Origin of the sequence: uncultured Kluyvera sp., from assembly GCF_902485085.1 — a bacterium.
GTDB lineage: Bacteria > Pseudomonadota > Gammaproteobacteria > Enterobacterales > Enterobacteriaceae > Kluyvera > Kluyvera ascorbata.
The window spans coordinates 1-209,565 of the sequence record NZ_CABTJS010000140.1 but is presented as its reverse complement, the minus strand read 5'-3'; the positions used below and the strand labels follow the sequence as shown (position 1 = coordinate 209,565).

At 53.6% G+C, this 209,565-nt stretch carries 209 protein-coding genes and 3 pseudogenes; 115 read left to right on the top strand and 97 right to left on the bottom strand.

The genetic code is table 11. The annotated features are described in order from the left end of the window. Positions 1-78: 78 nt before the first annotated feature. Positions 79-2,070, bottom strand: a complete 1,992-nt coding sequence (locus RDN66_RS17610; protein WP_308538081.1) for an alkyl sulfatase dimerization domain-containing protein — start codon at positions 2,068-2,070, stop codon at positions 79-81. Between the two features lie 572 nt (positions 2,071-2,642). On the opposite strand from RDN66_RS17610, the gene RDN66_RS17605 reads away from it, so the two are divergent. Together RDN66_RS17605 and RDN66_RS17600 are read left to right on the top strand one after the other, a co-directional pair. Further along, positions 2,643-3,311, top strand: coding sequence for an epoxyqueuosine reductase QueH (locus tag RDN66_RS17605; RefSeq protein WP_072011465.1), 669 nt, complete (start codon positions 2,643-2,645; stop codon positions 3,309-3,311). 32 nt (positions 3,312-3,343) lie between these two features. Further along, positions 3,344-4,243, top strand: coding sequence for an alpha/beta hydrolase (locus tag RDN66_RS17600; protein ID WP_202217974.1), 900 nt, complete (start codon positions 3,344-3,346; stop codon positions 4,241-4,243). 49 nt (positions 4,244-4,292) lie between these two features. On the opposite strand, the gene RDN66_RS17595 is transcribed toward RDN66_RS17600, so the two are convergent. From RDN66_RS17595 to RDN66_RS17585, 3 genes are all read right to left on the bottom strand, one after another. Beyond that, positions 4,293-4,928, bottom strand: a complete 636-nt coding sequence (locus RDN66_RS17595) for a DUF421 domain-containing protein (RefSeq protein ID WP_308538080.1) — start codon at positions 4,926-4,928, stop codon at positions 4,293-4,295. 9 nt (positions 4,929-4,937) lie between these two features. Beyond that, on the bottom strand, positions 4,938-5,384 hold the full coding sequence (locus RDN66_RS17590; RefSeq protein ID WP_202217972.1) for a DUF3290 domain-containing protein: 447 nt from the start codon (positions 5,382-5,384) through the stop codon (positions 4,938-4,940). A gap of 183 nt (positions 5,385-5,567) precedes the next feature. Beyond that, positions 5,568-7,067, bottom strand: a complete 1,500-nt coding sequence (locus RDN66_RS17585) for an aldehyde dehydrogenase family protein (RefSeq protein WP_202217971.1) — start codon at positions 7,065-7,067, stop codon at positions 5,568-5,570. Between the two features lie 233 nt (positions 7,068-7,300). On the opposite strand from RDN66_RS17585, the gene feaR reads away from it, so the two are divergent. Continuing rightward, complete coding sequence (gene feaR, locus RDN66_RS17580; protein WP_123651979.1) at positions 7,301-8,209, top strand: transcriptional regulator FeaR; 909 nt, start codon at positions 7,301-7,303, stop codon at positions 8,207-8,209. 12 nt (positions 8,210-8,221) lie between these two features. On the opposite strand, the gene RDN66_RS17575 is transcribed toward feaR, so the two are convergent. Then, the gene (locus RDN66_RS17575) at positions 8,222-8,443 is read right to left on the bottom strand and encodes a YgdI/YgdR family lipoprotein (RefSeq protein ID WP_035897298.1); all 222 of its coding nucleotides are present in this window, start codon (positions 8,441-8,443) and stop codon (positions 8,222-8,224) included. Between the two features lie 144 nt (positions 8,444-8,587). Then, positions 8,588-9,652, bottom strand: coding sequence for a YncE family protein (locus RDN66_RS17570; protein ID WP_308538079.1), 1,065 nt, complete (start codon positions 9,650-9,652; stop codon positions 8,588-8,590). A 256-nt stretch (positions 9,653-9,908) separates the two neighbouring features. Here RDN66_RS17570 and pqqU point away from each other — a divergent pair, with 256 nt between their 5' ends. Then, positions 9,909-12,020: a TonB-dependent receptor PqqU gene (gene pqqU / locus RDN66_RS17565; protein WP_308538078.1), complete on the top strand. Its 2,112-nt coding sequence runs from the start codon at positions 9,909-9,911 to the stop codon at positions 12,018-12,020. 51 nt (positions 12,021-12,071) lie between these two features. On the opposite strand, the gene RDN66_RS17560 is transcribed toward pqqU, so the two are convergent. After that, positions 12,072-12,731, bottom strand: a complete 660-nt coding sequence (locus RDN66_RS17560; protein WP_308538077.1) for a GntR family transcriptional regulator — start codon at positions 12,729-12,731, stop codon at positions 12,072-12,074. Between the two features lie 171 nt (positions 12,732-12,902). Continuing rightward, positions 12,903-13,475, bottom strand: a complete 573-nt coding sequence (locus RDN66_RS17555) for an XRE family transcriptional regulator (protein WP_248538843.1) — start codon at positions 13,473-13,475, stop codon at positions 12,903-12,905. Positions 13,476-13,515: 40 nt separating this feature from the next. On the opposite strand from RDN66_RS17555, the gene RDN66_RS17550 reads away from it, so the two are divergent. Together RDN66_RS17550 and RDN66_RS17545 are read left to right on the top strand one after the other, a co-directional pair. Further along, the gene (locus tag RDN66_RS17550) at positions 13,516-14,034 is read left to right on the top strand and encodes a GNAT family N-acetyltransferase (RefSeq protein WP_202217966.1); all 519 of its coding nucleotides are present in this window, start codon (positions 13,516-13,518) and stop codon (positions 14,032-14,034) included. After that, complete coding sequence (locus RDN66_RS17545) at positions 14,031-14,480, top strand: DMT family transporter (protein WP_123651973.1); 450 nt, start codon at positions 14,031-14,033, stop codon at positions 14,478-14,480. The genes RDN66_RS17550 and RDN66_RS17545 overlap by 4 nt, the downstream gene beginning before the upstream one ends. 150 nt (positions 14,481-14,630) lie before the next feature. Here RDN66_RS17545 and RDN66_RS17540 read toward each other — a convergent pair whose 3' ends face one another. Both RDN66_RS17540 and RDN66_RS17535 read right to left on the bottom strand, forming a co-directional pair. Beyond that, a complete protein-coding gene (locus tag RDN66_RS17540; protein WP_035897830.1) occupies positions 14,631-14,864 on the bottom strand; it encodes a DUF2526 family protein in 234 nt (77 codons plus the stop codon). Positions 14,865-14,873: 9 nt separating this feature from the next. After that, a complete protein-coding gene (locus tag RDN66_RS17535) occupies positions 14,874-16,481 on the bottom strand; it encodes an ABC transporter substrate-binding protein (RefSeq protein WP_202217965.1) in 1,608 nt (535 codons plus the stop codon). Positions 16,482-16,738: 257 nt separating this feature from the next. On the opposite strand from RDN66_RS17535, the gene RDN66_RS17530 reads away from it, so the two are divergent. The 4 genes from RDN66_RS17530 (at position 16,739) to RDN66_RS17515 (ending at position 24,744) form a co-directional block, all read left to right on the top strand. Further along, positions 16,739-18,073 carry an SrfA family protein gene (locus RDN66_RS17530; RefSeq protein ID WP_202217964.1) on the top strand — a complete coding sequence of 445 codons (1,335 nt, stop codon included), beginning with the start codon at positions 16,739-16,741 and terminating at the stop codon, positions 18,071-18,073. Positions 18,074-18,076: 3 nt separating this feature from the next. Further along, positions 18,077-21,058, top strand: coding sequence for a virulence factor SrfB (locus RDN66_RS17525; protein ID WP_202217963.1), 2,982 nt, complete (start codon positions 18,077-18,079; stop codon positions 21,056-21,058). Further along, the gene (locus tag RDN66_RS17520; protein ID WP_202217962.1) at positions 21,055-23,178 is read left to right on the top strand and encodes a virulence factor SrfC family protein; all 2,124 of its coding nucleotides are present in this window, start codon (positions 21,055-21,057) and stop codon (positions 23,176-23,178) included. The genes RDN66_RS17525 and RDN66_RS17520 overlap by 4 nt, the downstream gene beginning before the upstream one ends. Before the next feature lie 132 nt (positions 23,179-23,310). Then, the gene (locus RDN66_RS17515; protein ID WP_202217961.1) at positions 23,311-24,744 is read left to right on the top strand and encodes an aldehyde dehydrogenase; all 1,434 of its coding nucleotides are present in this window, start codon (positions 23,311-23,313) and stop codon (positions 24,742-24,744) included. 86 nt (positions 24,745-24,830) lie between these two features. Here RDN66_RS17515 and RDN66_RS17510 read toward each other — a convergent pair whose 3' ends face one another. Continuing rightward, complete coding sequence (locus tag RDN66_RS17510; RefSeq protein ID WP_202217960.1) at positions 24,831-25,619, bottom strand: PhzF family phenazine biosynthesis protein; 789 nt, start codon at positions 25,617-25,619, stop codon at positions 24,831-24,833. A gap of 200 nt (positions 25,620-25,819) precedes the next feature. Between RDN66_RS17510 and RDN66_RS17505 the strand changes: the two genes are divergently transcribed. After that, positions 25,820-27,019, top strand: a complete 1,200-nt coding sequence (locus tag RDN66_RS17505) for a sugar transporter (protein WP_035895732.1) — start codon at positions 25,820-25,822, stop codon at positions 27,017-27,019. A 48-nt stretch (positions 27,020-27,067) separates the two neighbouring features. On the opposite strand, the gene RDN66_RS17500 is transcribed toward RDN66_RS17505, so the two are convergent. Next, on the bottom strand, positions 27,068-27,736 hold the full coding sequence (locus tag RDN66_RS17500) for a MarC family NAAT transporter (RefSeq protein ID WP_035895733.1): 669 nt from the start codon (positions 27,734-27,736) through the stop codon (positions 27,068-27,070). Positions 27,737-27,965: 229 nt separating this feature from the next. Here RDN66_RS17500 and marR point away from each other — a divergent pair, with 229 nt between their 5' ends. From marR to marB, 3 genes are read left to right on the top strand one after another with little or no spacing between them, the layout of a single operon-like run. Continuing rightward, entirely contained in the window at positions 27,966-28,400 is a 435-nt protein-coding gene (gene marR / locus RDN66_RS17495) for a multiple antibiotic resistance transcriptional regulator MarR (RefSeq protein WP_035895735.1), read from the top strand. 20 nt (positions 28,401-28,420) lie between these two features. Next, a complete protein-coding gene (gene marA / locus RDN66_RS17490) occupies positions 28,421-28,804 on the top strand; it encodes an MDR efflux pump AcrAB transcriptional activator MarA (protein ID WP_035895737.1) in 384 nt (127 codons plus the stop codon). A 30-nt stretch (positions 28,805-28,834) separates the two neighbouring features. After that, complete coding sequence (gene marB, locus RDN66_RS17485) at positions 28,835-29,047, top strand: multiple antibiotic resistance protein MarB (RefSeq protein ID WP_035895739.1); 213 nt, start codon at positions 28,835-28,837, stop codon at positions 29,045-29,047. A 38-nt stretch (positions 29,048-29,085) separates the two neighbouring features. Here the strand turns inward: marB and eamA are convergent, their stop codons facing one another. Next, positions 29,086-29,988 (bottom strand): O-acetylserine/cysteine exporter, encoded by a 903-nt coding sequence (gene eamA, locus RDN66_RS17480; protein ID WP_123651965.1) that lies wholly within the window; start codon positions 29,986-29,988, stop codon positions 29,086-29,088. A 195-nt stretch (positions 29,989-30,183) separates the two neighbouring features. Here eamA and ydeE point away from each other — a divergent pair, with 195 nt between their 5' ends. Further along, entirely contained in the window at positions 30,184-31,374 is a 1,191-nt protein-coding gene (ydeE, locus tag RDN66_RS17475) for an efflux MFS transporter YdeE (protein WP_035895742.1), read from the top strand. Between the two features lie 87 nt (positions 31,375-31,461). Here the strand turns inward: ydeE and RDN66_RS17470 are convergent, their stop codons facing one another. From RDN66_RS17470 to RDN66_RS17455, 4 genes are all read right to left on the bottom strand, one after another. Further along, entirely contained in the window at positions 31,462-32,565 is a 1,104-nt protein-coding gene (locus RDN66_RS17470; protein ID WP_123651963.1) for a cobalamin-independent methionine synthase II family protein, read from the bottom strand. 228 nt (positions 32,566-32,793) lie between these two features. Then, the gene (locus tag RDN66_RS17465; protein ID WP_035895746.1) at positions 32,794-33,279 is read right to left on the bottom strand and encodes an Hcp family type VI secretion system effector; all 486 of its coding nucleotides are present in this window, start codon (positions 33,277-33,279) and stop codon (positions 32,794-32,796) included. 500 nt (positions 33,280-33,779) lie between these two features. Further along, entirely contained in the window at positions 33,780-34,295 is a 516-nt protein-coding gene (locus RDN66_RS17460) for a DUF2778 domain-containing protein (RefSeq protein WP_202217958.1), read from the bottom strand. A 255-nt stretch (positions 34,296-34,550) separates the two neighbouring features. Next, on the bottom strand, positions 34,551-34,949 hold the full coding sequence (locus tag RDN66_RS17455) for a rhodanese-like domain-containing protein (protein WP_202217957.1): 399 nt from the start codon (positions 34,947-34,949) through the stop codon (positions 34,551-34,553). Positions 34,950-35,034: 85 nt separating this feature from the next. On the opposite strand from RDN66_RS17455, the gene ftrA reads away from it, so the two are divergent. Together ftrA and mgtS are read left to right on the top strand one after the other, a co-directional pair. Beyond that, positions 35,035-36,024, top strand: a complete 990-nt coding sequence (gene ftrA / locus RDN66_RS17450) for a transcriptional regulator FtrA (RefSeq protein ID WP_202218111.1) — start codon at positions 35,035-35,037, stop codon at positions 36,022-36,024. 83 nt (positions 36,025-36,107) lie between these two features. Continuing rightward, positions 36,108-36,203 (top strand): protein MgtS, encoded by a 96-nt coding sequence (gene mgtS, locus RDN66_RS17445; RefSeq protein WP_147281533.1) that lies wholly within the window; start codon positions 36,108-36,110, stop codon positions 36,201-36,203. A 138-nt stretch (positions 36,204-36,341) separates the two neighbouring features. Here the strand turns inward: mgtS and RDN66_RS17440 are convergent, their stop codons facing one another. Next, a complete protein-coding gene (locus RDN66_RS17440; RefSeq protein ID WP_185064505.1) occupies positions 36,342-36,512 on the bottom strand; it encodes a hypothetical protein in 171 nt (56 codons plus the stop codon). A 346-nt stretch (positions 36,513-36,858) separates the two neighbouring features. Then, positions 36,859-38,904: a peptidyl-dipeptidase Dcp gene (gene dcp, locus RDN66_RS17435; RefSeq protein ID WP_202217956.1), complete on the bottom strand. Its 2,046-nt coding sequence runs from the start codon at positions 38,902-38,904 to the stop codon at positions 36,859-36,861. Between the two features lie 518 nt (positions 38,905-39,422). Here dcp and ydfG point away from each other — a divergent pair. Together ydfG and RDN66_RS17425 are read left to right on the top strand one after the other, a co-directional pair. Beyond that, a complete protein-coding gene (gene ydfG / locus RDN66_RS17430) occupies positions 39,423-40,172 on the top strand; it encodes a bifunctional NADP-dependent 3-hydroxy acid dehydrogenase/3-hydroxypropionate dehydrogenase YdfG (RefSeq protein ID WP_035897125.1) in 750 nt (249 codons plus the stop codon). A 92-nt stretch (positions 40,173-40,264) separates the two neighbouring features. Next, positions 40,265-40,951 carry a GntR family transcriptional regulator gene (locus RDN66_RS17425; protein WP_035897123.1) on the top strand — a complete coding sequence of 229 codons (687 nt, stop codon included), beginning with the start codon at positions 40,265-40,267 and terminating at the stop codon, positions 40,949-40,951. Positions 40,952-40,985: 34 nt separating this feature from the next. Here RDN66_RS17425 and RDN66_RS17420 read toward each other — a convergent pair whose 3' ends face one another. From RDN66_RS17420 to RDN66_RS17380, 9 genes and pseudogenes are all read right to left on the bottom strand, one after another. After that, positions 40,986-41,414 carry a universal stress protein gene (locus RDN66_RS17420; RefSeq protein ID WP_035897121.1) on the bottom strand — a complete coding sequence of 143 codons (429 nt, stop codon included), beginning with the start codon at positions 41,412-41,414 and terminating at the stop codon, positions 40,986-40,988. A 226-nt stretch (positions 41,415-41,640) separates the two neighbouring features. Further along, the gene (gene yiaK / locus RDN66_RS17415; RefSeq protein WP_202217955.1) at positions 41,641-42,660 is read right to left on the bottom strand and encodes a 3-dehydro-L-gulonate 2-dehydrogenase; all 1,020 of its coding nucleotides are present in this window, start codon (positions 42,658-42,660) and stop codon (positions 41,641-41,643) included. Between the two features lie 215 nt (positions 42,661-42,875). Then, on the bottom strand, positions 42,876-44,333 hold the full coding sequence (locus RDN66_RS17410; protein WP_123651957.1) for a mannitol dehydrogenase family protein: 1,458 nt from the start codon (positions 44,331-44,333) through the stop codon (positions 42,876-42,878). Positions 44,334-44,503: 170 nt separating this feature from the next. Further along, positions 44,504-46,045, bottom strand: coding sequence for an MFS transporter (locus tag RDN66_RS17405; RefSeq protein ID WP_202217954.1), 1,542 nt, complete (start codon positions 46,043-46,045; stop codon positions 44,504-44,506). Between the two features lie 26 nt (positions 46,046-46,071). After that, positions 46,072-47,478: pseudogene (gene uxaC, locus RDN66_RS17400) on the bottom strand (glucuronate isomerase). Between the two features lie 85 nt (positions 47,479-47,563). Beyond that, a complete protein-coding gene (locus RDN66_RS17395) occupies positions 47,564-48,940 on the bottom strand; it encodes an MFS transporter (protein ID WP_202217952.1) in 1,377 nt (458 codons plus the stop codon). A gap of 50 nt (positions 48,941-48,990) precedes the next feature. Next, positions 48,991-50,010: a Zn-dependent oxidoreductase gene (locus RDN66_RS17390; RefSeq protein ID WP_308538076.1), complete on the bottom strand. Its 1,020-nt coding sequence runs from the start codon at positions 50,008-50,010 to the stop codon at positions 48,991-48,993. A gap of 13 nt (positions 50,011-50,023) precedes the next feature. Then, entirely contained in the window at positions 50,024-51,238 is a 1,215-nt protein-coding gene (gene rspA, locus RDN66_RS17385; protein ID WP_035894546.1) for a starvation-sensing protein RspA, read from the bottom strand. Positions 51,239-51,421: 183 nt separating this feature from the next. Further along, the gene (locus RDN66_RS17380; protein ID WP_202217950.1) at positions 51,422-51,748 is read right to left on the bottom strand and encodes a YnfA family protein; all 327 of its coding nucleotides are present in this window, start codon (positions 51,746-51,748) and stop codon (positions 51,422-51,424) included. Between the two features lie 149 nt (positions 51,749-51,897). On the opposite strand from RDN66_RS17380, the gene RDN66_RS17375 reads away from it, so the two are divergent. Then, positions 51,898-52,236, top strand: coding sequence for a DUF1283 family protein (locus RDN66_RS17375; RefSeq protein ID WP_035894544.1), 339 nt, complete (start codon positions 51,898-51,900; stop codon positions 52,234-52,236). A 49-nt stretch (positions 52,237-52,285) separates the two neighbouring features. On the opposite strand, the gene RDN66_RS17370 is transcribed toward RDN66_RS17375, so the two are convergent. Then, positions 52,286-52,996, bottom strand: coding sequence for a YnfC family lipoprotein (locus tag RDN66_RS17370; protein ID WP_123651952.1), 711 nt, complete (start codon positions 52,994-52,996; stop codon positions 52,286-52,288). 368 nt (positions 52,997-53,364) lie between these two features. Between RDN66_RS17370 and leuA the strand changes: the two genes are divergently transcribed. Then, complete coding sequence (leuA, locus tag RDN66_RS17365) at positions 53,365-55,035, top strand: 2-isopropylmalate synthase (protein WP_202217949.1); 1,671 nt, start codon at positions 53,365-53,367, stop codon at positions 55,033-55,035. Here the strand turns inward: leuA and RDN66_RS17360 are convergent. Next, complete coding sequence (locus tag RDN66_RS17360) at positions 55,020-55,787, bottom strand: helix-turn-helix domain-containing protein (protein ID WP_035894540.1); 768 nt, start codon at positions 55,785-55,787, stop codon at positions 55,020-55,022. The two genes, leuA and RDN66_RS17360, sit on opposite strands and share 16 nt — an antisense overlap. A gap of 381 nt (positions 55,788-56,168) precedes the next feature. On the opposite strand from RDN66_RS17360, the gene RDN66_RS17355 reads away from it, so the two are divergent. Further along, positions 56,169-56,885 carry a YebC/PmpR family DNA-binding transcriptional regulator gene (locus tag RDN66_RS17355; protein WP_035894539.1) on the top strand — a complete coding sequence of 239 codons (717 nt, stop codon included), beginning with the start codon at positions 56,169-56,171 and terminating at the stop codon, positions 56,883-56,885. A 154-nt stretch (positions 56,886-57,039) separates the two neighbouring features. Here RDN66_RS17355 and RDN66_RS17350 read toward each other — a convergent pair whose 3' ends face one another. The 3 genes from RDN66_RS17350 to RDN66_RS17340 are packed head-to-tail and all read right to left on the bottom strand — an operon-like array spanning position 57,040 to position 58,796. After that, a complete protein-coding gene (locus RDN66_RS17350) occupies positions 57,040-57,735 on the bottom strand; it encodes an alpha/beta fold hydrolase (RefSeq protein WP_202217948.1) in 696 nt (231 codons plus the stop codon). A 39-nt stretch (positions 57,736-57,774) separates the two neighbouring features. Next, entirely contained in the window at positions 57,775-58,083 is a 309-nt protein-coding gene (locus RDN66_RS17345) for an AzlD family protein (RefSeq protein ID WP_115074122.1), read from the bottom strand. Continuing rightward, the gene (locus RDN66_RS17340; RefSeq protein WP_308538075.1) at positions 58,080-58,796 is read right to left on the bottom strand and encodes an AzlC family ABC transporter permease; all 717 of its coding nucleotides are present in this window, start codon (positions 58,794-58,796) and stop codon (positions 58,080-58,082) included. Before RDN66_RS17340 ends, RDN66_RS17345 begins: the two co-directional genes overlap by 4 nt. A gap of 115 nt (positions 58,797-58,911) precedes the next feature. On the opposite strand from RDN66_RS17340, the gene RDN66_RS17335 reads away from it, so the two are divergent. The 5 genes from RDN66_RS17335 to RDN66_RS17315 all read left to right on the top strand — a co-directional run bounded on the left by RDN66_RS17335 (position 58,912) and on the right by RDN66_RS17315 (position 63,497). After that, entirely contained in the window at positions 58,912-59,784 is an 873-nt protein-coding gene (locus tag RDN66_RS17335; protein ID WP_308538074.1) for a LysR family transcriptional regulator, read from the top strand. Between the two features lie 400 nt (positions 59,785-60,184). Beyond that, entirely contained in the window at positions 60,185-60,679 is a 495-nt protein-coding gene (locus RDN66_RS17330) for a molybdopterin-dependent oxidoreductase (protein ID WP_202217946.1), read from the top strand. A 17-nt stretch (positions 60,680-60,696) separates the two neighbouring features. Further along, positions 60,697-62,643: a bifunctional diguanylate cyclase/phosphodiesterase gene (locus tag RDN66_RS17325; RefSeq protein WP_202217945.1), complete on the top strand. Its 1,947-nt coding sequence runs from the start codon at positions 60,697-60,699 to the stop codon at positions 62,641-62,643. Beyond that, on the top strand, positions 62,640-63,122 hold the full coding sequence (locus RDN66_RS17320; RefSeq protein ID WP_202217944.1) for a glutathione peroxidase: 483 nt from the start codon (positions 62,640-62,642) through the stop codon (positions 63,120-63,122). The genes RDN66_RS17325 and RDN66_RS17320 overlap by 4 nt, the downstream gene beginning before the upstream one ends. Before the next feature lie 120 nt (positions 63,123-63,242). Further along, positions 63,243-63,497: a DUF1161 domain-containing protein gene (locus tag RDN66_RS17315; protein WP_035894532.1), complete on the top strand. Its 255-nt coding sequence runs from the start codon at positions 63,243-63,245 to the stop codon at positions 63,495-63,497. Positions 63,498-63,530: 33 nt separating this feature from the next. Here RDN66_RS17315 and RDN66_RS17310 read toward each other — a convergent pair whose 3' ends face one another. Then, positions 63,531-63,932: a dTDP-glucose pyrophosphorylase gene (locus tag RDN66_RS17310; RefSeq protein ID WP_202217943.1), complete on the bottom strand. Its 402-nt coding sequence runs from the start codon at positions 63,930-63,932 to the stop codon at positions 63,531-63,533. 268 nt (positions 63,933-64,200) lie between these two features. Between RDN66_RS17310 and ynfE the strand changes: the two are divergent. The 5 genes and pseudogenes from ynfE (at position 64,201) to clcB (ending at position 70,095) form a co-directional block, all read left to right on the top strand. Next, positions 64,201-66,636 (top strand): annotated as a pseudogene (gene ynfE, locus RDN66_RS17305) (selenate/tellurate reductase subunit YnfE). A gap of 10 nt (positions 66,637-66,646) precedes the next feature. Beyond that, a complete protein-coding gene (locus RDN66_RS17300; RefSeq protein WP_185669061.1) occupies positions 66,647-67,264 on the top strand; it encodes a DMSO/selenate family reductase complex B subunit in 618 nt (205 codons plus the stop codon). A gap of 1 nt (position 67,265) precedes the next feature. After that, positions 67,266-68,123 carry a dimethyl sulfoxide reductase anchor subunit family protein gene (locus RDN66_RS17295; protein WP_308538073.1) on the top strand — a complete coding sequence of 286 codons (858 nt, stop codon included), beginning with the start codon at positions 67,266-67,268 and terminating at the stop codon, positions 68,121-68,123. Positions 68,124-68,170: 47 nt separating this feature from the next. After that, the gene (dmsD, locus tag RDN66_RS17290) at positions 68,171-68,785 is read left to right on the top strand and encodes a Tat proofreading chaperone DmsD (RefSeq protein WP_202217940.1); all 615 of its coding nucleotides are present in this window, start codon (positions 68,171-68,173) and stop codon (positions 68,783-68,785) included. A 14-nt stretch (positions 68,786-68,799) separates the two neighbouring features. Further along, positions 68,800-70,095: a voltage-gated ClC-type chloride channel ClcB gene (gene clcB / locus RDN66_RS17285; protein ID WP_308538072.1), complete on the top strand. Its 1,296-nt coding sequence runs from the start codon at positions 68,800-68,802 to the stop codon at positions 70,093-70,095. Here the strand turns inward: clcB and bioD are convergent. The 3 genes from bioD to RDN66_RS17270 form a co-directional block, all read right to left on the bottom strand. Next, positions 70,048-70,743 carry a dethiobiotin synthase gene (bioD, locus tag RDN66_RS17280; protein WP_035894523.1) on the bottom strand — a complete coding sequence of 232 codons (696 nt, stop codon included), beginning with the start codon at positions 70,741-70,743 and terminating at the stop codon, positions 70,048-70,050. The genes clcB and bioD overlap by 48 nt on opposite strands. Before the next feature lie 131 nt (positions 70,744-70,874). Then, positions 70,875-72,092 (bottom strand): sugar metabolism global transcriptional regulator Mlc, encoded by a 1,218-nt coding sequence (gene mlc, locus RDN66_RS17275; protein ID WP_035894522.1) that lies wholly within the window; start codon positions 72,090-72,092, stop codon positions 70,875-70,877. Between the two features lie 112 nt (positions 72,093-72,204). Continuing rightward, a complete protein-coding gene (locus RDN66_RS17270) occupies positions 72,205-73,122 on the bottom strand; it encodes a LysR family transcriptional regulator (RefSeq protein ID WP_123651939.1) in 918 nt (305 codons plus the stop codon). 114 nt (positions 73,123-73,236) lie between these two features. On the opposite strand from RDN66_RS17270, the gene RDN66_RS17265 reads away from it, so the two are divergent. From RDN66_RS17265 to RDN66_RS17250, 4 genes are all read left to right on the top strand, one after another. After that, a complete protein-coding gene (locus RDN66_RS17265; RefSeq protein WP_035894519.1) occupies positions 73,237-74,487 on the top strand; it encodes an MFS transporter in 1,251 nt (416 codons plus the stop codon). A gap of 187 nt (positions 74,488-74,674) precedes the next feature. Further along, on the top strand, positions 74,675-75,871 hold the full coding sequence (locus tag RDN66_RS17260; protein ID WP_123651938.1) for an MFS transporter: 1,197 nt from the start codon (positions 74,675-74,677) through the stop codon (positions 75,869-75,871). Positions 75,872-76,042: 171 nt separating this feature from the next. Then, entirely contained in the window at positions 76,043-76,468 is a 426-nt protein-coding gene (asr, locus tag RDN66_RS17255) for an acid resistance repetitive basic protein Asr (RefSeq protein WP_202217938.1), read from the top strand. A 334-nt stretch (positions 76,469-76,802) separates the two neighbouring features. Beyond that, a complete protein-coding gene (locus tag RDN66_RS17250; protein ID WP_035894516.1) occupies positions 76,803-77,627 on the top strand; it encodes a serine protease in 825 nt (274 codons plus the stop codon). Here RDN66_RS17250 and RDN66_RS17245 read toward each other — a convergent pair. The 3 genes from RDN66_RS17245 to mdtJ all read right to left on the bottom strand — a co-directional run bounded on the left by RDN66_RS17245 (position 77,624) and on the right by mdtJ (position 80,572). Next, positions 77,624-79,789: a bifunctional diguanylate cyclase/phosphodiesterase gene (locus tag RDN66_RS17245; RefSeq protein ID WP_308538071.1), complete on the bottom strand. Its 2,166-nt coding sequence runs from the start codon at positions 79,787-79,789 to the stop codon at positions 77,624-77,626. The two genes, RDN66_RS17250 and RDN66_RS17245, sit on opposite strands and share 4 nt — an antisense overlap. Before the next feature lie 92 nt (positions 79,790-79,881). Then, entirely contained in the window at positions 79,882-80,211 is a 330-nt protein-coding gene (gene mdtI, locus RDN66_RS17240) for a multidrug/spermidine efflux SMR transporter subunit MdtI (protein ID WP_035894513.1), read from the bottom strand. Next, the gene (gene mdtJ / locus RDN66_RS17235; RefSeq protein WP_035894512.1) at positions 80,204-80,572 is read right to left on the bottom strand and encodes a multidrug/spermidine efflux SMR transporter subunit MdtJ; all 369 of its coding nucleotides are present in this window, start codon (positions 80,570-80,572) and stop codon (positions 80,204-80,206) included. The genes mdtI and mdtJ overlap by 8 nt, the downstream gene beginning before the upstream one ends. Positions 80,573-80,976: 404 nt before the next feature. Between mdtJ and RDN66_RS17230 the strand changes: the two genes are divergently transcribed. Next, entirely contained in the window at positions 80,977-82,008 is a 1,032-nt protein-coding gene (locus RDN66_RS17230; RefSeq protein ID WP_035896632.1) for an AI-2E family transporter, read from the top strand. A 3-nt stretch (positions 82,009-82,011) separates the two neighbouring features. On the opposite strand, the gene RDN66_RS17225 is transcribed toward RDN66_RS17230, so the two are convergent. The 9 genes from RDN66_RS17225 to RDN66_RS17185 all read right to left on the bottom strand — a co-directional run bounded on the left by RDN66_RS17225 (position 82,012) and on the right by RDN66_RS17185 (position 90,186). Continuing rightward, a complete protein-coding gene (locus RDN66_RS17225; protein ID WP_072011442.1) occupies positions 82,012-82,185 on the bottom strand; it encodes a GhoT/OrtT family toxin in 174 nt (57 codons plus the stop codon). A 197-nt stretch (positions 82,186-82,382) separates the two neighbouring features. Then, on the bottom strand, positions 82,383-82,619 hold the full coding sequence (locus tag RDN66_RS17220; RefSeq protein WP_308538070.1) for a hypothetical protein: 237 nt from the start codon (positions 82,617-82,619) through the stop codon (positions 82,383-82,385). Between the two features lie 191 nt (positions 82,620-82,810). Next, positions 82,811-83,056 carry a hypothetical protein gene (locus RDN66_RS17215; RefSeq protein ID WP_051910813.1) on the bottom strand — a complete coding sequence of 82 codons (246 nt, stop codon included), beginning with the start codon at positions 83,054-83,056 and terminating at the stop codon, positions 82,811-82,813. An 80-nt stretch (positions 83,057-83,136) separates the two neighbouring features. Next, on the bottom strand, positions 83,137-84,561 hold the full coding sequence (patD, locus tag RDN66_RS17210; RefSeq protein WP_202217934.1) for an aminobutyraldehyde dehydrogenase: 1,425 nt from the start codon (positions 84,559-84,561) through the stop codon (positions 83,137-83,139). 14 nt (positions 84,562-84,575) lie between these two features. After that, the gene (locus tag RDN66_RS17205; RefSeq protein ID WP_035896627.1) at positions 84,576-85,391 is read right to left on the bottom strand and encodes an ABC transporter permease; all 816 of its coding nucleotides are present in this window, start codon (positions 85,389-85,391) and stop codon (positions 84,576-84,578) included. Continuing rightward, positions 85,381-86,310 carry an ABC transporter permease gene (locus tag RDN66_RS17200; RefSeq protein ID WP_374044028.1) on the bottom strand — a complete coding sequence of 310 codons (930 nt, stop codon included), beginning with the start codon at positions 86,308-86,310 and terminating at the stop codon, positions 85,381-85,383. Before RDN66_RS17200 ends, RDN66_RS17205 begins: the two co-directional genes overlap by 11 nt. Before the next feature lie 12 nt (positions 86,311-86,322). Beyond that, a complete protein-coding gene (locus RDN66_RS17195; RefSeq protein WP_202217933.1) occupies positions 86,323-87,336 on the bottom strand; it encodes an ABC transporter ATP-binding protein in 1,014 nt (337 codons plus the stop codon). 17 nt (positions 87,337-87,353) lie between these two features. Then, positions 87,354-88,499 carry a putative ABC transporter substrate-binding protein YdcS gene (gene ydcS / locus RDN66_RS17190; RefSeq protein ID WP_035896624.1) on the bottom strand — a complete coding sequence of 382 codons (1,146 nt, stop codon included), beginning with the start codon at positions 88,497-88,499 and terminating at the stop codon, positions 87,354-87,356. A gap of 274 nt (positions 88,500-88,773) precedes the next feature. Next, positions 88,774-90,186 (bottom strand): PLP-dependent aminotransferase family protein, encoded by a 1,413-nt coding sequence (locus tag RDN66_RS17185; RefSeq protein ID WP_035896623.1) that lies wholly within the window; start codon positions 90,184-90,186, stop codon positions 88,774-88,776. Positions 90,187-90,762: 576 nt separating this feature from the next. Between RDN66_RS17185 and RDN66_RS17180 the strand changes: the two genes are divergently transcribed. From RDN66_RS17180 to RDN66_RS17165, 4 genes are all read left to right on the top strand, one after another. Further along, positions 90,763-90,957 carry a hypothetical protein gene (locus RDN66_RS17180; RefSeq protein ID WP_035896622.1) on the top strand — a complete coding sequence of 65 codons (195 nt, stop codon included), beginning with the start codon at positions 90,763-90,765 and terminating at the stop codon, positions 90,955-90,957. Positions 90,958-91,102: 145 nt separating this feature from the next. Next, on the top strand, positions 91,103-92,503 hold the full coding sequence (locus RDN66_RS17175; protein ID WP_308538068.1) for a cytochrome ubiquinol oxidase subunit I: 1,401 nt from the start codon (positions 91,103-91,105) through the stop codon (positions 92,501-92,503). Further along, positions 92,500-93,510: a cytochrome d ubiquinol oxidase subunit II gene (cydB, locus tag RDN66_RS17170; RefSeq protein WP_308538067.1), complete on the top strand. Its 1,011-nt coding sequence runs from the start codon at positions 92,500-92,502 to the stop codon at positions 93,508-93,510. Before RDN66_RS17175 ends, cydB begins: the two co-directional genes overlap by 4 nt. Continuing rightward, entirely contained in the window at positions 93,510-93,629 is a 120-nt protein-coding gene (locus RDN66_RS17165; protein WP_308538066.1) for a DUF2474 domain-containing protein, read from the top strand. The genes cydB and RDN66_RS17165 overlap by 1 nt, the downstream gene beginning before the upstream one ends. Before the next feature lie 334 nt (positions 93,630-93,963). Here the strand turns inward: RDN66_RS17165 and RDN66_RS17160 are convergent, their stop codons facing one another. Then, positions 93,964-94,515, bottom strand: coding sequence for a hypothetical protein (locus RDN66_RS17160; protein ID WP_308538065.1), 552 nt, complete (start codon positions 94,513-94,515; stop codon positions 93,964-93,966). A gap of 212 nt (positions 94,516-94,727) precedes the next feature. Here RDN66_RS17160 and RDN66_RS17155 point away from each other — a divergent pair, with 212 nt between their 5' ends. From RDN66_RS17155 to RDN66_RS17095, 13 genes are all read left to right on the top strand, one after another. After that, on the top strand, positions 94,728-94,943 hold the full coding sequence (locus RDN66_RS17155) for a helix-turn-helix domain-containing protein (protein ID WP_308538064.1): 216 nt from the start codon (positions 94,728-94,730) through the stop codon (positions 94,941-94,943). Between the two features lie 11 nt (positions 94,944-94,954). Continuing rightward, complete coding sequence (locus RDN66_RS17150) at positions 94,955-96,949, top strand: transposase domain-containing protein (RefSeq protein ID WP_308538063.1); 1,995 nt, start codon at positions 94,955-94,957, stop codon at positions 96,947-96,949. 45 nt (positions 96,950-96,994) lie between these two features. Beyond that, positions 96,995-97,933, top strand: coding sequence for an AAA family ATPase (locus RDN66_RS17145; RefSeq protein WP_308538083.1), 939 nt, complete (start codon positions 96,995-96,997; stop codon positions 97,931-97,933). A gap of 2 nt (positions 97,934-97,935) precedes the next feature. Continuing rightward, on the top strand, positions 97,936-98,175 hold the full coding sequence (locus RDN66_RS17140; RefSeq protein ID WP_308538062.1) for a hypothetical protein: 240 nt from the start codon (positions 97,936-97,938) through the stop codon (positions 98,173-98,175). A 9-nt stretch (positions 98,176-98,184) separates the two neighbouring features. Further along, positions 98,185-98,427 (top strand): hypothetical protein, encoded by a 243-nt coding sequence (locus RDN66_RS17135; RefSeq protein WP_182928250.1) that lies wholly within the window; start codon positions 98,185-98,187, stop codon positions 98,425-98,427. Between the two features lie 9 nt (positions 98,428-98,436). Further along, complete coding sequence (locus tag RDN66_RS17130; protein WP_182928251.1) at positions 98,437-99,054, top strand: DUF3164 family protein; 618 nt, start codon at positions 98,437-98,439, stop codon at positions 99,052-99,054. Between the two features lie 83 nt (positions 99,055-99,137). Continuing rightward, entirely contained in the window at positions 99,138-99,404 is a 267-nt protein-coding gene (locus RDN66_RS17125) for a hypothetical protein (protein WP_308538061.1), read from the top strand. Continuing rightward, positions 99,397-99,879: a hypothetical protein gene (locus tag RDN66_RS17120; RefSeq protein ID WP_308538060.1), complete on the top strand. Its 483-nt coding sequence runs from the start codon at positions 99,397-99,399 to the stop codon at positions 99,877-99,879. Before RDN66_RS17125 ends, RDN66_RS17120 begins: the two co-directional genes overlap by 8 nt. Then, the gene (locus tag RDN66_RS17115; protein ID WP_185668091.1) at positions 99,876-100,319 is read left to right on the top strand and encodes a hypothetical protein; all 444 of its coding nucleotides are present in this window, start codon (positions 99,876-99,878) and stop codon (positions 100,317-100,319) included. The genes RDN66_RS17120 and RDN66_RS17115 overlap by 4 nt, the downstream gene beginning before the upstream one ends. After that, positions 100,319-100,558, top strand: a complete 240-nt coding sequence (locus RDN66_RS17110; protein WP_023293655.1) for a hypothetical protein — start codon at positions 100,319-100,321, stop codon at positions 100,556-100,558. The genes RDN66_RS17115 and RDN66_RS17110 overlap by 1 nt, the downstream gene beginning before the upstream one ends. Beyond that, complete coding sequence (locus tag RDN66_RS17105) at positions 100,555-101,007, top strand: hypothetical protein (protein WP_185668090.1); 453 nt, start codon at positions 100,555-100,557, stop codon at positions 101,005-101,007. The genes RDN66_RS17110 and RDN66_RS17105 overlap by 4 nt, the downstream gene beginning before the upstream one ends. After that, positions 100,997-101,506 carry a gp16 family protein gene (locus RDN66_RS17100; protein ID WP_182928256.1) on the top strand — a complete coding sequence of 170 codons (510 nt, stop codon included), beginning with the start codon at positions 100,997-100,999 and terminating at the stop codon, positions 101,504-101,506. The genes RDN66_RS17105 and RDN66_RS17100 overlap by 11 nt, the downstream gene beginning before the upstream one ends. Beyond that, a complete protein-coding gene (locus tag RDN66_RS17095; protein ID WP_032676848.1) occupies positions 101,503-101,817 on the top strand; it encodes a hypothetical protein in 315 nt (104 codons plus the stop codon). Before RDN66_RS17100 ends, RDN66_RS17095 begins: the two co-directional genes overlap by 4 nt. On the opposite strand, the gene RDN66_RS17090 is transcribed toward RDN66_RS17095, so the two are convergent. Next, complete coding sequence (locus tag RDN66_RS17090) at positions 101,800-102,222, bottom strand: DUF2513 domain-containing protein (RefSeq protein ID WP_023293652.1); 423 nt, start codon at positions 102,220-102,222, stop codon at positions 101,800-101,802. The two genes, RDN66_RS17095 and RDN66_RS17090, sit on opposite strands and share 18 nt — an antisense overlap. 131 nt (positions 102,223-102,353) lie before the next feature. Here RDN66_RS17090 and RDN66_RS17085 point away from each other — a divergent pair, with 131 nt between their 5' ends. The 29 genes and pseudogenes from RDN66_RS17085 to RDN66_RS16945 all read left to right on the top strand — a co-directional run bounded on the left by RDN66_RS17085 (position 102,354) and on the right by RDN66_RS16945 (position 125,679). Next, positions 102,354-102,713, top strand: a complete 360-nt coding sequence (locus RDN66_RS17085) for a hypothetical protein (RefSeq protein WP_308538059.1) — start codon at positions 102,354-102,356, stop codon at positions 102,711-102,713. 71 nt (positions 102,714-102,784) lie between these two features. Further along, positions 102,785-103,204, top strand: coding sequence for a Mor transcription activator family protein (locus RDN66_RS17080; protein WP_023293650.1), 420 nt, complete (start codon positions 102,785-102,787; stop codon positions 103,202-103,204). A 115-nt stretch (positions 103,205-103,319) separates the two neighbouring features. Beyond that, positions 103,320-103,823 carry a lysozyme gene (locus RDN66_RS17075; RefSeq protein ID WP_308538058.1) on the top strand — a complete coding sequence of 168 codons (504 nt, stop codon included), beginning with the start codon at positions 103,320-103,322 and terminating at the stop codon, positions 103,821-103,823. Further along, on the top strand, positions 103,810-104,196 hold the full coding sequence (locus tag RDN66_RS17070) for a DUF2570 domain-containing protein (protein WP_182928258.1): 387 nt from the start codon (positions 103,810-103,812) through the stop codon (positions 104,194-104,196). The genes RDN66_RS17075 and RDN66_RS17070 overlap by 14 nt, the downstream gene beginning before the upstream one ends. Before the next feature lie 358 nt (positions 104,197-104,554). Next, positions 104,555-104,851 carry a DUF2730 family protein gene (locus tag RDN66_RS17065; protein ID WP_023293646.1) on the top strand — a complete coding sequence of 99 codons (297 nt, stop codon included), beginning with the start codon at positions 104,555-104,557 and terminating at the stop codon, positions 104,849-104,851. Then, positions 104,851-105,138, top strand: a complete 288-nt coding sequence (locus tag RDN66_RS17060) for a hypothetical protein (RefSeq protein ID WP_023293645.1) — start codon at positions 104,851-104,853, stop codon at positions 105,136-105,138. The genes RDN66_RS17065 and RDN66_RS17060 overlap by 1 nt, the downstream gene beginning before the upstream one ends. Before the next feature lie 8 nt (positions 105,139-105,146). Further along, a complete protein-coding gene (locus tag RDN66_RS17055) occupies positions 105,147-105,728 on the top strand; it encodes a DUF3486 family protein (RefSeq protein ID WP_023293644.1) in 582 nt (193 codons plus the stop codon). Position 105,729: 1 nt separating this feature from the next. After that, positions 105,730-107,394: a hypothetical protein gene (locus RDN66_RS17050; protein ID WP_308538057.1), complete on the top strand. Its 1,665-nt coding sequence runs from the start codon at positions 105,730-105,732 to the stop codon at positions 107,392-107,394. Further along, positions 107,394-108,938 carry a DUF935 domain-containing protein gene (locus RDN66_RS17045; protein ID WP_308538056.1) on the top strand — a complete coding sequence of 515 codons (1,545 nt, stop codon included), beginning with the start codon at positions 107,394-107,396 and terminating at the stop codon, positions 108,936-108,938. The genes RDN66_RS17050 and RDN66_RS17045 overlap by 1 nt, the downstream gene beginning before the upstream one ends. Then, entirely contained in the window at positions 108,922-110,253 is a 1,332-nt protein-coding gene (locus tag RDN66_RS17040; protein WP_182928261.1) for a phage minor head protein, read from the top strand. Before RDN66_RS17045 ends, RDN66_RS17040 begins: the two co-directional genes overlap by 17 nt. Beyond that, the gene (locus RDN66_RS17035) at positions 110,250-110,708 is read left to right on the top strand and encodes a phage virion morphogenesis protein (protein WP_023293640.1); all 459 of its coding nucleotides are present in this window, start codon (positions 110,250-110,252) and stop codon (positions 110,706-110,708) included. The genes RDN66_RS17040 and RDN66_RS17035 overlap by 4 nt, the downstream gene beginning before the upstream one ends. 198 nt (positions 110,709-110,906) lie before the next feature. Further along, positions 110,907-112,022, top strand: a complete 1,116-nt coding sequence (locus RDN66_RS17030) for a phage protease (RefSeq protein ID WP_182928262.1) — start codon at positions 110,907-110,909, stop codon at positions 112,020-112,022. Next, positions 112,019-112,939 carry a Mu-like prophage major head subunit gpT family protein gene (locus tag RDN66_RS17025; protein WP_308538055.1) on the top strand — a complete coding sequence of 307 codons (921 nt, stop codon included), beginning with the start codon at positions 112,019-112,021 and terminating at the stop codon, positions 112,937-112,939. The genes RDN66_RS17030 and RDN66_RS17025 overlap by 4 nt, the downstream gene beginning before the upstream one ends. A gap of 88 nt (positions 112,940-113,027) precedes the next feature. Beyond that, entirely contained in the window at positions 113,028-113,498 is a 471-nt protein-coding gene (locus RDN66_RS17020; RefSeq protein WP_185668087.1) for an HI1506-related protein, read from the top strand. Then, positions 113,498-113,920, top strand: a complete 423-nt coding sequence (locus RDN66_RS17015) for a gp436 family protein (protein ID WP_023293636.1) — start codon at positions 113,498-113,500, stop codon at positions 113,918-113,920. Before RDN66_RS17020 ends, RDN66_RS17015 begins: the two co-directional genes overlap by 1 nt. Continuing rightward, entirely contained in the window at positions 113,920-114,453 is a 534-nt protein-coding gene (locus RDN66_RS17010) for a phage protein Gp37 (RefSeq protein WP_023293635.1), read from the top strand. Before RDN66_RS17015 ends, RDN66_RS17010 begins: the two co-directional genes overlap by 1 nt. Further along, positions 114,450-114,623 carry a DUF2635 domain-containing protein gene (locus RDN66_RS17005; RefSeq protein WP_115258398.1) on the top strand — a complete coding sequence of 58 codons (174 nt, stop codon included), beginning with the start codon at positions 114,450-114,452 and terminating at the stop codon, positions 114,621-114,623. Before RDN66_RS17010 ends, RDN66_RS17005 begins: the two co-directional genes overlap by 4 nt. Beyond that, a complete protein-coding gene (locus RDN66_RS17000) occupies positions 114,620-116,140 on the top strand; it encodes a phage tail sheath subtilisin-like domain-containing protein (RefSeq protein WP_308538054.1) in 1,521 nt (506 codons plus the stop codon). The genes RDN66_RS17005 and RDN66_RS17000 overlap by 4 nt, the downstream gene beginning before the upstream one ends. Before the next feature lie 9 nt (positions 116,141-116,149). Then, on the top strand, positions 116,150-116,506 hold the full coding sequence (locus RDN66_RS16995) for a phage tail tube protein (RefSeq protein ID WP_308538053.1): 357 nt from the start codon (positions 116,150-116,152) through the stop codon (positions 116,504-116,506). A 9-nt stretch (positions 116,507-116,515) separates the two neighbouring features. Then, positions 116,516-116,953, top strand: coding sequence for a phage tail assembly protein (locus tag RDN66_RS16990; RefSeq protein ID WP_185668084.1), 438 nt, complete (start codon positions 116,516-116,518; stop codon positions 116,951-116,953). 129 nt (positions 116,954-117,082) lie between these two features. Further along, positions 117,083-119,044 (top strand): tape measure protein, encoded by a 1,962-nt coding sequence (locus RDN66_RS16985; RefSeq protein ID WP_308538052.1) that lies wholly within the window; start codon positions 117,083-117,085, stop codon positions 119,042-119,044. Positions 119,045-119,055: 11 nt separating this feature from the next. Next, positions 119,056-120,489, top strand: coding sequence for a DNA circularization protein (locus RDN66_RS16980; protein ID WP_308538051.1), 1,434 nt, complete (start codon positions 119,056-119,058; stop codon positions 120,487-120,489). Then, entirely contained in the window at positions 120,479-121,612 is a 1,134-nt protein-coding gene (locus tag RDN66_RS16975; protein WP_374044027.1) for a phage baseplate assembly protein, read from the top strand. The genes RDN66_RS16980 and RDN66_RS16975 overlap by 11 nt, the downstream gene beginning before the upstream one ends. After that, entirely contained in the window at positions 121,609-122,193 is a 585-nt protein-coding gene (locus tag RDN66_RS16970) for a phage baseplate assembly protein V (protein WP_163181547.1), read from the top strand. The genes RDN66_RS16975 and RDN66_RS16970 overlap by 4 nt, the downstream gene beginning before the upstream one ends. After that, a complete protein-coding gene (locus RDN66_RS16965; RefSeq protein WP_023293626.1) occupies positions 122,190-122,627 on the top strand; it encodes a phage GP46 family protein in 438 nt (145 codons plus the stop codon). Before RDN66_RS16970 ends, RDN66_RS16965 begins: the two co-directional genes overlap by 4 nt. Before the next feature lies 1 nt (position 122,628). Continuing rightward, the gene (locus RDN66_RS16960; RefSeq protein WP_185668081.1) at positions 122,629-123,711 is read left to right on the top strand and encodes a baseplate J/gp47 family protein; all 1,083 of its coding nucleotides are present in this window, start codon (positions 122,629-122,631) and stop codon (positions 123,709-123,711) included. After that, positions 123,702-124,286 carry a YmfQ family protein gene (locus RDN66_RS16955; protein WP_308538050.1) on the top strand — a complete coding sequence of 195 codons (585 nt, stop codon included), beginning with the start codon at positions 123,702-123,704 and terminating at the stop codon, positions 124,284-124,286. Before RDN66_RS16960 ends, RDN66_RS16955 begins: the two co-directional genes overlap by 10 nt. A gap of 249 nt (positions 124,287-124,535) precedes the next feature. Further along, positions 124,536-125,045, top strand: a pseudogene (locus RDN66_RS16950) (phage tail protein); the annotation flags it as partial. A gap of 181 nt (positions 125,046-125,226) precedes the next feature. After that, a complete protein-coding gene (locus tag RDN66_RS16945; RefSeq protein WP_192468208.1) occupies positions 125,227-125,679 on the top strand; it encodes a tail fiber assembly protein in 453 nt (150 codons plus the stop codon). Here the strand turns inward: RDN66_RS16945 and RDN66_RS16940 are convergent. Together RDN66_RS16940 and RDN66_RS16935 are read right to left on the bottom strand one after the other, a co-directional pair. Continuing rightward, complete coding sequence (locus RDN66_RS16940) at positions 125,651-126,061, bottom strand: tail fiber assembly protein (protein WP_192468207.1); 411 nt, start codon at positions 126,059-126,061, stop codon at positions 125,651-125,653. The two genes, RDN66_RS16945 and RDN66_RS16940, sit on opposite strands and share 29 nt — an antisense overlap. A 1-nt stretch (position 126,062) precedes the next feature. Beyond that, positions 126,063-126,503 carry a hypothetical protein gene (locus RDN66_RS16935; RefSeq protein WP_308538049.1) on the bottom strand — a complete coding sequence of 147 codons (441 nt, stop codon included), beginning with the start codon at positions 126,501-126,503 and terminating at the stop codon, positions 126,063-126,065. Positions 126,504-126,609: 106 nt separating this feature from the next. On the opposite strand from RDN66_RS16935, the gene RDN66_RS16930 reads away from it, so the two are divergent. Both RDN66_RS16930 and RDN66_RS16925 read left to right on the top strand, forming a co-directional pair. Continuing rightward, complete coding sequence (locus RDN66_RS16930) at positions 126,610-127,173, top strand: recombinase family protein (protein WP_308538048.1); 564 nt, start codon at positions 126,610-126,612, stop codon at positions 127,171-127,173. A 336-nt stretch (positions 127,174-127,509) separates the two neighbouring features. Continuing rightward, positions 127,510-127,866 (top strand): acid shock protein, encoded by a 357-nt coding sequence (locus RDN66_RS16925; RefSeq protein ID WP_202217931.1) that lies wholly within the window; start codon positions 127,510-127,512, stop codon positions 127,864-127,866. 50 nt (positions 127,867-127,916) lie between these two features. On the opposite strand, the gene RDN66_RS16920 is transcribed toward RDN66_RS16925, so the two are convergent. Both RDN66_RS16920 and RDN66_RS16915 read right to left on the bottom strand, forming a co-directional pair. Then, positions 127,917-129,875, bottom strand: coding sequence for a U32 family peptidase (locus RDN66_RS16920; RefSeq protein WP_202218109.1), 1,959 nt, complete (start codon positions 129,873-129,875; stop codon positions 127,917-127,919). Between the two features lie 199 nt (positions 129,876-130,074). Then, the gene (locus RDN66_RS16915) at positions 130,075-130,650 is read right to left on the bottom strand and encodes a helix-turn-helix domain-containing protein (protein ID WP_202217930.1); all 576 of its coding nucleotides are present in this window, start codon (positions 130,648-130,650) and stop codon (positions 130,075-130,077) included. 135 nt (positions 130,651-130,785) lie between these two features. Between RDN66_RS16915 and RDN66_RS16910 the strand changes: the two genes are divergently transcribed. Further along, entirely contained in the window at positions 130,786-131,952 is a 1,167-nt protein-coding gene (locus RDN66_RS16910) for a benzoate/H(+) symporter BenE family transporter (protein ID WP_308538047.1), read from the top strand. On the opposite strand, the gene RDN66_RS16905 is transcribed toward RDN66_RS16910, so the two are convergent. Further along, positions 131,929-132,798 carry an AraC family transcriptional regulator gene (locus tag RDN66_RS16905; RefSeq protein WP_035897249.1) on the bottom strand — a complete coding sequence of 290 codons (870 nt, stop codon included), beginning with the start codon at positions 132,796-132,798 and terminating at the stop codon, positions 131,929-131,931. The genes RDN66_RS16910 and RDN66_RS16905 overlap by 24 nt on opposite strands. Positions 132,799-132,982: 184 nt before the next feature. Between RDN66_RS16905 and RDN66_RS16900 the strand changes: the two genes are divergently transcribed. The 6 genes from RDN66_RS16900 to RDN66_RS16875 all read left to right on the top strand — a co-directional run bounded on the left by RDN66_RS16900 (position 132,983) and on the right by RDN66_RS16875 (position 138,656). Further along, entirely contained in the window at positions 132,983-133,882 is a 900-nt protein-coding gene (locus tag RDN66_RS16900; protein ID WP_035897251.1) for a DMT family transporter, read from the top strand. Between the two features lie 276 nt (positions 133,883-134,158). Then, positions 134,159-135,100 (top strand): alpha/beta fold hydrolase, encoded by a 942-nt coding sequence (locus tag RDN66_RS16895; protein ID WP_123652171.1) that lies wholly within the window; start codon positions 134,159-134,161, stop codon positions 135,098-135,100. 36 nt (positions 135,101-135,136) lie between these two features. Continuing rightward, entirely contained in the window at positions 135,137-135,874 is a 738-nt protein-coding gene (locus tag RDN66_RS16890; protein WP_035897254.1) for a response regulator, read from the top strand. Continuing rightward, positions 135,871-137,205: an ATP-binding protein gene (locus RDN66_RS16885; protein ID WP_308538046.1), complete on the top strand. Its 1,335-nt coding sequence runs from the start codon at positions 135,871-135,873 to the stop codon at positions 137,203-137,205. Before RDN66_RS16890 ends, RDN66_RS16885 begins: the two co-directional genes overlap by 4 nt. A gap of 99 nt (positions 137,206-137,304) precedes the next feature. Beyond that, a complete protein-coding gene (locus RDN66_RS16880; RefSeq protein WP_202217927.1) occupies positions 137,305-137,484 on the top strand; it encodes a hypothetical protein in 180 nt (59 codons plus the stop codon). Next, positions 137,484-138,656, top strand: coding sequence for a cytochrome c biogenesis protein DipZ (locus tag RDN66_RS16875; protein ID WP_202217926.1), 1,173 nt, complete (start codon positions 137,484-137,486; stop codon positions 138,654-138,656). Before RDN66_RS16880 ends, RDN66_RS16875 begins: the two co-directional genes overlap by 1 nt. A gap of 62 nt (positions 138,657-138,718) precedes the next feature. Here RDN66_RS16875 and RDN66_RS16870 read toward each other — a convergent pair whose 3' ends face one another. From RDN66_RS16870 to RDN66_RS16850, 5 genes are all read right to left on the bottom strand, one after another. After that, positions 138,719-139,387 (bottom strand): DUF3313 domain-containing protein, encoded by a 669-nt coding sequence (locus tag RDN66_RS16870; protein ID WP_115074110.1) that lies wholly within the window; start codon positions 139,385-139,387, stop codon positions 138,719-138,721. Positions 139,388-139,533: 146 nt separating this feature from the next. Continuing rightward, complete coding sequence (tehB, locus tag RDN66_RS16865) at positions 139,534-140,130, bottom strand: tellurite resistance methyltransferase TehB (protein ID WP_035893225.1); 597 nt, start codon at positions 140,128-140,130, stop codon at positions 139,534-139,536. Beyond that, positions 140,127-141,131, bottom strand: coding sequence for a dicarboxylate transporter/tellurite-resistance protein TehA (tehA, locus tag RDN66_RS16860; RefSeq protein ID WP_202217925.1), 1,005 nt, complete (start codon positions 141,129-141,131; stop codon positions 140,127-140,129). The genes tehB and tehA overlap by 4 nt, the downstream gene beginning before the upstream one ends. A 114-nt stretch (positions 141,132-141,245) precedes the next feature. Beyond that, complete coding sequence (locus RDN66_RS16855) at positions 141,246-141,872, bottom strand: transcriptional regulator (protein ID WP_035893232.1); 627 nt, start codon at positions 141,870-141,872, stop codon at positions 141,246-141,248. A 57-nt stretch (positions 141,873-141,929) separates the two neighbouring features. Continuing rightward, positions 141,930-142,898, bottom strand: a complete 969-nt coding sequence (locus RDN66_RS16850; protein WP_035893221.1) for a threo-3-hydroxy-L-aspartate ammonia-lyase — start codon at positions 142,896-142,898, stop codon at positions 141,930-141,932. A 125-nt stretch (positions 142,899-143,023) separates the two neighbouring features. Here RDN66_RS16850 and ydcK point away from each other — a divergent pair, with 125 nt between their 5' ends. Continuing rightward, positions 143,024-144,004 carry a YdcK family protein gene (ydcK, locus tag RDN66_RS16845; RefSeq protein ID WP_035893219.1) on the top strand — a complete coding sequence of 327 codons (981 nt, stop codon included), beginning with the start codon at positions 143,024-143,026 and terminating at the stop codon, positions 144,002-144,004. Here ydcK and rimL read toward each other — a convergent pair. From rimL to RDN66_RS16825, 4 genes are all read right to left on the bottom strand, one after another. Next, complete coding sequence (rimL, locus tag RDN66_RS16840) at positions 143,999-144,550, bottom strand: 50S ribosomal protein L7/L12-serine acetyltransferase (protein WP_202217924.1); 552 nt, start codon at positions 144,548-144,550, stop codon at positions 143,999-144,001. The two genes, ydcK and rimL, sit on opposite strands and share 6 nt — an antisense overlap. A 119-nt stretch (positions 144,551-144,669) precedes the next feature. Further along, positions 144,670-146,325: a glucan biosynthesis protein D gene (locus RDN66_RS16835; RefSeq protein ID WP_035893216.1), complete on the bottom strand. Its 1,656-nt coding sequence runs from the start codon at positions 146,323-146,325 to the stop codon at positions 144,670-144,672. 113 nt (positions 146,326-146,438) lie between these two features. Beyond that, the gene (locus RDN66_RS16830; protein WP_308538045.1) at positions 146,439-147,944 is read right to left on the bottom strand and encodes a carboxylesterase/lipase family protein; all 1,506 of its coding nucleotides are present in this window, start codon (positions 147,942-147,944) and stop codon (positions 146,439-146,441) included. A 45-nt stretch (positions 147,945-147,989) separates the two neighbouring features. Next, positions 147,990-149,300, bottom strand: coding sequence for a VOC family protein (locus RDN66_RS16825; protein WP_308538044.1), 1,311 nt, complete (start codon positions 149,298-149,300; stop codon positions 147,990-147,992). A gap of 227 nt (positions 149,301-149,527) precedes the next feature. On the opposite strand from RDN66_RS16825, the gene pcaH reads away from it, so the two are divergent. The 4 genes from pcaH (at position 149,528) to RDN66_RS16805 (ending at position 154,683) form a co-directional block, all read left to right on the top strand. Continuing rightward, positions 149,528-150,268 (top strand): protocatechuate 3,4-dioxygenase subunit beta, encoded by a 741-nt coding sequence (gene pcaH / locus RDN66_RS16820; RefSeq protein ID WP_035893211.1) that lies wholly within the window; start codon positions 149,528-149,530, stop codon positions 150,266-150,268. Further along, positions 150,265-150,885, top strand: coding sequence for a protocatechuate 3,4-dioxygenase subunit alpha (gene pcaG, locus RDN66_RS16815; protein ID WP_035893209.1), 621 nt, complete (start codon positions 150,265-150,267; stop codon positions 150,883-150,885). The genes pcaH and pcaG overlap by 4 nt, the downstream gene beginning before the upstream one ends. A gap of 212 nt (positions 150,886-151,097) precedes the next feature. Further along, complete coding sequence (locus RDN66_RS16810; RefSeq protein WP_202217921.1) at positions 151,098-152,021, top strand: LysR substrate-binding domain-containing protein; 924 nt, start codon at positions 151,098-151,100, stop codon at positions 152,019-152,021. A gap of 286 nt (positions 152,022-152,307) precedes the next feature. Then, complete coding sequence (locus RDN66_RS16805) at positions 152,308-154,683, top strand: glucose/quinate/shikimate family membrane-bound PQQ-dependent dehydrogenase (RefSeq protein ID WP_202217920.1); 2,376 nt, start codon at positions 152,308-152,310, stop codon at positions 154,681-154,683. A 108-nt stretch (positions 154,684-154,791) separates the two neighbouring features. Here the strand turns inward: RDN66_RS16805 and RDN66_RS16800 are convergent, their stop codons facing one another. The 5 genes from RDN66_RS16800 to cybB all read right to left on the bottom strand — a co-directional run bounded on the left by RDN66_RS16800 (position 154,792) and on the right by cybB (position 159,514). Next, a complete protein-coding gene (locus tag RDN66_RS16800; protein WP_202217919.1) occupies positions 154,792-156,489 on the bottom strand; it encodes a methyl-accepting chemotaxis protein in 1,698 nt (565 codons plus the stop codon). A gap of 136 nt (positions 156,490-156,625) precedes the next feature. After that, positions 156,626-157,744, bottom strand: a complete 1,119-nt coding sequence (locus tag RDN66_RS16795) for an S-(hydroxymethyl)glutathione dehydrogenase/class III alcohol dehydrogenase (protein ID WP_035893203.1) — start codon at positions 157,742-157,744, stop codon at positions 156,626-156,628. Between the two features lie 22 nt (positions 157,745-157,766). Further along, positions 157,767-158,042: a metal/formaldehyde-sensitive transcriptional repressor gene (locus RDN66_RS16790; RefSeq protein ID WP_035893201.1), complete on the bottom strand. Its 276-nt coding sequence runs from the start codon at positions 158,040-158,042 to the stop codon at positions 157,767-157,769. A 235-nt stretch (positions 158,043-158,277) separates the two neighbouring features. Further along, entirely contained in the window at positions 158,278-158,916 is a 639-nt protein-coding gene (leuE, locus tag RDN66_RS16785; protein WP_202217918.1) for a leucine efflux protein LeuE, read from the bottom strand. Positions 158,917-158,986: 70 nt separating this feature from the next. After that, the gene (gene cybB, locus RDN66_RS16780; protein ID WP_123652148.1) at positions 158,987-159,514 is read right to left on the bottom strand and encodes a cytochrome b561; all 528 of its coding nucleotides are present in this window, start codon (positions 159,512-159,514) and stop codon (positions 158,987-158,989) included. A 226-nt stretch (positions 159,515-159,740) separates the two neighbouring features. Between cybB and gap the strand changes: the two genes are divergently transcribed. From gap to RDN66_RS16765, 3 genes are all read left to right on the top strand, one after another. Further along, complete coding sequence (gene gap / locus RDN66_RS16775) at positions 159,741-160,742, top strand: type I glyceraldehyde-3-phosphate dehydrogenase (RefSeq protein WP_308538043.1); 1,002 nt, start codon at positions 159,741-159,743, stop codon at positions 160,740-160,742. A 123-nt stretch (positions 160,743-160,865) separates the two neighbouring features. Beyond that, complete coding sequence (locus RDN66_RS16770) at positions 160,866-161,642, top strand: isocitrate lyase/phosphoenolpyruvate mutase family protein (RefSeq protein ID WP_308538042.1); 777 nt, start codon at positions 160,866-160,868, stop codon at positions 161,640-161,642. Beyond that, entirely contained in the window at positions 161,626-162,678 is a 1,053-nt protein-coding gene (locus RDN66_RS16765; RefSeq protein ID WP_123652145.1) for a bifunctional transcriptional activator/DNA repair enzyme AdaA, read from the top strand. The genes RDN66_RS16770 and RDN66_RS16765 overlap by 17 nt, the downstream gene beginning before the upstream one ends. Positions 162,679-162,817: 139 nt before the next feature. Here RDN66_RS16765 and aldA read toward each other — a convergent pair whose 3' ends face one another. Beyond that, positions 162,818-164,263, bottom strand: coding sequence for an aldehyde dehydrogenase (gene aldA, locus RDN66_RS16760; RefSeq protein ID WP_308538041.1), 1,446 nt, complete (start codon positions 164,261-164,263; stop codon positions 162,818-162,820). Between the two features lie 224 nt (positions 164,264-164,487). Here aldA and RDN66_RS16755 point away from each other — a divergent pair, with 224 nt between their 5' ends. Beyond that, positions 164,488-165,015, top strand: a complete 528-nt coding sequence (locus tag RDN66_RS16755; protein ID WP_308538040.1) for a hypothetical protein — start codon at positions 164,488-164,490, stop codon at positions 165,013-165,015. Positions 165,016-165,042: 27 nt separating this feature from the next. Here RDN66_RS16755 and RDN66_RS16750 read toward each other — a convergent pair whose 3' ends face one another. Then, the gene (locus RDN66_RS16750) at positions 165,043-165,837 is read right to left on the bottom strand and encodes a YdcF family protein (protein ID WP_202217915.1); all 795 of its coding nucleotides are present in this window, start codon (positions 165,835-165,837) and stop codon (positions 165,043-165,045) included. Between the two features lie 360 nt (positions 165,838-166,197). Between RDN66_RS16750 and RDN66_RS16745 the strand changes: the two genes are divergently transcribed. The 6 genes from RDN66_RS16745 (at position 166,198) to RDN66_RS16720 (ending at position 172,972) form a co-directional block, all read left to right on the top strand. Further along, positions 166,198-167,520, top strand: coding sequence for an MFS transporter (locus RDN66_RS16745; protein ID WP_123652142.1), 1,323 nt, complete (start codon positions 166,198-166,200; stop codon positions 167,518-167,520). Positions 167,521-167,724: 204 nt separating this feature from the next. Next, positions 167,725-168,156 carry a MarR family transcriptional regulator gene (locus RDN66_RS16740; RefSeq protein ID WP_308538082.1) on the top strand — a complete coding sequence of 144 codons (432 nt, stop codon included), beginning with the start codon at positions 167,725-167,727 and terminating at the stop codon, positions 168,154-168,156. Then, positions 168,156-169,808 carry an MFS transporter gene (locus RDN66_RS16735; protein WP_308538039.1) on the top strand — a complete coding sequence of 551 codons (1,653 nt, stop codon included), beginning with the start codon at positions 168,156-168,158 and terminating at the stop codon, positions 169,806-169,808. Before RDN66_RS16740 ends, RDN66_RS16735 begins: the two co-directional genes overlap by 1 nt. A gap of 24 nt (positions 169,809-169,832) precedes the next feature. Then, complete coding sequence (locus RDN66_RS16730) at positions 169,833-170,918, top strand: HlyD family secretion protein (RefSeq protein WP_035893177.1); 1,086 nt, start codon at positions 169,833-169,835, stop codon at positions 170,916-170,918. Continuing rightward, positions 170,915-172,291, top strand: coding sequence for an efflux transporter outer membrane subunit (locus RDN66_RS16725; protein WP_202217912.1), 1,377 nt, complete (start codon positions 170,915-170,917; stop codon positions 172,289-172,291). Before RDN66_RS16730 ends, RDN66_RS16725 begins: the two co-directional genes overlap by 4 nt. Positions 172,292-172,312: 21 nt before the next feature. After that, positions 172,313-172,972 carry an O-methyltransferase gene (locus RDN66_RS16720; RefSeq protein ID WP_308538038.1) on the top strand — a complete coding sequence of 220 codons (660 nt, stop codon included), beginning with the start codon at positions 172,313-172,315 and terminating at the stop codon, positions 172,970-172,972. Between the two features lie 64 nt (positions 172,973-173,036). On the opposite strand, the gene hrpA is transcribed toward RDN66_RS16720, so the two are convergent. Next, positions 173,037-176,939: an ATP-dependent RNA helicase HrpA gene (gene hrpA / locus RDN66_RS16715; RefSeq protein ID WP_308538037.1), complete on the bottom strand. Its 3,903-nt coding sequence runs from the start codon at positions 176,937-176,939 to the stop codon at positions 173,037-173,039. A gap of 199 nt (positions 176,940-177,138) precedes the next feature. On the opposite strand from hrpA, the gene azoR reads away from it, so the two are divergent. Continuing rightward, positions 177,139-177,741, top strand: a complete 603-nt coding sequence (gene azoR, locus RDN66_RS16710; protein ID WP_202217910.1) for an FMN-dependent NADH-azoreductase — start codon at positions 177,139-177,141, stop codon at positions 177,739-177,741. Positions 177,742-177,865: 124 nt separating this feature from the next. Here the strand turns inward: azoR and RDN66_RS16705 are convergent, their stop codons facing one another. The 9 genes from RDN66_RS16705 to RDN66_RS16665 all read right to left on the bottom strand — a co-directional run bounded on the left by RDN66_RS16705 (position 177,866) and on the right by RDN66_RS16665 (position 186,853). After that, the gene (locus tag RDN66_RS16705; protein ID WP_202217909.1) at positions 177,866-178,273 is read right to left on the bottom strand and encodes a GFA family protein; all 408 of its coding nucleotides are present in this window, start codon (positions 178,271-178,273) and stop codon (positions 177,866-177,868) included. 11 nt (positions 178,274-178,284) lie between these two features. Then, positions 178,285-179,151, bottom strand: a complete 867-nt coding sequence (locus tag RDN66_RS16700; protein ID WP_202217908.1) for an aldo/keto reductase family oxidoreductase — start codon at positions 179,149-179,151, stop codon at positions 178,285-178,287. A gap of 102 nt (positions 179,152-179,253) precedes the next feature. Further along, complete coding sequence (gene mhpT / locus RDN66_RS16695) at positions 179,254-180,474, bottom strand: 3-(3-hydroxy-phenyl)propionate transporter MhpT (RefSeq protein ID WP_308538036.1); 1,221 nt, start codon at positions 180,472-180,474, stop codon at positions 179,254-179,256. A gap of 114 nt (positions 180,475-180,588) precedes the next feature. Next, complete coding sequence (gene mhpE, locus RDN66_RS16690; protein ID WP_202217906.1) at positions 180,589-181,602, bottom strand: 4-hydroxy-2-oxovalerate aldolase; 1,014 nt, start codon at positions 181,600-181,602, stop codon at positions 180,589-180,591. Continuing rightward, complete coding sequence (gene mhpF, locus RDN66_RS16685) at positions 181,599-182,549, bottom strand: acetaldehyde dehydrogenase (protein WP_202217905.1); 951 nt, start codon at positions 182,547-182,549, stop codon at positions 181,599-181,601. The genes mhpE and mhpF overlap by 4 nt, the downstream gene beginning before the upstream one ends. Further along, positions 182,546-183,349 carry a 2-keto-4-pentenoate hydratase gene (gene mhpD / locus RDN66_RS16680; protein ID WP_202217904.1) on the bottom strand — a complete coding sequence of 268 codons (804 nt, stop codon included), beginning with the start codon at positions 183,347-183,349 and terminating at the stop codon, positions 182,546-182,548. The genes mhpF and mhpD overlap by 4 nt, the downstream gene beginning before the upstream one ends. A 9-nt stretch (positions 183,350-183,358) precedes the next feature. Further along, complete coding sequence (gene mhpC / locus RDN66_RS16675; protein ID WP_202217903.1) at positions 183,359-184,225, bottom strand: 2-hydroxy-6-oxonona-2,4-dienedioate hydrolase; 867 nt, start codon at positions 184,223-184,225, stop codon at positions 183,359-183,361. A gap of 17 nt (positions 184,226-184,242) precedes the next feature. Beyond that, a complete protein-coding gene (gene mhpB / locus RDN66_RS16670) occupies positions 184,243-185,187 on the bottom strand; it encodes a 2,3-dihydroxyphenylpropionate/2,3-dihydroxicinnamic acid 1,2-dioxygenase (RefSeq protein WP_308538035.1) in 945 nt (314 codons plus the stop codon). A 1-nt stretch (position 185,188) separates the two neighbouring features. Further along, the gene (locus tag RDN66_RS16665; protein ID WP_202217901.1) at positions 185,189-186,853 is read right to left on the bottom strand and encodes a bifunctional 3-(3-hydroxy-phenyl)propionate/3-hydroxycinnamic acid hydroxylase; all 1,665 of its coding nucleotides are present in this window, start codon (positions 186,851-186,853) and stop codon (positions 185,189-185,191) included. Positions 186,854-187,040: 187 nt separating this feature from the next. Between RDN66_RS16665 and RDN66_RS16660 the strand changes: the two genes are divergently transcribed. Continuing rightward, a complete protein-coding gene (locus RDN66_RS16660) occupies positions 187,041-187,853 on the top strand; it encodes a DNA-binding transcriptional regulator (protein WP_202218108.1) in 813 nt (270 codons plus the stop codon). Here RDN66_RS16660 and RDN66_RS16655 read toward each other — a convergent pair. Continuing rightward, complete coding sequence (locus RDN66_RS16655) at positions 187,850-188,758, bottom strand: alpha/beta hydrolase (protein WP_308538034.1); 909 nt, start codon at positions 188,756-188,758, stop codon at positions 187,850-187,852. The two genes, RDN66_RS16660 and RDN66_RS16655, sit on opposite strands and share 4 nt — an antisense overlap. 683 nt (positions 188,759-189,441) lie before the next feature. Here RDN66_RS16655 and RDN66_RS16650 point away from each other — a divergent pair. From RDN66_RS16650 to RDN66_RS16640, 3 genes are read left to right on the top strand one after another with little or no spacing between them, the layout of a single operon-like run. Then, the gene (locus tag RDN66_RS16650; protein WP_202217899.1) at positions 189,442-190,509 is read left to right on the top strand and encodes an ABC transporter substrate-binding protein; all 1,068 of its coding nucleotides are present in this window, start codon (positions 189,442-189,444) and stop codon (positions 190,507-190,509) included. Beyond that, on the top strand, positions 190,496-191,503 hold the full coding sequence (locus tag RDN66_RS16645; RefSeq protein WP_308538033.1) for an iron ABC transporter permease: 1,008 nt from the start codon (positions 190,496-190,498) through the stop codon (positions 191,501-191,503). The genes RDN66_RS16650 and RDN66_RS16645 overlap by 14 nt, the downstream gene beginning before the upstream one ends. Then, the gene (locus RDN66_RS16640; RefSeq protein WP_202217897.1) at positions 191,500-192,249 is read left to right on the top strand and encodes an ABC transporter ATP-binding protein; all 750 of its coding nucleotides are present in this window, start codon (positions 191,500-191,502) and stop codon (positions 192,247-192,249) included. Before RDN66_RS16645 ends, RDN66_RS16640 begins: the two co-directional genes overlap by 4 nt. Here the strand turns inward: RDN66_RS16640 and RDN66_RS16635 are convergent. From RDN66_RS16635 to RDN66_RS16620, 4 genes are all read right to left on the bottom strand, one after another. Further along, positions 192,233-192,973, bottom strand: a complete 741-nt coding sequence (locus RDN66_RS16635; RefSeq protein WP_308538032.1) for a substrate-binding domain-containing protein — start codon at positions 192,971-192,973, stop codon at positions 192,233-192,235. The two genes, RDN66_RS16640 and RDN66_RS16635, sit on opposite strands and share 17 nt — an antisense overlap. A gap of 70 nt (positions 192,974-193,043) precedes the next feature. After that, positions 193,044-193,880 (bottom strand): shikimate dehydrogenase, encoded by an 837-nt coding sequence (locus RDN66_RS16630; RefSeq protein ID WP_202217895.1) that lies wholly within the window; start codon positions 193,878-193,880, stop codon positions 193,044-193,046. Next, a complete protein-coding gene (locus RDN66_RS16625; protein ID WP_202217894.1) occupies positions 193,870-195,219 on the bottom strand; it encodes an MFS transporter in 1,350 nt (449 codons plus the stop codon). The genes RDN66_RS16630 and RDN66_RS16625 overlap by 11 nt, the downstream gene beginning before the upstream one ends. Positions 195,220-195,310: 91 nt before the next feature. Beyond that, the gene (locus tag RDN66_RS16620) at positions 195,311-197,161 is read right to left on the bottom strand and encodes a bifunctional sugar phosphate isomerase/epimerase/4-hydroxyphenylpyruvate dioxygenase family protein (RefSeq protein ID WP_202217893.1); all 1,851 of its coding nucleotides are present in this window, start codon (positions 197,159-197,161) and stop codon (positions 195,311-195,313) included. A gap of 132 nt (positions 197,162-197,293) precedes the next feature. On the opposite strand from RDN66_RS16620, the gene RDN66_RS16615 reads away from it, so the two are divergent. After that, a complete protein-coding gene (locus tag RDN66_RS16615; protein WP_202217892.1) occupies positions 197,294-197,932 on the top strand; it encodes a TetR family transcriptional regulator in 639 nt (212 codons plus the stop codon). 21 nt (positions 197,933-197,953) lie between these two features. Here the strand turns inward: RDN66_RS16615 and fumD are convergent, their stop codons facing one another. Further along, positions 197,954-198,166 (bottom strand): fumarate hydratase FumD, encoded by a 213-nt coding sequence (gene fumD, locus RDN66_RS16610; protein ID WP_035896833.1) that lies wholly within the window; start codon positions 198,164-198,166, stop codon positions 197,954-197,956. 466 nt (positions 198,167-198,632) lie between these two features. On the opposite strand from fumD, the gene pykF reads away from it, so the two are divergent. Beyond that, positions 198,633-200,045, top strand: a complete 1,413-nt coding sequence (gene pykF, locus RDN66_RS16605) for a pyruvate kinase PykF (RefSeq protein ID WP_308538031.1) — start codon at positions 198,633-198,635, stop codon at positions 200,043-200,045. A gap of 311 nt (positions 200,046-200,356) precedes the next feature. Beyond that, positions 200,357-200,593 carry a major outer membrane lipoprotein gene (locus tag RDN66_RS16600; RefSeq protein ID WP_002908860.1) on the top strand — a complete coding sequence of 79 codons (237 nt, stop codon included), beginning with the start codon at positions 200,357-200,359 and terminating at the stop codon, positions 200,591-200,593. 64 nt (positions 200,594-200,657) lie between these two features. On the opposite strand, the gene RDN66_RS16595 is transcribed toward RDN66_RS16600, so the two are convergent. The 9 genes from RDN66_RS16595 to RDN66_RS16555 form a co-directional block, all read right to left on the bottom strand. After that, entirely contained in the window at positions 200,658-201,674 is a 1,017-nt protein-coding gene (locus RDN66_RS16595) for a L,D-transpeptidase family protein (RefSeq protein ID WP_202217890.1), read from the bottom strand. A 109-nt stretch (positions 201,675-201,783) separates the two neighbouring features. Beyond that, positions 201,784-202,200 carry a cysteine desulfuration protein SufE gene (sufE, locus tag RDN66_RS16590; protein WP_035897133.1) on the bottom strand — a complete coding sequence of 139 codons (417 nt, stop codon included), beginning with the start codon at positions 202,198-202,200 and terminating at the stop codon, positions 201,784-201,786. A gap of 12 nt (positions 202,201-202,212) precedes the next feature. Beyond that, positions 202,213-203,433: a cysteine desulfurase SufS gene (sufS, locus tag RDN66_RS16585; RefSeq protein ID WP_202217889.1), complete on the bottom strand. Its 1,221-nt coding sequence runs from the start codon at positions 203,431-203,433 to the stop codon at positions 202,213-202,215. Further along, the gene (sufD, locus tag RDN66_RS16580; protein WP_202217888.1) at positions 203,430-204,704 is read right to left on the bottom strand and encodes a Fe-S cluster assembly protein SufD; all 1,275 of its coding nucleotides are present in this window, start codon (positions 204,702-204,704) and stop codon (positions 203,430-203,432) included. Before sufD ends, sufS begins: the two co-directional genes overlap by 4 nt. Further along, positions 204,679-205,425, bottom strand: coding sequence for a Fe-S cluster assembly ATPase SufC (sufC, locus tag RDN66_RS16575; RefSeq protein WP_202217887.1), 747 nt, complete (start codon positions 205,423-205,425; stop codon positions 204,679-204,681). The genes sufD and sufC overlap by 26 nt, the downstream gene beginning before the upstream one ends. Positions 205,426-205,442: 17 nt before the next feature. Next, a complete protein-coding gene (sufB, locus tag RDN66_RS16570) occupies positions 205,443-206,930 on the bottom strand; it encodes a Fe-S cluster assembly protein SufB (protein WP_308538030.1) in 1,488 nt (495 codons plus the stop codon). Between the two features lie 10 nt (positions 206,931-206,940). Beyond that, entirely contained in the window at positions 206,941-207,309 is a 369-nt protein-coding gene (gene sufA, locus RDN66_RS16565; protein ID WP_035897146.1) for a Fe-S cluster assembly scaffold SufA, read from the bottom strand. A 511-nt stretch (positions 207,310-207,820) separates the two neighbouring features. Beyond that, entirely contained in the window at positions 207,821-208,402 is a 582-nt protein-coding gene (locus RDN66_RS16560) for a helix-turn-helix transcriptional regulator (RefSeq protein WP_202217885.1), read from the bottom strand. Between the two features lie 97 nt (positions 208,403-208,499). Next, the gene (locus RDN66_RS16555) at positions 208,500-208,892 is read right to left on the bottom strand and encodes a hypothetical protein (RefSeq protein WP_202217884.1); all 393 of its coding nucleotides are present in this window, start codon (positions 208,890-208,892) and stop codon (positions 208,500-208,502) included. Positions 208,893-209,565: the final 673 nt, after the last annotated feature.

Here is a 209,565-nt window from a genome sequence, read left to right as displayed (position 1 = left end):
GCGGAGAATACTGATGATCTGTTCGTCGGAAAAACGCTTCTTCATGGGGATGTCCTCATGTGGCTTATGAAGACATTACTAACATCGGGGTGTACTAATCAACGGGGAGCAGGTCAAGAACTCAAATTTGTCCATATAACCCAGCATCTCTTCGAGCTTTGCCCCATTACCAGCCACCTTCACTTCCCCTTTATCTTCAGCCTGTTTGAGCGTCTCTTCTTTCAGGATAATTTTATTCAGGGTCGCGCGGTCCAGCGTAATCGTTGCATCGGCATCTTTCGCTTCAGCATCGGCAGTATGGTTCAGCACACCGTTTTCTAGCTCTAGCTTGTATTTACCGCCATCGTTACCCAGGTCGATGTTAAATACTGCTTTTGCATTACCGGCTTTCTCTCCGTTAATGTGTACCGCCAGATAGTCAAAGAACATTTCCGGCGTCATGGCCCGAACGGTATCAGGGCTTGCGGTGTTAGGGGTTGGCCCCTTCAGTACGCCATTACGCAGTTCCTGAGCGCCAGTCAGATAGAAGTTACGCCATGGGCCAGACTCTGCCTGGTAGCCCAGCTGTTCCAGCGCATCAGCTTCAAGATTACGCGCATCCTGATTTTTCGGATCGGCAAAGACAATCTTACTGACGACCTGAGCAACCCAGCGATAGTTCCCCTGATCGTAGTCTTCCTTGGCTTTTTTGATGATGGCATCGGCACCACCCATGTAATCAACGAATTTTTTCGCCGCTTCTTCTGGCGGCAGTTCATCAAGGGTTGCCGGGTTGCCATCAAACCAACCAAGGTACAGCACGTAGGTTGCCTTAACATCATGGCTGACGGAACCGTAGTAGCCCCGGTTTGCCCAGGTATGCGCGAGGCTGTCTGGCAACTTGAAGTCGGCGGCAATTTCATCGCGCGTCAGGCCCTGGTTAGCCATACGTAGCGTCTGATCGTTTATGTAGCGATAGAGGTCACGCTGGCTTTTCAGCAGGTTAACCACGTTCTCATTGCCCCATGTTGGCCAGTGGTGCTGGGCCATGATGATCTCAGCTTTATCTCCCCAGCGAACGATAGCCTCGTTGATATACTTAGACCACGGCAGTGGTTCGCGGATCTTCGCACCGCGCAATGAGTAAGTGTTATGCAGGGTATGAGTCACATCCTCTGCGGACTCTATGAGCTTTTTCTCTTCGATATACCACAGCATTTCGGATGGCGCTTCTGAGCCGGGCGCTAACATGAAGTCGTAGGTCAGGCCATCAATCACTTCTTTCTGACCATCTTTTTCAATAATATTTGTCGGTGCGATAAGCGTGACGGTACCTGCGGAGGTCGTTGTTCCAAGGCCGGCGCCAACCTGGCCTTTGGCATTAGGCTTCAACAAGTTACCGTACATATAGCTTGCACGACGGCTCATTACGTTGCCGGCCATGATGTTCTCTGCAACGGCGGCTTCCATAAAGCCCGATGGTGCGTAAATCTTCACTTTGCCGGATTTCACATCCGCTTCATCAATAACGCCGCGAACGCCACCGTAGTGGTCGACGTGACTGTGAGTATAAATGACGGCCACAACCGGTTTCTTACCACGGTTTTTATAATAGAGCTCCATCCCCACTTTGGCGGTTTCCGCAGAAACAAGAGGGTCAACAACCGTGATCCCCTCTTTACCTTCAATAATGGTCATGTTGGAAAGATCAAGGTTACGGATCTGGTAAACACCGTCAGTGACCTCAAACAGACCGCTGATATTAATAAGCTGGGATTGACGCCACAGGCTCGGGTTAACGGTAGCAGGGGCTTTCTCACCCTCTTTGATGAATGCATACTGCTGTGGGTCCCAGATGATATTACCTTGCTCACCTTTGATAACTTCAGTTGGCAGTGCAGCGATAAACCCCTTATGGGCATTCGTAAAATCGGTATTGTCAGAAAAAGGCAATTGGTTATAGAGCGCATCGTTAGCAGTTTTCGTTGCGTCGGTAGCATCTTTCGCAGGAACATCAGCATAAACAGGCAGGTTAACGGTTGTCATTAGTCCGGCCAGCGCTAGGCTTTTAACAATAAGCGTTAGTTTCATTACGACCCTCATTGACTTAGTGATAAACAAATGTTGCATCCCCGTCTATAACGCCTGCAAATCATCTGCAGGAATTAACTATTAAAGATTGGCCTCTTTTTTACATTTGGCAATGTTATGGAATTGAATTCATACATTGAATTGACGTTGGCTTTCTTTGTAATTCTTAAAAATTAAAATTATTAGGTATTTGATTGAATTTACAGCACTTTATTTTTTCACATTATCTTTATTATTTGACGAAATATAAATCATGAACTAGCGCTGATTTTTATTTCATTCTATTTAAACAAGCAAAAAAACTAAGTAAATCAGTGGAAGTAATGAATCGTGACCAGGGAATGGATAGTGGCGTGAATATTCTATTAAATCAAAAAGTCATCTTCTATGCTCTTGTGAGTTAGCTGACCTTACTGAACAGGTCTGCTTCTCGTTCATTGCAGATTTCGGCCCCAAAGGGGTGCCTGATTGGCGCCACGAGCGGACACGCGCCTGATGTTTATCATTTTTTTTACAATGCCCTTATAAATGCTACAATTTTCGCAAATTTTCTTATCATAAAAAAATGACCGATGACTATAGCTAAATTTGAGCGGCCAAAACTGCAACTCCCTAACGACGCGGACAAATTGTTATTGCACTCATGCTGCGCCCCCTGCTCCGGCGAGGTTATGGAAGCTATCCAGGCGTCGGGCATCGAGTACACGATTTTCTTTTACAATCCCAATATTCATCCGCAGAAAGAGTATCTCATTCGTAAGAATGAAAATATTCGCTTTGCTGAACAGCACGGCATACCGTTTATCGATGCGGATTACGACACTGACAACTGGTTTGAACGCGCCAAGGGCATGGAATGGGAACCTGAACGGGGCATTCGATGCACGATGTGTTTTGACATGCGTTTTGAGCGCACGGCGCTGTACGCCGCTGAAAATGGTTTCAGCGTGATTAGCAGCTCGCTGGGGATTTCACGCTGGAAGAATATGCAGCAAATCAATGATTGCGGGCAGCGAGCCGCCGCGCATTATCCGGGCATGGTGTACTGGGACTATAACTGGCGCAAACAGGGCGGTTCCTCGCGCATGATTGAAATCAGCAAGCGCGAGCAGTTCTATCAGCAGGAATACTGCGGCTGCGTTTACTCGCTGCGTGACAGCAACCTGCACCGCAAATCCCAGGGCCGCCCTCTTATCAAACTCGGTAAGCTTTACTATGGTAAAGAAGAAGAACAAGACTGATTTTTAGCGTACTTGCACATGGAAATTTTAACGTGATTGATTTCATCCATTTTAACGACCGCCATCAACAATCCAGTTCGCTATTACCGCATGCTAAAAATGTGGCTGACTATTGGGTCGCCGGGTTACATATTCGCCTCTATGAGCCGGAAAATGCCGTCGAGGATGTGCTTCTCGTTTATCACGGTGGTGGCGTCAACTCAGATGCGGGTTACGATATCCTTGCTCATCAGATAAGTCATCGAGGGTCTGTTTGTACGTGTCTTATTGATATTCGTGGACACGGACAGTCGTTGGGTGATAAAGGGCGCGTTGATAATCCACAGCAAATCTGGCTGGATGTCGACACGATTCTTGAACATCTGCACGTGAAATACCCCCGGGCCAGAGTTCATCTACTGGGTCATTCAAGCGGAGGGGGAATGCTGATCAATTATTTCACTCGCCACACCCCATCGCAAAAAAGTGACAGTCTGATTCTACTTGCGCCGGAGTTTGGGCCTTTCGCGCCAGCCAAAATTTTCAACAGTACATCGGTTCCATTCGCCTCAGTAAGCAAGTGGCCTTTTATACTCAATGCGCTCAGTGGCGGATTATTGTGTGGCAACCATTTTGCCGTTACGCTGAATTTCCCCAATGAGGTCATGTTATTACGGCCTGAATTTGTTCAGCGATACAGTGTCAATATGGCGAATGCTTTAACACCGAACCATCCCACAAGGCAACTTGCAGCACTACCGCTCCCTGTAACGGTTCTGATTGCCGAGAATGATGAGTTATTTGACGCAAAGCAGATGTCAGAGTTTGTAGCAGGATGCGGCAACCCGAATTTACTCCACAGGATTGTTGAGCACAGCAAACACTTAGACTGCATTTTTGATGCCAGTGAAGAAATACGTCAGCATCTTGAGAGACCTCACGACGAGGTCTGACTTCATGCCGGAAGTGGACATTAACCACAGCTTAATTTGCTTTTGGGTATTATTTTTCATATCCATATAAATTAATCTTTCCCGATAAATACTCACCTAAATATACTTCACTGATTTTACTAAAACCTTGTTTTGTCACTTCACTTTCTAACCAGTCGCTGTCCTTGTTAAGGATTTCGAGCAGGTCATGGTTGGCCAATCCATCCACTATAATTGGATAGCGTATATTTTCATCACCATTTTGTATAATGGTTAACTGCCCATTCTGTTCGAGTACGACACGTTTTAATTGTTCTATTTCATAAATGCCATTGGCTCGTAATTTGAACATCAAATCATTTGCAGAAACGCCATTGCGTAAACACTCCCTAACATCTACGCTGCCATTATGAACCAAAGTAATGGGTTTGCCATCAATAATTCTCTTAACTAGCCGATTGTTCTCTTTTAAAAACTTAAGAACAAAGACAAGAAAAGTCCATATAATTAACACCAGAACAAATTGTAGTACTGTTATCGATTCATTGTAAATTACACCACCGATGATTCCCCCCAGCACATAGTTCTGAACCTGATCCATTGCGGATGAGGGAGCCAGATTCCCCTTCCCCATGAGGTTGATTTGAACAATTAGACACAGTATTCCCAGGCCCAGTTTTATAATGATAGGTGTATAAATTATCATTTTCACTCCTCAGTGTTTTATGATTTCTATGTCTGGGTTTACTAACGAAACTTCTACTAAACCGTATGTTTTCTGATCCGGGCTTAAGTTAACACGATAATAAATTTCATTAATTTTAACGATAATACCATCTGAGAGTTGTACTGAACTCGAGAATATAGTATTTACGTTCACTTCTTTTTCTTTCGATAGCAACTTAACGAAATTAACCATTTGCGATGATTGAGAGTGGAAATTTTGGCTATCAGTATAATCAGCATACTGGACACCAGAAATGAATAGTAAAAACAAGAAGACGATGATCGTTAAGTCACGATATTTAGTTTGCAAGCGATGACGCATGTACAGGCTAAAAACAACAATCAGAATAAATAGCGCACCAAATATAATGATGTATTTTAAATAATCATTAATATTAGACTGCGCTTGAAGATAATCGATGCCATAAAATCTCATACATTTATAATCCCTGAATCCTCATACCCCCGTTTGAATTATAGTAACACATTGTTTCTCCATGCTCAGAAGTTCTTTAACAACTAATTATTATGGGTCGCTTAAACGAACGTCACTCGCAGAGCACCTCGTTTTGATAGGGCCGCCCTCTCCCATCAAGGAGAGGGCGCGGTTGAGTGCAAATTAGTAGCGCACGCACACCGATTTAGTTTCACACCAGTCGTTCAACCAGTCCGGGCCAAAGTCACGCCCCGTACCCGACTGCTTCATGCCGCCGAACGGCAGGTTGGCGTCAATCAGCGTGTGGCTGTTGACCCATACCGTGCCGGCCTGCAGGCGGTCGGTATAGTTCAACGCCTGAGTCAGATCACGGGTCCAGACGCTAGCGGTCAGGCCGAAGTCGCTGTCGTTGGCCAGGCGAAGCGCCTCTTCGCCGTCGGCGACACGTACCAGGTTCACCACCGGGCCAAACACCTCTTCACGAGTTAAGCGCAGGTTAGCGTCTGGGTTGATAACCAGCGTTGGCGGAATGTAGAAGCCCTGAGCGTCCGGGCCAACGTTGCCGGTAATCAGCTCGGCGTTTTGTTTACGCGCGTCATCAAGATACGCCGCCACTTTGGCGCAGTGCGCCTGAGACACCACCGGGTTAATCTGCGTGGTTTCCAGCATACCTGGACCCACCTGTAGCGATTTCACCGCCTGCTCAAAGCCGCTGACCAGCGTATCGAACAGCGGCGCTTCTATATAGATACGTGAACTGGCGGCGCACACCTGGCCCTGGTTAAGGAAGCTGCCGGTCATCAGCCCTTCGATAACCCATGCCGGGTCGGCGTCTTTCAGTACGATGGCCGGGTTTTTACCACCCAACTCCAGCGTCACGCGGGTGAGCCTGTCGGCGGCGACGCGGGCAATCTGTTTACCAGTCGCGGTAGAGCCAGTAAAGCTCACTTTTGCCACATGCGGATGCGAGGTTAACGCTGCGCCGCACTCGGCGCCGCTGCCGGTCACCACATTGAATACGCCTTCCGGCACGCCCGCTTCAATGGCCAGTTCCGCCACACGCAGCAGCGTCAGCGGCGTCGTTTCCGACGGTTTAATGACGATAGAACACCCAGCCGCCAGCGCTGGCATCACCTTCCACATGCCAATCATCAGCGGGAAGTTCCACGGCACAATACCGGCAACGACGCCGACCGGCTCTTTTTTGGTCCACGCCTGGTAGCGTGCGCCCTGCGGGAATGGAATGGAGACATCCAGCGTACGGCCGCTAATTTTAGTGGTCAGCCCGGCGGTATAACGCATCCAGTTCAGGGTGCAGCCGACTTCAAAGGCGCGGGATATATTGATGGATTTGCCCTGTTCCAGCGTCTCTAGTTGAGCAAGTTCTTCGCCGTTCTGCTCAACGAGGTCAGCAAAGCGCAGCAGAATACGTTCGCGTTCGGCAGGCGTACGCCCAGCCCAACTGCGAGAAACAAATGCGCGCCAGGCGGACATGACGGCGTGGTCAACGTCTGCTGCATTAGCATCCGCGGTGGTGGCAATCGCCTTGCCCGTTGCCGGGTCCCAGACGGTGAGACGTTTTTCGCTCTGCGCCGCCTGCTGCGCGCCATCAATAAACAGGCCATGCTGACGGTCTAAAAACTGCTGCACGCTTGGGAGCAGTGCTACCTGTGATGAGGACATATCGTCTCCTTATTCTTCGCGGTTAGTCATTTCAGTCTACGGCGGGTCTGGAGATCGCGCTTTTGTCTCTGTGACATTCGCTTGTGCGGCTGTGACAGACGCCGCAATTAAACAGATTGCTCTGGCAGAAATGTGCAACAGGTAATAGTTCTTTCATATATTCCCCTGCGAAGCCTTGTTAAAGGCAACATAAATGCAACAATACCAAAACATTTTCATTGCAGAGATGGCGTATGGCAGCGGTAAATGGCGGTGAGACATATCAGGCGTGGCTGGCCAAAATCAACCAGGTGTGCGGGCATTTCGCGGCACGTCCGTTAGATGGCGACTTTCATGGTGAGATAGATACCAGCTACGCGGGCAGCCTCAAGCTCAGCACCGTTACGACCCGCAACGTCAATCTGTTCCGCACCCGCCAGGAGATCCGCAGCGGCAACGATGCCTGGTTCTATACTGTGTTTCAGCTTGCCGGTCAGGCGGATATTGAGCAGGACGATCGTCAGGTGAAGCTGCAAACCGGCGATATGACGCTGATTGACGCGTCGCGCCCCTGCTCTATTCTCTGGCAGCAAACCTCCCGTCAGGTCTCACTGCTGCTACCGCGTCAACTGCTGGAAAACCAGCTGCGCGGCAGCGGAATTAGCGTCGCTACCCGTTTAGATAAATCTCTGCCGATGGTGCAGCTTAGCCAGCGCCTGCTGCATGAGAGCATGAGCAGCCCGCAGCTTTCGGCAAGCGAAAGTGAAGCGGCGCTGGATGCGATGGTGTGCCTGCTGCGCCCGATGCTGCATCAGCGGGAGGTCGCCCCTTCAAGGCGCGAAAAGCAGTTTCAGAAGATCATGACGCTGATTGACGATGCGATTCAGGAAGAGCATCTGCGCCCGGAGTGGCTCGCCGATGAAACCGGTATGTCGGTAAGAAGCCTGTACCGACTGTTTGCCGATAAAGGGTTGGTGGTGGCGCAGTATATCAAGAACCGTCGTCTTGACCTCTGCGCCCAAGCGCTACAACGTGCGCCAGACGACGAAAAGCTCGCCGGCATCGGCTATCGCTGGGGGTTCAGCGACCACAGCCATTTCTCTACCGCCTTCAAGCAGCGGTTCGGTATTTCGCCAGGCGAATACCGCAAGCGTGGTCGCTAAACAAAACTCAAATCAATTATCTTCAACCAGCTGCGACACGTCGTTGCTGTTGATTTCACGCGCATTGCCGTTCTGATCGGTGTAGCTGGTCATGCCGGTCTCTTTATCGAGCTGCGGTTTACCCTGCGTCACAATCGTCTGACCGCTTTTGGTGGTCATCACGTAGTTAGTCGTACAGCCTGCCAGCGCCAGCAGCATTGCGCCCGCGCACAGGAAATATAAAGGCTTTTTCATCATTTCTCCGTTCATTGTCCCCGCCAATGGCAAGGTTAAGTCGGCATATTGTATGCCGGATACGGTGAAATGGGGTATCGACGGGATGTAACAGAAGTTAACGTGATGATTTCCGGGAGGTCAATGGACCTCCCGGCGTACAAATTACAGCGCGATACGAATCACATCGTCAGGCGCGGTGGCCTCTTTCTGACGGGTAGATTCCTGCTTCACGCTGACGTACAGCGTTTTACCGTCGGCGGAGAGCGTCAGGCTGTTCGGGAAGGTTGGCGTTTTGATGGTTTTGGTGACTTTATAGTCTTTCGCATCAATCACCGTCACGGTGCCCGCTTTACGCTGCGTCACGTAAACTTCGTTACGAACCGGGTTAAACTGCACCGCCAGCCCTTCCTGGGTGTCTACCTTCGACAGCACTTTGCCATCTTTCAGGTTCACGACCAGCAGTTCCGGCTGTTTAGAGTCGGTGATAAAGGCACGCTGACCGGCTTTATCCAGGCTGATGTTGATATAGAAGTGCTCTTTGCCGTCATCCTGCAGCTTCTGACGGGTCAGAATTTTGTTGCTTGCGGTATCTATGGTGACCAGTTCACCGTCGCCGTTGGTGACGTACAAGCGCTGTTTATCCGAGTCGACCGCCAGGCCCGTGCCGAAGCTTCCGGTACCGGTAATGGTGGTTTTCAGCGTCAGTTTGTCACCGTCAACAACCCAGACGGAGCTACCATCTTTGCCAATGCCGGTGATGTATACGGTATTGGTTTTCTCATCCACCGCCAGTTCACGCGGCTGCAACGGTTTAACCGTTTCGCTACGCTCACTGCCATCCAGTACCAGGCGTCCCTTCACGTCGCCCGTTTTGGCGTCAATCGCGGTCACCGCACCGTTAATGGTGTTACCAAACCACAGGGTCTGAGTCTGATTATTCAGCGTCGCGCCAAACGGTTTGAGATCGTTATGAATAACCTGCGTCACTTCCAGCGTGACCGGGTCAAGGCGATAAACAATCCCGCCCTTATCGGTTTTACGGCTTTGTGATGTGGCCAGCCACAGCGCATTTTCCTGCTGGCTGTAGGCCATTTCATATGCCCCTTTGCCGACCGCTTTACGCAGCATTTCATCTGCGGCATGCGCGCTAAAGCTTCCCGCCAGCAGGAAAGCACTCAACAACAGAGAACGGCGCAGACGCGGCGCGGACAATTGACGTAATGACATGACGACTCCCTTTGATGAACTTAATGATTTCTGCTTCACATCGCTTCTGGCTTCGCAGCGTCATTGCACTACGTTTATAGATGCGAATAGTAATCATTAATTTATGTAAAGTGGAGCTTTTATTACCACTGGCAACCAATTAGTTTCTATTTCATCACCTGAAATTAACGATTTATGCTGCTAAAGTTTTCAATACATTTACAAAAGTATTAACCTATTGGGGTCTGTTCCATTTGGTACATTTTGCGAGTTTTTCATGAAAATCATAACCGTACGCTCTGTGGCGCTGCCTGCGCTGCTGTTGCCGCTTGTTTTTTCTCCTTTTTCCTGGGCCAATGATGAACAAACGTTAATCGTCACCGCCGCCCCACAGGCCGTTTCTGAGCTGGATACCCCTGCCGCCGTTAGCGTGGTAGACGGCGAAGACATGCGTCACGCCGCACCGCAGGTTAACCTTTCAGAATCGCTGGGCGCTGTGCCGGGTTTGCAGGTACAGAACCGTCAGAACTATGCTCAGGATCTTCAGCTTTCTATACGTGGTTTTGGTTCCCGTTCAACCTTCGGCGTGCGCGGTATTCGTCTGTACGTTGACGGTATTCCGGCCACCATGCCAGACGGTCAAGGACAAACCTCGAACATCGATATCGGCAGCATCGATCACGTTGATGTGCTACGCGGCCCCTTCTCTGCGCTGTACGGTAACGCCTCCGGCGGCGTGGTCAACGTCACCACCCAGACCGGTAAGCAGCCCACCACCATTGAGGCCAACAGCTACTACGGCAGCTATGGTACCTGGCACTACGGCATGAAAGCCAGCGGCGCAGTGGGCGACGGTACCCATGCGGGCGACGTTGACTATACGGTGTCGACGAATCGATTCACCACCCACGGTTATCGCGATCACAGCGCGGCGCGCAAGAACCTCGCCAACGCTAAACTCGGCGTACGGATTAACGACGTCAGCAAGCTGACGCTGCTGTTCAACACCGTCGATATTAAAGCTAACGATCCGGGCGGCCTGACGAAAAGTGAGATGGACGCTGACCGCCAGCAGTCCCCGCGCGGCGACCAGTACAATATGCGTAAAAGCGTGAAGCAAACCCAGGCGGGCCTGCGCTATGAGCGCCAGCTCAGCGAGCAGGACGACCTGAGCGTGATGATGTACGCCGGGGAGCGCCAGACCACGCAGTATCAGTCGATTCCCTATGCACCACAGCAGAAACCAAGCCACTCCGGCGGCGTGATTGACCTCGATCGTCACTATCAGGGCATCGATACCCGTTGGACGCACCGCGGCGAACTGTTAATTCCGGTGACCTTCACCACCGGGCTTAACTACGAAAACATGAACGAGAAGCGCCGGGGCTACGAAAACTACGTCATGAATGGTTCAACGCCAGAATTTGGCGAGAAAGGTAATCTGCGCCGCAACGAACGCAACCTGATGTGGAACCTCGACCCGTATCTGCAAACCCAGTGGCAGCTGACCGAAAAGCTGACCCTGGACGCGGGGGTGCGCTATAGCTCGGTGTGGTTTGACTCCAACGATCACTACGTCACCACGGGCAACGGCGACAGCAGCGGCGATACCAGCTATCACGAATGGCTGCCTGCGGGCTCGTTAAAATACGCGATTACCGATGCATGGAACGTCTATGCCAGCGTTGGCCGCGGCTTTGAAACCCCTACCATCAGCGAACTCTCCTACCGTTCCGGCACGGCAAATGGGCTGAATCTGGATCTTAAGCCTGCCACCAACGAGACCTATGAGATTGGGAGCAAAACGCGTATTGGCAATGGCTTACTCAGCGCCGCGCTGTTCCAGACCAACACCACTAATGAGATAGTCACCGACAGCAACACCGACAGCCGCGCCAGCTACAAAAACGCCGGTAAGACCCGTCGTCAGGGTGCTGAGCTGGCGATTGACCAACAGTTTGCCGAAAACTGGCGCGCCAAAGCGGCATGGACCTGGCTTAACGCCACCTACCGCACCGATGTCTGTGGTGACGGCAGCTGTAACGGCAATCGTATTCCAGGCATCGCCCGCAATATGGGCTTCGCTTCGCTGGGCTATGAACCAGAAAGCGGCTGGTACGCCGGTGCGGACGTGCATTACATGGGCGATATTATGGCCAACGATGCTAACACCGCCCGTGCGCCGTCCTGGACCGTGGTTGGCCTGAATACCGGCTACAAGTTCAATCTCAGCAACTGGACGCTGGACGTCTTCGGGCGCGTTGATAACCTGTTTGACCGCGAATACGTGGGCTCGGTTATCGTGAATGAATCTAACGGGCGATACTACGAACCGGCACCAGGTCGTAACTACGGCGTGGGCGTCAATGTGGCGTGGCGTTTTGAATAATGCATGACGACGTTTCCGGGGCAGCCCGGAAACGTATTTTCCAGACGTAAATTAATGCCGATACTGCTGTTTCAAATACGATGTTGATTCATCAATAATTTGACATATCGCCGAATAACTTTCTGTTGAATCCCTTTTTTCCAGCGCATCCAACAATGGCTGATACACATTTTGATGCTGAAACGGTTCCATTGAATTTAAATATAAAAAATGCAGGCTTGGTCCCGCTCGCACCCATAATTGTTCAATCATTGCCATTAAGGTTGGCATTTCCGCATAGGTGTATATCTGAAATCGAAATTGATAATTAGTATGCAGCATACGGGTTACATCACCGGCAGATTTTGCCTCATGAAAGGCTTCGGAGAGAGACTTTAGTGCCCTCATTTTATCTGCGGTTATATGTTCTGAGGCCGCTGCTGTCGCCATCCCTTCAAGGTTTTTTCGAATCCGGTTAATTTCAAGATAGGCCGAGTTGGTTAGCGCTGGCACCATAAAGGCCTGAGCAGGCGCTGCCTGAAGCGCCCCGAAGGAAACCAGGCGCAGCAGCGCTTCACGCACCGGCGTAATACTGATGCCCTGGTTTATGGCTATTTCTCGGGTGACTAATCGCTCCCCGGGTTTTAACGCCCCCATGACAAGCGCATTCTTGATATTGTTCTCTACTTGCTGTGTCAAACTGATACGTTGTGCTTTGGCAAAATCCAGCATAATTATTATAACTCCGCGTATTTATTTACCCAGACCATTTATAATTAATAGCTGGGGTTTTATTTTTTGCGCAGAAAATACGATATATATTTTTATCACAATTAGATTTAAGCAAAATTAATAGAAAATTAATCATGCGTAAACTATGTAATCTGGCTGCTGAATCGTTAACTACAGCGGCACGTTAAGTCTGACGACCAGATAGGTGCAGGATTTACCGCTGTCGTTAATAAAACGGCAGTCGTTTGGCGGCCCAAGTTCAAGGCAGTCTCCGGTTTGCATTCGATGCGCTGTATCGCCTTCCATAAACAGCAGCTCGCCTTCCTGCATCCAGATAAGCTGTCGCGCCATGGCGTAGGCCGATGCGGGCATCGGGATGTCGCTACCCGCCGGTAGCTCAATTTGCACCAGATCGACCGGAAGCTCGCCGCGTGGCGAGACGTGGCGACGCAGATAGTGGGTCTGCGGATCGTGCCAGACCGGCTGGTCGGCAAATCGCAGCAGCTTCCCTTCCTGCATTTCTGCACGGGCAATCAGCGTCGACATACTGATACTGAAGGCACCCGAAAGCCGCGCCAGCAGCGCCGCTGTTGGGCTGCTCTCGCCGCGTTCAATTTTGTGGATCATCGCCCGGGAGACACCCGCACGCTCGGCCAATTCGCTCAGCGACCAGCTGCGCGACTCACGCTCAATGCGAATTCTTGCACCGATCCGTTGATTTAAGTTGTCTTCAATAGTATTCATATCGTAATAATATAGTGAACAACACTCAGGGTGCAACTCCATGGCTATTCGTTTTGCAACAAAAGAAGACTGTGCCGCCATTGCGGCAATCTATAACCACGCGGTCGTCCATACCGCCGCTATCTGGAACGATAAAACCGTCGATACCGATAACCGTATTGCCTGGTTTGAAGCGCGTCAGCTCGGTCATTTCCCGGTGCTGGTGAGCGAAGAAAACGGTGTCGTAACCGGCTATGCCTCCTACGGCGACTGGCGTAACTTTGACGGTTTCCGCCACACCGTTGAACACTCAGTCTACGTCCATCCGGAACACCAGGGCAAAGGGCTCGGCAATATTCTGCTCGGCGCGCTGATTGATGAGGCCCGCCGTCGCGGCAAGCACATGATGGTCGCGGGTATCGAATCACAAAACCACGCTTCGTTGCACCTGCACGAGAAGCACGGTTTTGTCATCACGGGGCAGATGCCGCAGGTGGGGACTAAGTTTGGTCGCTGGCTGGATCTCACCTTCATGCAGCTGCAGCTCGATAATCGCAGCGACCCGGATGGACAGGCATGAATCAGTCCCTCACGCTGACGTTCCTGATAGCCGCCGGGATTGGGCTGGTTATCCAGAATACGCTGATGGTCCGTATTACCCAGTCAGCCTCCACTATTCTGGTGGCGATGCTGCTGAACTCGTTGGTGGGCATCGTGTTGTTTGTCAGTATTTTGTTGATTAAACACGGGCTCGCGGGCGTAAGCGAGCTGGTGGCGACCATTAAATGGTGGACGCTAATTCCCGGCCTGCTCGGGTCGTTCTTCGTGTTTGCCAGCATCAGCGGCTATCAGTACGTGGGGGCGGCAACGACCATTGCTGTGCTGGTCGCGAGTCAACTCATCGGCGGGCTGGTGATGGACGTCGTCAGAAGCCACGGCGTACCCTGGCGAGCGCTCATCGGGCCGGTATGCGGCGCGGTGATGTTGATTGTGGGAGCATGGCTGGTAGCAAAGCGCCAGTTTTGATGCACAGCCGGGAATGGCGGTAGGCCGGATAAGGCAGCGCCGCCATCCGGCAACGCGCGCCGTACTGCCTGATGGCGCTGCGCTTATCAGGCCTACAAAACCAATCTGGTAGCCCGGCCAAGCGAAGCGCCGCCGGGAACAATGCCAGACTTAAAGAATGGCCCCACCTGAAGTGAGCTGCTCTTTACGCGTCTCTTCCTGCTCGCGCAGGTGTTGACCATGATGTGAAATCGCCACGCGCAGGCGCTGCTGCTGGGTGAAACGATCTTCGCGACTCAGTTCTGGATCGTCGCTTAATACCACCAGCAATTCATTCATATGCGTAATCACGCTTTCCTGCACCGCGGCATCCACGCGCGCGATGACCTCATCCAGATGTGACATATTCACTCCTTAATTGATTTTCACTTTCGAGAAATCGCTGCCCATCAGGCTGACGCTATAACCCGTAATGTTGCTGCGCGTCGCGTAGAAGGTTTTGCCGTTTGCCAGCGCAATCCACGGTGCCTGTTGGTAGAAAATCTCCTGTGCCTGGTCGTAGAGCGCGGCACGCTTAGCCGGGTCGCTCACCACCAGCGCCTTTTTCACCAGACCATCATACTCTTTATTGCACCAGCGCGCGGCGTTAGAGCCCGTTTTAATGCTGTCGCAGCCGAGCAGCGTATTGGCAAAGTTATCCGGATCGCCGTTGTCCGACATCCAGCCGTACAGCGCGCTGTCGTGCTCACCCTTGCGGATACCGGTGAGGTATTCACCCCACTCATAGCTGACGATCTTCGCTTTGATACCCACTTTCGCCCAGTCGTTCTGGATCATCTCCGCAATACGGCGCGAGTTCGGGTTATACGGACGCTGTACCGGCATCGACCACAGGGTCACTTCCGCGCCCTTCTCAAGCCCTGCCTGTTTCAGCAACGCTTTCGCTTTTTCCGGATCGTAACTGTAGTCTTTGAGATCTTTGCTGTAGCCCATCATGTTCGGCGGGATCGGCGATTTTGCCACGGTGCCGGAGCCCATAAACACCGCGTTAACGATAGCCTGTTTGTCGGTGGCGTAGTTTAACGCCTGACGTACCAGCACGTTATCAAACGGCTTTTTCTCGGTATTAAACGCCAGATAGCCGACGTTCAGTGCCTCAACCGCATGCAGCGTCAGATCTTTATTACCCTTAATGACGTCGAACTGAACCGGCGACGGTGCCGGAATTATCTGGCATTCGTTGGTTTGCAGTTTCGCCAGACGCGTTTCCACGTTTGGGGTAATGGAGAAGATCAGATGCTTAGTCGGTACCGCGCCGTCCCAATAGTTCGGGTTTGCCAGGTAACGAATCTGTGAATCCACCTTGTACTGTTGCAGTACGTACGGGCCGGTGCCAATTGGCCAGTTGTCGACGTTTTCCGGCGTGCCTTTTTTCATCATCTGGTCGGCATATTCCGCCGACAGAATCGAAGCGAAGTCCATCCCCCAGTCAGCAAGGAACGCGGCGTTCGGTTCGCTCAGCACAAACTGGACATGATAATCATCGACCTTCTTCACCTCTTTGATGAGCTTATCGAGGCCAACATCGCTGAAGTACTCGTAGTTGCCCTGCGACACTTTGTGATACGGGTGATTGACATCTTTCTGGCGCATGACGGAGAAAATCACGTCATCAGCGTTGAAATCACGCGTTGGTTTGAAGAATTTGTTGCTGTTGAACTTCACGCCCTGACGCAGCGTGAAAGTATAGGTCAGGCCATCCGGAGAGATGGTCCAGTCCGTTGCCAGTGAAGGCACCGGGGTATTTTTCACCGGATCAAAGTTGATCAAGCGGTTATACAGCACCTGCGAGCTGGCCACGAACGACGGGCCGGAGCTGGCAATCTGCGGGTTGAAGGATTCTGGCGATGCTTCGGAACAGTAAACCAGCGTGTCGGTGTTTGCCGCATAGGCGCTTGCCGGTAACAGCGCGCTGAAGGCCAGCGCGAGGAGCGTTTTCCCCGTGGTGTTCCCTGTGATCATGGTTATAAGCCTTTCGATTTTATTATATGGACGGCTTAATAACAGCACAGGGGCAGATAACTGGCAAATAACCAATTTGTCTCAGGTTATGCTGAATAACCGTTTATTGCTGGTTTCTTCATCGCCTGTCTTTTGATTTGACTTAAGTCCAGCCATTCAATGCCGCGAGAATTACCCTATTTACCCCTCTCTTTCGCCGTTTGTTGCTTTTTGCTTTGGGTAAAGTAATCCCGTGAAGAAGTCTATGGGACAGGAACGTGGCAAAAACTCTTTTACGCAGTGGAAGTCTTGATGACTTTCAGGCCGTAGGCGGCGGCGGGCAAACCGTATTTCATTCTGCGCTTCAGGTGCGCGAAACGCTGCGTTTACGCAAACAGCTGGCGTTGGCCGACTGCCTGGCGATACCGCAACTGAATGATGAAGGCGATCGCGTTGACTGGTACTCCCCGGTCGATGGCGAGATCATTGGCTGGAAAGCCGCCGATGAGGCCGAGCGCACCCGCGCGCTACACTATTTAGAAAGCTTGCAAGAAAGCGCCCGAGCGCTCAGTAAAAAATGTCTGCAATCAGATAAAACCGCACAGCAGCTTTTTGGCGCGCTGCTGGAAAAATCGCTGCAGTTTCCCGGCGAAAACCACCTCTTTCTGGTAGCGGGCAAACCAGTTATCAGCTTCTGGGGCTTCGTAAATCTTAACGAAAGCGCGCGTGAAGATGCGCTCGATTGCCTGCGCTACGTCGAGCCGGAAATCATAGTCGAAGAAGAGCCGGTAATCACCGAAGTGCCTGAAGTGGAAGAGCCTGAAGAGGTTCTCGTCACGTTTAGTGAAGCCGATGCTCCGCTTATCTCCGCCAATGAACCATTAATAAACGCCTATACGCTGCCGGTGGAAGAAGCCGAAGAGCCGCATACACCGGCTGCCGCTGTAATAGCAGTGCCAAAAACGCGTCGTCCGCGTTGGGTCTGGGGGCTGCCGCTGGCCGCTGCGGTTGCAGCCGTAGCCATTGCCGTCCCGTTGATGATCCCCACTACGCAGGCTGAGTCAGAACCCGTCGCTCAGGTTGAACCTGCGCCTGTGCCTGCACCAGCCATGCCAAAAGCGCCCGACATGCCGATGCTAATTAGCGATCTGCCGCTGCATCAGGCGAGCGTCAAGCCAGAACCTGTCGTTGAGCCAGAAGAAAAACCGGTGGTGATCGCCGTTATTCCTAAAGATGCGATGGTGATGGATGCCGACCAGCTTCGCGCCGGAACCACCCGCTTCCTGAACGGCACCTGGCGCGTCCAGATGGACGTCAGCGACGCCCACAGTGGCAAAGCGCCAAGCCTGCGTTATCAGATTCAGAACAACAAAGGCACCGCTCGCGTGGTGCGTGAAGGCAGTATCGTCTGCAAAGCGGCGGTCTTCTCTGGCCTGCATCAAAACGGCGAGTTGATGATAAAGAGCCGCGGTAACGCGCAGTGCAGCGACGGCGCACGCTATCCGCTGCCGGAAATTAGCTGCAAGCCTGGCAACAGCAACGTCGCCGTCTGCACCGCACGGTTTGATACTAAAACCGTCGTGCCGTTGACCTTTAAAAAGACGGGAGCCTAAGCCATGTTGGTCACCCTTTGCGATTACAAACAGAGCGTTACGCTGATTGCCAACAGCGGCGTACAGTTCCTGGATTTCGGCCTGAGTCCACAAGAGTCGTTGCAGCACGGGCGCTTCGTGCGCAAAACCGCCAACGGCCCCCTGTTGCGCCTTGATTATGACGTGGTCAATCAGCGCTATACGCTGCCGGGTGAGCCCGGTCGCGCGCCTGAAGTAGTTAAGCCCGAATCCACGCTTGCCCTGCACCACTCGCTGACGCTGCTCGACGGCGTCTGGCTGCCGCTGCCGTTCCTGCGCTTTAACCCGCCACGGACCTTCGTTGAAGGGCCGGATAACTGGGCTCGCGTGCAGATAAGAAAGCTCGCAGAACCGGACAGCGCGGGCAACACTCACCGCGTAACGCTGGCGTTCGACAGCCAGATAAGCCCGGACGATGCGATGTCGCTCTCCCCGGTCGCTGGCGATCTGCTGAACGGCACCCGTTTTGCGTTGGCCTGGCGCGATAATGAAATTGCCGACTTCCTCGATCAGACCTGGATTGACGGCTGGCTGCGCGAAGTGTTCCAGCACACCACTACCGCTCATGAAGCCCGAAGCGAACGTGATATTGCCCAGGCGCTGCGTAGCTTTGAATATCAGGGCCACTGGATGAACATCCTGGCGCTGCTCGGCGAACAGCTGACGGTGCCGGAAATTAAAATGGTCACCGCCACCCTCAGCACGCCTGCAATCCCGGTGGATTTAATTCTGGACGTGGGCAACACCCACACCTGCGGCGTGATCATCGAAGATCACGGCGATGCCAATGACGGCCTGCGTCAGACCGCCGAGCTACAGGTACGCTCGCTAAGCGAGCCGCAATATCTGAACGAACCGCTGTTTACCAGCCGAGTCGAGTTCTCAGAATCCCGCTTTGGCAAGCAGCACTTCTCCGTCGAAAGCGGGCGCGAAGACGCCTTTATCTGGCCATCTCTGGTGCGTGTGGGCGATGAAGCCCGCAAGCTGGCAATGCAGCGCTCCGGCACCGAAGGCTACAGCGGCATCTCCAGCCCGCGCCGCTACCTGTGGGATGAAACTCCAACGGTCCAGGACTGGCGCTTTAGCCAGATGAACGGCAAAACCCAGCGCGAACCGCTGGCGACGGCCTTCCCGTTGATGAACCTGATGAATGATGAGGGCCAGCCACTGTTTACCCTGCCGCCGGACGAGCGCATGCCGGTCTTCTCGCCGCAGTATAGCCGCAGCACCCTGATGACCCACATGCTCTGCGAGCTGCTGGCGCAGGCGCTGGGGCAAATTAACAGCGTGGCTACCCGTCTGCGTCTGGGCTTCCCGGCTTCGCCACGCCAGCTACGTACGCTTATCCTCACCCTGCCGTCGGCGATGCCGAAGCAGGAGCGCGAGATTTTCCGTCGCCGCATGTTTGAAGCCATTGCGCTGGTATGGAAAGCCATGGGCTGGCACCCGCAGGACGACGATTTTGCTAACGTTCGCCTGCAGGAAAAGAGCGTCGTGCCGATTCCGAAAATTCATATGGAATGGGATGAAGCCAGCTGCGGTCAGCTGGTGTGGTTGTACAACGAAGCCATTTCCCATTTTGCCGGACAAACCGAAGCGCTCTTCACCGCGATGGCCCGCCCGGACCGCCAACCCGAAGCCGGTGAAACGGCTGGCCGTACGCTGCGCGTTGCCTCACTGGATCTCGGTGGCGGCACCACCGATATGGCCATCGCCGAGTACCAGTTAGATGACGGTATCGGCGGCAACGTCAAAATCACCCCGCAGCTGCTGTTCCGCGAAGGGTTCAAAATTGCCGGTGATGATGTGCTGCTGGATATTATTCAGCGTTGCGTCCTGCCCGCGCTGCAAACCCAGCTGCAAAAATCGGGCGTCGCCGATGCCCAGGCGCTGATGGCTACGCTGTTTGGCGATTCAGGTCGCTTAGACACGCAGGCAGTGCTGCGCCAGCAGACCACCTTGCAACTGTTTATGCCGATAGGCCACGCGATTCTCGCGGCGTGGGAGCAGAGCGATGTACAGGACCCGCTGGCCGGGTTGCATGCCACCTTTGGTGAATTACTGACGCAAACGCCAACCCGTAACGTCATGAACTATGTCGGGCAGGCCATCGAACACGCCCTGCCTGCCGGAAGCGCGCCGTTTGACCTGCTTGCCGTACCATTGGAAGTCACCTTCAGCACCCTCCAGTCAGCCATGCTGGCAGGCGAATTTACCCTTGCGGGTCCGCTACACGCGCTGTGTGAGGCCATTTCCCATTACCGCTGCGACGTGCTGCTGGTAACCGGGCGTCCTGGCTGCCTGCCGGGCGTCCAGGCGCTGATTCGCTACCTCCAGCCGGTACCGGTTAACCGCATGGTCTGGCTGGATAAATACCACGTTCACGAGTGGTATCCGTTCAGCCAGCAAGGGCGTATTGGCAACCCCAAATCCACCGCCGCCGTCGGCGCGATGCTGTGCAGCCTGGCGCTGGACCTTCGTCTGCCGCACTTTAACTTTAAAGCGGCAGATATCGGCGCCTATTCCACCGTGCGCTATCTGGGCGTACTGGATAAAACCGTCAATACGCTGCGCGATGAGAATATCTGGTATCAGGATCTCGACCTCGATAAGCCCGGCGCGAAGCTCGACGCCCGTCTGCACTTTCCGCTGCGCGGCAACGTCACCCTCGGCTTCCGTCAGCTGGCGAATACCCGCTGGCCAGCCACGCCGCTCTACACCCTGAGTATCAACTCGCCGGAACTGGCCCGCGCCATCGCCGGTGACGGCGTACTGCAGGTACGACTGAAACTTCAGGGCGGGAGCAAAAGCGAAGCGCCACAGGCATTCGTGCTCAGCGATGCGTGGTTGCAGGACGGCACGCCGGTCTCACCGGATGCGCTGACCCTGAAGCTAAATACGTTGGCCGACCGCCGTCATAGCGGCAGCCACTACTGGATTGATAGCGGGAGCGTATTCCTGAAATGACCACCGTACACGCAGTAATGGACTGGCTCGCCACCGAGCGACACGCGCATCCGGCGCTGGATGATGATGCAGATGCCCTGCTTATTCGGCTGCTGGCTCTTGACGCGCAGCAGCAAACGCACCAACAGGCGATAGCGCGCCGCGCCAGTATCGCGCTGTTCGGCCATTCACAGCCGTCTAAAGCGCATCTTCTCCGTACGCTATGCGGCAGCGGCGAAGGTCGCTTGACGGTGCAAAGCGGTAGCAAAACGCTCGACTACTTCAGCCACATCAATCCGGGCCATAGCCTGACGCAAATGGCGCTGCGCTTTAGCCGAGATCAGTCCACGCCGGACGATGCCTTCCCGCTGCGCCTAAAACTGATTAGCGAAGCGGAGCTGGTTCAACTATTTATCACCCACGCCTGGCAGCGCGGCGATGTCCGTCCTCCGGACAGCAGCGTTATCGCCCAACGCCTGCGCGGCTGGCAAAGTTTACGCCAGCCGCAGCCGGTTCCAGGTCTGACGGCGACGGACATAGCCACCATCAGCCGATTCTGGCGCGACACGCTGCCAACGGCCTATCAGCAGATTGATGATGCGCTGTGGTATCAGTTTGCTCACCTGCTGCCGTCTTTGGATCTCAGCGCTCGCGCTCGCGCCTGGTCGTTGCTGTGGGGTGAACAACAGGAACTTACCCAGCAGTGGTTAACGCTTGCCCATACGCTGCATCAGTTGGGCAATCGCCGGGAAGTGATGGCGCCGCTGAGCCTGCTGGTTGATGCGTTCGCCCTGCCGATGGATGCTTTCTTAACGCCGGGTGGCGAAACCGACGATGCCGTTCTGGTGCATCCCTTAACCCACGACGGCTACCAGAACGCCGTCAGTGTGCCGGTCACGACGCTGGCGCAGCTTACGCTGGAACTGGTGCTCAGCACCGAACACGGCGTGCTGGATAACGTCGATATTATCGATATTCCCGTACCACCACGGGATGAAGCGTCTCCGCTATGGGTCTGCAAATGCCGCTGGTTGCTGGATTACTACCGCCAGCAACAGCAGCCGGACATTCTGCTCACCTGTAACGCCACCGCCCAGCGAACGGCGATTCCGGACACCGCAAAAACGCTGCTGCGTTGGGTAACCGAAACTCAACCCGTGCAGGAGAATAAACTGCCGGGTCTGGTGTGGGCCATTACGCCGGAAGACGACCGCTTCGTGCATAAACGTCATTTCGATGAAGCGATCCAACAGTTGGTGGGCAAACCCGGTCAGCATTGGGGAACCCTGCAAGCGCTCGATCACAGTAGCCTACAGCGCCTGATTGAGTGGCTGTCTCAGGCCTCACAGTCAGAATTACGCCAGCGTCGTTTCGCCGCGATGGCGACTGCCCGTCAGCAACAGTTACGCACGCTGTGCCAGCCGCTGCTGGCTCCGGCGCAGCCAGACACCGCAAAAGTCGAAGCCATGATCCGCGAACTACAGACGCACGCCGCACGCCATGGTGAGCTGCTGGAAAGCCTACTGCCTGAACTTGCGGCATTCGATGCCCTTTGCCAGGTTCAGCAGCAGCGCGAAGAGAAAGTCAGCGGCCTGTTTAATGATGCGGTAGACCTGTTCGCCGCACCAGAATCGGTGATGGAAAATACGCTGGTTCATCAGGATCATGGCTCGCAGGCCTACGCGCTGTGGTGTAAACATTTACGTCAATGGAGCCGTCAGCCACATGCCCTGCTCAGCGCCGATTCGCAGCAGCAGCTCGCCTTATCGCTTCTCGTTGCCAGCCAGCGTCTGGCGCTGGCGCAGCAGCTGCGACGCGCCAGCGCCGAACAGCAGGCCGGTGCCGCACAGCTTCGGGCTATTATCGGCAACTTCATTAACTGGCTGGGCTACGCAGAGCAACCTGTGTCGCAACGCCCGGCAAGCCGCATCGCCAAAGGTGAGGCCATTTTCGCCCTCCCCGCCGCGCCATCCCGTGTGCGTCTTACCCAGCTAGGTGAGCAGCCGGTACATGCCGCAACGCGCTACGTTTATGATTGGCTGGTAGCGCTTTATGCGCGCAGCACCGAACCAGGTGAAGCCGTTAACCCGCTGGCATTAAACCGTGACGCACAGCAAACGCTACAAACGATTCTCCGGTAACCCCTCGGCGGCACAAGGATGTGAACCGCTTTCAAAAGCTGAAAAAAAACGTGCGAAATCCGCATCACGGATATTCAACCCGCGGGAGCCTCTTTACACTCGATAAATAACCCGAGTCGATAAGAGGCCACCATGACCATCACCTGTACCCTATTTATTCGCGGCGAAGCCTGCGCCGCGCAAAACGCCGCCACCTTCACACGCCAGAATCCGGTCACCCAAGAGACGGCGAGCATTGCGCCTGCCGCCACGCTGAAAGATGCCACCCGCACCGCCGATGCCGCCGCCGCCGCGTTTCCACAGTGGCGCGATACGTCGCCAGGTGAGCGTCGCCGTCTGCTGCTGGCCGCCGCGGATGAGTTGGAAAAACGCAGCGAGCAGTTTGTCGCTACCATGAACGCCGAAACCGGCGCTACGCCGCACTGGGCGGGGTTCAATGTGCACCTCGGGGCTGATATTCTGCGCGAAGCCGCGGCGCTGACCACGCAGATTGACGGTCAGGTGATCCCGTCAAATATTCCCGGTAATCTGGCGATGGCCACCCGCCAGGGCGCGGGCGTCGTGCTCGGTATGGCGCCGTGGAATGCGCCGATTATTCTGGCGGTACGCGCTATCGCCACGCCGCTTGCCTGCGGCAATACGGTGATCCTTAAAGGCTCCGAACTTTCACCGGCGACACAAGGGTTGATTATTGCCTCGCTGGCAGCGGCGGGCTTCCCGGCAGGCGTGGTGAACTATCTTACCTGTGCGCCGCAGGATGCTCCCGCGCTGGTTGAGACCTTAATTGCCCACCCCGGCGTACGGCGGATTAACTTCACCGGCTCTACGCCGGTTGGGCGAATCATTGCCCAGACCTGTGCTAAACACCTTAAGCCGGTGGTGCTCGAACTCGGCGGTAAAGCGCCGTTGCTGGTGCTGGATGACGCGGATATCGACCAGGCCGCCGCTGGCGCGACCTTCGGAGCCTTTGCTAACGCTGGGCAGATCTGTATGTCGACCGAGCGCATTATCGTTGAGCAGGCGGTTGCCGAACCGTTTATTCAGGCGCTCGTTAAACGGGTCAATGCGCTGCCGAATGGCGTACTGGGTTCGGTAGTGGATAACAAAACCGTGGAGCGCTGTAATGCGCTGATTGATGACGCGCTGGCCCAAGGTGCGACGCTATTGACCGGTGGGAAAGCGGAGTCAACATTCATGTCCGCCACGCTGCTTGATGGCGTCACACCGGCTATGCGTATCTGGCACGAGGAGTCATTCGGTCCGGTGAAAGCCGTTATACGTGCGAATGACCAACAGGATGCCGTGCGGATAGCCAATGACAGCGCCTACGGGCTTTCATCCGCCGTCTACAGTCGGGATACCGCCCGCGCGTGGAACGTGGCGCAGGCTCTACAAACCGGAATCTGTCACATCAATGGCCCTACGGTCCACGATGAAGCCCAAATGCCGTTTGGCGGCACCAAAGATTCTGGATACGGACGCTTTGGTGGTCGAGCGGGGATACATGAATTTACGGAACTGCGCTGGGTGACAATGCAGACGCAGCCGCGAAAGCTGCCGTTCTAGTGAATTTTTAGCATTCGTGACATGCCAATCGTCCTTTCGCAAAGCCAATAAACCATGTCACGCGGTTTATTGGCCGGCAGCCTACGCTAATCCAGCAACACTTTGCCCTGTAAATAGGTTCGCGCGACGCCGCTCATCAACACTCGCTCTCCCACCCATTCACAGCGGATATCACCGCCTCGCGCAGAAACCTGCCGCGCCAACATCTGCGTTTTAGCCAATTTTTCACCCCAGTATGGGATTAGCATGGTATGCGCAGAACCGGTAACCGGATCTTCCCACACCGCTTCTCCCGGAGAGAAAAATCGGCTGACAAAATCGTATTCACCGTCGCCTGGTGCCGTCACGGAGACCTTATGTTCGCCAGGGATCATCGCGCTGATATTCGGTTTCAGCGCTTCAACTTGCTGGCGGCTCTCAAGCTCAATAACCCAAGCACGACCTTTGCGTGCATTCACATAGTGGCTCAGGTCAAGCGCTTGCAGCATGTCTGCTGGCGGCACGGCGTCGTGGGTTGGGCAGGCTGGGAAATCCAGCGTCAGCCATGCTTCGCGTCGAGAGACGGTTAGGCGCCCGGAGAGCGTCTCGAAGTGAACGCGTTCATCGGGATAGTGAAGGTGCTGAAAGACAACATGCGCGCTAGCAAGCGTGGCATGACCACAAAGATTGACTTCATTTTGGGTCGTAAACCAGCGCAGGGAGAAACCGCTGCGTTGTTTCACGATAAACGCCGTTTCCGATTGATTATGTTGCTGAGCCATTCTCAATAGCGTTTCATCGGGTAGCCAGTCATCCAGCAGGCAGACCGCCGCCGCGTTGCCGCCAAAAGCCCGGTCGCTGAAGGCATCAACCATATAAAAATCAATCTCGTGCATGCGTATTCCCTCGTCATCAGTGCGTCATAGCAAACTGACACAAAAAATTAACATCGACAAGTCTCTTTGTTTTTGCAAAAGGTGACAACGTCACACAAATATAATAATGAGAGGTATGTCACAAAACGATTGTATTTGCCGCATTATTCGCTTTAAGATCGTACGTCTCTTCTTTTTTCTAACGCTCCCGGTGCATTTTTATGACAACAAACACGGTCTCTCGTCGGATCGCGTGGCTTCGGGTAGTCACGCTGGCTATCGCTGCTTTTATCTTCAATACCACTGAATTTGTGCCGGTTGGCCTGCTGTCTGATATAGCCAGCAGCTTCGGTATGGAAACGGCGCAGGTGGGCATTATGCTGACCATCTACGCCTGGGTCGTGGCGCTGATGTCACTGCCTTTTATGCTGCTCACCAGCCAGATTGAACGCCGTAAGCTATTGATTGGGCTGTTTGTCTTATTCATTGCCAGCCACGTGCTGTCGTTCCTTGCGTGGAACTTTACCGTGCTGGTTATCAGCCGTATCGGTATTGCCTTTGCCCACGCGGTGTTCTGGTCAATTACCGCCTCTTTAGCCATTCGCATGGCTCCCGCCGGTAAACGCGCTCAGGCGCTGAGCCTGCTGGCCACCGGTACGGCGCTGGCGATGGTATTTGGGATCCCGCTTGGCCGTATCGTGGGCCAGTACTTCGGTTGGCGAACCACCTTCTTTGCCATTGGCGTGGGTGCGTTGATAACCATGCTGGCGCTGATAAAACTGCTGCCGCGCCTGCCAAGCGAACACTCCGGTTCACTGAAAAGCCTGCCGTTGCTGTTCCGTCGCCCGGCGCTGGTGAGCATCTATTTGCTTACCGTGGTAGTGGTGACCGCGCATTATACCGCCTACAGCTATATTGAACCGTTTGTGCAGACCGTCGCCGGGCTGAGCGGCAACTTTGCGACCATTCTGCTGCTGGTGCTTGGCGGTGCGGGGATTATTGGCAGCGTGATTTTTGGCAAACTGGGCAATCTGCACGCATCGGGGTTAATCAGCAGCGCAATTGGCTTGCTGCTTGCCTGTCTGCTGTTGTTGCTTCCCGCGGCGCAGGATGCGGCGCACCTGGCAGTGTTAAGCATCTTCTGGGGCATCGCCATTATGGTTATCGGTCTCGGTATGCAGGTGAAAGTGCTGGCGCTGGCACCGGATGCTACCGACGTGGCGATGTCGCTATTTTCCGGGATTTTTAATCTTGGGATTGGCGCAGGTGCGCTGCTTGGAAGCCAGATCAGTACCCATTTGTCGATGTCGTCGATTGGCTATGTGGGCGCCGTACCGGCACTCGCGGCGCTTATCTGGTCGGTAGTGATTTTCCGCCGCTGGCCTGCGGCATCGTTAGAGGAACAGGCGCATCAGCATTGATGCGCTCAGCCGGGCTACAACGCTGAACGTAGCCCGGCCGGGGAAACCTTACGCGTGATACGTCGTAATAATTTCCAGCACGCCGTTAATAATAAACTGCACGCCCATACACACCAGCAGGAAGCCCATCAGACGGGAAATGGCTTCAATGCCCCCTTTCCCGACCAGACGCATAATCGCCCCTGAACTGCGTAAACATCCCCACAGAATGACCCCCACCAGCGCAAAGATAATCGGCGGTGCTACCAGAATCACCCAATCCGGGAAGTTGGCGCCATGTTTTACCGTCGAGGCGGAACTGATGATCATGGCAATCGTTCCTGGGCCTGCGGTGCTTGGCATGGCGAGCGGCACAAATGCAATATTCGCGGTCGGCTCATCCTCCAGCTCTTCTGATTTGCTGCGCGCCTCCGGCGAGTCATGCGCCTTCTGCTGCGGGAACAGCATGCGGAAACCAATAAAGGCGACAATCAAGCCCCCGGCGATACGCAGCCCAGGTATTGATATCCCGAATGTATTCATCACCACCTGGCCCGCATAATAGGCCACCATCATAATGGCGAAGACGTACACCGAGGCCATCAGCGACTGCCGGTTGCGCTCTGCGCTGTTCATATTACCCGAGAGCCCGAGGAACAGCGCTACGGTCGTTAAAGGGTTTGCCAGCGGCAGTAATACCACCAGCCCAAGCCCAATTGCCTGAATAAGTTCCTTCATAAACGTCTCAAAATCCTGTCTGTTTGACGAAAAAATACATGCTGTACACCAGGCCATTCCCCACCAGCGCAGCATATCTGGCTTCGGGAAGGCTAAGTACAGGATATCCTATTTATGGCTGTCTGAACCGTTTTAGCAATTCGTGGCATCGCTCCATTCATTCAGTTGACTTATGGTTGCATGAGAAATAATATCCACCGCAACTAAAGTACTTGCCAGGGCAACCACTGTGAACAGCACAAGCGATCTCTTCAATGAAATGATTCCACTTGGGCATCTGATTCACATGGTTAACCAGAAAAAAGATCGCTTACTCAACGAGCATTTATCGCCAGAAGACATTACCGCTTCGCAGTTCAGAGTGCTTTGCTCTATTCGCTGCAAAGGCAGTATCACTCCCGTGGAGTTGAAAAAGACCCTGTCGGTGGATCTGGGCGCGCTCACTCGCATGCTTGATCGTTTGCTGTGTCGGGGCTGGATAGCCCGGTTACCTAATCCAAACGACAAGCGGGGTGTATTGATTCAACTGACGCCAGAAGGCGCCACTATTTGTGAACAATGCCACCAGCTCGTTGGGCAAAACCTGCACCAGGAATTAACAAAAAACTTAACGGCAAATGAAGTTGCGACGCTCGAACTTCTCCTTAAAAAAATATTGCCGTAAACAGAAGAAGAGGTAAGACGATGTCCAGACGTAACACTGACGCTATTACTATTCATAGCATTTTGGACTGGATCGAGGATAACCTGGAATCACCGCTGTCACTGGAAAAAGTGTCAGAGCGTTCTGGTTACTCAAAATGGCACCTGCAGCGGATGTTCAAAAAAGAGACCGGTCATTCATTAGGTCAGTACATCCGCACCCGTAAGCTGACGGAAATCGCCCAGAAGTTAAAAGAAGGCAATGAGCCCATTCTCTATCTGGCCGAACGTTACGGTTTTGAATCGCAGCAGACGCTGACGCGAACGTTTAAAAACTACTTTGATGTGCCACCGCACAAGTATCGCGTAACGAATATGCGTGAAGACTCTCGCTACCTGTTCCCTATTAATCACTGTGTCTGCTAATCGCCTGCAATAAGACGTATCGAGGAAAGAATGAAACTGTTCGCTGCCGTTGCTCTCGTCACCCTGACGATGGCCGCAAGCGTAAGCTATGCGGAACAACTACCGGCACAAAATAACGCCCATCAAACCATGCTGATGCCTTCTGCCAGCAACCAGTCGCCGTTTGATTTTAATCATATGGCCGCCGGTAGCGATAAATCAGATGAACTGGGCGTACCGTATTACAACGATAACAATCGCTAAACGCTGTTGCCCCGCTCCGGCGGGGCTTTTTTATTGCCCTATCCCTTCACCGCTCGGCGAAATCCCGGGATCTTCAGACCAAAGACGTTAATCAACAGCCCGGCCATAATCAGCAGTGCGCCCACCAATTGCATGGCCGTCAGCGTCTCATCCAGCAGCAGCGCTGCGCTAGCCAGCCCAACCACCGGTACCAGCAACGACAGCGGTGCCACGCGCCAGGTTTCATAACGCCCCAGCAGTGAGCCCCATATCCCATAGCCAATGATACTCGCAACAAAAGAGAGGTAGGCCAGCGACAGCACGGTGGTGAGATTAATATGAATGAGGCTTTGCGCCATCAGGTGTGGGCCTTCGAACACCCATGAGCTCAGCATAAACGGCCCTATCGGAATCAGCGCGCTCCATACCACCAGCGACATCACGCCGGTTTTCGACGGGTGCAGCATAATCTTTTTGTTGAAGATATTGCCGCACGCCCAACAAAGTGCGGCGCCCAGCGTCAGCATAAAGCCCAATAGCTGCACGTGCTGCCCGGTCATACTGGTCTCAATCAGCACCAGCACGCCAAACACGGCCAGCGAGATCCCCACCAGTTGCTTACGCTGCAAGCGTTCACCGAAGACAAACGCCCCAAGAATGATGGTAAAGAAGGCCTGCGCCTGGAGGACCAGTGACGCTAATCCGGCTGGCATGCCGAAGTTAATGGCGCAGAACAAGAAGGCAAACTGGCCAAAGCTGATGGTCAGCGCATAGCCCAGCAACAACGGCAGCGGTACACGGGGGCGCGGCACAAAGAACAGCGCAGGAAAGGCGACAAACAGGAAGCGAAGTCCCGCCAGCAGCAGCGGCGGCATGCCATGCAGCCCAACTTTGATAACCACAAAATTCAGTCCCCATACCACCACTACCAGCAGTGCTAGAAGCCCATCTTTACGCGTCATACACGCTCCACCGTTTTTTAAATTTATGTAAACACATTCAAAGTAACGAAAAATTCAGCCCAGGAATAGATCATTATTTCTGGCAGGCTGCGATCGCACTTCCCGACACGGACTTATCTATACAAGCTTCTTATGGCGTGATATTTGTGAAAGAGATAACAAAAAAAAACACAACCACATCTCTCGGGCAGGAAAATGAAACCAACAACCAGACGATCCACGATTGCGCTGCTGGCCTCGTCGTTACTATTAACCATCGGGCGCGGTGCAACGCTGCCGTTTATGACTATTTACCTCACGCGGCAGTACGCAATGAAGGTAGACGCTATCGGCTATGCGCTGTCCATCGCCCTGGTAGTCGGCGTCATCTTTAGCCTTGGCTTCGGTATTCTGGCGGACAAGTTCGATAAGAAACGCTATATGCTGATAGCCGTGACGTTTTTTATCGCCGGTTTTGTCGCGATCCCGCTAGTACACAACGTGCCGCTGGTGGTGTTCTTTTTCTCGCTGATCAACTGCTCGTACTCGGTTTTCTCAACCGTTCTGAAGGCGTATTTCTCCGATACGCTGACGGCAACGACCAAAGCGCGCATCTTTTCGCTTAACTACACCTTCCTCAATATTGGCTGGACCATTGGCCCGCCGATTGGCACGCTGCTGGTGATGTACAGCATTAACCTGCCGTTCTGGCTGGCGGCGATTTGCGCTGCGTTCCCGCTGCTGTTTATCCAGCGCTACGTGGTACGCGTCAATTCCGCTGAAATGACGGAGACACCGGTGGCCTGGTCGCCGTCCGTGCTGTTGCACGACCGGGCGCTGCTGTGGTTTACCCTTTCCGGCCTGCTGGCCTCGTTCGTTGGCGGCTCATTCGCCACCTGTATGTCGCAGTACGTTCTGACGTTTGGCGATAGCACTTTTGCCGAGAAAGTGGTGGCGGTGATCCTGCCGGTTAACGCCGCGGTGGTGGTGACGTTGCAGTACGCCATCGGTCGCCGCTTAACGGCCAGCAATCTGAAACCGCTAATGACCTTCGGCACCCTGTGTTATGTGCTGGGTCTGGCCGGTTTTATGATATCGGGAAGCAACCTTCTGTTCTGGGGGCTGGCAGCGGCGGTCTTTACGCTGGGTGAGGTTATTTACGCGCCGGGTGAATATATGCTGATTGATAACATTGCCCCACCGGGCATGAAGGCCAGCTATTTCTCTGCACAAGCGCTGGGCTGGCTTGGTGCTGCGCTGAACCCGCTGTTGACCGGGCAGATACTGACGCATTTCGCGCCTTACGCGCTGTTCCCTATTATGATGGTGGTTATCGTGCTGGCGTGGTGGCTGATTATTCGCGGCATTAAGGCCAGTTCCTGGGGAGCGACGGTTAGCGTTGCGTGAAGGGTTTCCCGGGGTCGGCGTTCCGCCTCGCCCGGGCTACCCGTTTTGTAGCCCGGCCAAGCGAAGCGCCGCCGGGATGCACAGGAATTACCAGATATCAGCCGCAATCCCGGTCACAAGACGCACTTTATCCCACTGCTGCTGCTCGCTCAGGCTGTTCCCCTCTTCCGTCGAGGCAAATCCACACTGCGGGCTCAGGCAAATTTGATCCAGCGCGACATACTGTGATGCTTCTTCTACGCGCGCTTTCACACCCTGTGGGTTTTCCAGTTCACCGTTTTTGGTGGTGATAAGCCCCAGCACGGCTTTCTGATGCCCAGGACGAATAAAGCGCAGCGGCGCAAAATCACCGGAACGGTCGTTGTCATACTCAAGGAAGAACGCATCAACATTCACGCGACCAAACAGAATTTCCGCCACCGGCTCGTAGCCGCCTTCAGAAATCCAGGTAGAGCGGAAGTTACCGCGACACACGTGCAGGCCAACGATCAGATCGTCCGGTTTTCCTTCCAGCGCGCGGTTCAGCACGTCGGCATAGATAGCCGCCAGCTTATCCGGGTCGTCACCGCGTTCACGTACCTGACGGCGCTGGTCGTCAGAGCACAGGTATGCCCAGACGGTGTCATCCAACTGCAGATAGCGACAGCCTGCATCATAAAATGCGCGGATAGCGTCGCGCCAGGTGTCCGCCAGATCGTTAAAGTAATCGGCCAGATCCGGGTATACGTTGGCATCGATATCTTTACGACCACCGCGGAAATGCAGCACGCTCGGGCTTGGGATAGTCATTTTTGGCGTGGCATCACCGCTGATGCTCTTCAGGAAGCGGAAATCTTCGAGCATGGGGTGCTCGCCAAAGCCCAGCTTACCGGTCACGCGAATGCCGTGGGCACGCGTTTGTACCCCGTTGAACTGGATGCCCTTATCGGAGTCGTAACGCTCTACGCCCTGTAGTCCATCAAAGAAATCAAAGTGCCACCAGGCGCGACGGAATTCACCGTCGGTGACCACATGCAGACCGCAGTCGCACTGATGCTGCACCACGCGCCGAATCTCGGCATCCTCTACGGCACGAAGCTGCTGCGCGTTGATTTCGCCGTTAGCTAACTGCTGGCGGGCTTCTTTAATCGCCAGAGGGCGTAAAAAACTGCCAACGATGTCGGCGCGATAAGGGGCGTGTTGATGTGTCATGCGATCTCCTTACTCCATCAGGCAAACTCGTTGCCCTGAGTGATAATTTATTATTTGAACCATTTAGACTTCTGGATGGCTATATGTCCAGATAGTGTCATTTGGCTGTCACTCAGGCAAACGAGAAATCTTCATGGCTATTGAAAAATTTTCATGATCCCGATTGAAAGACAAATCCTTCATCCTGCCAACCGGTGATACCGCCAATCATAATTAATACAGGTATTTTCATGTGCGAATATTCCAATCGTCCGTGTACTGCACATTCCCGTCACAGTATTTCCAGGTGATACGCTCATACATCAGCGACACCGCTTCCATGTGATTAATCTGCGCATTCCCGGCCATCTTAGCGTTTGGCATACCTGGATTCACACCGGTAACCTTCACACCCTCGATTGTCATGATGAAATAACACTCTTCTTGCCCTGCATCATTAATACGGTACCAACGTATTTCGGCGCTTTTCAGCTTCTGTCCAGTCGCTACCGCTTTGTAGAGGTAAGGAGATGAGGAATCGAACTCTTTCTCAATCAGCATCGGCGAGTGGCTGCGCTTACCTGTTATAGTGCCGTTAACACTATCGACCGGCAGATTTAGTCCGTGACTGAATCCGATGACTTCGATGCTACCCTCGCGATTCTGTACATCTACAGAACCTTTTATGTCAGCACCGCCATCGTCTTTAAGCCACATGTAAGCTGGAATAGGCATATTATTAATTCCTTTTAAAAGTGATTTTGTTTGTGATTAACCAATAACAGGTAATAGTCAAGAGCAAGTGAGATATCACGATTGATACCAGTTCGAATCCTGAATACATCCTATTAGAAAATAGCGATTCATATGGCAGCACGCGGAACAAACTCCAAAACAGAAAAGTAAACCCGAATATTTTTGCGAATCTGCGGAATGCTGATGACACACACACTACAAGAAGGTTCACATAATGAGTTTTGTTCACGATCCCTATATAAACAGTGGTAATCACGCTCAGAACAGGAACACTAATTAGCGTATTTATTAGTACGCTGAAGTATTCTGATAGTGATTCCCAAACCTCTGCGTCCGGTTCCCCTAAAATAAAGTGCGTAACCTTATCAGCGCTCTGGTAATCGAACCGTTTCATGATTGAATCAACCAGCCCTTCATAAGGAACCCACTTCATAACAGCAACCATAATGACAATAAATAATGCTATTTTAATGAATAAGCTAAGGGCATGTCGTGCCATTGGCAACCACCTCTATCGTCCCGTAAGATTTCAGTTTTTTCATACAGGGGACGTCTACCTTCGTCGTTCTTAGCAACGCATTTCGGAGCAAGGCAAAGTCTGAATCATGCGCCAACGTGATGCATCCATCCGAGAGCACGCCAGGGTGCAAGCGGAAATTACCCCGTTTAACGCTTTCTATCCACATGTAGTCATCGATATTCCAATCATCTCGCCACAACGCAAACCACTCCGAATGCTTGAACGTAGCACCACTCGCAAAATGATTATACATGTCCCTGACACCCGCATTTACTCTTGATTTCACACCGCCTTCCGGACGGTCAACAATCCAGTATTTACCCGCAGGAATTGGCCCATTTCCCGAAATCGTCGCACATGCCCCCTTATTCCTGTATATGCCATTACCGGAAAATGCCATAAACGTACCCACTCCATAAATAGAAAGCGGAGAATAATCAGCGCCACTAATAATAAATGTCCCTTTCAGAGTCATAAACTCACCTGCTGTTCCTTTAAAAACATGATTCTACAGAACACTGGTACGGCGAATTGATTATGCGTGCTTATTCAAGCTCTATTTTCTGGAGGATATTTAATACAACTAAATACCCAACAACGAATCACTCAGTATTTAGCCACGGATATCAACATGCCTATTCTTCCGGGGCATAAATCATGAACTTTGACGAATATTTACCACAACGTTCGAGGGAAGGAGTGAAAATCCGTCAGGAGAAATTTAAAATGTTCATGATCCCGATTGAAAGGCAAATCCTTCATCCTGCCAACCGGTGATGCCGCCAATCATAATTTTCACCGCGCGCCCATGCGCGGCCAGTTTCCACGCAGCCTGATCGGCACCGTTGCAGTGCGGCCCCGCGCAGTAGGCCACAAACAGCGTATCCTCAGGCCAGGCCTGCATACGCTCAGCGGTAATATCCGCGTGACGCAGGTGAATGGCTCCGGGAATGTGACGACGTTCGAACGCTTCTACACTTCCGACAACGTGCAGCAATACGAAATCAACATCAGGTTGTTGCATTGCCGCATGGACATCCGCACAGTCGGTCTCAAAGCTCAGTCGCTGGCGGAAATGCGCCAGGGCATCAGCGGGGCTGGCAGCAGGATACTCAGTCACGTAACTCATCGTTTATTCTCCGGTTCTGTGTTACCACTATGGCAACGACCGAATGAGTATAAACAGGCTTCCCATGCGACAACCGCCCGTAGAGATGACAGAAAACAGCCAGAAAATGACAAACTGCGCCCCGTTGGTGGTTGTACTTGCCTATGACGGGCTGTGCACCTTTGAATTTGGCGTGGCGGTAGAAATTTTTGGCTTACCGAGACCTGAAATGGGCGATGACTGGTACCGCTTTTCCGTGGCCGCCGTTGATAACGGTGAGCTGCGGGCAACGGGCGGCGTGCGGGTGATGGCTGACGGAGATTTAAGCCTTCTGGGGAAAGCTGACACCATTGTCGTTCCCGGCTGGCGTGGAATGGATGCCGAGGTCCCGCCGACGCTTTGTCTGGCACTCCGGCAAGCCCACGAACGAGGCTGTCGGGTGCTCTCTATCTGCTCCGGCGTTTTTGTCCTGGCGGCAGCCGGTCTGCTTGATGGCAGACGCGCCACTACCCACTGGCGCTACGTTGAACAGCTTCAGACGCGCTACCCGGCCATCGATGTAGTTGAGGATGTGCTGTATATCGCCGCCGGAAACGTGCTGACCTCTGCGGGCAGCGCGGCAGGCATCGATCTCTGCCTGCACGTTGTACGGTTGGACTATGGCCTTGAGGCAGCGAATCAGGTAGCGCGGCGGCTGGTGATTCAGCCGCATCGTGACGGCGCACAGAAGCAGCAGATAAAACAACCGGTCGCGAGGGATCGTGAAAGCCTGCGTCTCGGGATGCTATTTGATTATCTTTATCAGCATCTGGCGGAAAGCCATAGCGTAAGTTCGCTCGCGAAGCGTGTGGGCATGAGTGAGCGGACATTTCTGCGGCGCTTTCAGGATGCCACCGGAAAAACCCCTGCCCGCTGGTTGCTGGACGAGCGGCTGCTGCATGCCCAGTACCGTCTGACCAACAGCCGTGATAGCGTCGAAAAAGTGGCGGAACTCAGTGGCTTCGGCAATGCGAAAAATCTGCGTTTTCGTTTCCAGCAACATTTTGCAACAAGCCCGCTGGCATACAGAAAAAAATTTACTGCAACAAATAATTAATTAACAAACGGTGGCGTTAGTCTAAGTTTAAATCAGTAGGCTTGTAGGTGCTCGTGATGAGAATCGTTAAAGAGGAGGTCATCATGCTGGATAATATGCAAGTGTTTCTGGTTGGAATGGGGCTCATTCTGCTTTCCGGTTTCCTGACTGCCTATTTTAGCGGAAGATGGAATGATTAACGGCCAAAAAAAACCGCCAGTCATACTGGCGGTATAAATGCTTGCATGGATAGATTTTTTGTTTCTACAGTCATCCGCTCTTCCTGATTAGATAACCGTTGCTGGGCATAACTTTAGCACCGTTTTATTCAACTAATGCTAAACGACAAGTACATTATTCAGCCCTGATTGCTTCCACGCTTTTTTACTCCGACAGCTCGCCTGACGACCTGCCCATGGTCTGCCAGAGCGGGATTCCTGTAGGTCCTGATGTTCAGGTCGATTCGACCAGATAGACTCACGACGCGTTTTGAGCGGGGATGTTTTCATGGTTGCCTCCGGGCTGAATATCGAAATTAAATCCATTAACTCAACGATTTACACAGCGATAATAGCAAGCCGAATGGTGAGTTTCGTCAACAACCTCACGTATTTGTAAAGAGTGCTCGCCCCATTACAATAATCAATTTACCTTTTCACCCTACCGAATATGTCAGGTTGTGTAACTGTTAACATTTCGTAAAAATAGCGCCGTTGTCCTTCCTCCAGGAATGATAGCAAGAATGCTCTATTTTGACGTACTTGACCCGCCAGACCTGTGTGCGGGTTTTTTTTATATCTATTTTATGATGCCTGGCACCAGGCTCGGTGCCAGGTATTGATTTAGCAGCGACGTTTATTCACTTAAGCCACGGTTTTTCAGCATCGCCGCAATAAGCGGATCGTGGCCACGCCAATCACGATAAAGCGTTTCTAAATCGCTACTGTTTCCGCGGGACAAAATAGCTTCACGGAAACGCTGACCATTTTCACGATTCAATCCGCCGTGCTCGACAAACCATTGGTAACCGTCATCTGCCAGCATCTGCGTCCATAAATAGGCATAGTATCCCGCGGCATAACCACCGCCGAAAATATGCGAGAAATAGCTGCTGCGATAGCGTGGCGGCACTGCGGCAAGATCCAATTTCTCTTTAATTAAAGCCTCAGCTTCAAACTGCTCAACATTTTGCGGTAGCGCATTGACGTTAAGGCTATGCCAGTTCATATCCAGCAGCGCCGCGCTCAACAATTCCGTCATATCGTAGCCTTTATTAAAGTTTGAGGCGCGGAACAGACTCTGACGCAGCGCCTCTGGCATCGGCTCGCCGGTTTCATAGTGACGGGCATAGTGGGCAAAGACGTCAGGATGACTCGCCCAGTGTTCGTTGATTTGCGAAGGAAACTCAACAAAATCACGTGGCGTGCTGGTGCCAGAGAGCGTGGCATAACGTTGATTGGCAAACAGCCCATGCAGCGCATGGCCAAATTCATGGAATAACGTGATCACATCGTCCCAGGAGATCAGCGCGCTTTTACCGGCGGCGGGCTTCTGATAGTTGCAAACGTTATAGATAACCGGACGCGTTCCCAGCAGAGTGGACTGCGGTACAAAATTGTCCATCCACGCCCCGCCGCTTTTGCTATCTCGGGCGAAGAAGTCGCCGTAAAACAGCGCCATCCCCTCGCCATTGGCGTCGAAAATCTCCCAGACGCGGACATCCGGGTGATATACCGGCAGGTCAAAGCGTTCGATAAATTGAATACCGAACAACTGGCTTGCGGACCAGAAAACACCGTCAATCAGGACGCGTTCAAGGGCAAACCAGGGTTTAATCTGGGCTTCGTCGATAGCGTATTTATCCCGACGAACCTGCTCTGAATAGAACAACCAGTCCCACGCTTGCGCCTCAAATGAGGCAGATTTGCTATCGATAAGGGCCTGAATATCAGCAAGTTCGCTTTCCGCGCGCGCTCGTGCCGCTGGTGCAATCTCGCGCATAAAATCAAAGGCCGCTTTTGGCGTTTTCGCCATTTGATCAGCCATGCTCCAGCTGGCATAGTCATCATAACCGAGCAGTGCCGCCTGGCGCGCACGGAGGGCCACCAGTTTCAGCAGTTTTTCGCGGGTGTCATTGTTGTCCCCCTGCTGATTACGCGCCCAGGCCGCTTTAAACAATTTTTCACGCGTATCGCGTCGCTGCAACGCTGCCAGCGCAGGTTGCTGAGTGGTATTGACCAGTGGAATAAGCCAACGCCCGGTTAACCCGCGGTCTTCAGCGGCACTCGCCGCCGCCGCGATTTCATCATCGCTAAACCCCAGCAGCTCGTCTGCGCTTTCTACCACCAGGCCGCCATTTTTCGCCGCGCCAAGCAGACACTGGTGGAACTGGCTACTTAGGGTTGCCGCTTCCGTGTTGAGGGTTTTCAGCTCTGCTTTTTCCACCGGGCCAAGTTTGGCCCCGGCCTGAATAAAGCGTTGATAAACCACCTCTACCAGACGCTGAGACTCCGCATCCAGGCCGAGAGAATCACGCTGCTGCCACACGCTTTCAATACGCGCAAACAGGGCATCATTCAGGTAGATGTCGTTAGCCAACCCAGCAAGCTCTGCCGAAAACGCTTCATCAAGACGCTGTATTTCATCGTTGCTATGCGAGGCCGCCATCGCAAAGAAGACCGCGTTCACGCGTGAGAGCATCTCACCGCTCTTTTCAAGCGCCACAAATGTGTTATCGAAGGTGGCTGCCGCGGGGTTATTGGCAATGTCGGCGATCTCCTGACGCTTGCGCTTGAGCGCTTCATCAAAAGCCGGGCGATAGTGGCTGTCGTTAATCGCATCAAACTGCGGTGCCTGGTAAGGTAACGTACTACTGGCAAAAAATGGATTCATGGCCGACATCTTGTGCTCCTGAAAATAACAGGCTTCAGAGTAACAAGCCCCTGATAGACCGCAATGGTTTTACCCGAAAAAACGACTGTTTTTCCCTATAGTGACAATAGCGTATTGAGGAAATTCAAGAAATAGACAGGCTGGCAGAACGCTATCCGCAGGAATGGTGTTGATTGAAGGCCGTTTACCTTCTATGGGCATCGGCCGTTTCCCGTGAAACCATGGGCTCAGCAGACGCAGTCGTCGTTCAGGGTTTCAGCACGCCAATCTCAACAAGCGCCTGTGTAACCAGTAAGACGAACATGATTGCAACAATTGGAGTGTACATGTTGAACCTCCGGCGAACGTCGCTATAGAGAGTATAGGATATAGCGGCTTAATCGTCTCATGCCGAAGACCAGGCTGGCAAAGTGGCAGATTTTGCTGGTTTTTTGCTGAAAGAAAAAATCTCATTACAAAACAGATGATTGAAAACTGCGTGTTCTGCTATCGTAGATAGCACACTAACGCGTTGAAGGAACAGAGAGATGATCGTACTGGTAACCGGAGCAACGGCGGGTTTTGGCGAAAGCATTACGCGCCGTTTTATTGCCAACGGACACAAAGTGATTGCCACAGGTCGCCGCAATGAACGTTTAAAAGCGCTCAAAGATGAATTAGGCGATAGCGTCCTGACCGTGCAGTTGGACGTGCGTAACCGCGCGGCCATTGAAGAAACCATTGCTAACCTGCCTGCAGAATGGCGCGATATCGATATTCTGGTCAACAACGCCGGGCTGGCGCTGGGTCTGGAGCCGGCGCACCGCGCAAGCGTTGAAGACTGGGAAGACATGATCGACACCAACAACAAAGGTCTGGTGTATATGACGCGTGCCGTGCTGCCAGGTATGGTCGAGCGCAATCGTGGGCACGTGATTAATATTGGTTCCACCGCGGGTAGCTGGCCTTATGCGGGCGGTAACGTTTATGGCGCCACGAAAGCCTTTGTGCGTCAGTTCAGCCTGAACCTGCGAACCGATCTGCACGGTACAGCCGTTCGCGTGACCGATATTGAGCCGGGCCTTGTCGGGGGAACCGAATTCTCCAACGTCCGCTTTAAAGGCGATGACAGCAAAGCCGGTAAAACCTACGAAAATGCCAACGCGCTGACGCCAGAAGACGTGACGGAAGCGGTATGGTGGGTAGCGACGCTGCCAAAACACGTCAACATCAACACCGTTGAGATGATGCCGGTCAGCCAGACTTACGCAGGCCTGAGCGTTCATCGCCAAAGTTAGCATTTTAACGCAACCCGACCACCGGTCGGGTATGGGCTCGGCGGCAAAAAAAGCGTAAAATAACAGCTTAATCAGCTGATAAGAACGACTCAATGGCCGCCGAAACCCAACTGAACCCAACACAACCTGTTAACCAACAAATTTATCGCATTCTGCGTCGCGATATCGTGCACTGCCTTATTCCGCCAGGCACCCCGCTTTCAGAAAAAGAGGTCTCGTTGCGGTTTGACGTTTCCCGCCAGCCGGTACGCGAAGCGTTTATTAAACTCGCTGAAAACGGTCTGATTCAGATTCGCCCGCAGCGCGGCAGTTATGTGAACAAGATTTCACTGTCTCAGGTTCGTAACGGTTGTTTTGTTCGCCAGGCCATCGAGTGTGCCGTCGCTCGCCGGGCCGCCACCATGATTACCGATGCGCAAAGCTACCAGCTTGAGCAGAATCTGCATCAACAGCGCATTGCCATCGACCGTCAGCAATTAAATGATTTCTTCCTTCTCGACGACGAATTTCACCAGTTGCTGTCAAATATTGCCGATTGTCAGCTAGCCTGGGACACCATCGAAAATATTAAAGCCGCCATCGACCGCGTGCGTTATATGAGCCTCGACCATGTATCCTCTCCGGAAATGCTATTAAAGCAGCATCATGAAATCTTTGATGCGCTGGAAAAACGTGATGTCGCAAGAGTGGATAAAGCGATGACTCAGCATCTTCAGGAGATTGGGGAATCCGTATTGTTGATTCGCCAGGAAAACAGCGATTGGTTTAGTGAAGATTAATGGAACAAGGCCTTCAATAATGAAGGCCTTATTTTTATCGAATCACCATGGTTGGGATATTCGCGTAGCGCAGAATAGATTCGGCGTTCGAGCCGAGCAGATGCGTCGAAATACCGCGCTGACGAGAACCAATGACGATAGCGTCGTACTCACCGGTTTTGCTTAACGCAATCACTTCATCACGGATATTGCCAAAGCGCACGTCGGTGTGCAGACGCTCTGCGGGCATATCAAAGAGCCGCTGCAGGTTTTTCATCTTTTTGACGGATTCCGCCTGCATAAACTCTTCAAACTTTTTAATATCCGCTGCGAAGCCGCGTAAAATAGAACGATTGCTGTTGGGCAATACATTTAATAACGTAATCTCACCCGCTTCGCCCGCCAGATAAACGGCATGACGAATCGCTTTATCGCTTAAATCCATTTCAAAAATATCTACAGGCATAAGAATTTTTTTGTACATAGCCCGAGCTCCTTATTCCAGAGGTTCCATTATTCTTTCGCTATAACCATGACATATTTATGACTATGTCGATAGCATTAATTCACCAAAATGATAGTTTCGATGTGAAAATAACCGTCCATTATTTCAAATTATTTAAAGGAACATAAAGAAGCGTCATCCTGCTATTTTTTGTAGGCTGGATAAGCGAAGCGCCATCCGGCCTACCGCTCACAGCCGTTTCCCGCTAATTACGCTCAGCTAGCTGCTGAACCTCTGCCCATACGCCATCATCAACGGGAATACCGGAACGTATAAAGTTGGCGCGGTTACGCATTTCCATTTCCCCTGGATAGAACACTTCGTGACAACCTTCCGCCGGTGTTGAGGTTTTCACGTAATCAGCCACGCTTTTGGCCATCGTTTCACTCCATTCCGCACCACCGAAATGTGTCGGGTCAAAGACCATATAGACCTGACTTGCCCCGGTGCAGCTGCCCTGCTGAACCTTGTCAATCTCGTTGGTTGGGGAGCCGGCCGTCAGAAATGCCGCCATCGCATCAAGCAGAATCGCCATACCCGAACCTTTCCAGTAGCCCGTCGGCAGAATACGCATCGACTCTTCGATTTGCCCCGGCTCATCCGTCAAATTCCCCTCTTTATCGTAACCACCGGGGAATGGCAGTTTTTCACCTTTCAGCCGCGTGACTTGAAGTTTGCCGTAGGCATATTGCGACATGGCCATATCCAGGACCAGCGCTCCCTCCTCCATAGGCACCGCCATGACAAAGGGATTATTTCCCAGGCGAGTATTTTTTGCTCCCCAGGCAGGCATACAGGATTCCGTATTCGTCCAGCACATTGCCGCATATCCTTGCTGGGCGGCTTTCCAGCCGTACGTACCACCCCGCATCCAGTGGGTGGTATTGCGCATGCCGACAATGCCAACGCCATATTCTTTCGCTAACGCCATAGCCCGTTCAGTGGCAAATAACGCGTTGGTAATGCCAATACCTCGACAGCCATCATATATTTCCATGGAAGCCAGCGATTTAATTAACTCAGGTTCCGCCTGAATATCGACCCAGCCTTTATTAACGTAATCAACAAACCGCACTACGCGATTAAGCCCATGAGAGAAAATTCCATCACAGCTGGTTTCAGTATGAATCTGGGCACAAATATCTGCCTGCTTCTCACTTAGCCCAGCATTGAGAAATGCTTGTTTAACCGTACGCTTCATTTCACTAAATGAAATTTTTGTCATGGTTTAATCTCCAGTCCAATAAGTCATCAGGATAACATCATTACAGCAACTACCATACAAGTATGAATGAATAAAAAAAGCTATCACGGTCACAAAACGACCGCTAATGAGGGTATAAAGCGATGACGCATAATCCACAGGGGAAATAACGATGAGAGGCGATGCCAGAAGAATAGAAGGAAAGCGTGCCGCCAGAACGGCGGCACGAAAAGCGTTTACTGAGCGGCAGCAGCGACGGTCGCTTTTGCGCCCTTGTTCAGCAGCGACAGATAGGCGCTCGTCACCAGGTCCACAAACTTCCCTTCCTGCGGCAGGTCTTTGCCGAAGATAGCTTCGATTGCCAGCAGCGCTTTCACGCGAGATTCACCTTCTTCGCTCTGCTGTACCGCCGCCTGAATCACCGGCAGCAGTGGGTCGCACACTTCGATAGCGTTGCCCTGCTCATCGACGCCGCCGACGTAGCGCATCCAGCCAGCCACGCCCAGCGCCAACAGCGCGAAGCTGCTGTTATCCGCCAGATGCCAACGCACAGAATCCAGCATACGCTGAGGCAGTTTCTGGCTACCGTCCATCGCAATTTGCCAGGTACGGTGGCGCAGTGCCGGGTTGGTATAGCGTTCGATTAACAGGTCAGCATAGCGCGCCAGATCGACGTTCTGCACTTTCAGCGTTGGAGCCTGCTCTTTCAGCATCAGGTCATGCGCCGCGCGACGGTAATTTTCGTCACCCATGCAGTCGTTGATATGCTGGTAGCCCGCCAGATAGCCCAGATATGCCAGGAAGGAGTGGCTGCCGTTCAGCATGCGTAGCTTCATCTCTTCGAACGGAATCACATCGCTGACCAGCTCCGCACCCGCCTTTTCCCACGCCGGACGGCCAGCCACGAAGTTATCTTCGATAACCCACTGACGGAATGGTTCACATGCCACGCCTGCCGGATCGCGAACGCCGGTCAGCTGTTCAATTTTGTCCAGCGTTTCTGGGGTAACGGCAGGCACGATACGGTCAACCATGGTCGATGGGAACGTTACGTGTGACTCAATCCAGTCGGCCAGACCCGCATCGACAGCGCGCGCATAGGCGCAGACAACGTTACGCATCACGTGACCGTTCTCTGGCATATTGTCGCAGGACATCACGCTGAACGCCGGCAAGCCAGCAGCTTTACGACGCGCAAGCGCTTCAACAATCACGCCAGGAGCGGATTTCGGCTGATGCGGGTTTTGCAGGTCAGCCACAATAAATGGGTGATCGAGCATCAGTTGGCCGGTAGCCGGAGAATGGCAATAGCCTTTTTCGGTGATGGTCAGGGAGACAATCGCGACCTGAGGTTCACACATTTTTGCCAGCACGGTTTCCAGACCATCGACCTGGGCGTGCAGCGCTTCTTTGACGACGCCCACCACGCGGGCAGTCCATGCATCCGCGGACATTTCCGCCACGGTGTATAAATTGTCCTGATGATTCAGGTCGGCAATCTGCTGCTCACCGCCGATCAGGTTAACTTCGGTATAACCCCAATCGCTGCCGTGTTCTGCGGCCAGAATATCGGCATAGACAGCCTGATGGGCACGGTGAAATGCGCCAAAACCGAGGTGTACAATGCGCGGCACCAGTTTGCTGCGATCGTAAGTTGGGAGAGTTGCCTTAGCGGTTAATAGCTTATTCTGCATCTTTTTGACTCGCTGTAGAGAATGTTGATTGCCATACTAGATTAACGAGTTCATCTGAGGAGATTTTGATTTGCGTTAATATATTGGCGATTGGTATGACATGATTTTTAAGTTGTGTGACAGCATAGGCAAAAGTCATCGCTTCTTACCCATGCTGTCACGGCAGGACGTTAGTTTACCTGCGCAGGGCGGCTCAGCTTGCTGCCCGCTTGCTGCGGTTCGTTCCACAAATCGTCATAAGAATACCCGGTCAGGTCCTCTACAATGCGGCGCGTTTCTGGGGTCACATCGTGTTTCGAACCTTTCGCTTTCAGACGCTCTACCTCATCTACAAAGATTTTGTGCGTGCGTTTATTGAGTCGGAAAGTCACGGCCTGCCACAGCGCAACCAGCAGCAGACCCGCCGTCCCAATGAATAGCAGCATCGCAATCGTATTCACCGCGCTTTCTGGCTGTACCTGGCTTCCCTTCACAAAGCCCCCTTCTTGCAGCATCACACCCACGATAAAGGTTGCGATGGCTACCGTGGTTTTACGAGAGAACGTCATTACCGCGGCAAACAGGCCTTCACGACGCTGGCGCGTGATCATCTCATCAATATCCGGGATGAACGGGAATACGTTCCACGGCGTGAACTCCAGAACGCAGCGGCCGACCTGATACAATGCCGCCAGCACGACCAGAATGGTGATTTTATTATCGGTCGGGAACTGGTAAACCATAAACAGCCCGACCAGGCACAGCATCATCAGGGTATAAGCGAAAACGTACAGACGCGATGGACCAAATTTAATGATGGCCACCCCGGCCAACAGCGTTACCGGCAGACCGACAATACTCATCGACAGCAGCGTCCCGGACAGCGATGGCGACACGTTCAGGCAGTACACGCAGAAGAAGACAAATACCGTGTTATAGACATCTTTCGCCGTAAACGAGAACAGATAGATCGCCAGATGTTTCCTGAACGCACGAACCTTCAGCGTGGAAAAATACTCTTTAAACAGGTTTCCAACGGCGGCAAGTTTCTCGATAAATGAGCGCGGTTGGCGATCGCGTTCCAGCTCGGCCAGCATCTCTGGCGTTAACTCGCGCTCCCAGGTCACTTTCCAGGAAATAAACACGCAGAACATGAACAGCACCGCGAAGACCACACCGTTAATAAAGTAGGCATGCGGATCGTGTTCGCCAAAATGACTGATTAATAAACCCGGAATAAAGGTGGCGAGGAAGGTCCCGGATGCCGACAGGAACATACGGCAGGTAGAGAGCTTGGTACGTGAGTTAAAATCCTTGGTCATTTCAGACGGCAGCGTCTCCCACGGGATTAACACAACGGCCGCAATGATTTCAAAGGCCAGGTATACTGCCAGGTAGAACCAGAAGCTCATTCCGGTAACCCATAACAGAATATAAACCAGCATCAACGGCGCCCCGATCAACAAGAAGAAACGGCGACGGCCAAAACGCTTACCGAGCGGGTTTTTATAAAAGTGGTCGGTAAAGCTCCCCATAAACAGGCTGACGACCGCATCAACAATACGAGCAATCGCAACAATAGAGGCCGCTTCAACCGGCGATAAACCTACAAATGTCGTGTAAAAGAATAAAAGCCAGGCGCCGATAACGGTAAATGCACCGCCGCCCATAATATCTGTTAAGCCATAGCCGATACTGACAGGGATTGTTATTTTTCTATTAGTACGAGACATGTTCTACCCTCATGTAAGGAAGGACGTTAGAATCGGAAATAATTAACGGCGTTATCGTGATAAATATTTTTAATCATCCGCGTTAAGATCCTCTCATTATCAGGAACCTCGCCGCGGTCAACCCAACCACCAATTAAGTTGCAAAGAATACGGCGGAAATAATCATGGCGGGTGTAGGACACCAGGCTACGGGAATCCGTCAGCATGCCGACAAAGTGCATTAATAATCCCTGGTCAGCCAGGCTATTGAGCTGATTTTCCATGCCACGACGGGTATCGTTAAACCACCAGCCAGAACCGAATTGCATTGGCGATTTCACACCGTCTTCACCCGACTGGAAGTTGGCAATAGTGGTCGCAACCACGTCGTTGTAGCTGGCATTCAGGTTATAAAGAATGGTCTTTGGCAGACCCTTATTCTGCGCCATAGCGTCCAACAAGCGGTTTAGTCCCGCGGCCAGATGAGTTTGATCGGCAATAGAGTCAAAGCCGGTATTGATCCCCAGCTTGCGCAGCATCTGACTGTTATTACTGCGGATAGCGCCAAAGTGAATTTGCATCGCCCAGCCGCGCTCTTTGTATTCGCGGGCCTACATGACAAACAGAGCGCTATTGAGCTGCGCGGTCTCATGAAGGCTCAGCGATTCGCCGTGACGCTTCTTGCGGAACAAGGCGTCGATGCTGGCGGCATCGGCTGGCTGATACTCGATAGTGACCGGGCCATGATCCGAGATGCGGCACCCTGTTTCGTGGAAATGGTCGATTCTCTTAGCCAATGCCGCCGAGAAGTCGCCAAAAGCGAGGATCTCCGTTTCCGTTATCTGCGCGAGTTTGTCGGCAAACTGAGAAAATGCCTGCGCATCCTCGATAAAAAGGTCATCCGGGCGGAACGTTGGCAGCACCTGTGTTTTGAAGGTGGTATCCTGCTTGAGTAGACGATGATATTCCAGCGAGTCTAACGGTGCGTCGGTGGTGCAAATCACGGCCACGTTCGAACGTTCAATTAAGCGGCGAGGTTTAAAATCATCGGTTGTAATTTGTTGATTACAATGCTGCATTACCTGCTGCCAGTTTTCGCTGCTCAACATGTCATTGCAGCCGAAATATTTATTTAGTTCCAGATGGGTCCAGTGATACAGCGGATTACCGAAAGCAGCTTCTACGGTTTCCGCCCAGGCTTTAAATTTCTCCTCCGCCGTTGCTGCCCCGGTAATATAATGCTCTGAAATACCGTTAGCACGCATTGCGCGCCATTTATAATGGTCTCCGGCCAGCCATAGCTGGGTGATATTATCGAAGTTCTTGTTTTCGTAGATCTCTTTTGCATCAAGGTGACAGTGATAGTCGATAATCGGTAATTGAGCGGCTACATCTTTATATAACCGAGCACCAACGTCACTCTCGATCATGAATCGATCGTTAATAAAGCTCATAATATTTTATTAACCTAATGTGTATGGGTTGAGGATGTCATTTTTATAATTAACAGCCCATCACCCTAAAGCGATGGGCAGGGTTTTAAGCATATTGTTGGTTGGTTTTCTTCTCTTCTGCAGACTGCATATCGGCAGCATCTGAGGCAAGGCTAAGGTCGCGGTCGCAAACTTCCGGCATCATCAATGCAGAAATAAGGCCAATCAGCGAATAGCAAACCAGCATGATGACAATCGGATACCAGGACCCCGTCATGTTGCAGAAAATACCTGCAAGTACCGGTCCAAAACCAACGGCCACCAGACCACCCGCCTCTTTCGAGATAGCCATGCGAGTAAAACGATTACGAGAGCCAAACATTTCTGCCATCGTAATATTTTCCAATGCAAACAGCCCCAGCACCGCGAAGTTATGGATAATGATAATTGACAGCATAATCACGCTAGCGCTGTAGGTTTTATCCACGATAATAGCCAGCATAGGGTACGCAAGAATAATGGCTGAAATGCTCAGTAAGATGTAAGGCAGCCGGCGACCATATTTATCCGACAACCAACCGAGCAGTGGAATGGTCAGGAAGCCGATAATGGAGCTAATCATTAGCGCATCTGTTGGGATCTTTTTATCAAACAGCAGTGTCTGTACAAGATATCCCGCAAGAAAGGTCTGAATTAACCCTGAGTTCCCCGCCTGACCAAATCGAAGCCCAGTGGCCAGCCAGAAAGATTTACTGCGAAGCATAGCGCCAATGGTGTTATCACTCGCCGGAGAGTGGCTAACCAAAGCGTCCCCTTCGCTGACTTTCTCAAATACCGGGCTCTCCTTCAGATTCAGACGCAGCCAGATAGCAAAGATCATCACCACAACGCTTGCCAGGAAAGGCACGCGCCAGCCCCACGCCACCAGCGCTTCACGATCGAGCAAGAAGAACATCACGGCCCAGATAGCGGTCGCGCTCAGCGTTCCGCAGTTTGTACCCATCGCAACTAAAGACGAAATTAACCCACGTTTGCCTTTGGGGGCATATTCCGCCAGCATCGTCCCCGCACCTGAAATTTCAGCGCCGGCACCCAGCCCCTGAATGACGCGTAATGTCACCAGCAGTACAGGAGCAAAAATGCCAATCTGTGCATAGGTGGGTAACACGCCAATCAAGGTAGTACATATTCCCATCATGGTGATGGTAATAAATAACACCTTTTTACGTCCTACGCGGTCTCCCATCTTGCCGAAAATAACGGCGCCAATAATGCGCGCAATATATCCCGCGCCGTAGGTCCCCATCGCCAGAATTAATGCCATTGCCGCAGACTGTTCTGGGAAAAATATCTCATGAAAAACTAATGCCGCACCTAAGGAATAGAGTTGAAAATCCATAAACTCCAATGCAGTTCCAAGCCAACCAGAAACAGCGGCTCTCACTAAATCAGATGTCGTTCTTTCATGTGTTAATTGCGTCATTGCAGTCATATCCAGGTAAGATGCGAACAGCTCAATCGCATTATTTAATTTTATTTATCGAACGTAAGCAGGACCTTACAGCAAGATTTTTGGTCTTTCTCAAACAGTTCGATTGCATCAATTACATGGTGATAATCGAAGTAATGCGTTATTAATTTATCAGGATCAATTAACCCTTTTTCCAGCCATTCCAGTACCACCGGGAATTTATTCGCATTCAGGCGTGAGGAGAAAATGGACAGTTCTTTACCGGTAATGCCCTGCTGGGTAATTGTCGATGGGTCGCTTGAGAAGCCCATCAGCACAATACGCGCCGCCGGAGAAGCCAGCGTAATGGCCTCCTGCAGAATCGTTGGATGACAAGCGGCATCGACAATAAGCGTCGGTTTGATCCCCTTTTCTTCCAGCCAATCCGCAAGCGGTTTATCACCATTGTTGATAACCCAGTCAGCACCGCAACGCTCTGCCATCGCCAATCGTTCATTTATTCTATCGACGACGATCGCTTGTTTAACGTGATAGACGCCTTTGAGCGCCTGCAGGGTCGTCAATCCCATCGGGCCTGCGCCATAAATTAATGCCACGTCAGCTTCCGTTGGCTTAACCTGCCCGGTAACGTTCGCCGCGATGGTAAAAGGCTCAACCATCACCGCATGGTGGTCGGCAATATTGTCGGCGACCAACCAGGCATTTTTTGCCGGTACCACCGCATATTCGCTAAAGCCACCATCACGATGGACACCGAGCACCACCAGAGAAGTACATACGTTAGGTTTCCCCACCGAGCACGGATAGCAATGACCACAGCTAATGACCGGGTCGATACATACGCGCTGGCCGATTTTCTTATCGGTGACACCTTCGCCAACCGCATCAATCACGCCGTAGAATTCATGCCCGATAACGCGTGGGTAACGGGCAAACGGGTTGTGGCCGCGGTAAATATGGCTATCGGAACCGCAGATACCCGCCAATTTTACTTTTACGCGCACTTCGCCGATTCCGGGCTCCACCCGTTCCCGCTCTTCAATCACGAGCGCATTTGGCTCTTTAATCACTATGCTTTTCATTCTGGATTCCTTATTACCAGTTCCACAGCGTGCCATCTTCCAGTCGTGCTACCGGCAGGTAGGCAGGTTCATACGGATATTTTGCTGCCAGTTTTTCATCAAACTCGATGCCCAATCCTGGTTTGTCGCCAGGGTGCATATAACCGTTATCGAAGGTCCAGCTATGCGGGAAGACTTCCAGCATCTGCTCGGAATACCCCATATATTCCTGCACGCCGAAGTTTGGTACCCACAGGTCAAAGTGCAGCGCAGCCGCCATGCAAACTGGAGAGAGATCCGATGGTCCATGAGAACCGGTGCGTACCTGATAGAGCGAGGCAAAGTCGGCAATACGGCGCATACCGGTGATGCCACCCGCGTGGGTAATGGTGGTGCGGATATAGTCAATCAGCTGTTCTTCAATCAGCTGTTTACAATCCCAGATGCTATTGAACACTTCGCCAACCGCAATCGGAGTAACGGTGTGCTGGCGAATCAGACGGAAGCACTCCTGGTTCTCGGCTGGCGTTGGGTCTTCCATCCAGAACAGGCGGTAATCTTCGATGCTCTTACCAAAACGGGCCGCTTCAATTGGGGTCAGGCGATGGTGCATATCGTGCAGCAGGTGTTCGTCAAAACCGAACTCGCTACGTACGGCATCAAAAAGTTTCGGCGTGAAGTCGAGGTATTTCTCGGTCGACCACAGCTGCTCTTCCGGCCACTGCCCTTTGGTAGCGGGTTCGTAGGCCAGACCTTTACCTTTGGACATCCCGTAGGTGGTTTTCATCCCCGGTACGCCGCACTGCACGCGAATGGCTTTGAATCCCATCTCTTTATGACGCGCGTAATCTTCCAGCACTTCATCAATGGTACGACCGGTCGTATGACAGTAAACCATCACGCCTTCGCGGGACGCGCCACCCAGCAACTGGTATAGCGGCATGTTGGCGGCTTTGGCTTTAATGTCCCACAGCGCCATATCAACCGCCGAGATAGCGGACATGGTCACCGGGCCGCGACGCCAGTAGGCGCCTTTGTAGAAGAACTGCCAGATGTCTTCAATGCGGTGCGCATCGCGCCCCACCAGCTGCGGGCACAGATGATCCTTCAGGTAGGAGGCAACGGGCAACTCGCGACCGTTTAACGTTGCATCACCGTAGCCAACCAGGCCGCTATCGGTGGTAATTTTCAGCGTGACGAAGTTACGTCCAGGACAGGTTACAAAAACCTCAGCACCCACAATTTTCATCTTCAATCCTTAAATTCACATCTCATCGGTTAGTGAGGCGAACTTACGCCTCAGTCGACTACCATACAAGTATAAATATCGAAAATTACCAGTGAAGATCACAAAAATTCAGCGGTGGGCTGCAAGAGAAATGATGGGTAATACGAAGAGAAATGAGGCAGTGCGGCCCTCTCAGGCCGCATATTAGCTACGTCCCCAACCGGCGACAATAATCAGCATTCCGCACAGCGCTACCACGGCACCAAGCCAGTCGTACAAGGTGAGTTTTTCACCTTCGACAACCCGCAACCACAGCAGCGCGGTGAAGATATAAACGCCACCGTAGGCCGCATACACGCGGCCGCTGGCAGCGGGATGTAGCGTTAAAAGCCAGACAAACATTGCCAGCGCAAGCCCCGAGGGGACCAGCAGCAAAGGCGTTGCTCCCCGCTTCAACCAAAGCCATGGGAGATAACAGCCAATAATTTCGCACAGCGCGGTGGCAAAAAAGAGTAGAGAAGTCTTTAACATCGTTATTCATCATCAACATACGAATGGCCTATCATACCCAAATATCAAGCACATTCGACCACGCTATTTTCACGGGTATGCCGGTGGTGAGAGTTGTAGTAGACTGGCTTAAGGAGTTATCGTTTTCACTACGTTAAAGGAACTCATCGATGAAAATTACACTTAGCAAACGCCTGTGCCTGACGGCTATGCTGACGCTGGGTGCCTTTGTGTACACCGCCTCTGCTTCTGCTGAAACCAACAAATTGGTTATTGAATCTGGCGATAGCGCACAGAGTCGCCAGAACGCGGCGATGGATAAAGAGCAATGGAACGACACCCGTCAGCTGCGTCAGAAAGTTAACAAACGCGCTGAAAAAGAGTGGGATAAAGCAGATGTTGCTTTTGATGCCCGTGACAACTGCCTGAAAAGCACCAACGTGAACGCGTACTGGGAGCCAAATACCCTACGCTGCCTTGACCGCTCAACCGGGCGAGTCATCAGATAATATTAAAAAGGGCGCTATTTAGCGCCCTTTTCTATTCAATATCATTAGCTTAATAATACTGAATGGTGTTCTTAATCGTGTAATGTTCAGTGACCGATGGGGTCACACTCTGGTCAACGATGGTCAGATCGCAGCTCACAGGGTTGTCATGTCGGTCATAGTCGCAGCTCTGGGTTACGTTTCCCGCCGGCTTCTTATTGAGCAGGCTCACCGCGGTGTAGTTGAGCTTTTTACGGGCGTCCTGCGACGGCGTTGAGATAACCGACAGCGTGATACCTTTTTGCGTTGACACCTTGCCCAGCGGATAACCTTCACTATCGTAATGGTAGTCCACCTCGCCGTCCTTACCGAGCGCTTTCACCACGAAGCCATTGTCATCGGTCTCCCATTTGACGCCCGCCGACGGAAACTCAGACAGCTGGCACTTCCCCTGAAGAAGGACACGCTTTTCATGGGTGACACCATCAAGGTAATAGTTAGCATTCAGGACCAGCAGCGCGCCGGTATCCTGCTCAATATCATGAAATTCAAGCAGGTCGAAACACCCTTCCTGTGACAGCTGCGCGCTCACGCGTTTCGCCACCTCGCCTTTCTCATTGAGCAACGTCTGGCTGAAATCCTTAACCGGGCCGCGCAGCGGGTCAAAATCAAACTCATTAGAAAAACTTGCCATTTCTGGAGTGAATGCCGCAGGGGGATTATTGTTATCACAGCCAGCGAGTACGGTCATCACGCAGGCCAGTAAGATCAGTTTCTTCACGTCACAATCCTGTTCTAGAAATTTTTCCAGTTCTATTAGCACGTTAATAACAATTCGCACCCTCACCTGCGCGTTCTCTCATGGGCACGCTTTCTGGCTATGAGCCCCGGTGATCTGGCATGAATGTATTTATAGTATGGCTATATTAATCAATATCGTAGCATAGCCGTTACCAGGATGTTCCCCATTACTTTAAAGGGGAATAGAACCATGATGCTTACACGAAGGCTTTGAGCAGAAACTAAGCGTAGTTTACTTTGGTCTACCTGTAACCTGGCGATTTCGCTACATAGGTTGTCACCTTTGCGTCGGTAATCCGCCTGTTGATTGAGCAGGATAAAGGAAGTCGAACGCAAAGGAGAGTCGCCATGTTACAAGAACCATCGCAAAAATATTCCCCCCATATTCCCATCTCGCTGCCTGACCGCCAGTGGCCGAATAAACAGCTAACTCAGGCCCCACGCTGGCTTTCCACCGACCTGCGCGACGGTAATCAGGCGTTGGCGGAGCCGATGGATTCAGCACGAAAATTACGTTTCTGGGAGCTGTTGATCAGATGTGGTTTTAAGGAGATTGAAGTGGCCTTTCCTGCCGCGTCAGAGACCGATTTCCAGTTTGTTCGCCAACTGATTGAAGACAACCTGATACCAAAAGATGTCACAATTCAGGTGCTCACCCAGGCGCGTACCGATCTGATTGAACGCACCTTCGCAGCACTTGATGGCGCGGAGAGCGCGACAGTGCACCTGTATAACGCTACTGCACCCCTTTTCCGTGAACTGGTGTTCCGCCAGAGCAAAGAAGAAATCATCCAGTTGGCTGCAAGCGCAACGCAAAAAATTCGCGCACTGTGTGAAGCTAACCCACAGACCCGATGGCGCTATGAATATTCCCCGGAAACATTTTGTTTTACCGAGCCTGATTTTGCCCTGCAAATTTGTGAGGCGGTCGCTGATGTCTGGGAACCCTCCCCTGAAAGGCAAATGATCATTAATCTGCCTGCGACCGTTGAAGTGAATACCCCGAATGTGTACGCCGATCAGATAGAGTATTTTTGCCGCCATTTTTCACGACGCAATGCAGTTTGTATCAGCGTGCACCCGCATAATGACCGCGGATGCGGTGTCGCCAGCGCGGAGTTGGCCATACTCGCAGGCGCAGACCGCGTAGAGGGGTGTCTGTTTGGTAACGGTGAGCGCACGGGGAACGTGTGTCTGGTTACGCTCGCAATGAACCTCTACAGTCAGGGAATATCGCCGAAACTTGATTTTAGCGATATGAAACACGTCGTCGAAGCGGTCGAACAATGTAACCAGCTGCCTGTCCATCCGCGTCATCCTTATGCCGGTAAACTCGCCTTTACTGCCTTTTCTGGTTCGCACCAGGACGCTATCAAAAAGGGATTCACCGCACGGGGACAATCCGCTAGTGAGCGCTGGGAAATGCCTTACCTTCCCGTCGACCCAAACGATATTGGCTGCAGCTACGAAGCGGTGATTCGCGTTAACAGCCAGTCAGGGAAAAGCGGTGCGGCATGGATATTAGAGCAAAATCACGGTCTGAAACTCCCGCGCCGTCTGCAGCAGGACTTTAGCCACCATGTGCAAAGACAGACGGATAGCGATGGTCGCGAAATGACGCTGGCGGATATCTGGCACTTATTCCGTAAGCTTTATATTCGCTTTCAAGCAGCCGAGTGGCAATTGCTGGAATACCAGAGTGAAAGCCTGGAGGACGGCGGAACGTCGTTTCGTGCGCGAATTCAAACAGCAGATGGCACCATAGCGTTAAAGGGAAAAGGTAATGGGTTGCTTTCAGCTGCCGCCGATGCACTGAAATCGCAGTGTAAATTGGCCTTCGCGATTGAAGACTATCATGAGCATACGCTCGGCAGACATAACGAGAGTCGGTCTGCGGCCTATATTTGCTGTACGTTTGCCGATGGTGAAAGCCGCTGGGGTGTGTGCATCAACAACGATGTTGCCCGAGCGTCATTGCAGGCATTGCTGAATGCCGTGTCACTTTATCCGCGTGACTGAAAGTAATCACTTGGGGAAGCCCCCAGAATACGACGGAACATGGCACTAAAAGCGCTGTGGCTTTCATACCCGAGTTCCAGCGCCACGCGTAAAACCGATTGTCCTTGGGCAAGATAATTGAGGGCAATCATCAATTTTGCGCGCCGCACCCACTCACTGAATGACAGCCCCGTTTGTCTTTGGAAATGCCGTAACAACGTTCTCTCACTCATGTTGAGCTGGGCCGCGGCCATCGCGGCGGTCCAGGATTTACCGGGTTCGTTCTGAATCTGCTGACACAGCGTCTGTAGTGCGGGGGTTTTTGGTTCAGGAAGATTAAACGGCAGCACGTTCATTACGCGGATCTCATCCAGAATCAGTTCATAGATTCTTTCTTCACGGGTTCCGGCTGCGTAATGTGTGGGCAACGACAACGAATTAATAATCAATTCTCGCAGCAAATCTGAAATCTGAACAACCTGGCAAACTGAAGGTAAGTCAGCCCGGGCAAAAGGATCGATAAACAAGGTTCTGGCGGCAACGTTGCCTGTTATCTTAAGGCAATGATGCGTCCCTGCTGGCAACCATACACCCCGACTAGGCGGGACAATCCAGTATCCCTGCTCCGTTTCGACCCTTACGACACCACTCAGCGTGTGCAGCAACTGCGCGCAATCATGACGATGCCAGGGTTCCGTCGCACCGTGAGGGTAATCATGGGCAAAAGGAACCAATGGCCGCGTAGAGAAGTTAAACTGAAGGCTCGTCGTCATCATTTTATTTCTGAAAAAGAAATGAAAGTAGCATAGAAATTGTAATGTAAGGAAGTATGGTGTAGACCGTTTGCGGTAAAAGGGAACGCTGTAGCGTGGAACACAGAGGTACTCATAGCCCCCACTTCCGTTTATCTTGAGTATATATTGTTGCCACTACAATCCAGTCATTAATAATTAAAAAAGAAAAACAGACCAAAATAATTAAATAAATCAGCCACTATGTGAACCCTTAATTAAATTAAAATAACATCTCGTAAAATGGATGTATTTTCTTTTCTCATAGACGAGATTTTACTTGTTATGATATAATATCAAAGAAGAATATACAGGTTAATACCCTGTCAAAAATGTAAATAAATTTTCGAGGAGAGCATTCCAGTGGGACGTAAATGGGCCAATATTGTTGCTAAAAAAACGGCTAAAGACGGGGCAACGTCTAATGTTTATGCAAAATTCGGCGTAGAAATCTATGCTGCGGCTAAGCAAGGTGAACCAGACCCAGAATCGAACTCAGCTTTAAAGTTCGTTATTGAACGAGCAAAACAAGCTCAAGTCCCTAAGCACGTTATTGATAAAGCTATTGATAAAGCCAAAGGTGGCGGAGATGAGACCTTCGTACCTGGGCGTTATGAAGGCTTTGGTCCAAGCGGCTCCATGATTATTGCTGAAACGCTGACCTCGAACGTTAACCGTACGATTGCTAACGTCCGCAACATTTTCAATAAAAAAGGCGGCAATATCGGAGCAGCTGGTTCTGTCAGCTATATGTTTGATAACACTGGGGTGATTGTTTTTAAAGGCACAGACCCTGACCGTATTTTTGAAATCATGCTTGATGCTGAAGTTGATGTTCGCGATGTCACCGAAGAAGAAGGCAACATCGTTGTTTATACTGAAGCCACGGACCTTCATAAAGGCATTGCAGCGCTAAAAGCTGCTGGCATTACCGAGTTCTCAACAACAGAATTAGAATTAATTGCGCAATCAGAAATTGAACTTTCACCAGAAGATTTAGAAATCTTTGAAGGTCTTGTTGATGGCCTTGAAGCTGACGATGATGTACAGAAAGTATATCATAACGTTGCGAATCTCTAATTTTCATTTAAAGAAATCTGTCGTTATGGCAGATTTCTTTATCTTATAGCATTGTTATAATAATTAGATAAAAACTTACCGAAATAATCTATATTTATTGAAGTCTTTGGCTCTGGCTCTGGCTCTCTGATGAAAAAATTAAAATGAGCTCAATTTAAATATCCTCGAGCCATGCAGACACCCTATTTGCCAGCGCCTGAGGCTGCTCCAGTGGAACCATATGACCACTCCCAGTGATAATCCTTAACGACGCATGAGGAATGGTATCGACCAGTTCCTTTGCCTCAGTCATTGAGCGTATTACATCGTCATTGCTCGCAATGACCAGCGTTCGGCAACATAGCGTCGCGGCAGGAATATTTTGCCTTAGCAAGCTGGATTGCGTAACGAAGGCTTCGAATCCAAGACGGCATCCCATTTGTTGAATATTCGATATCATATCCAGATTTGATGCATTTCGAGGGTGGAGTGAGCGAGCAATAGCATGGTTGCTCAACCCCTTAAACGTTCTGGAAGACAATGACTGGATGCTTTGCCGCTTCGACTCCACCTGTCGCGGCGTATCTTCCCGTAACGAACTGGCAATCAGTACCAAAGACTCCACGCGTTCCGGAAAATCCGCAGCAAACTGTCTGGCAATGTACCCGCCTAGCGAAAAACCTATCAAAGTAAATTTTCCGGGCAGATAAGTACTCATATGCCTGGCTATATCACGTATGGTTTGCCCGCCATTGAGGGAAGCATAATGGACCTTAAGATACGGCGGCAAATATGTTTCAAATCGGCTCCACAGATTTTCATCAAGCATATAACCCGGAACCAGGACAATAGTACGAGGTTTTATATTCATATTTTTCGCCAAACACATCAGAGGACTAACTCATTTCCATTAAAAATATCTGACCAGTGCTGAGACAACAATGCCAAAAGTAATAGCGAGCAACGGTCTGCTAAAAACCAACATCATCATCGCGGTGGTCAGCAGTGCCATCTGCGAACCTTTGTCGCCTGTTAATGCAACGGGAGCTAAAATGGCCACAAGCACGGAACCTGACATTCCCTGAATAAAAGCTTTGATTTTGTTGTTAAATGAAATAAATGACATAACATAAACACCGCCCCATCGGGTTGCAAGCGTAACCAGAGCCATCACAATAACAATCATCAGTGGGCCCATACCCGTCGTTTCAATAGTCATTTTTTCTTCCTCATCAGCACCCCAGCTATGCCACCGGCGAGCGCGCCAACGATCACATGGCTATTTTCCGGTAACCATTGATAAGCCATCAGCGATGACGCTGCCGCGACAATCCAGATAGGAACCATTCTGAGATTTCTTTCGCCTTCAAACACCATAGAGAGCAGAAAGCACCCCATCACCATATCAAGACCATAACTTTTAGGGTCCTGGACGGCGCTACCAAAATACAGCCCTGCCACCGTACCAATAACCCAAAAAAGCCATAGCGCGAGTCCACCGCCAAAGAGTAAGCCCAGCCCAGGTTTTCCCCTATTGAATGCCTGAATGGACATAGCCCAGTTAGCATCTGAGGCGACCATCATTATCCCGTAGCGCTTCGCTGGTGATAAAGCCTGCAACCACGGGTATAGGGTTGCTCCCATCAACAGATGTCTGGCGTTAATGGCAAACACTGTTGCCATAAGGGTGAACAAAGGGATTTGAGTCCCCCAAAGGTCTAACGCGGCGAATTGTGCATAGCCGGCGAAGACCAACAGACTCATCGCCGTTGCCGTCAGATGCCCCACACCCGCTTGTGCTGCGGCCAAGCCAAAAGCGGCGCCAAAAATGGAGACAAAGAGAGAAACCGGGATAAGTTGTTGAAAACCAGACCATATCAGTGGTCGATTTAGTCGAGATAAATTTGGGATGCTGCGCGTTGCCTGAGACATCGTGATTTCCTGAAAATAAAAGCCAACAGGAAGGCACTATGCCAATGTAGTATAAACAAGAAAAACGCATAATAATGTATATTGCTATTTGATTATCGAATGATAAAGGTCGCAAATGTATTATCAGGATCTACAGATAGACTGGCTTAAATGCTTTGTTGCAGTGATAGATGCGGGGTCACTTTCGGCTGCAGCACCGGAAGTTCATCGTTCACAGTCTGCTGTCAGCATGCAGCTCAAAAAGCTCGAAACGGCATTAGGATGTCAGCTTCTACTTCGTGGTCCACGTCAGAATCAACTCACACCTGAGGGTCAGAAACTGTTGGGGTATGCCAGAAGGATGCTCGATCTTCATTCTGAAACCCAGGCTGCATTCCACGGCAAAGAGTTAACAGGACGCATTCGTCTGGGAGTTCCTGATGACTATGCGGCAAAATACCTGACTCCGGCTCTAAAGAGATTCGCTCCTAACTTTGGGTCAGTCGAAATTGAACTTAGCTGCGAACAATCGACGTCATTAATTCCTCGCGTCGAGAGTGGCGACCTCGACCTGGCGCTGGTCTCCCGGGAACATCCTGGCCAGGGCTCGTTATTATTTTATGAACCGATGGTGTGGGTGGGGTCTCCGCAGTTTGAAGTCTGGAGGCGCGACCCATTACCTATTGCAGTTTATGAAAGCACAAGTCTTGCTAAACGTAGTGCTATCAATGCATTAGCACTTCAGGGGCGGAGATATAAAGTGATATATAACAGCTCAAGTCTGTCAGGACAGATTACAGCAGTTGAAAGTGGCCTGGCTGTTGCCGTTTTGACACAATGCAGCGTTCCACCTCATCTGCAGGTGCTTGGCAGTGAACATCTTTTGGGGCCCCTTGAGCCTATGGAAGTATCATTGTTCAGAAGCCGCGCTTCTCAGGGGTCTTCTGCTGTGGATAGTTTGTATGATTTGCTACTCAGAACATTAAGGGCTAGAAAAGTCTACAGTTGAGATTATTTAATAAATGTTCCAACGTATGCTTCTCGCTCACCCCCCCTGCCCACGTCACGTCCAAAGCCGAAATAGGAAGCGCAGTACAGCATTCATTTCCGCCAATCAGCGTTCCCTATGACAGCTCAAACTAATAGACCTTTATGTTTGTATGCCTTTATTTACACCACGCTTATCCTTGGTTTGTTTTTCATACAGACACAATAAAAACAACGCGTTTTAATTATTCACTGACCGTTTTTACTCAAAAATTAGACCATTAGCTTTAGTTATCTCATTGATTTAAATCAATTAACCAACGCCAAGTATTTGTCATATCAATAATAGCCGGTTAGCTTATATAAATAGTATGTTAACTAAATTATAATTCCTTAACATCCAGTCGATAGGTAAGGTTAAAATGCGGTTAATTGTTATGTTATTGAGCGTTGTGATCTCCACCCAGGTCTGGGCTGGAACGCTTCCCAAGCCCGAGGGTAAAGTGCTTTTAACACTGACCGGTAATATTGCAAATACCAATGCTGACGGAAAAGCCGTTTTTGACACCGCCAGCCTTGAGAAACTGGGCATGATGAGTTTTCAGACCACCTCTCCCTGGTATAATGGACGTACGACGTTTACGGGCATCTCCCTGCAAAAACTCATGGATTACGTCGGCGCAAAAGGCTCTGTAGTTAAGGTCACTGCTCTCAATGACTACACTACCGTTATCCCGCTTAGTGACTTCAAAAAATACAATGTCATGCTTGCCTTAAAAATCAACGGAGAATATATGCGCGTCCGTGATAAAGGCCCTCTATTTATTGTTTACCCATATGACAGCGTACCTGAACTGAATAATCAGGTTTATTATTCTAGATCGGCCTGGCAAGTCAGCAGAATGAGTATCGAGTAGGAGTTCTGGCGAACATCATGAACAGAATACTGGCTGCCATCATATTTTCTCTTTTCATATCAACAGGTTATGTGTCTTTCCTTGTGCATGAAAGACAACAAGAGTTACAAAAGCTGACCCACTACGCTAACTCCTGGTCTGCTGCGCAGGTGGTATCCGAATATTACCGGTTGGAATCGTGGCTCGGTCTTTACACGCTGGACGATACCATGCCGATTGATGGTGTGCGTCTGCGTCTGGACATTATGCTCAGCCAGAGCGATTTAATGAAAGAAGGCGATTTAGGCCATTATATAGACAGCAGTAAAGCCCATCATGAACTGGCTTTAAGGCTTGAAAAAGTACTGGACGATCTCGACGTTCAGCTTGAGAAAATGAACCGTTCTGATCTTAAGTCATACCTTAAGGTAATGCATACGCTCGATGTGCCTCTCAGTCGTCTCTCATCCGGCGCGTTGGACAAGGACGTTAACTCTGTTAATGAAGCCAACCTCAAAATTCAAACCCTGTACTACATATATTCGGCAACCGCTGTATTACTGATAATACTGAGTGCCATACTGGGTATGATGATCTTCTTTCAGAACAGAAACATTCTGAAGGCGCATCTACAGGTTAAAAGCCTGGCTGAAGAACTCCAGAGATCGAAAGAAAAACTGCAAAGCCAGAATGCAAAACTGGAATATGATGTTTTCCATGATCCTTTGACCGAAATGAACAACCGTCAGTTTTTTTGGTGGAATTTAAATAAAACGATCAAAACTGCAAAACAAAATAATACTACCGTGGCGGTCATGTTGTTTGATTTAGACCGATTCAAAGAGGTTAATGACACCTATGGGCATGATGCTGGCGATATGCTGCTGCGCCAGATTTCCCAGCGGTTGATATCGCTGAATATGCCTTCAGATACACTCTATCGCTTAGGTGGCGATGAGTTTGCGTTTCTTTCGAGCGATCTGACAGAGAGTAGCGCCGTTTCACAAGCGCAAAAAATAGGCGAGTCGCTCAACCAACCCTACACGATTTATAACACGATTATTAATATCACCACCTGCATTGGTATCGTTATTTCACAAACCGAGCGCCGCTCCGATTATCTCTACAAATATGCTGACCTGGCGCTTTATGAAGCCAAAAATGAAGGCCCAGGGAAAATAAAAGTTTTCCGCCAGCGAATGTTAGATAAGCTGCAAGAAAGCAGAAAGCTTGAGCATGATATGGCCATGGCATTAATGAATAAAGAATTCGTGGTCTATTATCAGCCGATCGTTGATTCGTTCAGCCGCGAGATTTACAGCTATGAAGCCCTGATTCGGTGGATTCACCCTACAAAAGGTCTACTGTCGCCGGATAGCTTTATTCCGGTTGCGGAAAAAACAGGCATGATTAACGAGATGGGAAAATCGGTGCTTGAAATGGCCTGTCGGGAAGCCGCTTCCTGGGCCGTTCCGGCTAAAATTTCCGTCAACGTCTCCCCTGTCCAGCTAAGCACTAAAGGCTTTGCCGGAATTGTGGTGTCGATATTAAAAGAGACTGGGCTTCCAGCTGACCGCCTTGAACTGGAAGTGACGGAATCCTCTCTTTTCACAGAGAGCAATACGCCGATGAATGCGCTTAACAAGCTCAGAGCGCTGGGTGTGAAGATATCTATCGATGATTTCGGTACCGGCTATTCCTCCCTTTCTCGGTTGAGCAGGCTGGCCTTTGATAAAATCAAAATAGACAAATCCTTTGTGAATTCGCTAGCGACACAAGAAGACGCGCTGAATATCATCAAGCTCATCACTGGCGTGGCGAAGTCCCTCAACATGAAGGCCATTGCAGAGGGTGTAGAAACGCAGGAACAACTCGAAAGCCTTCAGGCACTCGGCTGTGATTTCGCACAAGGGTATCTTTTTAGCAAACCTCAGCCGTATATCGCTGCAGAAATCAAACATGGCAAACAGAGTATTCCAACATGACCACGTTTCATCATCTAGAGGCCACCAGCCTACGCGGTGAGCCCATCTCAATGTCCGACTATGCTGGCAAACTGGTTCTGGTCGTCAATACTGCCAGCCAGTGTGGTTTCACGCCTCAGTATGCAGGTCTTGAAACGCTCTACAAGAAATACGCGCCTCAGGGTCTGGTGATACTGGGTTTTCCTTGCAACCAGTTTGGCAAACAGGAACCCGGTAGTGCTGATGACATCGCGCAAACCTGTCACATCAATTACGGTGTGAGCTTTCCGATGTTTGAAAAAGTTGAGGTCAACGGCGCCGGCGCGCACCCGGTATTTCGTTACCTGAAGGACGAGTTACCCGGCATACTGGGTGGGCGTATCAAGTGGAACTTCACCAAGTTTTTGGTGGGCCGCGATGGCAAGCCGCTCAAGCGTTTTGCCCCTTTCACCACCCCAGAGAAAATGGAAGGCGCGATCGTTGCTGCACTTAAAATCTAAGTGCCCTTTCATAGCATGAAAAACGGAAGCTTAAGACAAATCAGAAAGTTATCGTCAAAGACAGTCGCTTACACTGTCGATGCTATACTTCCCTGCGAATCTCATGAAAAGGAGCTAATCATGCAATCATCACGTTGGTTACTGGCATTACTGCTCGCAGGCGCTATGCCTGCGCTTGCCGCCGTACCTGACTCCTGTGAGCGTGTCAGGAGCGACATTCAGCAGAAAATCATCCAGAACGGCGTAGCCGAAAGCGCCTTTACCCTTGATATCGTGCCCAACGATCAGGCTGATAAAGCTGGGGCTCAGGTCGTCGGCCACTGTGCTAACGACACCTTTAAAATTCTCTACACCCGCACCGATAACGCCCAGTAATGTGCTACCGCCTCCAGCAGGAGGCGGTGCTTTCTAGCCTTTCTTCTCGACAATAAACTCCAGCGCAATGCCAACCAGTACGCCATCGCGCAGCGTTTGATCATCGGATAACGCATCCAGGTCTCCCTGAAAACGCAGCTTTTGTGAAGTGGTGTTAATGGTCAATTTTGAATGCAAACAAGGCAGCGCCTGCGAACTGACCGGATAGACCACGCGCCCGGAAACCAACACAGGGATCTTGCGCAATGCAGCGGATTGCAACACCCCTATCGTGGAATACAACACGGCTACTGGCGTAACGGCGAGGACTTTTTCCTCCGTCACGCTGATGAAGTCGAGCAAAATTTCGGGGCGTAAAAAATTTAACCCTTTGTAGGGAACCGTGACCGTCTCAATCGCGGGCATCGGAATAACAGAAGAAGCGATATCCTGCATAGATGACTTCCATAAGTAACGGATTAGCGGTAAGAAATTCGATTAACGAAAACGGTTAACCGTAATAAAACTGTTTTTATGTTGTAAAACAATTATGCACACGCCCCTCGCAACTGGCAAACGCCGACATGCAAATACCTCGTTAGTGCAACAGTGTATTTTGACCAGGGTTAATACTTGTATACCACTAACCAGGTATCCTCTTTCCATCATTAGCAGGTTTTTAATTTCTCGTTGAAATCATTAAACAAAAATAATGGAGTGAGTGATGTCAAATCAGGAAAAGCCAGGGGGGCTGAGCCGACGCACCCTAATTAAATCATCGGCTATCGGCTCATTAGCCTTCGCGGCGGGTAGCCTCTCGCTCCCCTTCTCTTTGCGCGCCACGGCCGCTGCAGTACAGCAGGCTAATCAGCCGGAAGATAAAGTGGTTTGGGGCGCATGCTCCGTCAACTGCGGTAGCCGCTGCGCGTTGCGTCTGCACGTCAAAGACAATGAAGTCTACTGGGTAGAAACCGACAATACCGGCCAGGACGTTTATGGCGATCACCAGGTACGCGCCTGTCTGCGCGGGCGCTCCATTCGCCGTCGAATCAACCACCCTGACCGCCTGAACTATCCCATGAAGCGTGTAGGCAAGCGTGGCGAAGGCAAATTCGAGCGCATTAGCTGGGATGAGGCGCTGGACACCATCGCCAGCAACCTCAAACGCGTGGTGAAAGATTACGGCAACGAATCCGTCTACATTAACTACTCTTCCGGCATCGTTGGCGGCAATATCACTCGGTCCTCACCATCCGGTTCCGCGGTGATGCGTCTGATGAACTGCTACGGCGGTTCGCTTAATCAGTACGGCACCTACAGTACCGCCCAGATTGCCTGCGCCATGCCGTACACCTACGGCACCAACGACGGCAACAGCACCTCCGATATCGAAAACAGCAAACTGGTGGTGATGTTCGGCAACAATCCGGCAGAAACCCGCATGAGCGGCGGCGGCATTACCTATTATCTTGAACAAGCTCGCGAACGCTCAAATGCGCGCATGATCGTTATCGATCCCCGCTATACCGATACCGCCGCTGGCCGGGAGGATGAGTAGATACCTATCCGTCCTGGTACCGATGCCGCGCTGGTTGCCGGTATTGCCTGGGTGTTGATTGACGAAAACCTGGTCGATCAGCCGTTCCTCGATAAATACTGCGTCGGTTACGACGAGAAAACTTTACCAGAAGGCGCACCGGCCAACGGACACTATAAGGCCTATATTCTTGGTCAGGGCGATGACGGCGTGGCGAAAACCCCGCAGTGGGCATCGCACATTACCGGTATTCCAGCCGATAGAATCATCAAGTTAGCGCGTGAAATCGGCAGCACTAAGCCGGCTTATATTTGCCAGGGCTGGGGGCCACAGCGCCAAGCAAACGGCGAGCTTTCTGCCCGTGCGATTGCCATGCTGCCCATTCTGACCGGCAACGTTGGCATCAACGGCGGTAACAGCGGCGCGCGTGAATCCACTTACACGATAACCATCGAACGCTTCCCGGTACTGGAAAACCCGGTCAAAACGGCGATTTCCTGCTTCACCTGGACCGATGCTATCGACCACGGCGCCGAGATGACCGCCACCCGTGACGGCGTGCGCGGCAAAGATAAGCTGGATGTGCCCATCAAGTTCTTCTGGAACTATGCGGGCAACACCATCATTAATCAGCATTCGGATATCAATAAAACCCACGAGATTTTGCAGGACGACAGCAAATGCGAAATGATCGTGGTGATTGAAAACTTCATGACCGCCTCGGCGAAATACGCCGACATCCTGCTGCCCGATTTAATGACCGTGGAACAGGAAGACATTATCCCGAACGATTACGCCGGGAATATGGGCTACCTGATCTTTATCCAGCCTGCCACCGCGCCAAAATTTGAGCGCAAGCCCATCTACTGGATCTTAAGCGAAGTGGCGAAACGTCTTGGGGACGATGTCTACCAGAAATTCACCGAAGGACGTTCGCAGGAGCAGTGGCTGCAGCATCTGTACGCCAAAATGCGCGCCAAAGACGCGGATTTGCCGACCTATGATGAACTCAAAAAGATGGGCATCTACAAGCGTAAAGATCCGAACGGGCACTTTGTCGCCTACCAGGCTTTCCGCAAAGACCCGGAGGCAAATCCGTTAAAAACACCGTCGGGAAAAATCGAAATCTACTCCAGCCGTCTGGCCGACATTGCCGCGAAATGGCAGCTTGAGAAAGACGAAACCATCAGCCCACTGCCGGTTTACGCCTCAACCTTCGAAGGTTGGGACGATCCGCTGCGCGGTACTTTCCCGCTACAGCTGTTCGGCTTCCACTATAAAGCGCGAACGCACTCCAGCTACGGCAACGTTGATGTGCTGAAAGCCGCTTGCCGCCAGGAAGTCTGGTTAAACCCGCTGGATGCGCAAAAACGTGGGATCCGCAACGGTGACATGGTGCGCGTATTCAACAGCCGTGGTGAACTGCGTATTCCGGCAAAAGTCACGCCGCGCATTATGCCGGGCGTGTCCGCAATGGGCCAGGGAGCCTGGCACGATGCCGAGATGAACGGAGACCGAATCGATCACGGTTCCTGCATCAATACGTTGACGACGCATCGCCCTTCTCCACTGGCGAAAGGCAATCCACAGCACACCAACCTGGTTGAGATCGAGAAGGTATAAGGACTAGACCATGAGCACCCAATACGGATTTTTCATCGACTCGGCCCGCTGCACCGGTTGTAAAACCTGCGAGCTGGCGTGTAAAGATTACAAAGACTTAACCCCGGACGTCAGTTTCCGTCGTATTTATGAATACGCGGGCGGCGACTGGCAGGAAGACAACGGCGTCTGGAATCAGAACGTCTTTGCCTACTATCTGTCCATCGCCTGTAACCATTGTGAAGACCCGGCCTGTACCAAAGTGTGCCCAAGCGGCGCGATGCACAAACGCGAAGACGGTTTTGTGGTCGTCAACGAAGATGTGTGCATCGGCTGTCGCTACTGTCACATGGCCTGCCCGTACGGTGCGCCGCAGTACAACGAAGCCAAAGGTCACATGACCAAATGCGACGGCTGCCACGAGCGTGTGGCGGAAGGTAAGAAACCGATTTGCGTGGAATCCTGCCCGCTGCGCGCGCTGGACTTTGGCCCAATCGAAGAGCTGCGTCAGAAGCACGGTACGCTGGCGGCGGTGGCACCGCTGCCATCGGCGCACTTCACTAAGCCAAGCATTGTAATTAAACCTAACGCCAATGCACGTCCGTGCGGCGATACCACTGGCTATCTGGCCAATCCGAAGGAGGTGTAAGATGGGAAGTGGATGGCATGAATGGCCGTTGGTACTCTTTACGGTGCTGGGGCAGTGCGTTGCGGGAGCCACCATCGTCACCGGCTTAGGCTGGCTGGCGGCGCGCCATGAACCTGCAGATCAACGTCGCATTGCGCTTAATATGTTTTTCCTGTGGGTGGTGATGGGCATCGCTTTTTTTGCCTCAGTGCTGCACCTCGGTTCACCGCTGCGCGCGTTCAACTCGCTTAATCGCGTGGGAAGCTCTGCGCTCAGTAACGAGATAGCCAGCGGTTCCGTTTTCTTCGCCGTAGGGGGCTTCTGGTGGTTACTGTCGGTGATGGGGAAAATGCCCGCCGCGCTTGGGCGTCTTTGGCTGCTGGTCAGCATGGTGCTCGGTTTGGTATTTGTCTGGGCGATGACGCGCGTTTATCAGATAGATACCGTGCCAACCTGGTATAATGGTTACACGACGGCGTCATTCTTCCTGACCGTGCTGCTCACCGGACCTCTGTTTGCAGCCCTGCTGCTTAAAATGTCAAAGGTACCGTTCAACGGGAAATTCTTTGCCTCGGTCAGCGTACTGGGCTATTTGCTCAGCATCGCCGTCGTCGTGATGCAAACCGCTGATCTGGGCTTTATTCACAGTTCCGTTCAGCAGGCGAACGCGCTGCTGCCGGACTGGGGCACCTTACAGGTGTGGCGCTTTGTACTGTTAGCGGCAGGTTTAGGCTGCTGGCTCTGCCCGTTACTGCGTCGCGTTCCGCCGCGGGCTGCGGGTCTGGCGCTTGGTCTGGTACTGATGCTGGCAGGCGAACTTATCGGTCGCGGGCTGTTCTATGGCCTGCATATGACCGTCGGCATGGCAATTGCCGGGTAATTCATCGGTGCGGGGGCAATCCCGCACCCTTTTAAGGATATGCAGTAATGAATGACGTTCAGCACAACAACGCTTTAGCGTTCTCCGCCCGTGTACTGGGTGCTTTGTTCTATTTCGCGCCGAACAGCACGCTTGCCGAACCGCTGGTAACAGCCTTTACCGACGGTGAGTGGGTGACACAGTGGCCGTACCCTATTCTGCACGCCGATACCCTCTCCGCTGGATTTGCCTCTCCCGCTGAAGAATCTCTGGCAGAGGCCTGGCAGCGCCTGTTTATCGGCCCGGATGCGCTACCGTCTCCGCCGTGGGGTTCCGTTTGGTTAGACCGCGAAAACGTTCTGTTTGGCGACTCTACGCTGGCACTGCGCCAATGGATGCGTGAAAACCAGATTGCGTTCGATGTGCAGCAAAACGAACCAGAAGATCACTTTGGGACCTTGCTCATGCTCGCTGCCTGGCTTGTTGAAAATGGCCGCGAAGAGGCCTGCAATCAGCTGCTGGCATGGCATCTACTGCCATGGGCTCCTCGATTCCTCGCCGAATTTATTGAAAAAGCGAACCATCCTTTCTTCATCGCACTGGGACAGCTTGCACAGCAGACGCTGGCACAATGGCAAAGCACGCTGCTGATCCCCGTCGCTGACAAAAAACTTTATCGCTAAGCCCTCAGCTCACGATGCAGCGTCTTCACCATTACCCCGATATTAAGGCGATGTTCCGTCGCCTGCTTGTTGCCACCGTGATTGGCGTCCTCGCGGCGCTGGCGGTGGCGCTATTTCGTCACGCCATGTATCTGGGGGAGTGGCTGTTTCTCAGTAATGACAGCGGCAGTCTGGTCAACGCCGCTGGCGGTCTCGTATGGTGGCGGCGGATTATCACCCCGGCGCTTGGCGGGCTCGCCGCCGGGACGTTATTGTGGGCCTGGCAACGTCATACGCAACAACGTCCCCATGCGCCGACTGACTATATGGAGGCGCTGGAAAGCGATGAAGGCAAGTTTGATACCAGCTCAAGCCTTATCAAATCCACCGCCTCGTTATTAGTGGTCGTCAGCGGTAGCGCTATTGGTCGCGAAGGCGCGATGATCCTCTTAGCCGCCCTTGCCGCCTCTTTCTTTGCCCAGCGTTTTACGCCAAAGGATGAATGGAAGCTCTGGATTGCCTGCGGCGCAGCTGCGGGGATGGCAAGCGCCTATCATGCCCCATTGGCAGGTAGCCTGTTTATCGCCGAAATTCTTTTTGGCACCTTAATGCTGGCCTCGCTTGGCCCGGTCGTCATCGCCGCGGTGGTCGCGCTGCTCAGCACGCAGTTGATGAACGGTGGCGCGGAGCTACTCTACACTACCGGCAATTTACCGGCTCTTAACGCGGCGCATTACGGCTTAATGCTCGCTACCGGGCTCGTCTGCGGTTTAGGCGGGCCGCTGCTTATCTGGCTGATGGACATGAGCCATCGTGTTTTCCTTAAGCTCAAACTTTCGCCCCCTTGGCAGCTTGCGCTGGGGGGATTGGTCGTTGGTTTGCTTTCGCTATTAACGCCCGCGGTGTGGGGCAATGGCTACAGCGTGGTGCAAGGGTTTCTGTTAAGCCCGCCGAGTTTTGCCATTATTGCCGGGATTTTCCTGTGTAAGCTGCTCGCCATTCTTGCCAGCAGCGGCTCTGGCGCACCGGGCGGTGTGTTTACTCCAACGCTGTTTATTGGCCTGGCGGTCGGTATTCTGTTCGCTAATACGTGGGCGCTGGTGTTCCCTGGGAACGAGGCGATGGCGATATTGCTTGGCGTGACGGGAATGGCAACGTTACTGGCAGCCACGACGCATGCGCCAATTATGTCAACCTTGATGATTTGCGAAATGACCGGGCAGTATACGCTGCTGCCCGGTTTACTGATTGCCTGCGTGCTGGCGTCTGTACTGTCGAGAACCTTACGCCAGGATTCTATCTACCGTCAGCACGTTGCGGAGCATCGCTAGGTCGACGTACTGACTCAACTCACGCTGTTCCGGGCGCGGCAGATACGGCAGTTCGCCAATCAGCGGTGCCGGCAGCTTTTTGCTGAGCACGTCGATAATTTCCGCGTAGTGCGCCAGGCCTGGGTTGATACGATTCGCCACCCAGCCAATCAGCGGCAGGCCGTCGTTGGCGATGGCCTGAGCGGTCAGCAGCGCATGGTTAATGCAGCCTTCCTGAATGCCGACCACCATCAGCACCGGCAGCTGTTCCTGCACCACCCATTCGGAGAGCGGGCGCAGGTCATTCATCAGGCTGCGCCAGCCGCCGGTACCCTCAACCACCACGTTATCGACCTGCTGGCTCAGATTGGCCAGGCCGTCAGACAATAAGGTGTAGTTGATTGGGCAACTGTGGGCGACGCTGCTCTCTTCTTCGCTCAGCGCAATCGGGTTGATAGCATCATAAGGTAAGTCCAGCGATGAAACGGCTTGCAGAACCAGCGCATCTTTATTGCGCAGCCCTTCTGCAGTTTCCTTGCTGCCTTTGGCAACGGGTTTGTATCCTGCCACCCGTTTCCCGCTGGCGGCGAGCGCCTGCAAAAGCGCACGAGAAACCACCGTCTTGCCGACAGAAGTATCAGTTCCAGTAATAAAGAAACGATTAAGCATCACAAACTAACCCCACTGCTACGCCACGTAAATATCATGGCAATGAATAATTCAATGGAGTGAAAGTTTACGTGATGTGCGAATGGGTCAGATTGAGATAGCGCAATTTTTTGCAAAACTGCTAAAAATTGTTAACCCTGTAACAGTCTTATCAGCAATGTTCCATTATATAGCGCATCTTTTACCAGAGCCGCCCCAGCCATGGTGCCGCGGTTAGAAAACTGTGTTTGCTCTACCGCAATATGTTTGCTGTAGGCAGGCAGCGACTGCTGGCGAATACAATCGCCAATCGCCGGGAAGAGGATGTCGGCGGCCTGATTAAACGGCGAGCCAATCAAAATTTTCTGCGGATTGAAGAGGTTAACCATAATGGCGAGGATTCGCCCGACGTTGGTTCCAATGCTGCTAATGATATCCTTTGCCAGTAAATCGCCCTGCATCGCGGCCTGACACAGCCACTCCACGGTGAGCGGCTTCTGGTGCAGCATTGAACTCATCGACTGCTGCATGCGGACCTGAGTCAGCTCCATCACGCTTTCCACGCTAGCGATCGTCTCAAGACACCCGTGGTTACCGCAGTAGCAACGCTTACCATATGGGTCGACCTGGGTATGGCCAATTTCCACCAGGCTGCTACTGCCCGCGTGCAGCAAACGGCCATCGGTGATAACACCTGCGCCGACGTTGTGGTCGATAACCACCTGAATGACATCGCGTGCGCCGCGCGATGCGCCAAACAGCGCCTCGGCCATGGTCCAGGCGCTGATATCATGCTGAATATACACCGGCACGCCGGTATGCGCCTCCAGCGTTCCGCCCAGCGGAACATCGGTGACATCATAAAACGGCATACGATGGATAATGCCGTTTTCGGTGTCGATAATTCCCGGTAGCGTAATGGCAATCGCGGTCAGACGTTCCAGCAGGTTCTGATGGCGAATAAAGAATTGGTCAATATGGGTCACGACGCGGTTCAGGAATGGGGACTCATCTTCCAGCGCCAGTTCAAGTTGCTCTTCCACCACCAGCTTACTGCTGAGGTCACGCAGCGCCAGATGGATAACGCCCCGGCTGATGCGCACGGACAGATAGTGCCAGGCTTCCGTTTCGACCATAAGCCCTACGGCTGGACGACCACGGCTACCCGCTTCCTGAATCTCCGTTTCCTGAACGAGGTGGGCTTCCAGCAGTTCACGAACAATTTTAGTGATACTGGCCGGAGCCAGTTGCGCAAGTCTGGAAAGGTCGATACGCGAAACCGGGCCGAGCTGATCAATAAGGCGATATACCGCCCCTGCATTGGTCTGCTTGATTTGATCGATATGCCCTGGCTGACTGTCCGCTACCACCGTAAGACTCCCTTATTTTCGCGCTTCGAAATAAACACTTTGGGCTATGGTGAAGTACTTGAACGCCCTGCGTCAAATTTTTACTTAGCCTTGTGATTTACTGCACAATTTTTCACACTTTTGGCAACGAAACGCTCACCTTGGCCGCGTTTAATAGCTGTTGTTTGAAGCGTTCTGCTGCCTGGCTAAGCTCATGGTGTTTTGACCACACCAGCCACATTTCAGAGACTGCATCCTCTTCCGCAATCGGAACCCAGCGCATTTCATAAAGCTGAACCCGCCGAAAAGACGCTGGCAAAATCGATACGCCCAAACCGGAGGCCACCAGACCAATAATCGTCATCGCCTCCCCAACTTCCTGGGTAATCGTTGGCACTGCATCGTAACGACGCATCAGGCCAAGAATATCGTCATAAAGACCGGTACCAACGTGAGGGTCAAAAAAGACAAACGGTTCTTTGCCCAACTCCACCAGGCTGACTTCCGGTTTATCGGCAAGCGGATGGTCGCGGTGGATCATCGCCAGCAACGGTTCACGCAGGATCACCTGCCAGTCGAGGGTGTCGGGCAGCAACGTATTGCGCATCAGTCCTAACTCAAGTGCCCCTTCGGTAAGCGGTGAGATCTGCTCGCGGGTGTTGGTTTCCCGCGTCTGGATGTGAACATCCGGGTAACGCTGACGAAAGGTGGAGAGCGTGTCGGAGACCGCTTTAATAAACGGTGCAGAGGAAGTGAAGCCGATATGCAACTCACCGGTTTCGCCGTTATGCAGGCGGCTGGCCCGCGCGGCGGCTTCACTGACCTGTAACAGAATCTGCCGACTATCGGCGAGAAACTGTCGCCCCGCCTCCGTCAGGCTAACGCTGCGGTTGGTACGGGCAAACAGTCGTGCGCCCACCTGCTGCTCAAGGATTTGAATTTGTTGACTTAATGGCGGCTGGGAAATATTAAGCCGCGCCGCCGCGCGCCCGAAATGCAACTCTTCGGCAACGGCAACAAAATAGCGTAAATGGCGCAGTTCAATATTCATACTTTAAAGATATCAATTGAGATTATTAATATATTAGACAGAATATTTACATTTTCCTACTCTAATTATGTGACCTGAGTCGATATTACCCATTGTTTTACGCAAGGATTTCCCGTGAGCCGCACAACCACCGCAGACGATACGCCTGCCATCGATGTCCGCGTTGATACCCCACTTCAAACAAACACCTTTATTCGCCGCGGAACTCCACCGTTTATTCGCGTGACGCTGGCGCTTTTCTCCGCGGGACTGGCAACCTTCGCTTTGCTGTACTGCGTACAGCCCATTCTGCCAGTGCTGTCGCACGAGTTCGGGATTTCCCCTGCAGGCAGCAGCATTTCGCTTTCTATTTCAACGGCAATGCTAGCCATTGGTCTACTGTTTACTGGCCCGCTGTCCGATGCCATCGGGCGTAAAAAAGTGATGGTGACGGCGCTGCTGCTGGCATCCTGCTGCTCTCTGCTCTCGACCATGATGACCAGTTGGCACGGCATTTTGATTATGCGCGCGCTGATAGGCCTGTCGCTTAGCGGCGTGGCGGCGGTCGGCATGACCTATCTCAGCGAAGAAATTCATCCGAGCTTTGTGGCGTTTTCAATGGGGCTATACATCAGCGGGAACTCAATAGGCGGGATGAGCGGACGTCTGTTGACCGGGGTCTTTACCGACTTCTTTGGCTGGCGCGTCGCCCTGGCGGTCATTAGCGCCTTTGCGCTGGCCTCAGCCATTATGTTCTGGCGCATTTTGCCGGAATCTCGCCACTTCCGTCCGAGCTCATTAAAACCGAAAACGCTGCTGATAAACCTGCATCTGCACTGGCGCGACCGTGGCCTGCCGCTGCTGTTTGTCGAGGGTTTTCTGCTGATGGGCGCGTTCGTCACCCTCTTTAACTACATCGGCTATCGACTGATGCTGTCACCGTGGTCGCTTAACCAGGCGGTGGTGGGTTTGCTCTCGGTCGCCTATTTGACCGGCACCTGGAGTTCACCAAAAGCGGGAATGATGACCACGCGCTACGGCCGCGGCCCGGTGATGATCTTCTTTACCGGCGTGATGCTGGTCGGCCTGCTGCTCACGCTCTTTTCCCCGCTGTGGGTGATTTTCCCCGGCATGTTACTCTTCTCCGCCGGGTTCTTTGCCGCCCACTCGGTTGCCAGCAGTTGGATTGGGCCGCGCGCGCGCCGCGCCAGAGGACAGGCATCTTCACTGTATCTGTTCAGTTACTATCTCGGTTCTAGTATCGCCGGTACGCTCGGCGGCGTGTTCTGGCACAAGTACGGCTGGAACGGGGTTGGCGGGTTTATCGCACTGCTGTTGGTTTGCGCGCTGCTGGTTGGCGTCACTCTGCATAAACGCCTGCATTAACATAAAGCATCACGTAGCCCGGACGAGGCAACGCCGACTCCGGGAAATCCCCGGCGGCGCTCCTCTTATACGGCCTACGATACTGATAACTAATACTTATACTATTGACATAAAATGCGTTGCCATCTCGCCATACTAGCTGGCAATTCCTATAATACCCTCACTTTTGTCTTACCAATGTAGCGCTATGACGACCCGTGCCAGCAATACCCAACTCAACCTACGTATTATCTCAATAGTTGTCTTCACCTGTATTTGCTACCTTTCCATTGGCTTACCGCTCGCGGTATTGCCGGGCTTTATTCACTACGATCTCGGCTACAGTACGCTGGTTGCCGGGGCGGTCATCAGCCTGCAGTATATTTCTACCCTACTTAGTCGGCCGCACGCTGGGCGCTACACCGATATCTGGGGGCCCAAAAAGGTCGTCAGTCTGGGGATCATCTGTTGCCTGATGAGCGGTTTGTTTACCCTTGGCGCGGCGGCAGCGCATGCCAGCCCGATACTGGCGGTGGCGCTACTGCTGGTTGGGCGCATCTTCCTCGGCGTGGGCGAGAGCTTCACCTCCACGGGCTCTACGCTGTGGGGGATTAAAACCGTCGGCGCGATTCACACCTCGCGGGTTATCTCGTGGAACGGCGTTGCTACCTATGTGGCGATGGCGGCAGGCGCGCCGTTAGGGGTTGTGCTAAACGGCTGGTTCGGTATTAGTGGTTTTGCGGCGCTGATTGTGATTATTGCGGTCATTGGCCTGCTGTTTGCTCGCACCCGCGCCGACGTCAGCGTCAGCGCCGGAGTCAGAGCGCCCTTCCACGTGGTGGCGCGCAAGATCTGGCCATATGGTCTGGGCCTGGGGCTGGGGACGGTCGGTTTTGGGGTGATAGCGACCTTCATCACCCTCTACTTCTCCTCCCACGGTTGGGCGGGCGCGGCGTTCACGCTGTCCCTATTTAGCATCGGTTTTATCTGTATTCGCCTGGTACTGGGCAATACTATCACCCGCTTTGGCGGGATCCGCGTCTCGCTTATCTGTTATGTGGTCGAATGTCTGGGGCTGCTGATTATCTGGTTTGCCCCGAACGCGTGGGTTGCGGGCGTTGGCGCGTTTCTGACCGGGTCGGGCTTCTCTCTTGTCTTCCCAGCGCTGGGTGTTGAGGCGGTAAAACAGGTGGAAGAACAGAACCAGGGCACCGCGCTGGGTACTTATTCAGCCTTTCTGGATCTGGCGCTGGGCCTTACCGGGCCCATTGCGGGCTGGATTGCTGGCTACCAGGGCTTAGGCAGCATCTATTTGATTGCCGCCATTGTCGTCGCCTGGGCCTTTGTCCTTATCCTGCGTGTGTACCTTTCTCAGCGCGCAAAACAGACTACCTGTACTGGCTAACTCCTTGAGGGGCAGTCAAAATCCGCCCCGCTACGGATGTACAACAAATCTCGTACATTACGTTACAAGCCGATACCAATCACTCACGGAAAGACAGCTCGCTCATCGATATAGTTATTTCAACGGCCCCGCAGTGGGGTTGAATGAAAAAACCAATTCGAGGGTATCAGAATGAAAAAAGTATTAGCTCTGGTTGTTGCCGCTGCTATGGGTCTGTCTTCCGCTGCTTTTGCTGCTGACGCAACTGCAACTCCGGCTGCATCTGCAACCGCTACTCATGCGGCTCCAGCGAAAGCCATTCACCACAAAAAACACAAGAAAGAAGCTGCTAAACCAGCTGCAGAGCAGAAAGCTCAGGCCGCTAAGAAACACAAAAAAGCCGCTGCTAAACCAGCTGTAGAACAGAAAGCTCAGGCTGCTAAAAAACACCACAAAGCAGCAACCAAACCAGCTGCAGCTCAGAAAGCTCAGGCTGCTAAAAAACACAAAAAAGCCGCTGCTAAACCAGCTGTAGCGCAGAAAGCTCAGGCTGCTAAAAAGCACCACAAAAAAGCTAAACACACTGCTGCTAAACCAGCCGCTCAGCCAGCTGCATAATTATTCTTGATAACGTATCCGCGTAGCAATACGCCGATACAGGTGGCGCCGGGAGGCTAGCAGCAATGCTGAATCCTGGTGGCCACCTGAGTTAATCAATTACCGTATCGGCGCTTATTTAGCGCCGATTTTTTCCCCGGAGAGCAATCATGTTGCGGCGCTATCGTTTCGAGCTCATCCTGGCATTACTTATCGTCTGCGCACTGATCGCAACCCAGTTTTTCTTTTACTGAGCGTAGTTCGCTGATTTTACTCCCACTTTTTGCTTCTCCCGTCTATAGTAGTCTCATTGGGTTTATTTTTTATAATCATAATTGCCCCATCAGAGAGTGATATGCGTACAGCCTTTGTGTGTTGTTTACTGGGAACGTTATCCGTCCTGCCCTTAATTTCTCACGCTGATGACGATGATATTGGCATCAGTGCGAAAGATATTAAAACGCTGTTCTTCGGTCATGACGATCGTACCCTGGTCACCCATCCTGCTCAGGCACCGTGGGACGCCATTGGCCAGCTGGAAACCGCCAGCGGCAATCTGTGTACCGCGACGTTAATTTCTCCTCACCTGGCGCTCACCGCCGGGCACTGCCTGCTTGAACCACCGCGCGGCAAGTTGGACAAAGCCGTGGCGCTGCGTTTTGTGTCGCAGAAAGGCACCTGGCGCTACGAGATTCACGATATTGAAGGTCGCGTTGACCCCTCTTTAGGAAAACGTCTCAAGGCGGATGGCGACGGTTGGATTGTTCCGGCTTCCGCGGCGCCGTGGGATTTTGGCATTATTGTGCTGCGTAACCCGCCTTCAGGCATCACCCCGCTACCGGTATTCGCCGGGAATAAAGATGATCTCACCGCCGCACTGAAAGCGACGGGGCGTAAAGTGACGCAGTCAGGTTATCCGCTCGACCATCTGGATTCGCTGTACAGCCATGAAGATTGTACGGTCACGGGGTGGGCACAAACCTCGGTACTTTCCCATCAGTGCGACACGCTGCCGGGCGATAGCGGTTCCCCGTTGCTGTTGAAAACGGACGCCGGTTGGCAGGTTATTGCCGTGCAAAGCTCTGCTCCGGCGGCAAAAGATCGCCAGCGTGCCGATAACCGCGCCATCTCGGTGACCGGTTTTCGCGATAAGCTTGAGGCGCTAGCTGCCGGCAACTAACTCAGACGCTGCTGGTGACGCAACGCCAGCAGCGATGAGAGCGGCATCGGCTCACTGAAGTAGAATCCCTGAAGCTGGTCGCAGCCGGCAAGCCGTAGCAGTTTCATCTGTTTTTCGGTCTCCACGCCTTCCGCAATCACCGTCATCCCCAACGCGCTGGCAATTCGGATAGTTCCTCCCACCAGCGCCGCCGCCTGATCGTCATCACCCACCAGCCCCGCCAAAGATTTGTCGATTTTAATCGTGTCGAAGTTAAAACGTCGCAGGTAGCCAATACTGGAATACCCCGTGCCAAAGTCATCCAGTGCCACGGCGGTACCCAATGCTTTGAGCGCGGAAATCGCCGCCCTTGCCCGCTCGGGTTTTTCCAGAACATAGGTTTCCGTCACCTCAAGCTGTAGTCGCGACGGTGGGAAACCGGACGATTTCAGTACGCTGGATACTTTGTTCTCAAACTCCGGGTCGCGGAACTGCGCTGGGGAAATATTCACCGACAGTTTTAAATCATTATGATTCAACAAGTCACGGCAGGCGCGCGCCAGTACAAACTGGCCAAGGGAATAGATAAGCCCGCTGGTTTCCGCAATCGCAATAAAGGCATCGGGCATCAGTTCGCCCTTTGGCCGTCGCGGCCAGCGTACCAGCGCTTCTACCCCTACCATCGCCTGCGAGCGGGCACAGACAATAGGCTGATACCAGACTTCGAATTCATCGTGCTCGAGCCCATGGCGAATATCGTTCTCCAGAGAAAGCTGGTATTCGCGGGCGCTGCTGAGCTCCGCGTCATAATGCGTGATCCGCCCTTTCCCGGTCATTTTGGAGTGATACATGGCAATATCGGCCTGGCGGAACAGCTCAGAACTGGTTTTATCCTGTAACGTACCGCTAGCAATCCCCAGGCTGGCGCTGATATGCAGCGTTCGTTCGCCGATACGAATTGGCGTGCTGAGATAATCCAGCACGCTGCCAGCAAACGCCGAAGCGCTGGCTTCAGAGTGCGCACCGCCCACTGTCATGGCAAATTCGTCGCCGCCCATACGCGCCAGCATGCCGCCATGAGGGACGAGCGTTTGTAGCATATCGGCAATGCGTATAATTAAAATATCACCGATATCATGGCCATAGATGTCATTAACATCTTTAAAACCATCAAGATCGATAAAGACCACCGTCTTGATATCCCGGTCTCCCCGGCGACTAATATGCTCAAGCTGCTCAATTAGCGCCCGGCGGTTTGGCAAATGGCTCAGCCAATCGGTCAACGCGATTTCACGCGCCTGCCGCTCGCCGCGGGCTAGCTTCCACAATCCCAGGCTGCTCACCAGGATAAATAGCAGGATAAGCCCCGACGCCAGCAGGACAATTTTTCGAATCTCCGGCGAGGCCGCCTGCGCCGCCTCAACGCCGGGCTGCCTTAGCTGCCAGTTAAGCCAGCCAACCACTTCACCGCTGGAGGTGCGCAGCGGTATGTTGTACCTGTTTTGTGGCGAAGTAGTGAGCGTCAGGTTCTCAATCTGGAAGGTGTTGCCAAGGGTATTTAACAGCGCCGGGTTGACGTGCCGGGTGATGACCAGATAACGACGGGTGGCATCGTATACATTCAGGCGACCTACCATTGGGCGGATCAGGCCAATGCCAATAAAGGCAACGCCTTCACGTGTATGGGTTATTCCGGCAACGTTATTTTTTCCTCGCAGCAAGGCGTCCTGATTCTGCTCGATCAGCGCCTTTAAACCACTGCCAAAAAACGAGAGATCGCGCTCGCTGAACGGCGAGCTACGAAACGATCCCCACAGGACGCGATAGTTCTCGTCCAGCACAAAGGTACCGTCATAAAGATTGTTAATTTTGAAGCCAGCGCCCCAGGTGTTGTAAAGCCAGGTGGTGTCGAGCCTGGGCGCATACACTTCACGGACGGCATCATCCCAGATGGCGTTATCAATCACTAATGAGAGCACGCGGTTAATAGACGTTTGGATCGCGCCATCGACGGATAGCGCCGAGCGACGGGCATCAATATCGTTGGTTTTGCTGGTGATCAGGCTTTGCGAGAGGTATAGAAGCGAAATAATAGAAAAAATCAGGCCGATGCCTGCAAAAAAGATAATCACAAAAAGCGTTCTGGCTGTGGCTATATTACGCCAGCGTGACGGATCGAACATGGTTGCCCCTCGCATCAAATACGCCAACCCTTTGTTACAAGCGTAATACAGACGAAGGATTTCGCTGCCCGATTTCTCAGGCAGCGATCACATCAGGCGAGCTTAATGATAACCATACCCACCAACAGTAAAGCTAAACCAACCCAGCCTTTTTTATTCAGCCGTTGGCCGAAGAGGATCCACCCCGCCGCCAGCGTCGCGGCCACACCGAATCCGCCCCAGATGGCGTAGGCAACGGAGAGATCAATTCCCTTCACCGCCTGCGACAGCGCGCTGAACGCAGCCAGTACGGCGACAAGGGAAAGGATGCCGTATCCTTTGCGGCGGAAGCCGTCAGAAAACTTGAGGAAAATATTAGCGACAATTTCCAGAACAATGGAGCCTGCCAGCCATACGCCGTGAATCATTTCAAACTTATGCATGATTCACCTCTTTATTCAAAGACTTGTTTACCGCGGTGGCTTTACGCGTACCGGACTTAATCAGTACGATACCGGCAATCAACGTTGCCAGACCCGCCGCTTTCATCACCGTCAGGCTCTCGTCAAACAGCATTACGCTGAACAGGGTAATCAATACAATGCCGATGCCTTCCCACAGCGCATAGGCAACACCCAGTGCGATTTTTTTAACCGCAAACGAAAGAAAAATATATGACAAGGCGATCATCACAAGCATCAAAATAAAGCCAGTGTTTCCGTCAGATACGCTCGCCCATTTCATAGAAAGCGTACCAGTAATTTCAGCAACAATGGCCAAGGCTAATAAAATCCAGTAAAACATAGTCCTTCTCCTGCATGAGAATATAATCCGTGCAGCTCGCGGCAAGGCGCAAACTGAAATAAAATGATTAAAATTTAGCTCAAACGAAGAAGGGTACTAAAGCGCGTTGCGCCAGTGCTGCTCACCATAGAAGGCAGAATAGGAAGGAAAAACAGAAGGTTTGGTAAGGCTGAACGTCCTGAACATATTGTCCATAAAATTACAATTATCCGCGGTATTGCTTCTCATCATTGCGGATTAAAATTGTCCTCAGTAGTTAAACACAGTTAATATCTAACACAAACATCTAAATATTTCAAAATGTTTGCAAATCTTTACTGATGTTATTTGATATAAATGCATTTATTATCAGTAGATTCGCAACTATCATATTCTGCATAGATATTCGCAGGAGTTAGCTCAACATGTCCAGGCCGATCATCACGCTTAATGGATTAAAGATAGTCATCATGCTGGGCATGCTGGTCATCATTCTCACCGGTATTCGCTTTGCCGCCGATATCATCGTCCCGTTCGTCCTGGCGCTGTTTATCGCCGTGATACTCAACCCCCTGGTTCAACTGATGGTGCGCTGGCGAGTACCGCGGGTATTGGGCATTTCGCTGTTGATTGGGGTGATTATTCTTGCCGCCGTTCTGCTGCTTGCCACACTTGGTACATCGCTCAATGAGCTCACGCGCACGCTGCCACAGTATCGTTCCTCACTGGCAGTGCCTATTTATAATCTTGAGCCGTGGTTTCAGCGTTTTGGTATCAGCGTCAGCCCGGACGAACTGATTAAATACATTGACCCCAATGCCGCCATGACGCTGGTTTCACGTTTTCTGAGCCAGCTTTCGAACGCCATGTCCTCTATCTTTTTACTGCTGCTAACGGTGGTGTTTATGCTGCTTGAAGTTCCGCAGTTGCCTGCCAAACTACAGCAAATCATGGCAAAGCCTACTGAAGGCATGGCGGCGATTCAGCGCGCGCTGGATAGCGTGTCGCATTATCTGGTGCTGAAAACGGCCATCAGCGTAGTGACGGGGCTTGTCGTATGGGGAATGCTGGAACTACTGGGGGTACGCTTTGCCTTTATCTGGGGGCTGCTGGCCTTTGCGCTCAACTACATTCCGAACATTGGTTCGGTGCTGGCGGCCATTCCCCCTATCCTTCAGGTACTGGTGTTCACCGGCTTTTACGACGCGCTTGTCGTCCTTGCGGGGTATCTGGTCATTAACCTTGTGTTTGGCAACATTCTTGAACCCCGCATCATGGGACGCGGCCTGGGCCTATCGACATTAGTGGTCTTTTTATCGTTGATCTTCTGGGGCTGGCTGCTTGGTCCGGTTGGCATGCTGCTCTCCGTCCCGCTGACCATTATCGTTAAAATTGCCCTTGAGCAGACCGAAGGCGGTAAAAGTATTGCCATCCTGCTGAGTGATTTAAGCAAATAACCGTCAGAACAGCGACAGCATCAGCGCAACGGGGAAACTAAACGGCCACGTTGCGCCAATCAGCACCGTGGCAATCAGGCGGATTGACGTTGTCTCACGGGTCAGAAACCAGGTAATACCGGCACAGATAAGCGCCATAACGGCGTAAAAGATGAGCATATGCTGATATAGCGTCACCAATTGAATCCTTGTCATTGATCGTTAAAGCGGCGCAATATGCTACGTTTTTTGACGTACATCAAGTTTTTCGCCACTTATCGCTGAAATGTTTTTTGATCCTGGAATTCGGCTCCAGCCGAATTGACTGCTAAAAAGAGAAAACCCAGCACTACATTACGCCGCGCTGGGTTTTAATTCTGTGACACACCGTCCGGTTAGCGTTTTGGCACGCTGGCAGCAAAGATGCTGTCTGCCGTCGGGTCACTAACGTAGTGGTTGGGATCGTATTGCGGAATGACGTTCACCTTTTCCATATCCCAGGACTGCGCAATGCAGGCCGCACTGACTCGGTTTTGTCCTTCACAGGTCGCAACACGACTAACCGAATAATAAGTCCCAATCCCCATCACCGTAGCAATCACTACAGCGCTACAAACGATACTTTTCTTCATCTTTCTGACTATACCTGGTTCTACAACGGCGCGGATCCTCGCACGTTGCATTGGGTATGTCAAAACCAGGGAGGAGTATGGGCAAGCGTCACGCCTACCGACAAGGGAGTAAATCGTCATCAAGCTCACCGATAAACGCCCCTGTAGACCGCACCGTGTTTAGATAAACACTGAATAAGAAAAAGGCCGCCTTAGCGACCCTCTGGTTTCAACCGATTAAAAGCTTCCAGCCAATCATACCGGGTTTGGGTACCGACCTCTTTTTCTCCCTCTTCAAGTTTGATGATTAACCTTCTTTTATTGATGCTTTCCTGGTTAAAGAAAAAAGGAGCCAACCTTGTTGCCAGTGCCTCATACATCCGCTGCGCGACACTTTCACCCGCCTCGGGCCCCCATTTATCAAACTCATTTTTGATATCCTGGAAATCCTGATTCACACATCCTCCTAAGCCAAACCGATGACAGGTTATAAGGGATGCAACACCATAACGCGGTATGACATCCCTTGACCACTCACTCAGTGCTTTATCATCACATGGCGAACCACGGTGTAATCCTCAAGGCCATAAATGGACATATCCTTGCCGTAACCTGAGAGTTTCTGCCCGCCGTGCGGCATTTCACTGACCAACATAAAGTGGGTGTTAACCCAGGTGCAGCCATACTGTAACCGTGCGCTCAGGCGATGCGCCCGCCCAACATCTTGCGTCCAGACGGATGAAGCCAACCCATATTGGGAGTCATTAGCCCAACCAAGCACCTGCTCTTCGTTGTCGAACATGGTCACGCTGACAACAGGGCCGAAAACCTCGCGCTGCACGATATCGTCTTCCTGTTTTGCCCCCGCAAGCAGTGTCGGCTGGAAGTAATATCCTGCACGGGCGGCTTTTTCTCCCCCGGTGACGACTTTGATATGCGGCTGCGCTTTGGCTCGGGCAACTGCCTCGCTTACTCGGGTAAGATGCGCCTGGGAGCTCAATGGCCCCAGTTCGGTCGACTCATCTTCCGGGTTGCCTGATTTCAGACTCGCGATGGCAGCCCCTAATTTTTCCACCAGCCGTTCATAGATGCCCTTCTGCGCATAGATCCGGCACGCTGCGGTACAGTCCTGCCCGGCATTGTAGAAACCAAAGGTTCTGACCCCTTCTACCACGGCGTCAATATCGGCATCGTCAAAAACGATCACCGGCGCCTTACCGCCAAGCTCCATATGCGTGCGTTTAATCGATGGCGCAGTATGGGCAATAATATGTTCCCCGGTAGCAATCGAGCCGGTTAGCGACACCATACGAACTTTGGCATGACCCGTCAGCGGGTCACCAACCGTTTTCCCTCGGCCGAACAGCACGTTCAGCACTCCCGCAGGGAAGATATCTTTCGCCAATTCAGCCAGCGTTAAGGCGGTAAGCGGGGTAATTTCTGAGGGCTTAATCACCACGCAGTTCCCTGCGGCAAGCGCAGGAGCCAGCTTCCAGGCCGCCATCATGAGCGGATAGTTCCAGGGCGCAATTGACGCGACCACGCCCACCGGATCGCGGCGAATCATCGATGTATGGCCTTCAAGATATTCACCCGCCGCCAACCCGTTCAGACAGCGGGCGGCCCCCGCGAAGAAGCGGAACACGTCCACCACCGCCGGGATTTCATCATTCGTGACGCAGTGCAGCGGCTTACCGCAGTTGAGCGATTCCAGCCGGGCAAAGGTAGCGGCGTGTTCTTCAATAACATCGGCTAGCTTGAGCAAGCATTCCGCACGGTGCTTTGGCGTGGTTTGCCCCCACTGCACAAACGCCCGGTCGGCGGCCGTCACGGCGGCGTCAACCTGTGCGGCGGACGCTTCCGCGATGTTCAGCAGGATCTCACCCGTCGCAGGGTTATAGACCGGCTGGGACTCCCCTTCACCTGCGACCAGTTCACCATTAATCAGTAACTTATGTTGCATAGTATGATCCTGTTTTATTTAAATGTCGTACCACCGCTAGCGGCAGAGTCGTCTTCGCGAGTCAGCCACCACGCCCCTAAAATCGGTATCATCGTTAACAGCATGACCATCAGTGCCACCACGTTAGTCACCGGCACGTCTCGAGGACGCCCCAGTTGGTTAAGCAACCACAGCGGCAGCGTTCGCTCGTGTCCGGCGGTGAAGGTGGTGACGATAATTTCATCAAACGACAGCGCGAACGCCAGCATACCGCCAGCCAGCAGCGCCGAGCCTAAATTCGGCAGCACCACGTGACGGAAGGTTTGCCACCCGTCGGCCCCTAAATCCATAGACGCTTCCACAAGGCTCCACGAAGTACGGCGAAAACGGGCAATGACGTTGTTAAACACCACCACTACGCAGAACGTTGCATGACCGATAACAATGGTCAGCAAACCCGGCTCAAGATTAACGGCCTTAAACGCCGTCAACAGCGCCAGCCCGGTCACAATGCCCGGTAGCGCGATGGGCAATAGCAGAAGCAGTGACACCGCGCTTTTGCCAAAGAAATCACGTCGCCATAGCGCTGCTGCAGCAAGCGTGCCAAGTACCAGTGCGATAGCCGTCGACAGCGACGCAATTTTAAGTGACAATGTCACCGCATCAAAAATATCGCCACGAGAAGCCGCCTCGCTGAACCAGTGCAGCGTCAGGCCTTTCGGCGGAAAGCTGAACGCCGCGTCTTCGGTGTTAAACGCGTAAATGGCGATAATAGCCAGCGGGAAATGCAGGAAGATAACGCCGCCCCAGGCGGCAATTTTAAGGAACAGCGGTGCCCTTTCAGAGTGCATCGAACGCTCCCAGACGCTTCACGAACGCCAGATAGAGGGCAATAAGAACAATAGGGACCAGCGTAAAGGCGGCAGCCATCGGCATATTGCCAATAGCCCCCTGCTGGGAATAGACCATGTTGCCAATAAAATACCCCGGTGGCCCCACCAGCTGCGGCACGATAAAATCGCCAAGGGTCAGCGAGAAGGTGAAAATTGAACCTGCGGCAATGCCGGGAATGGCCATCGGCAGCACCACGTGACGGAAGGTCTGGCGCGGACGCGCGCCGAGGTCAGCTGAGGCCTGAAGCAAGGAACCAGGTATCCGCTCCAGCGCCGCCTGCACCGGCAAAATCATAAACGGCAGCCAGATATAGACGAACACCAGGAAGCGGCCCAATCCGGAAGTCGAGAGCGTATTACCGCCCACGCCCGGTATTGTCAGCACCGCCGCCAGCAGCGCCTCCAGCCCCAGATGGTTAAGAAACCACTGTGCCACCCCATCCTTCGCCAGCAACAGCGTCCAGGCGTAGGCTTTGACGATATAGCTCGCCCACATCGGCAACATCACCGCCACGTAGAAAAAAGCTTTTTTCTTACCGTGGGTGTAGCGGGCCATGTACCACGCCATCGGAAAGGCAAGCAATGCGCTGGCGACGGTGACCGAAAGCGCCATCACCAGCGTACGCACGATGATGTCGTAGTTGGCCGGGTTAAACAGCGCATAGAGGTTTGCCAGCGTCAGCGTTGGCGTGACGGACATGGTGAAATCGTCGAAGGTGTAGAACCCCTGCCAGAGCAGAGTCAACAACGAACCGAAGTAGACTATCCCAAACCACATCAGCGGGCCGAGCAGGAGCAGAAACAGCCCGAGCGTCGGCATGCGCCAGAACAGGCTCGATAAACGCCCCTGGCGGTGAACGGGAGGAACCGGCGTCATGCTCATCTCCATCTACCTCCCTCCATCCAGCGCCACCATCGCATCCCGCGCCCATGAAGCCTGCACCTGGTGCCCCACGGTAGGGCCATCGGCATTGAGTCCTGCAGAGAAATTGGCCCGGCTGACCAGTAGCTTCTCGCCGCTTTCCAGCAGCAGTTCATAGCGCGTTGCCGCACCTTGATACTGCACGGCCTGCACGCGTCCTTGCACCTGCACTTCTCCGCTTTCGTTCAGACGAATATGTTCAGGCCGTAGCGCCCAGCTTCCCGCCATCCCGCAGAGCTTCTCCGCCACCGCAGGGTCGAAAACGTTAGAGGTCCCGACGAAGCTCGCTACAAACGGCGTTCGCGGTCGCAGGTACAGCGCGCGCGGCGTATCTACCTGTTCAATTTGACCGTTATTGAACACCGCCACCCGATCAGACATCGACAGCGCCTCACCCTGGTCGTGGGTGACGAAGATAAACGTGATGCCGAGATCCTGCTGGAGCTTTTTCAGCTCAAACTGCATCTGCTCGCGAAGCTTGAGATCCAGCGCGCCCAGCGGTTCATCAAGCAGCAGCACGCGCGGCTCGTTCACCAACGCTCGGGCAATCGCCACGCGCTGACGCTGACCGCCGGAAAGCTGCGACGGCTTGCGTCCTGCCACAAAGCCCAACGCGACCTTTTCCAGCGCCTGCACCGCTTTTGCCTGACGTTCTTTTTTTCCGACGCCCTTCACCATCAGACCATAGGCGACGTTATCCAGCACCGACATGTGCGGAAACAGCGCGTAGTCCTGGAAAACGGTGTTGACATCCCGCTCCCAGGGCGGCAGTTCGCTGGCGTGCTTGCCAAAAATAGAGATAGCGCCACCAGAGAGCTGCTCAAACCCGGCAATCAGCCGCAGACAGGTGGTTTTGCCGGAGCCGGACGGCCCCAGCATGGAAAAGAACTCCCCATCATGGATGGCGATGCTGACACCATCCACCGCGCGTACGTCACCATAAAGCCGCGAGACGTCATGAAATTCTACTGCATACGTCATGTGGGACTCCTGGATGATTAGCGGCCGCCCATAATGGCGATATAGTCCTGCGTCCAGCGGCTATAAGGCACGTATTTGCCGCCCTCAGCGATCGGCGTTTTCCAGAAGGCAATTTTGTCGAAGAAGCTGTAGCCGTTGGTTTCACAGCCTTTATCGCCCAGTAAGGTACTGGCCTTACAGCCTTCAGCAACCACCGGCAGCGAGCCAAACCAGGCCGCGACGTCGCCCTGCACTTTTGGCGTTAACGACCAGTTCATCCACTTGTAGGCGCAGACCGGATGTTTTGCTTCAGCGTGCAGCATGGTGGTATCCGCCCAACCGGTCACCCCTTCTTTCGGGAACACGGTAGCAATCGGCTGACCTTCGCCTTTAAGGCCGTTAGCCTGATACGGCCAGGCGCTGGAGGCCACCACGCCTTCGTTTTTAAAGTCGCTCATCTGCACGGTGGTATCGTGCCAGTAGCGGTGAATCAACTCATGCTGGTCACGCAGCACCTTCAATACCGCCTGATATTGTGCTTCGGTAAGCTGATATGGGTCGCTGATACCCAGTTGCGGCTGCGTAGCTTTGACAAACAGCGCAGCATCGGCAATGTAGATAGGGCCATCGTAGGCCTGCACGCGCCCCTGATTAGTTTTACCGTCCGGCAGATTTTGTTTAACGAAGACGACGTTCCAGGAGTCTGGTGGCGTCGGGAAGGTTTTGGTGTTGTACATCAGCAGGTTTGGCCCCCACTGATAGGGCGTGCCATAGACTTTACCGTCAACGTTAAACCAGGCACCTTTTTCCAGGCGCGGGTCGAGGGATTTCCAGTTTTCAATCAGCGCCGTGTTAATCGGCTGCACGCGTTTACCCATGATCAAACGCAGCGAGGCATCGCCGGAGGCCGTCACCAGGTCATAACCTCCTTTCGCCATCAGACTGACCATTTCGTCAGAGGTTGCCGCCGTTTTAACGTTAACCTGACAGCCGGTCTCTTTTTCAAACTGGGTCACCCAATCATATTGTTTATCGGTTTGACCCCGCTCGATATACCCCGGCCAGGCGATAATATCCAGGCGCCCTTCTGCTTTTCCAAGCGACGTTGGGGGTTCGGCGGCATTCGCGGTAGCGACGGTCATCACCAGCGCACACAGGCTGCTGCGGGCAAATTTCTTGCTCATAAAGTTTTTACTCCTGTCACAATGAATTTGAGCGGCAGCCGTGCCGTTAAAAATATCTCCCTTAATAAAAATAGACATCACAATGCAGCACACCTGTGCAGCCGATATAAATTTGCACAGGTTGTGACCAAGGACGCATTCCGCAAAAATGGCAAAAGGACATTGATAATCTGGATTATAGACAAGGAGTTACCGGCCAGGAGATCTATGCGTATTTCCTATGGCCGGTCTTTATCAGGGCGAGAATGTCGTCCTGGAGGAGAATATGACAAGATTAATTCAACATTTCACGAATAAGCTGACCCAGCGTTTCTACCGCACGCTCTTCTCTTTCTCCCCACCCCCAGGCGGTATTAAAACGGAAGAATGACGCCCAGTTATCGGTCGTCGAGAACATTTTGCCCGGCGCGATGCTGATATGGTGCTCCAGCGCTTTTGCACTGAGCGCCCCGGCATCCAGCCCGGCGGGAAGTTCCAGCCACAGAAAATAGCCGCTGTCGTTATGATGAATATGCACTTCCGGCGGCAACGCGCGCATCAGGGCCTGCCAGGCCTGCTGTTTACGCTCGGCAAGCTGGCGACGCAGACGCCGCAGGTGCGCGTCGTATCTCTTGGTTGCCAGATAATCCACCAGCGCCAGCTGCATAGGCGAACTGGTCGACAGTGTGCTCATGAGCTGTAAGTGCTGGATGCGCCGCGCGTGTTTGCCCGCCGCCACCCAGCCAATGCGAAACCCAGGCACCAGGCATTTTGAGAAAGAGCTACAGTGCAGCGTCATATCGCTTTTATCCCACGCTTTGGCGGGAAGCGGTTTGTCGCGGCCAAAATAGAGTTCGCTGTACACATCATCTTCAATCAGCGTGACGTTATGTTCACTCAGGATCTCAATCAGACGCGCCTTTTTCTCCGGCGTTAAGGTGAAACCCAGCGGATTCTGGCTATTGGTCATCAGCCAGCAGGCCTTTACAGGATAGGTTTGCAGCGCCTGCACCAGCGCATCCAGATCGATGCCCTCTTTCACATCGGTGGCCACCGATAAGGCTTTAAGCCGCAGTCGTTCCAGCGCCTGAAGTGCGCCGTAAAAACAAGGGTTCTCGACGATAACCCAATCACCGGGTTCGGTGACGGCTTGCAGACTCAGATTGAGCGCCTCCAGTGCACCGGCGGTGATGACAATCTCATCGGGCGAAATGGTCATGCCCTGTAGAGCATAGCGACGCGCAATCGCGTGACGCAGCTCATCGTTACCCGGTGGCAGGTTTTCAATCACGCTCATCGCCGTCGCGGTTTTGCTGACCTGCGCTAACGAACGGTTTAGCTGAGGCAGTGGAAACAGTTTCGGGTCCGGAAATGCCGACGCGAACGGTAGCACTGAGGCATTACGACTGGCCTGCAACACTTCAAAGATATAGGTATTGATGTCGACGACGTTATCCGGCATCACCTGCGCCGGTGGCGCTGCCGCGCGCGGTGCAGCAGCACGCGGCGCGACATAGTAGCCAGATTGCGGGCGCGCAACGATACGGCCCTGGCTTTCCAGTAGCTGATACGCGTGGCTGACGGTCATAAAACTCATACCGCTGTTAACCACCTGTTCACGGAGCGACGGCAGTTTGTCGCCAGGAAGCCATACCCCAAGAGCTATCTGCTCCGTCATCTGCTCGGCGAGGCGCTGGTACTTTTTCATGGAGGTTCCCGGTGAATCTGACATTGCAACCATTTTATATCAGCGTTAATAAATATGCATTTTTTTGTAACTGATATGGGTTGATAGCGATTCGTCCGCGACTTCATATTTTGTGAATACGCACTAGTCACCATTAATTTTTACGTATTACCTTACAGAAACCGAAGTTACCGCTAGATTATGCTGATAATGCGGGGTCTGCACCTGGTGAAGGTGCCGATAATTCATGGGTCAGCCACGCCACGAATCAGGTTGAAGATTTAATTGCCAAACCGGAAGCCGAGAGTTAATGCTCTCATTTAACGCGCCCGTAGTGGACGCGTTAAGCCGTTCACCTGCGCTAAAAGGCGACAAATATCAAATATTAAGCGAGCCTGCTTACCGTTTAAGCAAATCCTGTAAAAATGGGCACTTATTGACGTGAAAAAAAATATAAACACGGCATGATGTGCGCCTTGCGAAAACGGGCTCGGTTATTTCATCACGCCAGGCCAATCTCTATTTATCAATATTGCAAACCTTCATTTTGCAACACGATAGCCATGTTTTTCATCATGCAGGCGGATCTCTTTTTACATGAAAATGACAAGTATTGAGCTATTGGGTTATTCGGCTGCGCTATGCTTTTCCTCCGTCGTCGCTTCCGGGGAATTACACTCTGAAGCGCTGGATTTGATAAACCCACTGCTGTTTATCGTGGCACTGGGCAGCGGGATGGTGTGCCTTTACCCGAAAACCAAAAAACTCGCCTCCCGGTTTACCCGGGGTTAACGCATAAGCAGAAGCGGCGATAACAGCCGCTAAAAAGTGAATGAAATGTTAGAACTGTTATCATTTAATACCCGCGGACTGTCTCTGCCCCCCTGCGCCAACACGCCCTAAAATCACGCCGAGTCTTCTTCTCCACGGAGTTTGCATGTTCGGTCTTGATGCGTTTCACCTCGCGCGAATTCAGTTTGCCTTTACCGTTTCATTTCACATTATTTTCCCTGCCATCACCATCGGCCTCGCCAGTTATCTGGCTGTGCTTGAAGGGCTATGGCTGAAAACCCGTAACCCGGTCTGGCGTTCGCTGTACCAGTTCTGGTCTAAGATCTTCGCCGTCAATTTCGGTATGGGGGTCGTATCCGGGCTAGTGATGGCCTATCAGTTCGGGACTAACTGGAGTGGTTTTTCCCAGTTCGCGGGGAGCATAACCGGCCCGCTGCTGACCTATGAAGTGTTAACCGCATTTTTCCTTGAAGCCGGTTTTCTTGGCGTCATGCTGTTCGGCTGGAACCGCGTCGGGCCGGGGCTGCACTTCTTCGCCACCTGCATGGTGGCGCTGGGCACGATTATCTCCACCTTCTGGATCCTCGCCTCCAACAGCTGGATGCAGACGCCACAAGGCTATGAAATCGTTAATGGTCAGGTCGTGCCCGTAGACTGGTTTGCCGTGGTGTTTAATCCCTCTTTCCCTTACCGGCTCCTGCATATGTCCATTGCCGCATTTCTGAGCAGCGCGCTGTTTGTCGGGGCATCAGCGGCCTGGCACCTGCTGCGCGGCAACCAGACGCCTGCGGTGCGCACGATGTTTTCCATGGCGCTTTGGATGACTTTGGTTGTTGCCCCTATTCAGGCAATGGTGGGCGACATGCACGGGCTCAACACCTTAAAGCATCAGCCGGCCAAAATTGCCGCTATTGAAGGCCACTGGGAAAACCCGCCGGGCGAGCCAACTCCGCTATTGCTGTTTGGCTGGCCGGATATGGAACAGGAACGCACCCGCTACGGGCTGGAAATTCCACTGCTGGGGAGCCTGATCCTCACGCATAGCCTGGATAAGCAGGTACCAGCGCTGAAGGAGTTCGCGAAGGAAGATCGCCCGAACTCAACCATTGTCTTTTGGTCGTTTCGTATTATGGCGGGGCTCGGAATGCTGATGCTGTTGCTCGGCGTGGCGGCGCTGTGGTTACGCAAACGCCAGACCCTGTACACCTCGCGTCCATTCCTGTGGTTTGCGCTGCTGATGGGCCCTTCCGGCCTGATTGCCATCCTCGCCGGTTGGGTCACCACCGAGGTGGGACGTCAGCCATGGGTAGTCTACGGCCTACAGCGCACGGCAGATGCCGTATCAGCGCACGGCAACCTGCATATGAGTATCAGTCTGTTAACCTTCTTTGTGGTGTACAGCTCGGTCTTTGGCGTGGGCTACAGCTATATGGTACGCCTTATCCGCAAAGGCCCGCAGCCGTTTGACCATCCCCCTCAAGGAACGGCTGCGCGCCCGCTTTCCGCCGCCATAGATCCCCACTCATCCCAGGAGGAACAAGCATGAGCATCGACCTGTCCATTATCTGGTTCGTGATTATTGTTTTTGCCACCCTGATGTACATCGTTATGGACGGCTTTGATTTGGGTATCGGAATCCTCTTTCCCTTTACCCGCAATGCGCAGGAGCGCGACGTGATGGTTAACAGCGTGGCTCCGGTCTGGGACGGCAACGAAACCTGGCTGGTGCTCGGCGGCGCGGGGCTGTTCGGCGCGTTTCCGCTGGCCTATGCCGTCATTATTGACGCATTGACCATCCCGCTTTCGCTGATGCTGGTTGGCTTGATTTTCCGTGGTGTTGCCTTTGAGTTTCGCTTCAATGCCACGCCGTCACACCGTCCGTTCTGGGATAACGCCTTTATGGGCGGCTCTATTCTGGCGACATTCTGCCAGGGCGTTGTCGTCGGCGCCGTGATAAACGGTTTTGGGGTAACGGGACGCGCTTATAGCGGTGGCGCGTTCGACTGGCTGACGCCGTTTACGCTCTTCTGCGGCGTGGGGCTTACCATCGCGTATGCGCTGCTTGGCGCGACATGGCTTGTGATGAAGAGCGAAGCAACGTTGCAGCACAGCATGAAGCGGAATGCTCGCGGTCTGCTGCTGGCATTGCTGGCCGTCATTGCCATCATCAGCCTTTGGACCCCGCTTCAGCATACCGCTATCGCCCAACGCTGGTTCAGCCTGCCGAACCTCTACTATTTGCTGCCGGTACCGGCGCTGGTTCTTATGGCCAGCGCGCTGCTATGGCGGCATCTGACGCGAACAGAGAGCCATGCTCAGCCTTTTATTCTGACGCTGATCCTGGTTTTCCTCGGTTTTAGCGGGCTTGGCATCAGCATCTGGCCGGCTATCATTCCGCCGTCCATAACCCTGTGGCAGGCCGCCGCACCGGCACAAAGCCAGGAATTTATGCTGATTGGCGCCCTCTTTATCATCCCGATCATTCTGGTATACACCTTCTGGAGCTACTACGTGTTTCGCGGAAAGGTCCCGCAAAACGAGGGCTATCATTGATGAAAAGTCGCTGGGCTTCACGCATTTTCTGGCTGGTGGCGCTGTGGGGTGGCAGCGTTCTGACGCTGGCAGTGGTAGGCAGTCTATTTCGTGTACTGATGACTGAGATGGTTCAGTAGAGATACGACAAAAACCGGGAACAGTTAAGAAGAAACGGGATTTCGTGGGATCGAGAGATGCTGGGGCTTGCGAGGATTTTTGGCTTCGACTAACAAATCACATTTGAACCACGACAAAATCTACAATTCGGTGAATTGGTTCACTAATCACACGAATCTGAACAACCTTTATTCAAATCCTAAAACTACTTTAAAAAGCGTTCAAAGCTGCTAACAGTTGGATTTGATTCACCTGACTCCGATCAGTATTTGAGCAACTATAAAGGGTATTTTTAATATCCATTTTCCATTTAAGCCGTGCTTCCCTAATTGCCTTAATCATTCCGTTCAACCATTAGACAGCTTTCTTATGTGGCTCCTTCTGTGGCGCTACAGGGCCAGGCTGTTCGCTGATGCCGTACTGAGCCAAAATCTCTTTGCGGGCTTCTGGGCTCAGGGAATCAAGCATTGCTGCTGTATTCAGGGCGCTTTGGGAGCGATATTCGTCCTGACTAAGGATGTCTGGGGAAAAGATGGCTTTTTTACCGCCTTCTTTAAAGGCCATTGTTATCCGTTCAAGTTCATCATTTTTCATGGAAAGAAAAATGATGTCCCACCATGCTTTATGCTCGTTTTTAGTTTCTATGACGAAATCAACTAATGCCTCTGGGCTCGAACAATCTTTGGGCTTGGATAGCCCAAAAAACTCTTGGGTTCTAGTTGGTAGTAAAGATACATGATATTCGAACGCTTTTGAGCCTGAACGCTTGCGCTTCAATTCAGGCGAAGCTTCAGCAAGCATATCGAGTTTTTTCCTGACATTGGGTGCGGTAGTTGCAAATTCAGGAACACCTATGCAGTCCTGAACGGTCACCCACTCTAAAAGTTCGCCTTTCGTTTTAATCATACTTTTACCTTAACCAAAAAGAATGCTGTGTTTTTTTGATTGATTAATAATCAATGTCAATTAAATCAATTGATTATCGTCAACCTACCCAATCATCGAAAAGAATGAATAGTTCGATTGACTATTTACAACCATTCTTTTGCGATCTATTATCTACCTGAACCGGTAACCGCTAACGGCTACCGGATGCGGTAACTAATAAGGATCGCACGATGTCAGTAAAAAACCAAGACTGGCATGCGGAGCAGATTAAAGCTGCGGTTCGTATGAAAGAAGGAAAGTCTCTTGCCCAGCTCTCCAGAGAAGCGGGACTTAAACCTGACACCATGCGCAACGTTTTCCGCTGCCATATACCACGATATGAAGCAATCATTGCCGGCTATCTGGGCACTGAACCTGCTGCTATCTGGCCGAGCCGTTATCTGTAGGAGGATGTGACGTGCAATCAGTTCAATGGGTAACAGTACAAGAATGTATCGGGCTTTCTTGCTTCCCGCGAAGCGCCCCGAATATCCGTAAAAAACTGGAAACAGCATCTTCCTGCAGTGAAGGCATGCGCCGTAAACGTTCAGGTTCAAAAGCAATGGAGTACAACACCGCCATTCTGCCGGTTGAGGCCCGCGCCGAGCTGTTGCTTAAGCGCGGCAAGGTGGAAACAAGTAAAGGGGTTGTGACACTGGCCCGCCCGGCTGGCGGCGATATGGACTCTGTCCGCCGGGCACTCTGGCAGCGCTGGGATGCTGCCAGTGATTCAGCCCGTCAGCTTGCTGAAAAATGGTTGCCGCCGCTTCAGATGGCCGATGAGCTGATCGGCTCTGGTGTGACTGCCACCACGGCATTCAACACCGCTGCCGGCATGCATGCAGTCAGTGCTGCGTCATTACGGGATAAATACTACCTCGTACAAAAGTACGCAAAATCTGACTGGTGTGCAGCACTGATTGACCGTCGCGGTGGCAGTACCCGCGAAACACGTCGGGCTGAATTTCATGAGGAAGCCTGGCAGTTTCTGATTGCAGATTATCTGCGCGAAGAACAACCAAAGTTCCGTAAATGTTATGAACGCCTTGAGCTGGCAGCAAAAGCGCATGGCTGGTCTATTCCGTCACGTTCGACAGCTTTTCGTCGTGTGCAGTCGTTAGATCCAGCGATGGTGGTCGCCTGCCGTGAAGGTGAGCATGCTCTGATGCATCTGATCCCTGCTCAGCGTCGTTCTGTTTCGCATCTGAACGTCATGCAATGGATTAACGGGGATGGCTATCAGCATAACGTGTTTGTTAAGTGGTTCAACGGTGAGATTGATCGTCCTAAAACATGGTTCTGGCAGGATGTTAAAACCCGCAAAATCGTGGGCTGGCGTTGTGATCTGACGGAGAACACCGATTCAATACGTCTGTCTTTCATGGATGTTATCGAGAAATACGGTATTCCTGAAGACTTCCATATCACCATCGATAACACCCGTGCAGCGGCGAACAAATGGCTGACCGGCGGCGTCAAAAATCGCTACCGTTTCACCGTTCGTGAAGATGATCCGCTGGGTTTATTCCCGATGATTGGCGCAACAGTTCACTGGACCAGCGTTGTCGCGGGGAAAGGCTGGGGCCAGGCGAAACCGGTTGAACGTGCGTTTGGTGTGGGTGGTCTGGAAGAATATATCGACAAGCATCCGGCGCTGGCCGGAGCTTACACTGGTCCTAATCCGCTTGCAAAACCGGATAATTACGGTGACCGGGCCGTGGATGCCGACCTTTTTCTCGAAATCATTGCGGAGGGTGTGGCGATGTACAACGCCCGCCAGGCGCGGGAGACAGAAATGTGTGAGGGTAAATACTCGTTTGATCAGGTCTTTGAGCGTGATTTATCGCAGACGATTGTCCGTAAACCGACAGAAGAGCAGCTCCGCCTATTCCTGCTACCGGCAGAGGCGGTAACAGTGAACAAGAAAGGCGAATTCACTCTTACGGCGGGCGGTAGTCTCAAAGGTGCCAAAAACGTTTATCACAATCCGGCGCTTATGGCTCCGACCCTGCGCAAAGTGGTGGCGCGTTTTGATCCGCGCAACCTTCATGGTTCGGTGCTCTGCTATACGCTGGATGGTCGTTTTCTGTGTGAAGCGCCCTGCATTAACCCTGTGGCGTTTAATGACACTCAGGCTGGACGGGAATATTCGCGTCAGCAGAAACGGCTCAAAAAAGCGACCAAAGCCATTATTGCCGCCCAGAAACAAAAAGATGCGCTCGAAGTGGCAGAACTATTACCACGTCTTGCCGAACCGGCAGTACCCGAATCAAGAGTTGTCGGCATATTCAGACCGGCAGGTAATGCCCTGATGCGTCAGGAGGTGTTTGAAGAGACGGACCCGGATGAAGATGGTTATCTGGATCACTCATTAAATATTCTGGAATTAAATAAGCGTAAAAACGTTATTTAAACGAATTTAAACTTAATTCAAATAAAAGGATTAATTATGTCTGACATGAATATCACTGATATTCGTGAGGTTCTCCGCAACCTCGTGGATGCAAAAGGTATCACTTTTTCTAAAGTTGCCAAAGAAACCGGGTTGTCCTCCGGGGCGCTCAGCAGCTTCATGAACGGAAAATATGCAGGCGATAATGAGCGCCTGACTGAAGTACTGAACCGATGGATTGAGAAGCAGCAGGCTGTTGCTGAATTTCCGGCACCGCCACGTTTCATTGAAACACCGACGGTTACGCAAATCTGGCGGGCATTCCGCTATGCGCATCTGACGGAATGCATTGGTGTCGTCTGCGGCAACCCCGGCGTCGGTAAGTCTGAAGCAGCGCGAGAATATTGCCGCACCAATGAAAATGTCTGGATGGTCACCATCACCCCGTCATGCTCAAGTGTCCTTGAATGCCTGACTGAACTGGCATGGGAACTGGGTATGAATGATGCCCCTCGTCGTAAGGGGCCGCTTTCCCGAGCCCTGCGCCGTCGCCTGGACGGTACTCAGGGTCTCATCATTATTGACGAAGCCGACCATCTGGGGGCTGAAGCGCTGGAAGAATTGCGTTTATTGCAGGAAGCAACCCGCATTGGGCTGGTGCTAATGGGTAACCATCGCGTCTATTCCAATATGACCGGCGGCAACCGTACCGTTGAATTTGCCCGTCTTTTCTCGCGTATAGCCAAACGCGTGGCCATCAATAAAACAAAGAAAGCTGATGTTACAGCCATCGCTGACGCCTGGCAGATTAAGGGTGAAAAAGAGCGCCAGCTTCTGCAACAAATCGCCCAGAAACCAGGTGCATTGCGGATTCTCAGCCATTCTTTGCGTCTGGCCGCGATGACGGCCCACGGAGCAGGTGAAGCGGTGAATGAAGCCTACATCCTGAAAGCATTTCGCGATCTAGATCTGGATGTCGATGTTTCTACATTACTGCGAGGTTAAACATGTTTCCTGAACTGATTTCGACCCATGTGCAGCAGGCAAAGGCCACAGAGGCCATTCTCAATCAGAAAGGTTGCTGGGTGACTGTATTTCGCCAGTCTCGCACCCGCCCGGTTCTGGAGGTGTCATGCCCTCCGGCCGAACTGCTCAACAGTGCTGTGCGTATTGTTGAGCGTAACAATTCAGGTTCCCGCTCCGTGTGGGTAGCCAGTTTCAATGGTTGCCGGATTATCTGGCGCTGAGGAATCAAAATGGCAAAACTTATTTTTACAGTAATTACCAAGGATGTGTTTTCCGAAGGTGGTCAGGTTAAGGAAGTAGTCGATATCAATGCAGTTATGGAAGACGTAAATCATGAATGCCCATCGGCTGCTGACCACCTGGTCAATATCATTAATAAAATGGCACCACAAATTATTAAGGCCGCAAATTTCCATTATGTAAATGAATGGAAAGCGCGGACCGGGAATACCGAATCCAATACCACTCATTAAGGCGAATAGATGAATAATTCAAATACCGTACCTGTGGGTTACCGCACCAATGCTCAGGGGCATTTAATCCCTGAGTCTCAGGTCAAACCCGTGGATAAGCTGCGTGATGAAGTCGTGATGACGATCGTCGGCGCAGCACGTCAGCAGCGTCAGTTGCTGGCAGCGTTCAAACTGGAGTCTATGCAGAGAATCGCCGACTTCACAGACCTTTCGGCGTCTGAGTATGGCGTGGAGTATGGCGGCACGAAAGGCAATGTGACCCTGGTCAGTTTTGACGGCCGTTACAAGCTCATTCGCGCAGTTGGTGAGCATCGCGTATTTGATGAACGTATCCAGGCGGCTAAAGCGCTGATTGATACCTGCATCAGCGAATGGTCTGGTGGTGCGGATGAACGCATTATGGCCCTGGTAGATCATGCTTTCCGCGTTAACAAGCAAGGTCGCATCGACATCAACCAGGTTCTGGGCCTCCGTCAGCTCGATATCAATGACCCGAAATGGAATGAGGCGATGGACGCTGTTGCTGATGCAATTCAGGTTTCAGGCACCAGTCAATATTTGCGTATTTATGAGCGTCAGGCAGATGGTAACTATCAGCAAATCTCGCTGGATTTAGCCAAACTCTGATTTTTAGCTAATTAACTCTGATTTTTATTTCGGCGCTTGCGTCAGGGATTCGTTCGCGCCGAATTCAGCAAAAGGAATGTTTTATGACTGAACAAAAATTAATTTCGATGATTATCGACCTGAAATCCTGGCATCAAAATCGCGTTGATAAATGCCAGATGGTTATTGACAACAAAGACGCTGATATCTGTTTAGAAATGGGCGAAAGCGAGGTGCTGGAATTTGGGGCTGACACCAAAGAAGCCCGTTTCATCCGAATTGGTGTCCAACTGGCACTTCTCCAGTTCCAGCCTTTTCCGATCACCATGAAACCGGCGGATGACAACATGGAGGATGAAGACGATGAATAAACCTCATGTTTTCGATGCGGCCCTGGCGATGTGGGGTTATGACCGTCAGGTTCTGGCAACAGCCGAAGAATGTAATGAGCTAGCAGCTGCTTGCACTCGTTTTGTTAATCATAAAGCGAACGGCAACCGTATCGCCGAAGAAGCTGCCGACGTTGAAATTATGATTGAGCAGCTTCGCCATAATGGAATGAGCGACATGATTGATCAGCATAAAACACGAAAAATGGCCCGTTTATCTCAACGCGTAGGGGCTGAGATATCTGATGCGGCATCACCAGCCAGCCCGTCAGTATCTTCCTTACTTGAAGAAGCTGCAGAGCAACTTGAAATGGCACAGGCGCTTTATATCGACAGGCAATCCAGTAACCGTCTTGCTGCCGCCAGAACCCGCCGTTGCATCGCCGTTCTGATGCATGCGGCCCAAAGCATGATCCGCGAGCAGCAACAGGCAGAACAACCCCAGGGAGACAAATGATGATCGATGCAATCAAAGCCGTGCTGTCCGATAAGGGCGAAATGACCTGTCTGCAACTGGTCAGTGCGACGGGAACCAGTGCCCAGTTGCTTATCAAGGCGCTACGCAAAGCGGTGGCACGTTCCGAGCTGAAGGAGCGTAACGGTTATTACGACATTATCCGCAGCAAATCACCTGTAGCGGCTAGACGCTCATTTAGGTGGATTGAGGGTACTGAGATTCCCCGAAGTGTGATGTACCTGGCTTCCGGGCCACGGTCAGCTGAAACGGTGCTTGTTCTGGTTGAGCTGGATGACAAAAAGCAGATGCAGGGCTGGCCACAATTTGAAAGTGCGTTAATCGATATTCGAATGGGGCATTTTCAGTGCTCCAGAACCGGGCAAATTATTACCCGGCATGTCCTTAGATACCTGCCTATTGATGTGCAAGGAGTTGCCTGATGGTAATCGTCATCGTTTGTTATATCGCTGGCGGCATACTGACCTTCGTGCTCGTTGCTGCGCTGCGTGGTAGCAAAATCATGGATAAAGAGGCTGATTCAATCAGCGCTCTGGTTGCGGCTGTAGCCTGGCCATTCACTCTGATGGCACTGATTGGGTGTATCACTCTCTGGTGGCTGTTTGATGTGCTGGAGCTGCTGTTTTTCGCCACCTCAACCTATTTCAGGAGTCGCAAATGACAACCACTATCACAAAGGAACAATGGAACGGTATCCAGAACACGCTAGGTGATTTGTATACCAGGGTTGAATTTAAGCTGTCTTCTGGAGAAAAAATTGCAGTTTATAAGGCCATTGTCTCTGAAAATAAGCTGGCGTTAATAGTCTGGATTGATGATACCCGCAGTGAAGCATGGGGCTGGCCGTCACATAAGGATTTTCGTCCGATTACGAAGGCAGTATGGCGTCGTAAAACGTATAAGCCAGGCGCTTCCATCATCCGCCGAGCGTCAAAAACCAGAGACGGCCTGCGCTGGTTGAAACGCAAAGAAAATGCGCACCTCCATGAGGTAGTGGAATACTGGGTATGTCATTTCAGCACCGCATCATCGTTGGTTCGTCAATTTAAGAAAATTGATGGTCTTGAGCTGGTATCACCACTGAGTGAGGTAATGGCTGATGCGAGCTAATACTATCAAATTGATCCACGTCGCGCGTCGTACTCTGGGTCTTGATGATGAGACTTATCGTGTTTTTCTTAGCACTGTTGTGCCGGGTAAAAGCAGTTGCCGTGATATGAGCTCGGCGCAGCTGCAGGCCGTGCTGGATGCTCTTAAAGAGCGAGGTTTTAAGCCTGTTTCATCTAAACCAAAAGCACCATCGGGGATTGCCGGCAAAATTCGGGCGGTATGGTTCACCATGTTCAATCAGGGTTTTGTCACCAGTAACGACACTGCAGCGATTGATGCGTATGTAAAGCGCATAACCCGGCAACAGAACGGTGGCGAAGGTGTGGCAAAGCTGAACTGGTTGCGTGATGAGAAAGCTCGAACCGTTCTCGAAAGCCTGAAACGGTGGCATATGCGGTGCATGCTGGAGCGTTTACCAGACACCGGTATCAAACCTATTTACGACCGTGTATGTGAGCGTTATCAAATCATGTTGAACATTTGCAAGGGGGAAAAATGAAACCAGAGTCTAGCAAAATCAGAGAGCTTTCAAACGCAGAAGTCCATGCCGCTGAGCTGATTGCAAGTGGCTGGCCAGAGGAGTTAATTCACGGTTTGTTAAAACCCTCAGCCCCTGTCTATCGCACAACCGTTATTGCTGAACTGACTCAGGATTTTAAACTTGAAATGATGTCAAAAATGAATCTGTACCGTGTTGTTTGTAATCTGGAAACAATCAGAACACAGGCTATGGCTGCTGGTGAATATGATGCTGCTGCAATCGCAGCAGCTCGATTAGCGGATCTATTACCTTCAGTCCCCCAGCCCTAATTTTTCTTTCAGCAATTTTTCTGCAAGGGCGCTGCCGATCTTGCGCAGGAGGGCGACTGGAGCCTCCTGCGCTTCTTCTTTCAGCTTTTCAAATACGGGGCGTTGGTTTAATACTGCCGCAAAATCATGTCCCGCTTGTGTCAAACGTATTGGTTTGATTGCAAAATTCCATGAGATGCCTGTACTTTTCTGCGTCGGATGCAGGCCCAAAGATTCAAAGCCTGTCTCCAGTTTGAGACTACTGATGAACCCGTTCTCGGCCAGAAGTAGCAAATGAGCAATCAATATGTTCTGTTCCTTCTCATCGACGTCAAACAGACCAAGTTCTTTAAGGGTGATGTAGGGTTCTGGGGATTCAATAAAACAATTTAGCAACTTCTTCATTTCATCAAGATCGAGTTTCATCCAAGTATCTCACTGTTAGAAAATTGTGCCGGCTCTTTGTGACCATGATGCCGCCACGGGGCAACGTTACCAGTAAATGCTTTTCAGACAAAACGGTGATAAATTTTAATCATTATTTTTAAGGGGGTTATATGAAGTATTTATTGGCAGTAGCGATAATGGTGGCTAGTCTGGCTTCTCATGCTGCAGAGAAACCAATCAAGAAAGATCCTGCGTCTGGGTTCTGGACTTGTAACGGTATCAAACTGCATATGGGCGTTGATCTGGTTTCCTGGCAGAATCTGGACGATGGCGATTTGTTTGTCAGAACTGTTCCTCCTGAGCCAGAAAATGATAAGGCGGTTGCGGTTCATGGAATGTCCTACACGTTTTCTTCAACGAAAAATCCAGCTGTCAGTAAATTCTTCCTGATCGATAAGTCCGGTAAAAAATTGTATTTATATGACGATTTAAAGTTCTCAAAACTGCACCCCTGCAAACGTGACAGCTGATGTCATCAACAATCCCGCCAACGTGCGGGATTTTTTGTATACTGACTGTGCACTTACCTTGAGGAGGGTTTATGTCACAACAGTCGGAGCTTTTTGAACACGACCCGGCCATTCACCAGTTGCTTGACCATATCGACAATATCCCTGTCGGTGAGCTTGAGCACCAATGGCCACAAATGCTGGTTGCACTTGTCGATGTGATGGAGGCAGAATTGAAGCGCCTCGGAATTGCTGAAGACAGCCGCTTGCTGGCGCGTAAACTGGCGCTGGCCATGTCCCACTATATGGGCGGACGTCAGTATTATCTGCCATCCGGGGACAAGCTTGTTACAGCGTTACGGGACGATCTTATCTTCTCCCGTTTCGATGGCCGCAACCTTGAAGACCTGCGCCGCGAGCATCGTTTATCTCAGACGCAGATTTACGATATCATCGCCCGTCAGCGCAAGCTTCATACCCGTCGTCGCCAACCGGATTTATTCCCGCACTAATTATCTGTAACAACCGACTGCGCTCGAGAGTGCGGGTTGTACTCAGATACCGGAATCACCTCTCTAATCAGCTTTTTCTTATCCTCGGATGCAGATCCACTCACCGGATAAGCTGATGCCCCAAATACCCCGTAGTCTGAAAGCGTCATTGCTGGCGATTGCTATCGCCGGTGGCGGTTATCACGAAATGACCCGCGAGACCCTTATCCACGTCGAGGGGATCGAATATACCCCGTACCGCGACATTGCCGGCATCCTGACCGTATGTGTTGGCCATACTGGCGCTGATATCCAGATGCGCACCTACACCCATGATGAATGCATGGCCCTGCTGGACAGTGATTTAAAGCCCGTTCGGGCAGCCATTAAACGTCTGGTAAAAGTCCCTTTAACCGATTATCAGCGCACCGCACTTGAGACGTTCATTTTCAATACCGGCACCGGCGCGTTCGCCAGTTCGACCCTCCTCAAAAAACTGAATGCCGGTGATTTTGAAGGTGCTCGCGACCAGATGCGTCGCTGGATATTTGCGGCCGGGAAACCGTGGAAAGGACTGATGACGCGCCGTGAAGTTGAGATGGCCATATGGTCAGTCGGAGGTGTTGATGACCTTCGCTGATCGTCTTATCGCTGCCGGCGCGGTTGCACTCCTGGTCACCGTGGGTGCGGTCTGGGTAAAGGCTGAGAAAACGCACAGCGATAACGTCCAGTTACGCCGGGACTTGCAGACCCAGACGCAAGCCAGAAACACAGCAGAATGGCTGCTACACGGCCAGGAGCAAACCATCCAGATATTCAGTGCCATCCGCGCGGCCAATGCCGCAGCACGGCGCGAAGACGAGAGGCTGCGCGATGAAGCTCAGAACCAGATCACCCTCATCCTTGAAAAAGAAGAATGCGCTAAGCGCGATGTGCCTGCTGCTGCTGTTGAGTGGTTGCAGCGGGTCGAGAACCGCGCCCGTTCCGGTGGTGGTGACCCCGCTGCCTATTGATGCAGAACTGCTGGCGGAAACGCCTGTGCCAGTGCGCCCCGCACCGTTCACATACGGTGCCTCGGTGGTCTGGAATGCCACGCTATTAACAGCACTTGGCCAGTGCAATCGCGATAAGAACGATGCCCGCCAGCAGGATTTAAAAAGGATTGAAATTTATGGACGCCGACCTGCTTCAGGAGGCTGAAGAGTTTCTGCGGGAACTTTGGCAGCAACAAGGCTGCAGCTGGCCTGGACCACAAATCCAGCGCTCTGAGCCTGACCGTATTTGTGCCTTATGTCGTCGCAGGCTGGGGATTGTTGAGCTGACTGGCCAGTATGAGACGTTGTGTCAGCGTTGTTATTCAGGGAGTTAAACGTGGGCATTTTTGAATATATCGGTCTGTGGCCATATCTGTTACCAGTAGCTTTTGGCGGGATTGTCTGGGCGATGCGGCGCACGTTCGCCAGTACCGAACGGGTAGAAAAGCTGGAAAATCGCCTCACCGAGATGGAAACCAAATACGCCAATATGCCTGGCGTTGAAGATATGCAGGAAATGCGCCTGCGTATGACGGAGATTGCTGGAGATATGAAGGTTATCGGCCAGCGCGTGCAGTCAATGACCCACCAGATTGAATTGTTACTGGAAAATGCGGTGAACCGGAGCAAATGATGATTAACGATATTCTGACTGAAGACCAGAGGCTGGTCATTCTTCGCAGCCTGATGGACTGCAACAACGAAGCGAACGAAAGCATTCTGAATGACTGCCTTGATGCCTACGGCCACAACATTTCACGCGATCTCGTTCGTACTCATATTGACTGGCTGCAGGAGCAAGGGCTGGTTACGGTTGAAAACCTGCGTGGTTTTTATGTCGTCACCATTACTGGCCGGGGGCAGGATGTCGCCGAAGGTCGTTCCCGCGTATCCGGTGTTAAAAAGCCCCGTGCCCGCTGAGGTTAGCTATGGAAACGACAAAACCCACTCGCGGCCGCGCGTCGAAAGTTGATCTGCTGCCTGAAGACGTCAAAAAAACGCTTCATGCCATGCTCAGGGATAAAGCCATTCCACAGGCGCAGATCCTGGAAGAGATTAATGCGCTGATTGATGATGCTGGGCTACCGGAAGACATGCGGCTTTCCCGTTCTGGCCTGAACCGTTATGCCACCAGTGTCGAGCAGGTGGGACAGAACCTGCGTCAGATGAGGGAAATGACACAGGCGCTCACCAGCCAGCTCGGCGATAAGCCGATGGGTGAAACGACCAAGCTCATACTGGAGATGGCCAGAAGTCAGCTCTTTAAAGCATTGATGCGCCAGATTGAAGATCCAGAAGCCGAAGTCGATATCGACATGCTCAAAAATGCCATGCTGGCGGCCCAGCGTCTGGAATCAACAGCCATGTCCAGTCATAAGCGCGAAAAAGAAATTCGCCAGGCCTTTGCAGAAGAAGCGGCTAATGCTGTCAGTGACGAACTGCGCGGTACGGATGGGATGAGCGAAGAGCTTGAGCAGCGTATTCGCAATGTGTTGCTGGGGAAAGCGTGATATGACCGCAACTACAAAACGACTCACCCCACTCAGCGAACCGCGCCAGATTGACCTGAAGGAAGAAGCCAGCAAACTCGGCGTGGATATTGTGACGGATGTCGGCAGTCTGAACCCGGCGAGCGAAGCCGTTTTCCTTCCCTATCAGGCCCGGTGGTTCAGCGATGACAGTCAGATTTGTATCGCTGAAAAATCCCGCCGTACCGGTCTGACCTGGGCAGAGGCTGGCCGTAATGTTATGACGGCCGCAAAGCCACGTAAACGCGGTGGCCGCAATGTCTTTTATGTCGGCTCCCGGCAGGAGATGGCGCTGGAGTACATCGCCGCTTGTGCGCTGTTTGCCCGTGCTTTCAATCAGCTGGCAAAAGCCGACGTCTATGAGCAGACCTTCTGGGACAGCGATAAGAACGAAGAAATTCTGTCGTACATGATTCGCTTTCCGAACAGCAATTTTAAGATCCAGGCGCTGTCCTCGCGGCCGTCCAACCTGCGTGGGTTACAGGGGGACGTCGTTATTGATGAAGCCGGTTTCCATGAGTCGCTTGATGAACTGCTGAAAGCGGCATTTGCGCTGACCATGTGGGGCGCTCGTGTACGCATCATCTCCACTCATAACGGCGTTGATAATCTGTTTAACCAGTACATTCAGGACGCGCGAGAGGGGCGGAAAGATTATTCCGTTCATCGTATTACCCTGGATGACGCGATCAGTGATGGTCTGTATCGCCGTATCTGCTACGTCACGGGTCAGGAGTGGTCCGCCGAAAAAGAGAAAAAATGGCGTGATGACCTTTACCGCAATGCCCCGAACAAAGAGAGCGCCGACGAGGAATATGGCTGCGTGCCGAAAAAATCCGGTGGTGCCTACCTTTCCCGCGTACTCATTGAAGCGGCGATGACGCCGGAGCGTGATATTCCGATCCTGCGCTTTGAAGCTCCTGACGATTTTGAATCCTGGTCGCCAGAACTGCGGGAAGCGGAAGTTTCAGCGTGGTGCGAGAAAGAGCTGGCCCCGTTACTGGCCGCGCTCAACGTTCAGCATAAGCACGCCTTTGGTGAAGACTTTGCCCGTAATGGCGACCTGACCGTTTTTGTCCCGCTGGAAATCACCGCCGACCTGTATAAGCGTGAATGCTTCCGCGTCGAGCTGAAGAACGTCACCTATGACCAGCAGCGTCAGATCATGCTGTTTATCCTGGCGCGTTTACCTCGCTTTATTGGCGCCGCTTTTGATGCCACGGGTAATGGTGGTTATCTCGCTGAGGCTGCGCGTCTGGTGTATGGCCCGGAGATGATTGACAGCGTGCACCTGTCAGCAGCCTGGTATCAGGAATGGATGCCAAAGCTAAAAGGTGAATTTGAGGCGCAGAACCTGATTATCGCCCGTCACCAGACAACGCTGGATGACCTGCTCAATATCAAGGTCGTTAATGGCGTTCCCCAGATTGATAAGGGCAGAACCAAAGACGCCAATGCCAGTGGCACCGGTGGCAAACGTCACGGTGACTTTGCGGTAGCGCTGGCGATGGCGGTACGCGCTTCTTATATGAATGGTTTTGTCATCGACGAAGGCAGCGTGCAGGCGTTGCCAGGTAAGCGCCGGGAAGATGCGCACGATGATGAAACCCATGATGACTACCATGAATTTGAAAGAGGATGCTGGTAATGGGCCGTATTCTGGATTTAACGGGCAATCCCTTCGATTTTGATCCTGATTTGCAGACGGCGCAGGAATCACTGGTGATGATGGCAAAGCGTACCCAGGAGCACCCGTCCAGTGGTATCACGCCAAACCGTGCCGCCATTGTTCTGCGTGACGCCGAACGCGGAGACCTGACGGCTCAGGCTGACCTCGCCTTTGATATGGAAGAAAAGGACACGCATCTGTTTTCCGAGCTGTCAAAGCGCCGGCTGGCCATCCAGTCTTTGCCCTGGAGTATTCAGCCACCGAAAGACGCCACTCCGCAGGAAAAGAAAGATGCGGCCATGCTCGATGAGATGTTGCAGGACGCTGCCTGGTTTGAGGACGGCATTTTTGATGCCGGCGACGCCATCCTCAAGGGCTACAGCATGCAGGAGATCGAATGGGGCTGGCTGGGTAAGCAGCGCGTACCTGTTGCGCTTCACTGGCGTGATCCTGCGTTGTTCTGTACGCCAGAAAGCAATCTGAATCAGCTCAGGCTGCGCGATGGCAGCGCCGACGGAGTTGAACTTCAGCCGTTTGGCTGGTTCCGCCATCAGGCAAAGTCCCGCTCAGGGTATGCCGGCACGCTGGGTCTGGTCCGTACGCTGGTCTGGCCGTTTATTTTCAAAAACTATTCGGTACGTGATTTTGCTGAGTTTCTGGAGATTTACGGTCTGCCGATGCGCGTGGGCAAGTACCCAACCGGCGCAACCTCCCGAGAGAAATCCACTCTGATGCAGGCGGTCATGGATATCGGGCGTCGTGCTGGCGGTATTATCCCGATGGGTATGGCGCTGGAGTTCCAGAGTGCGGCCGATGGCCAGGCAGACCCGTTCCAGGCGCAAATCAGCTGGGCTGAGCGCTCCATGTCAAAAGCCATTCTGGGTGGAACGTTGACCACGGAAGCCGGTGACAAAGGTGCTCGTTCTCTGGGTGAAGTTCATAACGAAGTCCGTAAAGAGATCCGCAATGCCGACCTGCGGCAGCTGCGTCGCTCTGTCAACCGTGACCTGATTTATCCGTTACTGGCAGTCAACAGCCGAACCACCCTCGACCCGTGCCGTTTGCCGGGTATCGTATTTGATTCCGGTGAATACGAAGACCTCTCTATGTTTGCGGAGGCCATTCCGAAACTGGCGGCAGGTATGCCGGTGCCAGTGTCCTGGATTCAGGAAAAACTGAATATCCCGCAGCCTAACGGTGACGAGCAGGTATTCCGTGCCGCGCCAGTGGCTGAAGGTCTGCCAGCGGTAAACGGTCAGGCCAGTCTGAGTGCGACAGACCTGAAGCAGACTGATGATATTGACGATATGGGTGCGGCGGTGACGCCGGATGCGTTTAAACAGGCCATTGATCCGCTTTTAAAGCCCGTTATTGCCAGCATTATTAAAAACGGCCCTGAATCGGCGATGCAGGATGCGGCGACGCTCTATCCCGAACTGGATGATGCAGCGCTTATCGACCTCCTGACCCGCGCTATCTTTGTCGCTGACCTGTGGGGGCGTATCGATGGCACAAGCAGTTGATTTGGCATACGCCGCCCGGTTACCCCCAAAAGAGGCGGTCTCTTACTTCAGAGCCAAGGGCCATAACGTCACCTGGAACTGGTATGAGCAACTGACGGACGCGCATGCCCGCGCGTTTACCGTCGCTAAAGCGGTGCGGCTTGATGTGCTGAACACCCTTCGTGACGAGGTTGATCGCGCTGTCCACGACGGCATCACGCGTCAGGAGTTTACCCGGACGCTGGCACCGCGCCTGCAGAAGCTGGGATGGTGGGGAAAGCAGATTGTTGTTGATACCGAGGGTAATGCTAAGGAAATCGAACTGGGCAGCCCGCGCCGTCTTGCGACCATTTACAACGTCAATATGCGCACGGCTTATAACAGCGGCCGTTATGCGCAGATGATGAATAACGTTGAAGATTACCCGTTCTGGCAGTATGTGGCCGTTATGGACGGGCGAACCCGCCCGGAGCATGCTGCGCTGAATGGGCTGGTGTTTCGCTATGATGACCCGTTCTGGAAGACGCACTACCCGCCGAATGGCTGGAATTGCCGCTGCCGCGTCAGGGCGTTGTCTGCTGAACGTATGAAAGCGCTGGGGCTGAAAGTCAGTTATGGGGCATCTTTCGTGCACACCCATGACGTTGACGCCGGCATTGATGAGACCACGGGTGAAATCTTCAGGACGGAATCCACGACCTTTGATAACGGCCGCGTGAAAATGACGCCCGATGTGGGCTGGTCGTATAACCCAGGTTCGGCGGCGTTCGGCACTGACCAGACGCTTATCCGTAAAGTTATCGAGACCCGCGACCCGCAGCTGCGTGAGCAGGTTATCCAGTCGCTCAACAACAGCCGCGAGCGCCAGCTGGCGTTTTCAGTGTGGGCAAAACGGACCCTCACCAGTGGCCGCGCCGGTGAAGCCATTCAGACGCTGGGCTTCATGTCTGAATCCGTTGCCGCCGTGGTCAGAGCGCGAGTCGGTGCTGAACCAGCCCGGTTATTGGCGATCAGCGAAAAAGGTTTGTCTGATGCGGTTTCAGCTGCAGACCCAAAGCTCAGTGATGCCGATGTACAACAATTGCCGGCGCTGATGGCTCAGCCTCAGGCGGTGTTGTGGGATAGCGCAAGGAATGTGCTCATGTATGTAACGCCTGCAGATGATGCCGGACAGCAGATAGTTATCCGCACAGAGCCCGCAGTGAAGAACGGTGGAGACCTGCTTGACCAGGTCGTCAGCCTGTCACGGGCAAGCCTGAGCAGCCTGCAATCAGCGGTGAACGCTGGCTCGCTTGAAGTGATTGAGGGCCGTCTGGGGCTGGAGGTGGCACCATGAGTATTGATTTAGCGGTTGTGCTCGATATCAACAGGATCCAGACGGCGTTCATCAGCCTGGGCGCAATGGCCAACGATGGGGCCATTCCACGTGCCGCAGCTGCTGCACTGCTTTCCTCAACGGAGAACGCTTTTGAACAGCAGGCGGACCCGGTCACCGGTGAGCACTGGGCCAGCTGGAGCGATCCTTATCTTGCGTGGCGTGAGAAACATAATTATGTTCCTGGTACTATCCTGACCCTGAATGGCGATCTGGCCAGGAGCATCACCACGGACTATGGCCCGGACTGGGCACTGATTGGTTCGCCGATGATTTATGCTGCGATTCACCAGTGGGGCGGAAAGGCGCGATATACTGTCCTGAGAGCTCGTCCATATATGGGGCTTGATAAGGTCGGTCGCAAAGAGATTTACGCTGCTATCGAAAAACGTGCTCAGGCTGCTCTCAGGCCATAGTATGATGTTTGCTATACGTTGACGCTTATAAAATCTTTTAAACGCGTACAGAGAGATTTAAACGTGTTTTAAATGGGGTTGCGTCCGTTCTCCCGCTTCGCTTTCTATCCGGTTCGTTGTTTTCAGTCAGATACCGGAATCACCTGCATTTTCTTCCCCGCGTAAAAATGGCCTGAGTTTCTCAGCAACGAGCAGGCCATGAAAACAAAACCTTCCTCTTTTGGTATCGCCATTCTTGCGGCCACCGTCGGTGATGACGGCTGGTGCCAGTTGCTTCCCGCCGGGCGTTTTCGTGCCCGTGATGGTCGGCCGTTCGATGTTGCTGATGGCTGGTATATGGATGCGGCCATCGCTGCACGTCTGATTGATGGCGTCCGGGCTCTTGGCCAGGACGTGCTGATTGATTACGAGCATAACCAGCTGCGCAAGTCTGAAGGACTTTCGCCTGATGAACTGAAAGCGGCTGGCTGGTTTAACGCTGATGAAATGCAGTGGCGTGAAGGCCAGGGGCTTTTTGTTAAGCCTCGCTGGACACCTGCGGCGTTGACCTATCTGGCCAACGAAGAATTCGGCTTCCTTTCGGCCGTTTTTCCTTACGACCTTGTTACTGGTGCACCAACCGTGCTGCGCATGGTGGCGCTGACCAATGACCCTGGCGCGACTGGCATGCAAAAGCTGGCGGCGCTGGCTGCTTCCTTTGATGAACTCACTAACCACCCACATGAGGGACGTCCCATGAATGAAAACCTGCGTCAGCTGCTGGCGCGACTCGGTATCACGCTGGCTGAGAATGCTGCCGTGACCGATGAGCAGGCCACAGCCGCACTGTCAGCTTTTGATGCGCTCAAGGGCAAGGCAGATAAGCACGATGAACTGAACACCCGTGTGACTGCACTCAGTGCTGAACTGGTTACGGCAAAAGCCGAATCCGGCACGCCAGACCTCACCAAATGGGTACCGGTGGAAACCTATAACGCCATTCGCCAGGAGCTGGCAGAGGTCACTGGTAAACACTCCACGGTTTCCCTTAGCGCTGTTCTGGATAAGGCGGAAACCGAAGGCCGTATCTTCAAATCCGAGCGGGCTTACTTTGAGCAGGTTGGCGCTCAGGTTGGGGTTGTCGCACTCTCTGCTCAGCTCGATGCCAAGCAGCCGATTGCGGCGCTGACTGCACTACAGACTGCGACGACCAGTATCCCTGATACCCGCCGCGAAGGTCTTACGGCGCTGTCTGCCGATGAAAAATCAGCAGCAAAAGCACTCGGCATGTCTGAAGCCGAATACCAGAAACTCAAAGAGGAAGGCGATAAATGATCGTTACCGCGAGCTCCATTAAGGCCCTGATGACCTCATTCCGTAAGGATTTTCAGGGTGGTCTGGATGGTGCGCCATCCCAGTACCAGAAAATTGCCATGACGGTACCGTCATCCTCCAAATCCAATACCTATGGCTGGCTGGGTAACGCGCCGCAGCTGCGTGAGTGGGTCGGTGCGCGAGTTGTGAATCAGATGGCGGCCAGCGCTTACACCGTGGCCAACAGAACCTATGAAGGCACCGTCGGCATCAGTCGTGATGATTTCGAAGATGACAACCTTGGCGTTTACAGCCCGATGTTCTCTGAGCTGGGCCGTTCTGCGGCTGTACAGCCTGACGAGCTGGTGTTTGGCCTGCTGAAAGATGGCTTTAACCAGGCATGTTATGACGGCCAGAACTTCTTCGATACCGACCATCCGGTCTATTCGAAAGTGGATGGCACCGGGACGGCGACGTCTGTTGCGAACGTCTTCCAACAGGCCGCTGACTGGACGGGTGATAGCTGGTATCTGCTGGACTGCTCCCGTGCTATCAAGCCGCTGATCTTCCAGGACCGCCGCAAGGCTGAACTGGTTGCAAAAACAGCCATCACTGACGAACACGTCTTTACCGACAACGAATTCCTGTTTGGTGTCAGCTGTCGTCGTGCGGTGGGCTTTGGTTTCTGGCAGATGGCGATGGCCATGAACGCCGATCTGACACTCGACAACCTCTGGACCGGCTGGACCACCATGCGCAAATTCCACGCCGATGGTGGCCGTCCACTGGGGCTGCGTCCTACTCACCTGGTGGTTACTCCGGGCAATGAGAAAGCGGCCATCCAGTTGCTGGAGCGTGAACTGATTGCCGGCACCAACGGCGTCGTCAGTAACGAAATGAAAGGCAAGCTGGAACTGGTGGTCGCTGACTACCTGTAAGTTACCTGCAGTCTTAAACCGATGTTAAAGGCGGTTAATCCGCCTTTAACCTGCCGTTTAACGTGGATTCAAAGGGAGAACCCATGTCATGTCAGAAGAACTTAAGCAAGGCATTGATGGCACTTCACCGGCTCGCGAAACAGCTGGCAATCAGCTTTTCGACCTGGTTGTCAAATGTTACCGGGACGTATACCGCCGCGCCGGCATCCCGTTCACCCGTGGCGAGAATCGCGTGGTGGGCGTCACTGAAGCGCAAGTGCGTATTCTCGAAGGCGACAGCGTCCTCAAAATCGTATCTGGCTCGCCAGCACCGGACGCGGAAGAGCCAGGGACCGTGGACAACGTGGGCCTGGGCAGTGAGCTGAAAACTGAAGAACTGAATGAGCCACCGTTGAACGAGCGCATCATTCTGGCCGTCGCGGGTCTGGACAAGTCTAACGCTGAGCATTTCACCTCTGCGGGAAAACCGCGCGTGGCTGCTGTGTCTACCGCTCTGGGGGAAATCATCTCCAGTGAGCAGCTCAATGCGGCGCTGGCCTCACAGGGTGAGGACGCGTAATGACTTATGCCACTGTCGCGGAAATGGCGTCCCGGTATCAGCGCCGCAATCTGGATCTACTGACCAAAACACGGACGGATAATAACCAGCCGGATGACGTCATCATTGATGCAGCGCTGGCTGACGCGACTGCGATGATGGATAGCTACATTGTCGCCCGCTACACATTACCGCTGACGGTGGCTCCAGCGACCTTGCCGCAGGTCTGCTGCGTCATTGCCTGGTACTTCCTGCAGGACACGCGAGCGACTGAACAATCAACACAGCGCTATAAGGACGCCATCCGCTGGCTGGAAGGCGTCCGGGACGGAAAGATTCCGCTTGGCACCGACACTGCCGGCAGTGCCCCAGATGGTGAGAACCTTGCTCAGGTGGTTTCTGATGCGCCTGTTTTCTCGCGTAAACAGCAGGGTTTTATCTGATGATTGGCGATACCGAAACCGCGCTGCTTGAGGCTGTTAAAGGACTTTTCGGCAACACCTTGCGCGATGTCGATACGCATCCGGGCACCTGGGATGATGTGGCTATCAAGCGCATGCTGCTCAGTGAGCCAGCGGTCTATATCGCCTGGCTGGGCTGTGGTCCCGGACGAACCTCTCGTGAGGTTGAAAGCCATTGGGTCCTCTACGTATGCGCCAGCATGCTCAACGGTCGTGAAGGTGACCGGCTGGGTATCTACCAGATTGTTGAGCGCCTGGTGGCGGGGATTAACTGGAAGACATTCGGCTCCACCACCGGCATGAAGCTGACCAAAGGACAAAACCTCTACACCGATGCGCAAGGGGGCGCAGGTTGTGCGCTTTACGGCCTTTATTTCAGCGGCACAACGCCCATCGATACCAGCATTGATCTCAGCTCTCTGGATGACTACGAACGCCACTGGCAGACGTGGAAACAACCAGACGGCACCCCGCCTTTTGAGGCGCATATCAACGTAAATGAGAAACAACCATGACTGATGTGCTGAAGATTAAGCCGGCTCCCGGCCGCACTGTTCGCGACCCGCAGACCATGAAACTGCTGGCCGTGGACGGTGAGACCAAGCCGCAAACCAGTTTCTGGCTGCGCCGCCTCAAAGATGGCGACGTGCTCCCGGTAGAAGCCACTAAGAAAGGTGCGAAATGAGCGATATTTCCTTTGATTCGATCCCGGCGGGCGGCGAAATTCGCGTTCCTCTGGCGTATATCGAGTTCAACAACAGCAACGCGGTTTCCGGCACTCCTGCGCCACGTCAGCGTGTTCTGATGTTCGGCCAGCGAGCTTCTGACGTTAATCAGAAGCCTGTGGGGTCGGTGCCGGCGAATACGTTGACGCGTATTTACTCCCCGTCTCAGGCATCTGCCGCATTCGGCCAGGGGTCGATGATCCACCTGATGGCGACGGAGTTCCTGAAGCTCAACCGCGTTGCGGAGCTGTACTGCATCGCCCAGGGCGATGGAACAGGTGTTGCCGATGCCGCTACCATTAAGCTGAGCGGTACAGCAACAGAGAACGGTACTCTGGTGACTTATGTTGCGGGTGTTCGTATTCCTGCCACGGTTAAGACTGGCGATAAAGGCGCGGATATCGCGCAGAGTCTGGCTGACCTGATTAATGCAAAATACGATCTGCCGGTGACAGCGACTGTCGTACCCGATAGCGGCGGCGAGAACGCAGACCCGACCCATGCCGATGTGAAGTTATCAGCTAAGTTTCTCGGCCGCTCCTGCCCGACAGATACGCGCTTCAACTATTACGATCAGGAAATGATACCTGGCGGCATTGTGGCCACGGTGACCTATCCGGCCGATACCAACAGCAACCCGGACCTGTCAGCCTCTATCGCCGCAATGGGTGATTTGCAGTTTAAATACCTGGTCATGCCTTATACCGACCCGACGAACCTGAACCTGTTGCGTACCGAATTGACGGACCGCTGGGGGCCGATTAACCAGGCGGATGGTATCGCGTTTACCAGCTATCACGGCACGATGGGTAGTCTGACGACCTTCGGGCAGAGCCGCAATGATCATCTGCTGTGCTGCCTTGGCGCACCAGCGACACCACAACCGCAGTATGTCTGGTGCACCAGTATTGCTGCTGTGGCGGCTGCGTCACTGAGCATCGACCCGGCCCGACCTCTGCAGACGCTGGTCGTCAGTAATCTGATGCCGCCGAAAGAGACAGACCTCTTCACCTGGCCTGAGCGTAATGGTCTTTTGTTTGACGGCATCAGCACCTTTACCGTCAACGACGGCGGTCAGGTGCAGCTTGAGCGTCTTATCACGACATATCGCACCAACAGCTACGGCGACCCTGACCCGTCCTACCTCAACGTTGAGACCATCGCGACGCTGAGCTATCTGCGCTATTCGACCCGCGTGCGTATTACACAGAAATTCCCGCGTCATAAGCTCGCTGACGACGGTACGAACTTCGCGCCGGGTCAACCGGTTGTAACCCCATCGATTATCAAAACGGAGCTGCTGGCACTGTTTACCGAGTGGGAGGAAGCCGGTCTGGTGGAAGACTTCACCACCTTTAAAGACGAGCTCTATGTGGTGCGCAACAAAAGCGATCGTGACCGTGTTGATGTGCTGGCCGGGCCGAACCTCATTAACCAGTTCCGCATCTTAGCGGAACAGATCCGCTTCATCCTCTAAGGGGGGAACATGGCAGGAAATCAACGTCAGGGCGTCGCCTTTATCCGCGTCAACGGCCTTGAGCTTGAAACGCTGGCGGGCTGTACCTTCACCCCTGCGGGTGACACTCGGGAAACCGTTAAAGGCAGTCGTGTCTATGGCTATAAATCGACGCCGCGTGAAGCCACACTGGAATGCAAAATCCCTGGTGGCAGCGGTATTGGTCTGGATGAAGTCATCAACTGGACGGATGTGACCGCCGAGTTTAAAGCCGATACCGGTGAAACCTGGATGATGCCAAACGCCTGGCAGACCGATGATCCACAAAATAGCGACGGTGAAATCACCATCAAACTCGCCGCTAAAACCAGCAAACGTATCGCGTAAGGAGTCACCATGACCGAGTTTAAAAGCCCTGAGCAGGAAGCAATGGAGTTTCATGAGGAGATTCTGAATGCACTCAAAAACGGTACATTCCGTCTGCTTGATGGCATCCCGTACGGCACCGGCGAAGAGATGGAAATGCAGTATGACATCACCTTCCGTGAACTGACTGCCGGCGACATCATTGATGCGCAGATGGCCTCTGAGCGTGTCGTGGAGACCAAAGCAGGACCACAGCTGGTGAGTTCACCTTCTCAGATGGGGCTGGAGATGTTGCGCCGGCAGATTGCAAAAGTGGGCGTGATTAGCGGTCCATTGTCGCTGGTTCTGCTCAAAAAAATGTCCCAGCGCGATTTCCATCGTGTTTCGCTGGCGACTGATTTACGTGATGTTGCTCAGGCTGCGGCGATGACCCCTGAACGGGGGCGAGTGGCTGCAGTGTCGGAGTGAGATTGAACAGGCGGCTATAGCGGTCGGCGTCATGCTTAAAGGGGGCCCGGAATGGGCCCTTTCTCTTCCGCTCTCCCGCCTTTTCCGACACTGCAAGCAGGCTGAAACCCTCTTTAAAAGGTAATTATCATGGCTGGGCAATTTCGCGCCTCAATCATTATTGATTTAATGGGCAACATTGCCCAGCGTTCCCGCCAGTTCTCCGGGAACATCTCCTCAATGGCTCGCAGCAGCCAGACGGCGATGAACGGTCTGCGCAATTCCGTCGCCAGTGTTTCAAACTCCATTGACCGCCTTGGTTCCTCGGCAACCCGCACGTTTGGCATGCTTACTGCTGGCGGTGCGACGATAGCCGGCCTCGGTTATACCGCCAATAAGCTATTCATCAGCATCGCGTCCACGCGAGAAAACCAACGTATCGCGCTCAACTCTCTCTACAAAGGCAACCAGCAGCATGCGTCAGAAATGATGCAATGGGCCATTCAGAACGCCAAAGACTCCACTTGGGGGCTGACAGGCGTTATGGGGGAGTTGGTTAGTAGTAAGTCATTTGGCATGACCGACAAAGGTGCCAAAAGCTTTATTACGATGCTTCAGGATCAGGGTGCTATGCATGGCTGGGATTTGAATCAAGCGCAGGGTGCGTCGCTTCAGTTCAAACAAATGTTTTCTCGTCAGCAAATTACTGCTGCAGATGCCAACCTGCTGACTGGTTACGGAATCAACGTATACAAGGTTTTGGCTGATGCAACAGGAAAGTCTGAAAAGCACGTTAGGGATTTGGGAACTGCGGGTAAGTTAGGGGCAAAAGATATTGGACTTTTGTTCCAGCTCCTTGGTGAGGAGTCGAAAGGTGCCCAGAAAAATGCGATGAACAGCTGGACGGGCCTGACAGCGCAAATGGGCGATGTGTGGGAAGACTTCGCCGATAAACTGATGAATAAAGGGCCTTTTGACATACTTAAAGGCCGTGTTAAAGGTGTGCTCGATTGGTATGGCCAACTGAGTAAACCCGGAGCAAACGGTGTAAGTGGCGTTGACCAGCTAACCGATGAGCTAGCCGCTAATTTCCAGACGGCTTTTGATACGATCAGCAGTGCCGCTCAGGAGACCTGGCGTTACCTGAAAATGGGTAAAAATGCCCTCAGTTGGGTGGATGACAATATTGTCAGCCTGAAAACGATGGCCAAGGTTATTGGTGGTATCTGGCTGGCGAACAAGGCGCTACGGATGGGCGGCGCTATCGTTCGCCCAACCTGGCAGGTGGCTACCTCACCATATCGCGCCTATCGATGGATGCGCGGCAGAAACCAGCCTGGTGCGGGCGGGCCGGGTATGCCACCTGTCATGAGCAATCCGCAGCTCATTCAGCAGGTCTTTGTCACCAACTGGCCAGCGTCGTTCGGCGGTGGTGGCGACGTCTATGCGGGTAATGGTAAACGCAAGCGTGGGCCGGGACGTGGTCGTGGCACCAGTGTCCCGGTTGTTACATCACCTGCAGCAGCTCCTGCCGCAAAAGCGGGGCTGTTTTCCCGCATCTTCAGCGGCGCGGGTTCGATGCTTGCCGGCGCAGGCTCAGCCATCAAAGGTGCTGGTAGCTGGGTGGCCAACAGTGCCATTGGTCGTGTGGCTGCAAAAGGTGCTGGTGCGCTGGGCTGGCTTGGGCGCGGCGCAGGCCGTATGTTCTCCCGCTTTGGTGGGCCGTTGATGGCTGGCGCAATGATGGTGCCAACGTTGATGGATGAAAACGCGACTGTACAAGATAAAGGCTCTGCTATGGGCAGTACAGCCGGCGCATGGGGTGGCGGCGCACTGGGCTCGTTGCTCGGCCCGGCGGGTACTGTTGTAGGTGCCACTCTCGGTGGTGTTCTTGGGGATTATCTGGGCGGATGGCTAGGGAATGTTTACGAGAAATTTGCCGGGAACGACAGTAGCGGCCAGCAGAAGACCCCGCCGCCAGAACAGAAAGTCAGTGCTCAGGCACAGCTGAAAATCCAGCTGGCTGACGGCCTGCAGATCACCAGCACCAATATTCAGGAAGACGGTATGGGCATGAACGTCTGGACCGGTCAGAACCTTTACCCTTATTAACGGGACAAATCATGTTTGAAAGTACAGTCGCTAGTGTGAACTCTCTCCGTGATGGACTGGGGGCGCTGGGTTTAAAAAACAGCAAACCGGATGGTAAAGGAACATTTCGCAACGTGCCGTTCCTGATTTTCCGTGACCAACGCATGACCGGTGGTCGTCGTCTCGTTAAACGCGAATATCCACTGCGCGATAAAGGTGGGGCGATTGATCTTGGTCGAAAACTCCATGAATTTTCCTTCTCTGCCTGTCTGTTGGGCAAAGATGCAAAGCAGCTAAAGGAAAATCTGATTGAGGCGCTCGATGATGCCGGCGCAGGGGAACTAACTCACCCGGATTTTGGTACGCTGCAGGTATTGGTTGATACATGGGAATGCCGTTACACTGCTGATGAACTCAATTACTACGAGTTCACAATTACTGTTTACCCGGCCGCAGAAGATGAGGCACCAGAGACATCAGCAGATACTGCAGCCGCCGTAACCGTCAAAAAGGATAGCCTGTTTGGTTCTCTGGGGGATACGCTCTCCGATGCCTGGCAGACAGTTCAGGAAGCAACAGATGGCGCCACGGCCGTTGCAGATGCTATCAGTGGTGTTTATGACGATATTGCTAATGCGATTGAAAATGTCGGTATTCTGGGCAGTGTCAACGGGCTGCTGTCTGCTGTTACCCAGGTAAAAGGGATGGCGACACGGCTGGTCAATGCACCAAAATTACTGGCTGCAAATTTATTGGGGGCGCTTTCTGGGATCGCATCTGTTGCGGATAATGATGCTGGATTTAAAGCGTATGAACGCATTGGCGTTAATCTGAAGCGCCGGCAGGCTGCTACGGATACCGCTCATCTTGATCCGGCCGCTGCAGCGAACATTAATACGCTGTATTATGTTGCGACCGTCGCCACACAGACCAGCCAGGCTGAAGCGGCATCTGCCGTTCTGACTGATGCGCTGGCCACTGATGATGGACTCTCCCGCACTCCAGAACTGACGACCACGACACCTGTCAGTTCTGTCTCAGCACCTTCAACAACTCAGCAGGACTCAGCTGCCGGAATCACCCGGAACGATTCAACTTCTGTAGCCTCAGAGAACAGTCCGGCATCGTTTCCACTCTTTGAGAGCCAGGCTGATATCGAACGGGTTACCAGTGAACTGGGCCAGATGCTGGATGACAGCACCATTGCTGCTTCTGATGCCGGATTTACGGCCAGCAGCCTTGAACTGGCCACGTTTCGTCTTGTGGTGATTAACGATTTGCGCACTCGCGGTATTCATCTGGCGAATGTACGCAACGTCACCCTAAATCAGACGGAGCCGGCACTGGTTGCCCTGTATCGCGAAACGGGTGACAGCCTTTACTGGCAGCGTTTTGGTCGCCGAAACAGTGTACCCAATCCGCTCCTGATGCCAGGGGGCGTTTCTCTGGAGATCCTTGATGGCTGACGTCGAATTACGCACCGCAGGAAAGATTTTTGCCGGGTGGACGACCATCAATATTAACCGCTCCATCGAATCACTCTCCGGCTATTTCGAACTTGGTGTCAACGTTCAGCCAGAAACCGATTTATCATCACTTTCTCCGGGTCAGCCTTTTACCCTCACCATTAATGGCCAGACGGTCATTACCGGTTATCTCGATGGCCGTCGTCGCAACATGACGGCCGACTCAATGTCCATCACCATCTCCGGCCGCGATAAAACAGCTGACCTGATTGACTGCGCGGCTATCTACCAGGGCCGTCAGTGGAAGGGGCGCACGCTTGAGCAGATTGCGCGTGACCTGTGTAGTCCTTATAAGGTGGCCGTTCGCTGGGAGCTGACCGACAGCGAATCCTCAGCGCCGTTCCCGTCCTTCACGCTCGACTACTCAGAAACCGTCTATGAGGCGCTGGGCCGTGCCAGCCGCGCCCGTGGTGTACTGATGACCAGCAATGCCGCCGGTGAGCTGGTTTTCACCCGCGCGGATGAAACCCAGACCGATAAGCTGATTCTCGGTGAGAACCTGATTGAGATGGAGTTTGAAGAAGACGATCGTGACCGCTTCAGTGATTACATTGTCGCTGGCCACGGCCGCGCCAGCGGCAAAGCCGGTGACGACCAGAGCGCAAAAAACATCGCCAGTCAGAAAGCAGAGGTGAAAGACTCCGATATCACGCGCTACCGCCCGACGATTATCCTTGCTGACAGCAAAACGGATTCCAAAGGTGCCAGCGGCCGCGCGACACGTGAAATGCGTCGTCGCCTGGCTAAATCACGCACCTTCGAGGCAAAAGTAGACGGCTGGCTGCGCCGCGATGGTTCGCTGTGGATGCCTAACCTGCTGGTCGATATCGATGCATCCCGCTTCAGTATCACCACGGGACCGCTTCTGGTCAGCAAAGTCGTACTGGCGCTGGATGATCGCACCGGCATCATGACCACGCTGACGCTTACCCCGCGCGATGGCTGGCTGGTACCAATTGAACCGGACAGTAAAACGAAAAAATCCCGTAAAAGCGAAGATAAGAGCGGCGTGGATGCGCTGGCTGAAGAGTATTACCGCAAGCACCCGGAGAAACGCCCATGAGTGAACAGGCATTTCAGCGTCTGATTGCTCCCGTCATGCGCCGGCTGCGGCTGATGATTGGCCGCGCCGTGGTAACGCTGGTCAATGACAGCCTGAAGATGCAGAACCTCCAGGTGACGAGCCTTGATGATGGTCCACTGGATGACGTCGAGCGCCCTCTGCAGTACGGTCAGATTAGTGTCCCGCTGGCTGGCTCTGAAGCCATTATGGTGAGTCTTGGCGGCGATACTGATTCCGCCGTTGCTCTGGTGGTTGATGATCGTCGTTATCGTCCTGTCGGTCTGGTCGCGGGCGATAGCGGTCTTTATCACTACGAGGGGCACCGCATCCGCTTAACCAAAGACGGCCGGGCCATTGTGACCTGCAAAACGGTTGAGGTGTATGCCGATGAAAGCGGGTTGTTCGATATGCCAAAAGCCCGGTTTACCGGTGACCTTGAGGTAGATAAAAATCTTCAGGTTAAAGGTACAACTGACCTTCAGGGTGAGGCCACTGCGCCGGATATCATCGTGGATGGCAAATCTACCAAACGACACGTCCATGAAGAACATGACGGCCCATTAACCAAGGAGATGCAATGACAGACCTGGCATTCGTCTGGATTAATGGCCGGGGCGATATTGCGCAGAACGGCGAGGACATGCTGACCGACGACAGCCTGACCAATGACGTCATCATTTCTCTGCATACGGATCGTCGTGCGCTGGATTCAGATGATATTCCCGGCGATAACACTGACCGTCGTGGATGGTGGGCAGATACCTTCCGTGACCGTCCTATTGGCTCAAGACTGTGGCTGCTTTCCCGTGAAAAGACACTCAATTCAGTGCTCACCCGCGCTGCTGAATATGCGCTTGAGGCGCTGGTATGGCTTAAAGAAGCCGGCCGCGTGAAAAAGATAGCCGTTTACGCCAGCCAGCCGGAAAGCGGCTGGTTACAGCTGGATATTGAATTCACGCTGCCGGATGGCTCTGTCAGTCCTTATTCCTTTAAATCGCAATATAACGGAATTTAACATGCCTTATAAATCGCCTACGTTGCCAGAATTAATCGCGCGTGCTGAAGGTAATATTCAGCAGCGTTTAAAAGGTTCCGCGACAGGAAATAAGGAAAAAGTCTTGGGCGTGCTGGCGCGTGCGCAGGCTGGTCTCGATGCAGGTCTGCATGAGCATATTTCCTGGGCATATCGCCAGATTATCCCCGGTGATGCGGATGAAGCTGAATTGCTCAAACATTGCCAGTTCTGGGGTATTCGCCGCAAGCAGCCGACGCCGGCAAGCGACCCGATTACGGTCACGGCCAGCGCTGCCGGCACTATTCCAAAAAATACCCGCTGGCAGCGTGCCGGCAACATCCTTTATGCGCTTGAAGCTGATTTTGATGTCGCAGCGGCCGGGACCGTCAATGTCCCTGTTACGGCGGTAGTGTCAGGGACTGCCGGCAATGCTCCTGCGGGTACTGCATTGACGCTGGTCACGCCTGTCGCGGGGATTTCTTCAGATGCTGTGGCCACAAACGGATTGACTGGTGGTAGTGATATTGAGCCGGTCTCTGAACTGCTGGCACGGCTTGAATTTCGCGCCCAGCATCCGCCATGCGGCGGTAATAAATACGACTATGAGCGCTGGGCGCGGGAATGTGCAGGTGTAACTCGTGCATGGTGTCTGCCGACCTGGCAGGGGCCGGGAACGGTAGGCGTTGCGTTTGTGATGGATGGTAACAGCAGCATTATTCCGGGTGATTCTGATATTGCAAGGGTGACGGATTATATTGCAGGGCATCCGAATCCGATTACCGGCGTTATTGAGGGGCAACCAGAAGGGCCGGAGGTGACCGTATTTGCACCGAAATTAAAGCCTCTGGATATGACTATTAAAATATCGCCTAAAACGGATGCGCTGAAGCAGGATATTGCCAATGGGATGGCTTCGCTTTTTTATAACAAATGCGAGCCAGGCAGCACGATGACCACTTCCAGCCTCATCCGTGTGATTGCCTCAAGCCAGAGCCTGACTGACTTTGAGCTGTCGTCGCCCACCACTGCCACCTATTCAGCGGCTGATGAGCTATTGGTTCCGGGGACGATCACATGGATATGACGAGGTTTCAGCGAGTATTCCTGCAGCTGCTTCCCACTGGGCTCGCCTGGAACAAAGAACCCGGTTCAGAACTGAGCAAGATTGCCGGGGCTCTTGCCGATGGCCCGGAACAGGATGATGCCTCAATTGATCGTCTGCTTGATGAGCGTTTCCCTGACCGGTCTGTGGTTTTGCTTGAGGACTGGGAGAAATGGCTCGCTTTGCCGGATTGCACCAGCGCTGGCCAGACATTTGACGAGCGCCGGACCGCAGCTGCAGAGAAGTACAGAATGGTCGGGAGCCTTAACCGTCAATTCTATATCGAGCTTGCCGCAAAGTATGGCTTCGATATCGAGATAGAGTCGTACAGCGACGGCGCTTATGCCACCTGTTTGGATAACTGCCTTACCCGATTACGTAAAAACTACGGACGTTTCACGTCACATATCATCGTGAAAACCAGTGTGGATAATCGCAACGCCACCGTTCTTGATAATTGCCTTACTCCACTGGTCGTTTATTCCGGCGGCGTAATTGAATGTCTGCTTGAGAAATATAAACCCGCTCATCAGGTGTTTATTTATATTTACCAATAAAAGGAATCAGTCATGTTCCATCTTGATAATAATTCCGGCGTCAGTGCGATGCCACCACTCGGAGCCGTGCAAAGTTCGGCCCCGCGTTGGTTTACTGAAGGTGGTGGTGGTGTACCTGCTTCTTATCCCGGCGCAGCATGGTTCAATATGATTCAGGCCGAGCTGCTGAATTTGTGTGCAGCCTATGGAATCTCTCCAGATAAAGCCAATTTAAATCAGCTTAAACTGGCGATTGAGGCTGCTGTAAACCAGCGTGCACCTCTCGCAAGTCCGGCGTTCTCCGGTGTACCAACGGCACCAACGGCAAGCCAGTCAACTAACAATACGCAGATTGCCACGACTGCTTTTGTTAAAGCTGCTTTGGCGGCGCTCGTCGATTCATCCCCGGCAGCACTGGATACATTGAATGAACTGGCAGCCGCGCTGGGTAATGACCCAAACTTTGCCACTACGATGACAAATGCCCTGGCAGGTAAGCAACCACTGGACAATACATTAACCGCTCTCAGCGGCAAAGATGTCGCAGGTATTCTTTCATACCTTGGTTTGGGAGAGGCGGCAAAACGGGCTGTGGGAACCGGTGAAAATCAGATTCCCGATATGTCCAGTTTCCCGTTAACGGTCACAGGAGATTTGAGCTCAAGAAAGCTCACTACGAAACTGCCTAACGGTTTAATTTTGAAGGCCGTGAATGGTAATGCAGATTCTAACGGCTGGTTTAGTCTGAATTTTGATACGCCGTTTCCCAGCGAAATATTATTCTGCTGGGCGGCCGACAGGCTGCCAGTTAGCGCTCAAAATCAGCTCAGTGTGATTAACGCCAATATCAATTTATCTGCTGTTGATCACGTTGCGGGCTATGCCAGGGCAATCACCATCGGTGGTGGGGTTGGCCCTGTTGCTGCGTCAATTTCCGCCTATGCGCTCGGGAGATAGATAAATGAAAAACTATATTTTTTGCGATCAAAACGATAAGTATTCACCCGCAGTACTCAATTCGTTTTATCGCGTGGCTGATAAAGCTGATTACGAAAAAGCCGGAACGTGGCCTGATAAATTCGTGGAGGTAACTGACGACGAGTTTGCAGAATTCACAGGCACCGCGCCTGTTGGTAAAGTTCTGGTATCCGCCGCTGGTAAGCCAGAGTGGATTGATATCCCTGCGCCAACTCATGACGTATTGGTGAGTCTCGCTGAGCAAAACCGCCAGTCACTGATAGATAGCGCAACGCGGTCAATCAGTATTATTCAATTGAAATTACAGGCTGGTCGCAATCTAACTGATTCAGAAAAACAGCAGTTGAACGTCACTCTGGATTACATTGATGCGCTTGATGCTATTGATGCAGCAAGCGCCCCTGATATTAACTGGCCAACTCCCCCGGTAGTGTAGGCAACTCTATATAGGGTGCCTTGCTGGTATCACCACGCATCAGCAGCACCCGGTACTTTCTCCACTCCAATAATTCGGCTGATTCATCTTCCGTCGCGATGCCAAGCTCAACTGCGTCCTGAAGCCAGTTTATCTTGCTACTTGCGACCGACAGCAGATGTTCACGCGTTGCCGCAGCTTCATTGATAACATTCTGGCTCGTGTCGAACTCGGCTATATATGGTTTACCATCACTCCCTGTTTTAATACTCCCCCTGGCTTGCCCGTCGAGTAGTTCTGACCAATTATCATGGGTGATTTCAATCGCAGATGTCGGAATATCTTTATTCACATCTGAATTGTAAAAAGATGATGTTTCGGCATCCCAGTAGATTTTGTTCATATTAATACCCAATTGCGATGTAGCGAAGCGTCGCGCTGCCGTCGATAGCGATAACTGCATTACCTGCGCCATTTGCAGTTAGCTTGTATACAGAAGCCCAAAAACCACCACTCCCTAAGGAACCCACGGAAAATAATGCGTTAGAACCGTTGGGTTCATCATGTGTTGCGACGACCTGAAGGCAGGATGAGGGGAATTTTACAGGGAAAGAAATATAGGTTGTTCCCTGTCCGGCTGTCGTCTTTGCGGTTACAAGTGCGGTTCCCCACTGAATGATGCCTTCCACCTTGAGCCCTGAGATTATCAACGGGATTTTCATGTATCCGTTGCCCGACAGAAAGCCCGTCCCAACGCCTGCCTTTGCAATTTCTTCCAGACCAACATTTTCGGGAAATAACAAAAACGTCAACCGAGAAGTTTCGCTAAAACGGTGAATCGTCAACCAGGTAAAGAGCCTCGTATCACATTCAATCCTGCGGTTCCTGAACCCCAACCTTCAGTGCTTTTTTGTTAGCCTGAACGCATTCAAACGAATGGAGATCAGACTTATGATTATTGGGTATGCGCGAGTATCAAGTAACCATCAGGACACCGAGCTTCAGATGCAGGCGCTCAGAGCTGCTGGATGCAAATTAATATTCGAAGAGAAGGCTTCAGGTCGTAAGACAAACCGTCCAATATTGAAAAAGGTGGTTGATATGCTGGAGCCAGGAGATGAACTGGTTATATGGAAACTGGATCGTATCGGCCGTAACGTTCTGCACGCTTTACTGACCTTTCAGAACCTGGCAGAGCGCAATGTAAACATACGGTCCATTACCGATGGTGTTGACCTCAGTACAGCTAGTGGCCGTTATAACTTCCGTAATATCCTCTCAGCAGCACAGTATGAATCTGACCTTAATAGTGAGCGGACGTTGGCTGGTTTGGCTGTGGCACGTGCCAAAGGGCGCTGTGGTGGGCGGCGACCCAAATTTACAGACGAGGACTGGAATAGATGTGAGTCAGCGCTGAGGGCTGGAAGAACGCATAAAGAGGTATCTGAACTATATGGAGTGGGAGTTTCGACGCTTTATAAAAAATTTCCTATCTGTATCTCTGCAGCTTTGTGATCACCAGCACTAAACCGCCATACTGGTGGCTATGATAGCTTCTTGAGCTCCGCTGTATTTTAAACAAGCTATTAGCCACGGTTTAAGCGTTTTTAAATATTGTGTCTCATTAAAAACACGAATCAGCTTTCTGTCGTAACTTTAGTGAGACGCTTTCGCGCTTTTAATGAGCCGCTTCAATGACGGCTGCCGGTTTTAAGTCTTGATATAACAATGAAATGGCAGTATCAGCTTTAAATCCCCGGACTATTCTTAATTGGCCGGGGCCTTCACATTTCCTCCATTTTTTATTGGTCAACTAAGGCCATTACACAAAAGCAATGTATGGAGTACATGATGAAAAAAATTATTGCACTGTCTGCAATCCTGGCTATGGGTCTGTGTTCAACCGCTTTCGCAGCTGATCATCAGGAACCACCAAAAAAACCACCTGTAGAACAGCAGCATAATGGTCAGCCGCCGCATGACAACAAAGGCCCTCAGCACGACGGCAAAGGTCAGCCCCCGCGCGACCAAAAAGGCCAGCAGCACGACGGCAAAGGTCAGCCCCCGCGCGACCAAAAAGGCCAACAGCACGATGGCAAAGGCCAGCCGCCGCACGACAATAAAGGCCCGCAGCATGATGGCAAAGGCCAGCCGCCAAAACACGACGGCGACAACAAACTGCCACCAAAAGACGGGCAGCATGACTAAATAAAAAAGGCCGGAATTTCCGGCCTTTTTTTAGCATTGTTGCTTCCTCACTATTTACGACGCGGCAGCGTTTTCAGCAAATCATCCGGGCTCACCGACGCCACTACGCTCCCTGGCAGCGGCATCTTCAGAATGTGATTTTTGATTTTGCCAATCACGTGCATTTCGCACGGACGGCAATCAAACTTCAGCGTCAGCACTTCATCACCGTTAACCAGCTGCATCGGCGTCGCCTTCCAGCTCTTGATAGAGCCTTTCGCCTGTTTCGGGCACAGATTGAACGCAAAGCGCAGGCAGTGTTTGGTGATCATCACCGGCACGTCACCCTTCTCTTCGTGCGCCTCATAGGCCGCGTCAATCAGCTGCACGCCATAGCGATGATAAAACTCGCGCGCTTTATGGTTGTAAACGTTGGCCAGGAAATTCAGATGACTTTCCGGGTAGACCGGCGCCGGGTTCGCCACCGCTTTACGGCTACCGCGCACGTAAGCCGCCAGGCGCGCGTTGTCGAGCATTTCCACGGTCTCGCGGCGCAGCTGGTTCAGCATACTGTTCGGCACAAACAGCGCTTCCGGCAACATCACCTCAACGCCGCGCGGGTAATAAATGGTCTGACCCAGTTTCGCAATCCCGTCCTGAAGCTGGCTCAGCGCTTTATCAGCGTTATTGGCGGCAGCAAACTCACCGTCTAAGGTATTCGTGACGCTAACGCCGTCTTCGCTGGTCATCGTCAGCACCAGCTGTTCCTGCCAGCCGGAAAGCTCGATATCCACCGCAATACGGCGCTCGCTGGACGTTTTCAGCAGCGCCTGCTGCCAGTTGTGGTCCAGGTTGCGGTTAAGCACCTGATGCGGACGTACTTTATAGAGGTCAGCTGGCATCTCATTCGGCCACACGCGATAGCGATTTTCGCCGATTTTCTCTACCGTGTTGGCACGAAAGCCCACCACTTCACGCTTAATCAACACGTTCAACCCATCGCCATTAGCCAAAGGTTCGCTCACTTCTACGTCGAGAGTGTCTTTATTGACCTTCAGCACTTCCCCGACCGGCAGACCGACAAATTTCGGTGAGTCAAACGCACCAATATTCATCTGACGCTGGTTAACGAAATAGTCGGTGCTGCCGCGATGGAAGGTTTTGTCCGTTGATGGCACGAAGAAATGCTCAGTGCGACCGGCAGAAGCACGGCCCAAATCGCCGCGTTCTTCAATAATCGTATCGAGCATCTGGCGATAGTGCGCGGTGATATTCTTCACGTAGCTCATGTCTTTATAGCGCCCTTCAATCTTGAAGGAACGCACGCCCGCGTCAATCAACGCGCCGAGGTTGGCGGTCTGATCGTTATCTTTCATCGACAGCAGGTGTTTTTCAAACGCGACCACCCGCCCCTGATCGTCTTTCAGGGTATACGGCAGACGACAAGCCTGTGAGCAGTCGCCGCGGTTGGCGCTGCGCCCGGTCTGAGCGTGTGAAATGTTGCACTGGCCGGAATACGCCACGCACAGCGCGCCGTGAATAAAGAACTCGATGGTCGCGTCGGTCACGTCGTGAATGGCTTTGATCTGCTGCAAATTCAGCTCGCGCGCCAGCACTATCTGGCTGAACCCAACGTCAGACAGGAATTTCGCTTTCTCAACGGTGCGAATATCGCACTGGGTGCTGGCATGCAGTTCGATGGGCGGTAGGTCGAGCTGCATAATGCCCATATCCTGCACAATCAGCGCATCAACGCCAGCGTCGTACAGGCTGGTAATCAACTTCTGCGCGGGTTCAAGCTCATCATCATGCAAAATAGTGTTGAGCGTAATAAAGATTTTAGCACCGTAGCGATGGGCAAACGGCACCAGCGCGGCAATATCCTGCAGGCTGTTGCTGGCGTTGTGGCGTGCGCCAAAGCCTGGGCCGCCGATATACACGGCATCGGCACCATGAAGAATCGCTTCGCGAGCAATTGCAGTGTCGCGAGCAGGGCTAAGGAGTTCAAGAAAGGCATTCTGCTGGCGCATACGGTCGAGGTTATCCAGTCGGGTCACAAAATGGCGGCTATTGTAGCCAGAAGCCGCGGCGGACGAAAACAGTTTCCAGCGCTTGTGCGCCACGGTTAGCAAAATTTCAGTAACCTATTGCCGAAATGGGTATTTCTGCTTTCGACATCAGTCAGTTAGAGTCATTTCCGTATTCCGGACTTTCCTCGTAACGGCCACGTTATGGTTCATTGTCATGATTTGCCGCAGGCCTGCCTGCGGCGTTTTCTTTGGGATAATGAATAATAGAGTGGAAATGCACTACCTGCTCGCCGCTGTTGCGATACGCATGCGCCAGATCCCCGGCAAACCGCAGCCCTTCTCCGGCGTACAGCATGCGCCATTCGCCCTCAATGCACATATCAAGCTGGCCGCTAATTACCACCACATGCTCAATCACCCCTTTTTCATGCGGGGTCGATTCGCTTAACGCCCCCGGCGCCAGGGTAATAGAAAAGTGGTCAAAGAAAAGTACCGGGTCCCAGGGAAATACCGGCGTGACGACCATCGCCTGCTGCTGCGGGTCGAACGACTGTTCTGCGCCCGGTACTTCAGGCGTGATAAACACCGAGAACGGCACGTTCAGGCCGGTCGCAATTTTCCACAGCGTTGCGACTGTTGGACTGGATTCGTTGCGTTCGATTTGCCCCAGCATCGCCTTAGAGACCCCCGTCTCTTCCGCGAGCTTAGATAGGCTCCAGCCACGCTGTTGACGTAAGGATTTCAGCGTCGCTGCCAGGTGTTGCGCAATATTCATTCCACCTCCATTTTCTTCCATCGCCGAAGTATACCCCACGCTGCCTGCGCCGTTTTAGCAAATCATAACCGACTGTTGTGCGCTATAACGCACAATGCTACATTAATTGGATGTTATAGCGCACAAGAGGCTTTTATGCGAACCGCTTTCGTTCCTTTCCCCACCGTGCTGGCCGGTTTTATTGCCGTGCTGGTCGGCTATGCCAGCTCTGCGGCGATTATCTGGCAGGCCGCCGCAGCGGCGGGTGCAACATCAATGCAAATATCTGGCTGGATGACCGCGCTCGGTCTGGCGATGGGCGTCAGCACGCTAGCGCTGACCCTGTGGCGAAAAGTGCCGATTTTAACCGCCTGGTCAACGCCCGGCGCGGCGCTTCTGGTGGGCGGCTTACAGGGGGCGACGCTCAACGACGCGGTAGGCGTTTTCATTTTTGCCAACGCACTAATTGTTATCTGCGGCCTGACCGGTTGGTTTGCCCGCTTGATGAAGCTGATTCCGCATTCGCTGGCGGCGGCCATGCTGGCCGGTATTTTGCTGCGTTTCGGTCTGCAGGCATTTGCCACGTTGCAGGGACAGCTGGTGCTGTGCGGCAGCATGCTGGTGGGTTGGCTGCTGTTTAAAGCCCTCGCGCCGCGCTACGCGGTTGTCGCGGCGCTGGCAGTGGGTATCGTAATGGCAGCTTTAAAAGGTGACATTGTCACTCATTCCTTGAGTCTGGCCGTGGTCGTCCCGCAGTTTATTACCCCACACTTTTCCCTAACCCAACTGTTGAGCGTCGGTATTCCCTTTTTCCTCGTGACGATGGCGTCGCAAAATGCGCCAGGGCTTGCCACGCTTCAGGCCTCCGGCTATCACGTTCCGATTTCGCCGCTGATTGTGGTCAGCGGCGCATTTGGCCTTTTGCTGGCACCGTTCGGGGTGTACTCCGTCTGCATCGCCGCCATTACCGCCGCCATCTGTCAGAGCCCGGATGCCCACCCCGAACCGCTCAAGCGTTGGCAGGCGGCGGCTGCCGCAGGGGTTTTCTATCTGATTGCCGGGGTCTTTGGCGGCTCCATTACCGCGCTGATGTCAGCGCTACCGACGGTGTGGATCCAGATGCTGGCAGGACTGGCGCTGCTCGGTACGCTGGGAGGAAGCCTGTTTCAGGCATTGAATAACGATAGAGAACGCGACGCAGCCATGGTCACCTTTCTGGTCACCGCCAGCGGGATAACGCTGGCGGGCGTGGGGTCGGCGTTCTGGGGGTTAGTGATTGGCGGCGTCAGCTTCGCGCTGTTATCCCGCAAGACCCGCGCGTAGTTGTGACGGCGTCATGCCATTCACCGCTTTAAAGCGATTGCTGAAATGGCTGGCGGAGCTAAACCCACAGCACAGGGCAATATCGGTCAGGGATTGCGTGGTGTAACGCACCATCTGCTGCGCGCAGTCCATCCGGCGCTGCATCACGTACTGATGCGGTGCCAGGCCCACGCTCTGGCGGAACATGCGCGCAAAATGGTATTCGCTTAGGGTCGCCTGCGCGGCGAGGTCGGCAAGAGTCAGCGCTGAAGAGAGATGGGCGTCGATATAGTCGAGCGTATTACGCAGTACCACCGGAGCCAGCCCGCCGGTTACCGTCGGTAGTCGCCACTGTACGTTGGCATGATGCTGGATGAGGTGCGTCAGCAACAGGGTGCTGGCACTACTCAAAGCAAGCTGGTTAGCGGGCTGCTGCCAGTCATAGCCCAGCAGAAACTGGCGGTACAGTAGCGTTATCTTCGGGTCGTCACCAAAAATGTGTTCGTCGAGCGTTAAGGTTGCTGGGCTGCGATCCCACACCTGCTCGCCCACCTTACGCAGATGCTCATCGGTGCAATAGAGATGCACAAATGATAGATCGCCGCGGATATCCCACGTTGATTCCGAGTCTTTCGGCATCAGGCAGAAACGGTCTGGCCCTCCGCCATTCTTCCAGCCGTGCGGCGTTTTCTGATAGCTCTCGTAGCCATCTGCTACGTACAGACTAAGCGTGTGATGATCGCTCTTAACCGTCAGGTTATCGCATTTGTTATACCAGGCCGCCAGTTGGATCCCAGAGTTAAGCGCAACGGTTTCCCGCAGCTGTGCGTTCTGACTCTGTAATCTCTCAAAGGTTGCGTAGGCCATTAACATATCTATCACGATTAACGATAGTGCCAGTCTAGGGGCTGTCGGCCGGAGAATCTAGCGTTCTGCACGACCCGCTGGCAAAAAAACCGCAAGAATATGCAAGTCGCCCGCAGCCTTCTGCAAGCGCCGGGATGTGCATCGCGTCACACTGTTTTTTTTATCGTTATTGATGCGAGGAACTATGAACGCGCTGCTCTATGCTCTGGTCGTTGTTATCTGGGGAACCACCTGGATTGCCATCTTTTTACAACAGGGCCCGGTGCCTGAGGCCGTTTCGATTTTCTGGCGCTTCGCCATTGCCAGCGTCACCATGATGACCATTTTGCTGTGCCTGCGTCGTCTGCGTCCGCTGGCGCTGCGCGACCACCTGTTCTGCATTCTGCAAGGCTGCTGCGTTTTCGGCTTCAACTTTCTGTGCTTCTACACGGCGGCAAAGTGGATTAATACCGGGCTGGAGTCGGTGATTTTCTCCATGGCGGTGCTGTTTAACGCCATCAACAGCTTTATCTTCTTCCGCCAGACGCCGCCAAAGCGCTTTTATCTGGCCGCCCTGCTAGGGCTGTGCGGCATTATCACCCTCTTCTGGGATGACCTGCGCGCAGTCGGCATGAGCAGCACGCTGCTGGCCGGGATTTTACTCAGCGCGCTTGGGACCTACGGTTTCTCGCTGGGCAACATGCTGAGCCTGCGCCACCAGCGGCGTGGGCTGGAAACTCTGACCACCAATACCTGGGCAATGCTGTACGGTACGATAATCGTTGGCGTTATCGCCCTGCTGCGCGGCGATGATTTCACGCCGCAGTGGACGGTGAGCTACATGGGCGCGCTGTTCTATCTGGCGATTTTCGGTTCGGTGATTGCCTTTGGCGTCTATTTCACCCTGGTCGGGCGTATCGGTGCCAGCAATGCCGCTTACAGCACGCTGCTGTTCCCGCTGGTCGCGCTGACACTGTCGACGATGTACGAAGGCTATCAGTGGCACGCGAACGCGGTTCTCGGACTGGTGCTGATTCTGCTGGGCAACCTGGTGATGTTTGCCAAGCCAGAGATGTGGCGCGTGCCGTTTTTAAGTCGGGCGTGATCCCGGCGTCGCTTTGCTCGGCCGGGCTACAATATCGCAGTTTGTATCACACTGTATCCGGCCCCTTCCCGGATACAGTGGCTGGCAAAATTCAAGAATTCCCACACATCCTCGACACTTCAGATTGTTTTTATTATCTGGTCGCGATAGCCACCTATACTTCGTTCGCTATCGTTTTTGATTTGATGATATCAAGCCTCTGTCCAGGAGAAATTCATGAACGCTTCAGCCTCTAACGTATCCCGCTTTCACCGTCTGTGTCTGGCCTCTGTGTTGATGGCCTCCGCGATTCCCGCGCTGGCAGCAACCGACTACGCCAACGATTTTAAAACGGTCCATCAGATTCACGCTGGCGTGCTCGACGTCGGCTACGTCGATATTGGCCCCCGCGACGGACAGCCGGTCATTTTGCTACACGGCTGGCCGTACGACATCAACAGCTATGCTGAAGTCGCACCCGCGCTTGCCAGCAAAGGCTTTCGTGTGATTGTTCCCCATCTTCGCGGCTATGGCACCACCCGATTTCTCTCTGCCAGCACCCCGCGTAACGGCCAACCTTCCGCGATGGCGGCCGATATTGTGGCGCTGATGGACGCGCTGAACATTAAACAGGCGGATTTCGCGGGATACGACTGGGGCGCGCGCACGGCTGATATTGTTGCGGCACTGTGGCCGGAACGCGTGAAATCACTGGTTTCCGTGAGCGGCTATCTCATCAGCAGCCAGAAAATCGGCGAGCAGCCGCTGCCGCCGAAAGCGGAACTCCAGTGGTGGTATCAGTTTTATTTCGCCACACCGCGCGGCCAGGCGGGCTACGCCAAAAACACCCACGACTTCGCCAGACTTATCTGGCAGCAGGCCTCTCCAGACTGGAAATTCAGCGATGAGACCTTCAATACCAGCGCCAAATCGCTGGATAACCCGGACCACGTGGCGATAACGATAAATAACTATCGCTGGCGTCAGGGGCTGGAAAAAGGCGAAGCAAAATACGATAAATATGAGCAGAAGCTGGCGACGCTGCCGCCCATTACCGTACCGACCATCACCATTGAAGGCGGTAACAACGGCGCACCACACCCGGACCCAAAAACCTATGCGTCGCACTTTACCGGCAAGTATGAGCACCGTACTTTTGGTGCCCATGTCGGTCATAACCCGCCGCAAGAAGATCCGACTGATTTTACGACCGCGGTCATCGATGCCGATAAGCTGTAGCGTCACCGTGGCCCCTTAGCCCTTTGTGGAGAATGCATGGAACATATCGATAATATCCTGGTGGTGGACGACGACCACGACATCCGTGAACTGGTCGTCGACTACCTGATCAAATCAGGCTACCGGGCAACAGGGGCCAGCAACGGCAAAGCGATGCGCGCCTATATGGGCGGCAATCAGGTGGATTTAGTGGTGCTGGATATCATGATGCCCGGCGACGACGGGCTGACGCTGTGCCGCCAGCTACGTAACGATCGCCAGAACGTGCCGGTGCTGATGCTCACCGCCCGCGGTGATGATGCAGACCGCATTCTGGGGCTGGAGATGGGCGCGGACGATTATCTGGTGAAGCCGTTTGTCGCCCGCGAACTGCTGGCGCGTATTAAAGCGATTCTTCGCCGCTATCGTGCCCTGCCGCCCAATTTGCAGATTAGCGAAACCGGGCGTCTGATTGCCTTCGGCGATTGGCAGCTCGATACCACCGCCAGACACCTGATAGACAATAGCGGACTGGTGGTGGCGTTAAGCGGCGCGGAGTACCGTCTGCTGCGGGTGTTTGTCGATCATCCGCAACGGGTGTTAAGCCGCGACCAGTTGCTCAGCCTGACCCAGGGGCGCGACGCAGAGCTGTTCGAACGCTCAATCGATCTTCTGGTCAGCCGCCTGCGCCAGCGCCTGAACGATGACGCTCGCGAACCGGCGTATATCAAAACCGTGCGCAGTGAAGGCTATGTGCTGGCAATGCCGGTGGAAATTAGGGAACACCACGAATGAGGCTATGGCCGCAATCTTTGCTTTATCGGCTGGTGTTGATCGTGCTTGGCGGCCTGCTGCTGGCCAATAGTCTGACGCTGTCGCTGCTGCTGTACGAGCGAATGAGCAGCGCGCGCAGCGTGATGCTCAATACCCTGGAGAACGATGTTGCCACCAGCGTCGCCATCCTCGACCGCCTGCCCGCAAGCGAACGTCAAGCCTGGCTTGCCCGTCTGGCGCGCGGCAACTATCAGTATCTGACTACGGCAGGTGAATCGGGGCCGGCACCCACCGGCTGGCGAACGCGCAGCATTGTCGAGACGCTTAACAATGCGCTGGGAAATAAGTATTCACTGACGGTAAGCCACCTCCCCGGCCCGCGTGAGCATATTCAGGCTCACCTACGCCTCAGTGATGGCAGCCCATTAACAATTGACATGCATCCACAGCTTCCGGCGCTTGCCCGCTGGTTCCCCATCGTACTGGTAGCACAACCCCTGCTACTGCTGATTTTCGCCTGGCTTGCCGTACGCCAGGTTGTTCGCCCACTGCGGCAGTTTACCCGCGCGGTAGAGACCCTCGAGCCCGCCTCCGGCAGTCCGCAACAGATGAACGAGCACGGCCCTCTGGAGGTACAACAGACGGCACGAGCCTTTAACGCCATGCAGGCGAGAATCCAGCACTATCTCAAAGAGCGCACGCACATTCTTGCCGCTATCTCTCACGACCTGCAAACGCCAATCACGCGCATGAAATTGAGAGTCGAGATGGCGCAGGAACCAGCGTTACAGGACAAGCTGATGCAGGATCTGGATGCCATGGCGCGTCTGGTGCGCGAAGGCATTGCTTATGCGCGCAGCACCGAAAGCGTTCAGGAGCCAAGCCAGCGCCTCGACCTTAACGCGTTTCTCGACACCCTGGTATGCGACTATACCGATACCGGGCATCCGGTAACGTACCGCTCTCCGGGCACGCCGATGGCGCTCACCACCTTCCCTCAGGCGCTACGGCGCGTGGTCACGAATCTCGTCGATAACGCGCTGAAGTACGGCGAATCAGCGCAATTAACGCTTCAGCAGGTCGATGACCATTGGCTGATCATTGATATTGCGGACAACGGGCCCGGTATACCAGACCATGAACTGGACGCCGTGCTGCAACCGTTTTACCGGCTGGAGTCTTCGCGCAACCGCCACACCGGCGGCACCGGGCTGGGGCTTGCTATTGCCTCGCAGCTGGCGGTACGTTTACAGGGTAAGCTCAGCCTCAGCAACCGTCCGCAGGGTGGCCTGTCGGCGAAACTGCAGCTGCCTTTGTATCTTCATGTATCTGCGCCATCCAACGACATGTAAGCAGACAAAACGGCCTTTTGCCGACACATTCCCACGACACCGGTACGATTAAATCATCTCATCGCCTGCCAGCCAGGCATCGTTAAGATGAGGTGATTTATGACCCGGTTCAGACAGTTTTTCTTCGGCTTTGCTGCCACCACCTTACAGGCGGCTGCCTGCGCCGCCGCCGATAGCCAGACGCTACGCACGGCACTCACAGGCAGCAGCATCCCCACGTATGCGGTACAAACCGCCGACCAACCGGCTCGTGTTCGTAACGTACGAGGAGGTGTCTGATGGCTATTATCATCGCGTTTCTCGGCGGGATGTTAACGCTGCTAAGCCCCTGCACGCTGCCGGTGATCCCCTTCCTGTTTGCCAGCGTGAAAGGCCAGAAGCGACATCTTTTCGCTATGCTCGCGGGTATGGTTGTGATGTTTACCGTACTGTCGCTGCTGGTGACGGTTGCCAGCGCCTGGGTCGTACACGTGGCGCAGGCAGGCCGCTGGTTGGCGCTCGTCTTTCTTGGCACGGTGGCGCTATCGCTTATATCCCCGCGCATCGCCCAGCGCCTGATGGCTCCGGCGGTGCGATTAGGAAACCGGGTAAACGACAAAAGTCTGAGCCGTCGCGGCGTGATGGCTGCATTGTTGGCAGGCATTGCAACCGGACTTTTATGGGCGCCATGTGCAGGCCCGGTGCTGGGCGCTATCCTGAGTCTTGGCGTTGTTCAGGGCAGTAGCGCCTCCAGCGGCGTGCTCCTCGCCGCCTACGGGAGCGGCTGTGCCGCCATGCTGGGGCTGCTTTGGCTTGGCGGGCAGCGCGTGCTGCATTGGTTACGCAACAGGACAGCCGTGGTCGAGCGCCTGAAACAGCTGGCCGGGATGACGATGATGGCGTCGGTGGTGCTGATTGCATCCGGCACCACCAACGTACTGCAAGGCGCGACGGGTCTCACGGCGCAGCTTGAGCAGCATCTGGTCAGTTGGCTTCCTGTCACCCCGGTGAAGCTTCAGCCGGTCGCCGATAGCGCCCTGCCGCCGCTGGACGGCGGTACCGGTTGGATCAACAGCGCCCCTCTCTCCAGCGAGTCGCTCAAAGGCAAAGTGGTGCTGATAGATTTCTGGACCTTCGACTGTATTAACTGCCAGCACACGCTGCCACACGTGCGTGGGTGGGCGGAAAAATATCGGCCGCAGGGTCTGGAGGTCATTGGCGTACATACGCCGGAATATCCACATGAGAAAAACGTCAACGCGGTGCAAGACGCGGTAAAAAAATGGCACATCACCTATCCCGTCGTCACCGACAATAATTACCAAATCTGGAGCGCTTTTGGGAATCAATACTGGCCAGCGCACTATCTTTTCGACGCTCGAGGCCAGTTACGATATACCTTCTTCGGTGAGGGAAATTATGCGGAGCAAGATGCGGCGATTGTCGCGCTTTTAAAAGAAGCAAAAGTCTGAATAAATAAAATAAGGGCGGCACCTGAGTGTCGCCCTCTATTATTCATCACGCCAAAGTAAAATTATTTCTGCGATGGATCGAATTTAACCGCATCAATCGCCATATCATCAATCACCTGTTTCAACGTATCAAGCGTCAGCTGAGCGTTGGAGTTAGACAGGTCTTTACCTTCGCCTTTACGCACCACTTTAATGACCGGCTTGTTGGTCGCCGCGTCAATCAGCTCACCTTCAAAGTAGAGGTTGGTATTCATAGTGCGGTGGCCAGTGGCGGCTTCAGTACCCGCAACCACCATCGCGATTGGAATCACTTCATAGAACTGCAGGCCTTCTTTGCTGGAGTCAACGGCGGTAATCGCGCCGCGGAAGATCAGGCTATGTGGGCCAGCTGTGGTTGCCAGCGGCTTACGCTCGCTGATGGCTTTTTTCAGTTCGGTGTTGGTGTAGTTCAGAATGTCGGTCAGCGCTTTCTGCCCAACCTGGGTCGTCGGCTTCGGTACCGGATAATACGTTACCGGGTTGTAGACGACGTTCGCGTAGTTAGCCGGGTTGTAGTCCGGTGAGATCCAACGCAGTTCCGTTTTTCCTGACGCCGTTGTTGCTTCCTTCAGGCCAGAATAGTCTTTTAAAAATCCTGAGTATTGCTGAGGAGTTGTGGTCTTTGATGCACAGCCTGCTAATGCCAGAACGCCCACAAGGGCCGCCGCTTTGAAAAACGCTTGAGTACGCATGAGAATAATCCCTGATAAATGCACAAATGCCAGTAAGTTATAGCAAATGAATCAGGAGTTTGTCGCGACAAAAATGGAGGGCGCTCTCATTATTCAAAAATAACATTCACGATATAACGGGCTTGCGCCCGTTATATAAATATTAATTATGAATTCTTACGTGCCAGCATCGTAGCGAAGCGTAATTTAATACGATTGCCGTTTTCGTCGGTACGATGAAGTTCGCCGACATCTTCGTTATATTTCAGCAAATCCCACCCTTCATAATAGTTTTTCAGCTCACCGGCTTTAAACGCAAACGGGAAACCGACCGTGCAAGGGAAATCATCGGTATCCATCGCGGCAACGATCAGGTTATAGCCACCCGGTTTGGTGCAGCGCTGCATATTCGGGATCAAGCGCGGAATGGTGTTCGCATCAAGGAACATCATCACCACCGTCGACAGAATAAAATCGTACTCGCCGTCAAAGGTCAGCGTGTTCAGGTCCTTCACCGCCGCCTGTAGATTTTCCAGCCCTTCAGACTCACGAATCGAGAGCAGATTCTGAATGCTCATCGGATTCTTGTCCCACGCCGTGACGTCATAGCCGTTCGCTGCCAGATAGAGGCTGTTACGCCCGTTGCCACAGCCAAGATCTAACGTTTTACCTGGTTTAATCAGCGACGCCGCGTGAAGCACATCGGAATGGGTGCGGGTCAGGCCATATTTTTCGGTGAAGTAGTTTTCGTCACGAGTTGTCATTGTTCATCCTTCGGTTTCATCAGTGTTGACCGCGCAACACGGGTCAAAAGTTTACCCTGAAGCAGCAATAGCAGCGTTTTAATCAGCAGCAGGCCGATCACGATATTGGTGAATATAAACAGCGGCAGCGCCAGGTTATGGAAAAAACCAGAACCGCTGGCGTGCCCAAGATGCAGCCCGGTGGAGGCCAGTGCGGAAATACCGAACGAGAAGCTCCAGAACGAGGCGTTAAACACCTGGCGCAGATACCAGGGCATCAGGCGCAGCATAAACAGTAGCTGCAATAGCCCGTAGCCGAACAGCATTTTGGCGAACACATCCGCATGACCGCCGTTGATGCTCAGCCACGCATTACAGGCCACCAGCGCCGGGGCCAATTGAATGCCAAGTGAGGTTCGTAGCGGTACGGAGAGCACGCCGCCGCTGCGCAAACGCTGGACGATGGCTGGCTCGAGGGTAATCCACGAGATAACCCCAGCACCAAGAAACACCAGCCCGGCATCGTTAAAGCCCAGCGCGCCGCAGGCCATTGCGCTAATAAAGTTGTTAGCAACGGTAGGGAGATAGAGCCCCGGCGTTGTCGCATCCGCAGGATGCTCCCCTCGCCACAGTCCGGCGGTTTGCCAGGCAGCGTAACCGAGCTGCAACGTCACCCCGATACAAAACAATGCCAGCGCCAGCGGTCTTACCCACGGCGTTACGCCAATCGACACCAGCATGGTAGTGGCCGGAAACAGGCTGACAAAGCTGCTGGCAATGGGATGATTCATCTCCTGCCAGACGCTGTACGGAAAGCGCACCGCCCGTGTCAGGAAGGCCAGCGTCAGCAAGCCCCACATCATGATGGCGAGCACCACCAGCGCATCACCAATAGAATGACTTACCGGCATAATCGTGCTGGCATAACGCCAGGCAAAGCCCATACCAATGGTGCCCAGTACCATCCCAAAGTAGCCTACGGGCAGATTAAGGACCCGTGCTTCATTATCGTTATTATGCATTTAGTTTAATTAATCAAATTTAGTTAAGTTGCATTTTAAATGATTCTTTTATGCCGCGCTAGCGCGAAAAGGAAGTATAGACGAACTTCAGTCTGTGAAATCCCCGCTCATATTTCACTTCTGCCGCGCATAGAGATAAGCCGTGGCTCGGGATATTCCCAGATGCTGCGCCACTGTCTCCATAGACTTACGTAGCTCAAGCAATCCTTCCGCTCGCAGCGCCTGAATCACCGATTTTCGGTCATCAGGGCTCAGCGCTCGTGCGGTCGTGGCCCGCTTCGCGGCGAAACGGTCAATCCGCAGGCGGATGGTCTCAAGCCCCGACGGCTCAAGATGCTCTTCTACCGGGGCGTTCTCCACCGAGGTAAACTGCGCCAATGCGCTTTGCATTCCGCGAAACAGCGTCATGTCGACGTTCAGACACAGCGCCGCAACGTACTGTCCCGAGGTATCTTTAATACCAATAGAGGTGCTTTTCACCGGGCGACCGTCAGCAAACTGATTCGCGTAGTTGGCAACCAGCGCCGGGAAGTCCGGTGAGGAGATACGCGCAAGCCCCATTTCCGTCGTGGGTTCGCCCACCTTACGACCGGATAAATTATTGTGGATCGCCAGTATCGAGTGTTCCGGGTGCGTCAGGTCATGCACCACCACTTCACAAAACGGCGCAAAGGTGTCGCTGAGCCCTTTTGCAATGGTCTCAATCTGCTTTAGCAGGGAGTGGTCATCATGATTTGCCATCTGTTGCGCCTTGTCTTCCATAAGATGATGCCGCCTGTCAGGACAGGCGACTCGATGCTAGCCCGCCAGCAAGGCGGCATAGCGGCTGATATCCACATTACCACCGCTGATGATAATGCCCACCTTCTTACCCTGTAACGTAGCTTTTCGCGCCCGCGCGGCGGCAAATCCCAGGCACCCGGTTGGCTCAACCACCATTTTCATGCGCTCAGCGAAGAAGGTCATCGCCGCGATCAGTTCATCATCGCTGGCCGTCAGAATGTCATCAACATTCTGCTGAATTAACGGGAAGGTGATCGCCCCAAGATGCTGGGTCTGTGCGCCGTCGGCGATGGTTTTAGGGGTGTCGATATGAACAATCTTCCCGCTGCGAAACGATTGCTGACCGTCATTCCCCGCCTCTGGCTCAACGCCGTAAATGGCGCATTCCGGCGACAAATGACGAGCCGCCAGCGCAGAACCCGAAAGCAGCCCACCGCCGCCAAGGCAGACAAACAGCGCATCCAGTGGGCCGACTTCTTCAATCAGCTCTTTAGCCGCTGTCCCCTGACCGGCAATCACGTGTGGATGGTCATACGGCGGGATCAGCGTCAGGCCGTATTTTTGCGCCAGGTCACGGCCAATTTGCTCTCGGTCTTCGGTATAGCGATCGTAAGTGACAACCTTAGCGCCATAGCCCTTCGTCGCGGTCACCTTAACCGCAGGAGCATCCAGCGGCATCACGATGGTGGCCGGAATGCCTAGCAACTTCGCCGACAGGGCAATTGCCTGCGCGTGGTTGCCGGATGAAAACGCTACGACCCCTGCCGTACGCTGGGCAGGCGTAAACTGCAGCAGCGCATTCATCGCTCCGCGAAATTTGAACGCCCCCATACGCTGAAAGTTCTCACATTTGAAAAAGACTTCAGCACCAAACGCCTCATTAACCGTCCGTGAGGTCATCACCGGTGTTCGGTTCGCGTAGCCCGCAATGCGTTCTGCCGCGGCCACTACGTCGCCGTAATCAGGGAGCTTTTGTTCACTCATTTCATCACCTCAATACACTTTGTATTAAATAATACTATTCGTTTAACTGTGGGTTATACACCGGTTCGCTCGCGATTCACAATGGTTTGCTACATTTACTCTATCTGCATACCTGTGAGGCCATCATGAAAAAATACCGTCTCAGCGATGAAACGCGCAGCGTTCAAATTGGCGAACCCGGCGCCAGAGAGAGCGTGGTGGTACGCCAGATTATTGCCCTACAGGATTTTGCCGATGTCAGCGCTGGCAGCCTCGGAGGCTGGGTAGAAAACGAGCTGTCGCTCAGCCACGATGGTGAATGCTGGATCTACGATCAAAACAGCCTGGTGTACGCCGGGGCCCGGGTCACCGAAAACGCCAGAATTACGCAACCCTGCGAAATTAGCCATCAGGCAGAAGTTGGCGGTAACGCATGGGTGCAAGCCAGCCGCATCAGCCATTACGCTAGAGTCAACGGCGATGCGGCCGTACATGATTCCCAGGTTCATGGCCACTGCCATCTGTTCGGCTATGCCTACATTGCGGAACAGTCGCAAATTGTCGGGGCCAGAGGGTTAACCGCCGATAGCGAGCAACTCCTGCAAATCTACGACGCCGCGCAGCTTCGCCACTGCCGGGTAGTGCATCAGGCGCAAATCTTCGGCAAAGCCATGCTGATTCATGCCTTTGTTGAACACCGTGCAGAAATCTTCGATAGCGCTCGTCTGGATGGGAATGAGGAGAACAACATTTGGGTGTGCGACTGCGCTAAAGTTTACGGCAATGCGCGCATTATCGCCGGGCGCGGCGAAGATGAGATCCCAACGATTCGTTACAGCTCGCAGGTGGCTGAACATGCGGTAGTAGAAGGTAATTGCGTGCTGAAGCACCACGTGATGGTTGGCGGCAACGCGCGCTTACAGGGCGGGCCGATATTACTCGACGATCACGTGCTTATTCAGGGCGATGCGCGGGTGATTGGCGATGTGCTGATCGAGTATCACATTGATATCACCGATAGCGTGGTGGTGGAGGCTTTGCCTGGAGAGGCGATCCATCTGCGCGGGCGTAAAGCACTGACCGGGGCGCAGCATATTACCCGCACCCCGCTGTTTGGCGCGCTATAGCGCCGCGTCGTCAACAATCAGGGCATAAATGTTCTGGTCGTAATAAACACCGTTGAGAAACTCGGCCTGGCGCAAGCACCCTTCCAGCGCAAAGCCATTGCGCAGCGCGACTTGATTGCTGCGCAGGTTATCGACCCGGCACTTAATGACGAAGCGGCGAATCTCGCCGCGTTCGGCATAGTAGCGAACAAACGCCTGTAGTGACGCCGACAAAATCCCTTTCCCCTGCGCGTCTTCATCCAGCCAATAGCCGATATAACCCGTTTTGTTTGAGGGTTCAATCTGGTTAAAAGACAGGACGCCAGCCATCGTATCATCGACAAAAATCAGGAACATTTTGGCGATACCGCGCTGGTGCAGCATCATATTACCCTGCACGTTCTGGCGAGAATCCTGTTCACTGTTGACGAACTGCGGCCAATTCAGCGTTTGCTGTAGCCAGACTTTATTACGCATCACCAGTTCAAAGAGACCGGTAACGTGGCTTTCATTCACCGCATGAAGGGTAACGGTGTCATTGACGGTGATAATTTCAGCGGTAGTCATTCTGGTGCCTCAATTGGCGGAAGTCGAGTAGGCCTGATAAGCGCAGCGTCATCAGGCATAACGGCGCAGAGTGCCGGATGGCGGCTATGCCTTATCCGGCCTACACGATGACAGGCAAATTATTTCATTACGCGGTCATCAACATACTGACGTTTATCCGGCGCTGGCGGGAAGTACTGATACAGCCAGGTTTCACTGATGGCATCGCCACGACAGCGCAGGAACAGGCGCATATCTACCGGGTCGGTGGAATCAGAGGTTGGATACCAGTCGAAGAGAATGCGATAGCCGTCGAACGGTTCAACGTAGAGGATCTCAATCTGCTTAGCCTCCCCGCTGGAGAGCGTAATGACCGGTTCGATCCCTTTCGGTGCAGCGGCTTTGAGGTCGCCACCAACAAAATCGATAGCGAAGCGACGGGACCATTTTTCCGGGTAATGCTCGCCCGGTGCCCAGCCTTCCGGGAAGCTTCCCATACCGGTGCGGGTAGCCAGCACGCGCGCCAGCGGGGAACGTACCGGCGGCATTGCGCTCCAGTATAAGCGGTAGCTGAAGTTCAGCGTATCGCCCGCCTTCATCGGTTTTTCCGGCTGCCAGAAGCAGACGATGTTATCGAGCGTTTCGCCGGTGGTAGGGATTTCCATCAGGCTGACGGCCCCTTTACCCCACTGATTACGCGGCTCCACCCACAGGCTTGGACGTTTATTGTACCAACCCATGACGTCCTGATAGTGGGTGAAATCGCGGTCGAGCTGCAGCAGCCCGAAGCCTTTCGGGTTTTTGTCCTGGTAGGCGTTGAACTGTAGCTTCTGCGGGTTGTTCAGCGGACGACACACCCATTCACCGTTACCAAGCCACATCGCCAGACGATCGGAGTCGTGGATTTGCGGGTGGATGGTGTCGCAGACCCGGCGCTCGTTGTTGCCGCAGCTGAACATACTGGTCATTGGCGCAATGCCGAGCTGCTTGATGTCTTTACGCGCATAGATATGGTTCTCCACATCCATGATCACCTGTGCTTTTTCGCAGTGCACGACGAATTTGTACGCTCCGGTGACGCTGGCGCTATCCAGCAGCGCGTACACGGTAAAGGAGGTGTCGCCCGGCTTCGCGGTTTCGAACCAGAAAGAGGTGAAGTCCGGGAACTCTTCCAGCGAGTCGGTATAGGTATCAATCGCCAGGCCGCGCGCGGACAGGCCGTACTGATAGGTGCTGTCTACCGCACGGAAGTAGCTCGCGCCAAGGAACGCCACGATATCGCGGCGCGCCAGTTCCGGCGCTTTAAACACGCGGAAACCGGCGAAACCGAGGTCGGTCTGCCCTTCCAGCTGTTTGGTGTCTACGCCAGCATTGTTGTACTGGAACAGTTCCGGGCGGAAGTGAATTTCACGCGCCTGATGACTTGACGGGTCCAGCGAGAACATCCGTACGCGACGGCGGAAGCCCATCCCGACATGGAAAAACTGCACGTCCAACTGGCGCTCTTTGACGTTGTTCCACAGCGAATGTTCAGCGTCATACTGAATGCTGTTGTAGGCCTGCGGCGTCAGGTTAGCCAGGGTATCCGGCAGCGGGCGCGGCGCGCCGCTCCACGGTTGGCGGGAGAGATCGTGCGCCATAGATTGCAGTACGCCGAAATCAAAGCGACGCGTCTGGCCGTCGGCAATGCCGGAGTCCTCTGCCATCGCGGCCTGGGAGAATAGCGATGCGAAACCGGAAGTTCCGCACACGGCGGCAACAGCCATTGAAGATTTAAGAAAGTGTCTGCGGTTCATGCCTGGCAAAGCGTCCTTTTAAAGTCGGAATGCTGCAAAATAAAAACGGCGTTATTGCCGCCCACTCTAGACAAAATTGATTGATAATCCAATTGCTAGCGCAACAAAATCTGTCAATCCAGACTCACATGATGCTTCATGACGCGTTTGAACAGCGCCAGCCGCGCACGCATAAAGCGATTTTCCACGTGGAACCCGGCGTGCTTGCGTAAACCAATGCGCAAAAGCCGGTCGCGACCGCGCACGCAGGCGGGCCAGCGCACCGGTCCCGGCAGCACGGTATGGCGCGCGTTGGCATCACGGGCGAAGCTGACCCAGTAGTCCGCCACCTGAGACGCCACCTTGAGATCGCGCGGCGAAGCGTACTCGCGCGAGGGCATGATTTGCCCCAGCGTGTCGAAGACATAGGGCACCTCATTGCCGTGCCACGCGCCGTGATAATAGGTGTCGTGTTCGGCTTCGGCGACGTAATCAAACCAGTAACGCCAGCAGGGTTGATTCACTCGCTGTTGCGCCTGCATCACCACATAGCCCAGGGTAGTGAACGCCATATCCCGGCAGACCTGGCGGCCCAGTTCTTCATCACCTTTCACCCCCGGATAGAGCAGCTTGATAAGCCCCAGACCCAGACGGCGCTCGCGGCGAAGTTTTTGAATTTCTCCCGCCAGGTCCACGCCAAATACCGCCATCACGCTGGCTTCATCGCTGTTGGAACCCACCATCACCGGCATGACGTGCTGTTTCCCGGCGAAGAAAACGTCGAGCATCGGCTGCGGCAGCACGGAGTCGCCGACGATGGGCGCGGGGCCAATATTATGGGGTGCGGTCAGCGGCCAGAATGCCTCGGCGGGAATATCACGCAGATCTTGTGCTGACGCATTCGGCAGATTGAAATGTTCGGCCAGTCGCTCACCGCGCGCTAGCGCCACGTCGCGCGGTTGGTCGGGCAAGGTATAGCCGCTTTGAATGATAGCTTTATGGAACAGCCCCACGGCTTTCGGGGAGGTCATCAACGACAGCACGCTGCGCGCGCCTGCCGACTCACCGAATAACGTGACGTTGTCACGATCGCCGCCGAAGGCTTCAATGTTTTCCTGCACCCAACGTAGCGCGGCAACCTGGTCCATCAGACCAAAATTGTAGAGCCGTTCGCCGTCTTCCCCGTCAAGAGCCGGATGGGCAAAGAAGCCGAGGTGGCCCAAACGATAGTTGAGCGTAACGACAATCACGTCGCGTCGAGCCAGCGCTTTACCGTCGTAAGGCGGTAGCGCGCCTGCACCAATGGTAAAACCACCGCCGTGCAGCCAGACCATCACCGGCAGCGGCCTCTGACGTTTAGCGGGGGACCAGACGTTAAGGTAGAGGCAGTCTTCAGAAAAGCGGCCGGGGTCACCGCCGCCAAGTTCCTGGCAGTACTCCGCGCTCTGCCAACTGGCAGCGGAAAAGGCATTCGCCTGACGCACGCCCTGCCAGGGCGTCACCGGCTGTGGCGCACGCCAACGGAGCGGGCCCACCGGCGGTGCCGCGTAAGGAATACCGCACCACAGATGGGTATCACCTTCGACTACGCCCGTTAACGTCCCTTGTCTGGTTTCCACCTGAATTGCGGCACTCTGCATTGATTCTCATCCTTTTTCTCTTCACTCCTGTGCAGAGTACCCGTTTCAGAGCAGACCGCAACGCCGTTTACTGCGTAGAGAAGCCTCCTCATACAAACTGAATTCGTCCAGTACCTGTCGGCCAAGCGCCGTTTCAAAGGCATCGCGACTAGCATTGCCCTGCGTGCGTGTTTGCGCGTCACCGCCCAGGTTCGACTGGAAAATCCCGGCGGCGCTCACCGGCAGAAAATCTTCATAGGTGAACGGCTGAGGATCATCGCCTGGGTGAATCGCCTGGCGGTGGGCGTCACCTGTCGGCGTTAGGCGATAGCGGAACCAGGCAAGCCCCTGCTGGCGCAGTAAGAACTCGCTATCCGGGAACGCTTTGAATACCTCTTGCAGATGCTGCTGATGAGTTAGGTTATCTTTGCCAACCCCCGCCTCGCTGAGCAGTTTGTCATACAGCGCACGGCCCTTAGGCGTTAACGCCACCCCACGCTGTTCAATTTCGCCAAAGCGCGCGGTGTGCGTGCCGTTCGACTCCCCGGCAAACTGCACAGGCTCTTCCAGCGCTTTAAAGCTGGTCTGGCGGAGTAGTAACGGCACCGCCCGGCGCGGCGGCCCTTCAATTACTGCTTTGGGCTCAATACCGTAATCGGACATCAGTTCCTGCACGCGATCGATATCCAGCGTCCGCGGCGTGAGATGGTTAATGTGGCAGCCGGGGAAACAGACCACATCGGCAATCAAGCGATGCTGTTGGTTCAGCGCCTGATAGGTCTCCTGGTCAACGGTGGTATGCCGATGCCAGCGGAAGGTTTCCAGCGCTTCCCGCACGAACTCCTGCGCCTGCTGAGCGGTGAATCCGCCCTGCTCATCATGCAGATTCATCAGCGCCCGGCAGCGCGGCGTGAAGATATCGCGCTCGGCTAAGATCTTTGCCGCTTTCTGGCGCAGATTCGGGTCGTCGATAAGCTCAAGACGTAATAAAGAGGTAAAAATACGAAACGGATTACGCTGTAACGCCGCATCGTCCACCGGCCGAAAGGCGGTCGAGTGTACCGGAACGTTCGCCACCGACAGATCGTAATAGCCCACCGGCTCCATTCCCATTATGGCGAACATCCGGCACAGCGTGGCAAGTTCTTCTGCCGTACCCACTCGGATCGCGCCGTGACGTTCAACATTAAGTCGCGCGAGCTCATCCGCATTGGCCAGCTGTTCATACAGACGCGTGTTATTTTCCAGCACGGCCAGGTTTACGTCAGCCACTAATGCCAGCAGGGTTCCATATTGCGGAACTTCTTGCTGATACATTGCCGACATTGCTTGTGAAAATTCCTCACGAATATCATCCGCCGAAAGGGTGTGCGCCATGATGCCTTGCCTCCTGTGAATATATTTGCAGTGTAGGAAAGGCCATGACGCTATGCGGTAAGAATTTACAAACTGTGATCGCGGCAACTGACTGAACTTATTGAGTGAATGGTTCTGATTACATAACCCAGGGTTATTAAAAATATACCTTAAATTCACTTTAAATTAACAAAACATTTACACACACTGTCTGTGGCAATAATAAAATACCCTACACGGAGCCACCTATGAGCACAAAATGGTCACCGCAAGAAGTGATTCACCGGGATTACAACAATCATCCCCCAGCCCACGCGCCGGGCTATAAAACCAGCGTGCTGCGCTCGCCGCGCAATGCCCTTATCTCGCTGCAAAATTCGCTGTCAGAAATCACCGGCCCGGTCTTCTCCCAGCAGGATCTCGGCCCGCTGGATAACGATCTTATCCTCAACTACGCCAAAGACGGTTTGCCTATTGGCGAACGCATCATCGTTCATGGCTACGTGCGCGATGGCTTCGGCCGCCCGCTGAAAAATACGCTGGTTGAAGTGTGGCAGGCCAACGCCGGGGGCCGATATCGCCATAAGAAGGACCAGTATCTGGCTCCGATTGACCCCAACTTTGGCGGCTGTGGGCGCGTTCTCACTGATGAAAATGGCTATTACTTCTTCCGCACCATCAAGCCCGGCCCATATCCGTGGCGTAACCAGGTGAGCGACTGGCGTCCTTCGCATATTCACTTCTCTATTTTTGGCGAAGCCTTCGCCCAGCGCCTGATCACCCAGATGTATTTTGAGGGTGATCCGCTTATCAAGCAGTGCCCTATCGTCAAAACCATCAATAACGATGATGCCGTACGTACGCTTATCGCCGAGCTGGATACCCATGCTGCCGTACCGCTCGACTGTCTGGCCTATCGTTTCGATCTGGTGCTGCGCGGCCAGCGCGCCACGTTGTTTGAAAATCGTACTCAGGGGGCTGCACGATGAAAGACTATTTACCGGAAACGGCGTCACAAACCGCCGGCCCTTATGTGCATATTGGCCTAGCGCCGGATGCCGCAGGCTTCCATATTTTTGAGAAGAATTTTGGTTCAACCCTGACCAACAGCCACACGCCCGGAGAGCATATTGCCATCGAGGGGCGCGTGTTCGACGGCTCCGGCACACCGGTGCGCGATGTGCTGATTGAAATATGGCAAGCCAACGCCGCCGGGCGCTATAACCATGTCGCGGACCAACAGCACGAAAAAACGCTGGATGAAGATTTTCGCGGCTGGGGTCGCGCCTGCTCCAACTTCGATAGCGGCGTCTGGCGTTTTGATACCGTTAAGCCGGGACAAGCGGTCGGCCGCGATGGGCGCATGATGGCACCGCACGTCAATCTGTGGATCGTGGCGCGCGGGATCAACATCGGTCTGAATACGCGGATGTACTTCCCAGACGAGCAAGAGGCAAACAGCAAAGATCCTGTGCTGAACCTGATTGAGTGGGAAGTGCGTCGCAAGACGCTGATTGCGCATAAAGAGACGCGCGGCAATGAGACGGTGTATCGGTTCGATATTTATTTGCAGGGCGAAAACGAAACGGTGTTTTTTGATCTGTAAGGTTAGTGCGCTTTGACCCGGCGTCGCATTTGTACTGCCGGGTTACCTATCGCAAAGTAGCCCGGCCGAGCGCAGCGACGCCGGGAACGTCTCTAATCCAACAAATCGCTTGTCTGTTAAACCGCACAAATGTTAATAATAATTTGCTAGCAAGTTATCAAATTTAAACAACATTACTTGTCACTCATGCCGCTCTGTTTTTAACATCGCTTATGGAAAAAAACGCACTCTTTAGTCAGCGCATTCGCCTGCGCCATCTGCACACATTCGTAGCCGTCGCCCAGCAAGGAACTTTGGGGCGAGCGGCTGAAACCCTTAATTTAAGCCAGCCAGCGCTCTCCAAGACGCTCAATGAACTTGAACAGCTAACCGGTACACGTCTCTTCGAACGTGGCCGTCTGGGGGCTCAACTCACCCTCGTGGGTGAACAATTTTTAACCCATGCCGTGAAGGTGCTTGATGCGCTAAATACCGCGGGTCAGGCGCTGACACGTAAAGAAGGTGTTAACAATGATGTTGTGCGCATCGGTGCCCTGCCCACCGCAGCGCTCGGCGTGCTCCCTGCCGTTATCGGACAATTTCATCAGCAGCAAAAAGACGTGACGCTTCAGGTCGCCACCATGAACAATACGATGCTGCTGGCGGCGCTGAAGTCCGGTGATATCGATCTGGGCATTGGTCGCATGTCCGACCCGGAACTGATGACCGGGTTGAACTATGAGCTGTTGTTCCTGGAATCATTGAAGCTGGTCGTCCGTCCCGACCACCCGCTGCTGCATGAAAATATCACTCTGAGCCGCGTGCTGGAGTGGCCGGTAGTGGTTTCACCGAAGGGTACCGTTCCCCGCCAGAATGCGGAAACGCTGCTCCAAAGCCAGGGCTGCAAAATGCCCGCAGGCTGCATTGAGACGCTTTCCGCGTCGCTCTCCCGCCAGTTGACGGTCGATTTCAACTATATCTGGTTCGTCCCTTCCGGCGCGGTGAAGGACGATTTGCGCCGCGGCGTGCTGACCGCCCTGCCGATTGCGACGCAGGGTCAGGGTGAACCCATTGGTATCCTGACGCGAGTGGATACCCCGCTTTCTTCCGGCGCGCAGACGCTATTGAGCGCAGTTCGCAAGTCAATGCCTTCCTGAAAAATCACCCGGGCCCGTCGCCTGGCGGGCTAAGTTCCTTCGTTTTTCCGCACCCTTTTACTATTGCTCTACGCAATTAATGCGAAATTATTTATTAACAATTGCGCAATGCAATTTAACAGATCTATCATACCTATAATTTAACCAAATGGTTCATTCGTTATTGCATTGGCAAACCAAATACTTCATTTAGAAGCACGCTAGCATTTCATTCAAAACAAAAGCACAGCACAAAACACACCACATGGTTCAACTGTGCACATTTTGCTGTTTTAAGGAGAACGGTATGGCAACTGGCAACGTGCCACGAGGATTCCCACGAATTCTGCAGTGGCTTCTTATCGCGCTGATGTTGATCGTCGGCCTGGCTATCGGCGCGCTGGGGGCTAAGCTCGCCAGCGTTGGTGGCACCTGGTTCTTTACGCTGATGGGTATCGTGATGGTGGTCAGCGCCATTCTGATCGCGCGTCAACGTCGTGCCGGGATTGTGCTGTACGCGCTGGCGTTTATTGTGGCGATCGTCTGGTCTATCAGCGATGCGGGCTGGGATTTCTGGCCGCTCTTCTCGCGCCTGTTTACCTTTGGCGTACTGGCCTTTCTTTGTGCGCTGGTATGGCCGTTTATGTCCCACGCGCAGCCTGCGAAAAAAGGCCCGGCATTTATCCTCGCCGGGATTATCGCCGTTATCCTGCTGGTGAGCGTTGGCGGCATGTTCAAGCCGCAAACGCTGGTCTCCGCGACGGAACCGGTACCGGTTAAACCGGTCGCACCAGGCGAAGCGCAGAAAAACTGGGAGCATTGGGGTAACACCACCCACGGCGACCGTTTTGCCGCGTTAGATCAGATCAACAAGCAGAATATCGATAAGCTGCAGGTCGCATGGGTTGCTCATACCGGTGATATTCCACAGAGCAACGGCTCCGGTGCCGAAGATCAGAACACACCACTGCAGATTGGCGACACGCTGTTCGTCTGTACGCCGTACAGCAAAGTGCTGGCGCTGGATGTCGATTCAGGCAAAGAGAAATGGCGTTACGATTCCAAAGCCACCGCGCCAAACTGGCAGCGCTGCCGTGGTCTCGGTTATTTTGAAGACACCCAGGCCCTGACCACGCCAGCCACGGCAACGCAACCCGCCGCCTGCCCGCGTCGTCTGTTCCTGCCTACCACGGATGCCCGCCTGATTGCCATCAATGCCGATAACGGCAAAGTGTGCGACGACTTTGGCGACCACGGTGTGGTTGATCTGAGCGTCGGTATGGGCGATATCAAACCGGGTTACTACCAGCAGACCTCTACGCCATTAGTGGCGGGTAACGTGGTGGTGGTCGGCGGTCGCGTTGCCGATAACTTCTCTACCGGTGAACCGCCGGGCGTAGTTCGCGCATATGATGTCCATACCGGCAAACTTGCCTGGGCATGGGATCCGGGCAACCCGAATCTGACCGGTTTGCCACCAGAAGGCATGACCTACACGCGCGGTACGCCGAACGTCTGGTCCGCCATGTCTTACGACGCCAAGCTGAACCTGATTTATCTGCCAACCGGTAACGCCACCCCAGACTTCTGGGCCGGTGAACGTACCGCGCTCGACGATAAATACAGTTCCTCTATCGTGGCGGTTGACGCTACCACCGGTAAAGTACGCTGGCACTATCAGACAACCCACCACGACCTGTGGGACTTCGACCTGCCTTCTCAGCCGCTGCTGTATGACCTGCCAGATGGTAAAGGCGGCACCACGCCGGTGCTGGTACAAACCAGTAAACAGGGCATGATCTTTATGCTCAACCGTGAAACCGGCGAGCCGGTAGCCAAAGTCGAAGAACGTCCGGTTCCGGCGGGCAACGTTCCTGGCGAGCGCTACTCTCCGACTCAGCCTTACTCCGTCGGCATGCCGATGATCGGCAACGAGCAGTTGAAAGAATCCGATATGTGGGGCGCTACGCCGGTTGACCTGCTGCTGTGCCGCATCCAGTTTAAAGAGATGCGTCATCAGGGTATCTTCACCCCGCCGGGCGAAGACCGTTCCCTGCAGTATCCTGGCTCACTGGGTGGGATGAACTGGGGCAGCGTATCCGTTGACCCGAACAACAGCCTGATGTTCGTCAACGATATGCGTCTGGGCCTGGCAAACTACATGGTGCCGCGCGCCAATGTGGCGAAAAATGCCAGCGGCATCGAGATGGGTATTGTACCGATGGACGGTACGCCGTATGGCGCAATGCGCGAGCGTTTCCTGTCTCCGCTGGGTATTCCGTGCCAGAAGCCACCGTTTGGCACGATGTCCGCCGTGGACCTGAAGTCCGGGAAGATTGTCTGGCAGGTGCCGGTAGGTACCGTTGAAGACACCGGTCCGCTGGGGATCCGCATGCACATGCCAATCCCTATCGGTATGCCAACCCTGGGCGCTTCTCTGTCTACCCAGTCTGGTCTGCTGTTCTTCGCTGGCACTCAGGATTTCTACCTGCGCGCGTTTGATACCGCAACCGGGAAAGAGATCTGGAAAGACCGTCTGCCGGTCGGCAGCCAGTCAGGCCCAATGACTTACGTTTCGCCGAAGACCGGCAAACAGTACATCGTGATTAACGCAGGTGGCGCACGTCAGTCGCCGGATCGCGGTGATTACATCATTGCCTACGCGCTGCCGGATAGCCACTGATAGTCGAACTATCGTGCGCGTATTGTGCCTGATATTGCTACGCTTATCAGGCCTTCACTGCCTCGCCACCTTTATGGTGGCGAGGCTTTTTTATTGATAGACCCTCGCTTAAAACGTTTCCCAGTTATCCGCGCCGGCGGTTGCCGCAGTCGGACGAGCCGGGTTAAACGCGGCTTTTGCTGTGGCTTTGACCGTTTCAACACGTTCACTTGCCTGTAAGCGGAAAGTGCCGACCGCTTCGGTTAAGCGCGCTGCCTGCTCTTCCAGTGACGCTGCCGCCGCAGAGGCTTCTTCCACCAGCGAGGCGTTCTGCTGGGTGACGTTATCCATTTCGGTCACCGCCTGGCTCACCTGCTGAATCCCGCGATTCTGCTCATCAGAAGCCGCTGCAATCTCCAGCATAATGTCGGTCACGCGTTTCACCGCATCAACAATATCGGTCATCGTGGTCCCCGCGCGCACCACTTCATCAGACCCACGTTCAATTAACGTTACCGATTCGCTGATAAGCCCTTCAATCTCTTTTGCGGCCTGGGCGCTGCGGCTTGCCAGCGTGCGAACTTCACTGGCGACCACCGCAAACCCGCGCCCCTGCTCGCCCGCACGCGCCGCTTCTACTGCGGCGTTCAGCGCCAGAATATTAGTCTGGAATGCAATGCTGTTAATCACCGAGGTGATTTCCGAGATTTTCTTCGAGCTGGTCGAGATACTGCCCATCGTTGATACCACGCCCGATACCAGTTGCCCGCCGCGGGAGGCCTTGCCGGAAGCATCTTCCGCCAGCTTGCTGGCATGGTGTGCATTCTCGGCGTTCTGTTTCACCGTCGCCGCGAGCTGTTCCATGCTGGCCGCCGTCTGTTCAATGGCCGCCGCCTGCTGTTCGGTACGCGAAGAGAGATCGGTATTACCAACGGAAATTTCGCTGGTTCCGCGATAGATCTCTTCCGCGCCCTGACGCACGGTACCCACAGTCTGCACCAGCGCATGCTGCATTTTTTGCAGGTTGCCGTTGAGCTGACCAATTTCACTGCGTCCTACGGGTTCATCTGCCATGGTTAGATTGCCGCTCGCAATCTGGGCAATACGCGCGCCCGCTCGCTGCAGCGGCAGGATCACCACGCTACGCAGGGTGGTAAAGGTAATAATGGTCATCACTACGGCGAGAATAAAAGCACCGACCATAAACAACACGCCCAGTCGGGTACGGTCATGCGCTAATGCCGCAAGCTGGTTAGCTCGTGCGGTACGAATATCAATCACCTTCAAGCGCACGTCGTTATAGGCATCGTCGAGCGCGCGTGCCTGTTCGCTTTCATAGTTGATGATGGCTTCAAACATGCCGTTTTTTGCATATTTCAGCATCGGCGTCATGCCGTCTAAATAGGCGCTATAGCGCTGATTCATTTCGGCATCCAGCGCTTCATCGGCCGCCGTTTTCACGCTGCGATTGGTGTAGAGTTTGAACCCGTCCTGAGAGCGTTTAATTCTGTTTTCTGCCGCTGCCAGGTTCTTCTTCATGCTCTCCATCTCGGCGATACGGCTGTCCGCCCCGGCATGAATCATCATAATACGGGCTTCACGCAGGTAGTTGGCGCTGTCAGAAAGCCCAACGCGGACCTGCAGTTCCTGCGTCACATCGCGCTGGTCGTTATCGGCTTTCCACATGAAATAGCCTGCCAGCCCTGAACTCAAGGCAAACAGCACCAGAATACCGCCCAGCACAAAACCGAAGAACGGCACCAGGCGGATATGATGCAGAAAGCTGACCTTTTGCGAGCGATTCGGCTGCGCGGATTTTTTTTCCATGAGTAACTCTCTTGTACTTGAGGTAAGTAATAGAGTCATCGGCTATAGACGCTGAATTCTTATCAGGAAAGGTGCAAAACGTAAGGCGGGTCACACTTCAGAAAACCAGCGGGAAGATCCCGCTGGTTGAGGGTAATTATTTATCGCCGAAATGAATCACGGTACGGATAGATTTCCCTTCGTGCATCAAGTCGAACGCTTCGTTGATCTGGTCCAACGGCAGGCGGTGGGTGATAAACGGATCGAGCTGGATTTTGCCCGACATCGCCTCTTCCACCATCCCAGGCAGTTGGGTACGGCCCTTCACGCCGCCGAACGCAGAACCGCGCCATACGCGGCCTGTCACCAGCTGGAACGGACGGGTTTTAATTTCCTGACCTGCACCGGCCACGCCGATGATAATGCTTTCGCCCCAGCCTTTGTGGCAGCATTCCAGCGCCGAACGCATGACGTTAACGTTGCCAATACATTCAAAGCTGAAGTCGACGCCACCGTCGGTCAGTTCAACGATCACATCCTGAATCGGTTTATCGTAGTCTTTCGGGTTGATAAAGTCGGTGGCACCCATTTCACGCGCTAAGGTGAATTTTTCCGGGTTGGTATCCACCGCCAGAATGCGTCCGGCCTTCGCCTGCACCGCCCCCTGAATAACCGCTAAACCAATGCCGCCGAGCCCGAAGACGGCCACGGTGTCGCCTTCTTTCACTTTCGCCGTGTTATGGACCGCGCCGATCCCGGTAGTAACACCGCAGCCCAGCAGGCAGACTTTATCCAGCGGTGCCTGTGGGTTCACCTTCGCCAGTGAAATTTCTGCACAGACGGTGTACTCACTGAAGGTACTGGTGCCCATGTAGTGATAAATCGGTTCACCGTTATAGGAAAAACGGGTGGTGCCGTCCGGCATCAGGCCTTTACCCTGAGTGGCACGTACGGCCTGACAGAGGTTGGTTTTGCCCGATTTACAAAACTTACACTCGCCGCATTCGGCGGTATAAAGCGGGATCACATGGTCGCCGGGCTTAAGGCTGGTAACGCCTTCACCGACTTCAACCACCACACCGCCGCCTTCATGGCCAAGCACCGCCGGGAATACGCCTTCTGGATCATCACCAGACAGCGTGAAAGCATCGGTATGGCAAACGCCGGTATGGGTGATTTTGACCAGCACTTCGCCCTTTTTCGGCGGCGCCACGTCAATTTCAACAATTTTCAGCGGCTGACCAGGGCCAAACGCAACTGCAGCACGTGATTTCATAACTGTCTTTTCCATTAGGGGATTATTTTAAATAGGATCGAAGCAGGAGACCTACCTCAGCCATGCGCACCGCGCGCTGATCAGGCGTGGTTTCGCCGCTCACCAGTTCATCTTTAAGGTGCATCTCAACCATTTCACCCATCAGGCCGTTAGAGGCCCCACGGATAGAGGCAATCTGCTGCAGAATGGTCAGGCAGGAGTCACCCGATTCCAGCGCACGCTCCAGGGCTTCAACCTGCCCTTTGATACGACGTACCCGGCTTAAAGCCCGTTTTTTGTCTTCGAGTGAATGCGGCATAGGCCCTCCGATAGTATAGGGGGGTATACTATCAAGTTCATTGCTTTGATGTAAAATAAATGTTTTAAATTTTTACTTGCTCAAGCGCATAGACAGCCCCAAACGGGTTTACTCCCCCAGAGCTCTTAGTTTAGACGTTTATGAGGTGACCGTAGGACAGGCCTATGCCGTTATAGCAATTTGGATGGGAGTAAAAACAGACTGGCCCGATAAGAATATCGGGCCGGGAGAACTATCAGGACTGGAGGGTCGCCAGGCGAGCCGCAAAGCCAACAAACACCAGGCCAATCAGGCTGTTGCCAATTTTTGCCAGCTTTTTACGCGTTTTCACATAGCGCGTCACCAGCGAGCCGGAGACGATAAGGAAGCTCAGGTAGGTAAAGCTCACCAGTTCCAGCGTCAGCGCCAGAATAAAGAACGCCAGTCCGGGGGTTTTCGCGTGGACATCAATAAACTGCACGAAGAACGAGACGTAGAACAAAATCGCTTTCGGGTTGGTCAGGCTCAACGTTAACGCACGCTTAAAGATGGCGTGGCCCGGCTCCGCGGCTTCGTCATGTTCGGCATTTTTACGCTTAAGCGTGCTGTAAAGCATCTTGCCGCCGAGATAGAGCAGATAAATCGCCCCAAGATAGCGCACAATATTAAACAGCACCGGCGTGGTTTTAATCAGCGTGGCGACGCCCGCAAACGAGAGAGACATTAGAACGGCATCGCCAATAAAGACCGCAAGCGCCGCCATATATCCTTTGCGGATACCGTGCGACACGCCGGTCTTCAGTACGAAGAAGGTATTTGGCCCCGGCACCAGAATAATAAAGATGGCCCCGAGCAAATAGGTCCAGTAATTAAGTACACCAAAATCTGCGAACACCCTGTTCTCTCCATTCATACGTCAAATATATGACTTATGGTAGCGCAGAGAACAGGGAGTTGAAAGCAGGTTAACGCTTGCGTGGCATCATGCGCAGCAGCGTGTTGTCCTTCCAGATATAGTGGTGCGCCAGCGCCGCAAGCGCGTGCAGGCCAATCAGCCAGTAGCCGAGGTTCGCGAGGAACACATGATAGTGTTTCAGCGTATCCACAAGGTCAAAATTCCCCTCAGCGGCATGCGGCATGGTGAGGCCAAACGCCAGCCACGGATTACCGCGGTTGTACATCATCACCAGACCAATCAGCGGCAGCGCAATAAACAGCAGGTAGATTGCCAGGTGTCCCAGATGCGCCATCCCGGTCATCATCGGCTTTGGCTTCGGCACAATAGGCGGCGCCGGGCGCTTCAGACGAATGAGAAGACGCGCCACCATCAGCACCAGCACGCTGATCCCGCAGGAGACATGGATCATGTTGATGACCGGGCGGTCGCTACGGGGGAAAAATCCGCGCAGTTCCATCGCCGCATAGGCTACCACCACCAGCAAAAATACCAGCCAGTGGATAGCAATTTGTAAGCGGGAATATTTATCGTTCATCGCCAAAATACTCTGAGAAGTAACATAAAAAAGCAAAATAGCCGCGATTCATTAAAATTTCATTAACTTTTTCAAATCGATACAAATTAAATTTCCGCGACAACGTTGCCCTTCCCGGCTCGCTGAACTAAGCCTGGACAGATGAAATACATAATCCACACTTATTAATTGAGTCAATCTGACGTACGCGTATTGGGCTGATACCCATCACTGACAGGAGAGCACCATGAGTAAAATTGGCATTAACGGGTTTGGGCGTATTGGTCGTCTGGTTCTGCGCCGTTTACTGGAAGTTTCCAGCAGTCATGAAGTGGTCGCAATTAACGATCTGACCTCCCCCAAAGTTCTGGCCTACTTATTGAAGCATGACTCCAACTACGGTCCGTTCCCGTGGAGCGTTGATTACAACGATAACGCGCTGATTGTGAATGGTAAAACCATTACCGTTTACGCTGAAAAAGAGGCGAAAAATATTCCGTGGACCGCCCAAGGTGCAGAGCTGATTGTCGAATGTACCGGCTTTTATACCTCGACGGAAAAATCGCAGGCGCATATTGATGCCGGGGCAAAAAAAGTGCTGGTCTCCGCGCCTGCTGGCGATATGAAAACGCTGGTCTTTAACGTCAACGACGATACGCTGAACGCCAGCGATAAGATTATCTCCGTTGCGTCCTGCACCACCAACTGTCTGGCGCCAATGGCTAAAGCCCTCCACGACGCGTTCGGCATTGAAGTAGGCACCATGACCACCATCCATGCCTATACCGGCACGCAGTCGTTGGTTGATGGTCCACGAGGCAAAGACCTGCGCGCGTCTCGCGCCGCGGCGGAGAATATCATTCCGCACACCACCGGGGCGGCAAAAGCGATTGGTCTGGTGATCCCGGCGCTAAGCGGCAAACTGAAGGGCCACGCTCAGCGCGTGCCAACGAAAACAGGGTCAGTGACCGAGCTGGTCTCGATTCTCAGTAAAAAAGTCACCGTAGATGAAGTGAACCAGGTGATGAAGAACGCCGCGAACAACAATGAGTCATTTGGCTATACCGAAGAGGAGATTGTCTCTTCCGATATTATCGGCACACATTTCGGCTCCGTCTTCGATGCGACCCAAACTGAAGTGACCGAAGCGGGCGGCCTGCAGCTTGTCAAAACGGTCTCCTGGTACGATAACGAATATGGCTTTGTGACCCAGTTGATTCGCGTACTGGAAAAATTCGCCAAAATGTAAACACGCCGGCGGGCGGCATCACGCCCCCGCCGTTTCCACGCAAAAAATGGTCGTCTGATTTTCGGTTGCTGCCCTTTTGCGCTCTGCGACACACTCCGATTGCACACACAACCGGAGAATCACATGAACTTCACTCAACTGCACCATCAAAGCGCCCCACTGCTCATCGCGAATGTCTGGGATGTCCCGAGCGCCCTGGCCGCACAGCGTGCCGGTTATCAGGCGCTGGGAACCTCCAGCGCCGCCATTGCCGACATGTTGGGATACCCTGACGGCGAAGGGATGTCGTTTGCGGAGCTGCGCTATATTGTGGGCCGCATCCGTGCCGCGACGACGCTGCCACTGAGCGTTAATATTGAATCTGGCTATGCCGAATCCGTGGGCGATATCGTGGATAATGTGCTGCAACTCTCTGCGCTTGGCGTAGCGGGAATCAATCTGGAAGACAGCCACGTACGCGACGGCCGCCGCGAACTCCTTGATGCTGAACATTTTGCAAAGCGCCTGCAAGCCATTCGGGAGGGATTGGCGACCCACCGCGTTTCGCTCTTTCTCAACGCGCGTACCGACCCCTTTTTACTCGGTATGCCAGAGGCGTTAAGCGTGACACTGTCACGAGCATCGTTGTATGCCAGCCATGGCGCTGATGGTCTGTTTGTCCCCTGCGTTCACCATCCCGAGGATATTGCGGCGTTAGTCAGGCAAACCGCGCTGCCGCTGAACGTGATGGCGGTTCCCGGTCTTGCTGATTTCGCGACGCTTTCGGAACTTGGCGTGCGTCGAATTTCCATGGGCAATGCCGTGCATAGTGCATTACAAACTCAACTAAACCGTCTACTGTTATCGCTTCGCCATCAGCGGTCCTTTGCAGGAGTCTTTGACGATGAAAGTCACCGATAGCGTCCAATGCGATACCTGGTACCAGGCGCTGCTGGCGCGTGCCCCGGAGTACACCGGCGTCTTTTACGTCGGGGTGAAAACCACCGGTGTGTTCTGTATTGCGGTTTGCCGGGCGCGCAAGCCCAAACGTGAAAACGTCGAGTTTTACCGTGATTTTAAATCGGCGCTGGACGCAGGCTATCGTCCCTGCAAAGTCTGTCGGCCAACGGAAAACGCCTGTAGCGCGCCTGATTATATTGAACAGGCGTTGGCGTTGGTTCGTCAGACGCCTAAAGTACGCATCAGCGATGCCAGACTGCGTGACAGCAACATCAGCCCGGAGCGCGTGCGTCGCTGGTTCTTACAGCATCATGGCATTACCTTTCAGGCTTTCCAGCGTATGCAGCGAGTTAACGTCGCATTGCAGGAGCTAAAGGGTGGCCGTAGCGCCACGGATGTCGCCTTTGATAGCGGCTACGAGTCGCTTAGCGGCTTCGGCTACACCTACAAAAAACTCACCGGCCATTCGCCCACGATGGCGCAGCAAACGCTGCTCATTCACCGTTTTACCACGCCGATTGGGCCGATGTTCGTTTGTGCCAGCGAGCGCGGGGTGTGTCTGTTGGAATTTGTTGACCGCCGGATGCTCGAGACCGAATTTAGCGACCTCCAGCGCCTGCTGAACGCCCGCATTATTGCCGGTCAAAACGAGCATATCCGCCAGGCAGAAAACGAGATTGCCGAGTATTTCGCCGGCAAACGTCTGAGGTTTACGCTGGCGCTGGATACGCCAGGCAGTGAGTTCCAGCGCCGTGTCTGGCAGGCGCTAGCCGAGATTCCCTGCGGGGAAAGCACCCATTATCAGGCGCTGGCGGAAACGCTCAATAAACCGACTGCCGCTCGCGCCGTGGCGGCCGCTAATGGTGCCAACCGCATTGCTCTCGTCATTCCCTGCCATCGGGTGATCGGCAAAGACGGCAGCATGACCGGCTATGGCGGCGGTGTGGCCCGTAAGCGCTGGTTGCTGGAGCATGAGAAAAAGATCGTGGCTCGGTGAGTTCCCGGCGTCGCGTTGCTTGCCGGGCTACGGGTCTTGTAGGCAGGATAAGCAACGCCGCCATCCGGCAATCAGCGCCTGAATCGCCTGATGGCGCTGCGCTTATCAAGCCTACAAACCCGTACGCTGGGATTTGCGCTTAACCCTGAGTTTGCAAATAGACCATCTGGGTTTGCAGATACTCATTCAGCCCATGCTTACCGTCAACGCCGCCGATGCCGGACTTACGCCAGCCAGCATGGAAGCCCTGCATCGCTTCAAAGTTTTCGCGGTTAATATAGGTTTCACCAAACTTCAGACCGCGTACGGCTTTCATCGCCTGGTTGAGATCCCGGGTATAGACAGAAGATGTCAGTCCATAATCGCTGTCGTTGGCCATCTTCAAAGCGTCATCCAGCGTATCGAACATCACCACCGGCAGCACCGGACCAAAGGTCTCTTCGTGCATGATGCTCATCTCCTGACGAACGTCCAGCAGCAGCGTCGGCGGATAGAAATAGCCCGCGCCATCGACGGCTTTGCCACCAAGTACCACTCGCGCCCCCTGAGAAACGGCTTTCGCGACTTTTTGCTCAACGCGCTCCAACGCGGCAGCATTAATCAGCGGCCCCATCGCAATATCGTTGCGTTTTGCCGGGTCGCCGAATGCCACCCCTTTCATCGCTTCGCCCAATTTATTGACAAAGCGGTCGTAGATACCTTTCTGCACGTATACGCGCTCAGCGCAGTTACACACCTGTCCGGTGTTGATGACGCGGGAGTCGACAATCGCTTTAACCGCCAGCTCAAGGTCGGCGTCGTCCAGCACAATCGCCGGTGCTTTACCGCCAAGTTCAAGGCAGACTTTGGTGATATTTTTCGCCGCGGCGGCCATAATTTTCTCGCCCGCCCCGACGCTGCCGGTCATGCTGACCATGGCCACTTTCGGGTTGCCTGCCAGCTCCTGACCGACGGTTTCACCACGCCCCAGCACCAGGTTGAAGACCCCTTTAGGCAAGCCAATCTCGTGAACGATTTCAGCAAAAGCGATAGCGTTATTCGGCGTAAACTCACTCGGCTTAATCACAATGGTGTTACCGGTGATAAGCGCAGGCGCGAGCTTGCGCGCTATCAGGAAGAACGGGAAGTTCCACGGTAGAATACCGGTGGTAACGCCCAGCGCACGTTTAAAAACAAAGATGTTCTCACCTGGACGGTCGCTTTGCAGTATTTCCCCTTCATAACGGCGCGCCCATTCCGCCATGTATTCGATGTAGTCCGCGGTAAACCCCACCTCGACTTCCGCCAGCTGTTGAATTTTGCCACCCTCAGCCACAATCATCTGGCTGATTTCTGCCGCGCGTGCGCGAATACCGGCAGCAATTTTACGCAACCATCCGGCGCGTTCGATAGCAGGCAGCGCTTCCCATGCTGGCTGCGCGCGCTCGGCGGCATCAATCGCCCGCTTCGCATGCTCGGCATCACCATCAGGAATTCGGGAAAGGCACTCTTCGGTCGACGGGTTAATCACATCAATCCAGCTATCGCCCTGCCAGCTGACGAACTGACCATCAATATACATCGGATGTTGCACGGGTGACGTCATGTCCTGCTCCTGTCTGCGTTAGGTAGTTAACAAGTAAAGATATTGTTAAATACATATACACTTTGGCAACTTTTCCAACTGGTCATGTCCGTTTCTGTGAAGCAACACGAAAAGATAGTTCGCTAATTTTTTCTCATCCTCGGTGCTGATTGAACTACGGTTTATCGCACAAGCACTATCATTGAATATATTGTCTTCTTATTTCGGTTTTACCGAGTTCAATCATGCATAAAATCCCAGGCGTTCTGGCATTTACGTCGGCCCTGTTGCCGGCCACTTTCAGCTTTGCTGATGAGATTAATCTCTACTCCGTTAATACCGGTTCGTTTGTCTACCACCTGACGGGTAACCACGGGCAATATACTGAAGAATTCGACAACAACTACTTTTCAGTCGAACGTAAATTTTCTGAGGATTCGAAATATAGCCTGCTGGTCGGGACGATGAAAAACAGCTTTGATGACCGCTGTTTTTCGATAGGCGTAGGCCGTGACTGGTTGAAAGGCAGTGGCCCCACCGAGGGTTGGACGTTTAAAGGCGTTTATGCCTATACGGGCGAATTCTTTTTTGATGCCTTCAGCCACTGTGGGGATTCCGGCACCTATCATACGGCGAAAAAAATCACTGGTGTGGGCTTCTCGCCGTATATCTACCACGGGCTGCAATATAACTTCACCGACTATTTCGGCATCGAAAGCGGCATTATTTTACCGTCGATTTTTGTTATTACCGTGCAATGGAGTTTTCGTTAATCCAACCGCTTCGGCGGTCGGTCGCTATTATCCCAGCGTACGACTGGCTAATACCTGTTGAAGTAGCGGGTCAGCGCTGAGCTGTGCCCAGGCGGCCTCTACTTCAGCGGGAATATCGACGTGAGCAATGAAATCCTTACCGCGTGGTCCATAACCCTGCGCATCATCGCGAAGGCGTGGAATTTCACCGAGCAGCAGCGATAAATAGCGCGCTACCGGCCATAGCCCCGCCTCAGGCTGGCGATAGCCAACGCCTTCCTCAGTATTGATCAGTTCCGGTACGTAGCCCGGGTAGCTTAACCATCGCGGCGCGTTTTCCACCTCTTGCCAGACGCGGGCAAAGGTTGCCATAGTGCGGCGCTGCATGGTTGGGTCCTGCACCACCGTCACCCTGGCCGCGTGGATGCCACACGCTTCCATTACCCGACGGGTAAACCAGGCGTTCTCACCGCAGTTCGTCGACTGGTCTTCCACCACAATGCGGTCTCGCGGGATCTGCCAGAAGCGGTGCGCAATTTCCGCCAGCAGCGTCGCCTCCGCCTCCCCGTTCGTTTCGATGCTTTGATAGCGCGGGTGCTGTGCCATCGCCTCATAGAGAAAGTTGGTCGAATGACCAATACCACCGCTGATTAACAGTGAACCGCCGTTTTGACTGACCAACCGACAAGCGGCATCGATAGTAGGCATCACCGCATTTCCGGCCATCACCACCCACTGCGTTTCCTCAGCCTCTGGCGAGCTGTCAAAATCATTTTGCGCCAGCCAGCGGCCCAGTAAGTTGGCCGCCATCAGCGTTTCCTGCGGTAAATATGACACGTTCATGGTCCTCTCAACTCTCCTCATTCGTGCAAATTGGCGGGCACGGCCTCACGTTAATCACACCATTTTGTAACAATCATGAAATAACCAGAAACATCTAAAAACAGCGCGGTTGCACCTGAATAAAACGCTATTTCTATAACACAATCCAGAATTTACTACCGTTATAATTAGGATAAATAGTCAGTTAAAACAAAAATGATGCTCGTTTTTATTCACAAATTTCAATGATGCGCTTGCCAAAGATAACGCCCATATCTAAGTTGCTTAACAAACACACAACCTTTTTCACAATCCAGGTTGCACCATTCCATAAAAAAGGTGATACCTGATTTTAACCCAATGTGGCGGGAGTTATTCTTCATGACAATACAAGAAAGTAGCACCACGATCCTGAAAAAGAATAAGAGGGTCCTGATTGCTAGCCTAACCGGCAGTTCCATTGAATGGTTTGACTATTTTTTATACGGAACGGCCGCCGCACTGGTGTTTAATAAGATCTTTTTCCCGATGGTTGACCCGGTCATCGGCCTGATTCTCTCCTACCTTTCCTTCTCGCTCACGTTCTTTATTCGTCCGATTGGCGGCGTTATTTTCGCTCACATTGGCGACCGCATCGGTCGTAAAAAGACGCTGGTGTTAACCCTGTCGCTGATGGGAAGTGCAACAGTGATGATTGGTCTGCTGCCGACCTACGACATGATTGGTATCTGGGCACCGATTCTACTCATTCTGATGCGTATTATTCAGGGGATTGGCATCGGCGGTGAATGGGGTGGCGCGCTGCTGCTGGCCTATGAATACGCGCCGGAAAAGCGTAAAGGCTTCTTCGGCAGTATCCCACAGGCGGGCGTGACGATTGGGATGCTGATGGCCACTTTTATCGTCTCGCTGATGACGCTGTTCAGCGAAGAGCAGTTCCTCTCCTGGGGCTGGCGCATTCCGTTCCTGATGAGCGCGGCGCTGGTGCTGATTGGCCTGTGGATCCGTAAAGATATCGATGAAACGCCGGAATTTAAGAAGGTGAAATCCTCCGGTAAAGTGGCTAAAGCGCCGCTGCGCGAAACCCTGACCCATCACTGGCGTGAAGTGATTATCGCCGCTGGCCTGAAGGTGGTGGAAACCGCACCGTTCTATATCTTCTCCACCTTCGTGGTGAGTTACGCCACCACAACCCTGACCTATCAGAAGTCGCAGGTGCTGGAAGCCGTCACGCTTGGTGCGCTGGTGTCAACGGTGATGATCCCGCTGATGGGCCTGCTCTCGGATAAAATTGGTCGTCAGCGAATGTACGCCATTAGCGTCGTGCTGCTGGGTCTGTTCATCGTGCCGTGGTTCCTGCTGCTCAACACCGGCACCACCTGGGGGATCACCCTCGCAACGGTTATCACTTTCGGGATTTTATGGTCACCGATTACCGCCGTGCTGGGAACGCTGTGCTCGGAAATCTTTAGCGCCAACGTACGCTACACCGGCATCACGCTGGGCTATCAGATTGGCGCTGCACTGGCAGGCGGTACCGCGCCGCTGATTGCAACCGGTCTGCTGGCAAAATACAACGGCGATTGGGTACCGGTGGCCTGGTATCTGGCAACGACGGTGGCGATTTCTCTGACGGCGATTTTCTTTGCCAGCCGTCGTAAAAATGCAGCCGCGTCGGTGAACGCGCAGACCAGTCAGATTTAATCTGTAGGCCCGATAAGCGAAGCGCCATCGGGCAGCATTGAGCCTAGTGCCGGATGGCGGCTCCGCCTTATCCGGCCTACACCCCCATCCCATAGCAAACAAATAGTCACCTTCCGATAACATTTATTTTTCATATTCACTTGAATTATGGTTTTCGGCGAACGTAGAATCATTAGAGCTCTAATGATCATGAATACATCGCCTATGGATAACCGTCAGCTTAGTTTTTCTCATCTCCTCTATCTCACCGCCCATCACTGGCGGCTGGCGGTAAACCGTCGGCTGAAAGATCTCGGTATGAGCCAGGCCACATGGGTCGCCGTGGCCAGCATTGCGCGCAACGAACAGCCACTGTCGCAGTCTGAACTTGCTCAGGAGTTGGGAGTAGAAAGCGCCACCGTGGTGCCGCTTATTAACCGTCTGGTAGAGGCTGGGCTGGTCGAGCGAGTCCTCACCGAGCGTGATAAACGTAAGCGGCTGCTGGTCGCGACGCCAAAAGGCCTTGAGCTTTATCACCAGGTAAAAGCCGTGGCGGATGAACTGCGTGAAGTGATTCTGACGGTGATTACTCCAGAAGAACAAGAGATTACCCAGCGGGTGCTCACCCGGTTGCTGCACGAAGTGGAGAAAAAATAATGGCTCCACCGCGTCGCGACCCCTACGCCCCGCACGACTGGGCGCCCCACGAAAAACCGGCGATCCTCGGCTCTCCATCAACGCCGATTCACAGCGCACCAAAACGTGTCGCCTACGGCATCGTCGGCCTGCTGGTTTGTCTCACCGGTGCGTTGGGCAATGCGGTCGTCACCGCGAATCTGCAAAACCTTCAGGGTTCATTTGCCGCCTGGTCGACGGAAATCGCCTGGCTGCCTGCTGTTTACGTCATGAATAACGTTTCCATTAACCTGCTGCTGGTGAAATTTCGCCAGCAGTTTGGTCTGCGGGCGTTTACCGAAGGCTTTCTGGTGCTGTATGTGCTGGTGACCTTCTTTCACCTGTTCGTCAACGACCTCAGCTCGGCGCTGATGGTGCGCGCCGCCCACGGTATGGTGGCGGCGGCCTTAAGTTCGCTCGGGATCTATTATCAGGTGCAGGCCTGGCCTGCTAAGCACCGCCTGAAAGCGCTGACCATTGGGATAACCGGCTCGTCGCTGGCTATTCCCATCGCAAGGCTGTTCTCGACCGAACTGTTACAAATTGACGAATGGCGTGGACTCTACTTCTTTGAATTAGGCCTGGCGCTGGTGTCGCTCGCCTGCGTTATTGCCCTTAAGCTACCGCCGAGCGACCGTAAAAAGGTGTTCGAGAAGAAAGATTTCATCACCTTTATTTTACTGGCCCCCGGTATGGCGCTGATATGCGCAGTGCTGTCCCTGGGGCGTCTCGAATGGTGGTTTGAAGCGCCGTGGATTGGCTGGTCGCTCGCCACGGCGATTGTGCTGATTGTCTCTGCCATCATCTTTGAACATAACCGTACTAACCCGCTATTAAACACTCGGTGGCTCTCCAGCGGCAGTATTCTGCGCCTGGGGCTGATTATGGTGCTTATCCGTATCGTGCTGGCGGAGCAGAATACCGGCGTTATCGGCTGGCTTCAGTACGTGGGGCTGCAAAACGAGCAGATGACGACGCTGGCGTGGTCGATTTTTGCAGGTATTACCTGCGGGATTATCGCCAGTTGCCTGACGCTCAACCCGCGGCGACTTTACTGGCCCACCGCCACGGCACTGACGCTCATCATGATAGCCTCGCTGCTGGACAGCCAGTCCACCAGCCTGACGCGCCCTGACCAACTGATGTTCAGCCAGTTCCTGCTCGGCTTCGGCAGTGCCTTTTTCCTCGCGCCCGCCATGTTGGCAGGCATCGGCGGCGTTATTGCCGACCAGCGTAATCTGGTGAGCTTCTCGGTGCTGTTTGGCATGAGCCAGAACATTGGCGGCCTGCTCGGTTCGGCTATCCTCGGCACCTTTCAGACCTGGCGAGAGAAGTTTCACTCAAGCCAGCTTGCCGACCAGATAACCACCCTCAATCCGGTCATTAACGAGCGGCTACAGCTTTACGCCCAGCAGTATCAAAGTCAGCTAGGCGACAGCGCGCTATTGAACGTTCAGGCCAGCGCCGTACTGCAAAACCTCTCCACGCTGGAGGCCAATATTCTCGCCTACAATGATACTTATCTGCTGACGGCAGCCATTTCTGCCGCCACGCTGCTATGGGTGTTCTGGCGATTATTAAGACTGCGTATTACCGCCCACATCGCGCTGAAACGTGCGACGGGCAGCAAATAACAACAAGAGAGATCTGGAATCGTTATGAGTCAGCAGGATGCGGCCAAGCAACAGGCCAATACCCGAAACAATATCCGCGTGGTATCCATTTTTACCGCCGCAGCCATCGGTCTCGTCGGCGTACTGGTTGTCCTGTACGCCTGGCAGCTACCGCCGTTTACCCGCCACAGTCAGTTTACCGATAACGCCTACGTGCGCGGCCTGACCACTTTTATCAGCCCGCAGGTCAACGGCTACGTGACCGGCGTTAACGTGCAGGACTTTAACCAGGTCAAAAAGGGACAGGTGCTGTTCCAGATTGATGACCGCATCTATAAGCAGCGCGTGCATCAGGCGCAGGCGCAGTTGGCGATGAAGGAAGCGGCGCTACGCAATAATCTTCAACAGCGTAAAAGCGCCGAAGCGGTGATTGCGCGTAATGAAGCGGCGCTGCAAAACGCCCGCGCACAAAATCTGAAATCGCAGGCGGATTTAAAACGCGTGCAGGATCTGACGGCCGACGGTTCGCTGTCGATTCGCGAACGTGACTCGGCGCGTGCCAGCGCCGCCCAGGGCACCGCGGATATCGAGCAGGCGAAGGCGACGCTGGAGATGTCGAAGCAGGATCTGCAAACCACCATCGTCAACCGGGATTCGCTGGAAGCCGACGTGGCGAACGCTAAAGCCTCGCTGGAGCTGGCGGAAATCGATCTGCAAAACACGCGCATTATCGCCCCCACCGATGGCCAGCTTGGGCAAATCGCCGTGCGGCTTGGCGCATATGTCACCGCCGGAACGCACTTAACGCCGCTGGTGCCACCGCAGCATTGGGTTATCGCCAACCTGAAAGAGACCCAGCTTGCCACGGTGCGAATTGGTCAACCCGCGACCTTTACCGTTGATGCGCTGAACAGCGAAAAATTCAGCGGCACCGTACAGAGCATTTCACCGGCAACCGGCGTGGAATTCAGCGCGATATCGCCGGATAACGCCACCGGCAACTTCGTTAAAATCGCCCAGCGTATTCCGGTACGCATTGCCGTGGATGAAGGACAGAAAAACCTGCAGCGACTGCGTCCGGGGATGTCGGTACAGGTCACCATAGATACCCGCGCGGAGGCGAAGCCATGATCCGCCCCGTCGCCCTTGCGCTGGCCCTCGCGCTGGTTGGCTGTCAGTCCGCCGACGTGCAGCGTGCCGAGTCTACGCTGACCATTCCTGCTGCCTGGCGCGCCGACATTGGCCCAACGAGCCCGGTTGAGGGCGTATGGTGGCGCAACTTTCACGACAGCGCGCTGAATCAGTACGTTGACCAGGCGCTGCGCTACAACAGCGACGTGCTGATTGCGCGCGAGCGGGTAAACGAATATCAGGCGCGCGCCTACGCCGCCGACAGCAGCCTGTTCCCTACCCTTGATGCCGGGCTGAGCGGTACTCGCGCTCGCTCACAGTCGGCCGCAACGGGCTTGCCCATTCACAGCACGGTCTATAAAGGCGGACTGACCGCGAGTTACGATGTTGATCTCTGGGGGGCAAATCGCAGCGCCGCCGAGGCCGCCAAAGCAAGCCTGGAAGCACAAAAAGCGGCCGCCGCCGCCGCGGATTTAACGGTCGCCACCTCGGTGTCCGTCGGCTATATCACCCTGCTGTCGCTCGACGAACAGCTACAGGTTACGGAGCAGACGCTGAAATCCCGGGAAGCGGCGTTTACGCTGGCGAAAAGACAGTTTGAAACGGGTTACACCTCCCGCCTTGAGCTGATGCAGGCCGATTCTGAACTGCGCGCAACCCGCGCTCAGGTGCCGCTGCTGCGCCATCAAATCACCCAGCAGGAGAACGCGCTGAGCGTGCTGCTTGGCAATAATCCTGGCAACGTTAAACGCAACGCGTTTGATAAACTGACCCCGCTTTCGCTACCGTCGCAACTGCCTTCTACGCTGCTTAATCGCCGTCCCGATATTGCCCAGGCCCAGCGCCAACTGCTCGCCGCCGATGCCACTCTGGCATCCTCAAAGGCACAACTGCTGCCATCGATAAACCTGACGGCAACCGGCAGTTTACAAGACCGTACCCTGCCGGACCTGCTCGATAACCCGCTGCGGCTCTGGAGCATCGGTGGCAGCATTCTGGCACCACTGCTCAACCGTCAGGCGCTGAATGCCCAGGTGGACGTGTCGATGGCGCAGCGCAACCAGGCGCTGTACAGCTATGAAAAAACGGTGCGCAACGCGTTTAAAGAGGTCAACGATAGCCTCGATGCCATCACCCGCTATGGCGAGCAGCTCAGCGAACTCCAGGGACAAGAAGAGGTGGCGCAAGAGACGCTGCGTATTGCGCAGAACCGCTATAACAACGGTTACTCTTCCTATCTTGATGTGCTGGACGCGCAGCGTACCTTGTTCTCAACACAAATCAGCGTGGTGCAGGTGAAAAACAATCTGCTACTGGCGCAAATCGATCTTTACCGGTCGCTCGGAGGCGGCTGGTCTTCGCTGTCAGGCTGACAAATCCTAAGGGGTGTCACAATGCAAAAACAGTGGTCAGATGTTGATAATTATTTGATAGAGAACCTGATTCCCGGCGATACCGTGCTGTCTCTCGTGCTGGAAAACAACCAGCGAAACGGACTACCCGCGCACGATGTGGCGGCCAATCAAGGGCAACTGCTGGCGCTGTTTATGCGCATGGTGGGCGCGAAGTCAGTTCTGGAAATAGGAACGCTCGGCGCGTACAGCACCATCTGGATGGCACGCGAACTGCCCCCGGGCGGGCGGTTAATCACCCTCGAAGCTGACCCGCTGCACGCCCGCGTGGCGCGGGAGAATATCACCCTCGCCGGGCTTGATAAGGTGGTGACGCTGCGCGAAGGCCCGGCGCTGGATTCACTGGCGACGCTTGAAGATGCCGCGCCGTTTGACGTGATTTTTATCGATGCGGATAAGCCGAATAACCCTTATTACCTGCAATGGGCGTTGAAATATTCTCGCCCCCGCACGCTGATTATCGGCGATAACGTGGTGCGCGATGGTGAGGTGACCAACCCCAACAGCACCGACGCCCGCGTGCAGGGCGTGCGCCGGTTTATTGAGATGATGCATAACGACCCGCGCCTGACGGTCACGGCGCTGCAAACGGTCGGGATTAAGGGGTGGGATGGGTTTACGTTGGCGTGGGTGAACGCGTAAGCCTCGGTGAAGCCCCGGGGTCGGCATACGCCTCGCCCGGGCTACAGCTAATTTGCCGCCGGGATCAGGCGACAATCTGCTCCATCGCTTGCAGGATACGTTTATCCGAAATCGGATACGGCGTACCCAACTGTTGAGCAAAGAAGCTCACGCGCAGCTCTTCAATCATCCAGCGGATTTCCTTCACATCATCATCTTCACGACGCGACGGCGGCAGCTTGTTCAACCACTGCTGCCAGGCCTGCTGGACGCTATCCACTTTCAGCATCTGCGCGCGGTCGCGATGCGGGTCAACGGCCATTTTCTCCAGACGTTTTTCAATCGCCTGCAAATAACGCAGCGTATCGCCCAGTCGACGGAAACCGTTGCCGGTAACGAAGCCACGGTATACCAGGCCGTTCATCTGCGCCTTAATGTCCGACAGCCCCAGCGCCATGGTCATGTCCACGCGGCCTTTCAGACGTTTGTTGATGTTAAACACCGCCGTCAGAATTTGCTCAACCTGTTTGGCAATCTCCACCACCGTTTCATTGAGATTAGCGCGCACCTTTTCGTGCAGCGCAGCGAAGCCCGCTTCGCTCCACACCGGCCCGCCCGCCTCGTCGATCAGCTTGTCCACGCCGCAGGAGATACAGTCGTCAATCAGGTCAAGCACCTTGCCATACGGGTTGAAGTAGAGCCCCAGTTTTGCCTTGTTCGGCAGCTTCTCGTGCAGATACTTAATCGGCGACGGAATATTCAGCAACAGTAGACGGCGCAAGCCGCGCCACATTGCCTGCTGCTGTTCCAGTTGGTTATCAAACAGCTTGATGGCCACGCTGTCACGCTCGTCCACCAGCGCCGGCCAGGCTTTCACCTTGTAATTGCCGCGCTTCTGCTCATAGCGATCCGGAAGGTCACCAAAGCTCCAGATATGCAGCCCGTTTTGCTCGATACCGTCGTCGGCGACCGCCGATAGCGTCTCCTGTACTTTTCCCTTCAGCATATCTTTCAACGCCCGAAGTGAGCGTCCTTCCTGAAGCTTCTTGTTTTTATCGTCCACCACGCGGAAGCTGATTTTCAGGTGATCGGGCACCTGATCCCACTGCCAGGCTTCTCGGTCGACGGTAACGCCGGTCATCCGCCGCAGTTCACGCTCCAGCGAATCCAGCAGAGGCAGTTCCAGCGGCGTGGCGCGGCCTAAGAAGGCTTCGGCGTAGTTCGGCGCAGGCACAAAGTTACGGCGCACCGGTTTCGGCAGCGATTTAATCAGCGCGATAATCAGCTCACGGCGCAGCCCCGGGATCTGCCACTCAAAACCGGCCTCTTCCACCTGGTTTAACAGCGGCAGCGGAATGTGCACCGTTACGCCATCGGCATCGGCTCCCGGCTCGAACTGATAGGTAAGACGCAGCTTCAGGTTGCCCTGATGCCAGAAGTTCGGGTAGTCCAGCTTGCTGACCTGCTCCGCCCCTTCTTTAATCAGCATGCTCTTTTCGAAATTGAGCAGATCCGGCGTTTCACGGCTCGCCTGCTTCCACCACTTATCAAAATGGCGCGCGGAAATCACTTCGTGGCTGATGCGCTGGTCGTAGAACTCAAACATCGTCTCGTCATCCACCAGGATATCACGGCGACGTGATTTATTTTCCAGCTCTTCAATTTCAGCGCGCAGCTTGAGGTTGTCGCGGAAGAAGGCGTGACGCGTCTGCCAGTCGCCTTCCACCAGCGCGTGGCGGATAAACAGCTCGCGGCACAGCGCCGGGTCAATCTGGCTGTAGTTAACCTTACGCGCGGCCACAATGGGCAGGCCGTAGACGGTGACTTTCTCGGTCGCCATCACCGCGCCCTGCGCCCGTTCCCAGTGCGGTTCACTGTAGGAACGTTTGATCAGATGCTGCGCCACCGGCTCTACCCATTCCGGGTCGATACGCGCGGCAATGCGCCCCCACAGGCGGCTGGTTTCGACCAGTTCGGCAACCATCGTCCATTTAGGCGGCTTCTTAAACAGCCCTGAGCCCGGGAAGATGGAGAAGCGCGCGTTACGCGCACCGGTAAATTCCTGCTTGTCGGTATCTTTCATCCCGATGTGCGACAGCAGACCGGTCAGCAGTGAAATATGAATTTCACGGTACTCCGCCGGTTCGCTGTTTACCGGAATACCCAGTTCTTTCACCACCTGGCGAAGCTGGGTGTAGATGTCCTGCCACTCACGCACGCGTAGGTAGTTAAGGAAATCGAGCTTGCACTGGCGGCGGAACTGGTTTGACGATAGCGCTTTTTGCTGCTCGCCGAGGTAGTTCCATAGGTTCACAAAGGCCATAAAATCTGACTCTTTGTCGTGGAAGCGGCGATGCTTTTCATCGGACGCCTGCTGTTTGTCCATCGGACGTTCACGCGGGTCCTGGATAGAGAGCGCCGACGTGATAATCATTGCTTCGCGCACGCAGCCGTGTTTCTGCGCTTCCAGCACCATGCGCGCCAGACGCGGGTCGACCGGCAACTGGCTGAGCTGGCGGCCCTGTGGCGTCAGCTTGTAGGCCGTTGCCTGTTCATCGGTGGTGATAGCGCCCAGCTCTTCGAGCAGGCGCACGCCGTCCTGAATATTGCGTTTATCCGGCGCTTCGACGAATGGGAACGCGGCGATGTCGCCCAAGCCCAGCGCGGTCATTTGCAGAATAACGGACGCCAGGTTGGTACGCAGGATTTCCGGGTCGGTAAACTCCGGGCGCGACAGGAAGTCATCTTCGGAATACAGACGAATACAGATACCTTCCGATACGCGACCACAGCGGCCTTTACGCTGGTTCGCGGAAGCCTGAGAAACCGGCTCGATCGGCAGACGCTGCACTTTGGTGCGATAGCTATAGCGGCTGATACGCGCCGTGCCTGGGTCAATCACATACTTGATGCCCGGTACCGTCAGCGAGGTTTCTGCCACGTTGGTGGCGAGCACGATGCGCCGTCCGCTGTGCGACTGGAAGACGCGATTCTGCTCGCTGTTCGATAAGCGGGCGTAGAGCGGCAGGATCTCGGTATGGCGCAGGTCGCGTTTGCTTAGCGCATCGGCGGTATCGCGGATTTCTCGCTCACCGCTCATAAAGATTAAGATATCGCCTGGCCCTTCCTGCCCCAATTCATCGACGGCGTCGAAAATCGCCTGTAGCTGGTCGCGCTCGGTGTCGTCCGCATCTTCAACAATCGGACGGTAACGCACATCAACCGGATAGGTGCGGCCGGACACTTCGATAATCGGCGCATTATTAAAGTGGCGCGAGAAACGTTCCGGGTCGATGGTCGCCGAGGTGATGATCACCTTGAGATCCGGGCGACGCGGCAGCAGTTCTTTCAGGTAGCCGAGCAGGAAGTCGATGTTTAGGCTACGTTCGTGCGCTTCATCGATAATGATGGTGTCGTACTGCATCAGCAGGCGGTCCTGCTGGATTTCCGCCAGTAGAATACCGTCGGTCATCAACTTGACCATGGTGTTGTCGCTGACGTGATCGCTAAAGCGAACCTTGTAGCCAATGCAGCCGCCCGGCTCGGTTTTCAGCTCTTCAGCAATACGGTTAGCCACGGTGCGCGCCGCCAGACGACGCGGCTGGGTATGGCCAATCAGCCCTTTTATGCCGCGCCCCAATTCCATGCAGATTTTCGGCAACTGGGTGGTTTTACCCGACCCGGTTTCCCCGGCGACGATCACCACCTGGTGGTCACGCACGGCGTTGAGGATGTCTTGTTTCTTCTGGCTAACCGGCAGGTTTTCCGGGTACTCAATCACCGGACGCGCCGCTTCACGCAGCACAACCTTACCGGCTGCCTGTTCAATTTCCTGCGCCATCTCCTGGTAAATGGCCTGTTGTGCTTCAGGATTTTTAACCTTCTTAACGCCGTGTAATCGGCGGGCAAAGCGCTGTTTATCCCGCAGAGTCAGCGCGTCAAGGCGCTGACTGAGCATCGCAAAGGTGATTTTTTGTCGTTCTGTCATAGTCTTATTGGGCAGCGCACTGCCGGGAAAAGCTCTCATAAAGAATCGTCATAGCATACCACACTTGCGCATTTCGAGCCTTGTTCAAAAAAACTGAATATAGGATTCGATATATTGCGCTATCTCTGTGGCAGGATTGTGAATAAAGTGTCAGCAAGCAACAGGGCATCGCCCGTCAATCAAATATAAGGAATTACCTATGAGCAAAGTATTAGTTCTGAAATCCAGCATCCTGGCAGGCTACTCTCAATCAGGTCAGCTGTCCGACTATTTTGTTGAACAGTGGCGTGAAAAGCACTCCGCTGACGAAATCACCGTCCGCGATCTGGCTGCCAATCCAATCCCGGTGCTGGATGGCGAACTGGTCGGCGCGCTGCGCCCAAGCGATTCCCCACTGACCCCACGTCAGCAAGAAGCGCTGAAGCTCTCTGACGAGCTGATTGATGAACTGCAAGCCCACGACGTCATTGTTATCGCCGCGCCGATGTATAACTTCAACATCCCAACGCAGCTGAAAAACTACTTCGACCTGATTGCCCGCGCTGGCGTAACCTTCCGTTACACTGAAAAAGGTCCAGAAGGTCTGGTCACCGGCAAACGCGCTATCGTCCTGAGCAGCCGCGGCGGCATCCATAAAGATAGCCCAACTGACCTTATCACCCCATACCTGAACGTGTTCCTGGGCTTCATCGGGATCACCGACGTGAACGTGGTCTTCGCCGAAGGTATCGCTTACGGTCCAGAAGTGGCCACCAAAGCGACCTCTGATGCAAAAGCCGCGATCGACAGCCTGGTAGCGTAATCGCCCCCAGCAATACAAAAACCCTGCTCACATGAGCAGGGTTTTCTTTTTTGTAGCCCGGCCAAGCGCAGCGCCGCCGGGACTTGCTCCGAGCCCCCAGAGTCGGCGTACCACCTCGTCTGGGCTACTTTTTGTCGTAGCGTAAATATCCCGCTATGCCACCACCGCCATCTTTCGGATGGTGAATACCGTCATGAACTTCCACGCAGGCAAAATCAAACGGCGAAACGCCCTCGAGACAAGCAACGTTAATCCCGTATTGCTGAGGATTCGAGCGCCGCTGATGGAAGGTATAAATCCCGCACACCGAACAGAAAAAATGAACAGCTTCGCCAGTATTAAAGCGATACTCCGTCAATTTATCCTGCCCGCGTAGAATCTCGATGCCGGACAACGGCGCAGAAACCGCAACCGCACCGCGCATACGGCAGTAGGAGCAGTTGCAGCGGCGGGCGGTATTGAGTCCATCGCTAAGCACGACGGTGAAAGCCACCGCGCCGCAGTGGCATTGGGCGGAACGTTTGTCGCTCATTAAGCCTCCCGTTATGCGCGAGCCGCAATGCCGTCGAGCGTAGCCAGCGCATCCTCAGGTAAGGTCAACTGACCCGCAGCCATATTCTCCTGCAGATGCGTCACTGACGAAGTACCGGGGATCAGCAGAATATTGGGCGAACGGTGCAGCAGCCAGGCCAGCGCCACCTGCATCGGCGTGGCGTTCAGCGAACTGGCGACCTCGTTCAGCGCGGAGGATTGCAGCGGTGAGAAGCCGCCCAGCGGGAAGTACGGCACATAGGCGATACCGTCGCGCGCCAGCGTATCAATCAGTTCATCATCGCGGCGGTGGGCAATGTTGTACTCATTTTGCACGCAGACAATATTGGCGATTTTGCATGCCTCGGCCACCTGCGTTGGCGTAACGTTACTGACCCCAATATGCTTGATAAGCCCCTGCTGTTGCAGCTCGGCGAGTACGCTAACGCTGGCTTCAATAGAGCCTTCACACGGAGCATGACCGTCGCCAATCATCACACGCATATTCACCACATCCAGCGCATCAAGCCCGAGATTGCGCAGGTTATCGTGCACCGCTTGCTTTAATTCCTCGGCGGAAAACGCCGGCAGCCAGCCGCCTTTATCATCACGACGGGCCCCAATTTTGGTCACGATCACCAGATCGTCGGCATAAGGATGCAGCGCTTCACGAATAATCTGGTTAGTAACGTGTGGACCGTAGAAGTCGCTGGTGTCGATATGGTTGACGCCGAGCGCCAGCGCTTCGCGTAATACGGAGATGGCGGCATGTCGGTCTTTCGGTGGACCAAATACGCCTGGGCCCGCCAGCTGCATCGCCCCGTAGCCGAGGCGATTCACGAATTGAGAACCAAGGGAAAACGTAGTGTAACGAGTCATAACGTCCTGCCTGTATCATCATGATGAATGTGACCGACAGTATAGGAACGGTTTTCCCGGTATGACTGTGCTTTTTATGCCATAAACGCAAAAAAATGCCGTTTACCGCGCTGCCGACTCTCGGCGCTGATGCCGGTTCATCAGCCAGAACACCGCCACGCCCGCCAGCACAATGCCCGGCGCGGAAGCGGCCATGACACCGACGGTGCCCGTACCCAACGCGAGCATTTTACCCGCCAGCAGCGGTCCGCTCATCGCCCCCAGACGCCCTACCGCGACGGCAGTACCGACGCCGGTGGCACGGATTTCGGTGCGATAGAACAATGGTGCCAGCGCATACAGCACGCACTGCCCGCCGGTCGCGAACATTCCGGCAACGAATCCGGCGGCAATCATGGCACCGAAAGAGCTCGCGGCCCCCAATGAAATCAACGACGCCAGCATGCCGCAATAAATCAGCAATGACATTTTGAGAGGGCTGAGTTTGTCCATCAGCGCCCCCAACATCAGGGTGCCCAAAGCGGCGCCGATTTGCAGCGCAAACATGACGCCAGAAGCCTGTGGACGGCTAAATCCCTGATCGACCAATAGCATGGGCAGCCAGTTGATCAACATGTAGACCACCAACAGCGTAAAGAAATAGCACAGCCATAAGAGCAGCGTGGCGGAAGAGGTACCGGTAGCAAAGATAGCCCGCAGCGGTGCGGGTGATTTCTGCTGCTGGCTGCTGAACGCCTGCGACTCCGGCAAACGGGACATTAATAGCGGAACCAACAGCAAAGGCACCACGCCGCCAACCCAGAAAATGGTCTGCCAGGCTTGCGTCAGGCCGCTAAACCCCATCGCCGCGGCCATTGCCGCACCAATCGGTACGCCGCAGTACATCAGGCTCACCGCCGTACCGCGAAAACGGGGGCCAGCGGCTTCAGACGTTAGGGCAATCAGGTTTGGCAGCGCCGCACCAAGCCCTGCACCCGTCATCAAACGAGCAAATACCAGCGAGTGAAAATCCCATGCCAGCGCGGTCACAATTGAAAACAGGCCAAACAGCACCATCGAACCAAGCAGGACTTTTTTGCGACCATAACGGTCGGCCAGCATTCCACCGCCAAGCGCGCCGGGCAAGAGCCCAAGGATTCCGGCGCTGAAAATCCAGCCCATCTGCATTTTATCCAGGCCAAACGCCTGGGCGATACCTACTGCCGCAATGCCCGCGGCCTGTAAATCCAGCCCTTCCATCAGGGCAACTAAAAAGCAAAGCCCGACGGTTAAAATCAGGCGGGAGTTTTTCGGTACGGAGGACACGTTGGTGACATTCGACATAGTGCGACCTTCTTGTAGAGTGCAGATGAAAAGGCGGCCGATACCTGGTCGGCCGCATTATTTTCCTTTGCCAGTTGTCCGGTCGGTACATTGCCGACCGGATCGTTATCAGGCTTATGCTTTGGCTTTCAGATCCAGCGCCACGTCAACGATCAAATCTTCCTGACCGCCCACCATGCGGCGCTTGCCGAGTTCAACCAGAATATCGACCGCGCTGAGACCATAACGCGCGGCGGCAACTTCACTGTGGCGCAGGAAGCTGGAGTAGACGCCCGCATAGCCCAGCGCCAGCGTTTCACGATCGACGCGTACCGGGCGGTCCTGTAGCGGACGCACCAGTTCGTCTGCCGCAGCCATCAGCGAGTACAGGTCGGTGCCGTGGTTCCAGCCCTGTTTGTCTGCGGCGGCGATAAAGACCTCTAGCGGGGCGTTACCGGCACCCGCCCCCATTCCAGCCAGACTGGCATCGATGCGATCGCAGCCCTCTTCCACCGCCACCAGCGAGTTGGCAACGCCCAGACTCAGGTTATGATGCGCGTGCATCCCGGTCTGGGTGTCTGGGTTCAGCACCGCTTTCAGTGCGCGGAAGCGGTCACGGATATCATTCATGTTCATCGCACCACCCGAGTCCACCACATAGATGCAGGTTGCGCCGTAGCCTTCCATCAGCTTCGCCTGCTTCGCGAGGTTTTCCGGCGTGGTCATGTGGCTCATCATCAGAAAGCCAACGGTGTCCATCCCCAGCTCACGGGCATAGGCAATGTGCTGTGCGGAAACATCCGCTTCCGTACAATGTGTGGCCACGCGCACGACGCGCGCACCGGCCTGGTAGGCGTTTTTCAGGTCATGCAGCGTTCCGATGCCCGGAATCAACAGCGTGGCGATTTTGGCGTGCTGCACAACTTCCGCCGCTGCCGCAATCCATTCCACGTCGCTGTACGCGCCAAAACCGTAGTTAAAGCTGGAGCCTTGCAGGCCGTCGCCGTGCGCCACTTCAATGGAATCCACCCGGGCGTCGTCCAGCGCTTTGGCAATCTGGCGGACGTTATCAAGGGAATACTGATGGCGGATCGCGTGCATTCCGTCACGTAAAGTCACATCAGAGATATAGAGTTTTTTACCGTTCATGCGACTTCTCCTGCCACGTTCACCCGCGTTTGGGCCATTTTTTCTGCGGTCGACATCGCCGCGGAGGTCATAATGTCGAGGTTGCCAGCATAGGCTGGCAGGTAGTGCGCCGCCCCTTCCACTTCCAGATAAACAGCCGTTTTCAGGCCGGAGAACTGACCGACGCCCGGAATATTGACCGGTTTATCCTGCGGAATGACTTCAAACTGGACTTTTTGCTTTAGGCGATAGCCCGGCACATACGCCTGTACCGCTGCGGCCATCTCTTCAATTGATGCTTCAATCTCGGTTTGTGAAGCTGCTTCGCTCAGCACGTATACCGTGTCGCGCATCATCACCGGCGGCTCGGCCGGGTTCAGAATAATAATGGCTTTGCCTTTCGCCGCGCCGCCCACCACTTCAATCGCCTGCGAGGTGGTTTCGGTGAATTCATCAATGTTGGCGCGCGTGCCGGGGCCAGCAGATTTACTGGAGATAGAGGCTATAATCTCCGCGTAGTGCACTTTTGCCACCCGAGAAACGGCGGCCACCATCGGAATCGTGGCCTGCCCGCCGCAGGTCACCATGTTAACGTTGCCCTGAGTCAGGTTTTTGTCGAGGTTGACCACCGGCACACAGTACGGGCCAATGGCCGCTGGCGTCAGGTCAATCAGACGGATGTCGGGCTTCGCCGCACGCAGCGCCGCGTCATTTTTCACATGCGCGCTCGCGCTGGTGGCATCAAAGACAATGTCGATATCGGCAAACTCTTGCATCGCCATCAGCCCTTTCACCCCTTCGTGAGTGGTGGCAACGCCGAGGCGTTTGGCGCGGGCCAGACCATCGGAATTCGGGTCAATCCCCACCATCACCGACATTTCCAGATGTTTACCGTGACGAAGAATTTTTATCATCAGGTCGGTGCCGATATTGCCTGAACCGATGATGGCGACTTTACATTTACTCATGACTGACTTCCTTCTAGCGCTGAAAACGTCGCAGATACTGAACCGATACCTTCGATAACCGCGTCAAAACGGTCGCCAGGATTGATGGCAACCATCGGCCCCAGCGCACCGGTTAACACAATATCGCCCGCCCGTAAGGGCTCGCCCAGGCTCGCCATTTTGCGTGCCAGCCAGACAGCGGCGTTCAGCGGATGTCCTAAGCATTCACTGCCGCGGCCGCTGGAGACCTCTTCCAGATTACGGGTCATTTTCATGGCGCAGTTTTTGAGATCCAACGCCGCCGGGCGCTGCGCCGGGCCGCCGACCACGTACACGCCGCAGGAGGCGTTGTCGGCCACGGTATCAACAAACTTAATCGACCAATCGCGTACGCGACTTCCCACCACTTCCAGCGCCGGAACCACCCACTCAATCGCGTTGTACAGTTCATCAAACGTGGTGTCGGCATGCGGTAAGTCGCGGTTCAGTACCAGCGCAATCTCGGCCTCAATTTTCGGCTGCAGGACGCGGGAGAACGGAATGGTTTCGTTATCGCCATAGCACATGTCGGCAAACAGCGTGCCGAAGTCCGGCTGGTCGACGCCCAACTGCTGCTGCACTTTTGGGTGGGTTAACCCCACTTTGCGACCGACAACGCGACGCCCCTGAGCCACAGCATGCTGAACGTTAATGCGCTGGATGGCATACGCCGCCTCGGCGTTTTCAAGGCCGATAACCTCACGCAACGGCTCAATCGCCTGACCATTTTTCTCCGCCTCGCGCAGAGTCTGCGCCAGCGTTTCCAGAGAGTAATTCGACATTTCGGCTCCTTACGCGCGGTCGAGGAAATTCAGCACCAGTTGGTTGAACGCATCGGCATATTCCCACTGCGCCCAATGGCCGCAGTCACGGTAGATATGCAGCTCAGAGCCGTTAATGCCCGAGAGCAGTCGCAGACCCGCATCCATCGGCACAAAACGGTCGTTACGGCCCCAGACCACCAGCGTCTGCGCTTTAATTTCGCCCAGACGTGGACCAAAATCAGGGAACTGCTTCGGATTCGCTTCCAGGCTTTTAACAAAGTTCTCAAGGTGATCGCGGCGCGACAGCATATTGTTGAGGCGTGCTTCAAACAGCGCTTCGGTCAGGTCACTGGTGTCATAAACGAAAATGCTCATCATCTTTTTGAGATTGTCGATATTGGGCTCGCGGTACAGGCCATTCAGCAGTTTGATCCCTTCTGTTGGCATTGGGGTAAACAGGCTCATACCGCCGGTACCGCCGCCCATCAATACCAGTTTCCCCACCCGTTCAGGCCAGGTCAGGGTGAACGCCACCGCCGAGTGGCCACCCATTGAGTTACCCAACAGATGGACTTTCTGAATATCCAGCTGATCGACCACGCTTTTCAGAATGCGGGCGTTCAAATCAGAGCGAGAACCGGTATTGACGATCGAATCGCTTTTCCCCCAGCCCGGGCAGTCAAGCAGCAGTACGCGGTAACCCGCCTCCACTAACGGGTCGATATTGCGGCTGAAGTTCGCCCAGCCGGTCGCACCTGGGCCGGAACCGTGCAGCAGCACAACCGTTTCGTCGCCCTGCCCGCAGTCGTTATAGTGGATACGCAGCGTCTGCCCGGCTTCTTCAACGTTGAGATAACGGCTGGTTGCCGCTTCGGTTTGTGGTTGATAGGTCATTATTCTCTCCTGCTTAATCAATTCGTTGTCGTGGCGCTCAGGGAGCCAAAGCCGGCGATCCACTCAGGGATCGGGCGATAATAGCGGCCTTCGCTGCGGTATTTACCCATCGCGGAAAGCGTGGCGAACGCGGCGGCCCAGGTTTTGACTTCGTGGGTCAATTTCCCGGCGATGGCGGAAAGTTCTTCGTTGCTGATAGCGTCCAGCTCGGCCAGGCGGCCCTGTTCAAGCAACGTCATAAACTGGTTGTCCCAGACAGGGTTCAGCGGGTGCAGCGTTTTCTGGTCTTCGACAAAGCGTTCGGCCGCTTCAATCACCCGACGCTGGCGCAGTTCGCGTTCCTCAGGCGGGAGTTGCTTACCGCTGCCCAGCAGGCGATCGCGCATATGCGCGTCCACTTTCGCCAGTTCCGGCACCGGCGGCTGATGCGATAAACCGCCGGAACCTAAAATCAGTACGCGTTTGTTGAGAGTGGACAGGAAGCGGCCCATAGCTTCACCCAGCATGCGGGTGCGCTGGAACCCCGGCAGCGGCGTCGCGACGCCGTTGATAAACACCGGCAATACCGGGACGTTATCGAGCCCGCCCAACAGCAGCTCCAGCGGTTGGGCAAAGCCGTGATCCACCTGCATGCAGTAGGAAACGGCCAGATCGATGCCGCTTTTCATGACCGAGAGCGCGCAGGCTTCCGCGAGTTCAGTCGGTACCGGTAGCACCCCAGCAGCGCTGGAAAAATCCCCGATGGACGTCGCACCAATGCCTAAACAGAACGGTGGCATCACGTCGTAGAAAAAGCCGTTGTAGTGGTCAGGGGCGTACAACACCACCAGTTCAGGGGCAAACGCGGCAATGCGCGCGCGGGCCTCGGCGATGACGCCGTTCACTTCATCCAGCACCTCCTGAGCCGGGTCGACATAGCCCACCAGCGGCGTGTGGGAGAGACAGTGGAGATAAGCATTCATCTCAGGCCACCTTTTCAACGTTAAGATCGGAAGCGGCACTCGTTAACGCCATCACGTCAGCAAGCTGGTTCAGGGTTTTGCTCAAGGTTTGCGGGATAGCGAGAGCGGCGACGAAACGGTCCGGGCGCACCACAGCAATCGAGGCATCCTCAGCGGCAAACCAGGTTTTGAAGCGGTTCTGGGTATCGCCAAGGCGGATGACGCCGTCAACATTGTCCTGCGGCGTACGAATCTGGACGTCCGGCACGACCTGAATAAAGCAGGTGCCCAGCGCGCGCCACTGCGCAATTTGACTCTCGCTCATGCCCCACAGCGGGTTACAGCCCCAGGCAATCACAGCAAACTTCGCGCCAATCACATCATCCAGCAGCACTACTTCGCCGTTTTCACGGGTCACTTTGGGCTGTATAAACATTTTGCCGACCGGGGACCGTTTCGCCGTACCGTTCATCAACAGCGCGCCTTCGCGGTACTGCGGCATCGGTTTAAAGCGCATTTCCAGGAAGTAGCGTTTCACCGGCGGGATGTAGTTGAGTAGCCAGGAGAGACCATCACGAACCGTGCCATGCCAGCGTTTGGCGGGAGCCAGCACGTTACCGGCGGTGACGGAGAGATCGATCATCGCTTTGGCATGGTCGCGGCGTTCCTGCTGATAAGTATCGAGTAATGAATCACCGGCTTTGCCCTTCACGACCATCGCCAGCTTCCATGCCAGGTTGAAGGCGTCGCGCATGCCGCTGTTGTAGCCCTGGCCTTGCCAGACCGGCATGATATGCGCGGCATCGCCCGCCAGCAGTACACGATCAATGCGGAAACGTTCGGCAATGCGCGCGTTATGGGTATAAACACGCTGGCGGATAAGTTCAACGTTATCAGGGTCTGGCAGTACCTGGCTCAGAAGACGACGCATATTGTCCGGCTCGCTCAGTTGAGCTTCGGTTTCGCCTGGCATAACCATAAATTCAAAGCGACGAACGCCGTGCGGTAATGCCGCTGAGACATACGGGCGCACCGGGTCGCAGCATAAATAGATGTGCGGGGTTGCCAGCGGATCGTTGGCAATATCAATCACAATCCACTGATTAGGCGCGGTTTTGCCTTCGAACGGCACATTCAGGGTACGGCGAATAACGCTCGCCCCGCCGTCACATGCCACCAGCCAGTCAGCCTGTACCGTTTCACGTTCCCCATCCGGCCCTTTCAGATTAATCGTGACAGTGTCACTATTTTGATTGAAGGCCTCTAGCTCACGGGAAAACAGACAGCGGACGTTCGGGAAACGGCTTAACCCCTGGTACATCACCTCATCCACCTGCGGCTGGATAAAGGCGTTGCGGCGAGACCATCCGAACTCGTCGGTCATCGGTTGAATATCCGCAAAGCAGCGGCCTTTCGGGGTCAGGAAACGCATCGCGTGCCAGGGGGTTGTGTGTGGCAGCACTTTGTCGACCAGGCCAACCGACTGCATGGTGCGCAGCGCTTCATCGTCGATACCAATGGCACGCGGATAATCTATTAATTTATCCAGCTTCTCGACCACCAGCACGTCAATGCCCATCTGCCCCATATAGTTCGCCAGCATCAGTCCCACTGGGCCCGCGCCAGCGATAGCGACCTGAACACGGTGCTGAACAGCAGGTTGAATATCCGGATTTGACGTTGTCATCTTAAATACCTCACGGCTCGAACCAGGCAATGCAGAACGATCTCACTCCGCGTTGCTTGTTAATTTAATGTGAAATTATTTTTGTAATGAGCGGAGTATATGTCCGGAAAACTGGGCTACAATCAAAACAAGCCGAAATGTGCACCTGATGCACACCGTTGTTTTAGATATAGAAAAAGCGGATAAAATGAAAAATAGCGATGCAACTGATTACAAAACGGTGCGGGGGTTAACGCGCGGGCTATTGTTACTAAATTTGTTAAATAAATTCGACGGAGGCGCGTCAATCGCGGCGCTCGCTGAGTTTAGCGGCCTGCATCGCACCACCGTCAGAAGGCTGCTGGAGACACTTCAGGAAGAAGGTTATGTCAGGCGAAGTCTGTCAGATGATAGTTTCCGCCTGACCATCAACGTCAGGCAGTTAAGTGAGGGATTTCGTGACGAACATTGGATTTCTGCACTGGCAACACCGCTGCTTGGAGAATTATTGCGCGAGGTCATTTGGCCGACGGATTTAACCACTCTCGACGTTGATGCTATGGTCGTTCGCGAAACAACCCACCGTTTTAGCCGCCTCTCTTTTCACCGTGCCATGGTCGGCCGCCGTTTACCGCTACTCTTGACGGCTTCGGGTCTGACCTGGCTGGCGTTCTCTCCCGAACAGGAGCGGCAGCCGATTATTGAGATGTTGGCGGCACGTCCCGAAACGGAATACCAACTGGCGCGTGAGCCAGAAAAGCTGCATGCCATTCTTGAAAAGACGCGCAAGAACGGCTATGGCGAAAATTTCCAGGGCTGGCAAATGGAGCAAAAAATTGCCTCTATCGCCGTTCCCGTGCGCAGCCAGGAGAGAGTGATTGGTTGCCTGAATCTGGTTTATATTGCGAAAGCCATGACCATAGAACAGGCAGCGGAAAAACACCTGGCCGCGCTACTGCGCGTCACGCGACAAATTGAAGAGCGGATGTCGGAAGAAGACATCGTCTACGAACATCTTTAGCTCAGGGCTCGTAACCAGGATGCATAGTGCCCAGGCCATTCAACGGTTGCGGTTCCCGGTTTCCCCATCGCAAAACCATGTCCACCGGTTGGATAACGGTACATCGTGACCGGCACCTGCTCGCGCAGGCAGGCCGCTTGCATGATTAGCGTATTGTGAGGATCAGACACCGGATCGTCTTCAGCCTGCACCAGGAACATCGGCGGTGTTTCTGGCGTAACATAGCGCTGAACTGACCACGCAGCGTTGGCCGCCTGTGAAGCCTCTCTTCCGAGCAGAATTTTATGCGTCGCAGTATGAGTGTACGGTTTTTCAAGCGTGATGATGGGGTAAATGAGCGCCGCACCGTCCATGGTTGCGGGATGCTTATCCAGTGCGTCTACCGCGGGATAGCTTTGGTAGTCTGGTCGCGTCGCCGCCATGCCAAGCAGATGCCCACCGGCTGAAAAGCCCAGATCGCTTACCCGCCTTTCGCGCTGTGCCACGATCCGCAGCGCCCGTTGCGCGTCCTGCAGCGCGACCAGATTGCCATCATTCCAGCCTTCACCGGGCAAGCGATAGCTCAGCAGGTACGCGGTATAACCGCGGTTTACCAGCCACAGAGCGGCGGGCCAGCCTTCCATCGCCATCTCAATTCGCTGATAACCGCCTCCTGGCGCAATCAGCACGCCACGGCCGTTAGGCGATGACGGCGTCAGTACGGTGAGCGACGGAACCGCTATCTGGCTTTGCGCCCCTTTCGCACTCACGTGCATTTTCCCCACGGGACCGCCGCCGCTAGGGGAAATCGCGGGCCATAGCGGGATCGTCTGCTGTTGATATGACGTGGCGTAGGCAAGCGTTGAACCATATCGCGCCGAGAACAGCGTGGCGGCAAAACCCAACAGAAAATGACGACGATGCATAGGCGCGTCTCAATACGTAGGTAAGGAATAGACAGTTAAGCAAAAAAGAAAGGATAGAGGATGAAGGATTTATGGCGAATTGTGACTTACCGAAGCTGTCTATCGCGAGATCGAGCAGAATTCCTAAAACAGGATAACTGGATAGGCAAACAGTACTCCTTGATTGCGACCCCTTACGGGCTGCTATAGGATTGCGGTAATCCCGAATCTCGGGAGAGGCGCAATGTTGCGGGGGCTTGATCCCCGGTGGCGATTGTTGCTGGAAAGAGAAAACCCCCGCACGTTGCTTGGTAAACCTGGCAACATAACGGGGGGCTAACTTGACCTTCGACAAGTTGAGAATAGCCGCGTACGGTTGCCATTGCAACACAGGCGGTTATATGACGTTCAGGGAAGCGTTAGTGATTGCGGTTGTGACTTCGATTATCGGGCCGATTGTGGTCGCGTTAGTCTGTCATTTCTGCAATATCTAACCTGAAGTGGGCGTCATGTGTCGCTGCAATGGCAATATGCGCCCGAACCGGGCCACCGGAGTAAAAGCTGGTGGCTCTTTTCGTTAAGGGCTTGTTATGTTCGGCGTTATCCGCAGATATTTAGGGGTAATTTTCTCAGACGGTTTGCATTTCTATACGTTATATAATCAAATACACACCGTTTATCCCCTCCTTCATAATGAGTGACTCATGTCTACATTACAACGCTTCCTGCTCGGGCTGACGCTGGCTTGCGCGAGCCTGATGGCCGCAAACCCGGCGATGGCCGACCGTACCATCACCGATCAACTGGGTCGTCAGGTTACCCTTCCGGATACCGTGAACCGCGTCGTGGTTTTGCAGCACCAGACGCTGAATCTGCTGGTCCAGTTAAATGCCGCTGACGATATTGTCGGCGTACTCAGCAGTTGGAAAAAGCAGTTAGGCCCTGAATTTGCGCGCTTTATGCCCGGAATTGAAAAGCTGCCAATGCCGGGCGATCTGACGCAGGTCAACATCGAAAGTCTGCTCGCGCTGCATCCGCAGGTGGTCTTTGTCGCGAACTATGCGCCGGAAGCGATGATCCAGCAGATTACCAATGCTGGTATTCCGGTGGTAGCGGTGTCGCTGCGTGAAGACGCTGCCGGTGAAAAGAACAAGATGAACCCGACGATGGCGGATGAAGAACACGCCTATAACGAAGGGTTGAAACAGGGTATCCGCCTGATTGGTGAAGTGGTTAATCGCGAGGCCGACGCCAGCAAACTCATCGATTACACCTTTAACGCTCGCGCGAAATTTAACGCTCCGGTTGCCGCTATTCCACAGCAGGAAAAAGTCCGCGTCTACATGGCAAATCCGGATCTGAACACCTACGGTTCGGGTAAATATACCGGTCTGATGATGGAGCATGCGGGGGCGATGAACGTTGCCGCGGCAACGGTAAAAGGCGCACGCCAGGTGTCACTGGAGCAAGTGCTGCAGTGGAACCCGCAGGTTATCTTCGTCCAGGACCGCTACCCGGAAGTGGTGAAACAGATTACCACTGACCCACAGTGGCAAGGTATTGATGCCGTCAAAAACCATCGCGTCTGGTTGATGCCGGAATACGCCAAAGCATGGGGCTACCCGATGCCGGAAGCGCTGGCGATTGGCGAGCTGTGGATGGCGAAAAAACTCTATCCAGAACGCTATAAAAACGTTGATATCGACGCACAGGCACAGGACTACTATCAACGTTTCTACCGCACCAATTGGCAGGCCAATGCACATCAGTAGTCACCCTAAAACGGTACAGGGTGGGCTGATGTTGCTCACCCTGGTGGTTGCCGTCGTTTCCCTCTGCTTTGGACAGTACGGTCTGTCGATTGGCGATGTGCTTAATCAGCTTGCGCATCCGCATCATGACGCCGATATTGCGCATCAGATTGTCTGGTCCGTCCGCCTGCCGCGCATACTAATGGCCCTGTTGGCCGGCGGTGCGCTCGGCCTGTGCGGCGCGACCCTGCAGGGCGTGTTTCAGAACCCCCTGGTCGACCCGCACATTATTGGCGTCACTTCCGGTTCCGCTTTTGGCGGCACGCTGGCGATTCTGCTCGGTTTCAGCATGCCGATGATGATGGGTTCTACCTTCTTCTTCGGCCTCCTCGCCCTAACGCTGGTCTATCTGCTTGCCGCGCTTCAGGGGAGAGAAAGCACGCTGGTGCTTATCCTCGCCGGGATCATTCTCAGCGGGTTCTTCGCGGCGCTGGTCAGCCTGATGCAATACATGGCCGATACCGAGGAGGTATTGCCCAATATCGTTTTCTGGCTGCTTGGCAGTTTTGCCACCGCCAATTGGACCAAAGTACTGCTGCTCGTCATTCCCGTCGCCGTGGCGGCACTGGTGCTCTACAAGCTGCGCTGGCGCATTAACCTGCTGTCGCTTGATGACAAAGATGCGCGCGCGCTCGGCGTGCGTGTAACCGCGCTTCGTCGCGGCGTACTGCTATGCTGTGCGCTGCTGGTTGCCGATCAGGTCGCGGTGAGCGGCAGCATTGCCTGGGTGGGTTTAGTCATTCCACATCTGGCCAGGATGCTGTCGGGCGCCGATCATCGTCGCCTGCTGCCCTGTGCGTTCTGGATGGGAGCGAGCTTTATGATTCTGGTTGACGATCTGGCGCGCACGCTCACCGCCGCTGAAATTCCGATTGGGATCATCACCGCACTGGTCGGCGCACCGCTCTTTACCGTGATGCTGGTACGCGCCAGCCGAAAAGGACTGCTCAAATGACCCCAACGCTTTCGCTTTCCCGGTTGGAATATGGGCATAAAACGCCGCTGTTTGCGCCGCTCAGCCTGCACTGTGAGCCGGGTGATATCTGGGCCATTTTAGGCGCTAACGGCCGTGGGAAAAGTACGCTGCTGGATACTATCACCAGCGTGTTACCTACGCTCGGAGGCGATATTACCGTCACGGGTGGCGTGGGGATTGTGCCGCAGTCCTTTCGCCCGGCTTTTGCCTGGCGAGTACGCGAGGTGGTGTTGATGGGCCGTGCCCGGCATATCGCCCTCTTCGCGCAACCGCAGGAGGAGGATGAACAGCAGGTGATGGCGGCGCTAGCGCTGCTGAATATCACCACGCTTGCCGATACGCTGTTCAGTAACCTGTCGGGTGGCCAGCAGCAGCTGGTAATGATTGCTCGCGCGCTGGTCAGCGCCAGTCAGAATATTTTATTAGACGAGCCCTGTTCAGCGCTGGACCTGGGCAACCAGCAGACGGTGCTGCAGCTTATCAGCGACCTGGCACACGTGCAGTCACGCACGGTGATGTTTACCACCCACGACCCGACTCATGCGCTGCAGGTCGCCAGCCATACGCTGCTGCTGTTGCCCGATAGTCAATGGCTGGCGGGCCCTACCGCAGAGGTGGTTTCAGAAGCCAACCTGCAGCGCGCGTATGGCGTTACGGTACGTAAGCTGCAGCTTGAAGATTATCCAGCCGCCGTCGTCACACCGCTGTTTAGTCTTCGTCGCTAGCCAACATAAAGCCCGCATCGCGCAGGCAGCGCAGCCCCTCTTCTGCGAGGATAAACTGGTAGAACTGCTGCGCGGCCGGGCTTTCCTCTAACATCGCCATGTAATAGTCACAGCGAATATTCCACGGTTCCGGGATGGCCACGCTGCGCACATCTTCCTGCTCACCCATCGCCGTGGCGTAATGTGCATAGCCGATAAACAGGTCCGCCTTCCCTTCACGAATCAGCCAACTGCTTGCCATTTCGCCCGCAGGTACCGTCAGCGAATCGCGTCCGCCAACCAGTGGCATCGCACGCTCCTTGAGGGATTCGCCAAGGCCGGGAAAACCGGCTTCAAGTTGCTCAAACAGTTGCCAGGTATAGTCGCCTGAAGGGTCGCAAAGCGGCGTTGACGTACCCAGACGCAGCGTACTGTCGCTTAACAGCTCTAGCCAGGTTTTACCCGCCGTTTGCGGGGAGTGTCTGACCGTCAAAATTAAACGGTTACGCGCGAAAATCCGCAGGCCGTGCGCCAGCCCCGCGTCGCACAGCACCTTAGGATGGTGGCGGTTAGCGGAAGCGAATAGCGAGCACGCCTCGCCCTTCTCTATGCGCTCGCGCAGCAGCCCCGCCGGGCCAAAAACAATCTCAACCGGGGTCCCGGTTTTGGCCATGAACTGTGACTGGAGAGGAATAAAGGCGCGGCGAAGGCTGCCTGCCGCCAGCAGCGTGAGCGTGGAGTTCATATAGGATACGCAAAAGTCCGGATAACATAACCGTTATGTTACCCGGGCTATTACGCTACTGACTAGCGCTTTAGTAACGAATTTGCGCCAGCTGCTGCAGCTGCTCCGGCGTGGCTACCGGTAGATGGAAGAAATCCAGATAGGCCGGGATCATTTCAAACAGCATGTCAGTGCCGCGCTGTACCGGGCATCCCCGCGCGATAGCGGCCTGTAGAAACGGCGTGTACTCCTGCTTCATCACCACTTCGCCAACAAAGGTACCGGGAGCAATTCGGTCCATGTCCATCGGCAACGGGTCGCCGGGAGACATGCCGAGCGGCGTGGCATTCACGACCAAATCGTGACCCTGTGGGTCGCAGGACATCACCGTCAGCTTAAGCTGCGGATAATGTGCCTGAAGGCGATGTGCCAGCGCCCTGGCCGTGCTTTCGCGCGTATCATAAAGCGTCAGAGCATTGACACCCGCCGCGGCAAGCGAGGCGGCAATAGCCGACCCCACGCCGCCGCAGCCCGTCACCAGCGCACGCGCACCGGTCGTGCGGAAGCCTTTACGTTGAATCCCGCGAACAAAACCATCGCCATCGAACATATCACCGGTCAGCGTGCCATCAGCTTCCCGCCGAATGGCGTTGCACGCGCCTGCAATTTCCGCGGTGGGACTCAGGCGGTCGACCAGCGCACAGGTGGCAACCTTATGCGGCATTGTCACCAGCGCACCGGCAATATTTGTCAGTGAAAAGAGCGTTGGGATAAGCGCCGCATAGTCTTCTGGCTTTACGCCCATCGGAACCACTTTGACATCGACGTCCTGATTCTCAAACCAGGGGTTGTAGATCATCGGTGCTTTAAAACTTTCGGTCGGGTACCCCAGATGAGCAATTAACCGCGTATGCCCACTAATTTGCATGACGACTCTCCTGCTCCGGCAGATCCAGCTCGATACGCTTCACGTCGCCGAGGATAAACAGATAGGCCACCACCCCGAGAAGCGCCGCCCCGCCGATGTAAATCAACGCGTAGAAGAAGCTACCGAATGCGGCGACGATAAAACCAATCACCAGCGGCGTGAGGATCCCCGCCAGATTAGCGCAGAAGTTGAACAAACCGCCGGTCAAACCACCCAGCCCTTTTGGCGCCATATCGGAGATCAGAGTCCAGCCCAGCCCCACCATTCCCTGCCCGAAGAAGGCGAAGGACATCACCATGATGACCGCCGTATCGCTGGTCAGCCAGTTAGCGCTGATAATGCAGCTTGCCATTAACAGGCCAGCAATAATCGGCAGCTTACGCCCGAGGTTGGCGTTTCCGGTCGCTTTGAGCAGCTTGTCAGATACCCAACCGCCGAACATGACGCCGCCCGCAGCGGCCAGGAATGGCATGATGGCGAAGAAGCCCACCTTAATCCACGGCATGTGACGTTCTGTCGCCAGATAGGTCGGGAACCAGGTAAGGAAGAAGACCAGCACGGTATTACCTGCAAACTGACCGATGCTGGCCCCCACAATCTGACGTTTGCGCAACAGTTGACGCACCAACGGCCAGCTAAACACTTTGCGCTGTTCCGCGCCGGTCGTCATGCCGCCGCCCGCAGTAATATAGTCGCGCTCCTGGTCGCTCAGACGCACGTCTTCATGCGGTTCCCGGTAGTTGCGCCACCAGATCAACGCAAACACAATCCCTACCACCCCCACGGTGATAAACAGCGTACGCCAGCCGAAGCCATCCATAATCCAGAACAGTAGCGGCGCGAAGCACGCTAAGCCCAGATATTCCCCGACGGTATAGACCGCCGTCGCTTTGGCACGCTCGTGTTGAGGGAACCAGGCGCTCACCACGCGGCTATTGACCGGGAAGCACGGCGCTTCGCTGATCCCAAGACCAAAACGACACAACAACAACGACTTGAGCCCAACGGCAAACCCGTGGAACAGCGTAAACAGAGACCAGAAGCCCAGCGCCAGAAAATAGGTCACCTTATTGCCAAAACGGTCGAGAAACATACCTCCGGGAATCTGCGCCAGCGCGTAGGTCCAGGCAAAGGCGGAGAAAACAATCCCCATCACCGCCGCGCCGATACCCAGCTCTTGGGTCAGTTGCGGTGCGGCAATGCCGAGCACGGTGCGGTCAAGATAGTTAATCATTGTCCCGACGGCCAGCAGCGCCAGAATGCCGATGCGCCGCCGGGTACGGGGGACCGCGTTAACCGCCTCAGCGGTAGCCACGCGATTATGGCCAAGTGAGTTCATAGTGTTTACCTGTCGTTGTTGAGTGCAGATGAATGTTATTTTTATGGTCTATCGTGTGACGCTAGCGTACCAGGTGGTTCAATTCAGTGCGCTAGCGGTATTGCATAGCCGAGAGACGAACGGCAGCATTGACCGCGCCATACTGCGTATAGCCGTTGCGTCTTTCGGTTAATTCAAAAAAGAAGCGTCCTTCGCTGAAAGGCCAGGTGTAGCGATGTAAAAATTCGCCGCCCGTGGCATCGCGGTCGTACAGTATTTGCTGGCGCTGCATGAGGGTAACCTGCTCCGGGCCGCCAAAACGCGCCAGCAGATCGTCATAGTAGTTTGCCGGTACGGGCAAAGAGAGCGAGTCCGCCAACGGCTGTTTGTCCAGTAGCCCCGGCAGGTCATGGCAGGCAAACGCGGCATGCTGGAGCCCTGCGCCCTGATAACAGGCAACGGAGCGAGCAATCTGCGTGGCCCGGCTTTGCGAGATATTCAGCGCGAGGCGAATGTTACCCTGCGGGCTTTGCACCGCCAGGCTGCGCACCAGACCGTAGGGGTCTGGCATCGTCTGTTCATGTTCAAGGGTAAAGCCTAATACCGCCCGGCAGAACATCACCCAGTTATCCCGGCTGTCGGCTTCCATCCCTAATGCCAGATGATCAATCCCCAGCAACGCCCCCTGCGTCGCGTCATCGGTCAGGTTAAAGTCCTGGCGGTAAATATCCTGGTGTCCTTCAACCAGATAGATAAGGCTGCCATCCGGCGCGCATACCGCAGGAATAGCGCTCTCATTTGGCCCCACCTCGCCTTGCCATGTCGCGTAACCAAAAGCTTTTGCCCGCGCCACAATCGGTGCGCTTGCGCTCACCCGTAGCGCCATTGCGCACAGAGATACGCCGTGACGCTGATAGAAATGATCCGCCCAGCTATGCGGTTGATAGTTGATTATCACTCTCGCACCGCCGTTGCTCCACAGCGCCACCTGTTTTGAACGGTGCATACCCGCAAGCGTAAAGCCCATGCCGCTGAGCATGGCGCTCAGTTTTTTTGCTTCTGCGGGGCTTGCGGCAAATTCAATAAACTCGGTGCCTTGATAGGTCGGTAGATTGGCGGACTGGAACAAGTCAGCGTCGGTATCGCCAAGCGCGTTGCGCGTCTGTTCTTCTAGCCATAGCAGAGAACGATAGCCATCTTTGGCCGTTGCGCCGTTCGGCGAGGCACGGAAACCGTCATTAAAGATCTCCAGCGACCACGGCCCGCGATAGCCTAAGCGAGTAAGCTCACGCGTAAACTCCACCAGCGGTAGCTCGCCCTGGCCTGGGAAGCAGCGGAAATGGCGGCTCCATTCGAGGACGTCCATTTTCATCAGCGGCGCATCGGCCAGCTGCAGGAAGGTAATTTTATCGACCGGGACTTCATGCAGGCGGCTGAGAGAGTCACCGAGCGACAGAATATGGAAGCTATCGAGAACAATACCGAGCGCCGGGCTATCCACCGCTTTTACTCTTTCCCACGCCTGATACCAATGGTTGACGTGCGTGCCCCAGGCTAACGCTTCATAGCCAATGCGGATATTTTCCTGCTCAGCAAGCGTCGCTAATGCGCGCAGATCGGCTATCTGGAGTTCGACATCAGCGGAACAGTCCGCCTGAACGTTACTGCACAGCAATAACGTGTCGCAGCCCAGTTCATGCATCAGCGCAAACTTGCGTTTAGCGCGTTCGAGGTTTGCCGCAAATTGTGCGCGAGTACCGCCTTCAAAATCACGAAACGGCTGAAATAAAGTGATTTTAAGCCCCAGATCGTCGGCCATGCTACGGACATCCGCAGGCGTACCGGTATAATAGAGCAAATCATTTTCGAAGATCTCAACACCCTGATAGCCTGCCGCTGCAATTGCGCTCAGTTTTTCAGGCAGGGTTCCAGAAATAGACACGGTAGCAATTGAACGCAACATAGTTTCACCAGGCTTTTACGGTAACGGTGGGATGAATATGAATCATTTGGTTCGTAGACGCCAGATTTGGTTGCCAAATTGTGATCATTGTGTGTATTTTTTGTGCCCTTGGAAAAGTTAACAGGAGTTGTTATGTCCGCCATTGCTCAAGATGAAGCCCAGTCGCTCAAGAACCGTATCTTCACCGCTGCAATTACCGTGTTTGCTGAGCATGGGCTGGCGGGGGCCAGAATGGAACAGATTGCCGGGGAAGCGCAAACCACCAAGCGTATGGTGGTTTACTACTTTAAAACCAAAGAGCAACTGTACCAGGCGGTTCTTCAATATGTCTATTCGCGTATCCGTGAAACGGAGCAGCAGTTAGGGCTGGAGAATCAACCACCGGTCGAAGCGCTGGTGCAACTGGTGAAGTGGAGCGTGCGTTACCACGCCGAGCATGCGGATTTTATGCGGATTATCTGTATGGAGAACATGCAGCGCGGGAAATGGCTGCTGGCATCAGGCGACCTGAAACGACTCAACAAAAGCGCCCTTTCGCTGCTTGAGCACATTCTTCATCGCGGTCAGGTGCAGGGCATTTTCCAGCCTGAAATTGAAGCCCGTGACGTCCACCGTCTCATTAGTAGCTTCAGCTTTTATCAGGTTTCCAACTTTTATAGCTTCAATAGCCTTTATCTGGACGGTCCACTTCCAGACATTGATGATGAAGCGCTCATTACCCACCACAGCGAGCTGGCAGTAAAAGCTATCCTGCGCTTCGTCATCGCCTGATGATGATTTTTTTAGGCGTTGTTACTGCCCTGAAAGCGCAGTTACCACCTTTTCCATCGCTTCGCGCGTCAGCTCGGAGCGCTGAATTTTGCTATTAGCCAGCGCGGTACGGACGACGCCAGCAATCACGATATGTTTCGGTTCCTGGCCTAAATCGCGCATTTCCAGCACCACTTTGCCCACCACGCGGCACATTTCTTGGTATAAAACGTCGTCTTTTGCCTGATTTCCCATCATTTACGCTCGCTAATTTCCATTAATAATCAAATCATTATTGATTCTATTGCCGGATAAAGCAAATCAACGATACCGCAAACAACGGCTCTGGCGACGTTGTTGCGCATCTTTACTGTTACGCTTTCACAAATAATTCGTTTTTATTTTGTTAATTAGCCTAATTTGATTTTGAAACGGCGTTTTTATTTTCTTTTTGCAACATTCCATCGTATAATCTGCGGCGTTTCTTTCTTGAATGGTTTCAGCTCATTGAACTGCATTAATAAACGATTAAAACATCGCCTATTTAACTATGCTGAACCTCTAGCACACTTTCCTCTGCACGCTTTTTTTATGTCACCTATCCTTATGGCGTGGCATCGCAACTTTCGTAATACAGGTTTAACTCCGTGGCCGTGCGCGCATGGAGCGAGAATTCAAAATCCCAATCCTTCTCAATCTCAACTTAAAGACTAAGACTGTCATGAAAAAGACCAAAATTGTTTGTACCATCGGACCGAAAACCGAATCTGAAGAGATGTTAGGCAAAATGCTTGACGCTGGCATGAACGTAATGCGTCTGAACTTCTCCCACGGCGACTATGCTGAACACGGTCAGCGCATCAAGAACCTGCGCAACGTGCTGAGCAAAACCGGTAAGAAAGCCGCTATCCTGCTGGATACCAAAGGCCCAGAAATCCGCACCATCAAGCTGGAAGGTGGCAACGACGTTTCCCTGAAAGCTGGCCAGACCTTCACTTTCACCACCGACAAATCCGTTATCGGTAACAACGAAATCGTTGCTGTCACCTACGAAGGCTTCACCACTGACCTGACCGTGGGCAACACCGTACTGGTAGACGATGGTCTGATCGGTATGGAAGTGACCGCTATCGAAGGTAACAAGGTTATCTGTAAAGTGCTGAACAACGGTGACCTGGGCGAAAACAAAGGCGTTAACCTGCCTGGCGTTTCTATCGCACTGCCAGCACTGGCTGAGAAAGACAAACAAGACCTGATCTTTGGTTGCGAGCAAGGCGTTGACTTCGTTGCGGCTTCCTTTATCCGTAAACGTTCTGACGTTGTTGAAATCCGCGAGCACCTGAAGGCGCACGGCGGCGAAAACATCCAGATCATCTCCAAAATCGAAAACCAGGAAGGCCTGAACAACTTCGACGAAATCCTCGAAGCTTCTGACGGCATCATGGTTGCTCGTGGCGACATGGGCGTTGAGATCCCTGTAGAAGAAGTTATCTTCGCGCAGAAAATGATCATCGAGAAATGTATCCGTGCACGTAAAGTCGTTATCACTGCGACCCAGATGCTGGATTCCATGATCAAAAACCCACGCCCTACCCGCGCAGAAGCAGGCGACGTAGCGAACGCCATCCTCGACGGCACCGATGCAGTCATGCTGTCCGGCGAATCCGCTAAAGGTAAATACCCGCTGGAAGCTGTGACTATCATGGCAACCATCTGCGAACGTACCGACCGCGTTATGACCAGCCGTCTGGACTTCAACAACGACAGCCGTAAACTGCGCATCACTGAAGCAGTGTGCCGTGGCGCCGTTGAAACTGCTGAAAAACTGGACGCACCGCTGATCGTGGTTGCTACCCAGGGCGGTAAATCTGCACGTGCTATCCGTAAATACTTCCCAGATGCCACCATTCTGGCACTGACCACCAACGAAACGACCGCGCGTCAGCTGGTGCTGAGCAAAGGCGTTATCGCTCAGGTTGTCAAAGAAATCAACTCTACCGATGATTTCTACCGTCTGGGTAAAGAAGTCGCTGTAGAAAGCGGTCTGGCTCAGAAAGGTGACGTTGTTGTCATGGTTTCTGGCGCGCTGGTTCCAAGCGGAACCACCAACACTGCGTCCGTACACGTACTGTAATAATCTACATACTTATTATAGTTTGCTTAAAAAAGCGCCCTCAGGGCGCTTTTTTTATACACTCAGATAACTGGGCTCAATAAAAAATCAAATAGGCTGTCACTATTTAAACTCGGATTATCTAAGATGAATCCGATGGAAGTTCCCTGTTTTCACACACTTTTTCGCTGCAAAACCCCAAAGTCGATGCTTCTTTGAGCGAACGATCAAAAATAAGGGAAAACGCATAAAAAAATATTCTCAATATAAAAAAGTTTGTGTAATACTTGTAACGCTACATGGAGATTAACTCAATCTAGAGGGTATTTATAATGAATCGTACTAAACTGGTACTGGGCGCGGTAATCCTGGGTTCTACTCTGCTGGCAGGTTGCTCCAGCAATGCTAAAATCGATCAGCTTTCTTCTGACGTTCAGACTCTGAACGCTAAAGTTGACCAGCTGAGCAACGACGTGAACGCAATGCGTTCCGACGTTCAGGCTGCTAAAGACGACGCAGCTCGTGCTAACCAGCGTCTGGACAACCAGGCTCACTCTTACCGTAAGTAAGAGTTCTGGTAATAAAAATGGCGCACATTGTGCGCCATTTTTTTTGCCTGCGATTTGCCCCGCTCTACTGCGTTACCTTCCCTGATGACGTTTCTGCGCCAACCGTTTCATTCCGCGCACTGTTCTGCACCGACAGCACCGGCTCAGCCGCAGAAGCCGTTCCTTTCCCCGTAGAGATAATCACCGGATAACCGGCACGACGCGACAGCGTTTTCTTCACCTGATCTTCGCTCACGCTCGCCTGCTGAACGAATTGCTTAAAGCCAGGGGATAACGTCATCTTCATGGTTTGCGTGTCCTGTGCTTCGTTCTGCGACAGTGGACGATGCACTTCCAGATAGCGAGAGCCATCCGGCTCTACAGCATATTTAACCGGTTCGTTGATAACCCTGACCGGCGTTCCGCTGCGCACCTGGGCAAACAGCGCTTTGATGTCTGGCGCGTTCATGCGTATACAGCCCGAGCTGACGCGCAGTCCGACGCTGTCCGGCGCGTTAGTACCGTGAATAAGATATTCACCGTTGCCGTACGCCAGGCGCAGCGCAAAGAGCCCCAGCGGGTTACCGGGCCCTGCGGGAACCACTGCTGGCAGCGTGACGCCACGCTCCAGTGAACGCGCACGGATACCCGCCGTGGGTGTCCAGGTTGGGTTTGGAATTTTCTGCCCAACTCGCGTGGTCATTTCCGGCGTTTCCAGCCCCTGAAGACCTATACCAATAGGATAAACCTGTACCTGCTGCTCTCCCGGCGGGAAGTAATAGAGGCGCAGTTCAGCGAGATTCACCACAATGCCTTCGCGCGGCACATCCGGCAGCAGCATTTGCGACGGGATAGTCACGACGGTTCCAGGTCTTGGCACTGGTGCAATCGTGTTGTTGGCTTCGAGGATCAGCATCGCCGCAGTATCAAAGCGTCGGGCGATGGCCTGTAGATTCTTATCACCGTCCTGAACAGTGTAGGTTTGGTTCTGGCCGATTAAACGACTGTTGGCAGGGGGTAACGGGTAGTCAACGGCCCAGGCGCTAGAAATGGCGCTGAGGGCTCCTAAAATGCTGAGTGCTAAGAGGGACGCGCGCTTCATATCTGGATTCCTTATTCATATTCACTGACAACGTGCCAGAAAGCTGAACCACCAGCGTGGCGGGCTCAGACCCGCCTTTCGTAACAGAATGAAAGCTGTCTATTTGATATTAGCTAAAACTCGCTGCTTGCGTACGAATTGCCCGAATCATCGCTTCCAGCCCCTGGGAGCGTGAGGGAGTCAGGTGCTGCGCCAGCGCCAACTGTTCAAACCAGGGGCGAACATCGAAGGCCTGAACGTCGGCGGCGGTCATTCCATCGTAAAGGATAAACACCACGGCAATCAAGCCTTTAACAATAGCGGCATCGCTATCGCCCTGTAGCGTGATTCTTCCCAGCTCATCACGCCCCATTACTATCCACACCTGGCTTTGACAGCCCTGAATGATATGCTCCGGGCTGTGCTGTTCCGCGCTGAGCGGCGCCAGGCGCTGGCCCAGTTCGATGATATAGAGGTACTTTTCTTCCCAGTTTGCGCAGCGCTGGAAGTTGCGCAGCAGTTTGTCTTTATCCGGTAAAGCCGCCATTGTTGCTCCCTGTTAACCCAGTAAACGACTAATGCGCTGTAATCCTGCGACCAGTCTGTCGACCTCTTCTACGGTGTTGTACATCGCCAGCGAGGCACGGCACATTGCAGGAACCTGATAAAACGCCATCAGCGGCATCGCACAGTGGTGTCCGGTACGCACGGCGATACCGTAATTGTCGAGAAAACTGCCCACGTCATAAGCATGATGTTTGCCGAGATTAAAGGCTATCACCCCACGACGCTCAGCGGGACCGTAAAGATGCAGATCAGGCACGGTGGCCAGCGCGTCCAACGCATAACGCATCAGCGTCTGTTCATATTCATCAATCGCCGTCAGCCCCAATCCGTTCACGTAATCCAACGCCGCCCCCAGCCCGATAATACCGCCAGTATTAGGCGTACCCGCTTCGAAGCGCCAGGGCGCTTTGGTCCAGGTAGTACCTTCGGTCAGGCTGACGGTAGCTATCATTGAACCGCCCCCTTCCCACGGTGGCATTTCCTGAAGAATCTCGGCTTTGACGTACAGTACGCCAATCCCGGTCGGGCCATAAAGCTTATGACCGGAGAAGGCATAGAAGTCGCAGTCAAGCGTCTGCACATCAACCGGCAGATGCATCACCGCCTGCGCCCCGTCCACCAGCACCTTCGCACCGTGGCGATGTGCCAGAGTAATCAGGGCCGGCAGCGGATTCTCTGTGCCCAATACGTTAGAGACCTGCGTGACCGCCAGCAGCCGGGTACGTTCGTCAAACAATGCCTCTACGGCATCAAGCTGCAGCGTACCGTCAGGGGTAAGAGGAATAACCCGCAGCTCCGCCCCGCTGCGCGCGCAGAGCATCTGCCAGGGTACGATATTGGCGTGATGCTCCATAGCGGTGATCACGATATTGTCACCCGCTTTGACGTTACTGTTCCCCCAGCTATTCGCCACCAGGTTAATCGCTTCGGTGGTGCCGCGCACAAACACAATCTCTTCGGCGCTGGCGGCATGGAGGAAGTGCGCCACTTTGTGACGTACGTCTTCCATGCGCTGCGTGGCTTCAGCGCTTAGCGTGTGGATCCCGCGGTGAACGGCGGCATAGCCGTGACGATAAAAGGTGGCTTCGGCGTTGATCACCTGCTCCGGTTTTTGCGCGCTGGCGGCCGAGTCGAGATAAACCAGCGGCTGACCGTGAACCTCACGAGCCAGCACCGGAAAGTCACCACGAACCTGTTGTACGGAAAAAGTCATTGTTTACCTCCTGCCAGACGCAGCCCAATACGCGTCAGCACATACTGCTTAAGCGGCTCAAGGGCAATGGCATCGGTCAGCCCAGCGGCAAACGCATAGAGGATGATTCTTTTCGCTTCCTCTAATGCGACCCCGCGTGAGCGTAAGTAAAAGAGCTGTTCGTCGTCGATACGGCCTACGGTGGCACCGTGGCTGCACTTCACGTCATCCGCGTAGATTTCCAGCTGCGGTTTGGTATCCACTTCCGCCAGACGGCCAAGCAGCAGGTTGTTGTTAGTCATCTGCCCGTCGGTTTTGATCGCGTGCGGTGCTACGGTAATCACACCGTTAAACACCGCCCGGCCCTTATCGTTAACGATGGTTTTATGCAGCTGACGGCTGTTGCAGTAGCCCTGATTGTGCTCAAGCCAGGTGCGGGTATCGCATACCTCGTTACCCACCGGCATCGATAGGCTGTTCACCCGAAGGGTGCTGTTTTCACCGTTTAGCTGCGTGCTGGTGTGATGGCGCGTGACCGCCGCGCCCAGCAGGAAGCTGTGGCTGAAGGCCGAGGCGTCGCGTCCCAGGCGAAGATCGTTATGGGCAAAGTGGTAACTCAGGGCGTTTTCAACGTTTAGCTTAAAATGATGAAGCTGCGCATTGTCCGCCACCTCCGCGGTCAACCTTGCACCGGTAAAATGGCGCGCTGCATTCAGACTAACGTACTGTTCAATCACCGTCGCCTGCGCCCCTTCCGCCAGCCGCAGGTGATGGCGATAGTGCACGGTGTTCATCTCATCAGAATCAAGTCCACGAGTAATATGCAGCAGCAGCAGCGGTTTTGCCGGATGTTGGTTACGCGCCACCTGAATATGGGTCACGCTGGTCGCCAGCCCTTCGGTCAGGTGGAGAAAGACTTCGCCGTGAACCGCTTCCGGCAGCGACTGACGCAGGTTATCGATCGTTACCTCAAATCCGCTCACCGATAAATCGTCGCTCAGACGGGCATCGAACTGCCCATCAACAAATACCAGACGGTAAGCATCCAACGCCACCGCGTGGGCATCACGCTCTTCTTCGGTTAGCGCGGGCAGTGCCGGAGCAACGAAAGTGCTGGCAAGCAGTTTATCCAACGAGGTGTATTTCCAGTCTTCATCCTTACGTGTCGGCAAACCCAGCTTTTGTACTTGCTGGAGGTGCTGCTGTGCCTGAGGCGAAACGTTGCCGCCCCGCGACTGGAACAGCGCCTGCCACTGTTGCAGCGCGCTACTGTTGTTCGCTAAGCCAGCCATAGCCCTGCTCCTCCAGTTGTTTCACCAGACGGAAGTCGCCGGATTTAACAATTCGCCCCTGATAGAGCACGTGCACCACGTCAGGCTTGATGTAATCCAGAATGCGCTGGTAGTGGGTGACGATGATAAACGCCCGCTTGCCGTCGCGCAGTGAGTTCACCCCGTCGGCGACGATTTTCAGGGCATCGATATCCAGCCCGGAGTCCGTTTCATCAAGGATACAGAGTTCCGGTTCCAGCACCGCCATCTGTAGAATATCGTTGCGCTTTTTCTCCCCGCCGGAAAAACCGACGTTGACCGAGCGGGTCAGGAGATCCGCAGGCATCTTCAACAGATCGATTTTATCTTCCATCAGATCCTGGAAATCAAAACGATCGAGCGGCTCCTGGCCCCGGTGCGCACGGACCGAGTTCAGCGCGGTTTGCAGGAAGAACTGATTGCTGACGCCCGGGATCTCAACCGGATACTGGAAGGCCATGAAAATGCCCTCTCCCGCGCGCTCTTCAGGTGACAGCGCCAGCAGGTCATTTCCTTTAAAGCTGACGGAACCACCGGTGACGGTGTAATCTTCACGGCCAGCCAGCGTCGCGGAGAGCGTACTTTTCCCCGAACCGTTCGGCCCCATAATGGCGTGCACCTCACCCGGACGCACGTTCAGGTTAACGCCGCGCAAAATCGCTTTATCGTCAACCGAGACCGCTAATTCTTTGATATTCAACATATCGTTTCCCTTAATCCTTAACCGACGCTGTGCTCAAGGCTGATAGCCAGCAATTTTTGCGCTTCCACGGCGAATTCCAGCGGCAGCTCCGAGAAAACATCTTTACAGAAACCGTTCACAATCATTGAGATAGCGTCATCTTCGCTAATTCCTCGCTGCAAACAGTAAAACAGCTGATCTTCCCCGATACGTGAGGTTGTGGCTTCATGTTCCAGCTGCGCGCTGTTGTTACGGCACTCAACGTACGGGAAGGTATGCGCGCCGCAGTCAGGCCCAATCAGCATGGAGTCGCACTGGGTATAGTTACGCGCATTGGTCGCCGTCGGCATGATTTTCACCAGCCCGCGATAGCTGTTCTGGCTATGCCCGGCAGAGATCCCCTTCGAGATAATGGTCGAACGGGTGTTCTTACCAATGTGGATCATTTTGGTGCCGGTATCGGCCTGCTGATGACCGCTGGTCAACGCCACCGAGAAAAACTCACCAACCGAGTTATCACCACGCAGGATGCAGCTTGGGTATTTCCAGGTGATCGCCGAGCCGGTTTCCGACTGCGTCCACGACATCTTGCTGTTTTCCCCTTCACACAGCGCACGCTTGGTGACAAAGTTGAGGATCCCCCCGCTGTTGTTGTCACCGGGGAACCAGTTTTGCACGGTGGAGTATTTCACCTCGGCATCTTTATGGATGATCACCTCAACAACCGCCGCGTGCAGCTGGTAGCTGTCGCGTACTGGGGCGGAACAGCCTTCGATATAGCTGACGTAGCTGCCTTCATCGGCAATCAGAATCGTCCGTTCAAACTGACCCGTTTTTTCGGCGTTGATGCGGAAATAGGTCGACAACTCCATCGGGCAGCGCACCCCTTTCGGGATGTAGATAAAGGTGCCGTCCGAGGCCACCGCCGCATTCAGCGCGGCGAAGAAGTTATCGTTTTCGGGCACGACAGTACCGAGGTAGCGCTGGACTAGCTCAGGATGATCGTGGATCGCTTCGCCGAAGGAACAGAATATGATCCCCTGCTCGCCTAGCTTTTCGCGATAGGTAGTGGCGACCGAGACAGAGTCGAAAATGGCGTCCACCGCCACCTCTTTGCCTTCGCGTACCGGAACGCCGAGCTGGTTGAAGGCCGCTTCAACTTCATCGGTCAAAAAGCTGCTGGCCCCGGTTTGCTGCTGCGAACCGGGCTCGGAAGCGCAGGTATCATCGCAGTTACCGCAGGACGGCGCGGAGTAATAGCTGTAGTCCTGATAGTTCAGCGATTGATAGTGGGCTTTCAGCCAATGCGGCTCTTCCATCTGAGTCCAGGCATGGTACGCCTTCAGGCGAAATTCGAGCATCCACTCGGGTTCATTGCGCCGGGCCGAGATGGCTCTCACCACCTCTTCGTTGATGCCTTTCGCCAGTTCGTCGGTCTGTAGTTGGGTAAAAAACCCTTCTTTATAGTTCAGCGGGCCACCGGCCCAGGTCTGGACATCGTCACTTGCATCAGTATTGCGCGTCATTATGTACCGCCTATACCCCGAAGCTTTCGCCGCAGCCACATTCGTTCTGCGCCTTCGGGTTATGATATTTAAACAGCTGGTTCAGGCCTTCCCGCACGTAATCCACTTCCGTGCCGTCAATAAACGGCATCGCGCTTAAAGGCACCCACAGCTTCGCGCCGTCGGCTTCGAACAGCAGATCGTCTTTATCCGGCTCGTTGACCGCGTCCAGCACATAGCCGAAACCCGCACAGCCGGTCTGCTTCACTCCGAGTCGAACGCCCTGAATACCGGGCTGTTGTTTTACCAGCTCACGGATATGCGCCGCCGCAGACGGAGTCAGCGTAATACCACGCCAGCTGACGTCGTTCGGATCGAAAGTTCCTGAATGCAAATCCATAGGTCTACCTCATCAGTGGAGCTACAAAGGGATAACGCTATGTTAGTGATAATGATTATCACTTCAACCCGCGCCGCGTGGGGGTATTCGCGGTTTTCCCTTTATAAATGCCTTTTTATAAGCATAGACCCTGCGACAAACGCCGAATGAGATAGATTTATTTTTACAGTGCTTTGAAAAATAATGGATTTATTGAGGATGATAGGTGGGTTGGCGAGATGAGCTAAAGATGCATAGCCAATGCCTATTTATTAAATCGGTTTTTCGACTTTCTGTGAATCAGGCACTTAGAGCATTATCAACGGGTTAGCAAACCACTGTCAGGACATGTAGGAGGCTTTTAGCGCCCCAACTACGCCCCGGCAAAAATCCCAATACCTTTTGGTCAAGGAAAATGCCAATAAACAAAGTAAAATCAACATGCTAAATGTTCCTTACTGCCCTACCACTCGGTCGAAAACGACGTCCTATCTATACGCAGAAGGCTTGCCATACCTCCAGGTGTAGGTGGCTATGATGCTGCAGAAACGTCTGCCAACCGTGGCCTTCTATTCGTCCACATCAACTTGCCGAATCTCAAAAATATAGATTGCATGAAAGCAGCATTTTTATAACCCAGTTTTTTCAGTATCGTCGCACGGTGTTGATAGATTGTTTTCGCCGCTTTGTCCGTCATAAAAGCGATTTGGGCAATAGAGAAGCCCTTAGCAAGATAGTTAAGGATAAGGGCTTCAGTTGGTGAAAGCCGTACGTAGTATGCAATCCCTTCCATCGACCGCTCTGTCGCCGCAGCTCGCAAAACCTGTGAGAAGCAGTCGCGACTCTTATTAATATTGATAACACGGTCACCAGCAGCCCAAAGAGGATATACCATTCCCGTATCGTGACCTGTCAGCCATACTATCCGATCAATGCAGTTCGAATAAATAAAAGAGATGAAGTTATCACTTTTACCCTCAAGAAGAATATTGCCGTCTACAAATATCATTTTCTGTTGATTAAAGTCGATGCGTTCATCTATATAGTGGAATACATCAAAGTCTTTAAGAGAAAGTTTTATCCCCTGGTAAAGCCAATAGTTATTCGTGTACACAACTATTAGATTGCTTTTTGTGCTGGTGAACGCTGGATTTATTTTATTATCCTCAATTAAAGTGCGCTAAAATTTGCCAGTATCTTCCTGATGTAACCTAACGTTCTCCGGTCTTCACCTTTCTCGTAAATTCGACGACTTCACGCACAAATGCAACATCAACGAGATAGCCGTTGTTTTCTACCCGCATAAACAGATCATCTGACACATTGAACCCACCCAGGATGACTTTCAATTCTCTCATAACCAACCACAGACGTTGACTCGAAGAACTCAACCCATATTTGTCCCAGATATTTATTAGCAACTCCTGATCGGTAATTATTTTACTACCTGACTTTAGCAATAAATATTCAAGCAAGCGTGCTTTGGTTGTTCTGAGTGGAATACTTTTCTCACTGCCATCTAAAGAAATCAAGGTTTTATTTTCTACGGAATAATAAAGTCTATTATCAATTCTATATCCAAGAAGCTTAATATTATTATCCACCGCCACCCCGTGTGTTATATTCTCGTTTTCAAGATTACCGAGGCGCAATAAGAGTTACAATTACATTTTCAAACGCAAAACAATCAATACAAAACACTACAAAGAAGTACAACTAAAGACATTAAATTTGTTAAAATTTATATTCTTAGATAATTAATCCATTTCATAGTAGAGGATACCGCTTATGGGGTACTCAAAGAAAGGCTTAGAATTAAATATGTGGTCTTCGATTTTTTTCATTAAAATTGATGTAGATCAATTTTAATGATGCGAGTAATACATGAGATTATTGATCGTGTACATTTATTCATCAGTTTATTTACACCTGTTTTTTTCAACCCTTCATCTATTCGCATCCATTTCTACTACTCATCAAAGAGTCTCTTGATCGTTTTTCAACCGTGTAGACAAATCAGCAACGCGCGGTAAATCATCGTGAACATAGACACCTGAAAACTTAATCAATAGAAATATTTCGTTTAGCGATAACGCTCTTTCGAGCTGATAAGCTCCTGCGCAAAGACACACCATCACTGAACATATTGCAACCATTGAGATTGACCTGCTCCCCGTTGATTAGTACACCCCGATGTTAGTAATGTCTTCATAAGCCACATGAGGACATCCCCATGAAGAAGCGTTTTTCCGACGAACAGATCATCAGTATTCTCCG

Bases quoted from the DNA above. Each gene is read 5' to 3' on its own strand.
- RDN66_RS17320 (WP_202217944.1), top strand. From the start codon at position 62,640: ATGACCACGTTTCATCATCTAGAGGCCACCAGCCTACGCGGTGAGCCC.
- RDN66_RS16900 (WP_035897251.1), top strand. From the start codon at position 132,983: ATGAACGCGCTGCTCTATGCTCTGGTCGTTGTTATCTGGGGAACCACC.
- mhpT (WP_308538036.1), bottom strand. From the start codon at position 180,474: ATGTCGAATGTCACCAACGTGTCCTCCGTACCGAAAAACTCCCGCCTG.
- dcp (WP_202217956.1), bottom strand. From the start codon at position 38,904: ATGTCGGCCATGAATCCATTTTTTGCCAGTAGTACGTTACCTTACCAG.
- mdtI (WP_035894513.1), bottom strand. From the start codon at position 80,211: ATGCATAAGTTTGAAATGATTCACGGCGTATGGCTGGCAGGCTCCATT.
- mhpC (WP_202217903.1), bottom strand. From the start codon at position 184,225: ATGACCTATCAACCACAAACCGAAGCGGCAACCAGCCGTTATCTCAAC.
- RDN66_RS16835 (WP_035893216.1), bottom strand. From the start codon at position 146,325: ATGAACCGCAGACACTTTCTTAAATCTTCAATGGCTGTTGCCGCCGTG.
- RDN66_RS16960 (WP_185668081.1), top strand. From the start codon at position 122,629: ATGCCTTATAAATCGCCTACGTTGCCAGAATTAATCGCGCGTGCTGAA.
- RDN66_RS17140 (WP_308538062.1), top strand. From the start codon at position 97,936: ATGTTTCCTGAACTGATTTCGACCCATGTGCAGCAGGCAAAGGCCACA.
- RDN66_RS17520 (WP_202217962.1), top strand. From the start codon at position 21,055: ATGACCACCGTACACGCAGTAATGGACTGGCTCGCCACCGAGCGACAC.
- RDN66_RS16810 (WP_202217921.1), top strand. From the start codon at position 151,098: ATGGAAAAAAACGCACTCTTTAGTCAGCGCATTCGCCTGCGCCATCTG.
- sufA (WP_035897146.1), bottom strand. From the start codon at position 207,309: ATGGATTTGCATTCAGGAACTTTCGATCCGAACGACGTCAGCTGGCGT.
- RDN66_RS16945 (WP_192468208.1), top strand. From the start codon at position 125,227: ATGAAAAACTATATTTTTTGCGATCAAAACGATAAGTATTCACCCGCA.
- eamA (WP_123651965.1), bottom strand. From the start codon at position 29,988: ATGACGCGTAAAGATGGGCTTCTAGCACTGCTGGTAGTGGTGGTATGG.
- RDN66_RS16790 (WP_035893201.1), bottom strand. From the start codon at position 158,042: ATGCCGCATTCACTCGAAGACAAAAAACGGGCTTTAAGCCGGGTACGT.
- RDN66_RS16640 (WP_202217897.1), top strand. From the start codon at position 191,500: ATGACCCCAACGCTTTCGCTTTCCCGGTTGGAATATGGGCATAAAACG.
- RDN66_RS17510 (WP_202217960.1), bottom strand. From the start codon at position 25,619: ATGCACGAGATTGATTTTTATATGGTTGATGCCTTCAGCGACCGGGCT.
- RDN66_RS16765 (WP_123652145.1), top strand. From the start codon at position 161,626: ATGAAAGTCACCGATAGCGTCCAATGCGATACCTGGTACCAGGCGCTG.
- RDN66_RS17375 (WP_035894544.1), top strand. From the start codon at position 51,898: ATGAAAATTACACTTAGCAAACGCCTGTGCCTGACGGCTATGCTGACG.
- sufB (WP_308538030.1), bottom strand. From the start codon at position 206,930: ATGACGCGCAATACTGATGCAAGTGACGATGTCCAGACCTGGGCCGGT.
- RDN66_RS17025 (WP_308538055.1), top strand. From the start codon at position 112,019: ATGATCGTTACCGCGAGCTCCATTAAGGCCCTGATGACCTCATTCCGT.
- RDN66_RS17300 (WP_185669061.1), top strand. From the start codon at position 66,647: ATGAGCACCCAATACGGATTTTTCATCGACTCGGCCCGCTGCACCGGT.
- RDN66_RS16825 (WP_308538044.1), bottom strand. From the start codon at position 149,300: ATGGCGCACACCCTTTCGGCGGATGATATTCGTGAGGAATTTTCACAA.
- clcB (WP_308538072.1), top strand. From the start codon at position 68,800: ATGCAGCGTCTTCACCATTACCCCGATATTAAGGCGATGTTCCGTCGC.
- RDN66_RS17005 (WP_115258398.1), top strand. From the start codon at position 114,450: ATGACTGATGTGCTGAAGATTAAGCCGGCTCCCGGCCGCACTGTTCGC.
- RDN66_RS17505 (WP_035895732.1), top strand. From the start codon at position 25,820: ATGACAACAAACACGGTCTCTCGTCGGATCGCGTGGCTTCGGGTAGTC.
- RDN66_RS17525 (WP_202217963.1), top strand. From the start codon at position 18,077: ATGTTGGTCACCCTTTGCGATTACAAACAGAGCGTTACGCTGATTGCC.
- RDN66_RS17550 (WP_202217966.1), top strand. From the start codon at position 13,516: ATGGCTATTCGTTTTGCAACAAAAGAAGACTGTGCCGCCATTGCGGCA.
- RDN66_RS16995 (WP_308538053.1), top strand. From the start codon at position 116,150: ATGGCAGGAAATCAACGTCAGGGCGTCGCCTTTATCCGCGTCAACGGC.
- RDN66_RS17035 (WP_023293640.1), top strand. From the start codon at position 110,250: ATGAGTATTGATTTAGCGGTTGTGCTCGATATCAACAGGATCCAGACG.
- RDN66_RS17515 (WP_202217961.1), top strand. From the start codon at position 23,311: ATGACCATCACCTGTACCCTATTTATTCGCGGCGAAGCCTGCGCCGCG.
- RDN66_RS16965 (WP_023293626.1), top strand. From the start codon at position 122,190: ATGACAGACCTGGCATTCGTCTGGATTAATGGCCGGGGCGATATTGCG.
- RDN66_RS17590 (WP_202217972.1), bottom strand. From the start codon at position 5,384: ATGAGATTTTATGGCATCGATTATCTTCAAGCGCAGTCTAATATTAAT.
- RDN66_RS17000 (WP_308538054.1), top strand. From the start codon at position 114,620: ATGAGCGATATTTCCTTTGATTCGATCCCGGCGGGCGGCGAAATTCGC.
- gap (WP_308538043.1), top strand. From the start codon at position 159,741: ATGAGTAAAATTGGCATTAACGGGTTTGGGCGTATTGGTCGTCTGGTT.
- RDN66_RS17575 (WP_035897298.1), bottom strand. From the start codon at position 8,443: ATGAAAAAGCCTTTATATTTCCTGTGCGCGGGCGCAATGCTGCTGGCG.
- RDN66_RS17080 (WP_023293650.1), top strand. From the start codon at position 102,785: ATGTCACAACAGTCGGAGCTTTTTGAACACGACCCGGCCATTCACCAG.
- RDN66_RS17270 (WP_123651939.1), bottom strand. From the start codon at position 73,122: ATGAATATTGAACTGCGCCATTTACGCTATTTTGTTGCCGTTGCCGAA.
- RDN66_RS16885 (WP_308538046.1), top strand. From the start codon at position 135,871: ATGAGGCTATGGCCGCAATCTTTGCTTTATCGGCTGGTGTTGATCGTG.
- RDN66_RS17135 (WP_182928250.1), top strand. From the start codon at position 98,185: ATGGCAAAACTTATTTTTACAGTAATTACCAAGGATGTGTTTTCCGAA.
- RDN66_RS16875 (WP_202217926.1), top strand. From the start codon at position 137,484: ATGGCTATTATCATCGCGTTTCTCGGCGGGATGTTAACGCTGCTAAGC.
- RDN66_RS17050 (WP_308538057.1), top strand. From the start codon at position 105,730: ATGACCGCAACTACAAAACGACTCACCCCACTCAGCGAACCGCGCCAG.
- tehB (WP_035893225.1), bottom strand. From the start codon at position 140,130: ATGACAACTCGTGACGAAAACTACTTCACCGAAAAATATGGCCTGACC.
- RDN66_RS17230 (WP_035896632.1), top strand. From the start codon at position 80,977: ATGTCCAGGCCGATCATCACGCTTAATGGATTAAAGATAGTCATCATG.
- RDN66_RS17440 (WP_185064505.1), bottom strand. From the start codon at position 36,512: ATGAAAACATCCCCGCTCAAAACGCGTCGTGAGTCTATCTGGTCGAAT.
- RDN66_RS16650 (WP_202217899.1), top strand. From the start codon at position 189,442: ATGTCTACATTACAACGCTTCCTGCTCGGGCTGACGCTGGCTTGCGCG.
- RDN66_RS17500 (WP_035895733.1), bottom strand. From the start codon at position 27,736: ATGAAGGAACTTATTCAGGCAATTGGGCTTGGGCTGGTGGTATTACTG.
- RDN66_RS17205 (WP_035896627.1), bottom strand. From the start codon at position 85,391: ATGCACTCTGAAAGGGCACCGCTGTTCCTTAAAATTGCCGCCTGGGGC.
- mhpD (WP_202217904.1), bottom strand. From the start codon at position 183,349: ATGTCGAATTACTCTCTGGAAACGCTGGCGCAGACTCTGCGCGAGGCG.
- RDN66_RS16770 (WP_308538042.1), top strand. From the start codon at position 160,866: ATGAACTTCACTCAACTGCACCATCAAAGCGCCCCACTGCTCATCGCG.
- RDN66_RS17610 (WP_308538081.1), bottom strand. From the start codon at position 2,070: ATGAAACTAACGCTTATTGTTAAAAGCCTAGCGCTGGCCGGACTAATG.
- rimL (WP_202217924.1), bottom strand. From the start codon at position 144,550: ATGACTACCGCTGAAATTATCACCGTCAATGACACCGTTACCCTTCAT.
- RDN66_RS16985 (WP_308538052.1), top strand. From the start codon at position 117,083: ATGGCTGGGCAATTTCGCGCCTCAATCATTATTGATTTAATGGGCAAC.
- RDN66_RS17465 (WP_035895746.1), bottom strand. From the start codon at position 33,279: ATGCCTATTCCAGCTTACATGTGGCTTAAAGACGATGGCGGTGCTGAC.
- RDN66_RS16735 (WP_308538039.1), top strand. From the start codon at position 168,156: ATGGCTCCACCGCGTCGCGACCCCTACGCCCCGCACGACTGGGCGCCC.
- RDN66_RS17145 (WP_308538083.1), top strand. From the start codon at position 96,995: ATGAATATCACTGATATTCGTGAGGTTCTCCGCAACCTCGTGGATGCA.
- RDN66_RS16915 (WP_202217930.1), bottom strand. From the start codon at position 130,650: ATGAATATTGCGCAACACCTGGCAGCGACGCTGAAATCCTTACGTCAA.
- RDN66_RS17125 (WP_308538061.1), top strand. From the start codon at position 99,138: ATGACTGAACAAAAATTAATTTCGATGATTATCGACCTGAAATCCTGG.
- RDN66_RS17115 (WP_185668091.1), top strand. From the start codon at position 99,876: ATGATGATCGATGCAATCAAAGCCGTGCTGTCCGATAAGGGCGAAATG.
- RDN66_RS16980 (WP_308538051.1), top strand. From the start codon at position 119,056: ATGTTTGAAAGTACAGTCGCTAGTGTGAACTCTCTCCGTGATGGACTG.
- RDN66_RS16850 (WP_035893221.1), bottom strand. From the start codon at position 142,898: ATGAGTGAACAAAAGCTCCCTGATTACGGCGACGTAGTGGCCGCGGCA.
- RDN66_RS17595 (WP_308538080.1), bottom strand. From the start codon at position 4,928: ATGATAATTTATACACCTATCATTATAAAACTGGGCCTGGGAATACTG.
- marB (WP_035895739.1), top strand. From the start codon at position 28,835: ATGAAACTGTTCGCTGCCGTTGCTCTCGTCACCCTGACGATGGCCGCA.
- RDN66_RS16905 (WP_035897249.1), bottom strand. From the start codon at position 132,798: ATGGCCTACGCAACCTTTGAGAGATTACAGAGTCAGAACGCACAGCTG.
- RDN66_RS17250 (WP_035894516.1), top strand. From the start codon at position 76,803: ATGCGTACAGCCTTTGTGTGTTGTTTACTGGGAACGTTATCCGTCCTG.
- RDN66_RS17395 (WP_202217952.1), bottom strand. From the start codon at position 48,940: ATGACGCAATTAACACATGAAAGAACGACATCTGATTTAGTGAGAGCC.
- RDN66_RS17200 (WP_374044028.1), bottom strand. From the start codon at position 86,310: ATGACGCCGGTTCCTCCCGTTCACCGCCAGGGGCGTTTATCGAGCCTG.
- RDN66_RS17350 (WP_202217948.1), bottom strand. From the start codon at position 57,735: ATGAATATAAAACCTCGTACTATTGTCCTGGTTCCGGGTTATATGCTT.
- RDN66_RS17560 (WP_308538077.1), bottom strand. From the start codon at position 12,731: ATGCTGGATTTTGCCAAAGCACAACGTATCAGTTTGACACAGCAAGTA.
- RDN66_RS16910 (WP_308538047.1), top strand. From the start codon at position 130,786: ATGCGAACCGCTTTCGTTCCTTTCCCCACCGTGCTGGCCGGTTTTATT.
- RDN66_RS16645 (WP_308538033.1), top strand. From the start codon at position 190,496: ATGCACATCAGTAGTCACCCTAAAACGGTACAGGGTGGGCTGATGTTG.
- RDN66_RS17030 (WP_182928262.1), top strand. From the start codon at position 110,907: ATGAAAACAAAACCTTCCTCTTTTGGTATCGCCATTCTTGCGGCCACC.
- RDN66_RS16800 (WP_202217919.1), bottom strand. From the start codon at position 156,489: ATGGAAAAAAAATCCGCGCAGCCGAATCGCTCGCAAAAGGTCAGCTTT.
- RDN66_RS17460 (WP_202217958.1), bottom strand. From the start codon at position 34,295: ATGACTCTGAAAGGGACATTTATTATTAGTGGCGCTGATTATTCTCCG.
- RDN66_RS16940 (WP_192468207.1), bottom strand. From the start codon at position 126,061: ATGAACAAAATCTACTGGGATGCCGAAACATCATCTTTTTACAATTCA.
- RDN66_RS16890 (WP_035897254.1), top strand. From the start codon at position 135,137: ATGGAACATATCGATAATATCCTGGTGGTGGACGACGACCACGACATC.
- RDN66_RS17390 (WP_308538076.1), bottom strand. From the start codon at position 50,010: ATGAAAAGCATAGTGATTAAAGAGCCAAATGCGCTCGTGATTGAAGAG.
- RDN66_RS16880 (WP_202217927.1), top strand. From the start codon at position 137,305: ATGACCCGGTTCAGACAGTTTTTCTTCGGCTTTGCTGCCACCACCTTA.
- RDN66_RS17535 (WP_202217965.1), bottom strand. From the start codon at position 16,481: ATGATCACAGGGAACACCACGGGGAAAACGCTCCTCGCGCTGGCCTTC.
- RDN66_RS16870 (WP_115074110.1), bottom strand. From the start codon at position 139,387: ATGCGTACTCAAGCGTTTTTCAAAGCGGCGGCCCTTGTGGGCGTTCTG.
- sufE (WP_035897133.1), bottom strand. From the start codon at position 202,200: ATGGCGGCTTTACCGGATAAAGACAAACTGCTGCGCAACTTCCAGCGC.
- RDN66_RS17110 (WP_023293655.1), top strand. From the start codon at position 100,319: ATGGTAATCGTCATCGTTTGTTATATCGCTGGCGGCATACTGACCTTC.
- feaR (WP_123651979.1), top strand. From the start codon at position 7,301: ATGGCAGCGGTAAATGGCGGTGAGACATATCAGGCGTGGCTGGCCAAA.
- RDN66_RS17220 (WP_308538070.1), bottom strand. From the start codon at position 82,619: ATGAAGAAAAGTATCGTTTGTAGCGCTGTAGTGATTGCTACGGTGATG.
- RDN66_RS17325 (WP_202217945.1), top strand. From the start codon at position 60,697: ATGAACAGAATACTGGCTGCCATCATATTTTCTCTTTTCATATCAACA.
- RDN66_RS17245 (WP_308538071.1), bottom strand. From the start codon at position 79,789: ATGTTCGATCCGTCACGCTGGCGTAATATAGCCACAGCCAGAACGCTT.
- RDN66_RS16990 (WP_185668084.1), top strand. From the start codon at position 116,516: ATGACCGAGTTTAAAAGCCCTGAGCAGGAAGCAATGGAGTTTCATGAG.
- RDN66_RS16805 (WP_202217920.1), top strand. From the start codon at position 152,308: ATGGCAACTGGCAACGTGCCACGAGGATTCCCACGAATTCTGCAGTGG.
- RDN66_RS17155 (WP_308538064.1), top strand. From the start codon at position 94,728: ATGTCAGTAAAAAACCAAGACTGGCATGCGGAGCAGATTAAAGCTGCG.
- RDN66_RS17360 (WP_035894540.1), bottom strand. From the start codon at position 55,787: ATGACGACGAGCCTTCAGTTTAACTTCTCTACGCGGCCATTGGTTCCT.
- RDN66_RS16655 (WP_308538034.1), bottom strand. From the start codon at position 188,758: ATGCATCGTCGTCATTTTCTGTTGGGTTTTGCCGCCACGCTGTTCTCG.
- rspA (WP_035894546.1), bottom strand. From the start codon at position 51,238: ATGAAAATTGTGGGTGCTGAGGTTTTTGTAACCTGTCCTGGACGTAAC.
- RDN66_RS16925 (WP_202217931.1), top strand. From the start codon at position 127,510: ATGAAAAAAATTATTGCACTGTCTGCAATCCTGGCTATGGGTCTGTGT.
- RDN66_RS17195 (WP_202217933.1), bottom strand. From the start codon at position 87,336: ATGACGTATGCAGTAGAATTTCATGACGTCTCGCGGCTTTATGGTGAC.
- RDN66_RS17555 (WP_248538843.1), bottom strand. From the start codon at position 13,475: ATGAATACTATTGAAGACAACTTAAATCAACGGATCGGTGCAAGAATT.
- RDN66_RS17425 (WP_035897123.1), top strand. From the start codon at position 40,265: ATGGCCGCCGAAACCCAACTGAACCCAACACAACCTGTTAACCAACAA.
- RDN66_RS16930 (WP_308538048.1), top strand. From the start codon at position 126,610: ATGATTATTGGGTATGCGCGAGTATCAAGTAACCATCAGGACACCGAG.
- leuA (WP_202217949.1), top strand. From the start codon at position 53,365: ATGTTACAAGAACCATCGCAAAAATATTCCCCCCATATTCCCATCTCG.
- RDN66_RS17335 (WP_308538074.1), top strand. From the start codon at position 58,912: ATGTATTATCAGGATCTACAGATAGACTGGCTTAAATGCTTTGTTGCA.
- RDN66_RS16970 (WP_163181547.1), top strand. From the start codon at position 121,609: ATGAGTGAACAGGCATTTCAGCGTCTGATTGCTCCCGTCATGCGCCGG.
- RDN66_RS16705 (WP_202217909.1), bottom strand. From the start codon at position 178,273: ATGAGCGACAAACGTTCCGCCCAATGCCACTGCGGCGCGGTGGCTTTC.
- ydfG (WP_035897125.1), top strand. From the start codon at position 39,423: ATGATCGTACTGGTAACCGGAGCAACGGCGGGTTTTGGCGAAAGCATT.
- RDN66_RS17420 (WP_035897121.1), bottom strand. From the start codon at position 41,414: ATGTACAAAAAAATTCTTATGCCTGTAGATATTTTTGAAATGGATTTA.
- mdtJ (WP_035894512.1), bottom strand. From the start codon at position 80,572: ATGTTTTACTGGATTTTATTAGCCTTGGCCATTGTTGCTGAAATTACT.
- RDN66_RS17075 (WP_308538058.1), top strand. From the start codon at position 103,320: ATGCCCCAAATACCCCGTAGTCTGAAAGCGTCATTGCTGGCGATTGCT.
- RDN66_RS16730 (WP_035893177.1), top strand. From the start codon at position 169,833: ATGAGTCAGCAGGATGCGGCCAAGCAACAGGCCAATACCCGAAACAAT.
- RDN66_RS17120 (WP_308538060.1), top strand. From the start codon at position 99,397: ATGAATAAACCTCATGTTTTCGATGCGGCCCTGGCGATGTGGGGTTAT.
- RDN66_RS17180 (WP_035896622.1), top strand. From the start codon at position 90,763: ATGAAAATGACAAGTATTGAGCTATTGGGTTATTCGGCTGCGCTATGC.
- RDN66_RS17015 (WP_023293636.1), top strand. From the start codon at position 113,498: ATGACTTATGCCACTGTCGCGGAAATGGCGTCCCGGTATCAGCGCCGC.
- RDN66_RS16725 (WP_202217912.1), top strand. From the start codon at position 170,915: ATGATCCGCCCCGTCGCCCTTGCGCTGGCCCTCGCGCTGGTTGGCTGT.
- RDN66_RS17470 (WP_123651963.1), bottom strand. From the start codon at position 32,565: ATGACACATCAACACGCCCCTTATCGCGCCGACATCGTTGGCAGTTTT.
- RDN66_RS16700 (WP_202217908.1), bottom strand. From the start codon at position 179,151: ATGACTCGTTACACTACGTTTTCCCTTGGTTCTCAATTCGTGAATCGC.
- RDN66_RS17570 (WP_308538079.1), bottom strand. From the start codon at position 9,652: ATGTCATTACGTCAATTGTCCGCGCCGCGTCTGCGCCGTTCTCTGTTG.
- RDN66_RS17295 (WP_308538073.1), top strand. From the start codon at position 67,266: ATGGGAAGTGGATGGCATGAATGGCCGTTGGTACTCTTTACGGTGCTG.
- cybB (WP_123652148.1), bottom strand. From the start codon at position 159,514: ATGAACGATAAATATTCCCGCTTACAAATTGCTATCCACTGGCTGGTA.
- RDN66_RS17100 (WP_182928256.1), top strand. From the start codon at position 100,997: ATGCGAGCTAATACTATCAAATTGATCCACGTCGCGCGTCGTACTCTG.
- RDN66_RS16755 (WP_308538040.1), top strand. From the start codon at position 164,488: ATGCATAAAATCCCAGGCGTTCTGGCATTTACGTCGGCCCTGTTGCCG.
- RDN66_RS17085 (WP_308538059.1), top strand. From the start codon at position 102,354: ATGAAGTATTTATTGGCAGTAGCGATAATGGTGGCTAGTCTGGCTTCT.
- azoR (WP_202217910.1), top strand. From the start codon at position 177,139: ATGAGCAAAGTATTAGTTCTGAAATCCAGCATCCTGGCAGGCTACTCT.
- RDN66_RS17070 (WP_182928258.1), top strand. From the start codon at position 103,810: ATGACCTTCGCTGATCGTCTTATCGCTGCCGGCGCGGTTGCACTCCTG.
- RDN66_RS16720 (WP_308538038.1), top strand. From the start codon at position 172,313: ATGCAAAAACAGTGGTCAGATGTTGATAATTATTTGATAGAGAACCTG.
- bioD (WP_035894523.1), bottom strand. From the start codon at position 70,743: ATGCTTAATCGTTTCTTTATTACTGGAACTGATACTTCTGTCGGCAAG.
- RDN66_RS17260 (WP_123651938.1), top strand. From the start codon at position 74,675: ATGACGACCCGTGCCAGCAATACCCAACTCAACCTACGTATTATCTCA.
- RDN66_RS17045 (WP_308538056.1), top strand. From the start codon at position 107,394: ATGGGCCGTATTCTGGATTTAACGGGCAATCCCTTCGATTTTGATCCT.
- RDN66_RS17605 (WP_072011465.1), top strand. From the start codon at position 2,643: ATGACTATAGCTAAATTTGAGCGGCCAAAACTGCAACTCCCTAACGAC.
- aldA (WP_308538041.1), bottom strand. From the start codon at position 164,263: ATGACGTCACCCGTGCAACATCCGATGTATATTGATGGTCAGTTCGTC.
- hrpA (WP_308538037.1), bottom strand. From the start codon at position 176,939: ATGACAGAACGACAAAAAATCACCTTTGCGATGCTCAGTCAGCGCCTT.
- RDN66_RS16795 (WP_035893203.1), bottom strand. From the start codon at position 157,744: ATGAAATCACGTGCTGCAGTTGCGTTTGGCCCTGGTCAGCCGCTGAAA.
- pcaH (WP_035893211.1), top strand. From the start codon at position 149,528: ATGAGCACAAAATGGTCACCGCAAGAAGTGATTCACCGGGATTACAAC.
- RDN66_RS16595 (WP_202217890.1), bottom strand. From the start codon at position 201,674: ATGAAGCGCGCGTCCCTCTTAGCACTCAGCATTTTAGGAGCCCTCAGC.
- RDN66_RS17165 (WP_308538066.1), top strand. From the start codon at position 93,510: ATGAAAAGTCGCTGGGCTTCACGCATTTTCTGGCTGGTGGCGCTGTGG.
- mhpB (WP_308538035.1), bottom strand. From the start codon at position 185,187: ATGAATGCTTATCTCCACTGTCTCTCCCACACGCCGCTGGTGGGCTAT.
- RDN66_RS16600 (WP_002908860.1), top strand. From the start codon at position 200,357: ATGAATCGTACTAAACTGGTACTGGGCGCGGTAATCCTGGGTTCTACT.
- RDN66_RS17345 (WP_115074122.1), bottom strand. From the start codon at position 58,083: ATGACTATTGAAACGACGGGTATGGGCCCACTGATGATTGTTATTGTG.
- patD (WP_202217934.1), bottom strand. From the start codon at position 84,561: ATGCAACATAAGTTACTGATTAATGGTGAACTGGTCGCAGGTGAAGGG.
- pcaG (WP_035893209.1), top strand. From the start codon at position 150,265: ATGAAAGACTATTTACCGGAAACGGCGTCACAAACCGCCGGCCCTTAT.
- ydcS (WP_035896624.1), bottom strand. From the start codon at position 88,499: ATGAGCAAGAAATTTGCCCGCAGCAGCCTGTGTGCGCTGGTGATGACC.
- RDN66_RS17010 (WP_023293635.1), top strand. From the start codon at position 113,920: ATGATTGGCGATACCGAAACCGCGCTGCTTGAGGCTGTTAAAGGACTT.
- cydB (WP_308538067.1), top strand. From the start codon at position 92,500: ATGAGCATCGACCTGTCCATTATCTGGTTCGTGATTATTGTTTTTGCC.
- RDN66_RS16895 (WP_123652171.1), top strand. From the start codon at position 134,159: ATGGCCTCCGCGATTCCCGCGCTGGCAGCAACCGACTACGCCAACGAT.
- pykF (WP_308538031.1), top strand. From the start codon at position 198,633: ATGAAAAAGACCAAAATTGTTTGTACCATCGGACCGAAAACCGAATCT.
- RDN66_RS17585 (WP_202217971.1), bottom strand. From the start codon at position 7,067: ATGTCCTCATCACAGGTAGCACTGCTCCCAAGCGTGCAGCAGTTTTTA.
- mhpF (WP_202217905.1), bottom strand. From the start codon at position 182,549: ATGAGTAAATGTAAAGTCGCCATCATCGGTTCAGGCAATATCGGCACC.
- RDN66_RS17105 (WP_185668090.1), top strand. From the start codon at position 100,555: ATGACAACCACTATCACAAAGGAACAATGGAACGGTATCCAGAACACG.
- RDN66_RS17160 (WP_308538065.1), bottom strand. From the start codon at position 94,515: ATGATTAAAACGAAAGGCGAACTTTTAGAGTGGGTGACCGTTCAGGAC.
- RDN66_RS17020 (WP_185668087.1), top strand. From the start codon at position 113,028: ATGTCAGAAGAACTTAAGCAAGGCATTGATGGCACTTCACCGGCTCGC.
- RDN66_RS17090 (WP_023293652.1), bottom strand. From the start codon at position 102,222: ATGAAACTCGATCTTGATGAAATGAAGAAGTTGCTAAATTGTTTTATT.
- RDN66_RS17380 (WP_202217950.1), bottom strand. From the start codon at position 51,748: ATGTTAAAGACTTCTCTACTCTTTTTTGCCACCGCGCTGTGCGAAATT.
- RDN66_RS16635 (WP_308538032.1), bottom strand. From the start codon at position 192,973: ATGAACTCCACGCTCACGCTGCTGGCGGCAGGCAGCCTTCGCCGCGCC.
- RDN66_RS17095 (WP_032676848.1), top strand. From the start codon at position 101,503: ATGAAACCAGAGTCTAGCAAAATCAGAGAGCTTTCAAACGCAGAAGTC.
- RDN66_RS17315 (WP_035894532.1), top strand. From the start codon at position 63,243: ATGCAATCATCACGTTGGTTACTGGCATTACTGCTCGCAGGCGCTATG.
- RDN66_RS17060 (WP_023293645.1), top strand. From the start codon at position 104,851: ATGATTAACGATATTCTGACTGAAGACCAGAGGCTGGTCATTCTTCGC.
- ftrA (WP_202218111.1), top strand. From the start codon at position 35,035: ATGACAGAAAACAGCCAGAAAATGACAAACTGCGCCCCGTTGGTGGTT.
- RDN66_RS16620 (WP_202217893.1), bottom strand. From the start codon at position 197,161: ATGTTGCGTTCAATTGCTACCGTGTCTATTTCTGGAACCCTGCCTGAA.
- RDN66_RS16665 (WP_202217901.1), bottom strand. From the start codon at position 186,853: ATGACAACGTCAAATCCGGATATTCAACCTGCTGTTCAGCACCGTGTT.
- pqqU (WP_308538078.1), top strand. From the start codon at position 9,909: ATGAAAATCATAACCGTACGCTCTGTGGCGCTGCCTGCGCTGCTGTTG.
- RDN66_RS17130 (WP_182928251.1), top strand. From the start codon at position 98,437: ATGAATAATTCAAATACCGTACCTGTGGGTTACCGCACCAATGCTCAG.
- RDN66_RS17310 (WP_202217943.1), bottom strand. From the start codon at position 63,932: ATGCAGGATATCGCTTCTTCTGTTATTCCGATGCCCGCGATTGAGACG.
- RDN66_RS17410 (WP_123651957.1), bottom strand. From the start codon at position 44,333: ATGCAGAATAAGCTATTAACCGCTAAGGCAACTCTCCCAACTTACGAT.
- RDN66_RS17185 (WP_035896623.1), bottom strand. From the start codon at position 90,186: ATGAAAAAGTACCAGCGCCTCGCCGAGCAGATGACGGAGCAGATAGCT.
- ydcK (WP_035893219.1), top strand. From the start codon at position 143,024: ATGAAAAAATACCGTCTCAGCGATGAAACGCGCAGCGTTCAAATTGGC.
- RDN66_RS17175 (WP_308538068.1), top strand. From the start codon at position 91,103: ATGTTCGGTCTTGATGCGTTTCACCTCGCGCGAATTCAGTTTGCCTTT.
- RDN66_RS16660 (WP_202218108.1), top strand. From the start codon at position 187,041: ATGAAAAATAGCGATGCAACTGATTACAAAACGGTGCGGGGGTTAACG.
- fumD (WP_035896833.1), bottom strand. From the start codon at position 198,166: ATGGGAAATCAGGCAAAAGACGACGTTTTATACCAAGAAATGTGCCGC.
- tehA (WP_202217925.1), bottom strand. From the start codon at position 141,131: ATGCATAATAACGATAATGAAGCACGGGTCCTTAATCTGCCCGTAGGC.
- RDN66_RS16740 (WP_308538082.1), top strand. From the start codon at position 167,725: ATGGATAACCGTCAGCTTAGTTTTTCTCATCTCCTCTATCTCACCGCC.
- sufC (WP_202217887.1), bottom strand. From the start codon at position 205,425: ATGTTGAATATCAAAGAATTAGCGGTCTCGGTTGACGATAAAGCGATT.
- RDN66_RS17330 (WP_202217946.1), top strand. From the start codon at position 60,185: ATGCGGTTAATTGTTATGTTATTGAGCGTTGTGATCTCCACCCAGGTC.
- dmsD (WP_202217940.1), top strand. From the start codon at position 68,171: ATGAATGACGTTCAGCACAACAACGCTTTAGCGTTCTCCGCCCGTGTA.
- sufD (WP_202217888.1), bottom strand. From the start codon at position 204,704: ATGGCTGGCTTAGCGAACAACAGTAGCGCGCTGCAACAGTGGCAGGCG.
- RDN66_RS17040 (WP_182928261.1), top strand. From the start codon at position 108,922: ATGGCACAAGCAGTTGATTTGGCATACGCCGCCCGGTTACCCCCAAAA.
- RDN66_RS16625 (WP_202217894.1), bottom strand. From the start codon at position 195,219: ATGAACTCACTTGGCCATAATCGCGTGGCTACCGCTGAGGCGGTTAAC.
- RDN66_RS17455 (WP_202217957.1), bottom strand. From the start codon at position 34,949: ATGAGTTACGTGACTGAGTATCCTGCTGCCAGCCCCGCTGATGCCCTG.
- RDN66_RS16955 (WP_308538050.1), top strand. From the start codon at position 123,702: ATGGATATGACGAGGTTTCAGCGAGTATTCCTGCAGCTGCTTCCCACT.
- mgtS (WP_147281533.1), top strand. From the start codon at position 36,108: ATGCTGGATAATATGCAAGTGTTTCTGGTTGGAATGGGGCTCATTCTG.
- RDN66_RS17540 (WP_035897830.1), bottom strand. From the start codon at position 14,864: ATGTCACATCTGGATGAGGTCATCGCGCGCGTGGATGCCGCGGTGCAG.
- asr (WP_202217938.1), top strand. From the start codon at position 76,043: ATGAAAAAAGTATTAGCTCTGGTTGTTGCCGCTGCTATGGGTCTGTCT.
- RDN66_RS16630 (WP_202217895.1), bottom strand. From the start codon at position 193,880: ATGCAAATTAGTGGGCATACGCGGTTAATTGCTCATCTGGGGTACCCG.
- RDN66_RS16920 (WP_202218109.1), bottom strand. From the start codon at position 129,875: ATGCGCCAGCAGAATGCCTTTCTTGAACTCCTTAGCCCTGCTCGCGAC.
- RDN66_RS16745 (WP_123652142.1), top strand. From the start codon at position 166,198: ATGACAATACAAGAAAGTAGCACCACGATCCTGAAAAAGAATAAGAGG.
- marA (WP_035895737.1), top strand. From the start codon at position 28,421: ATGTCCAGACGTAACACTGACGCTATTACTATTCATAGCATTTTGGAC.
- RDN66_RS16750 (WP_202217915.1), bottom strand. From the start codon at position 165,837: ATGAACGTGTCATATTTACCGCAGGAAACGCTGATGGCGGCCAACTTA.
- RDN66_RS16830 (WP_308538045.1), bottom strand. From the start codon at position 147,944: ATGCAGAGTGCCGCAATTCAGGTGGAAACCAGACAAGGGACGTTAACG.
- ydeE (WP_035895742.1), top strand. From the start codon at position 30,184: ATGAAACCAACAACCAGACGATCCACGATTGCGCTGCTGGCCTCGTCG.
- mhpE (WP_202217906.1), bottom strand. From the start codon at position 181,602: ATGAACGGTAAAAAACTCTATATCTCTGATGTGACTTTACGTGACGGA.
- RDN66_RS17055 (WP_023293644.1), top strand. From the start codon at position 105,147: ATGGAAACGACAAAACCCACTCGCGGCCGCGCGTCGAAAGTTGATCTG.
- RDN66_RS17340 (WP_308538075.1), bottom strand. From the start codon at position 58,796: ATGTCTCAGGCAACGCGCAGCATCCCAAATTTATCTCGACTAAATCGA.
- RDN66_RS16855 (WP_035893232.1), bottom strand. From the start codon at position 141,872: ATGGCAAATCATGATGACCACTCCCTGCTAAAGCAGATTGAGACCATT.
- RDN66_RS17545 (WP_123651973.1), top strand. From the start codon at position 14,031: ATGAATCAGTCCCTCACGCTGACGTTCCTGATAGCCGCCGGGATTGGG.
- sufS (WP_202217889.1), bottom strand. From the start codon at position 203,433: ATGACTTTTTCCGTACAACAGGTTCGTGGTGACTTTCCGGTGCTGGCT.
- RDN66_RS16615 (WP_202217892.1), top strand. From the start codon at position 197,294: ATGTCCGCCATTGCTCAAGATGAAGCCCAGTCGCTCAAGAACCGTATC.
- RDN66_RS17405 (WP_202217954.1), bottom strand. From the start codon at position 46,045: ATGTCTCGTACTAATAGAAAAATAACAATCCCTGTCAGTATCGGCTAT.
- yiaK (WP_202217955.1), bottom strand. From the start codon at position 42,660: ATGACAAAAATTTCATTTAGTGAAATGAAGCGTACGGTTAAACAAGCA.